We start from the raw sequence: 230,686 nt of genomic DNA, 5'->3' as shown, positions 1-230,686 counted from the left end.
CGCTGCGTTATGGTTGGCAGGCTGTGCCACCACGCAGCCTCTGGAACCGCGCGAGCTGCGCTATAGCGCGCCAATGGAGCAAACCTTCCGCGAGGCGGTGGCACTGATGATGGAGCAGGGCGATGTGATACGCCACGCTGACTTGACCTTAGGGCGCGCCGAGGCAAGCCTGGCACGCTGGCCGGAGTATCGCATCCAACGACAAGTAAGCGATGCACAAGGAGGCAGCTTAGTGAGCGTGTCGGCGCTGCGCGGTAGACAGCCGATACCGCATTATGTGCTAGATCCCTGGCTCGTGGAGTTACAGCGCAAATTAGGAGAATTACCGTGATAAGAGCATGGCCACGGGTATCGGTTCGGCGCACCTGTCAGGCGTTGGTGGTGGGTAGCCTGTTGGCTAGCCATTTAGCTATGGCGCACCCCCATGGCTGGATCGATATGAGCGTGCGGGTCATCACCGATGATAACGGTGTGGCAACCGGGCTTCACCAAACAGGGCGGATGGACCCTTTTTATAGTTTGGTCGTGTTTGAGGAGTTGCAGCAGGTACCGGGCGGCAGCATGGAAGAGGGGCTTGACCAGCTCGGAGGAGAAATTCGCGATAATCTGGCGGCCCAACACTACTTTACCGAAGTGCGCATCGGCAGCGAAAAACAGTCCTTTGGTGATGTGACCGAGTACACCGCACTGGAGCGGGACGGCCGTTTAACCTTTATGTTTATTTTACCGCTGACCTCACCCCAGCCTTTGAGCGGTCAGGTGCTGGAGTATCAAGTCTTCGACCCCACGTACTACATCGAGATGGTACACGAGGAGGAGGGCGACGAGCCCTCTCCTCAGGCGCTGATTCTCAACGGCGAACCTGAGTGCGCGCTCAGCGTACTGTCCGCCGACCCAGACCCAGAGCTGGTTATGCAGGCGGCCCTGCTGGATGCGGACGAAGCGGGTGAGCCAGGGCTAGGTCGCCGCTTTGCGGAAACGGGGCGGGTCGATTGCCGCTAGCGTCCAGCTAGGGCGTTCATGTATAAAGTGTTACTTTATATCTTTTGTGCGGAGGGGGAATGCTGTTAACGGGACGCAGTTGGCCACCGGTGCCCTGGTGCTATTAGGCGTGGCGCTGCTGGTGTGGGCGGTACAGGCGAACTTACAGGGTGCCAGCCTGCAGCTACTTACGTGGCAGCGCGAGTTACACCGGAGCCTGACCCTGGCGATTACCGAGTTGTCACGCACGCCCTCCACCGGCACGTGGCTAACGCTGCTTGGCGTGAGCTTCTCCTACGGCGTGTTTCATGCCGCTGGGCCGGGGCACGGTAAAGCAGTATTGGCCACCTATTTGGCGTCTCATGGCGGTGCGACTCGCCGGGCGCTGGGGCTCTCGTTTGCCGCATCGCTGCTGCAGGGCGTAACGGCCATTGCGATGGTGGCGGTATTGGTACTCGGGCTAGGCTGGGTGACGCGTCAAGCCATGGGCAGCGTGGTATGGGTGGAGCAGGCCAGCTTTCTGCTGGTAGCGCTATTAGGGGCTTGGCTCTGCTGGCGGGCGGTGAAGCAGCTGCGCCACGCCTACGCGGCTCGCAATAAGCCCGTGGTAGAGCACACGCATGCTCATGACCACAGCCACGACCATACCCACTGCTGTGGCGGTGCCCATCACCTTGAACCCGAGCAGGCGTTGGATTGGCGTACGGCCTTGATGACCGTCGGGGCGATTGGTATGCGCCCCTGCAGCGGAGCGATCTTGATGCTAGGTGCCGCGAGCCTTTTGGGCCAATTTTACGTGGGGGTCGCGTCGGTGGTGGCGATGTCGCTGGGCACGGGCATTACCGTGTCGATACTGGCCCTGGCGAGTATTGTAGCCCGAGGGTGGGCCACCAAGCGGCTTCAGAAGCAGAGCCAGCAGCGGGTCGAGAAAGCCGCGGGCTGGGCGGCGCTCACCGGTGGGGCAGTGATTGTTGCGCTGGGTATTTCCTTGGCGCTGGCCGGTGCGGCACAGCCTGCCAGCGGCCCGTTACTCAACGAGCCGCCCGCGCGTGGTTCGCTGCTGGCGGTTAAGTCTAAAGTGCCAGCCCCTCAATTTGCGCTAGCAGCTGTTCCCGTCGCTCCCCCTGCTGGGCGAGCTCATAAGGCTTGGGAGTGCCGTTGCCCCACACCGGCGCGGGCCAGCTAGCGTCATCGGTATAGCGCACCACTAAATGGATATGTAGCTGGCTGACCACGTTGCCCAGCGTGGCGATATTGAGCTTGTCGCCCTGGAAGGCCTCTTTCATGGCAGCGCCCAGTTGAGTGGCCTCCTGCCAGAGCTGCGCTTGCTCCTCTTGACTGAGTTCAAACACTTCGCTGACCGATGCCACCTTGGGCACGAGCACGACCCAGGGATAACGGGCGTCATTCATCAACAGCGCTCGGCAGAGCGGAAGATCCGCTAAGGGTAGGGTATCTGCTTCTAAGCGTGGGTCGAGTTCAAAGGTTGCCAAGCGGAGTGCTCCTAAGCCAAACGGTTTGGCAAGCATCATAGCAGGCAGCGGATAACTCAGGGAAAACAGGCGAAATTATTAAAATCTGTTACGCTGAAAACACTCCCAGGCGGTAAGGCTGCCGCCGGAGCTTCCCGATGTTGAATGACTTGTTAAGGAGAACACGATGAAAAAACTACTGGCGACTAGCTTTATTCTGCTCATCACTGCGGGTGCTCTAGCGGGCTGCAACACCATTGCAGGGGCAGGACAAGACGTTGAAGAGGGCGGCCAAGCAGTACAGGACGCCGCGAGTTAAGGTTCGGTCTAACGGCTTGTTGTGCAATGTGCGGGCTAGGCAGCAATGCCTGGCCCGCACTGCTATCGAGACAGGGATTTGTGGAGGGAGGTAAACAATGACGCCAGGAAAGCTTTGGATGACCATCACTCAGCGCCATATAAAAGGTCTGGGCAGTGCGCTGGCCGTGATGCTGCTAGCCGGGTGTAGCAGCGCGCCCAATGAGCCTGCCGCGCCTAACCCGCCGACGGTTGATCAAACCGCGCCAACTAGCCAAGCATGCGATGCCAGCGCCGTGCAGTATGCCATTGGTGCGCCCTTTGATGAGGCCAACATGGCGACGCTCGAAGAGCAGAGCGGCGCCCGTCAGGTGCGTGTGCTGCGCCCCGGCAGCGCCGCGACCATGGACTACCGCGATGATCGGCTTAATATTCACTTGGAAAGCAACGACATGATCGAGGCGCTGCGCTGCGGCTAACGCAAAATCAGCCACACGCAGGCGGCGGTGAGTACGCCCATGGTGATGTTAAACCCGCGCCATGCTCGATCGCTTTTGATCCACTGCCCGATGGCGCTGCCAAACGCTGCCCACAGCGCAATGCAGGGCAGCGCCACTAGCTCCGCAAACCCGGCCAGTACTAAGGCATTGATGACCGGCTGGCCGGTTTCCGGTAGAAAACCCGCCATCAGCGCCAGCCCCATCACCCACGCTTTGGGGTTAGCGAACTGGAACATGGCCGCCTGCCAAAAGGTCAGCGGCACCCCGTGCTGGCTACCGTGTAAGTTGGGCGGCGGTGCGGTGGCGATTTTCCAGGCGAGGTAGAGCAAATAAGCACTCCCTACCCAGCGCAGCGTGGTTTGCACCACCGGGAAGCGTTCAAACAGTACGCCTAACCCCAGCGCAATGCCGGCAAACAGTAAAAAGCAGCCTCCTAAAATCCCCCACATATGTGGCATCGTACGTCGAAAGCCAAAGTTAGCCCCCGAGGCGGTAAGCATGATGTTATTGGGCCCAGGGGTGAGCGTCATCGACATCATATAGAGCGCGGCAGGGCCAAGGATTAGCCATTCACTATTCATTTTTGTACCCATACAATTGTGATGATTGAGTTGTTGGTGGGCGTTTTTGTTAGCATAATGTGGCTAATTTTCACGTCAAAGGTTTTATTGTCACCATGACAATTTGGGTGCCTACGCTTGAACACATAACCGGACCGCGCTATCGGGCGATTGCCCAGGCGATTGGTGATGCCATTACCAGCGGTGAATTAGCGCCAGATGACAAGCTGCCGCCTCAGCGACGATTGGCGGATGCGTTAGGCGTCACCGTGGGCACGGTCACCCGTGGCTATGCCGAAGCAGAGCATCGCGGCTGGGTGAGTGCCCGGGTAGGCAGCGGCACCTACGTGAAACAGCGCGGGCCAGCCCGTGTATTTGGCGGTCAGCCTGCCACGCAAGCCGGTGACGACACGATTGATTTAAGCCTCAGTCTACCGCCGCCCCACCCCCTGCGAGAGCAGGCGATGAGCACGGCACTGAGTGCGTTAAGCACCTCGGCGGATGCGCTCAGGCGCAGCGTGGCTTACTCAAGCTCCCAGGGCAGCGACTACCACCGCGCTTATCTCTCCCAGTGGCTCACGCAGTTAGGCATGACCCTGAGTGCTGACGAACTGCTGATTACTCAAGGCGGGCAGCACGGCATTAGCCTGGCGCTCGGCACACTTTTGCGCCCGGGGGAGCTGATCGCCGCGGATGCGCTGACGTACCCAGGGGCGATTAGCGCAGCCCAGCAGGCGCATCTCAAGGTGGTCGGCATTCCCTTTGATCAAGATGGGATGTGTATGGAGGCGTTGGAAGCACAGTGCGCTCGCCAGCCGCCCCGCTTGATTTACCTCACCCCCGATCAAAACAACCCCACCGGCCTCTGCCTGAGCGAAGCGCGCCGGGAGCAGCTCGTGGCGTTAGCAAGGCGCTACGATATATGGCTGCTGGAGGATGGCGTGCAGTACCTACCCGTTGAACAGCGCGGCACGCCGCTGTATCAGCTCGCGCCAGAGCGCACGCTGTTTGTGTTTAGCACGGCGAAAGTACTGGCAGGCGGGCTGCGTATGGGCGTGCTGCGCGCGCCGCCTGCGTTGTTGGAGCGGCTGGCGGCGGCATTGAGGGCTCAAAGTTGGATGGTGCCACCGCTCATGGTGGATTTGGTCTGCCACTGGGTGAGCCAGCCCACCGCACACGAGCTGCTGGCGTGGCAAACCCAGGAGCTGGCAGCGCGCCAGCAGATCGTGACGGACTATCTGGCGGGCTATTCGCTGAGCCGCCAGCCAAACGGCAGCAATGTATGGCTAACGCTACCCGATGGCGTGCGGGCGCTAGAGCTGTGCGAACGGCTCAGTCAGCAGGGCGTCAAAGTGACCAACGCGGAACCCTTCTGCGTGGGCAGCGCCCCCGCACCCCAGGCGGTGCGGATTTGCATCGGGGCCGCCGCCGACCAAACGGCGCTCAAGCGTGCGCTGGTGATCCTTCGAGCGAGCCTTGAGCAGCCGCCCCTGGCAACCGCAACGGTCTAGTTAGTCGTAGCGGTCTTTCCAGCCTTGGTGGCGTACCTGCTCTTTAAGCATTTCGAGTACGTCGTAAAGCACTTGCTCGGTCACTTTTGCGCTGGTGTCGTCGACGGTTAGCCAGCTGTCAAAGCCATTTTCAGCCGTGCGCTCCACGAGCTGGCGGAAGGCGGGGGAGTGCATGCCCTGGGCCATTTCATCTACCAACCGCTGGGCGACGCTGCTGATCGAGGCTTGCATCGCACTGGACGCGGTCTGCCCCATGGGTAAGCGGTGCAGCCGTCGAATTTCCGGGCTCTCCCGCAGCGTGCGGCTCACCAGATCATCGATGGCCGCCATAATGGCGGGGCGATTTTGCTGATAGGCTCGGCCTGCCGTGGCTTCCAAGCGCTCGGCAATTTCATGGATCAGCTGGGTTTTACGCGGCATGATCACCCGCTCAATGACGCGCTCGGTGAGCGAGTCGCTGGCCACGATCTGCTCCTGAACATTGCCCAGCAGGCGTAGCGCAATACGGTCAGAGAGTTCTTCCAGCAGAATATCGTAGTACTTAGCGAAGAACTGATAGATCGTCCAGTGGGTGACGTTAATCAAGCGCAGCCGATGCAAACGGTGCAGGAGCGCTATAACGCGAAACACGCGCAGCCAACGGAACCCGCTGAGCGGAATGCAGCCTAGTACGTCGTACCAGTGCACAAAGGGGTAAAAGAACCAGCGGTGATAGCGCCGCTCGGCAATTGCCACGGCCCAGCCCAGCAGCACATCGGCAATAAAGAAACTGACAAAGACCAAATCAATGGCAATAAATCGGCTGTGAATCGCCGTATCGTAAAAACGGTGAAAACCGGGCGCGATAGCGGCAATCGCTTGGTTGATCGGGCCAATCAGAAACAGCGAGTCAAACAGCAGCAGGCTAAGGTTAATAATAACGGCGGCGAGGATCAGCAGATCCCAGCCGATGTGCGCATACTCAACGGCCTTGGGCAGGTGGGGATAGCGCTGCCTGATGGGCATGATGACTCCTTGTCGTTGAAAGTAGAGCAGCGCTTAGCGCTGCTGGTGATGCTGCTGGGTCAGCTCCTCTTCACGCTCTGCCTGTTTGCGTAGCTTCTTGCGCAGCGCGGCTTTTTCGAAGCGCAGCTTCTGCAGCGGGGTCTCCAGCGCCAGGGGCGGCACCCGGGCAGGTTTGCCGTCGGCGTCCACGGCCACCATGGTGAGGTAACAGCTATTGGTATGGCGAATCAGCTTCTGGCGAATATCCTCGGCCACTACCTTAATGCCAATTTCCATGGAGGAGCGCCCCACGTGATTCACGCTGGCGAGAAACGTCACCAGCTCGCCTACATGGATCGGCTGTTTGAACAGTACCTGATCCACCGAGAGCGTTACCACGTAGTGGCCGGAGTAGCGGCTGGCGCAGGCGTAGGCGACTTCATCGAGCTTTTTAAGAATAGCACCGCCGTGCACTTTACCGCTGAAGTTCGCCATGTCCGGCGTCATCAAGACCGTCATGGAGAGCTCGTGCTGGCCCGGTAAGGCGCTGTGTTCAAGGCCCTGGTCTGGGGCATTGGGTACAGCAGAGGCGTCGGACATAAAGGTCACCTTACGATTAAAAATGCCCGCCCCCAGGCGATACCACAGGGACGGGCGTTGACGTCGTGCTTAGCTGCTTAGAACCACACTAAGCCCACGGAAATGATAATACCGGTAATGAACAGCTGGATCAGGCAGAAGCCCATGATGTCCTTAGCTTTCAAGCCGGCAATCGCCAGCACTGGCAGTGCCCAGAACGGCTGCAGCAGGTTAGTCCAGGCATCGCCCCAAGCCACCGCCATCGCCACGCGGGCAATATCGGCACCCAGCGCTTCTGCGGCAGGCAGCATGACCGGCGCCTGTACCGCCCACTGGCCACCACCGGAAGGCACAAACAGGTTCACGATACCGGCACTAATAAACGACCAGAACGGCAGCGAGTTAGCGGTTGCAAACGAGACCAGCCACTCCGACATGCTCTGGGCCAGGCCCGACTGCACCATGATCGCCATAATGCCCGCATAAAAGGGGAACTGAATCACGATACCCGCGCCGCCTTTAATGGCCTCGTTCAGGCTGATGAGCAGGTTACGGGGCGTGCGGTGCAACACAATGGCCAGGAACAGGAACATGAAGTTCACCACGTTCAAGTTCAAACCACCGTCGCGCAGCAGGAAGTGATCCAGCAGGAACAGTAGGCCCGGCACGCCCACCAGCAGCGCCAGCGGCATGCTGTTTTCAAGCTTTTCAGCAGGGCGAGTAATACGGCCCACGGGTTCTGGCTCGTCGTCGAGCAGTTTGGGATCGACGTACACGCTGTCTTTTTCATCGGGCAGCATCATACGGTTGACCAGCGGCACGGCGATAAAGAGACACACCACAAGGGCCAGGTTGAAGAAGGCGAAAATAGTCGAGCCAGTGCCAATCACGCCGATCTGGTCCGCAGAGAAGTGGCCTTCGGTGGCAATCGTCAGCGGCACCGAGCCTGCCAAGCCTCCGTGCCACACCACGAAGCCCGAGTAGGCACTGGCCACCAGCAGGCGGTAATCAACCTTAATCACACGCGCCAGCTCTTTGGCGAACAGGGCACCGACCACCAAGCCAAAGCCCCAGTTGATCCAGCTAGCGGCTAAAGAGACCAGCGTGACGAGAATAATTGCGCCGCCGGGTGACTTCGCCGTACCGGCAATTTTTTGCAGAATGCGTTTTACCGGTGGTGAGCTTGCCAGCATAAAACCGGTGACCAGCACGAGCAGCATCTGCATCGAGAAGGTGAGTAGCCCCCAGAAACCGTCGCCCCACATACGCAGCACGGCCAAGGGCGTTTGACGCTCCACTGCAATGGCGGCCACAGCGGCAATCAGGGTCAACAATAGAACGAAGATATACGGGTCTGGTAAATAACGCTCGACCAGCTTAACTGCTGGTTTTGATATGAGTTTTAGCATGGAGTGCTCACTTTATTCGTTATTAGGAAGTGCGCGGCTAATATACGGCGGTGCGGCACAATTTTCACCCCTCAACGGCCAATGCGCAGAGTGCTTAGCTTCTACACATAACGTTACGTTAGCGCAGTTTGCTAGCCCTGCCCGTTGTGGCGTTCAACGCTGCTGATCAAAGGTGAGAAACGCTGGAAGACGCACGCCAGCGGGTAAGCCGGTAGCGGCGGTAGTAGCCAATCAGCACGGCCGAGCGGGTAAGGGTGAAGAGCGTAAACGCCAGCCAGAGGCCGTGATTGCCCAGCCCCTGGCAGAAACACCAAGTAGGCAGGTAGACCGCGAGGCCCGCAAAAATGCTGTTGCGCATCTCGCGTACCGCCGTGGTGCCGATAAACACGCCGTCAAGCAGGTAGCTCCAGACGGCAATCAGCGGCATGACCACCATCCACGGCAAATAGCTGGCGGCGGTGGCGCGCACGTCGCTCAATCCGGTCAGCATTGCGATCAGTTGATTACCACCCAGGGCAAAAAGCAGCGCCGCCGCAGCGGATGTCCAGAAAGAAAACTGTGCCGTGGCCCGCACCGTGGCGGCAAACTCTCGCCAATCGCGACGCCCGTAAGCGCGCCCTACTAGCGACTCAGCCGCGTGGGCAAAGCCATCCAGCGCGTAGCTGGTCAGCATAATAAATTGCAGCAGCACGGCATTGGCGGCGAGCACGGTATCGCCCTGACGGGCGCCTTGCGCTGTAAAAAACGCCATGGCAAACAGTAGTCCAAGCGTTCGCACAAACAGGTTCGCATTAACACTAAATAGCGCCGAATAGGCCTGCAGTGCCAATAGGCGCTGGCGTTGAAAGTGGCCTTCAAGATGCCCCAGCTGGCGCAGCACCAAGTAGCCACCGAACAGCAGCGCGCTGTAGTCAGCGAGCACGCTAGCCAGCGCTACGCCGTTACTGGTCATCCCCAGGCCCACCACAAACCATAGGTCAAGCACGATATTGACGCTGTTGGTCAGTACTAGAATCATCAGCGTGACGCGGGAGTTCTGCTGCCCTAAAATCCACCCCAAAATGGCGTAGTTGGCCAGTACGGCAGGGGCAGACCAGAGGCGAATCTCGGCATACTCGCGGGCCAGCGGCGTGGCCTGTACGCTGCCATCTAGTAGCCACAGGCCAAGCGAGATGAGCGGTGTGCCAAACACGATTAATAGTGTGCCGATGACACCTGCCATGATCAGCGACTGGCCTAGCAAGTTGCGCACGTCACTAGGCGACTCGCGCCCTATCGCCTGGGCCACCAGCCCTGTGGTGCCCATGCGCAAAAAGCCAAAGCCCCAATAAAGGAAGCTAAATAGGGTGGCACCGAGGGTAACGCCGGCTAAATAGCGGGAGTCGGGTAGATGCCCGACCACAGCGGTATCTACCAGGCCCAGCAAGGGCACGGTGATATTTGACAAAATGATGGGCCAAGCGAGGGTCCAAATACGCATTCAGAGTGACCTTCGCTCGCAGACGTTCAGGCACATCTTAAGTGGGAAAGTTAAGCGGCAGTAATGATGCGGTACTTCTCCATCAACTGCTCTTGGGTCTCGGGGCGCTCTGGGTCGAGGGGAATACAGTCCACCGGGCACACCTGCTGGCACTGAGGTTCGTCGAAGTGGCCGACGCACTCGGTGCACAGGTTGGGGTTGATCACGTAAATCTCCTCACCGGGAGAGATCGCGTCGTTGGGGCATTCCGGTTCGCAGACGTCGCAGTTAATGCATTCGTCGGTGATCATCAGGGCCATGGGTATACCTCACGAATGGCGTGTCACTCGGGTTTTAGATACCCGAGTGTTTTACTCAACAATATCGATAGCTAGGTAGTGTAGTGCTTACGCAGCGCCTCTGCGACCTGCGGGTGCACCAGCGGGGAAATATCGCCACCCAGCTTGGCAATTTCCCGCACGATGGTCGAGGAGATATAAGAGTTTTCCACTGCCGGGGTAAGAAACACGCTTTCAAGCTCAGGATTTTGAGCGCGGTTCATATTGGCCAGCTGCAGCTCGTACTCAAAATCTGAGACCGCGCGCAGGCCGCGCAGAATAATCGTCGCGCCCTGTTCGTGCATCATGGTAGTGAGCAGCGTCGAGAAGCCAATCACGCTGACATTCGGCAGCGATGCGCACACCGATTGGGCCAGCGCAATTCGAGTATCCAAATCCAGGCTCGGGTGTTTGCCGGGGCTGGCCGCCACGGCAATCACCACTTTGTCGAACATCCGCGCGCCGCGCTCAATCAGGTCGAAGTGGCCGTTGGTGATCGGGTCGAACGTGCCAGGATAGACAGCGATATTCTCGCGATGCGCGCTCATGACGGCGTCTCCTCATCCAGTGAACCAAACGGATTATCGGCGACCAGCGAAACCGCGTGGTCATAGCCGGGAATGTGGATACGGTCTGCGTGAACCTCAAGCTCCGGGCCTTCCAGCACCGCTTCGCCAAACTGGTACCGGGGGGCGTAGCGCCCGCGATCGGCCTCGGCGAGATAGGCAGCGGCGTTAACGCGTACCGCTTCGCGGCGACCTTTCCACGCTTCTATCGCGGCGCTGCCGTGGCGCTTGGTGAGTAGACGCTCGGTCACCTCTGGCGAGAGCACCACGCCGGTGGCGTTATTACCGCCAAAGCCTTTGGCGTTGATAAAGGCAGCATCGGCGGTAAATGCTTGAGGCGTCGTGAAAAAGCGCAGCCGCTCGGCGTAGACGTCATCGGCCACCGCATCCAGCGTGGGGATACCCGGCAGCAAACCATGGGCGAAGCTGCCCAGGGCGCTGGCCAGCTGATCACCTGCCGCTGACCCTTGGGAGTGGCCGATGAACGCTTTAATAGCCACCACCGGCCACTGCTTGATGCCGTTAGCGCGGGCGATTTCATCGAATACGTGGGATTCGGTGGTGCGGTTTTTCGGCGTGCTGGTGCCGTGGGCATGAAGGAAGGTGCGCTCTTTCAGCGCGGTCTCTCCCAGCATGTCTTTGACCAGCGCGGCGGCTTTACCCAGGGTGATGTAGTTGCCGATGCCCGGCGCGGAGATAGAGCGCTTGTAGCCATCGGCGTTAACGAACACCTCTGGCACCGACCCTAAGATGTCAGCTCCTAGCTCCAGCGCCAAGCTGTCATCCATCAACAGCACAAATTGACTGGCTTCAGCCATGGTAAAGCCGCAGTTGCGAGCGAAGGGGCGGCAGGCGCGTTGGTAGTCAGCGTCGGTGAGCAGCTCCAGCGCATCAAGGGTTTTCAGGCTGGCATCGTCTGCCAGCGCGCCCATGGCGCGAAAGCCTTCAATAATCTCTGGCGTGATCGGCGCATCGGCGGTGCCCACCATCACCACCCGGCGACGGCCAGCGCGGATATCGTCAATGCCCAGGCGCAGGTTGTAGAGGAAGCTGGCGCAGGCGCCTAGCGCTGCGCCGGTGCCGCCTACGCTGCCGAGTACGTAGGCATTGAGGAAGTCAGCGGGCATCTGTCCATAGCCCAGCGGCATCTGCTTGGAGGTGGCGCGCTGGCCGGTCACCAAGCTTTTCAATAAGCCACCCCAGCCCTGGTCATCGAGCTGGCCAATCGAGTTGCCCGCGTACACAGCGATATGGTCGGGGTTGAGCTGCTGGCGCAGGGTTTCCCAAGAGAGGCCGCTGGCGCCCAAGCAGTCGCTGGCGCCAAACACCGCCATGGAGAGCCCGCGAGGATGGTGCACGCTGCGGTAAAGGCTGGCTGGGTCAAAGCCGCTCGGCAGTTGCGCGGCAGCCCGCACTTTAGGCTCTTGGGCGTCCGGTAGCAGCACGTCGAAGATGCCCGCAGGAATAGTCACCTCGACTTCACGGGCATCGATTTCGCGCACCTGCCACCCATCGGGCAACTGGTCGGGTAGCTGGCGGCGGCGCAGTGTCACGCGCAGCGGCTCTGCCAGGCCAGATCGGCTCGTCGGTTTGCCGGCAGGCCAGGGGCGAGAAAGCGCGGGTCTTCATTGCGGCGAATCAGCGTGTGGTTAAGCACCTGATCGCGCAGCATTTGGGCAGGGGCGTCAATGGGCTGCCCTGCGCTGTCGTGCCATCCGTTGTCGGAGTGCTCGGCAAGGCGCATAAGCGCTGCCAAGCTTTCCACGGTTTGGCGCTGCTGGTCAGCAGGAAGAGCATCAAGCACGGTGCGGCGGAAGGCCTGATGGCCCGAGGTTCTGCCGGCGGGATTGATGCCGCCATGCCGACAATCACCGGTAAGTGTGACAAGCCGGGTTCCTCGTGGTGCGGTGGTTTTTAATAACGGTTATTGTCAGACCGTGTCGAAAACCTTAACCGATCTGAGCTTAATAGTGAGCTTACAAAAAGGCTCGGGCGTGATCATAGCACCGGGCGTGCAACGGCGTCATGCCGAGTGCGCGGGAGACTGATAGAATCACGCTTTTTTTAACCCAGGGGATGGCATGCAGCACACCTCACGGCCAGTGATTTCCAATCAGCCAGGTCCGCATCACGATGTGGCGCGCCGAGTAGCGCGCGCGTTAGCGCATCCGCTGCGCAAACCCATTGCTGACCACACGCGCCGAGCGTTTGAGCAGGCCGATGCGTGGCGCCAGCAGCACTCTGCACCGTTGATTCTCGACGCAGGTTGCGGGGTAGGGCTATCGACCCGGCGGATAGCCATACAGTTCCCCCACCACAGCGTGATTGGCGTTGACCGAAGTGAGGATCGTCTGGGCCGGGAGCACGGTGAGCTGCCGGAAAACGCCCTGCTGGTGCGTGCCGATCTGGTCGATTTCTGGCGACTGGCCCTGGAAGCAGGCTGGAAGCCCGAGCGCCACTACCTGCTGTATCCCAACCCTTATCCTAAATCAGCACACTTGAAAATGCGCTGGCATGGCCATCCGGTTTTCCCCACACTGTTAGCCCTGGGCGGACAGCTGGAGCTGCGTTCGAACTGGCAGCTCTATGTGGAAGAGTTTGCCCAGGCCGTGGCGGTCGTCACCGGCCAAGTGGCAAGCGTTGCCCCGCTGCACCCTAACGGTGACTATCTCACCCCGTTTGAAGCCAAATATGACCAAAGTGGCCAAACACTTTGGCGTTTGTGCATCGACCTGGAGCGCCCATGACGTTTGTTTATTTGATTCTCGCGATTGTGGCAGAGGTGATTGCCACCAGTGCGTTAAAAGCCTCTGTGGGTTTTACTCGGCCACTGCCGAGCCTGCTGGTCGTTGGAGGCTACGGGGTGGCGTTCTATTTATTGAGCCTGGTACTACGTACGCTGCCGGTAGGGATTACCTACGCCATTTGGGCGGGCTTAGGTATTGTCTTGGTCACCCTGGTCGGGATTGTCGTCTTTGGTGAAAAGCCCGACCTGCCTGCGGTGTTTGGCATCAGCCTGATTGTGGCCGGGGTGGTCACTCTGCAGGTCTTCTCTAAAATGAATGTGCATTGAGGTAGTGGCACGTGACGTGTTTTCTTAACTTACCTGGGCGATGGCTGCGCGGCAGCGTGGTAGCGGGCGTGGCGACCGCTGCGCTATGTGTCAGTTCAATGCTCTGGGCAGATTTTACCCGGTTGAGCCAGCTAGAGGCCAAAGGGTTTTCGGTGAGCGCCGAGGCGCGCTTGCTGGATGCGGATAGCGGCAGCAACCCGCTGCTGGGCAGACTTAATCCAGAGCGTCAGCTCTCACCCGCCTCGGTGACAAAAGCCTATATGTCGGCCGCGCTGCTTAATCGTTTCGGCCCCCAGCATCGCTTCACTAGCCAGTTAGTGAGTACCGGCCAAGTGGATAACGGCGTGCTACGCGGTGATTTGGTCTTTGAAGGTGGTGGTGACCCTGGCCTGACGACGGAAGATCTTTGGCGGCTCGTCCAGCGGCTGCAGCTCGCTGGGGTCAAGCGGGTAGAGGGAGCGCTGGTGGTCAGCCAGTGGCGCTTTGGCCCGGTGGAGTGCATTACCACTGACCGCTGCAATGCACGTACGCGCGTTGCCAATGCCTATAGTGCGCCGTTAACCTCCGCTGGGGTTAACTTCGGCACTTGGTGTGTCAACGTCGCACCTGCGGCAACCCCCGGCGAGCCTGCGCGGGTAGGGCTATGTGATAGCCAGGCGCCGCTGGTGACTATTGATAATCAGGTGGTCACACGCCCGGCGAATAGCGGTACGGAAATCAGTGCCGAGCGAATTACTGACGAGCGGGGCGATGTCATACGCCTGACGGGGCAAATTTCCACCAACGCTATCGCTCGGGATGTTTACCGTGGCGCAGGTGACGCCGCTGAAAAAACCGCTCAGGTAATGCTCAGCATGCTCAATCAGGCGGGCGTTAGCGTGCGTGACCCGTGGCGGGTAAGCTCAACCCAGCCGCCAAGCAGCGCCCAGCGCCTTGCCGCAGTGGATAGCCAGCCGCTCCAGGAGCTGATACTGCGCACCATGAACTACTCCAATAACTATATGGCCGACGTGCTGGCGCTGAACTTGGTGGAAACACCCCAAGCGCAGCTGCGTCAGGCAGGGCAGGCCATTGAAACCTATGTGCAGAGCTTGCCTGGGCACGGCCCGGTCACACTGCACAGCGGCAGCGGTTTAACCACCGATAACCGCACCTCGGCGCACGGTGTCAACGTAATGCTGGAGGACATGTTCCGCCAAAGCGCGCTGTTCCCAAGCTTCGTGGCCTCTTTCCAGTCGCCCGCCAACGGCGTGATGCGCTTTATCCGTCGTGGCTCACCTACCTTTCAAAATAACGTCATGCTGAAAACCGGCACGCTCAACCAGCCGTTTGCCGTACGTGCCGCGGCGGGCTATTTCCGCACGGCCCAAGGGCGCTGGGGGGTGTTTAGCGTGTTAGTGAACGGTAGCGGCAGTACGCCCTATCTCAGCTGGCCCGAGGTGCTTGACCCACTGTCGTTAGATCTAGATGCAATGATTTTAGCTAATTAATTAAACGCTTAGGTGAGGCAACGGGCATGAAGCCACGTCACACGGGGTTAACCCATTTACTGCACTCCACGCGCTACTCTTGGAAAGGCCTGAAGGCGGCGTTTCGTAATGAGTCTGCCTTTCGTCAGGAGTTGGCGATTACCGCCGTGCTGCTGCCGTTTGCCTGGTGGATCGGCGAAGGCCCATTAAGGCTGGCTGCTGCTGGTCGGCAGCTTGTTTTTAGTGTTGATCGTCGAGCTATTGAACAGCGCGATTGAGCACGTGGTCGACCGTATTGGCACCGAACACCACGAGCTATCTGGGCGTGCAAAGGACATTGGCTCAGCGGCAGTGATGCTGTCGCTGATGATGGCGGGCCTGACCTGGGGGCTGTTAGGCTGGGAAAAATGGATGGGCTAGTTCGCCCGCTGCTCCTTCAATAACCATAACAGGCGCTTGGCAGAGAGGTGTTTATGCAGACCAATGATGCGTTATTCCCCACGACAACGCTTCCCAAAGCGCTTGCACCTGCTGCCGAACAGGCACAGCAGCGCCTCAGCGAGGCCCTAAGCCAGGCGGATAATATCGCCTCAATGACCAAGCAGCCGCGGCCCTCCAGCAGTTGGGAGGCGCTCGCTCCTGCCCGCCGGGAAGCGCTGGCTCGAGTGGTCACTATCTCCACCTTCGCCCTTGATACGCTGGCGCGCTTTCCCCACTGGCTGGCCGAGCTGGATGCGGCAGGGGAGTTGGATAGCGCGCCCAGCAGAGAAGCGCTGACTCAGTGGTTGGATGATGCCCTGGAGAGCGCCGAGGACGAAGATGCCCTGCACCGGGCGCTGCGCCGTTTTCGTCGAGCGCGCATGCTGGGCATTGTTTGGCGCGATCTAAATCGCCTCGACGGTGCCACCATGTGGGATACCGCCCGATCGGTCTCTTGGCTGGCGGAAGTGTGCACCGAAGCGGCGCTTGGCTGGCTGGAGCGTTTTTATGCATCCCGCTGGGGGCCGCCTGCCGCTCGCAGTGATGGTGAGCCTCAGCGGCTGGTGGTACTGGGTATGGGTAAGTTGGGCGCGGGTGAACTCAACCTCTCGTCGGATATCGATCTGATTTTTGCCTTCCCTGAAAAGGGCGAGACTGAAGGCGGTCGCAAACCGCTAGAGCATCAAGAGTACTTCACCAAGCTTGGCCAGTGCCTGATCGCCGCCCTGGATGCCATGACGGCGGATGGTTTTGTGTTCCGCGTAGATATGCGCTTGCGCCCGCTGGGCGATGGCGGCCCGCTGGTAGGCAGCTTTTCGATGCTCTCCAGCTACTATCAAGACCAAGGCCGTGAGTGGGAGCGCTACGCTATGCTGAAGGCGCGCCCGATAGCAGGGGATATCGACGCGGGCCAAGAGCTGCTGGCTAGCCTGCGGCCGTTTGTGTATCGCCGCTATCTGGATTTTGGGGCCATTGAGTCGCTGCGCGAGCTGAAGGCGATGATCAATCGCGAAGTGAAACGCAAAGGCATGCAGAGCAACATCAAGCTGGGGCCGGGGGGCATTCGCGAGGTGGAGTTCGTGGTGCAGGCGTTTCAGCTGATTCGCGGCGGGCGTGATACTGAGCTGCAGGTCACCTCGCTGCAAACAGCGCTCAAGCGCTTGCCCGAGCTTGGGCTGCTGCCTCAAACCGTGGTGGACGAGCTACTGCCGGATTACGCCTTCCTGCGCGATGTGGAGCACGCCATTCAAGCGCTGGAAGATCGCCAAACCCAAATGCTGCCCACCGATGATGAGGACCGCGAGCGCGTCGCTTTCGCCATGGGGCACGAGGATTGGCCCGGGCTTATTGCACAGCTAGATGAGGTCCGCGAACGGGTGCGCCAGCACTTTGATGCAGTGATCGCCGACCCTGAAGAAGAGGCCGATGAAGAGCAAAGCGACGCCAGCCTCTCCCAGTGGCGGCTCTTGTGGCGCGGTGAGCTTGAAGAGGATGAGGCTCAGGCCCTTCTCAGCGAAGCGGGCTTTAACGAATCGGAAAAAGCACTCAAACGATTAAAAAGCCTTTATCACTCGCGCGCCGTGCAGAGCATGCAGCGTATTGGTTTTGAGCGCTTGGATGCACTGATGCCGCTGCTACTGGCTGCCGTGGCGCAGAGCGATACGCCGGACACGGCCCTGGCTCGGGTGCAGCCGTTGATCGAGGCAGTGCTACGACGCACGGCCTATCTGGCGCTGCTGCGCGAAAATCCGCATCCCCTTAAGCATTTGATGCGGCTATGTTCGGCGAGCCCTTGGATTGCTGAACAGCTGGCACGCTCCCCCATCCTGCTGGATGATTTGTTAACCCCTGATACGCTCTACACGCCCGCCGATAAATCGCGGCTTGCCGACGAATTGCGTCAAACGCTCAACCGTTTACCCGAGGACGATGAAGAAGCGCAGCTAGAAGCACTGCGGGTGTTCAAGCATGCGCAGATGCTGCACGTGGCCGCCTCGGATGTGGCCGGTACGCGTCATCTTATGAAAGTAAGCGATTACTTAACCTATATCGCGGAAGTTATTTTAGACGCGGTGCTGGCGATGGCATGGAAGCATGTCACTCGCAAGCACGGTGCGCCTGCGGGGTGTAACAACCGCGAACCTGCTTTTTTGATTATTGGTTACGGCAAGCTGGGCGGCATTGAGCTGGGCTACGGCTCTGACCTGGATCTGGTGTTCCTGCACGATAACGACGGTAAAGGCAGTACCGACGGCCCTCGGCCTTTGGATACGCCGGTGTTTTTCACTCGCCTGAGCCAGCGCATCATTCATCTGCTGACTGCGGTAACCCCGGCGGGCAGTCTTTATGAAGTGGACATGCGCCTTCGTCCATCAGGGAATGCGGGGCTGCTCGTCACGTCGCTGGACGCGTTGGCCGAGTATCAGCATCAAAATGCCTGGACCTGGGAGCATCAGGCGCTGGTGCGGGCCAGAGTGGTGGCGGGCAGTGAGGCGCTGGCCGACAAGTTTGACGAGCTGCGTGGCTCGATTTTACGCCGCGAGCGCGACCCGCAGGCGCTGCGTGATGATGTGGTGAGCATGCGCCATAAAATGCGTGATCACTTGGGCACGAAAGGCGAGGGCGCCAAATCTGAGCGGGGCGATGGCGAAAATGCCAGCACAGACGCCACGTTTAGCTTGAAGCACGATGCAGGCGGCATGGTGGATATCGAGTTTCTCTGCCAGTACGCCGTGCTCGCGCTCTCCCATCAAACGCCCGCGCAGATCGCCTATAGCGATAATATTCGCATTTTGGAAACCCTGGCCGAGAGCGGGCACATCACCCACGTGGAGGCTGAGCAGCTACGCGAGGCTTACCTGGCCTACCGCAGTCGTACTCACCGCGTGGCGTTGACCGGTGAAAAGGCGTTAGGGCAGGTTAAAGAGTTTGCGGAGCACCGTCAGATAGTGACCGCACTGTGGCAGCGTTTTCTGGAACCTTGATTGGCGGGCAGGGCGTTTTTCAGTAGCATCAGTAAAAAGCTAGCCTGATAACGACTGGCCTAAAACGGCTGCTCCCATATCAATCGTTTTAATAACAGCAGTTCCCATAACAGCAGTTCCAATAAAAACAAGGACGACACAATGCGCACTCCTTTTCCTGTGCGGCCTCGCAGCGAGGTGGCTGGTCAATGATCGGTCAAATTTTAGCCACGCTGCTGCCGGTGTTTTTGATTGCCGGTAGCGGTGCCGCCTACGGACGATTCCGCACTCCCGATATTCGCAGTTTAAACACCCTAAATATGGAGCTGTTTGTTCCACTGCTGGTGTTTGCCGTGCTAGCCGACCGCCAAGCGCCCCTGGCGGAGTACGCCTGGCTCGCCAGCGCTGCTGCGCTGGTGGTGTTGGGGTCAGGGTTAGTGCTGTGGCCGGTGGTGAAGTGGCTTGGGTTGGACAGTAAGGTCTTCCTGCCGCCAATGATGTTCAATAATTCCGGCAATATGGGGGTGCCGCTGCTGGTGCTGGCTTTTGGGCCGGAAGCGCTGCCAGCGGCGGTGGTGGGGGTTATCTTTGGGATGCTGCTGCACTTTTTGGTGGGGCTTTTCATTCTAGACCCGCGTACTTCGCTGTGGCGGATGCTGCGTATGCCGATTGTGGCTGCAAGCGTTGCGGGGCTATTGGTTAATGTTGGGGGCCGTAGCGTTACCCGGCTGGCTGCTGGAAGCCATGCATATGCTGGGTGGTGTGTGCATTCCGCTAATGCTATTTGCGCTGGGCGTGCGCCTGCTGGAAATCGACTTTAGCGACTGGCGAACAGGGCTGCTGGGGGCGGTGCTTTGCCCGCTCTCTGGGCTGGTGATTGCGCTGCCGCTCATGTGGCTGCTGCCGCTGAATCCGTTGCAAACAGCCACCTTGTTAGTATTTGCCGCGTTGCCGCCAGCCGTATTGAATTACTTGGTCGCAGAGCAGTACAAGCTCGCCCCTCATAAGGTGGCGTCGTTGGTGTTGATCGGTAACTTGGGAAGTTTGATCGTCATGCCGCTAACGCTGGCGGCGGCCTTCGCCTGGATCCAGCCGCCGCCCTAACGGCGTGTCTCGTCTTTTACTTCGTAGCTACCTTCCAGAGCATCGTGCTGCCTAGATGGCTGATCGCCAGCGTAGCCGCCGCCAATGTCTTGAGCGTGATCGGCACGCATCTGCTCCATACGCTTTTTCATCTTATGGCGCACAAACGGCATCATCGCCCAGCCAATCAGCAGGAAAAATAGCCCCAGCACAACGCCAACAATCATCAGTGCGCCAAACGCTAGCCACGTCAACAACAGTTTCAAGCTGCCCATTAGCCCATTTGGCTGCGTTTGTGCAGCACGGGCGCGCCACTGGTTAGCAGCTTGCCAAGCGGCATTGCGTTGGTCGCGATTCATCTGTGGCATGAAAGCCTCCATCGTTCGTTTGCCACCATTGGAACATAGCAGAGCGAGCAAGTTCACTGCTTCTTTTCGAGAGTTGAAGCTAATATATCAGTTGGTGCTAATTTTGCTGTATTAAGCCCTTAACATGCGATTGCTAGCCTCGGATGTTAGGATTTAATTGAGCGCACTAAAATAAAGTGCCGTGTTTTTATAAATCCACGCATTTATTAACCAGTATTTTCATTAACCAGGGTGGTGCTATGACAAATCATGGAGGGAAGTCGGTGTTTATCGCATCGGCAGTGATTATTTTCGTCTTAGTGATTGTGGGGCCGCGTTTCCTGTCGCGTTTGGTAATGCTGCTGAGGCCGCCCTCACATCGATTACCGAGCTATTTGGCTGGTTCTATCTCTTCTCTGTATTTGGCTTTGTGGTGTTCCTGATCGGCCTTGCGCTCAGTAAATACGGCAAAGTACGTCTGGGACCCCAGGACAGTACGCCCAGCTACAGCTTTTTCTCATGGATCAGCATGCTATTAGCGGCAGGTTTTGGTGTTGGCCTGGTGTTTTACGGCATGGCAGAGCCTATGACGCCTTACATTAGTCCGCCTTACGGAGATGTCCCTGCAGAAAGCGAAGCGGCTGCACGCTATGCCATCCAGTACAGCTATTTTAACTGGGGTATTCACCAATGGGCGGCATTCTCTGTGGTGGGGCTGGTTGTTGCTTACTTCCAGTTCCGGAAGGGACAGGCAGGCTTGGTGTCTTCCGTACTCTCGTCGGTGACGGCTAAGCATCCTCTCGTACGTCCTTATGCTTCTTGGTTGGATGTATTTCCGTGGTTGCAACCGTAATGGGGGTGGCGACGTCGCTAGGACTTGGCGTATTACAAATGAATGGCGGTCTTAACGCGGTATTTGGCTTGCCAGAGAATGGGCTTTGGCAGTTTGTCATTCTATTTGTGATGTTCTGCGCCTACATGGCATCTACTTGGTCAGGGTTAGATAAAGGTATTAAGCGCCTATCCAACTTAAATATGGTGCTATGTATCGGCCTAATGCTCTATGTGCTGGTCACAGGGCCTACTATCGCCATCCTGGAGACCATTACTCTCGGTATAGGCGATTATCTGCAAAACTTTATTGGAATGAGTCTGCGGATTTCGCCCTATAGCGACAATCAGTGGGCCAGTAGCTGGACCATCTTCTACTGGGCTTGGGTGATTGCCTGGTCGCCCTTTGTGGGCACCATTGTGGCACGTGTGTCTCGCGGGCGTACTATTAAAGAGTACGTATTTGGGGTGTTATTTGTGCCGCCGCTTTTGGCGTGCTTGTGGATCGGCGTATTTGGTGGTGCGGCGCTTAACCTGGAGCTGAACGGCACCGATGTAGGCCTGGCTGCGGCCACCGAAGCCAACCATCACCGTCGCCCTGTTTGAGATGTTTGATTTGATGCCGTTCTCGGGCGTGCTCTCCGTGGTGGCCATGCTGCTGATTTTTATTTTCCTAGTGACTTCAGCAGACTCCGCTTCGTATATTGTGGCGCAGATGACGGATAATGGTTCCATCAATCCACCACTCTATAAGCGCGTGGTATGGGGCGTGCTGATCGCGGCGATTTGCCTTACGCTTATCGTGGCGGGCGGTCTTTCCGGCTTGCAGTCTGCGGCTGTGCTGTCAGCGCTGCCGTTTACCTTTATTCTGTATATGATGGTGATTGTGCTGGTACGCGAGCTGCGTGCGGATCGTAAAGCGATGCTGACCCAGCTCTACCGTCGCCACGGTGAGACCCCCGTGGGGGCTGATGCCTTTGAGGCGGAGCAGTTAGGGGAAGAGGAGCGTCTGCGCCGTGCGCCCAGCGTGGTCAATCGGCGTATGAATAGCTAAACAACGGCTTCGATAGAGGAAGCACCTATGGAAACAGCGTGCTGATGGCTCGACAGGGACGTCACGGGGCAACGCGAAGGCAGCCAAAAGGAGCTGCCTTCGACCGTTGGTTAGATCGGGTGGTCACCGTTGCGGTAGTCACTGCGATGGTGGTCGGCTTGTCAGCGGTCATTGCCCACTGGTTGCTGTGACGTAGAGCCGATTGATGCCTACACGAACGCCCGGCTACGCCGGGCGTTCGTGTATCTCGATGCGGTTCCTGCCGCGTCGTTTGGCATGGTAGAGCTGTTGATCGGCTTTGTTGAGCAGGTCATCAGGGCTAAGCGGCTGCTCAGGTGTCGTGGTGGCAATGCCCATGCTAGCCGTTAGGTGCGAATGAGGGCTGGAGTAGGCATGTGGAATAGCCAGTGACAGAATGGCTTGGCGCAGGAAGTTGGCAATATTCATCGCCTCATTGGCATCTTTGCCAGGCAGTACACAGATAAACTCTTCACCGCCGTAGCGGGCCAGCAGGTCGCAGCTTGAGTCGATACACTGATTGAGTACCGTGGCTACTGCACGCAGGGTGTCATCGCCCATGCTATGACCATAGTGGTCGTTAAACTCTTTAAAATTGTCGATATCGATAAAAATAGCCGATAACGGTTGCTTAGCACGCGTTGCCCACTGCCACTGTTGCGCTAAAAACATATCGAAGTGGCGACCGTTGGCCACGCCGGTTAAACCATCGTATGTGGAAAGCTGGTGCAAATGATCACGCTGCGCTAACCCTGCCTGAAACTCATTCAGCAGGTGATCCAAGCTTTCCACCAAGTGGCCAAGCTCGTCATCGTGATGGCCCTTCAGAGTGGGTTTGGGCCACTGGCCTGGCCGCGTTGGGTCAGTTTGCGTGATCGCCGCGTGCACTTTTAACAAGGGCCGCGTAATAAAAATATGAAATAACGCAATCACTAGACCACTGAGTAAAAAAGCCTCCAAAATGCTTCTTCCTACCACCGCATAACCACGGGCTAAGAACTCTCGGGTCAAGTACACCGTATCCAGGGAGAGCGATATCTCACCGACTGTCGCTTCTGGGGTATCGCTACCCATGTAATACCGCAGCGGCATCTCATGATAAACAATATCCCCAAATAGCTGCTTGCTGAGCCAGTTGGATGCATTGGGCTGTGTAGGGTAGAACTCCGCCAGGGCGCGCCCAAAGTCGTCGCGAATGGCCACCTGGGAAATCTCGCTATTGCTAAATAAACCAAAAGCGATTTGGTGCGCTAAGTCAGGGTTAAGCTGGAAGGGGGCTTCCGCCGCCGCGCCATTAACAATAGCGAGCTGCTGTGAGGTGCGCTGTTGCACATTTTCACGCATGCTGCTGGCGTGGCCGAGTAGCTCAATGCTGCCCGCAATAAGGCTAATGACAATCGCAATCAGCAGGGTAAGTAGTGCCTGCTTGAGCGTTAAACGGCCGCTGGCTAATGGGGGCTTGGCGACACTCACGGCATCGACTCCATTGGGGTAACAAACGAGGTGTCAAGATGCCGCTGAAGGCGGTTAATCGTGTCCATCTCGACGCTTGGGTGGCAGGCGAGGTAAAGGGGCGCATAAAAGAAGGTGAGCAGGTGTTCAAGCTTGAGCCCTTGCTCTTCGGCAAGGTACTCGCCAGTAGCGCGCCCGGTAACGATAACATCCAGTAGCCCGGCGGCCAGTCGTGCCATGTTTTCACGCTCGGTAGGCGCGCGGAGTACGTTAATACCCCGTTCTTCCACATAATCGCCTATGGCATCTTCTCGAAAGCTACCTACTTGCCAATGGTGTAGGTCAGTAAGCTGTGCCAATGACAGTTGCCGTTCTGCTAGGCCAAAGACTGACCACTCGTTAATCACCAGCGGCCCCACCCAGCGAAATTGTGGCTCTCTAGCGGCAGTGCGCGTGGTGGAGTAAACACAGTGATGCTCGCGCAGTCGTGCCTCGGTATAGGCGCGTGCCCAGGGCAGTATCCGAAAGCGAGCCTCAATGCCTGCATGGCGCAGCGCATTACGCAACTGCTGGGTGGCAATACCCACCACAATGCCTTGATCGTTTTGATAGTTAAAAGGCGGGTACTCTTCCGTATTGATGGTGAGCGACGGTGCCTGGGCGAATGCTATGCTACTGGTATGTCCGCTAAACAATACACCTCGGACAACCAGTACCCAGTAAGGCTTTGCGGGGGAGAACAGCTGTCTAACCATCACTACCTACCTGTGTGGCCGCTGAGAAGGAAGTGACACTATCAAAAGCGTGCTGCAATTCGGCGACTAGCTGCGGGTCTGTGCCAAGATTGATGGCAAAGTATAAATAAGATTCGCTGAGTGTGTAGAGAGGCGTCACAATGTCCTTGGAATACCCTTCCTGCTCGGCAATCCACTTCGCGACATCGGCACTGTAGGCCCATAGGTCGACTCGCTCATGTAGCAGCATATGCAGTGCGCTGCGGTTGTCCATAGCAGGCCTAATCAGCGCCTCTGGATAACCGGCTTCTACCAGTGCCTGAGCGCCGATATCTTCACGAATGACGGCAACGCTCAGCCCTTGCTCAATCGCAGCGTCAAGAGAGCGGATGTGAAGAGGCGTATTGCGACGGGGAAGCAGCACTACTTGGTCCTGGGCAATCGGGCCAACCCAGTGAAACTGTGCTTCTCTGGCGGGCGTGCGAGTCGTCGAAAAGAGCACGGTGTTGGGTTGGCTGAGCGCGAGGTCATAGCCACGCACCCCGGGATAATAGCGAATATTGCTGCGATCTAGCTGGGTCTCCGCATGTGCTAGCATGTCTTCTAAGAGGTTCACCGACGTGCCAACCATTTGGCCGCCATCGCGATAATTGTAAGGTGGGTACTCTTCGGTACTAAATGTCAGGGAGGCAAGAGAGGAGGGAAGGGTGTCAGCAGACAACGGCAGAATAGCAAAAGCGCACCCTAGCAAGAGTGAAAGAGTGGCTAGTAAACGCTTTTTTATAACGGTGCCATACGCCATTTAATTGCGCCCTCCTGTGGTTAGGGAATCCAGTAAAGTTAGATTAACTTTGTGGCGATGTCATCTTTATTCTGTTAACGCTACCCATAACGATGCATCACAGCTAGCTGGTAGTCTTATTCCTCTTTTTAAGAGAGCACACTATGCCGCCCACAACCCCCACAATGGCCGCGTCTCCCTATGCTTCACGCCGTGAGATTTTCGGCTGGGCGATGTTCGATTTTGCCAATCAAGCGTATACGCTGCTGATTATTACCGTGGTATTTGGTGAGCTGTTTACTACCGTAATTGTCGGTGAGCGTAACGATGGCTACCGCTTAGCTAACTTTTTATGGAGCTTAGCCTTAGCCATCAGTTATTTACTGGTGGTGATCAGCGCTCCCCTGTGTGGCGCCATCATGGATTACCGCGCTGAAAAAAAGCGCTTTCTTCTGTTTAGCTACATGGCGACGGTGGCAACCACGGCCATGCTCTACTTCGTTGAGCCCGGCTACGTGGTGTTAGGCCTTCTGTTAATCGTACTCTCAAACTACGCCTACTCCATGGGCGAGTCGTTTATTGCCGCTTTTCTGCCAGAGTTAGGGCCGCCGATGCGCTGGGTAAAATTTCCGGCTTTGGTTGGGCATTGGGCTATATTGGCGGCCTATTGGCCGCAGGGTTTACGCTGATTGTGCTAGGAGAGGCAACGGCTGACAATTTTGAGCGTATTCGCTGGGTAGGACCTTTTGCAGCAGGGTTCTTTTTAGTGGCGGCGATCCCCACTTTTTTATGGCTGAAAGAGCGCGGCGTACCTAAACCCCATGGCGTTTCTTATCGGCAAATTGCCCAGCAGCGGATTTTGGGTACTTTTCATGAGCTGCGCTACTTCAAAGACTTAAGCGTTTTCTTAGTGTCACTTCTATTTTCGATGGCAGGCGTTTACATCATTATCGCCTTTGCTTTTATCTACGGGGCCCAGGTGATTGGCTGGGATGAGAGCGTGCGCAATATCATGTTTATTATTGTGCAGGTCACCGCTGCTGCGGGAGCCATCGGATTTGGGTTTTTACAAGATAAACTGGGCGCTAAACACACTTATCAAATGACACTTGCTCTCTGGGTTGCGGCGATTGTCGCGATTTGGGCAACGCCGGCGTTAACCGAGTGGCTCAATCAGCAGTTTGGGTGGCAGTGGCAGGCACAGCACTTGTTTTTAGTGGTCGGCTGCTTAGCCGGGTTGAGTTTAGGCTCTAGCCAGTCGGCCAGCCGCGCGCTGGTGGGTGTCTTTTCACCGCTGGAAAAATCAGCGGAGTTTTTTGGCTTCTGGGGCTTGGCAAACAAACTGGCGGGGGTGCTGGGCATCGTCATGTTAGGGGTGTTGCAAACGCTGATTGGCCTTCAAGCGTCTATTCTTTTATGTGTTGGGCTATTTATTGCGGCGATGCTAATTTGCGTAGGCGGAAATGAGCGCCGTGGCCGTGAGGCGGCAGTGGCCTGGAAAAGTTCTTGATGCCGTGAGGTGAATAATGGCAAGACACAGGCCACAGCAGGGCGGCATTGTGATGATGCTGCTATTTTGGGTGCTGTTAATGGCGGTAGGAACGTGGTGGATTCCGGGCGGTCTTGACGACATGCTGAACCCTAACGTGCACATCATGAATACCTCCCCAGACAACGGCCCGGTAACACTAAAGCGTAACCGGGCAGGGCATTTTGAAGCACCGGGTCAGATCAACGGTGAGCCTGTGACGTTTTTGTTGAGTACCGGCGCCACTTATGTAGCGGTGCCTAGTGAGCTAGCTAAAAGGCTAAGCTTAGCGCCAGGGGGTCGTGCTTGGTTTAACACCGCCAATGGCCGTGTCGAGGGTAATCTGACTCAGCTAGATGAAGTAGTGCTGGGCGGTATTTAGATGAACAACGTGCAGGGCTCTATCAGCCCCGGCATGGAGCGCGATACGGTGCTGCTTGGGATGAGCTTTTTAAACCAGCTAGCGATTGAGATTCGCGGCGGGGAGATGGTGCTGCGCTTGCCAGAGCCTTAGGGCGACTTGTGCGCGCTTCAGTCATGTGCTTAGCTGAAGACTCATCGATGCCAACACGCTAAGGAGTTGCTATGGGTATTGAAGTCGGTGGTTTGCTCGGTCTTATTTGGCTCATCATTGTGGTATGGGCCATCGTTAAAGTGGCAAAAAGCTCGGCTAGCGGGCTTGCCAAATTGCTATGGATTATCGCGCTACTGGTGTTTCCCCTGGTGGGGTTGATTGCTTGGCTCCTGTTCGGCCCCAAGGGATAGCCATCTTAACCATGAAGGCGTATTAAAAAGGCAGGCCTCGACAGCCCTGCCTTTTTCTTTATCTGCGCATCGTTAATCGAGCGAATCGTTGCTTTCGCTGGGCGGCGCTTTATAGTGCCCGGGAATTTTTAACTTCTCTCCGTTGGGCAGGTCGCGCACTTGCGTTGGTACATAGACACGCTTAATGACACTTTTGGGCTTTGCCATCTCCCATGGCGATCTCCTGCTGTCAGATTGTCGACAGTTCGCCACCTCACATTAGCGCTTGGTGGTGGAAGAATCAAGTTGCTCAAGACGCCCTCTAACTAGGATGCATACGCAACGTTAATCAAGGGGCAGGCGTTTGCAAGGTTTTAAGGTATCCTGGAAGCTATCCACAACCTGCTTTTGCACAGGGTGAGCGGGTGATAATACAAACTGCCTAAGCGGAGTGAAGAAAAAGGATGGTAGATCATTTGGAACAGCAATTTCAAGCACTTGGGGCGCAGGAATCGGTAACTCCCGACTACCCTGACCAGGATCATGTGCTGATTATTGAAGATGATCAGCGCTTGGCCGAGCTCACCCGCGATTATCTGGAAGCAAACGGCTTTCAAGTGACGCTAGAAGCGGATGGTGCCAAAGGCGTAGATCGTATTTTAACGCTGCAGCCGGACCTGGTTATTTTGGATCTGATGCTACCCGGTGAAGATGGTTGGCCATTTGCCGCCGCGTGCGGCCCAACTTTGCTGGCCCCATCATGATGCTGACTGCCCGCCCCGATGACCTTGATCAAGTGCTCGGGCTAGAAATGGGCGCGGATGACTATGTGCCCAAACCGGTGCAGCCCCGCGTGCTGCTAGCCCGTATGCGTGCGCTTCTGCGTCGCGCGGACGCGCCAGCCCCCGATGGTGAAATGCGCCTTAAGTTTGAGAACCTGGAGATTGATAACGCCACGCGGGAAGCCTGGCTCTCCGGTGAGCGTATCGACCTGACCAGCGCAGAATTCGACCTGCTGTGGCTGCTAGCGCGTAATGCTGGCCGTGTGCTGACCCGCGAAGAGATTTTCAGCGACTTGCGAGGCATTAATTACGACGGCCAAGCCCGCTCTATTGATGTGCGCGTATCGCGTATTCGCCCAAAAATTGGCGACGACCCTAACCAGCCGCACCGTATTAAAACCGTGCGCAGTAAAGGCTATCTGTTTGTTAAAGACAGTTAAACAAGAGAGGTCGCCTAATGCGGCGAGTGCTTAGCCACGGCTCGTTTTTACGCTTCTACCTACTGCTGGGCCTAGCGCTGTGCGTGGTGTTTTTTATTGCGCTAGGGGGGCGTTCTTTTATAGAGCAGGTGCGCCGGGAAGATTATCGCGAACAGCTCGCCGCGCTGCCTATGTCATTAATGACACAGCAGCTTGCCAGCGTGCCCATAGATGAGCGTGAAACGCTGTTAGGCGATTTTTCCGAGCAGCTAGGCATGCAGCTGGTGCTGCGCGACATGAACGACGCCCAGTTAGGCTATTTCGAGCGGTCGCGAATTGAGCGGGGCACGGTGTTAGTGGCAGAGGAGCCTTGGCAACTGCGCCAGCGGTTGCCCACGGCTAACACCAGCGGAGAGCTATGGATGCTGGAAGCCACGTTTGACGCTTGGAGCGAGCGCCAGTGGCAGGGCAGCATGGTGTTGTTGGGTGAGTGGCTGGCCGACATGCCAGAGGAAGAGCGGCTGGCGGCGCTGGCCGAGTTACGCCCCGGCAGTTTGGCGTTAAGCCTGCTCAACGCACTTCCCGACGACTTGACCACCGAACAGCAGTTTCAGCTAACGCTCGGGGGTGTGATAACCCGGCTAGTGACAGACAAGCTATCGATTACGCTACTTTATCAATTGCCTAATGCCTCGGGAGAGGCCGACCAGTGGCTTCAGTCTGGGCCTATCTCCCGAGGCGATACGCTGCCGCTCAATTTGCACTTGCCGCTGCTCGTGGCGCTGATGGTCGTGCTAAGCCTGATCATTTATCTGATTATGCGCAGCATCGAGTCGCGCATGGCGCGGCTAGAGCTGGCGGCAACCCGTATTGCCAGTGGCCGGTTGGAAACCCGCGTCAACGTCGAAAGCGGCGACTTTCTGGGGCGCTTGGGGATGGCCTTTAATGGCATGGCGAACCAAGTGCAGAGCCTGCTGCGTGGTCAGCAAGAGATGATTCGCGCTGTCTCCCACGAGCTACGCACCCCGGTGGCACGCATCCGCTTTGCGGTACAGATGGTCGAGGACATGACCGACCAGCCTGCCATTCAGCGTCAGCTCCAGGGTATTGATGCAGATATTGCTGAACTGGATGAGTTAGTGGACGAAATTTTGACCTATGCGCGCCTAGGTGGCGAAACGGTCAATGGCGCAGAGCTGGAAATGGCGTTGGTGGAGTGCCGGTCTATGGCGGAGCGGGTGATTGATACGCTAGCACCGCTGCACAGCGGGCAGACCTTAACCCTGGTGCCGGGGCCTGATATTGAGCTGTTGGCAGAGCCGCGCTACCTGCAGCGGGCACTACAAAACCTAGTGGGCAATGCTTGCCGCTACGGCAAATCTCAAGTGGTGATTCGCCTTTGGGATGAGCCGCGCCTAGTGCGTATTGATGTAGAAGATGACGGCCCGGGACTTCCCTTCGATGCCCGAGCCGATATCTTCAAACCCTTTGCGCGCCTGGACGATAGCCGCGCCCGCAGTTCTGGTGGCTACGGCCTTGGCCTGGCGATTGTGCAGAAAATCATGGCTGGCCACGGTGGTAGTGTCACCGTGGACAGCAGCCCTGCGCCAGGCGGCGCACGCTTTACGCTGTTGATTCCTCGTCGCGGTTCGCCGGGTTAATCCCTGATAGCACCGCAAAGGAGGTCTCCTTGGCGGTGCGCAAAAAGTCTTGCATCCACGGCGCTTCCGCCGACTCCTCACGAATAGCGGCGTAGAGCGTGCTCCAGATGCCGTGCTCGCCTAGCTTCACCGCGCTGACGTAGTCGCGCTCTAAATACTCCGTGAGCGCCCAGTTGGGCAGCGCACACACGCCGCGGCCACTGGCCACCAGCTGCATCATCATAAGCGTCAGCTCTGCGGTGCGAATCTCTTTAGGGCGCACGTTGGCTGGGGCCAAAAATTGGGTGAAGACATCCAGGCGCGACTGCTCCACTGGGTAGGTGATCAGTGTCTCCTCGGCCAGCGCGCTAGGCTCAATATAGGGTTGGCCCGCAAAGCTGTGTTGCCGGGCAACCGCTAGCAGCCCCTCATAGCGAAACAGCGGCACATAGTGAACACCATCCAAGGGTTGTGGGTCGGCGGTGATCACCAAGTCCAACTGCTCGCGGGCAAGCGCAGGCAGCGGGTCAAAGTGGTGCCCACTGGGAATATCGATCTCCACTTCCGGCCAGTGGTCGCGGAAGTAATCCACCGTGGGCATGAGCCACTGAAAACAGCTATGGCACTCGATGGCCATGTGGCCGCCCCTGCCCGGTGCCCGCCAATCGGGCCAGGTCCCGCTCAGCTTTGCGGACCTCCGGCAGAATCTCATCAGCCAGCGCCAACAGCCGCAGCCCTGCCCGGGTAAACTCTACCGGCCGTGTTTTACGCACAAACAGCGCGCTATCCACGCGGCTTTCCAGATCTTTCAATTGGTGTGAGAGGGCCGACTGCGTTAAGTGCACCCGCTCGGCGGCTTCTACAAGAGAACCGGTTTCGCGTAGGGCCAGCAGCGTGCGCAAATGGCGCAATTCAATCATTGTGAGTATTTTTCATGTTTGATATTAGAATCTTTAGTTTGATTCACGTTTGGGTGGCGCTCAAACTGTGTGAAATCATTCACGTTGGAAGGATTCATCATGACAGTTTCTCATATTCTCGGCTATCCCCGCATCGGCGCACAGCGCGAGCTGAAAAAAGTCACGGAAGCTTACTGGAAGGGCGACGTTAGCCGTGACGAACTGGAAGCCGCAGGCCAAGCGCTGCGTCTTACCCACTGGCAAACTCAGCAAGCCGCGGGGCTGAACATGGTCAGCGTGGGTGATTTCGCATTTTATGACCAAGTGCTGAACGTTTCTGTGATGCTGGGGGCGGTACCTGACCGCTTTCACGCCCAAGACGAGGTCAGCGCAGGCCGCGTCGACCTGGATACCGCCTTTCGTATGGCCCGTGGCCGCGCGCCGAGCGGTACCCCGGCGGCGGCCTGCGAGATGACTAAATATTTCGATACCAACTACCACTACCTAGTGCCGGAGCTTCATAAAGGGCAGACGTTTACCTTAGCCTCCACGCGGCTATTTGACGAGGTAGACGAAGCCCTGCAGGCGGGCTTTACGCCTAAAGTAACGCTGACCGGGCCGCTGACATGGCTATGGCTAGGCAAAACCAAGGGCAGTGAGTTTGACCGTCTTGAGCTTCTTGAATAGCGTACTGGATGTTTACAGCGAGACGTTTTCCCGCCTAGCGACTCAGGGTATTGAGTGGGTGCAGCTAGACGAGCCTGCGCTGGTACAGGATTTACCGCTGGCTTGGCAGCAGGCCTACGAGCGCGCTTACCATCGCCTGCGGTCGGCCCCGCTGAAGCTGCTGGTGGCCCTTACTTCTGCGCGCTGGGCGATAATCTTTCGCTCACCACGCGGCTACCGGTAGAGGGCCTGCATATTGATGCCGTGCGTGCTCCTGAGCAGGTGGAGAGCGTGATTGACCGGTTAATCCCGCATCAGGTGCTCTCGGTAGGTTTAGTGGATGGTCGGAATATCTGGCGGGCCGATTTGGCAGCACTGCGTGAGCGCCGGCTGCCGCTGAAAGTGCGGTTGGGCCAGCGGCTGTGGCTCGCGCCTAGCTGCTCGCTGCTTCACGTGCCGGTCGACCTGCGTCAAGAGACCGAGCTAGACGCTGAGCTGGTGAACGGGCTGGCGTTTGCTCGTCAGAAGCTGGATGAAGTGGTCACGCTGGCGCGACTGATTGATAACCGTGCTACGCCGGAAGATGAGCAGCGCCTGAGCGAGGCAACCCGCGCCTTGGATGCGCGCCGGGAGTCGACGCGTATTCTCCCCAGCCCGCGGTGAGCGAGCGGCTAGCCGCTATCACGTCTCAGGATAGCCAGCGTCAATCGCCCTATGCACAGCGTACGCAAGCCCAGCGTCGTCTGCTTGCGCTGCCGCTTTTCCCGACGACGACGATTGGGTCGTTCCCGCAGACGGATGCCATTCGCTCTGCACGCCGGGCATTTAAAGCCGGTGAACTAAGCCAAGCGGACTATGAAGCGCGGATGCGCGAAGAGATTGCTTACGCCGTGGAGCGTCAGGAAGCGCTGGGCTTAGACGTGCCGGTGCACGGCGAAGCCGAACGTAACGATATGGTGGAGTACTTTGGTGAGCAGCTCGACGGTTTTGCGTTTACCCGCTTTGGCTGGGTGCAGAGCTACGGCTCCCGCTGTGTGAAGCCGCCTATTATCTTTGGTGACGTGACACGCCCTGCTCCGAGGACCGTACGCTGGAGCGAGTATGCCCAGACGCTAACGCAAAAGCCGATGAAAGGCATGTTGACCGGGCCGGTGACGATTCTGCAGTGGTCGTTTGTGCGTGATGACCAGCCCCGCGCCACTACCTGCCGTCAGATCGCCTTGGCACTGCGCGACGAAGTGTGTGACCTGGAAAAAGCTGGCATTCATGTGATTCAAATTGACGAGCCAGCGCTGCGTGAAGGACTTCCGCTGCGCCAAAGCGAGTGGCAAGCGTACTTGGACTGGGCTGTTGAGAGCTTCCAACTGAGTGCCGCAGGCGTGGCCGACCGCACGCAGATTCATACCCATATGTGCTATTCGGAGTTCAATGACATTATTGGTGCCATTGCAGCGCTGGATGCCGATGTGATCACCATCGAGACGTCGCGTTCAGATATGCAACTGCTGGATGCGTTTCAGGACTTTGCCTACCCCAATGAAATTGGGCCGGGCGTCTATGATATCCACACGCCGAATATTCCCGAGGTGGAGTGGATGGTGGCACTGATGGAGAAAGCGCTGGAGAAAATCCCAGCCGAACGCCTATGGGTGAACCCGGATTGCGGATTGAAAACCCGTGGATGGACTGAAGTAGAGCCAGCCCTCGCTAATATGGTGGAGGCCGCTGAGCAGCTGCGTCAGCGCTACGCTTAAGCCAAGCTGGCTGCTCGGCTGCAATTTACCCCGCTGCTAAGTGCAGCGGGGTTTTTGCATTAGCTCTTAGAGGCGTAGGCGTAAAGCAGCGTTTCCTGGGCGCTAATCGCGTCGCCGCTGCCGGGGTCCTGTAGCTGGTAGCTGCCGTCGCTCTGTAACAGCCAACTTTGGCAGTTATCTACGAGGTAGGTTTCCAGGTCTTTACGTACCCGGGTGGCGAGCTTCTTATCCAGCAGCGGGAAGCAGGTTTCGACCCGATGGAACATATTGCGCGACATGAAATCGGCGCTGGAACACCAAATTTCCGGCTTGCCGTCGTTATGGAAGTGGAACACCCGCGTGTGTTCAAGAAAGCGACCGATAATCGATCGAACGCGAATATTCTCTGATACCCCTGGCACGCCTGGCTTCAAGCAGCACATGCCGCGAATGATGAGGTCGCACTCCACGCCTGCCTGGGAGGCACGATACAGCGCCTTGATCAGTTTGGGCTCGGTCAACGAGTTACATTTAATGATGATATGCCCGCGTTTTTCTTTACGTGCCACCTGGGCCTCGCGATCGATCATTTCAACGAGACGCTCGTGCAGCGTAAAGGGCGCATGCAGCAGCGTATCAATTTTGCGCGCCCGGCCCATGCCCGAAAGCTGCTGGAAAACTTTATGCACGTCGGCACAAAGCGCCTCGTTGGCGGTAAGCAGGCTGTAGTCGGTATAGAGCTTGGCGGTTTTTGAGTGGTAGTTGCCGGTGCCCAGGTGCACATAGTGGCGCAGCTCACCTTTTTCACGGCGCACGATGTGCAGCATCTTGGCGTGGGTCTTGTACGCCATAATGCCGTAAATCACGATAGCCCCTGCCTCCTGCAAGCGCGAGGCCAGTTGCAGGTTATCCGCCTCGTCAAAGCGTGCCCGCAGCTCAATCACCACCGTCACTTCTTTACCCTGGCTAGCAGCGTCTACCAGCGCGCTGACGATGGGGGAGTCTGAGCCGGTGCGGTAAAGCGTTTGCTTGATGGCCAGCACATCCGGGTCCCGGGCGGCTTCCCGCAGCAAATCCTCAATGGGAGAGAAGGACTGGAAGGGGTGGTGCAGCAATATATCGCTTTTGGCGATGGCGCTAAATAAGCTGCCGCCTTTCAGCGCTTTGGGCACGCTGGGGGCAAACGGGCGGTAGAGCAGCTCGGGACGGTCCACATCGCCCAGCACTGCCATCATGCGGGTCAGGTTTACGGGCCCCTGAACGCGATAAAGGTCACCGCTCTCCAAGTCAAACTGGCGCAGTAGGAAGTTGGTCAAATCGTCCGGGCAGTTGTCGGCGACTTCCAAACGCACGCCGCTGCCGTAGCGCCGGGCCAGCAGCTCCCCACGCAGGGCCGAGGCAAGATCGGATACCTCTTCAGGATCAACGGTCATGTCCGCGTTGCGGGTCAGGCGGAACTGGTAGCAGCCCCGCACGCGCATGCCAGGAAAGAGCTCTTCGGCATGGGCGTGAATCATTGACGATAAGAATACGTACTCAGAGAAGCCATCGGCGCAAAGCTCCTTGGGCAGCGCCATTAGGCGCGGCAGCGAGCGTGGGGCGGGCAGAATCGCCATGCCGCCCGCTCGGCCAAAGGCATCTTTGCCTTCAAGTTCGACAATAAAGTTGAGACTCTTATTCACCAGCCGTGGGAACGGGTGTGATGGGTCCAGGCCAATGGGGCTAATCACCGGCATGATTTCGTTATCGAAAAAGTCCCGCACCCAAGCTTTTTGAGCGTCGGTCCACTGGTCGCGGCGGCGGAAACGCAGCCCCTGGGCTTCTAGCGCAGGCAGTAGCGTGTCGTTGAAGAATCTCGTACTGGCGGGCAATCTGTTGGTGAGCAATCTCGGAAATCTCAGCCAGCACGGCTTTTGGCAGGCGGCCATCAGCAGCGGTAGTGTCATCGCCCAAGGCCATTTGATGTTTTAATCCCGCCACACGAATCTCGAAAAACTCATCCATGTTGGAGGAAAAAATCAGCAGGAACATCAGCCGGTTGAGAAGTGGGTGCGCATCGTCTAACGCCTGCTCTAACACACGAATATTAAACTGTAGGTGAGAAAGCTCGCGGTTAAAGTAGAGCTGCGGATCGTCAAGGTCAGCTTCAGTATGCGACTCTTTTGCTTGAACCCCGGTGGGTGTGCGGTTAATACGCAGCGGTGCAATATCGGCTTCGCCGCTCAGTTGCTCATTGGGCGGTACTGGTAATGCTGGCGTGGAATCTATAGCGTTGTCGTCCATGGTTGCCCCCCGCGGTAGTGGTTCGTACTCATCATAGCGTTTTAACGTTTATTAGGGTGAGTATGCAGGGGGAAGATGACAAATAGGTGTCACCGATTTGTCATCTTAATGGCATAAATGACGGTTAACGCTGCAGCAGGCGAGCGGCCTCTAGGGCAAAGTAGGTCAAGATGCCGTCGGCCCCAGCGCGCTTAAAGCACATCAGTGACTCCAGAATCACTGGCTCCGCTTCTAGCCAGCCGTTATCGAACGCTGCACGGTGCATTGGCGTACTCACCGCTGACCTGGTAGGCAAAGGTAGGCACTTGGTGCTCGCTTTTCACTCGGCGTACCACGTCCAGGTAGGGCATGCCTGGCTTGACCATCACCATATCAGCGCCTTCTGCAATATCCATCGCGACTTCGTGCAGCGCTTCATCGCTGTTGGCGGGGTCCATCTGGTAGGTACGCTTGTCCGCTTTGCCCAGATTGGCGGCTGAGCCGACCGCATCGCGGAAGGGGCCGTAATAGTGGGAAGCATCCTTGGCGCTGTAGGCCATAATGCGCACGTTATGCAGATGCGCCTGCTCCAGCACTTGGCGAATGGCACCAATGCGGCCATCCATCATATCGGAAGGGGCCACTACAACGGCGCCTGCTTCCGCGTGGGAGAGCGCTTGTTTGAGTAACGTGTCGACGGTGCGGTCGTTTTGAACGTAGCCGTGCTCATCCAGAATACCGTCCTGGCCGTGACTGGTGTAAGGGTCCAGCGCCACATCGGTAATGATTCCCAGCTCCGGCAGTGCTTCTTTGAGTGCACGAACGGTGCGCTGCACTAGTCCGCTGGCGTTATAGGCCTCTTCGGCCAGTTCGCTTTTCTGCTCAGGGCCAATCACCGGGAACAGCGCCAGTGCGGGAATACCCAGCGCATAGGCTTCGCGGGCCTGCTCAATCAGCAGATCAATCGAGAGACGCTCGACGCCGGGCATGGAGGCCACCGCTTCGCGCTGTTTTTCACCTTCTAAGACAAACACCGGCAGAATCAAGTCGCTGGGCGTCAGCGTAGACTCCTGCATCAAGCGGCGCGAGAAGTCATCCCGACGCATACGGCGCATTCGGGTAGCGGGGAAGTGGCGTGGGCTTGAGGTATTCAACGGCTCTCTCCAGGCAATCGCATCGTGGGCGCCCCGTGTATCAGGGCTTGGTGTGAGTATATCAGGCATGCCATACAGCGAAAGCCGCCTTGTGGCGGCAATAGAGACTGACTAAAGTGAGCCATTCAGCCACAGAGATGGCTTGGACAAGGAGATAGGTATGACGAAGCAGGTAGCAATCGTATTGGCGGGTTGTGGCGTGTTTGATGGCTCGGAAATTTACGAGACCACCCTGACGCTGTTACGCCTTGACCAGTTGGGGATCGGTTATCGCTGCTTTGCCCCGGATGTGGCTCAGCACCATGTGATTAATCACCTAGACCAAGCGCCGGTAGAGGGCGAAACCCGCAATGTGCTGCAGGAGTCTGCCCGTTTGGCCCGTGGTGATATTAGCCCGATTACCGAGCTTGATTCTGATGAGTTCGATGCAGTGATCGTGCCGGGTGGTTTTGGGGTGGCTAACAACCTCTCTGATTTCGCCATGCAGAGCGACAGCATGCAGGTGCTGGAGAGCGTCAAAGAGGCGTTAGCCGGGTTTAAAGAGGACGCCAAGCCCATCGGCTTGATGTGTATTGCCCCGGTGATGGTGCCGCGCCTACTAGGCGATGGCATTGCGGTCACTATTGGCCATGACCCGAGCGTATCTGGCGCGATTAGCGCCATGGGCGGTTTGCACCGCAGCTGCGGCGTGGAAGATATTGGGGTAGACCATGAACACCGCGTAGTGACAACGCCAGCATATATGCTCGCCACGCGTATCAGCGAAGCCGCTACTGGTATTTTTAAGCTGGTAGATCGCATCGATGAAATGATGTGCTAAGTGCCCGCACGGTAGCGATTAGTAGGAAAAAAGCCTCTGTCATCGTGGGATGACAGAGGCTTTTTAGCATAGAGCGCTTGAGAGCTTACGACTCCTGATCTTCGGCGTCTGCTTCTGCGCGGCGCTTGCGGACCAAGCGGCCAAAGAGCAAACCAACCTCATATAAAAGATACATATGGATCGCTAGCAGGCTTTGGGAGATGACATCCGGCGGTGTCAGTAGCATACCCACCACAAAGCAGCCTAAAACAATGTAAGGACGCTTTTTGGAGAGACTCTCAACGGTTGTGGCACCAGACAAAATCAGTAGGAACGTGGCAATGGGAATCTCAAAGGCCACCCCAAACGCAAAGAACAGCTTCAGTACGAAGTTGAGGTACTGGTTAATGTCGGTCATTACCGCAACGTTTTCCGGGCCGGTTTGGGTGAAAAACTCAAACAGCAGCGGAAATACCACGTAATAGGCAAAGGCCGCACCGGCATAAAACAGCGCCACGCTGGAAACCAAAATAGGAATAGCCAGCATTTTCTCGTTGTCGTAAAGCCCTGGCGCGACGAAGGCCCAGGCTTGATGCAGCACAAAGGGGTAGCCATAAAGACCGCCACCACCAGGGTGAGTTTGAACGGAGCTAAAAACACGGCGAGGCGACCTCGGTGGCAATCATCTGCGAGCCTTCCGGCAGTAGCGCCATCAGCGGCTCTGCCACAAAGCTGTAGATGTCGTTAGCAAACGAGTAGAGCCCAAGAAAAACCACCAATATCACTACAATCGCCTTCATTAAGCGCGAACGCAGTTCGATGAGGTGCTCAATGAGAGGCGCTTGGCTTTGGTCGTTTTGCGGCTCCTGGGAATCGCCAGACATACTCATTGGTGGTTGCTATCCTTTTGATGATCGGCCTTGTCGGAGGGAGCAGGGGCGGCTTCACGTACCGTTTGCAGCGCGTCGTCTAGCCGGGCGCTGGCGTTAGCCACCCGCTGCTCGGTGGCATCCTGGCCGGGAGCCCCTTCGCGGCTGCTAGCGGGCGCATCAGCAATGCTCTCTACATCCTGTTTGGCTTTCTCCAGGCTGTCGTCGAGCTTCTTCTGCTGTTCGTTTAGCTTTTGCCGCAGCTCTTCCGCTTCCAGTTGAGCGCTAATTTCACGCTGCATGCCGGATACCGTACGCTTGATCTTGCCGATCCATAGCCCTGCCGTGCGTCCCGCTTTGGGCAGCCGCTCAGGGCCGAGCACCAGTAGCGCCACGATGCCAATGAGCATGAGTTCAAGAAAGCCGATATCCAGCATGGCTTATTTGCGCTCTTCGTTACGGTCAGCAGCAGCGCGTTTCTCTTCCGCCTGTACGTCGTAGGTATTGCCGGCTTCTTCGTGGCTCACTTTCGCTTGAGGCTGGTCGGCGTCTTTCTTATCGCCCTCTTTTTCCTCTTCGTGCATGGCTTTCTTAAAGCCCTTCACTGCAGCGCCTAAGTCGGTGCCCACGTTACGCAGTTTTTTAGTGCCGAAAATCAGGATGATAATGCCCAGAACAATCAGCAACTGCCAAATACTGATACCACCTAACATATGCATTTCCTCATCGAAGCAGGGTTAACGTTATGATCGGGACGCTTTATCGTCGTGGCCAGAAATACCGACCCGCCGGGCGAGTTCATCAAGTACTCGCTGATGGTCAAGATCCAGATGCGACAGCATGACAAGGCTATGAAACCACAGGTCGGCCGTTTCGGCGATCAACGCTTCACGGTCCTGTTCGCTGCCGTGCTCGGCGTCTTTGGCTGCCAGCAGCGTTTCGGTGGCTTCTTCGCCGACTTTTTCGAGTATCTTGTTCAAACCCTTATGATGCAAGGAGGCAACATAAGAATCTTCTGGATTAGCGTGGCGGCGCTGCTTTAAAACCTCAGCAAGGGCGTCAAGCACAGGAACATGGTTAGCGTCGGTCATGGTGTTCTCTTTATCAATCGGCGGCGTCGTTTCGTCAAGTGATTGCATCGTATCAGTGCCAGATCAGCAGTATTAAGCCGGCACCCGCAGCCGCGAGTATCGGCCAATCCTGAGTGGCAGCCCAACTACTGAGTGGCTGCCAAGCCAGCGCAATAGCGACTAGGGCCAAGCCAATGCGCAGCCGATGCTGGCGCTTACCTTGCTGACTCATTTGGCGGCGCATCTGGCTGATCGCCGTCACTTGCTGATGGCGCTGACGGTGCTCATGCTCCATGCGGCTAAGCGCCTGATGAGCAAGCACCGGTAGTTCGGGCAGTTGATGAGAAAGCTCCGGCGCGTGGCGCTTGAGGGACTCCCACAGCCCGCCAATGCCTGCCCGCTCTTTCATCCACTTCTCTAAATAGGGCTTGGCGGTGCTCCAAAGGTCCAGGTCGGGGTAGTGCTTCCGGCCCAGGCCTTCAATATTGAGTAGCGTCTTTTGCAGCAGCACCAGTTGGGGCTGCACTTCCATATTAAAACGCCGGGCGGTCTGGAAAAGCCCGAGCAGCACCTGTCCAAAAGAGATGTCCTTGAGCGGCTTCTCTAAAATGGGCTCGCAAACTGTGCGGATAGCGGCGGCAAATTCGTTGGCGCGGGTGTTTTCACCTACCCAGCCCGATTCAATGTGCCGCGCGGCGACCTCGTAGTAATCCTGATGGAAAAACACCAGCAGGTTACGGGCCAAGTAGTCCTGATCTTCCCGCGTTAAGCTGCCCACAATGCCGCAGTCAATCGCAATATATTGCGGGTCTTCCGGGGCATCGCAGTTCACAAAGATGTTGCCGGGGTGCATATCCGCATGGAAGAAGTTATCGCGGAACACCTGGGTGAAGAAAATTTCCACCCCGCGCTCGGCGAGCTTCTTCAGATTTGTGCCCCGTGCGATCAGGGTGTCCAGATCGGCGACCGGCACGCCGCGAATGCGCTCCTGCACCATGACGTGGCGTCGAGTGTAGGGCCAGTAAATAGTCGGCACAAACAGCAGCGGTGAGTCTTTGAAATTACGCTTGAGCTGCGAGGTATTAGCGGCCTCCTTGTAGAGGTCCAACTCGTCGAACAGTGTCGCCTCGTAATCGCGGATTACTTCGACAGGGCGTAAGCGCCTAGCTTCCGGCACTTTGGAAAGCAGTTTGGCGACCTGATACATCAAGCCCATGTCTTGACGCATGATGCGGTCAATGCCGGGGCGGATGATCTTGACCACCACGTCTTCGCCGCTGTGCAGTGTAGCGGCGTGGACTTGGGCAATCGATGCCGATGCCAATGGCACGCGATCAAAGGCGGCAAAGGCTTCTGCCAGTGTCATCTCTAGCTCGCTTTCCACCCGCGCCGCAGCCAGCTCACCAGGGAAGGGCGGCACTTGGTCTTGCAGGCGCTTCAGCTCATCGGCGATATCTTCGGGCAGCAGATCGCGTCGGGTAGAGAGCATTTGCCCAAATTTAATAAAAATCGGCCCCAGCGCCTCCAGAGCCACCCGTAGGCGCTCGCCCCGGCTGCGCTGCCCCACGGGCACTAGCTGCAGTGGCGACAGCTTCAGCAGCAGGCGCATCCAAAGCGGTAGGCGTTCAGCGGGAATCAAGGTGTCTAAACGGTGCCGCGTGACGACCCAGACAATTTTAAACAGCCGCAGGCTCATCCGCGCTGCTCCTTAGGCGTTGATGGTTCCGCTGGCTGCGTGAGTCGCTTATGGAGACGGTTAAGTCGCGCTTCCAGGCGGTCGGTGGCGATCTCAAGCTCAGTCAGGTGGTCGCGGAGCACGTCGCGCTGTTGGCGGCCGGGCAGCAGGCGCGCTTCCTCAAACCACGTACTCCATTACGTCCCGCAGCAGCTCGTCCTTGGCACGCAGCCCCCACCGGGCCGCACGTCGAATACCTACCGCCAGCGAGTGAGCAGGCATGTCGCCTAGCCAGCGCGCCAGTTCGCTCTCCCAATCAATATCTAGATCGAACAGCAGATCGCGGGTCGCTTCCAATAGGTGGATGCGCCCGCGTACGGCCAGTTTGCCGTCGAACATCAGCCGCTCAATGGAAGCGCCGCTCAGCCATTCGGAAAGTGTTTCAGGCGTCAGTTCCACCACGGCATCGACGTCGGTCTCTTCCACCTCATCGCCATGTTGCAGATCAACGCCTGTCGCGTGGTAGCACAGAAGCAGCGCTAAATGAGGTTTCTCAAGCCGAACCAACAGTCGACTGCCCGCTAGCGCCGCCAGCCGCGTAGGTGCGGCTGGATCGCGGGAAAGTAGAGCCTTTAACGTGCGTTCACATCCGGCCAGCAGCAGGGTCGGGGTGACTAGCATGCTGACCTCTGGTGCCAGAGGATGATCGCTTGATGCTGCTGTGTCATAACTTGATGCCGCGGTGGAGGGCGACAATCCCGCCGGTCAGGTTGGTGTACTCGACCCGTTCAAGCCCGGCCGCTTCCATCATGCCTTTCAGGGTGTCTTGATCCGGATGCATGCGAATCGATTCGGCCAAGTAGCGATAGCTTTCGCCGTCACCCGCCACCAGCTCGCCCATCTTGGGCAGCAGGCGGAAAGAGTACTCATCGTAGGCCTTGGAGAGCAGCGGGTTGTTGGGCTTGGAGAACTCCAGCACCAGCAGGCGGCCGCCTGGCTTGAGTACCCGTGCCATAGAACGCAGCGCGGCATCTTTATCGGTGACGTTACGCAAGCCGAAGGCAATGGTAATGCAGTCGAAGCTGTTATCCGGGAAGGGTAGGCACTCGACGTGGGCCTGCACGTACTCTACGTTGCCGCCCACGCCGTTATCCATCAGCTTGTCGCGGCCAACGCGTAACATGGAGGCATTGATATCGGCCAAAACGACTTTGCCACGCGGGCCAACCAAGCGGGAGAACTTTAGGGTGAGATCGCCCGTGCCGCCAGCGATATCCAGCACATGGTGCCCTGGGCGAACGCCTGCGCGCTCAATGGTGAGTCGCTTCCAGACCCGGTGAATACCCATGGACATCAGGTCGTTCATCACGTCATAGCGGGCGGCTACTGAGTGGAATACATCGGCCACGCGAGAGGCTTTCTCGTCGACCGGCACTTCTTGGTAGCCGAAATAGGTAGTGCGCTTTTCGGTGGGGCTCATGGGGCTTTAGCTCCCGAGTTCGAGGCGGTAGTTGTTGACCGTTAGGTCATCGCAATAAGTGGTTGGCAACATTGTAGCCTTCCCGACCCCGGCTTGTCTGCGCTTCACCTGGGGCACCGCGTCACAGCTGCTTGAATTGATTCCCCGCAGCCTCGCGGGAGGCCCCTGCCTCTTCCAAGCGTTTGAGATAATTCTGCCATTAGGCATCTTGATGTGTGGCAAGGTCAAACGGGTAGTTCCAGCTGAACAAGCCGCTGTCGTGACCGTCATCAAAGTGCAGTTTGAGCGCGTAGTTACCGGCCTGAGTAATATTTTGCAGGCCGACTTCCTTTTTACCGACTTGTAGCACGGCCGTGTCGCCGCCGTGGCCGCGCACTTCGGCAGAAGGGGAGTAAACCCTCAGAAACTCAACGGGCAGCCGATAGGTGTCACCGCTGGCATAGCCAAGCTCCAGTTCGCGAGCCTGCTTATGGTAGTGAACCCGTGTGGGTGTCGGGGCGTTCATGAATACGGGACCCTCGTGACGATAAGTAGCAAAAGCAGCCTGCCCGCAAAGCGGACAAGCTGCCGGTGGCTATACCGATAGTAGCGCTTACAGAATATAGCGCGACAGGTCTTCGTCGACCGCCAGTTCGCCTAGCTGAGCGTTGACGTAGTCAGCGTCGATGACCAAGGGGCTATCCATATCACCACCCTTGAACGATGCCTCTTCCAATAGGCGCTCTAGCACAGTGTGCAGGCGGCGAGCACCGATATTCTCGGTGCCTTCGTTCACTTGCCAGGAGATTTCGGCAATGCGCTCAATACCGTCCGGGGTGAACTCAAGGTCTAGCCCTTCGGTCGCCAGCAGCGCTTGGTACTGCTTGGTCAGTGAGGCAGACGGCTCGGTGAGAATCCGCTTGAAGTCGCCCGGCGTTAGCGCATCCAGCTCAACGCGAATCGGCAGGCGGCCCTGCAGTTCCGGAATCAGGTCAGAAGGCCGTGACAGATGGAAAGCACCGGAAGCGATGAACAGAATGTGGTCGGTTTTGACCATGCCGTACTTGGTCGACACCGTCGAGCCCTCGATTAGCGGTAGCAGGTCGCGCTGCACGCCTTCCCGAGACACTTCGCCACCGCTGGACTGGCCGCTGCCCTTGGCGACTTTGTCGATCTCGTCCAGGAACACGATGCCGTGCTGCTCGACGGCTTCCACCGCACGGGCTTTGATCTCTTCTTCGTTGACCAGCTTGCCGGCTTCTTCATCACGTAGCAGCACCAGCGCTTCTTTCACGGTCACGCGGCGCTGCTCACGCTTCTGCTGGCCCATGTTGGAGAACAGGCTCTGCAGTTGGCTGGTCATCTCTTCCATACCCGGAGGGGTCATGATGTCGATGCCTTGGCCGTGGGAGGAGATCTCAATATCGATCTCTTTATCGTCAAGCTGGCCTTCACGCAGCTTTTTGCGGAAGGTTTGACGAGTGCCGCTATCTTCGCGGGGCTTATCTTCCTGGCCTCGGGGCGGCGGCAGCAGGGCGTCGAGTACACGGTCTTCAGCGGCGTCTTCGGCGCGGTGGCCGACTTCTTCTTTGGCGTGCTCGCGGACCATCTTGATCGCCGCTTCCATTAGGTCGCGGATAATCGACTCGACGTCGCGGCCCACGTAGCCCACTTCGGTGAACTTGGTGGCTTCTACCTTGATAAACGGCGCACGGGCCAGCTTCGCCAACCGGCGGGCAATTTCGGTTTTACCCACGCCGGTGGGGCCAATCATCAGGATATTTTTCGGCGTAGCTTCCGGGCGCAGCTCGTCGTCGAGCTGCATGCGACGCCAGCGGTTACGCAGGGCAATAGCCACGGCGCGGTTGGCATCTTGCTGGCCGATAATGTACTGATCCAGCGCATGGACGATTTCGCGGGGTGTCATCTGGGTCATTAAAGTGGCCTCAACGTTCGTTGATGTTCAGCTCTTCGAGCGTCACGTGGTGATTGGTGAATACGCAGATGTCACCAGCGATGGCGAGGGATTTTTCAGTAATCTCGCGGGCGGATAGCTCAGTATTTTCGAGCAGCGCGCGGGCGCTGGCCTGGGCAAAGTTGCCGCCTGAGCCAATCGCAATAATGCCGCGCTCCGGCTCAACCACATCGCCGTTACCGGTAATAATCAGCGAGGCGCTGTGGTCGGCCACGGCCAACAGGGCTTCTAAGCGGCGCAGCGCGCGGTCGGTGCGCCAATCTTTGGCCAGCTCAACCGCTGCCTTGGTTAAATGGCCCTGATACTTTTCAAGCTGCGCTTCAAAACGCTCAAATAGGGTAAACGCATCAGCGGTGCCACCGGCGAAACCGGCCAACACTTTGCCACGGTAAAGGCGGCGTACTTTGCTGGCATTGCCTTTCATCACGGTGTTGCCAAGCGAGACTTGGCCGTCGCCTGCGAGGGCTACTTGGTTACCGCGGCGAACGGAAACAATTGTGGTCATGGAGATAACGCCTTGGGGGAGACGCGCTCCCGATGACTGATCGGCCGCCTGGGCGGCCGTATAAAAAGCGATTCCCAACAAAATGCGGGCGGCTGATAAAAAATCAACCGCCCGCAAGCGAAAGCCATCAGATAAAGCGTGTCTGGCGCAGCCCAGCACGCTGTTAGTTAGTTCTGTAGCTGTATCAGCAGCGGCTCAATGCCTTGTGTGCTCATTAAGTCCTGAGCGCGGTTGAGCTCGCGGGTGTCGTCGTAGGGGCCAACCTGAACCCGGTGCCAGGTATCACCGTTGGCCTGCACTTCACTGATCTGCGCTAGCAGGCTTAGGTTACGCAGCCGGCTGCGCAGCTGTTCGGCATCGCCAATCTCACGAAACGAAGCGGCTTGCAGCATATAGCGGCTGGGCGTGCCGTTGGGGGCCGCGGGTGCATGCTGAGCGGCAGCGGCCTGCTCGTTGGGGCGCGTGTTAGCGGCAATCACCTGAGCAATGGGGTCGTCAGCAGGCGTGCTGGTGGCGGTTTCTGTGCTATCGGTTGACGTATCGGTTGCCGTATCGCTTGCGTCTGCATCACTGGCCGCTACGGTCGGGGGCGTGATGGTCGAGGGAATCGCCCCGCCGGGGGCGATGACTTCGGTTTCAGGCAGCAGCGTGTAGAACTCGAACGTAGGCATAGAGGGCTCGGCGGGCGTTTCGGTTTGCCGCGCCGCGCTGCGCTCATCGCTACCCGCGGGTTTTGGCAATACCGTCGCCTGAGGAACCTCCTGCTGATCTTGCCAGGGAGCGGTGCCATGCTGGTGCTGGGCGAGGAAAAAACCAGCGGCCACCCCGACAATCCCCCACAGCCAGCCGGGTATGCGTAGCCCGCCCCCAGTGCGGCGGGCGGACTTACGCTGCGACGTGGCTCCACGGCGGGTGGGCTTAGTGCGCGGGCTGGCCATGGATTACATCTCCTCGGGTGCGCTAACACCCATAAGGTCCAGACCATTGCGCAGCACTTGGCGGGTTGCCAGGCCCAGGGCCAGGCGAGTGTTGCGCAGCGTGTCGTCGTCGACCATCACTTTGACCGCGTTATAGCAGGTGTGGAAGTCACCGGCTAAATCCAGCAAATACTGGGCAACCTGCTGAGGCTCGCGGTTTTTCGCGGCGTGCTCAACCACTTCTGGGTAGCGAGCCAAGCGGTTAAGAACGGCTTTTTCCTGGTCGCTATCCAGTAGCGCTAAATTGGCCATGGCGACGCTGTGGTCAAACGGTTGGCCGGCATCTTCGGTTTTGCGCAGCATGCTGCATACCCGCGCATGGGCGTACTGAACGTAATACACCGGGTTGTCGTTTGACTGCGAGCGCGCTAGATCGATATCAAAGGTCAGTTGGGAATCGGCGCGGCGAGCGGCCAGGAAGAAGCGCGTTGCATCGCGGCCTACTTCATCAATCAAATCGCGGATGGTGACGTAGCTGCCTGCGCGTTTGGACAGTTTTACCTCAACGCCTGAGCGGGTCACCATGACCATTTGGTGCAGCACGTAATCGGGCCAGCCTTTTGGGATACCCACTTCCAGCGCCTGCAGGCCTGCGCGTACGCGCGTGACGGTGGAGTGGTGGTCAGCCCCCTGTTCATTGATCACGGTTTTAAAACCGCGCTGCCATTTGTTCAGGTGGTAGGCGACGTCGGGCAGGAAGTAGGTGTAACCCCCTTCGCGCTTGCGCATTACGCGGTCTTTGTCAGCGCCAAAGTCGGTGGTGCGCAGCCACATCGCGCCATCTTCTTCATAGGTGTGGCCGTTGGCGACCAGCTTCTCGACAGTGGCGTCGACATTGCCTTTTTCGTAAAGCGAGGACTCCAGGAAGTAGACGTCAAACTCAACGCCAAAGGCTTTAAGGTCTAAATCCTGCTCGCGGCGCAGCCAAGCAACGGCAAAGGCTTGAATGGCGTCTAAATCATCCGCATCCGCTTTAGCCGTCACTTCGCGGTCATCGGCGGTGACCGTTTTGCCCGCCATATAGTCGTTGGCGACATCCACGATGTACTCGCCGCGGTAGCCATCTTCCGGCCAGCTAGCATCGTCGGGGCCGAGGCCTTTGGCACGAGCCTGAACGGAAAGCGCTAGGTTCTTAATCTGAGCACCCGCGTCGTTGTAGTAGAACTCGCGGGTCACGTCGTAGCCCGTGGCTTCCAGCAGTCGGCAAAGGCTGTCGCCAATCGCCGCACCTCGGCCGTGGCCTACGTGGAGCGGGCCAGTGGGGTTGGCAGAGACAAACTCCACCTGCACTTTCTCGCCTTTACCGATTAGGCTGCGGCCAAAAGCATCGCCGCTATCCAGCACCTGAGCAACGATTTGTGCAGCGGCGTCCGCGGCGGCAAAGAAGTTGATAAACCCAGGGCCCGCAATCTCAGTTTTTTGAATGGCATCGCTGGCGGGCAGGGCGGCGACGAGGGTGTCGGCCAGCTCGCGTGGCTTCATGCCGGAAGGCCTGGCCAACATCAGCGCGAGGTTGGTGGCGTAGTCGCCGTGGGCTTTGTCTTTCGTGGGGTCCACCTTAATGGCGGGTTTTAAATCGTCGGGCAGCACGCCTTGGTGCTTAAGCGCGTCAAAACCGCGCCTTCGAGCAGAGAAATAATCGTATCTTTCATTTAAATATCCGGATGTCGTCGGTGGCGGCGTGTGCATGCGCTCAGGTAACACAGCGGCAAAGCGGCCATTATCGGCAATTGGCGCGCAGTTTCAAAGCCGTATTCCCTTAGGATAGGACCTGCGTTGGATACAAGCCCTTACGGCTAGGCCAGGGTTTGCGGGTCGATATCAATCGACCAGCGCACTTTGCGCGCCTCTCGGTTGGCTTCTAACCACTGCACCAGCCAGTTAGCGGCGGCGTGGCGGTGGCTACGTTTGTCAGCGGTGATCATGACGTGGATGTGGTAGCGGTTTTGGCGGCGCTCCATGGGGGCGGGTACAGGCCCCATACAGCGCACGGGCAGCTGGGCGTCCTTCAGCCACTGGCGCAGCGCCTGAGCGGCTTGCTGAGCCAGCGCAAGCGCCTCCTGCTCCTGTGGGCTTTCTACGCGTAGCAGCGCCATAAAGCAAAACGGCGGCAGCTTGGCGATGCGGCGCTCTTCCAGCAGGTTGCGGGCCAGTGCGCCGTAGCCATGTTCGGCCAGCTGGCCTAGGTGTGGGTCATCCGGATGGAGGGTTTGCACCAGCACGCGGCCAGGGTGAGCGGCGCGGCCTGCGCGCCCCGCTACTTGCTCCAATAGCTGTGCGCTGTGCTCTAGGGCGCGAAAATCCGCCGCGTAGAGGCCGCCATCGGCGTTGACCACCACCACCAAGGTGACATGCGGTAAATGGTGGCCCTTGGCGAGCATTTGAGTGCCCACCAGCAGGCAGGGCTCGCCACGCTGAATCTCTTTGAGCACCTGCTCGAAGCTCTCTTTTTTGCGCGTGCTGTCGCGGTCAATGCGGTGAACGGTGGTCTCAGGAAACAGCCCTTGTAGCGTCTCCTCGGTGCGCTCCGTGCCGCTACCCAGCGCACGCAAGTCGCCGCTGCCGCACTCTGGGCAGGCATCCGGCAGGGCGCGGCGGCTGTCGCAGTGGTGGCGGCCAGCAGCGGCGGCTGGCGGTGTAACGTCATGCGCGCATCGCACTGGCCGCATTCAGCCATCCAACCGCAGCTGTGGCAGGCTAGGCTCGGCGCAAAGCCACGCCGGTTGATAAAAATGAGCGCCTGCTTGCCCGCCGCGAGCGTGCTCTTAATCGCTTTGATCGCGTTGGGCAGCAGCCCCCCTTGGCGGCGCTGATGACGCAGGTCGATTAGCTCTAACTTAGCGGGCGGGTGACGGCTGGGCCGCTGAGTTAGCCGTAGGTGACGATAAGCGCCCGTAAGCGCCTGCTGCAGGCTTTCAAACGAGGGCGTCGCGCTGCCCAGTAATAGGGGAATGCCGTGATAGTGCGCCCTGGCAACAGCAAGGTCCCGTGCGTGGTAGCGCAGCCCGTCGTGCTGTTTGTACGAGCCGTCGTGCTCCTCGTCGACGATGATTGCGCCGGGGTTCGCCAGCGGGGTAAAAATGGCCGAGCGGGTGCCGATGATCACCAGCGCACGGCCGTTGGCGGCGGCTTCCCATACATCCAAGCGCTCTGGGTCGGTAAGCCCGGAGTGCAGGGCCACCACCGGCACGCGAAAACGGCTTTTGAACCGCGCGAGCGTTTGCGGTGTAAGGCCAATTTCGGGCACGAGCACTAGGGACTGCTTTCCTTTGGCAGCGAGCGCTTCGATGAGCTGTAGGTAAATCTCGGTTTTGCCGCTACCGGTCACGCCTTCCAATAAACAGGGGTGGTAGCCGTCGAGTTTTTCATGCAGCACGGATAGCGCAGTGGCCTGTTCACGGTTGAGCGGCAGCGACGGGGAGGCGAGTAAGCTTCCGCCGGTGGGTTGAGCGGCGGTGAGAGTGATCTCTTGGGGCTGTATAAAGCCCTTCTTTTGCAGCCTAATAGCTGCTCCCGGGTGAAGCCGTGGGCGCTAACGGCGCGGCCCGGCAGCCCATGGGGGTGCTGGCGCAGCAGAGCGTAAAGCTCCGCCTGTTTAGGCGCGCGTGCCAGCGCTGTTTCATCGTTGGGTAGCGGAAGCCACAGGGTTTGGGTGCGCCCTGCCATAGGGTGGCCCTGGCGTAGCCTGGCGGGCATAGCGTGCTGCATGGTATCGCCCAGGCTGTGCTGGTAGTAACGCGCTGCAAACTGGCACAGCCACTGCCAGTCGCTGGGTAATGGGGCCTCATCCAGCGCTTCACCGATGGCCCGCAGCTGCGAGCGCGGTAATTCGCTGCCGGAAGCCAAAGACACCACCACTCCGACGACATCGCGGCGGCCAAACGGGTACCCTTACCCGCAGCCCAGGCTGCCAGCCACAGGCGGGAGCCCTCGGTGCGGGTAAGTAGTCAAACAGGCGTCTTAGCGGCGACGGTAACGCGACCTTGAGCACCTGAAAAGCGCCCTTAGGCAGCCCAGGTGACGATGGCTGGGCAGAAACAGAATCGGACAATTGGCCTCCGGCGATTAGTTTGCTAGAATGCGCGGCCGCTCTGAATCTATCGGGATGGAGCGGTTAACCGGTTAGCAGTTTTTTCAAACCCGTATGCGGTGCCTGGCAACGGATCAGGTGGCGGCATATAGCTTATGAGGCTCAAGATGAAACAAGGTATCCACCCGAATTACAACACGGTCACCGCCAACTGTTCTTGCGGTGCAAGCTTCCAGGTCGGTTCTACCTCTGGTCAGGACTTCTCTCTGGACGTATGCTCCAACTGCCACCCGTTCTACACCGGTAAGCAGAAGCAAGCGACCACTGGTGGCCGCGTAGAGCGCTTCAACAAGCGTTTCGGCGCTGCTATCAAGCGCGGCTAATCCTAACGGATTAAGCCTATCGCAGGCACGCATTGTGCTCTGTGCAAAAGCCCACGCCACGGCGTGGGCTTTTTGTCCCTAAGGGGCTACCCTTTTTATTAGCGCTCTTTTATTAGCGTTCCTGCTGCCTGAATGTGTTGCCACTTGCTTTACGGCACGTTGATTGACGTGTTGCCCTCCGAATGCGGTCCCTTCTCTTCTCCTCTTATTATCTTTTCCACAGGGCGTTTGTGCCAGATGGGTGTGGATAACTGTCTGTTATTTTTGTTGGAATTTATTTCCAAAAATACTGCGCTGCATCAATAAGGAAACCTTTATAGCTGATGGCGTGAAGTATAAGTTGCAGCAAATAACGTGGAAAAGTTCCGAAATGGAAGGGAATGTGGCTAAAACGGTCGTTTCGTAGGTAAGTTTACTACGTGCTTGAGACGCCTAGGTTTTTTCTATATTCTGATACAACTTTTCTACTTTAGGCTGATGAGACCTTCACTATGACGGATGCAAATAAGCAGGCAGCTTTGGATTATCACGCTAAGCCGATCCCCGGTAAGCTTTCCGTGGAGTTGACCAAGCCCACCGCGACAGCTCGGGATTTGGCGCTAGCGTATAGCCCAGGCGTTGCTGAGCCGGTTCGCGAAATCGCTCGCGAAGCGGAAAATGCGTACCGTTATACCGGCAAAGGTAATCTGGTCGCGGTTATTTCGGACGGCAGTGCGATTCTTGGCCTAGGCAACCTTGGCCCGCTGGCTAGTAAGCCGGTGATGGAAGGTAAAGGTGTGCTGTTCAAGTGCTTTGCGGGCATTAACTCCGTTGATATCGAAGTAGACGCCGAAAGCCCGCAAGCGTTTATCGACACCGTTGCCCGCATTGCCGACACCTGGGGTGGTATTAACCTGGAAGATATCAAAGCGCCTGAGTGCTTTGAGATCGAAAAGGCGTTAGTTGAACGCTGCAACATCCCAGTATTCCACGATGACCAGCACGGCACAGCAATTGTGACCGCTGCGGGCATGCTCAACGCGCTGGATATCGCGGGCAAGCGGATTGAAGACGTGAAAATCGTCTGCATGGGCGCAGGGGCGGCTGCTATTGCTTGTATGCGCCTGCTGATCTCATGCGGTGCCAAGAAAGAGAACTTGGTGATGCTGGATCGTCGTGGCGTCATTCACACTGACCGTGACGGCATCAACGAGTACAAAGCGGAGTTCGCACGTGATACCGACATGCGCACGCTGGACGATGCCATCGACGGCGCGGATGTGTTTATCGGCCTTTCTGGCCCGGGCCTGCTCTCTGCGGATCAGGTGAAGAAAATGGCCGCTGACCCGGTGATTTTCGCCTGCACCAACCCCGACCCGGAAATTCACCCGGACGTAGCCCGCGAAGCGCGCCCGGATGTGATCATGGCCACCGGCCGTTCGGACTTCCCGAACCAGGTGAACAACGTGCTGGGCTTCCCGTTCATCTTCCGCGGTGCGTTGGATGTGCGCGCAACGCGCATTAACGAAGCCATGAAGCTGGCGGCGGTGCATGCACTGAAAGATCTGGCCCGCGAGCCGGTGCCGCAGGAAGTGCTGAACGCCTACGAGCGTACCGAGATGAGCTTCGGGCGTGATTACATCATCCCCACGCCGGTGGATATCCGCCTGCTGGAACGCGTCTCCTCAGCAGTGGCCCAGGCGGCGGTCGACTCTGGCGTGGCCCGCAAGCCGTACCCGGCTCACTACCCGCTGAAAACTATTAATGATGTGTATGGTGGGTAAGTTCTGACCGCTGTATCGCTTGTTTACAACGCCCGCACACTGCGGGCGTTGCTGTTTTTAGAGGTGTTTAGAGCAGAGGTTCAAGACTGCGGATAGCGCACCAATCCCTCCTGCGCCGTCGAGGCCACTAAACGTCCATCGCGGCGATAAATATGGCCCCTCGCCAAGCCCCGTGCGCCACCACTCCAGGGGGAGTCGATGGCGTAGAGCAGCCACTCATCTAGCCGCGTATCTTCGTGCAACCAAATCGCATGGTCGAGACTGGCGATGCGCAGTTTCGGTCGGTGTACTTAATGCCGTGGGGAATCAGGCCGGTGGTCAGCAGATTGAAATCTGACGCATAAGAGAGCAGGTGGCGATGCAGCGCCGGGTCATCCGGTAGCTGCCCACCGGCAAAGCGAAACCACAGGCACTGGCCTGCGGGTGAAGCGCTATCGGGGTTGTCCCTTCAAGTGCAAAAACTCGATAGGGTGGCCAGGGAAGCGCGCGTGCTTGGCATCGCCGCTCTCGATGAGTGCTTCTGGCGTGGGCACTTGTGGCATGGCTCGCTGATGATTGATGCTCTCTTCAGCGCTCTGGAATGAGGCGCTGCAGAAGAAAATCGGTCGCCCTTTCTGAATAGCCGTCACCCGCCGGGTGGTAAAGCTGCCGCCATCGCGGATGGTATCGACCTGATACACCACCGGGCGGTGCGGGTCGCCTGGGCGCAAAAAATAGCCGTGCTGGGAGTGCGGGCGGCGCTCATCCGGCACCGTGCGCGCCGCTGCGGCCAGTGCCTGGCCCAACACTTGGCCGCCATACAGTTGGGGAAAGCCCAAATCTTGGCTCTGGCCGCGAAATAGCGTCTCTTCAAGGGTTTCAAGCTCTAACAAGCTACCCAGTGACTTCAGCGCATCGTTCATTCTCTGTATCCTTGGTGCTGTCTGTTTTCCCGCCGATGATTGCAAGTATACCCAGTGCGGCCATCACGCGATTAAAACGATCGTTTTGCTACCTTAGCGGAGTTTGCCTTGATACGCAGCGATGAAGTTTACATGCACCGCGCCATGGACCAAGCGCACCTGGCGTTTGCCGCCGGGGAAGTGCCGGTGGGCGCGGTGGTGGTGGATGCCCAGGGGGAGATTGTTGGTGCTGGCCACAATGCACCGCTGGCAAGCTGCGACCCCAGCGGCCACGCCGAAGTGCGCGCCTTGCGCGAGGCGAGGCAGCGGCTGGGCAACTACCGTTTAGAGGGCTGTACGCTGTTCGTTACGCTAGAGCCCTGCATGATGTGCGCAGGCGCCATGGTGCATGCGCGCATTGCCCGTTTGGTATACGGCGCGCCCGAACCACGCACGGGCATGGTGGAGTCAAAGGCCAACCTGCTTGCCCAGCCCTGGTTTAAACATCAGATAGAGATTACGGGCGGCGTGCTAGCAGTACCGGCCAAAAGGCTGCTCAAGCAGTTTTTCGCTGAAAAACGTTAGCGCGCGATTACTGCTCAACCGGCGGAATAATATCGAACAGCAATAATGGTTCTTCACTGGCTGGCGTTTGCTCTAGCTGGAAAAACTGTTGTCGGCTGCGCTCCACGTACTCGATCATCTCGTAGTAGCGCCGGATGTTGCGCACGTAGATGACCGGCTCGCCGCCACGGGCATAGCCATGGCGGGTTTGGCTATGCCACCCACGCTCCTGTAAGAGCGGGAGCGCTGCACGAACGTCCTGCCAGCGATCCGGATCGCCGCCGCGCAGCTCGGCAATCTTACGCGCATCGTAAAGGTGGCCAAGGCCTACGTTGTAGGCTGCCATGGCCATGTAGAGCCGGTCATCCCCGGTAATGCTGTCTGGAAGTCGGTCTTTAATACTGCGCAGGTAGCGCGCGCCGCCATCAATACTCTGTGCAGCATCGGTGCGGTCGGCTACGCCCATTTCGCTGGCCGTGGGGTTGGTCAGCATCATTAAGCCGCGAACCCCTGTGGGGGATACAGCGGTGGGGGTCCCAGTTCGACTCCTGGTACCCAACGGCGGCCAGCAGCTTCCAGTCAAAACTGGTGTCGCGAGCGGCCTGCTTAAATAGCTCAGTGTAGTTGGGCAGACGTTCGTCAAGGTGGGCGAGAAACGTTCGAGTGCCCACGTACTCAAGATAGTCATCGTGGCCAAAGTAGCGGCTTACCAACTGCTCCAGAGTGCCGTTCTCTTGCAGCTCTTGAAGAAATTGATTGGCGGCTTCTAAGAATCCAAGTCCGCGGCCGCTGGGCACCGCCCAGGCCAGAGAGAGCGGCTCGCCTAAAAAGAAACCGCGCTCGACGTTAGGCAAAACCAGCCGGTTCAAACGAAACTGATGATCAAAAATAATCGCCGCATCCAGGGTGCCGCTCTCTACCCGTGCCAGCAGTTCGGCCACTTCAAGCTCGTGAGACTCTTTCCAAGTAAGGCTGGGGTAGTCACGTTGTAGAGCGAGCAGCGCTTGGCTGGTGCCCGCTTCGCTTAGCGTGCCAAGTTCCAGGTCGACGAGATCTGCCGGTTCATCGATACCGTTGAGCCCGCGGCGATACACCACCAGCGGCTGCATCTGAATGATGGAGCGGGTGTAGTGAATGCCCGGTGAATCCGCCAGCAGGGGGAGGGCAGCGGCACCTAAGTCGCCCTGCTCGCGCACGGCGGGTAGCACGCTCTCCGGGTGGTGGCTTGCGTTGAGGTTTAGGCTGACCCCCAGGTAGTCCGCAAAGCGGTGCATCAACTCATACTCAAAGCCAGTCGGCCCCTGGCGGCCTTCGTAATAGGTGGTGGGTGTGTTGCGAGTGTGAATAGTGATGAACTCTTTTGCATTAATTTGCGCTAAATGTTCACCGCTTGGTACCGACGAGCTGCGCGGCACCAAAATAAGCAAAAGTGTCGCGATCATCGCGAAATAAGCCCGGTAATAGGCGATAAAATGTTGGTAAATCAATGTCGGCATGATGTCTTGTCAACATGGAACAGTCTGCCACGATACCCAGCCTGATGAACGCTGTCACCTTGTTGATTTCGTGTGGCCGTCGCTTTCCAGTATCATAGCGGGATTGCCGCTTTGCGGCCCGGTGATTTCCTGCTCGAACTCTCCCTGCTTTAGAGGCTCCCAGATATGCTCGAACTGCGAGGCGCACCCGCCCTTTCTGCCTTCCGCCATGAACGGCTGTTAACGGTGTTGCGTGACCGTGTTCCGGAGGTGGAGGCGCTGTCTGCCCATTACGTCCACTTCATTGACCACCACGAAGAGCTCGATCATGCCGCCCAGGAGCGGTTGGCGAAACTGCTGGAGTACGGCCGCCAAGACAGCCAAGAGATTCCCGACAACGCCCAGCGCTTTTTGGTCGTCCCGCGTTTAGGCACCCAGTCACCATGGTCCTCTAAAGCAACCGACATTGCCCACAACTGCGGGCTTAGCCAGATCAGCCGCATTGAGCGCGGCATCGATTATCGCGTAGAGATGCGCGGCGCACCCAGTACTGAGCAGTTGGAAGCGATTAGCGCGCTGCTGCATGACCGCATGACCGAAAACGTACTGGCCGACGTAGCCGAGTCGGGCAAACTGTTCGCCCACCACTCGCCTGCTCCCCTTGGCAGCGTGGATATTCTAGAAGGCGGTCGCGACGCTCTTGCCACGGCTAACCGCGAACTTGGACTTGCGCTGGCAGACGATGAGATCGACTACCTGGTAGCGGCTTTTATCGAGCTAGGCCGCAACCCCAGCGATGTGGAGCTGATGATGTTCGCCCAGGCGAACTCTGAGCACTGTCGCCACAAAATCTTCAATGCAGATTGGGTCATCGACGGCGAAGCCCAGAGCCACTCGCTGTTTAAGATGATCAAGAACACCTTCGCCACGTCACCGGATAACGTGCTCTCTGCGTACAGCGATAACGCGGCGGTGATCAAAGGCAGCCACGGCGGACGCTTCTTCCCCACGCCGCTCACCGGTGCCGAAGGCGAGCGCGCCAGCTACGATGCCCACCAAGAGCCGATCCACATTCTGATGAAGGTGGAGACCCACAACCACCCCACGGCGATTGCACCGTTCCCCGGTGCGGCCACCGGCTCTGGCGGTGAGATTCGGGATGAAGGCGCGACCGGCATCGGCGGCAAGCCGAAAGCAGGTTTGTCCGGCTTTACCGTCTCTAACCTGCGCATTCCTGAATTTGTTCAGCCCTGGGAAGCCTTCGACTACGGCAAGCCCGAGCGCATGCAGTCCGCGCTCAATATCATGCTGGATGGCCCGATTGGCGGTGCCGCGTTCAACAACGAGTTTGGCCGCCCCAACCTGACCGGCTACTTCCGCACCTACGAGCAGGATGCGCTCAGCGAAGGCGGCATCGAGCGTCGCGGCTACCACAAGCCGATCATGATTGCCGGCGGTTACGGCAACATTCGCGCTCAGCACGTGCAAAAAGGCGAGATCCCGGTTGGCGGTAAGCTGATCGGTCATGGGCGGCCCGGCGATGCTGATCGGCCTGGGCGGCGGTGCTGCGTCCAGCATGGCGTGCGGTGAGTCCAGTGAGGATTTGGATTTCGCCTCCGTTCAGCGGGAAAACCCGGAAATCGAGCGTCGTGCCCAAGAAGTCATCGACCGCTGCTGGGCGTTGGGCGACAACAACCCGATTCGCTTTATCCACGATGTCGGTGCGGGCGGGCTGTCTAACGCCTTGCCGGAGCTGGTTAAAGACGGCAACCGTGGCGGTCTGTTTGACCTGCGCGCGGTGCCCAACGCCGAGCCGGGCATGAGCCCGCTGGAAATCTGGTGTAACGAAGCCCAGGAGCGCTACGTACTGGCAGTAGCCCCTGAAGACTTGGATACCTTCGACGCGCTGTGTAAGCGCGAGCGCTGCCCCTACGCGGTAGTGGGCGAAGCCCAGGCGGAGCACCACCTGGAAGTGCGCGACGGCCATTTCGAAACCAAACCGGTCGATCTGCCCATGAGCGTGCTGTTTGGCAAGCCGCCGAAGATGACCCGTTCGTTTGAGCGTCAAACGCCCGAACTCTCTGGCGTCATGCTGGATAACCTGGACCTGCGCGAAGCGATGGACCGGGTGCTGCGCCTGCCCACGGTGGCCTCGAAAAGCTTCCTGATCACTATCGGCGACCGTTCCATCACTGGCCAAGTTGCCCGTGATCAGATGGTAGGCCCCTGGCAGGTGCCGGTAGCCGACGTCGCGGTGACCACTGCGAGCTTCGACACCCACGCCGGTGAAGCCATGGCCATGGGTGAGCGCCCGCCGGTGGCGCTGATCAACCCTGCGGCCAGCGCGCGCTTGGCGGTGGCAGAAGCCATTACCAACCTCGCGGCTGCGCCGATTGCCAAGCTGTCGGATATCAAACTCTCCGCCAACTGGATGAGCGCTGCTGATCACCCCGGTGAAAACCAGGCGCTGTACGACGCCGTTCATGCCGTGGGCATGGAGCTGTGCCCGGCGCTCGGTATCGCCGTGCCGGTGGGCAAGGACTCCATGTCCATGCGCACTGCGTGGCAAGAGGGCGATGACGCCGAAGAGAAGAGCATTACCTCGCCGCTGTCGCTGGTGGTGACCGGCTTTGCACCGGTGACCGACGCGCTGGCGACGCTGACGCCGCAGATCAACCTGGAACAGGATGAGTCTGATCTGATCTTGATCGACCTGGGGAACGGCCAGAACCGTCTTGGCGGCTCGGCGCTGGCGCAGGTCTATGGCCAAGTGGGCGATGAGTGCCCCGATGTGGACGACCCGGAAGATCTGAAAGCGTTTTTCGAAGTGATCCAAGGTCTGAACCGCGACGGTAAGCTGCTGGCTTATCACGACCGCAGCGACGGTGGCCTGTTGGTGACGCTGCTGGAGATGGCTTTTGCCGCGCACGCCGGTCTCGAAATCAAGCTCGACTGGCTGATTGATGAGCCGGTGGAAGCTTTTAATGCGCTCTTCTCCGAAGAGCTGGGCGCGGTGATCCAGGTAAGCCGTGAGCACACTGAAGAGGTGCTGACGCAGTTCGCCATGGCGGGTATCGAAACCTGCGGCGTGATTGCTCGCCCGCGTTACGACGACCAAGTGCGTGTAACGCTGTTTGAAGAGCCGCTGCTGGAAACCACCCGTCAGCTAACCCAGCGTACCTGGTCCGAGACCAGCTACCGCATGCAGGCGCTACGGGATAACCCGGAATGCGCGAAGAACGAGTTCGACAACTTGCTCGACGTTCGCGATCCGGGCCTTAGCGCCGCACCGACTTTCGATATCAACGACGATATCAGCGCGCCCTTTATCAACACCACCAAGCCAGCGGTGGCCGTGCTGCGTGAACAGGGTGTTAACGGTCAGGTAGAGATGGCCTGGGCCTTCCACAAAGCAGGCTTCGACGCGGTGGATGTGCATATGAGCGACATCCTCGAAGGCCGTGTCTCCCTGGAGGAGTTCAAAGGCTTAGTGGCCTGTGGCGGCTTCTCCTATGGCGACGTGCTGGGTGCAGGCGGCGGCTGGGCCAAGTCAGTGCTATTCAATGAGCGCGCCCGCGAGCAGTTTGAAGCCTTCTTCAACCGCGACGACAGCTTCTCGCTGGGCGTGTGTAACGGCTGCCAGATGCTCTCGCAGCTCAAAACGCTGATCCCCGGTGCGGAAAATTGGCCTGCCTTTGTGCGCAACGAGTCCGAGCAGTTTGAGGCCCGCGTTGCGATGGCACGGGTAGAGAAGAGCCCCTCTATTCTACTGGCGGGCATGGAAGGCTCCAAGCTGCCTATCGCCGTTGCTCACGGGGAGGGCCGCGCCGAGTTCCGCGACACGGCGCACCTGCGTAGCATGCAGTCGAGTAGCCAAATTGCCCTGCGCTACATCGACAACTACGGTCAGGTCACTACGCGCTACCCGGCCAACCCCAATGGCTCGCCGTCGGGCATTACCGGCCTGACTACGCCGGATGGCCGCGTGACGATCATGATGCCACACCCCGAGCGGGTGACCCGTGCGGTCACCAACTCCTGGCGTCCGGCGGAGTGGACCGAAGATGGTGCGTGGCTGCGCCTGTTCCGCAATGCGCGGGTCTGGCTGGGCTAACATCATGTGACCAACCCGAAAGGTGATGGATGACACATCCTGAAAAGGCGGCCTCCGGGCCGCCTTTCTTGGCTAACACGGCAGCGCCTTCGCTGCGCCCCTACCAAACCGAGGCGGTAAAGCGGGTAGTCAGCCACTTTCGCGCCACCAGCGCCCCCGCCGTGGTGGTGCTGCCGACGGGCAGCGGCAAGTCGCTGGTGATCGCTGAACTGGCGAGGCTAGCCCGTGGGCGGGTGCTGGTGCTGGCCCACGTGCGCGAGCTGGTGGAGCAGAACCACGCCAAGTACCAAGCGTACGGCTTAGAGGCGGATATCTTTAGCGCCGGGTTAAAGCGCAAAGAGGCTAGCCGCCAAGTGGTGTTTGGCTCGGTGCAGTCGGTGGTGCGCAACCTGGAGCAGTTCAACGACGCCAGCTTTACTCTGCTAGTGATCGACGAGTGCCATCGGGTATCGCTGGAGGAGGACTCCAGCTATCGGCAGGTGATCGAGCACCTGCGGAGCCAGAACCCGCAGCTAAAAATCCTCGGCCTAACCGCCACACCGTTTCGTTTGGGGCAGGGCTTTATCTACCATCGCCACCACCACGGTATGGTGCGCGGTTCAGAAGAGAGCTTTTTTGCCGACTGCGTGTTCGAGCAGCCGCTGCGCCTGATGGTCAAACAGGGCTTTTTGGCCGCGCCCAAGCGGCTGGTTATGGCCATTGAAGGGTACGACTTCTCGGCGCTGGCGCCCTCGTCCAGCGGGCTTTTTCGGGAGGAGGAGCTCAACCGGGTGGTGGCGGGTAACCGGGCGACACCGGGCATCATTGCCCAAGTGGTGGAGTACGCTGCCGACCGCCAGGGGGTGATGATTTTCGCCGCGACGGTGGCCCACGCCGAAGAGATCATGGGCTATCTGCCCGCCGAGCAGGCCGCGCTGATTACCGGTGCGACCGCCTCGGCCGAGCGCACCGCGCTGATCGATGCGTTTAAAGCGCGCCAACTGAAGTATTTGGTCAACGTGGCGGTGCTGACCACCGGCTTCGATGCCCCCCACGTCGATCTGATCGCGATTCTGCGGCCCACCGAGTCGGTTAGCCTGTATCAGCAGATTGTGGGTCGCGGGCTGCGCCTCTCGCCGGGCAAAGAGGAGTGCTTGATTCTCGACTATGCGGGCAACCCGTGGGATCTCTACGCCCCGGAAGTAGGCGAACCCAAGCCGGATAGCGATAGCGAACCGGTGCAGGTGCCCTGCCCGGACTGCGGTCACGCGAACCTGTTTTGGGGCAAGCGCGACGGCGAGCTGGTGATCGAACACTTCGGCCGCCGCTGCCAGGGGCTGATTGAGGATGACGCAGGGCGCCGCCGCCAGTGCGAGTTTCGCTTTCGCTTCAAAGTATGCGACGAGTGCGGCGCTGAGAACGATATTGCCGCCCGTCGCTGTCATGGCTGCGAGAAGCTGCTCGTGGACGCTGACGACAAGCTCAAGGATGCGCTGAAGCTAAAAGATGCCAAGGTGCTGCGCGTCAGCGGCATGCAGTTAGAGGCGACCACCAATGGTCGTGGGCTGCCGCGCCTAAAAGCCACCTACCACGATGAAGATGGCGAAAGCCTGAGCGAATGGTTTGCCTTAGAAACCCCGGCCCAGCGCCGCGCGTTTTATGCCGTATTTTTGCGTGCCCACCTACGCGCGCCAGGCGGTCAATGGCAACCGACGACGCCTGATGAGGTCGTCAACGAGCAGCGCCGATTGCGCCACCCGGATTTTGTGGTGGGGCGAAAGGTAGGCCGACACTTTCAAATCCGCGATAAGCTGTTTGATTATCAAGGGCGCTATCGTAAAGCCGCCGATGCTGGCTAGATGCCGCGCTGAAAGCGCGCTGTTACACTGCTGTTTTCCCACTCATCAACGAAGGATTCGACCCGCGTGAGCGAGACGCCAAGCGCAGCGCCAGACCAGGACCAAGACGTGGCGGAGTCTACTGCCGAGCCGGTGGTGGAGGCGCTTGGGCGTCTGTTTGATGAGCCCATCATGCAACTGCCGGAAGACCTCTATATTCCCCCCGAGGCACTGCGGGTCTTTCTGGAAGCCTTCGAAGGGCCGCTGGATCTGCTGCTGTATTTAATTCGGCGGCAGAACCTGGATATTCTGACCATCAACGTGGCCACCATCACCCACCAGTACATTGAGTACGTGGAGCTGATGAAAGCCATGGAGATCGAGCTGGCGGGTGAGTCCCTGCTAATGGCTGCCATGCTGGCGGAGATTAAATCCCGGACGCTGCTGCCGCGCCCGCCGAAAGCGGAGGGCGAGGAGGAGGAGGACCCCCGCGCCGAGCTGATTCGTCGCTTACAGGAGTACGAGCGCCTGAAAGAGGCCGCCGAGGCGCTGGATACGCTGCCCCGCGTAGGCCGGGACTGGTTCAGCGTACAGGCGGGCTTGCCGCCGTTGGAAACGCGGGTGATCCATCCCGATGTGGAGCTTGATGAGCTGCTGGGAGCGCTGTCCGATATTCTCAAGCGCGCTGAGCTGGCCCAGGCCCACCAGATCAGCCGTGAAGTGCTCTCCACCCGCGAGCGGATGCTGAAAATCATGGAGAAGCTCAGTCAGGATGGCGAGGGCGGCCGTTATACGCCGTTTGAAGCGCTGTTTACCCTGGAAGAGGGTAAGGCCGGTGTAGTCGTGACCTTTATGGCTATTTTAGAGCTGGCCAAAGAAGCCATGATTGAGATTGTCCAAAATGCACCGCTGTCGCCCATTCATGTGCGTGCCCGCCAAGCGGCGCTGGCCGATGGGGAAGAGGACGCATTCGAGCGTTTGGAAGAGAAACAAGGCGATGCCGCCTCGGCATTCGAAGAGTCCGCGTTTGAACCTGACGAGGAGTCGCGGTGAAAGACACCACGTTAGACGACATTATTGAAGCGGCGCTGCTAGCAGCGGGTGAACCGTTGCCGGTTGAGCGCCTGGAAACGCTATTTTTGGGCCGATGAGTGCCCTTCCCGCAAAGCGTTGAGGGAGGCGCTGTCACGGCTGGCGCTGCGCCACGAACATGGCCCGCTCGAGCTGGTCGAGACCGCCTCTGGCTTTCAGCTACGCATTCGCCCACGCTTGGCCCACTGGGTCTCGCGGCTGTGGCACGAGCGCCCCCAGCGCTACTCTCGAGCACTCTTGGAAACGCTGGCGCTAATTGCCTACCGTCAACCGGTGACTCGGGGTGATATCGAAGATGTGCGCGGTGTGAGCGGCAGCAGTTCGATCATTCGCACGCTTATGGAGCGCGGCTGGATACGCGTGGTGGGTCACCGGGACGTGCCGGGTCGCCCGGCGGTGTATGCCACCACGCGCAGCTTTTTGGATGACTTCGGGCTGAAAACCCTGGATGCGCTGCCGCCTATGCATACCCTGGTCAACGGCGACGACCCCGAAGCGTTTTCTCTGGAGGAGGCATCATCCGAACAAAACCCGCCGCCAGCACTGGACGAAACGCCGGAAAGCGTGCAGAATGCGCCACCCCAGAAAGATGAGAATACGTCGGCAGAGAGTGCCGACCACCACGCCGAGACGGCGTTAACCCAGCCGCTCAGCTTTGCCGATTTAGAGGCACGGCTGGCGGCACGTGCGCAGCGTCAACATGAGGACGCTGACACGCAGACCAACGATGTGAGGTCAGACGACCATGAGTGAAAGTAACAACACCACGCCGCCTACCAGCGAAAAACTGCAAAAAGTGCTGGCCCGCGCGGGCCTTGCCTCCCGCCGTGAAATGGAAACCGCCATTTCCGATGGACGGGTGAAGGTGAATAGCCAAGTGGCCAAACTGGGCGACCGAGTGGAAGCGCGGGATAAGGTCAGCTTTGATGACCGCCCGGTGACGCTGCGTCCGGAAGAGGAAGTGCCGCGCCGGGTCATTATGTACAACAAGCCGGAAAGCGAGCTGTGCACCCGTAAAGACCCGGAAGGCCGTCGCACGGTCTTTGAGCGGCTGCCGCGCTTGAAAGGCGAGCGCTGGATTGCCATTGGCCGTTTGGACATCAACACCAGCGGTTTGCTGCTGTTGACCACCGACGGTGAACTTGCCAACCGCTTGATGCACCCCTCTACCCAAGTAGAGCGTGAGTACGCGGTGCGGGTCATGGGCGACGTCAAGCGTGAGCATATCGTCGCTATGGTCGACGGTGTGATGCTGGAAGATGGCCCGGCGCGCTTTACCGACGTGCAGGAGTTTGGTGGCGTAGGCATCAACACTTGGTTCCACGTGGTGATTCTGGAGGGCCGCAACCGTGAAGTGCGCCGCCTGTGGGAGTCCCAGGGGCTTACCGCTAGCCGCCTGAAGCGTGTGCGCTATGGCAATATCTTCCTCGACAAGCGGGCGAAAGCCGGTGAGTGGGTCGAACTCTCTCCGGATGAGGTGGATGACTTAGCGACGCTGGCCAACCTGGAAACCCGCAAAGTGCCTGAGCTGACGCCAGACGAGAAGAATCGCTGGAGCCGCGACAAGCATAAGCGTCGGCCGGTGCAGGCGATGCGCAAGCCGAAACCCAAGCGCGGTTAAGCTAGGCGCGGTTCAAGCAGTGCGCTCTGCACGGGGTAAGGCTTTTTTGGCACCGTGCAGAGCAGTAGATGTAGACGAAAGATAAAAAAGGGCTTGTTATTCACAAGCCGTATCCGTACTATATGCATCCGTTCGGACTCGTAGGTTCGAATCCTACACGACCCACCATCCGAAATAAGCAAACGCATCAGGTAGTAGTCCCACCAATGCTTTGTTTTCAATATGTGTTTTGATGTGAGTTAGTGTAGTATTTGCTAGTCGTTTTTGATTAGCGCAGCAAAATTTGGGTCGTTAGCTCAGTTGGTAGAGCAGTTGACTTTTAATCAATTGGTCGTAGGCTCGAATCCTACACGACCCACCAAATTTAACGCCCTTGGCAGCTTGCTGCCAGGGGCGTTTTGCTATGCACGTTTTGCCGCGCTGCAACGTGACTTTCTGCTTGCAGCGGGCAACGATTGTCCACCACAATATGATGACAATAACGTGATTGCCACGGTGGTGCAGTGGTGAGAAGCGTGTTGAGAAGCATAGATAGTTAGAAGCATAGTGAAAAACGTATTGGTTAACGCATAAATCGATAGATCGTTTGGCTGCCGAAGATGTCACGGCAGCCCTGGCTCCACAGGGGCCAGGTTGGTGACGTGCCACCGCGAGAGACGCAGCGGCCGTTGCCCCCGAGTGCGGCGCATGCGGAGCGCATACGCCGTGACTGGTGTTTAACAGGGGGATTCCCTGTTCGTCACAGTGGTAAACACGATGACTATTATGACCTCTCAAGCTGAGCTAGACGCTCCGCTACCAAGCCCGTACTGCCCTACCCGTATCCCTGCGGAAGACGAAGCGCGAGTGGCTGAAATCAAGCAGTTGCTCAAGGCGAATAACGCCGTTTTGGTAGCGCATTACTACACCGACGATGCCATTCAGCAGCTTGCTGAAGAGACTGGCGGCTGTGTGGCTGACTCCCTGGAAATGGCCCGCTTCGGTGCCCGTCACGATGCCACAACGCTGGTGGTTGCTGGCGGCGTTTCATGGGCGAAACGGCCAAGATCCTCTCCCCCGAAAAGCGCGTGTTGATGCCAACGCTCGAAGCGACCTGCTCCTTGGATATCGGTTGCCCTATCGATGAGTTCAGCGCGTTCTGCGACGCCCACCCGGATCGTACCGTGGTGGTGTATGCAAACACCTCGGCGGCGGTGAAGGCGCGTGCCGATTGGGTCGTGACCTCTTCGATTGCCGTTGAGGTCATTGAGCATCTGCAGGCGAAGGGTGAAAAGATTTTGTGGGCACCGGATAAGCATCTGGGTGGCTATATTCAGAAAAAAACCGGTGCCGACATGCTGATGTGGGACGGTGCCTGCATCGTGCACGAGGAGTTCAAGGCGAAAGGCATTCAAGACTTGAAGCGTCTGTATCCGGATGCCGCCGTGCTTGTCCACCCGGAGTCGCCGGAGGCTGTTGTGCAACTGGCCGATGTGGCTGGCTCTACCTCCCAGCTCATCAAAGCAGCCCAAACGCTGCCCAATGAAAAGCTGATTTGGCCACTGACCGGGGCATTTTCTTCAAGATGCAGCAGGCGGTGCCTGAGAAAACGCTCTTTGAAGCGCCCACGGCAGGCAACGGTGCGACGTGCCGCAGCTGTGCTCACTGCCCCTGGATGGCGATGAACGCGCTGGATAATCTGGCTGGCGCGCTGCGTGAAGGCAGCGGCGAGGTCTTTTTTAATGATGCCTTGCGTCAGCAGGCGTTAAAGCCCCTGGAGCGTATGCTGAACTTTAACGCTTAAACATCAGTACTTAAATATCAGCGGTTTAACATCAGTACAACGTTTCTGCCGTAAGCCAAAAGCCCGAACGCGATGCGTCGGGCTTTTTTGTATGTTTTGTATGTGCTTCAGGGCGCTAAAACTTCTCTAGCGCCTCTCGGTACTCAAGAAACGCTTCTCTGCGCTGTTCAATGCGCGCTAGCGCCTGAGTGTCGTTTTCCTGCTGGGCGGCGTCTTTGGCAATACCCAAACTGTCGAATGCCGCGGTCCACTCGGCCGGTGAGCTGCAGGTGCTCGGCGCGGGCCAGGTGACCCCAGCCGTTAAACCCGCTGCGCCCGGCGGCCTCTGCCAGCAGGTTGAAGCCCTGTGGGCTTTCCGGGTGCTGCGTGGTGATATCACGAAGCAGGTCGTAAGCCGCTGCTGGATCGCGCTGTAGCTGCGCCTCCGCCAGGGTCAGCTGAGCCGGCAGATAGTTAGGCATCAGCCGCAGTAAACGCTGGCTGCGGGCAATAGCCTCATCATAGCGTTGGGCTTCCAGGGCTACGTTCGCCGCGGAGGCGGGCAGCATGCCGTAATCAGGAAGCTCGTTGGCAAGCTGGTCGAGAGTGTTTGCAGTGCGCGGTCGGTTTGGCCATTGTGCGCATCAATGAGTGCATTGATATAACGCAGCGCAGGCTCCTCGGCATCTTCCTGCGCCAGCCGCGAAGCCGCTTGTTGGGGCGTGTTGCGGTAAATGCTCAGCAGGGCGCGAGCGCGCATCATGTCGTAGAGCGTATCGCTGGTGTAGCGGCTGGCCACGCTAAGCTGAGAAACCCGCGCTTGGGCGTCGCTCAGGCGGCTATCTGACACAGGGTGGGTCAATAGAAATTCAGGCGGCGTGCCACCTTGAAGCCGCGACAGGCGCTGCATGGTATCGAACATGCGCACCATGGCTTCTGGGTCGTAGCCTGCTTCTGCCATGGCCTGTAGGCCAATACGGTCGGCCTCTTGCTCAAAACGTCTGGAGTAGGCGAGCTGGTCCTGAATAAGCGCTGCCTGAGAGCCCATGGCGGTGGCAATGCCCGCATCGCCACCGCCGCTGGCAGCAATCAGCATACCGGCCAGCATGGCCGCCATGGCGGGCAGCTGGGTCTGTTCGGCGCGGGCGCTGCCTCGGGCGTAATGTCGCTGGGAAAGGTGCCCAAGCTCGTGGGCAATCACTGATACAAAAGCGCCTTCATCTTCGGCAAAGGCAAACAGCCCTGAATTAATGCCCACCACGCCGCCGGGCACCGCAAACGCATTGAGCGAACGGTTATCCACCATCACCGTGGTGGTTTGCAGGCTGCCGAGCTGGCTGTAGGGTGCCAAACGTGCCACTAAACTCTCTAAATAATCGCTGACTATGGGGTCCTGCCACTGGGGGGCCTGAGCGCGGAACTGGCGCAGCCATGCGCGGCCAAGACGAAACTCCTCATTGCTTACCGATGCCGATGCGCCCCCTAGACTGGGCAGTTGATAGTCGTCATAGCTGTGGCTGGGCAAGCTAACGCACAAAGCGCTGAGCGAGAGCGCGAGCGTGCAGGCCCAGCGAGAGTAGGCGGGTCTAAAATGCAGCATGACATCCCCATTCGTTCGAATAATAGGCGCGGCTAACAACGGTGTGACATTGATTCAGGCAGGGAAGTGCCGTTAAATCAATTTCACGGCGGGCATCGCGAAAAAACAGTTTATGCAACAATGCTGCTGTTATGTAGTCATTGAACGATTTAGCAACATATGAAGCAGCATTTTGAGGGAGAGGGTATGTCTGAGCAAACAGCGTCTGGGTTAGCCGAAGGGGTTCAGCCCGATAGGGTATTGGACGCCACCGGATTGCACTGCCCGCTACCGCTGCTAAAGGCGAAGCAGGCACTGGCAGGCCTTGCGCCAGGCCAACTGCTGGAAGTAAGTGCGACCGATGCGGGCTCTTGGCGGGATATGGCGGCATTTACCGAACTAAGCGACCACGTGATGGAGGCGCGGGTACAGCGCGGCGACGTGTATTTTTTTTGGATACGTAAAGCAGGGAACACCCACTCATGACCATGCGCAGTATTCTGAAAAGTTGGGTAGAGCGCTACTTTTCAGACGAAGAGGCGTTAATTCTTCTGGTGGTGCTGGTGGCAGGGTTTGCCGCCATTATTTGGTTTGGCCGCATGTTGGCACCGTTCTTTACCGCGTTGGTGCTGGCGTTTTTACTGCAAGGCGTGGTTAGCGCGCTCACGCGACGTCGAGTGCCGCATTTGCTGGCTGTCATTATGGTGTTTTTGGCATTTGTCAGCGTGCTGCTCACGCTAGCGTTTATCTTGATGCGGCTGATCTGGAATCAGCTGGTCGGGCTCGTTCAAGAGACGCCGCGCATGTTTGCCAGCGGCCAGGGGTGGCTAGATCAGTTGCAGGAGCGCTTCCCTAATATCGTGACGCCTGATCAGATGCAGAGCTGGATTGGCGTCGCCGGGCGGGAAATTAGCCAGCTAGGTCAGCGCGCCTTGACGCTCTCGTTGACCTCGCTTGGCAATGTCATGTCGTTGATCATCTATTTGGTGTTAGTGCCGATTTTGGTCTTTTTTATGCTGAAAGATCGTGAGGCGCTGGTGGGCTTTACGCTCTCGCTGCTGCCGCAGAAGCGTACGCTGCTGACGCGCATCTGGCATGAAATGGATCGCCAAATCGCCAACTATATCCGCGGTAAGTCCATTGAGATCGTCATCCGGCACGGTGGCGTATATCACCTTTGCCTTTTTTGGCTTGCCCTATACGGCGCTACTGGCCGTGCTGGTCGGTTTTTCCGTATTGGTGCCCTACATTGGCGCGGCGGTGGCAACCATCCCCGTGGCGGCGGTAGCGGGCTTCCATTTCGGTATTAGCGAGCAGTTTGTCTACGTTTTAGTGGCCTACGGCGTGCTGCAGGCACTGGATGGCAACGTACTTGCCCCTGTGCTGTTCTCAGAAACCAACAATATCCACCCGGTCTCGATTATCGTTGCGGTGCTGTTCTTTGGCGGTATTTGGGGATTCTGGGGGGTGTTTTTGCCATCCCGCTTGCCACGCTGCTGAAAGCGCTGGTGTATGCATGGCCAAGAGGGCTTGAAGGCCGACAAACATCGCAGGTGCCACCGCTGAAGCAGGATTAGCCGTGAGCATGGCTGTGCCCCGATATGGGCACAGCCAGCGGTGCATTATTACTGGCTATTAAGTGCCTGCGCCGCGCTTAGTACCTCATCTACGTGGCCAGGAACTTTAACGCCGCGCCACTCTTGGGCAAGCTTGCCATCCTGGTCGATCAAGAAGGTGCTACGCTCGATGCCCAGGTGCTCTTTGCCGTACATTTTCTTGAGTTTGATCACATCAAACAGCTGACAAACGGTTTCGTCTTTGTCGGAAATCAGTTCAAAATTGAAATCCTGCTTGGCTTTGAAGTTTTCCTGGGCGCGCAGACCGTCCCGGGAGACACCGATGACCACGGTGTTGGCGGCATCGAAGGCAGTTTTGCGATCACGGAAGTCGCCGCCCTCGGTGGTGCAGCCTGGCGTGCTGGCTTTCGGATAGAAGTAGATGACTACCTGCTTGCCACGCAGTTCCGACAGCGTGATGGTGGTGTCGCCGGTGGCTGGGGCGGAAAAATCAGGGACGGGCTGGCCGAGTTCAATCGCCATAAAGGCTCCTTATGGGGGGTGACTTTCATAGAAAATTACACGCAAGCGCTGCGCTGCTGTCAAAGCGTTAAGTAAACTCGCAGCGCTTTACGCTGTACAGGCTCGAATCGCCTGAGTACCATTTGCTGTTTGTGGGCAGGGGTGATCGCGCTCCTTCAAAGTATCAACGCCGCGTCTTAACCCAATGTACGTCATTGCACCCTACGTGGCAGCTTGATTTCAACTTTTTGCAGGTGAGGAAAATACGGATGATCACAGGCAGCATTGTCGCCCTGGCGACGCCGATGAAAGTCAATGGCGACATCGACTGGGAGGCGCTTCGTCGTCTGGTGAACTTCCACCTCGATAATGGCACTGATGCCATCGTCGCTGCGGGCACCACGGGTGAACCCACGACCATGTCCTTTGCTGAGCACTTTGATGTGATCCGCAGCGTGGTTGAAGAAGTCAATGGTCGCATTCCTGTCATTGCCGGTACCGGGGCGAACGCTACCTCGGAAGCCGTTGAGCTGGCGCGCTACGCCAGTGAAGTGGGCGCGGACTACTGCCTATCCGTCTGCCCCTACTACAATAAGCCTACCCAGGAAGGCCTGTACCAGCACTTTAAAGCGGTCGCTGAAGGCAGCAAACTTCCGGTCATTATGTACAACGTTCCTGGCCGCACTTGCTCCGATCTCTACAACGAGACGGTGGTGCGCTTAGCGGAAGTGAACAACATTATCGGCCTGAAAGATGCCACCGGGAACCTTGAGCGCGCTGAGGATCTAATCTCACGCCTGAAAGGCAGCGATTTCATGCTCTACTCGGGTGATGACGCAACGGCCTGCGATTTCATGCTAATGGGTGGGCATGGCGATATCTCCGTGACCGCGAACGTTGCCCCCAAAGCCATGCATGACTTGTGCGCGGCTGCTGTGGCTGGCGATGCCGACAAGGCTCACCAAATTAATACGCGCTTGATGCCGCTGCACACTAACCTAGGCATTGAATCTAATCCCATTCCCGTAAAGTGGGCGCTGCACCGCATGGGTTACATGGAAGCAGGTATTCGTCTGCCGCTGACGTGGCTGTCGGAGAAGTACCACGGCACGGTAAGCGAAGCACTGCAGCTGGCGGGCGTCGTAGAGGAGTAACCCGGCGCTCGAAACCCTTTTGCTACCCGGTGATGGCATGGCCTTCCGGGTAACTGACCTGTTGACTGTTAAGGTGGCTTGATGAGCTCTGTGCTTGAACAACGTGCGCTTAAATGGATACCGCTGGCACTCGCAGCTGCTGTCACACTGGCAGGTTGCGCGCGCGATGGTTATTACCACGACCGCAACTTGGACTACACCGAAGCGGCTCCTGCGCCGCCCCTCGTGCTGCCTGAAACCCGTAATACGCAGCGTTACAAGATGCCATGCCCGTTCCCCAGGTGGCGTTGCAGGCCTCACAGCTTGACGAACCGGAGGAGATTGAACCGCCGCAGTCGTTGGCCATTGGTGGTGGATTAGAGCCTGAGTACGTTGAGCGCCGTCAGGTGGGCGATCAAAGTTGGTTAGTAGTTGCCGCCGATCCCGGTACCGTTTGGCCACAACTGGAAGCGTTTGTACGCAGCCGCCAGCTTCCTGTTCAAGAGAGCAGCGCCACCCAAGGCGTGATCGTGACCCCGCAAGCGACGTTGCGCCTGCAGAGTGCCCTGCGCGCCGGTAGCAGCGAAGTGCGCTGTGACCAGAGTGGGCAAAGTGCTGAGAGCTGCTTAACGGCACTAGAGCAGTACCTGGGCGCGCGTAGCGCAACGGCTAGCTCCTCTTCCTGGACCGCTCAGCGCTTGGCTAGCGAGCAAACGCTGCAACTGCGTCAACAGGGCGATGAGTGGGAAGTGCTGATTCCGCAACCCATCGACCGCGTTTGGGCGGAGCTGAACCACTACCTCTCTCTTGATTTCACCCAAGAGGGGCAGCGTAATCTGCTCGCGACCTCCGCCGATGACTATGAGTTTTTGGTGGAGTACATGACGGAAACAGAGCGTGGGCGTAACCCGTTGCAAATTGTGTGCAGTCCCGATGTCCGCCGTATGTCACAGCAGATTCGCCTAGCGCTTGAGCCCAACGGTGATCAAACCGTGCTGCGTGCCATCAACGCCAGCGAGCGTAGTTTTATCGCTGATGATCAGCGCGAGTTGCTTGAGCGCGTCTCCGGCTACTTACGTTAACCCTTTGACTCTCACTTTCTCACGGAGCCTCCATGGAAAAGCGCCAAGAACTCTATGCCGGCAAGGCAAAATCCGTCTATACCACTGACGATCCTGACCTGCTGGTACTGCACTTTCGTGATGACACCAGCGCTTTTGATGGTAAAAAGAAAGAGGCGCTGGCCCGTAAGGGGATGGTGAACAACATTTTTAACGCTTTCATCATGGAGCGTTTAGAAGAGGGCGGTATCCCGACGCATTTTGAGAAGCAGCTTTCCGACAACGAAAGTCTGGTCAAAAAAATGCAGATGATTCCGGTCGAGTGCGTGGTGCGCAACATTGCCGCGGGTGGTTTGTTGAAGCGTCTGGGAGTGGACGAGGGGATCGCCCTGAACCCGCCGACCTTTGAGCTGTTCTTAAAGAACGACGAGAAGGGCGACCCGATGATCAATGAGTCGCTGGCGGAAACGTTTGGTTGGGCAACTCCTGAGCAGCTCGCCAAAATGAAGACGTTGACGTTTAAGGTGAATCATATCCTCAAGCAGCTGTTTGCCGAAGGCGATATGCTGTTAGTGGATTACAAGCTGGAGTTCGGCGTGTTCAAAGGCGAGGTGGTACTGGGTGATGAGTTCTCCCCGGATGGCTGCCGTTTATGGGATGCCAACACCCGCGAGAAGCTGGATAAGGACCGCTTCCGTCAGGGGTTGGGTGGCCTCATTGAAGCCTACGAAGAAGTCGGCCGTCGTCTAGGGATTACCTTTCCCGCCTAACGTGTTTCGTTAGTCAGCGTATCGATCGCCACCACCTTCAGGGTGGTGGCGTCGTTTTCAAGGGGTGTTTCTTTTACAGCTTGGAATTTCACGTCTACATCCCGCAGTCGCACCCCGTAAATGCGCTCGCTCTGCCCTTCACGCTGGTAGGCCGGGCGAGGATCTTGGCCTAACACCTGCTCAATCAGCGCGTAGAGCGACGCTCCGTCGGCGCGGGCGGCAAGGCTGGCCTGGGCGGCCTGGCTAAAGCTCACGGGCAGCAGTGACGGGGCGCTGGGGGCAAATCCCGCCCGCGCCTCGGGCTTCGCTTCGGCCCAGGGCAGGTATGGTTTAATATCGACCACTGGCGTGCCGCTGACCAAGTCACAGCCTGCCAAGTGCAAACTCACCCCTTGCTGAGTATCAATGTGCGATAGCTCAATCAGCGAAAGCCCCAACCGGTTAGGGCGATGGGTGCTGCGGCTGGCAAAGACGCCGACTTTACGGTTGCCACCCAGGCGCGGCCGGGCGCACTAAGGGCGTCCACCGGGTTGGGCTTTGATGAAAGATAAATGATATCCATAGGTGGCTAAAGTCTTCCAAGCCCCGTACGGTGAGAGGATCATCAAACGGTGCTGTGAGCACTAAACGTGCATTGGCCGCTGGCGCTAACCCAGGCTGGCGGGGGACGCCGAATTTATCAGGGTAGTCGCTGATGATATGGCCAATGGGCGTCAGCGCGAATGACGCGCTGTCTGAACTATCGTGCATAGCACTGCCTTGTGGACGTTGGTCGTGGCCAACGTGATCAATGAAATCGTGGTCTTTAGTAACGTAGCGCTGAGTATAAAATAGCCTGCTGGTGACAGACAGTCAGACGTTCTTTGCCAGCCGCTAAATCCCATTGAGGCGAAGCATGTTGAAAACGAACGAACACGCACCTGCTCCTACGCCAACGTCGCGAGTAACTTACCGCGCGGCGTTAGCGCGAGATGCCGGTGATCAGGCAGAAGTGTTTTATCACGCTGTCATGCAGGGGGCGGCCACCCATTACGGACTGGATGAGCGCCGTGCCTGGGCCAATGCCCTCCCCCGCGAGGCGAGCGCCTGGGCGGCGCGCCAAGCGCTATACACTACGCTGGTAGCCGCTTGTGATGGCCGCTGCGTCGGTTTTTTAGAGTTGAATATCAGCGCTGGACGTATTGAGACCCTCTACGTGTGGCCATCATTAGCGGGACGCGGCATAGGCACCACGCTACTGATCCATGCCGAGCGTATTCTGCTGGAACATGGCGTGTCTCAGGTGGAAATTGAAGCAAGCTTGGTGCTTTATGAGCGCCTGCTGCGCCGAGGGTTCGATAACCTCGGCGAGCAGTGGGTCGAACGCAGTGGTGAAATGCTGCGCCGTACCGGCTAGTGAAGCAGCTCAGCGCGGTGGAGACTTAACGAATTAAACGTTAAAGGTTTGGGTGATCCGCATCGACAGATCGATGGATTTAACATCTTTCGTCAGCGCGCCGCTGGAAATGCAGTCGACGCCAGTGTCCGCAATCGCTCTCAGCGTAGAGTCATCCACGTTGCCGGAGGCTTCCAGCGTGGCGCGCCCACCGTTGATTTCCACCGCCACGTGGAGGTCTTCAATGGCGAAGTTGTCCAGCATAACTATGTCGGCACCGGCGGCTAGGGCTTGATCTAGCTCCTCGAAGGTTTCGACTTCCACTTCCACCGGCAGGTTGCTGGCCAGTTTGCGGGCTTGGGCAATCGCCGCCTGGATACCGCCGCAGGCGGCAATGTGGTTCTCTTTGATCAAAAACGCATCCCACAAGCCAATGCGATGGTTGTGCCCGCCGCCGCAGGTAACGGCGTACTTTTGGGCTAGCCGCATGCCGGGAAGCGTTTTGCGGGTGTCGAGCAGGCGCACTCCGGTGCCCTCAATGAGGTCCACGTAGCAGCGCGTGGCGGTGGCCGTAGCCGACAGTGTTTGCAGCATGTTGAGGGCGGCACGCTCGCCGGTTAGTAAACTGCGGGCCGGGCCTTCCAGTTCAAGGAAGCACTGGTCTGCGTCCAATCGGTCGCCATCCGCTGCTTGCCAACGTAGCGTTACGCGGCCATCCAGGCGGCGAAAAATCTCGTCGACCCAGGCAACACCACAGAGCACGGCGGGTTCACGGGTAATCACCTTGGCGGTCGCCCATTGGTTCTCGGGGATCAGCTGAGCCGTGATATCGCCCGCGCCAACGTCTTCAGTCAGCAGGCGAGCGGCACAGGCGCGAATCTCTTCAGAAAGAGAAGTTTGATAGTTCATAGCGGTGAGTCTCTGGGCGTCGTCTTCGATGACAGGCATTATAGTGAAACAGAACGCTAACGTAGAGGAAGCGTGTGCGGTCATGAACAAAGAAGGCATGACAGGGCAGTGGTCCAAGGCACACCAGGCGCCATCGCCTAACCAAGATGCGCGCCCTCACAGCGACATATCGCTGCTGCTCTTGCACGCCATTAGCCTGCCGCCTGGGCAGTTCTCGGGCGATGCTATAGAAGCGCTGTTTACCAATCGCTTGGACCCAAACGAGCACCCTTTTTTTGCTGAGATTGACCATTTGCGGGTGTCGGCGCATCTGCTGATCCGCCGGGAAGGACAGTGCGTTCAGTTTGTCGATACCGACCATCGAGCCTGGCATGCTGGCCGTTCCTACTGGTGGGACCCCGCGCTGAACTCATGGCGATCAAGGCTCAATGATTTTTCCGTGGGCATCGAGCTTGAGGGGGAGATGATCACACCCCGTTTACCAAAGCGCAGTATGCTGCCCTGGTCGAGGCCACCTGCTGGCTGATGACGCGCTACCCAGCATTAACGTCCCAACGAATCACCAGTCACGCTAAGGTGGCCCCGCTGCGTAAAACCGTTCCAGGGCCCGCCTTTGATTGGGCTTACTTTCGCCAGCAGTTGGCACGGCGTTTAATGGATAAAAGTGTTGGTTAAAAACGCCCTTTAAGTGGTTCTGATGGCAGACAATAAAACGGTAGTTTAACTACATTCAGAAGGCGTTAGTCGCAGCGACAAAGGTCTTATAAAGCGCTTATGTTGCAGTGCAATAGTTTGTTTTGGATAGTCTTTTACGGCTCACTGGAATTGGCAGCGTGGCGACTTTGCGGTATCTTCGCATATACAAAAGGCTAACTTTCACCCTATGTGTGTAGCTTTACTACATCAAGACGAGCGTAGCTTGTTGAATGTAGAACGAAAACCCCCGCACGGTGCAAACGCGTCGTGCCACTGTATGGCCTGTGGTGGCTAAACACCGCAGCCGCCCCAGGCCCGAAGGGTTGGCGGGGCTCATTGTCATTTATCGTCATTCGGAGAGACCTCTATGAGTCTGGAGACAAGAGAAGATCTCGATCCGGTCGAAACCACGGAGTGGCTGGAATCCCTGGAATCGGTACTGGATCGTGAGGGCGAAGATCGTGCCCGCTACCTGATGACCCGCCTGGCGGATCGCCTGCGCCGGGACCGGATGCAGGTGCCCTTCTCGGTGACAACCCCCCACCGTAATACGATCCCGGTTCATCGCGAAGCGCCCATGCCGGGCGACCTGTTCATGGAGCGTCGCATTCGCTCCCTGATTCGCTACAACGCGATTGACCAGGTGATTCGTAACAACCGGGCCAACCCCGGCCTGGGGGGCCACATTGCAAGCTTCATGTCGTCCGCCACGCTGTACGACGTGGGTTTCAACCACTTCTTCCGCGCCCCCAAAGACGACTTTGAAGGCGACCTGATTTACATCCAGGGCCACGTCGCGCCGGGCATCTACGCGCGCTCTTACCTGGATGGTCGTCTGTCTGAAGAGCAGATGGACAAGTTCCGTCGTGAAGTCGATGGCGATGGCCTCTCTTCCTACCCGCACCCGTGGCTGATGCCGGATTACTGGCAGTTCCCCACGGTGTCCATGGGTCTTGGCCCGATTCAGGCCATCTACCAAGCCCACGTGATGAAGTACCTGCATCACCGTGAGCTGAAAGACATGCACGACCGCAAGATCTGGTGCTTCATGGGCGACGGCGAGTGTGACGAGCCGGAATCCCTGGGCGCGATCTCCCTGGCGGGCCGTGAGAACCTCGATAACCTGATCTTCGTCATCAACTGTAACCCTGCAGCGCCTGGACGGCCCGGTACGCGGCAACTCCCGCGTCATGGACGAGTTCGAAGGCGTCTTCCGCGGTGCCGGTTGGAACGTGATCAAGGTCGTTTGGGGGCGTCACTGGGATCCGCTGTTCGAGAAGGACAAGAAAGGCATCCTTCAGAAGCGCATGGACGAGGCGGTCGACGGCGAGTATCAGAACTACAAGGCGAACGGCGGTGCTTACACCCGTGAGCACTTCTTCGGTAAGTACCCAGAAACCGAGGCGATGGTCAAAGACCTCTCCGACGAAGATATCTGGAAGCTCAACCGTGGCGGCCATGACCCGTTCAAGGTCTACGCGGCGTACCACGAAGCGGTCAACACCACCAACGGCAAGCCCACGGTTATCCTGGCGCACACCGTCAAAGGGTACGGCATGGGCAGCGGCGATGGCGAAGCCGCTAACGAAGCCCACCAGGTCAAGAGCATGGAGTACGAAGCGCTGAAGAAATTCCGCGACCGCTTCGGCATTCCGCTCACCGACGAGCAGCTTAAAGACGTGCCGTACTACAAGCCGGAAGAGGACTCTCCCGAGCTCAAGTACATGCACCTGCAGCGCGAGCGCCTCAACGGCTACCTGCCGAGCCGCCGCAGCACGTTTGAGCCGCTGAACATCCCAAGCCTGGAAGACAAAACCTTGCCTCGCAAATGGGCGGTTCCAAAGGGCGCGAAGTCTCGCCCACCATGGCGTTCGTGCGCATTCTCAATGGCCTGGTAAAAGACAAGCAGCTGGGCAAGCAGGTCGTGCCGATTGTGCCCGATGAGGCCCGTACCTTCGGTATGGAAGGCTTGTTCCGCCAGCTGGGTATCTACACCGCCGAAGGTCAGAAGTACGAGCCGGTCGATAAAGGCCAGATCATGTACTACCGCGAGGACCAGAAAGGTCAGGTACTCGAGGAAGGCATTACAGAGGCAGGCGCGATGTCGGCGTGGATCGCCGCCGCGACCTCCTACAGCAACAACAACGCCACCCTGCTGCCGTTCTACATCTACTACTCGATGTTCGGCTTCCAGCCTATCGGTGACTTGGCCTGGGCCGCAGGCGACCTGCAGGCACGTGGCTTTATGGTTGGCGGTACCGCCGGGCGTACCACGCTCAACGGCGAAGGCCTGCAGCACCAGGATGGCCATAGCCTGATTCTGGCCTCCACCAGCCCCAACTGCCGCAGCTACGACCCGACGTACGCTCACGAAGTCGCGGTCATCGTGCAAGACGGTCTGAAGCGCATGTTCACGGATCAAGAGAACTGCTTCTACTACCTGACCGTGATGAACGAGAACTACGAGCACCCCGAGCTTGAGAACGTACCGGCCGACGACATCGTTAAAGGTATGTACCTGCTCAAAGAGACCCAGGGTGACAAAGGTCGCGTTCAACTGATGGGCTCCGGCACCATTCTGCGTGAAGTGGAAGCCGCTGCCGAGCTGCTGGCCAACGACTGGGGCATCGGGGCGGACATCTGGAGCGTCACCAGCTTCAACGAGCTGCGTCGTGAAGCGCTGCTGCTGGAGCGTGAAGCGTTCCTGAACCCGGATGCCGAGGCCCACAAGCCCCACGTGACCCAGTGCCTGGAAGGCCGTGACGGCCCGGTGATTGCCTCGACCGACTACATGAAGCTGTACGCGGACCAAGTGCGTGCCTGGGTGCCGAGCGACTACACCGTGCTGGGGACCGACGGCTTTGGCCGTTCCGACACCCGCGAGCAGCTGCGCTACTTCTTCGAAGTAGACCGCTACTTCGTCACCGTCGCCGCGCTGCGTGCCCTGGCTGACCGTGGTGAGATTGATCGCAAGCATGTCGGCGTCGCGCTGAAAAAGTATGGCATCGATGTCAACAAGCCGAACCCGCTGACCAGCTAAACCGCTGCCGGGCGAGCCACTGCCCGCCGGCTCGATCCGATTTGGAAGGAGCGCGACCTTGAGTAGCGAAATCATCAAAGTTCCCGATATCGGTGGCGATACCGATGTCGAAATCATCGAGATTGCGGTGTCAGAAGGCGACGTCATTGAAGCGGAAGACACCCTGATCACTCTGGAATCCGACAAAGCCAGCATGGATGTACCGCCCCCAGAAAGGCCGCAAGGTGATCAAAGTGTTGGTGAAAGAGGGCGATAAAGTCTCCGAAGGCGACGATATCGTCGAGCTGGAAGTGGAAGGTGGCGGTGACAGCGATGCCGAGCCGGAAGCCGCCGCAGAAGACAGCCAGCCCGAAGCCGACGCGCCCGCCAAGCAGCCAGAAGCGGCCCCCGCGCCGAAGAAAGCCAGCGGCGGCAAGCAAACCGTTGATATCAAGGTGCCTGACCTCGGTGGCTCTGATAACGTCGAGATCATCGAAGTCGCCGTGAGCGAAGGCGATGACGTCAACGCTGAAGACCCGTTGATCACCCTGGAGTCTGACAAAGCCTCCATGGACGTGCCCAGCCCGCACAGCGGCAAGATCGTGGCGCTGACCGTTAAAGAAGGCGATACCGTCTCTGAAGGCGACGTCATCGGCCAGATGGAAATCGCGGGCGAAGGTGACGATACCGGCGAAGCGGACGCCCCTGCCCAGGCCGACGAGCCTGCTGCTGACAGCGAGCCCGCTGAAGAAGACGCGGCCGAAGAAGAGAGCGGCAGCGGTGAGCCAGAGCGTAAAGAAATTCGCGTGCCGGATCTGTCAGGCTCTTCTGACGTGCCGATTATCGAAATTGGCGTTGCTGCCGGTGATGAAGTTGACGTCGAAGACCCGCTGATCACCCTGGAGTCTGACAAAGCCTCCATGGACGTGCCGAGCCCCTTCAAGGGTAAGATTCTGGAGCTCACCGTCAAAGAGGGTGACACCGTTTCTGAAGGCGACGTGATCGGTTATATGGAAGTCGCGGGTGCCAAGAAAGCGGCACCGAAAAAAGCGGCGCCTGAAAAAGCGGACAGCGGCAAGCAGCAAAGCGCTAGCGCTCCCAGCGCCAAGCAGGCTTCTCCGGCGGGTTCTCCCAGCCCCGAAGCGCAAATGGCCGCGCATAAGCCGCGTGACGGCAAGCTGGTTCACGCAGGACCCGCAGTACGCATGCTGGCCCGTGAGCTAGGCGTCGACCTTGGCCTCGTGAAGCCCAGCGGCCCGAAAGACCGCGTGCTGAAAGAGGACGTACAAGCGTACGTTAAGCAAGCCATTGCGAACCAGGGCAAAGCCCAGGCAGCCGCTCCTGCTGCCAGCGGTGGTGCAGGTATCCCCGCCGTGCCGGAAGTCGACTTCAGCCAGTTTGGTGAAGTGGAAGAGAAGCCGATGGGTCGCCTGCTCAAGATGGGCGCAACGAACCTGCATCGCAGCTGGCTCAACGTGCCCCACGTCACCCAGTTCGACGAAGCGGACATCACCGAGCTTGAGAACTTCCGTAAAGCCATGAAGGCGGAAGCCGAAGCCCAGGGAGCCAAGCTCACGCCGCTGCCCTTCCTGGTCAAAGCCTGTGCCTTTGCGCTGCGTAAGTTTCCGCAGTTCAACGTCAGCTTGAAAGGCGATGGCGATACGCTGGTATGGAAAAACTACGTCCATATCGGTATTGCGGTGGATACGCCGGATGGTCTGATGGTGCCTGTGCTGCGCGACGCTGATAAGAAATCCTTGATGAGATTGCCAAGGAGATGGCGGAGCTAGGCAAGAAAGCACAAACCAAGAAGCTCAAACGGGAAGAGATGACCGGTGGCTGCTTCACCATTTCGAGCCTGGGCTCGATTGGTGGCACGGCCTTCACGCCGATCGTCAACGCCCCTGAAGTCGCGATCTTGGGCGTGTCGAAAGCGCAGATGAAGCCGGTATGGGATGGCAGTGCCTTCCAGCCGCGTTTGATGATGCCGCTGTCGCTCTCCTACGATCACCGCGCGATCAACGGTGCGGATGCAGCGCGTTTCACCGCCTTCCTGGCGGACGTGCTCACCGATATCCGTCGCTTACTGTTGTAAGCGGACATAAGAGCAAGCCACAAGCGGCGCCCTTTCGGGCGCCGCTTGTGTTTATAACGGCTTAGTCGCGTTAACGGTGGTTTGGCGCAAACAGGGTGACCAAAGTACTAACGCTGGCCACTTTGCTGTTTTTGCTCAAAAAAACACAAAATAATCGTGCTCTCAGGCTTTTGGGGAGTTGTGTCGCCTGAACGGCACGGTTATTGTCGGTTCATTGATTTCATCTATCACTACCATTCAAGACGATCATTCAAGGAGCAGTGCCATGCGTTTAATCCTGTTGGGTGCCCCCCGGCGCGGGGAAGGGGACTCAGGCTCAGTTTATTTGTGAGCAGTTTAAGATTCCCCAAATTTCCACCGGGGATATGCTGCGCGCCGCTATCAAGGACGGCACTGAGCTGGGCCTGAAGGTCAAAGAGATCATGAACAGCGGTGGTCTGGTGTCGGATGACATCATCATCGACTTGGTCAAAGAGCGCATTAGCCAGCCCGACTGTGAGAATGGCTTCCTGTTTGACGGCTTCCCGCGCACCATTCCTCAGGCAGATGCCATGAAAGAGGGCGGTGTGAAACTCGACCACGTGCTGGAAATTGCCGTGCCGGATGAAGAGATCGTCAGCCGTTTAGCAGGTCGTCGTGTTCACCCGGCCTCAGGTCGCGTGTACCACGTTGAGCACAATCCGCCCAAAGAGCCGGGTATCGACGATGTGACCGGCGAAACGCTGATCCAGCGTGAAGACGCCCAAGAGTCCACGGTGCGCAACCGCCTGTCGGTGTATCACGATCAAACCGCGCCGCTGGTGGACTACTACCAGCAGTTGGCGAAAGAAGACCCGGTCGCCGCGCCGCAGTATCATCGTGTCGAAGGCGTGGGCAGCGTGGCGGATATCACTCGCCAGGTGAAAGAAGCGCTGAGCTAAGCACGCCATAGTGTCACGCATCACGATGGCCCGCAGGCTTCCTGCGGGCCATCGTCGTTACAGGCGTGTGGCGGTATACTAAGGGCCTATTTTTTCGGAGTCAACACCGCTATGTCGTCGTTATACCTTCTGGCACTGGATGCCTCCTCCAGCGCCTGTTCAGCGGCCCTGCTCCGCCAAGCGGGCGGCCAGCGTGAATGTCTAGCGCGTTATGAGATGACCCCGCGAGCGCATACCAAGCGCTTAATGCCGATGGTGGATGAGCCGCTCGCTGATGCGGGCATTGCGCCTCAAGCGCTGAACGCCATTGCCTTTGGGCGCGGGCCAGGCTCGTTTACCGGCCTGCGCATTGCGGCCGGTGCCGCCCAAAGGGTTGGCATTCGGCTTAGACTGCCCGTTGCTGGGTGTCTCTACCCTTGAGGCGTTAGCGCTACAGGCACACCGCCGCTACCACTTCCGCCATGTGGTCACCGCTCTGGATGCCCGCATGGGCGAAGTGTATGCGGCTACCTTGCACTGCCTAAACGTTGCCGTAAGCTTACAAAGTGACGAAGTCGTCATTGCGCCCGGTGCATTTCGGCTGCCAGCCGATGAAACTGATTGGGTGGGCGTTGGTTCAGGCTTCAGCCTCTGGGATGAGTTCACTGTTGGCGTTCAGGCTAACATGTCGCAACACCTTACGGATTTAGAGCCACGCGCAGAGGAGATGGCTTGGCTGGCCACTCGCGATCTGGACGCAGGCTTAGGCCAAGCGGCCCACGATGCGCAGCCGGTGTACTTGCGCAATAACGTCGCCTGGAAAAAACCGGCATGAGCCAGCCGGTGCCACAGGTGACGCTGCCGCCGGGCTTAACGCTGGGCTATGTGAATGGTCAGCTCGCCCTAGCGGGGGATGAGCGCCAGTACGGCAAGCCGCTCAGCGTTGATTTTGGCTCGCGGGCAAGGCCGCGCACCGCCGTCAGTTCGGCGGCGGCCGTGGGCAATTGGTGGCCAAAGCCTGCGGGCTTACCAAGGGCATCACGCCGAGCGTGGTTGATGCCACAGCAGGCCTTGGCCGCGACGCCTTTGTGTTGGCAAGCCTAGGCGCGCCGGTGCTGATGATTGAGCGCGTCGCCGCCATTGCCGCGCTGCTTCAGGATGGCCTTACGCGTGCGGCGGTCGCTGAGGAAACGGCCGCGATTGCCGCGCGAATGTGCCTGCGTCATGGCGACGCCGCCGAGCAGTTAGTAGCTCTGGTGGCGGAAGCCGAGTTTGCACCTCAGGTCATTCATCTGGACCCCATGTTCCCCCATCGCGAAAAGTCCGCGCTGGTGAAAAAAGAGATGCGCGTGTTTCGTGAGCTGGCCGGGGATGATGACGATGCCCCAGGCTTGTTGGAGGCTGCGCTCGAGGTGGCAACCCACCGGGTGGTGGTGAAACGCCCGCGTAGGGCGCCGCCCATTGCTGGGCCTGCGCCGCAGCACACGCTGGAAGGCAAAACGAGCCGCTACGATCTGTACGTTCATCGTTCACTCAGCCGCTGAGCGTGGATGAAGCAGCGTAGCAAGAGAAGGAGTCTCTATGCAGCACGAGTGGCGAGAAGGAAATCGTGTGATTCTGCTGCCGGAAGCATCGCGCTTTTTACCGGCGATGTTTGAGGCGGTGAGTCAGGCGCAGCACTACTTGCTGGTGGAGCTCTATTTGATGGAGTCCGGCGAGCTCGCAAACCAAGTCATTGACGCGTTAGAAGCCGCAACGCGGCGAGGGGTGAAAACCTATCTATTGCTAGACGGCTATGGCGCCATGGGATTGGAGCGAAGCGACCGTGAACGTTTGCAGGCAGCGGGTGTGGCGTTGCAGCTGTTCAACCCGATTGGCTTTCACTCTCTAGCACGCAATCTTAGCCGTGACCACCGTAAGATCGTGGTGGTGGATGGCGAGATCGCCTTTACTGGCGGTTTCGGCGCGGTGGATGAGTTTTTGCAAGCGTGGGACGAGATTGTGCTACGCATCGAAGGCCCGGCCGTCGCGGACTGGGAGGTGCTGTTTCGTCGTCTGTGGCGGTCCCGGCTTACCCGGCAGGCTTCCGGTAGCCAAACGCCTATTCCGCTACCGGCGCAGCGCAGCGCCACCGCTCATGAGGATGGCGTTCGCGGGCGAGTGATGTCGGCCAGGGGCTATCGCTATCAAGCGATTCGCCACTCGCTTTATGCTCGGGCTAGTAGCGCTCACCAGCGGCTGTGGCTGTGCACGCCCTATTTTGTGCCGACATTTGCGCTGCGTCGTCGCCTGATTCGAGCCGCCCGGCGAGGCGTCGACGTTCGTCTGCTACTGCCCGGTGCCAAGCACGACCACCCCGGCGTGCGCTATGCGGGTCAGCGTTTTTATCAAGGGCTGCTGAGAGCGGGCGTGCGTATTTTCGAGTTCCAGCCGACCTTTATACACGCCAAGTTCGTCCTGGCCGATGAGTGGGTTAGCCTCGGTTCCTGTAACTTTGACCCCTGGAACCTGCACTGGAACCTAGAGGCCAATCAGGAGATCGAAGACTCGGCGTTTGCCTGCGAAGTGCAGGCGCTTTTCGAGCGTAACTTTGCCGCCAGCCAAGAGGTGGATGCTGCTGCCTGGGCCGCGCGCCCCTGGGGGCAACGGGCCAAGGAGTGGGTGTATGGCGTCGTGGATGGCCTTGTGATGCGCCTTAAATAGCGCGGTTATTTGCGCTTTTTGCCTTTAGCCTTGGCGGGCGTTTTTTTACGCGGTTTCGGCTTGGGGGTTTCCGGCGGTACGCGGTAGTGTAGGTAAAGATCAAGCACCAGCTCGGGCAGTTGAGCAACGAAGGACTCTTGGCTGGCCTGATCTTTGGCCATCTCGGCCATATCGGGTTCGTCGTCAAACAGCCCCGACAGTGACATGAACGGCAGCAGCAGCGTTGCGGCGGCCTCTTCGTCATCCTGGAACCAGGCGCTTTCGTCGCTGAACACCGCTTCCATAAAGCCTGCACACCAGTCGCCAATCGGCGTCTCTTCGGCGGGGAGGCCATCCAGGGTTAGCTCGAAGGGCAGCTCCGGTAGGCCTCCTTGCTCCAGTACCGCCATGGCGTTGTCGCGCCGTAGCGTCAGCCGCTGGATGATCTCTTCGCTCTCGGCGGCGTCGCGGTAGTTGGGTTCGCCTTGGAATAGCTCCTCTAGCCACTGCACGGTGGGCTGCTCGCTAGGGGCAACCGCCAAGGCGACGAGAAAGCCGTGGGCTGAAATCAGATCGAGGGCATCTTCGCCCACTTGCTCTGAATCGAGAAAATCATCCAGCCTGTCGAGCTGTCATCATCAAGCAGCGGCTGAGGCGGGGCATTGTCGGGCGAGTTTGCTTCGGTCACGGTATTGCGCTCTGCCATGGGGAGCCTCGTGGTCAACGTCATCTTTGAAAACCGCTGTCGATCCGTCACAATCGAGCAACGTCACTAATGGCTAGTTTATCACTAATGAAGACGTCACCACTGCCCCCTTGGCCGCGCGATGAGCTCATGTCGCGTTCTCATGACGCGTTGCTTCAGGCAGCTCAAGAGCGCGTGGCGCAGGCCCTGGCACGCTGCCGAGAAGTCTACCCAGCGCTGCCTGCCCCAAAGGTATGGTTTGATTTGAAAGGTGCTTCAGCAGGGCAAGCGCATCTTGGGCGGGGTGGACTACGCTTTAACCCAGTGCTGTTGAAGACAATCGACAAGCCTTCTTCGATGAAGTGATTCCCCACGAGATGGCCCACTGGCTGGTCTTTCTCATCTGGCCAACGGCACGCGCTTAAAGCCCCACGGCCGCGAGTGGCAGTCGGTGATGCGAAATCTGTTTGGCTTGGTGCCACGGGTGACTCACCGCTTTGATATTCAGCGTTCCCAACCGCGTCCTTATCGGTATGAGTGTGGCTCCATCATTTTACCGCCAGACGTCATGCCGTGGTAAAGGGGCGTCGTTATCGTTGCCGCCATTGTGATCAGACCTTGGTCTACAGCGCATTTAAAAACCTGTGATGCTATTTTAAATCATTGTTTTTAAAATAAAAAACGCTAATACCAATGTCTAAAGGGAAGCCGTTCAGGACAGGTTTATGCTAGGCAAATATTACGCGCGTCGGTGTAGTCAATAATAAGGCCGACACCATTTTCTAGAGAGTGCAACTTCACGGACAGAGGCAATTTCATGAGCGAGCATAAAAACGTCTATCCAGTGCGCGATAGCATCGCTGCCAAGGCATGGGCCGATAAAGATAAATATGCGGCAATGTATCAGCAGTCCATGGACGACCCAGAAGGTTTCTGGGGCGAGCAAGCAAAACGCCTCGACTGGATTAAAACCCCCAGCAAAATCAAAAACACCTCGTTCGCCCGAGATAACGTCGATATTCGCTGGTTTGAAGACGGCGAACTTAACGTCGCGGCGAACTGCTTAGATCGCCACCTAGAGAAGCGCGGCGACCAAACGGCGATTATTTGGGAAGGCGATAACCCCAATGAATCCAAACATATTAGTTATCGCGAACTTTACGAGCGCACCAATCAGCTAGCAAACGGCTTGAAATCGCTGGGTGTTCAGAAAGGCGATACCGTCACGCTTTACATGCCGATGATTCCCGAAGCGGCCATGGCTATGCTGGCCTGCGCCCGTATCGGTGCGGTGCACTCGGTGGTATTTGGCGGCTTCTCGCCAGACGCTGTGGCCCAGCGGGTCATCGGTGCAGATTCCAAGCTGGTGATCACTGCCGATGAGTCGGTTCGCGGTGGTAAACATGTGCCGCTGAAAGAGAACGTCGACTCCGCGCTCAAGCGCGATGGCACCGACGTGTGCAAGAACGTGCTAGTTGTGAAACGTACTGGTGGAGAGATCGATTGGCAGGAAGGCCGCGATATCTGGTTTGACGAGCTGGTCGACAAACAGTCCAGCGAGTGCCCAGCTGAGGCGATGAATGCGGAAGATCCGCTGTTCATTCTCTACACCTCAGGCTCCACCGGTGCGCCGAAAGGCTTGAAGCACACCACCGGCGGTTACCTGACCACGCTGCCATGACGCATCAGTACGTCTTTGACTACCAAGAGGGCGAAATCTACTGGTGTACGGCAGATGTGGGCTGGGTGACTGGTCACAGCTATATCGTCTACGGCCCGCCTGGCGAACGGTGCCACTACGCTGATGTTTGAAGGCGTGCCGAGCTATCCGACCCACGGCCGAATGGGCGAAATCGTCGATAAGCATCAGGTCAATATCCTCTACACTGCTCCTACTGCCGTACGCGCACTGATGGCACACGGTGACAGCGTGATGGATTCCAGCAAGCGAGACTCGCTGCGCTTACTGGGCTCGGTGGGTGAGCCGATTAACCCCGAAGCGTGGGAGTGGTTCTACCGCGTGATCGGCAACGAGAAGTGTCCGATTGTGGATACTTGGTGGCAGACAGAAACCGGCGGCATCATGATTGCACCGCTGCCGGGGGCCACCGACCTGAAACCGGGCTCAGCAACGACGCCTTTCTTCGGCGTTAAACCTGCCCTGGTCGATAACGAGGGCAACACGCTGGAAGGTGCTACCGAAGGCAACCTGGTGATTCTAGACTCCTGGCCGCGGGGCAAGCACGCTCTATCTGGGGCGACCACGAGCGCTTTGTTCAGACGTACTTCTCCACCTATGACGGCATGTACTTCACGGGTGACGGCTGCCGTCGTGATGAGGATGGGTACTACTGGATTACCGGCCGTGTGGATGACGTGCTGAACGTCTCTGGCCACCGTATGGGTACTGCTGAGATCGAGTCGTCGCTAGTAGCGCACTCTGCTGTGGCCGAAGCGGCGGTGGTGGGCTTCCCCCACAATATCAAAGGTCAGGGTATCTACATCCTACGTTACCCTGAACGACGGTATCGACCCCACAGACGAGCTAAAGAAAGAGCTGACTCAGTGGGTGCGTAAAGATATCGGGCCGATTGCCTCGCCGGATGTTATCCAGTGGGCACCGGGGCTGCCGAAAACGCGTTCAGGTAAAATTATGCGCCGCATTCTTCGCAAAATTGCCGCCAACGAGTGCGATGGTCTGGGTGATACCAGCACGCTGGCAGATCCATCGGTCGTCGATGACTTGATTGAGCATCGGGCAAATCAGTAATCTAATCGCCCCCGCTGACATTCAGCAGTGGGGGCGATTTTCAATGACGGACGTCAAGCGTTTGATCATTACGATCAGGCAAACTGCGCTTATCCGATGCAGTGCCGGCCATAGGGCCGGCACTGCTGTTTCTGTTCGGATGACGTCTCAATAACAAATTGTGCATGTGATGCTTGGGCATGATGAAGCCCATGGGGTACCATGCTTCAACCGTATGAGCCTAGCGTCGCGGCGGCAGGCAACCCCGCTGCTCGAGGAACCGGAGGAATATCCATGGCAGTAGCCCATAAGTTTATCGTCGCTGACGACCATCCGCTGTTTCGTGCAGCGCTCACCCAGGCGTTGCGCCAGTTGGCCCCCCAGGCTGAGATTGTCGAAGCCGACACCATGGAAGCCACCACTGAGGTCGTTAATCGACACCCCGATGCGGATTTAATTCTGCTGGATCTTCATATGCCTGGTGCCCACGGCTTTTCGGGTCTCATCCAACTGCGCGGGCAGATGCCGGATATTCCGGTAGCCGTCGTGTCCGGCAGCGATGAGCCCTACGTGGTGCGTCGTGCTATCGACTACGGTGCCTCTGGTTTTATTCCTAAATCATCATCGCTGCAACTGATCGCGGAAGCGGTCGGCGAGATTTTGCAGGGTGAGGTGTGGTTACCGGAAGCACTCGCCAACGTACTGGAAGAGACCAGTGAAGAGGAGTCGCGCTTTGCTGAGGCGATTGCCTCGCTAACACCCCAGCAGTTTCGCGTGCTGAACATGCTGACCGAAGGCCTGCTGAATAAGCAAATTGCCTACGAGCTGAATGTGTCAGAAGCGACTATTAAAGCCCATGTGACGGCCATTCTGCGTAAGCTGGGCGTGCACTCGCGCACTCAGGCGGTTATTGCCGCGCAGAAACTGGAAGTAGAGCCGCCGAAAGTCGAGTCGTAACGGCTAACGGCAGGTGAACAGGCCGCGCTTAGATTTTTCTAAGCGCGGCGCTGCTGTTTTTGGGTTCACTATTAGGGTTTGGCGCGGCTGGCCTGGAGAGTACGAGTGAGCAGTGCGCGTAGGGCGGCTGGTTTCACCGGCTTGAGCAGTAGCTGGTAGCCTGCCCGCTTGATCTCTTCTGCGACGGCTTCGGTACGATCGGCGGTGATGACAATGCCGGGAACGGCCCCTGCAAAGCGCTCACTAAGTGCTTCTTGCGCCATCAGGCCGGTGACCTCGTTATCCAGGTGATAATCCGCCAGGATGGCGTCAGGATCACCGTCCATATTGCGTAGAATCGACTTTGCCCCACCGATACTAGTGGCGGTAAACACTTCCCAGCCCCCACCGCTGAGCATCGCCGTCATGCCTTCTAGAATCATCGTTTCGTTGTCGATACACACAATCCGTGTGCCCGCCAGCTTATTACCGCTACGACGGCCGCTGGGCTCCTGATCGGCGACGGTTATTTCTCGGGCCGCACCGATGGGGACGCTGACCGAGAACACCGTGCCTACCCCTTCCCACGAGCGCACTTTGATGGGGTGATCCAGAACGCGGCTCATACGATCGGCAATGGAGAGCCCCAGCCCAAGGCCTTTTTCGCTCTCTTTATGGCGGGAGACTTGATCCAGACGGCGGAACTCCTGGAAGATTTCCGTTAACTTGGATTCAGGAATCCCCGGGCCGCTGTCCCACACCTCAATCAGTAGCCGCCCACTCTGGCGGCGACAGCCCAATAGCACGCGGCCTTCTTGGGTGTAGCGAATGGCATTAGAGAGGAAGTTTTGCACGATGCGACGCAGCATCTGCGGGTCGGAATCCACCCATTGCTGAGTGGGCACAACGTCAAGATCCAAGCCGCGATCATCGGCCATCACCTCAAACTCAGCGCGTAGCGGGCGGAAAATATCGGCTAAGGCGAAATGGCTGCGCCTTGGCGTGAGCGCACCCGCATCCAGTTTTGAGATATCCAGCAGCGTGCCCAGCAGTTCCTCAGCGGCTTGCAGCGAGTTGTCGATATGGCCAATGGTGCGCTGGGTGTCGCTGGCGGTGATGTTCTGCATCAGCGCAGAGGTAAACAAGCGCGCGGCATTCCGAGGTTGCAGTAGGTCGTGGCTGGCGGCAGCCAGGAAGCGGGTTTTCGAGGCGTGGCGTCTTCCGCGAGCTGTTTCGCTTGGCGCAGTGCCTGCTCCGCTTCGGCGCGCACACGGTTCTCCTGGCGCAGAGCGGCGTTGGCCTCCGAGAGTGCTTGGGTACGTTCGCGCACCCGCTCTTCCAGGGTTTCGTTAGTCTCTTTCAGGGCGATTTCCGCTTGGCGACGCTCGGTAATGTCTTGATACAGAGCGAAGAAACCCAAAATCGATTGGCTGTCGCCAAAGTGCGGCGTATAGGTCACCAGCATATAGCGCATGGCGTCGTTGACCCGCCTGGAGACTTCAAAACTGACCCGCTCACCGGCCAGGGTGCGCTGTACCCAGGGCACCCGCTCTTCAGCCTGTTTCACCGGCAGCACGTCTTCGTAGCGCCGCCCAATCACCGCGTTGCGGTCGATGTTGAACGCCTGTTCGTAGGCGCGGTTGGTAAACAGGTAGCGGCTCTCTTTATCGAAGTAGGCAATGAGTGCCGGGACGTTATCGGTATAGATGCGGATATTGTTTTCTGAGCGGATCAGCGCCTCTTCGATACGCTTTTGCTGGGTAATATCCTGATATGTGTAGACAAAGCCGCCGCCGGGCATCGGGTTGCCCTGTACTTCCAGCACGCTCCCGTCCTGGCGGTAGCGTACGTAGCGGTGGGGCTGGCCATCGCGAATGTTATCCAGCAGCAGTTGCACGTGCTCTTCCGGGTCGCCAGGCCCGTACTCGCCGTTATGGGCGTTATAGCGGAAGATACGATCCATCTGTGCGCCGACGCGAATGATGTGGTCGGGGAAGCGGAACAGCTCTAAATAGCGCTGGTTCCACACCACTAGGCGCAGGTTCTGGTCGACCACGCTGATGCCTTGGTTGATGTTTTCGATGGTGGCCTGCAGCAGGGCACGGTTGAACTCCAGCACCTGGGAGGCCTCATCCACGATGGAGATAACATCGGAAATACCGATGCCTCGCCCTTGAAGTGCAGAGTTCACCACGATCCGTGCCGACGATGCCCCCAGGACAGAAGCGAGAAAGCGCTCGGTAAATTGGATCACGTCGATGGAGGCGCGGGTGCCGTCATCCAGCGGCTTGCCTGCTCTGCGTGCGTAATCATCGAAGGCACGGTCGACTTGGCCCGCGCCTAAAAAGCGCTCACACAGCACTTTCAAATCGCCCACCGTTGTGGCCCCTGTCCAGGGGCGATTAACGGAGGTTTGGCGGGTTTCGACGCTATCCACAAACAGCGACGCCTAAATGCGTTCGACCACCCGCTGGGAGGTGATCTGTGAGACAAAGATATAGCAGAACAGATTGACCCCTAGCGAAAGCATCACGCCATGGGTAAAGGCATCGCCCATGTTCAGGCCAAACAGCGCCGTGGGCGACAGCCAGTTAAGCCCCAGCGGGCCACCGGCAAGCCACGCTTGAGGCAGCACTCCAGCGTTAATCATGGCGGGCATGAGTAGGCTATACGCCCAAATAGCAAAGCCCACGGTCCTGCCCACAATGACGCCTAAGCGGTTGCCGCGCTTCCAGTACAGCCCGCCAATCAGCGCCGGAGCAAACTGGGCCGCCGCTGCAAACGAGAGCATGCCGATGGAGGCCAGCGAGGTGAATTCGCCAATCAGCTGATAAAAGCCGTACGCCATGGCCAGCACGGCCACGATGGTGAGGCGGCGAGCGCGCAGCACCAAACGGCCATAGTCTCGGGCTTTGGTGTCGAACCAGCGCAGCCTGAAGAGCGCCGGGATCACAATTTCGTTCGAGATCATGATTGAGACAGCCACCGCCGCTACAATCACCATGCCCGTTGCGGCAGAGAATCCGCCGATAAACGTGAGCAGCGTGAGCCACTGCTGGCCCGGGGCCATGGACAGGGCGAGTACGTACGTATCGGGCTCCACGCCGCTTTCTGAAAACAGCAGCAGGCCAGCGGCGGCCAGTGGTACTACGAAAAAGGCAATCGCCAGCAAGTAAAGCGGAAACAGCCAGCGAGCCTGAGTGGCATCATCGGGATGGATGTTTTCCACCACGGCCACGTGAACCTGGCGCGGCAGGCATAGAATGGCCAGCATAGCGAGCAGGGTCTGCGCCCAGAAGCTCTGGCCAAAATCCTGATTGGCGAGCTGGCGCTGAAGTTCAAGCTGACTCTCTGCGTGCCCCATCAGCTCACCCAGGCCATCGAACATGCCCCTGGTAACCAAAGCGCCGAGGACGACAAAGGCCAGCAGCTTGACCAATGACTCAAACGCGACGGCGTGGATTAAACCTTCATGGTGTTCAGTGGCATCGGTATGCCGGGTGCCGAATAGAATCGCGAAGATGGCCATTACCACCGCACATAAAAGGCCGTATCGCCAAACAGTGGCGTATGAGTAACATCAGAAGCCTCGGTGAGCACGCTGAACGTGGTGGAGACCGCTTTTAGCTGTAGCGCGATGTAGGGCAGGGTGCCGACAAGGGCAACCAGACTAGCAAAGGCGGCCAGCGATTGGGTTTTACCGTAACGGGAGGCGATGAAGTCGGCAATGGAGGTGACGTTTTGGTGCTTGGCAACGCGGATCATCTTCGCCAGCACAGGCCAGAAGAGCAAAAACGTCAGAATAGGCCCCACGAAGATGCTGGCAAACGACCAGCCCGCGGTGGCAGCTTGACCCACCGCGCCGTAGAAGGTCCATGACGTACAGTAGATCGCCAGCGCTAGGCTATAAATGATTGGGCGCCGCCGAGTGGCACCATGGGTACGCGCGCGGCGGTCACCGTACCAGGCTATCCCGAATAAAACGGCAATATAGAGTAGCGATACCGCGACCAGTAGCCCGCCGTGAAACATGCCTTTCTCCCCGCCAGAGTGTGGTGCGCTAATCAAAAGGCTTTATTCTAGGCGAAACAGCGGGCTGTGTACGACCATTCCCTAAGCTTGTTTACACCACAAATTTTATTTGCCTATGAGCACACGTTGCTGAGGAGCGGAGAGGTCTCACGCAGCGTCCGTATCTCTTTGAGAATAGGCTCGCGAGACTCTTTATCCAGCGGTACCAACTCGCGGGTCTCACAGTTGAGTAAGTAGGGCTGGGTGATCAAAATATCGGTGTGATGGCGCTCAATCTGATAAAGAATAAATTCTGCTAAACGGGCGCCATCTTGTTCGGTCGTGCGAATATTTTCACTGTCGACCACGCTAAATTTGGTGGTCATCGGGATGGCAAAGGTCCATGGGCGCCATACTGCTGTGCTGCTCTCCGTTGAAATTACCGTAGCGCTATCGGGAAGCTGCGCCTGTTTATGTTCAAACCACGTGTATTCCACTTGAATTTGATAGCCCAGCATACCTAACCCGCCACACACCGGAACGATCCACTTGGGTAGGCGTTTGCCGCTCAGCGTGCGCAGTATCAAGCCAATCCCTGCGGCCGCAAGGCCAGCAAAAACGGCGGCGATCAAATGCCATATCATAAAATATCCTTTAAAAAAGCCGTCAATAAGAGCTGTCTATAAAAGCCATCGGGCCTCCCTAAGGAAGCCCGATGGTGAGGTCGTTTCCAACACGTAACTCATAATAGCGAGAATACGTTAGGAGGGATTATGACTTAGTGACTGATAGCACCGCCAGCACCTTTAGGATAACGAACGCTTTCCACAAGATCCTGAATTTCCTGCGGTGGTGGTGCTGTCACTCTGGAGACCGCAAAGGCAACGGCAAAGTTGATCATCGCGCCCACTGCCCCGAAGGAGAGCGGAGAGATGCCAAGGAACCAGTTGTCAGGCGTGTTAGGCAGCATATTGGTGCCTGGAATAAAGAACCAGCCCAGAAAGGTGAAGGTGTAGAGCAGGGTGCAGATCAAGCCTGCTAGCATACCGGCTACCGCGCCTGAGCTGTTCATCCGCTTGGAGAAGATACCCATCATCAGCACGGGGAATAGTGAAGAACCGGCGATACCGAAGGCCAATGCCACCGTCTGTGCTGCAAACCCTGGCGGATTAAGCCCCATATAGGTCGCCAGAAGTATCGCGCCCGCCATTGAAATTCGTGCGGCTAACATTTCCCCTTTCTCGGAAATTTTCGGATTGACCATGGTTTTGATCAAGTCGTGACTGATAGCTGACGAGATTGCCAGTAGTAAGCCTGCAGCAGTAGAGAGTGCCGCGGCGATACCACCCGCTGCGATCAAACCAATGACCCAGCCAGGCAAGTTGGCAATTTCAGGGTTTGCCAGTACCAGGATGTCGTTATTAACCGTTAGCTCGTTGCCTTCCCAGCCACGGTCAGCGTAGTCAGTTGCGTCATTGTAGAACTGAATACGACCATCGTCGTTGGCATCGGTGTAGGTGATCAGGCCGGTTTCTTCCCAGGTACGGAACCACTCAGGACGCTCTTCGTAAAGGATTGGGTTTTGGGCTGCTTCTTCGTAGTTTTCAGTTTGGCCAGCCATTTCTGGATAGACCGTGGTCATCAAGTTCAAGCGAGCCATAGAACCTACCGCTGGCGCGGTGAGGTATAGCAGTGCAATGAACACCAGCGCCCAACCGGCAGACCAACGCGCATCAGATACTTTCGGTACGGTGAAAAAGCGAATGATAACGTGGGGCAGACCGGCAGTACCGACCATCAACGATAGCGTAAACAGTACCATGTTGAGCTTGTTGTCCACGTCGGCAGTGTAGTCTTGGAAGCCAAGTGCACTTACCACATCATCAAGTTTTTCCAACAACGGTACACCCGACTCGGTGTGCGTGCTGAACATGCCGAACATAGGGACTGGATTGCCCGTCAGTTGGAAAGCAATGAACACGGCCGGGATGGTGTAGGCCACGATTAGGACGATGTATTGCGCTACCTGGGTATAAGTAATGCCTTTCATACCGCCAAACACCGCGTAGAGGAAGACGATCAGCGCGGCTAGCCAGATACCTGCAGTGCTGCTGACCTCCAAAAAGCGTGAGAAGGCAACGCCGGCACCGGTCATCTGACCAATAACGTAGGTTACAGAGGCAATAATCAAGCACAAAATCGCTACGAAACGAGCGGTTTTACTGTAGATGCGGTCACCAATGAAGTCGGGCACAGTGAACTTGCCAAACTTACGTAGGTAAGGCGCTAGCAGCATGGCTAGGATAACGAACCCACCTGTCCACCCCATTAGGAAGGTGGAGTTAGCGTAACCGCCAGAGGCCAGAAGTCCCGCCATAGAGATGAACGACGCCGCCGACATCCAGTCGGCCGCTGTAGCCATACCATTGGTAATCGGGTGTACGCCGCCACCGGCGACATAGAAGTCTTTGGTGGAGCCCGCTCGCGCCCATATCGCAATCCCGATATAGAGCGCAAACGAGGCGCCAACAAACAGTAAGTTGATTGCAAACTGGCTCATGCTGGCTTACTCCCCCAGGCCGTATTTTTTGTCGAGCGCGTTCATTCTCCAGGCGTAGAAGAAGATCAGCACGATGACGGTAAGAATGGAGCCTTGCTGAGCAAACCAGAAGCCCAGGTCCGTACCGCCAACGGGAATACCCGCAAGTAGCGGACGGAACAGGATGGCGCATCCATAGGAGACAAATGCCCAAGCGGCGATGCATCCGAAGATTAGCCGGACGTTGGCCTTCCAGTATTCAGCAGCATTGGATTTATCGTCTGCCATTGTGTTGCTCTCCAGTTGTGATTTTTAGGGTTGGAAAGTGAACTCAAGATAGCGTGTGGTTCATCAGGGCAACTCCGCATTGAAAACCGTTTGATACTGAGCGGTAAGTCAGCGTTGCCAAGCACGTCACCTCTTATTTTTAAGCCGTCTTGTGTCGTTAAGGGGTGATCGGCAAGTTATCGTCAACGGCTTGAAGTGCGTTAGACAGGTGGTGTGCGATTACCCTGTATGACTCGTTGATAATACTGGGCAATAATTGCAAAAAATAAATCCCAGACTTTGGTATCAGGTGCTCTTTGCAAGGCAGTAAAATTGGTTATCTTGAATATAAAGCATTATTTTCATTGATTTTTCATCGATATTTAAACGCCACCTGAGAAGTGATAGGACAATTGTCTATGGCTCGGTTAAAAGTAATGTTTGCTACCTTAATAAGAGGCGTTTAGTTGGTTTGATTGTGTTTAAAAAGTCGCTACTTTAGTCGCTAAACCGAACGTCGTTAAGGACGTTAGCGCTATAGCAAAAAGTATAATGAATGTATTGGTTGAAAAGTAATCAAACAGTTCGTTGTCCTTCCTAATCATTGCGCTTGAGCGAGGTCACCCATGGTGGAAGTGGATCTGTCTCAGCTACCGTTTACGCTGATGGATGAGGCGGGGCGCGATCATGTTCGTCGCGGAAAGGATATTGCCTACTTTGAACGCGATGAAATTATTCTGGAGATGGGTCAGGCGGGCGAATCCGTTTTCTTGATTCATAAAGCCGGGTCGCCGAGCTTGATCCCACCCTGCCTGCTGCTAGTGCGCGCATTGGCCACTACACCGCAGGCGATTTGTTTGGCGCCATCAGTATCCTCAACGGCAAAAGCCGCTACCGCTTCCAAGCTGAACAAGAGTGCCTGTGCTATGTGATGCCTAAAGCGCTGTTTACTCAACTGTGCCGTCACTATGCACCGTTTGAGCAGTTCTTTAAGCAGTCGCTCTCACACAAAGCGCGCCTGCTCACCGAAAAACGCGCCGAAGGCGGCGTCACCATGGCGGGCTTTATGCTGGCCAAAGTGAATGAGTGTATGCGTGAGCCGCTGCTCATTGATGCCTCAAAGAGTATTCATGACGCTGTTCGACAGCTAAATGATAGCCATGCCGACAGTCTACTGGTCGCTACTGCAGGCGCCCTGGGCATGGTGACCAAAACCGATCTGCTCAATGGGTTGGTATTGGGTAACTGCACCCAGGCAACACCGGTTGAAGCGCTGGCCAACGTCTCCTTGGTCACGGTAGCTCCCGAGCAGTACCTGTTTGAAGCGCTGATTTTAATGACCCGCCATAAAGTGGCGCGGGTGGTGGTAATGGAAGGGGAGAGTGTTAAAGGCGTCGTTGAGCTAATGGACGTGTTGAGCTTCTTCTCTAGCCGTAGCTACGTGGTCAGCCTGCAGGTGGAGCAGGCCAACAGTCTGGAAGCGCTGGCGGCGGCCAGCCAGCGTACGCCGGAATTAGTGAATGCGCTGATGGCGCAGGGCGTAAAGCTGCGTTTTGCCATGGATCTGTTGGCGGCGCTGAACGGGCCGCATTATGAGCAAAGCGTGGAGCTTCACAGTGCCTGAGCAGTACCACACCCAAAGCTGCTTAATGGTGATGGGCAGCGAAGGGCGCGGCGAGCAGATTCTCAAAACCGATCAGGATAACGGTTTGATTCTGGCAGATGACTGCCAATGGCTCACGGTGAGTGAGGATATGTCAGCACTCACCGAGACGTTGATAAAGCTCGGCTATCCACCTTGCCCCGGCAACATCATGGTCTCAAACCCCGAGTGGGTAGGCACGGTGTCACAGTGGAAAAGTAACATTGTCAAGTGGGTCAATGCCCGTGATGGCGATAGTCTGATGAAACTGGCCATTCTGCTCGATTCCCACGGCGTGGCGGGCAACCCCGCGCTATTGGATCAAGTGCGCGACGCACTGTTCGAGCGTTGCCTCACGATGAGCTTTTGCTCTCTTATTTTGCCCAGGCGGCACTGCGCTTCTCGACGCCGCTGACGCTATTTGGCTCGCTGAAAAAGCCCCAGCACGGTATTGATATCAAAAAAGGCGGTATTTTCCCGATAGTCCACGGTGTGCGTACGATGGCCCTTGAGCGGCGCATTAATGCGACCTCTACCTTGGACCGCTTAGATGCCTTGGCCGCCGATGGGCGGCTTGACCGCCGCTTTGCTGATGATCTAGGCGAGGCGCTGGCGCTGTTTACCGAGCTACGCCTTCGTCAGCAGCTTCAGGAGTTGGATAACGCCAACCCTAAACGCACCAATCGAGTGGTCGTTCAGGAGCTCTCTTCGCTAGAACGGGACTTGTTGCGTGAAGCCCTACACATCGTGAAAGACTTTAAGCAGCGTCTTTCCCATCGTTACCATTTGGAGTATTCGTGAGCGGAATGCGCTTGTTAGATCGACATATGACCCTGTTCAGCGGTTCACTGCGCACTCTGCTTCAGCGTGAGAGCGACCGCCGTCGCTGGGCGGACTCGCCCTATGCCTGGCTGTTTCAGCCTTATATGGGGGAAGAGGCCGTGGCAATGGCATGCCAGGTAAGCGCCGTTCAGCCCGCTATAATGAGTGTGGCGGCGGTGGTGCTAAGCCCGCGCCAAGTGCACACCAGCCGTACGTGGGTGGCCACCTTAGCCGCGTCACCGGCGCTGGCGCCTGCTACTCTGCGACGCCATCATCAGTTGCATACCACGCACTCGCCCCGTTCTCCCGATGCTGAGTGTCTGAGTGAGCTGGCGGAGTTTATTGGCAATCGGCCGCTGGTCGGGTGGCAATTAGAGAACACCATTGAGCCGCTTAATGGGCTGTTTCGAAACGTGCTGGGATTCGGGCTGCCTAACGCGCAGGGGGATATTGCTAAACTGCACGGGCGTCAGCTACGGCGGCTGCATCCTCATATCGAAGCCCGCAGCCGCCTTGGTGATGCGCTTACCCGATGGAAACTACCCCCGTTAACCTGGCCCGGCGTGGTCAGCGAAGCCACCGCCAGCGCGTTGCTGTATCTGCGTCTTCAGCGCGAGATAGCGTTAACCGCCTAGGGTTTGTATTGGGTAGAGCTTCGTAGTGTTGTTAGAATATGCGCTGCTCCTTCACCCATCGGCAGTGCGACGATCATGTTACAACCTGACTACTTTGACCCCACTTCGTCAGACAGCGCGTCTGACGAGCCCCTTGTCCAGCAGCATGAGCTGCAGGATGCCAAGCAGAAGCGTGAATTCAACAAGTTGCAGAAACGCCTGCGGCGCGAAGTGGGGAACGCCATCATCGATTACAACATGATCGAAGAAGGTGACCGAGTCATGGTGTGTCTCTCTGGTGGTAAAGATAGCTATACGATGCTGGAGATTCTGCGCAACCTACAGCGCAACGCACCGGCTAATTTTTCCCTGGTAGCGGTCAATATGGATCAAAAGCAGCCGGGTTTTCCAGAGCATGTGCTGCCCCAGTATTTAGATAAGCAGGGTGTGGAGTACCACATTCTTGAGCGTGATACTACTCGGTGGTGAAGGAGCAAACCCCAGAAGGTAAAACTACCTGCGCGCTTTGCTCAAGGCTGCGGCGTGGTTCGTTGTATGGCTTTGCCGAGGAGATTGGGGCCAACAAAATTGCTTTGGGCCACCACCGGGAAGATATCCTGGAGACGCTGTTTCTCAATATGTTCTTTGGCGGCACCTTAAAAGCCATGCCACCGAAGCTGCTCTCGGATGATGGTAAAAACCATCGTGATTCGCCCGCTGGCCTACTGCAAAGAGGCGGATATTGCGGAGTTTTCAAGGCTGATGGAGTTTCCGATCATTCCCTGCAACCTGTGCGGCTCTCAGCCCAATATGCAGCGCCAGGTTGTCAAAGAGATGCTGGCGGAGTGGGATAAAAAACACCCCGGCCGGTTGGAAAGTATGTTCAAAGCGGTGACCAACGTTGCCCCTTCGCAGCTTGCCGACCGTGAGCTGTTTGATTTTGCCGGCCTGGAAGCGAAGCAGGCCGCATTGATGGAAGGGCGCATTCAGGCGTTTAACGTGAGTTAACCGCCTGGGCTTCCTCTTCAGCCAGGGTGATGAGGCGCTGCATATCCAAAATATTGACCTCGCGCCCGGAGACGGCCACCACGTTTTGCTGCTGAAAGCGGCTAAGAATACGGCTAACCGTCTCCACCGCGAGGCCTAGATAGTTGCCCATATCTGCCCGTGACATGGAAAGCCGGAAGCTATAGGGGGAGTAGCCCCGGCGCCGAAAACGGTCAGAAAGTGTAATCAAAAAGCTGGCCAGCCGCTGATCGGCAGTTTTGCGTGACAGTAAACGCATCATCCGCCGGTCGTCTCGTAGCTCCTTGCTCATGCTGCGGTAAAGCTGGCCGCGCAGTTCGGGCAGCTCCTCGGAGAGCGAGTCCAAACGGTCAAACGGAATTTCGCATACCGTGGTGGTTTCCAGGGCAATCACGGTGCCGGGGTAGTGCTCTTCGTCAATCCCATCCAGACCCACCAGCTCGCTGGGTAGAAAGAAATTGGTGAGCTGGTCGTTACCATTCCCTTCGCTAGTCACCTGCTTCAAGCTGCCAGAGCGCACCGCGTAAACGCTGGTGAAAGGATCTCCTTGGCGAAACAGCGGCTCGCCTTTTTTCAACGGCGAGCGGCGGCGGATAATCGCATCGAACTGGCTCATATCCTCAAGCTCTAGGGCAAGCGGTAGGCACAGCGAGCTTAGGCTACAGGTTTCGCAGCGCGCCTCTTGCAGCAGTGAACGTCGTTGGCTGGCAGGATATGACATGTGGTGCTCCCTTTTTATTAGCCATCATAGGCGCAGGGGGTAGGTGTCTCAATACGCTTATAAAATCTTCGAGTAGCGTTGGTTGCCCTGATGTTGCAGGTGATTATCGAAGGCCATGGCTAAGTGCCGAATCAACAGCCGTCCGGTGGGCGTAGCTTGTAAATAGAGGCCTTGGCGCAATAGCAGGCCATCCTGCTCGGCGGTTTTCAACCGTTCAAGAGCGGTTGAAAAGTAGTCAGCGGCATTTATCTGCCAACGCTTGCCTATTGCTTCAAGGTGAATGGCCATATCGCACATTAAGCGCTCAATCACCTCTCTGCGCATTAGGTCATCCTTATTTAAGCGTAACCCTTTTACGGTCGCTCGCCTACCTTCATCTAAGGCAGCTTCATAGTGGGACAGCTGAGTGGGGTTTTGTGCGTAAACGTCGTCTACCCGAGAAATAGCCGACACCCCCAAACCAATCAAGTCGCACTGGGAATGGCTTGAGTAGCCCTGGAAGTTGCGCTGCAGCGTACCGTGGCGCTGTGCCTGAGCCAAGCTGTCCTCTGGGCGAGCAAAGTGATCCATACCAATATGTACATAGCCTGCTTGGGGCAGCATCTCAATAGTGGTACGCAAAATAGCCAGTTTTTCATCCGCGCTGGGCAGGTCGGCTTCATTAATACGCCGTTGGGGCGCAAAGCGGGTTGGCATATGGGCATAGTTAAAGACCGACAGCCGTGCCGGGCTCAGTTCAATCACTTGGCTTAGGGTATCAGCGAATCTTTGCTCGGTTTGAAAAGGCAGGCCATAAATTAAATCGAGGTTGAGCGAGCGAAAACCAAGCCGGTGCGCTTCATCCATCAAGGTTTCAGTGAGCACCCGTGGCTGCACGCGATTAATCGCTGCCTGCACCTGTGGGTTGAGATCCTGAACGCCCAGGCTTAAGCGATTAAAGCCCAGCGACTGCAGGTGGCGCAGGGTAAAGACATCCGCTTCGCGTGGGTCAATTTCAATAGCGTAGTCGCGGTCCGGCGAGCTCGATAAGCCAAACCGTGCATCCAGGCGGTCTATTAAATCGCTCATCTGCGCCAGGGTTAAGAAAGTCGGCGTGCCGCCGCCCCAATGCAGCTGCTGCACTGGCCGCTTTGTATCAAGATGCCGGGAGGTCAGCACCATTTCTCGATCCAGCCGAGACAAGTAGGGCTCGGCGAGGGCTGTATTTTTCGTGGCGATTTTATTGCACGCGCAGTAAAAACAGATTTTGCGACAAAAGGGCACATGAACATAAAGCGAGAGCGGCTTTTGGCTGGCATTGCTGCGCTCAAGCGCCTGGGTCATATCGTCAGCGGTGAACTGGTCGTGAAACGAGAGTGCTGTAGGGTAGGAGGTGTAGCGAGGGCCGCTGGTGTCGTAGCGGCGTATCAGGGCGTCATCCCAGGCGGTGGCCTCAACCGCTGCAGAAATCGGGTGAGCGAGTGCAGCAGTGGCATGAACGGGCATAAGGAGCGCTCCTAAGTAGCAGGGCAAAGCAAGAACCGACCAACATAAGCGACGAGCTTCGCAGCTCGAATGCGTGTTGGAATGCTACGTCAGCGTAGAAGGGAAAGCGTTGAGCTATATCAAGCGATAGGATGTTTGTATTGAGTATTGTCTAGAGGAGTTTAATAAGTAAGCTCTTAATGCCCGGCATGGGGCATCAGCGCCCAAAGCTGCCACAGGGCAAAACCGATAATCGTCAGCGCGGCAAGGCTACGGGTCGCCGGGTGACGAATTAACTGGCTGAGCTGGCGGGCGGCCAGACCCGTGGCTAACAGGGCAGGCAGCGTTCCCAGGCCGAAGGCCCCCATCAATAGCGCCCCTTGTAGCGGGTCGGCAATGGCCAAGCTCCAGGCGAGCATCGAGTACACCAGCCCGCAAGGCAGCCAGCCCCACAGGGCACCTAGCGCAAAGGCTTGTGGCAGGTGAACCACGGGCATCAAGCGCCGCCCAACAGGTTCGATGCCGCGCCATAGTCGACGCCCCACGGCCTCGACTTTTAACAACCCTTTCCACCAGTTGGGGATGTATAGCGCCATCAAGATTAGCATCACCGCCGCGACGACCTGCAGCGCGATACGCGCCTGAGGTGACAGCGATACCAAGGTGCCGAGCGCGGCCACCAAGGCTCCTGCCGTCATATAGCTCAGGATACGGCCCGTGTTATAGCTGAGCAGTAATCCCCCCATGCGAGCTGGGTGGCGCATGCTGGGCGGCACGGCGAAGGTCAGGGCGCTCATGATGCCGCCGCACATGCCAATGCAGTGAGCACCGCCCATCAGGCCAAACACAAACGCCGCCATCAACGGCGGCAGGTCAAGTCCGGTAGGGTTCATGGCGGTGGCTCGCGGATCGCGGGGTGGCTTCGCGGCTTTTTTGCGTTCGGCGCGCTGCTCGGGGGTGAAGTCGTTCTCATCATCATCGAACAGGATGCGGTGAGCGGGGCCTTCTAAGGCGTCGAACTGGTCATTCTTCACGGCCCAGAAGAACGCCCACACTGCCAGCCCCAACAGAATCAGCGACAGCGGAATCAGTAGATAGAGAATCGTCATACGGTCACCGGTGTGGCTGGGGCTACCTGGGGTGCAGGTGAGGTGCGCCAGCGCGTGAGGCGTAGCGCATTACCCACGACGACCAATGAGCTTAACGACATACCAATGGCGGCCAGCCAGGGCGGTACCAGCCCCATAGCGGCCAGGGGAAGCGCAGAGAAGTTATAGCAAACCGACCAAATCATATTTTGGCGCATGATGCGCCGAGTGGCGCTGGCAATCTCGATGGCCTCGAAAATACGCATTAAGCGTGGGCTGAGCAAGACCGCATCGGCCCGAGTGCGTGCCAAGTCGGTGGCGCCATTCATGGCAATGGCCACATCGGCACCGGCGAGCACCGGTACATCGTTAATGCCGTCGCCAATCATGACCACACGTTCGCCCTGCGCCTGCAGCTCACGCAGCCGCTCCAGCTTGCCCTCTGGTGATTTGCCCGCGTGCCAGGTGGTGATGTTGAGCTGCTCGGCTAAGCTCTCTACGGCTTCCTGCGTATCGCCTGACAGTAACTCAACGTTAAGCCCTCTGGCCTGCAGGGCGGCTACGGTTTGCGCAGCATCTTCACGGATACCGTCGTGGAGCTTAAACCAGCCCGCGGGGCGCTATCTTCACTCAGCAGCAGCCACTGCCCGGCGCTGGGCGGCGTGAGTGGCTCGGTCGTTGCAAAATTGGGCTTGCCCAAGCGCCACGTTGCGCCGTTAAGCACGCCCCTCTAGCCCGCTGCCGGTGACGCTTTTCACCTGACGCGCCTGCAGTGTGGCGTCGCGGAACGGGCGAAACGCGCGGGCAATGGGATGCTCGGAGTGGGCTTCCAGCGCGGCGGCAATGGCCCGTAGCTGTTCGCTACTTTGCTCGTTTAACGGGCAGGTTTGGGTGAGCTGCATCTCGCCACGGGTGAGCGTGCCGGTTTTGTCAAAAATCACCCGCGTGACATTAGAAAGCGATTCGATGGCATCGGCGCGGGTGATTAGCACGCCACGCTGGCGCAGTTGCCCACGCCCTGCTGTCAGTGCCGTTGGGGTGGCGAGTGCCAGCGCACAGGGGCAGGTCACCACTAGAACGGAGAGCAGCACCCAAAGCATGCGGGAAGGGTCGATAAACCACCACGCCACGGTCACGCAAGCGGTGACCACCAGCAGGCGCAGTACAAACAGGTGGGCCATGCGCGCCGCCATTTGCTCCAAGCGCGGGCGGCTAGCAAAGGCGCGGTCGGTTAAATCCACAATGCCCGCCACGCGTGCATTGTTGCCTGCATGAGTAACCCGGACCGTGAGTGAGTTTTCCATGTTTTGGCCTGCCACCTACCACCTGTTCGCCCACTCGGCGGGTGACGGGCAGGTACTCGCCGGTCAGCATCGACTCGTCCAGGCTAGACTCGCCATCTTCGATAATACCGTCTGCGGGGACGCCATGGCCGGGCTTGATAAGTACGCGGTCGCCTGGGGCAAGCTCGCTAGCGGGCAGAATGCGTTCGCTGCCGTCAGCTTCCAGCCGTGTAGCAGACACCGGTAGCACGCCACTAAGCGCATTGCCGCTATGGCCGCTGCGTCGCCTAGCGCGCCCTTCCACGTAGCGGCCAAACAGTAGGAAGAAGGTGAACATGGCGACGGAGTCAAAATAGACCTCTCCCACGTTAAACAGCACCGCGTAGCTACTGGCGAGATAAGCCCCACCAATCGCCAGTGAGACGGGAACATCCATGCCTAGCACGCCCGTTTTTAGGTCGCGCAGGGCGTTACGGAAGAATGGCTGCGCTGAAAAGAACACCACCGGCGTTGCCAGAGCGAACGAGAGCCAATGAAACAGCGCAAAGAAGTCTTCACTGAGTTCCCCAGGCCCCGACACATAAATGGGGATGGAGAACATCACCACCTGCATCACCCCGACCGCCGCCACTATTAAGCGGCGCACATTCATGCGCTCTTCATGCTGCAGCCGCGTCTGGGCTTGGTCGGGTTCATAGGGCTGAGCATCGTAACCAATCGCGGCAAGTTCAGCGAATAGCTGCGATAGCTTTACTACGTTTGGGTCCCAGGAAACCCGCAGGCGGTGATGGGTCAGATTCACCGCGCTGGAGACAACGCCTTCAAGCGCGTTCAATCGGTGCTCGCTAAGCCAGGCGCAGGCGGCACAGGTAATCCCTTCTACGGCAAGCATTGCCCTAACGTGGCCCTCATCGCCATCCGGATGAACAAACTGCGACTGTAGGCCAGGGTCGTCAAATACCGACCAAGTATCCGCTTTTGCAGCTTGACGCTCATCGGGGCGCTCGGGCAGTTCGGTACGGTAGCGGTAGTAGCTCTCTAATCCGCCGTCGACAATGGCGTGGGCCCCGGCTTCGCAGCCGGGGCAGCATAAAGAGTGGGACGTGTCATCAATGGCGATACGCCACGGTGCCCCGTCGGGCACCGGGCTTCCGCAGTGGTAGCAGCTTAGCGCTTTAGTGCTCATTCGCTCTCTGACCGCCCTCCGGGCAGAAGGGCAACGCTCGCTGCATTGGGAAAGCGGGCTTCGCCGATCAGGCGCCACTCGGCGTCATCGCCTTGCACGGGCTGAATCTGTAGGTACCAGCGGTAGCGCAAATTATCCGGCCCCTGAGTGATATAGCGGCCTTCGCGCACGTGTTCTAGTACGAAGGATTGATCACGGTCATCTTCGGTGGGGAAGATGAGGTCCAAATAGAGTTTATCCGGACGAGCATCGCCAGCAAGGTCGATCACAATATCGCTAGTCAGTGGGTCGATGCGCAGGTCGGCGCTCAAATTGAGTTCGCGCGCGCGCTCCTGCTTCGCCAGCACCATGTTAATAGCTTTACCGTGCTCGTAGTAATCCTCCTGGACCACCATGCCGTCGTAGCTCTTGATCGACATGATGGCGAAGCCAGTACTAAATAGGATGGACGAAAACAGCAGCCCTAGTAAAAACCACGGCCAAAACTGTTTGTACCAGGGCGGAATCGAGGTGTCTGACATGACGCATTTATCTCCTAATGTCGCTCAAGAACCGCGCTTCGCGGGTCTGGCGAATTTGCTCATCTTGCTGCGCCTGCAGCGTAAACGTAATAGCGTGGCTGGGCTCGCTTAACGACGCTGGGTCGGCCAGTACGGTAATCACCTGAATGCGTGATTCACCCGCAGGTACACGCAGCGAGGTGTTATCCAACTGCAGATTAGGTAAGCCTGCAGCGCTAATATCATAGGTGTGATCTTGGGAGTCCAGGTTGCGCACAGTCAGGCTGTAGACGTTGCTGATCTGCCCGTCACGGGTCATTTGGTAGAGCTGAGTACGCTCGCGCTCAGCGTCAAAGCTCATCGGTGTACGGTCATTAACTGCCCAGGCAAAAGTCGCCATCATCACCATCAAAGCAACGAAATAGCCAATCAAGCGCGGGCGAAGAATATGACTTTTCTTGCCTTCCAGCGCGTTTTCAGTGGTGTAGCGAATAAGTCCTCTGGGGTAGCCCATTTTATCCATCACGCTGTCGCAGGCATCGATGCAAGCGGCGCATGTGATGCACTCGTATTGCAGGCCGTCGCGTATATCAATGCCGGTGGGGCAGACCTGCACACAGAGTTCGCAGTCGATACAGTCTCCCAAACCCGCTTCTCGCGCTTGCGTATGGCTAAGTGATTTCTTACGTCTACCACGTGGCTCGCCTCGCGCTTCGTCGTAAGAGACGATCAGCGTATCGCGATCAAACATGACCGACTGGAAGCGGGCGTAGGGGCACATATAAATACATACCTGCTCCCGCAGCCAGCCTGCGTTGAGGTAGGTAAAGACTAAAAAGAACCCAACCCAAAAATAGGACCAGCCGTGGGCTTCTAGAGTGGGAAGCTCCATGACAAGTTCACGAATCGGCGTAAAGTAGCCTACAAACGTCACACCGGTTGCCAGAGCGATCAGCAGCCAAGCGGTATGCTTCGCGCCCTTACGCCAGGCTTTATTGGCATTCATCGGTTGGTTGTCTAGCTTTATGCGCTGGTTGCGCGAGCCTTCGATCCGGTGTTCAAGCCAGATAAAGAGAAATGTCCAAACACTTTGCGGACAGGTGTAGCCGCACCATACCCGCCCCGCAAAAACGGTAATAAAAAATAGCCCAAAGGCGCAAATAATCAGCAGCCACGACAGAAGAACAAACTCTTGAGGGTAAAACGTGGCGGCAAAGATATGAAATTCTCGGCCCGGTAAGTCAAACCACACCGCAGGGCGGTCGCCCCAGTTTAACCAGGGCAGCAGAAAGAACCCCATCATCAGCGCCCAGTTAGCGCTGCGCCGTACCTTTTGAAACAGCCCTTTGATTTCTCGTACATAGATGTGTCGCCGTTTGGCATACATCTCTTGAGTAGTTGTTTCACCAGGCGTGTGATGCCCACGGTTGGCGGCGTAATATCGTGGCTAGGTATTTTTTCCATGGCGGTGATCGCAGCTCAATAGGCAGGAGTGGGCGGCAGCATGGCTAGCGTAACGTTAACCCTGCGACCTAGATCTCGTCGCTATATGCCGAGTCGCTAAACACAAATTGCTAAACAATAGTGTAACGGATAGGCGGATGGCTGAGCGGCCACTAGATGTAGAAAGGGTGCGGTATGTAACCGCACCCCTTCATACACCTTGGTGTTACACGCCTACCAACGGGATTAGTCGTTGAAACGTAGGCTGTAAACGTAGGCCGCTACGAGGTGAACACGCTCTTCACCAATGTAGGCTGCCTGGGCAGGCATGTGGCCATTACGACCGTTACGCAGCGTTTGGCGGATGGAGTCGTCAACGCCCTGGCCGGGTGCTAGGTAGAGCCATACGTCGTCGGTCAGGTTAGGCGCACCAAGTGCGATATTGCCTGTTCCGCTGGGGGTGTGACACGCCGCACACGCTGCCAGGAAGGTGCTTTCACCGCTGGCGGCACGCTCTGCATCATGCTCTTCACCGGACAGCGACAGGACATACTGGGTCAGATCCTCGATGTTGTTATCACAGAGCTGCTGCCAAGACGGCATCAAACCGTTACGACCGTTGTTCAGAGTGGTCAGAATATTTTCCGGTTCACCGCCGTAGAGCCAGTCGTCGTCGGTCAGGTTCGGGAAGCCGTAACCACCCTGGGCATTAGAGCCATGACACACGGCACAGTTGTTCAGGAAGATACGTTCAGCCACTTGCATGGCTTCCGGGTCCTGCGCCAAGTCAGGAATCGGTACTTCCTGATACTGAGCAAAAATCGGCGTAAAGCGATCTTCGGCGTCGGCCACTTCCTCTTCCCACTGGCTCTCCTGGGACCAGCCCAGTATGCCTGCGTAGTTACCCAGGCCTGGGTAGAGCACCAGATAGCCAAGGGCAAATACGACGGTCAGGATAAAGAGCTTAAACCACCACTGCGGAAGTGGGTTGTCATACTCTTCAATGCCGTCAGCCGCGTGGCCAGTGGTTTCGATATTGCCATCAGCATCTGGGGTTTTGTCGGTCCGGCGGTTGGCTAACAAAATCCAAACGCTCAGAGCGATCGTGCCCAGCGTGACGACAATAATCCAGGCGCTCCAGAAGCTGGATAGGGAGTCACCCCATAAATTATTCATCTATTCTTATCTCCCCTGTCGTGGCGGGAATCCGCTTCGTGTTCTGTCGAAACATGCTTGTCACGGGGCGGTTGCTTATCTTCTTCATCGGCGAAGGGCAGGTTAGCCGCTTCGTCAAAGTCTGGTTTGCGACGCTTGGAGTAGGCCCAAAAAAAGATGCCTATAAAAGCGAAGATCAAAATCAGCGTGATAAGGCCGCGGAAAGTTCCCGTATCCATAACTTAACGTGTGCCCTCGAGCACGGTTCCTAGCTGCTGCAAGTAGGCCACTAGGGCGGTGATTTCCTGGGTGCCGCGTACATCAGCGGTAGCAGTGTCGATATCTTCATCGGTATAGGGCACGCCTAGCTGACGCAGGGTACGCATTTTATCCGGTGTGGCTTCGCCGTCGAGGGTGTTCTCAAACAGCCAGGGGTAGGCTGGCATGATCGACTCTGGCACTACGTCGCGCGGATTGTACAGGGGTGCACGGGGCCAGTCGTCGCTGTAACGACCACCAACACGCGCCAAGTCAGGCCCGGTACGCTTGGAGCCCACAAGAAGTTGTGCTCATACACCTGCTCGCCCGCTACGTTGTAGTGGCCGTAGCGCTCGGTTTCTGCGCGGAAGGGGCGCACCATCTGGGAGTGGCAGCCTACACAGCCTTCACGACGGTAAATATCACGCCCTTCAAGCTCCAGGGCGGTTAAGGGGCGTAGCCCCTCAACTGGTTCGGTAGTCTGCTTTTGAAAGAACAGCGGTACCACTTCGGCCAAGCCACCGAAGCTGATCACAACCAGGATCAACACGGCGAGTAGGCCAACGTTCTTTTAATCAATCTCGTGTTTCATTGGTCTTAGCTTCCCCGGTTTAAGCGGCTTGCGGCGCAGTGAGGCCGATGGCTTCGCGACGCTTCACGGTCATGTACACGTTGAACGCCATAATCAGCATGCCGGTTACCCAGAAAAGGCCGCCAATCATACGGACAATGTAGCCGGGGCCGCTGGCTTCAACAGACTCCCCGAAGGTGTACCTCAGCGTGCCGTCAGCGTTGATTGCACGCCACATCAGGCCTTGCATGATGCCGTTGACCCACATCGCAGCGATGTACAGTACGGTGCCGATTGTTGCCAGCCAGAAGTGAACAGCAATCAGGTTAACGGAGTACATTTCGGTACGGCCAAAAACACGCGGGATCAGGTGGTACATAGAGCCGATGGTGATATGGCTACCCGGCCAAGTGCGCCAGCGTGTACGTGCCCAATGGTCCAGTCGGTGTAGTGCGACAGCGCGTTGACGGTCTTGATCGCCATCAACGGGCCTTCAAAGGTCGGCATGCCGTAGAACGACAGAGCTACTACCAGGAAGCGCAGCGTTGGGTCGGTGCGCAGCTTATGCCAAGCGCCTGACAGGGTCATCATGCCGTTGATCATGCCACCCCAGGAAGGTGCCAGCAGAATGATCGACATAATCATACCCAATGACTGAGCCCAGTTCGGCAACGCGGTGTAGTGCAGGTGGTGAGGACCTGCCCACATGTAGATCATGATCAACGCCCAGAAGTGGACGATAGACAGACGGGAGGAGTAGATCGGACGCTCTGCCTGCTTCGGTACGAAGTAGTACATCATGCCCAAGAAACCTGCGGTCAAGAAGAAGCCGACCGCGTTATGGCCATACCACCACTGCACCATGGCGTCGACAGCACCTGCGTAAATCGAGGTGGAGTACATAGGCGTGACGGGAATTGCGGCGTTATTAACAATGGGCAGAACGCCAACGGTCAGAATACACGCAGCAAAGAACCAGTTCGCCACATAAATGTGCGACGTGGTGCGTTTCTTAATCGTCATTAAGAAAACGATCGCATAGCTGATCCATACTACCGCCAGCAGTATATTGATCGGCCACTCAAGTTCTGCGTACTCTTTAGTAGTGGTGTAGCCCAGCGGCAACGTTACTACTGCAGACAGGATGACCGCTTGCCACCCCCAAAAGGTGAACCTGCGAGCTTGTCAGAGAACAGCCGTGTCTGACAGGTCCGCTGTACGACGTAGTAGGACGTCGCAAAAAGCGCTGAGCCACCGAAGGCGAAGATAACGGCGTTAGTATGTAACGGACGCAGGCGCCCGAAGCTAGTCCAAGGTAGGCCGAGGTTCAGCTGCGGCCAGACCAGTTGGGAGGCAAGGATAACGCCAAGCGTCATACCTACGATGCCCCACACAACGGTCATAATCGCGAACTGCCGAACCACCTTGTAATTGTAGGTCGGGTGTTCCAATGCTGTGCTCATTTCATGGTCCCATCGAACGCGGTTAGGGGGTTAACCCGTGGCATTTTGCACGCGTGCGGCAACCCGCTTGATGATGCAGGTCAAGATCCGGCCTAGATTCTATCGCAGCCGCGCCCTAAGCTGAACACGCCAATGGATGTAACGCTGAATTATTAGGAGGGTTGAGTGTCCTATTACGCTAATCTTGGGTTTGGGGTCACCCCCCCAGGGGCGTTGGGTGAACGCCCCGCCAGCCCCGCTGTTCAGCGGTTTCTCGTGGAGGGGGGTGGCCCGGTGAGCGTCTCCGGCATCCCCGAACTGGGGCGAATTCTGCTAGCCCATGGCGCCGGGGCAGGCCACCTATCCGAGTTTATGCGGCAATTTGCCGCGATGCTGGCCAGCGAGAGGCTACAAGTGTGGGCGATCGCTTTCCCCTATATGCAGCAGATGAGCGAGGAAGCAAAGCGCCGGCCTCCGCCTCCCGTCAAGAAAACGCTGGAACACTTTGCCGCTTGGTATGACCTGCTGGCGTCATGCAGTGGTTCGCCTTTGTGGGTTGGGGGTAAATCCATGGGCGGGCGTGTGGCATCGCTCTTTGCCAGCCAGCATCGCTGTGCAGGTGTCATTGCGGCAGGCTATCCGTTTCACCCACCCAAAAAGCCCGACTCCCTTCGCACCGATCATTTTCCTGACATTTCTATGCCTATGCTGATTCGGCAAGGTGAGCGTGATCCGTTTGGCTCTCGTGATGAGGTGGCCCACTACGCTTTACCTGACTCTCTACACATTCATTGGCCTAACCGATGGCGACCATGATTTTAAGCCACGACGAAGTTCTGGAGTAAATCAGCAAGTTTTGATTGACGAAGCAGCCATAGTTGCGGCATCCTTCGTCCGCGCTCAGTTAGCGGTTGCCGCGAGAACGTGCAGCACGCTGGTTTAAATCAAAAATTTAAACACAACGTGTTGACATTCCAAGAGGCTTCTGTAGAATGCAGCGCCACGTGACCCCCGGGTGGTTAGCTCAGTTGGGAGAGCACCAGCCTTGCAAGCTGGGGGTCACTGGTTCGACCCCAGTACCACCCACCATTTAAGTGAATGTTTTAGCGCCTCTGAACCGCTTTAATAAATAGTTTAAATGGTAAGTGTGTCTTTCTTTGGACCGGTAGTTCAGTCGGTTAGAATGCCGGCCTGTCATGCCGGAGGGTCGCGAGTTCGAGTCTCGTCCGGTCCGCCACGATAACTTAATAAGTAGTTCTATTGATAAGCGATAAGCTTTCAATACCCCGGGTGGTTAGCTCAGTTGGGAGAGCACCAGCCTTGCAAGCTGGGGGTCACTGGTTCGAACCCAGTACCACCCACCATTAATTTGGTGCCCTGGAAACGTAACGCAGTCCGTGATGCATCTTTGGACCGGTAGTTCAGTCGGTTAGAATGCCGGCCTGTCATGCCGGAGGGTCGCGAGTTCGAGTCTCGTCCGGTCCGCCATTAAGCACCTGTCGGTAGTCATTAAGATAAAGCCGAAAAAATTCCAAAAAAGCCCGAATCTATGATTCGGGCTTTTTTATTGCGTGTACATAACATGCTAAAAAGCAGCGTGCAGTCAATGAGCTACACGCTGCTGTTACTTACTTCTGTTACTTGCTTTTGTTACTGACTAGGTAAGCGTTAGGCGATTGCGCTGACGCCTGCTTTGGCAATTTCCACGTCTTGATCTGGCTTAACGCCAGAGATGCCAACAGCGCCGACGACTTGACCATCCACGATGATCGGCACGCCGCCAGACAGCAGACCCTGTAGCGGTGCAGAGACAAACGCCGTACGGCCACCGTTAATCATCTCTTCAAACACTTGGGTCTCTTTACGACCCAGGGCCGCGCTACGCGCTTTTTGGGTAGCAACATCGGCGCTGAACGGGGCAGCACCGTCTAAACGGCGCAGTGCCAGCAGGTGGCCGCCATCGTCGGTGACGGCAATGGTGACCGGCCAGCTGTTGTTGTCAGCTTCTTTCTGTGCAGCGTCGAGGACTTGGATAACGTCGGCTTGGCCTAAAACAGCTTTGGTTTGCATCAAAGGTTCCTTTTTATCATAGGGATTAAAGCGCTGCGCCCGACAGTTAATGCGTTGTGAAAAGCGCAGCGAGTGTTCAGGGTTATACCAGGGCAGCGTCCACGACTTCTACCCAGTGGCGTACCGGCGTGCGGTTGGCACTGGCCAGGTGCGTTTGACAGCCGATGTTGGCGGTCACAATCACCTCAGGGTTGCCTGCTTCCAGCGCATTCAGCTTGTTATCGCGCAGCTGAGTGGCGAGCTCTGGCTGTGTGACCGAGTAGGTGCCCGCTGAGCCGCAGCACAGGTGGCCATCTTTCACGGGCGTTAGTGCAAAGCCGAGTTTGCTAAGCACGCCTTCCACGGCGCCGTTGAGTTTCTGAGCGTGCTGCAGTGTGCAGGGGCAGTGGAACGCTAAGCGCTGGTGCTCTTTAAGCTGAAGTGCTTCCAGCGGCTCGTCGCGCAGTATTTCGACGATATCCTTCGCCAGCTCGCTAACTTTTTTGGCCTTGTCAGCGTAGGCAGGGTCGTCCTTGAGCATATCACCATACTCTTTGACGAACGCGCCGCAGCCGCTGGCCGTTTGGACCATGGCTTCCACACCCTGCTCAATTTGCGGCCACCAGGCATCAATATTGGCACGCATCCGCTCGCGGCCAGCTTCTTGGGCGTTGAGGTGGAAGTCGATAGCACCACAGCAGCCGGCTTCACTGATTGGCGTAACACTGATGCCCAAGCGGTCGAGCAGGCGAGCCGTGGCTGCGTTGGTGTTGGGCGACAGGCCCGGCTGCACGCAGCCTTCCAGGATTAATACCTTACGGGCATGGCGCTGGCTGTCGGGTCGCTGGCCTGCATCGACCGGTGCGGGCGGCATTTTGCTACGCAGTTTGCCGGGCACTAGAGGCTTGAAGGTTTGCCCCCCAGTCAGCAGCGCTTTGACGCGTTTCGGGTTGACCAGCATTTTGCGCAGCGCATAGCGCTGAGCGCGTTCTGCCGCTGGGCGCGGCACGCGGCGGTCGATTTCCGCGCGGCCAATATCTAACAGCTTGTGATACTCCACGCCGGAGGGGCAGGTGGTTTCACAGTTACGGCAGCTCAGGCAGCGGTCTAAGGGCAGGCGAGTCTCTTCGGTGACTTGGTCATCGTCATCGCGGCTCTCCAGCAGCTCTTTCATCAAGTAGATGCGCCCGCGTGGCCCGTCTCGCTCATCGCCCAGCAACTGGTAAGTGGGGCAGGTGGCGTTACAAAAGCCGCAGTGCACACAGGTACGCAGAATGCGCTCGGCTTCCTGAATATGCGGTTTTTGGCGGTCGGCATCGGTAAAGTGCGTCTGCATGTCAGCTCTCCTGATTAAAATGCCGCATAAAGACGACCAGGGTTGAAAATGCCGTGGGCATCCAGCTCGGCCTTCAGGTTGCGATGGTACTTCTCGACCACAGCATTCAGCGGAGTAAACGGTGACTCCGCGCCCCCTTGGGCATGCGGGGTGTAGCAGGTAGCGTGGCCACCGGCCTTCTGGCATTCATCGCGCAGCGTGTCTGCGGGTAGTGCGGTTTTCACCCAGCGCTGGCTGCCGCCCCAATCATAGAAGATATCGCTTTCATCAACGGCGAGCTCTAGCGCTGGGGTATGGGGCGGTAGCGAGAGGCGCCACAGTGCTTGCCCTTCGTTGAGGCTGAAAAAGCCATGCTGCTGGTCACGAAGCTGTTGCCAGAAATCCGCAGAGAGCGCTTCACCGCCCAGGCGCTCTTTCGTGGCCTTGACGGAGCTTTCACCGCCTTCCAGCCGAATAAACAGCTCACCTGCGTGCCATGCCGCAGCGGTAATAGGCAGCGGCTGGCGGCCAACCTCAGAGAGCTTCGCTAAGGCATCTTGCAAGCCCATTTCAAGGCGCAGGCTGTGGCTGGCGGTGGGAATGGGCAGCACCTTAAACGAGATATCGGCCAGCACGCCCAGCGTGCCCTGGGCACCTGCCATCATGCGAGAAAGGTCATAGCCGGCCACGTTTTTCATCACTTCGCCGCCAAAGCGCAGCAGTTTGCCTTCTTGGGTAATCACTCGCGTGCCCAGGACGAAATCCCGTGCAGCACCTGCCCAAGGGCGGCGAGGGCCGGACATACCGGTGGCCACCGCACCGCCAATGGTGCTGGCGTCGCCAAAAATGGGCGGCTCGAAAGGCAGCATCTGATGTTTTTCTGCCAGCGCCGCGTTCAGCGCGCTCAAGCGGGTGCCTGCCCGCACCGTGACGACGAGTTCGATAGGGTCGTAAGAGACGATGCCGCTATGCGCTGCGACATTGAGTTCCGTGCCTTCCACCGGGCGGCCATAAAAGGCCCGGGTGTTGCCCGCTACAATGCGTAGCGGGGTGCGGTCGTGGTAGGCGCTACGAACCTGTTCGCACAGCTCATTGGCGATATCCAGGTCGGCAGCGTGTATCGCTAGTTCGGTCATGGTCGATCCTTATAGCATCAGAAGCGTGGCAGTTCTGGATGCGGTAACTCGTTGTTATGCACATGCATCGCGCCAAATTCGGCACAGCGCGCCAGGGTGGGAATGTTTTTCCCTGGGTTGAGCAGCCGTTTGGGGTCGAACGCCGCTTTTAGCGCGTGGAAGACCGTCAGCTCATCAGGCTGGAACTGGCTGCACATCTGGTTGATTTTTTCGCGCCCCACGCCATGCTCGCCGGTAATCGAGCCACCGGCGGCTACGCATAGCTCCAGGATCTTGCCGCCTACGTCTTCAGCCAGGGCAAGCTGGCCCTCTTTGTTGGCATCGAACAGGATCAGCGGATGCATATTGCCGTCACCCGCGTGGAATACGTTGGCCACGGGCAGGCCGCTCTCTTCTGAAAGTGCGGCAATGCCTTTCAACACGCGCGGCAGCTCGCGGCGGGGAATGGTGCCATCCATGCAGTAGTAGTCGGGTGACATACGGCCTACGGCAGGGAAGGCATTCTTGCGTCCGGCCCAGAACTTGGCGCGCTCGGCCTCGTCCCGCGCCCGTTGAATGTTAGTGGCTCCGGCCTTTTCCAGTACGCGGCGCACGGGGTCGCAGTCGTCGTCCACATCGGCTTCCACACCGTCCAGCTCACAGAGCAGAATGGCTTCGGCCTCCACGGGGTAGCCTGCCTTGATGAAATCTTCGGCGGCTTTGATGGCGAGCTTATCCATCATTTCCAGGCCACCGGGGATAATGCCTGCGGCAATGATGTCGCCCACCGCGCTGCCCGCTTTTTCGATATCATCGAAGCTGGCCATCAGCACTTTGGCGGTTTCCGGCTTGGGCAGCAGCTTCACGGTGATTTCCGTGACCACCCCGAGCATGCCTTCTGAACCGTTCATCAGGGCCACGAGATCAAAGCCGGGCGCATCCAGGGCTTCAGAGCCCAGCGTCATGTGCTCGCCTTCAATGGTCAGCACATCCACCCGCATCACGTTATGCACGGTGAGGCCGTACTTCAGGCAGTGCACGCCGCCGGCATTTTCGGCGACGTTGCCGCCAATTGAGCAGGCGATTTGCGAAGAGGGGTCCGGGGCGTAGTAAAGCCCGTAAGGGGCGGCCGCCTCGGAAATGGCAAGGTTGCGCACCCCAGGCTGAACGCGGGCAATGCGCGCGTCGGGGTCAACGGCAATAATTTGGTTGAACCTCGACATGACCAGCAGCACGCCCTGCTCAAGCGGCAGCGCGCCACCGGAAAGGCCGGTGCCTGCGACTCGGGTCACCACTGGTACGCCCAGTGCATGGCAGCGCTTTAACAGGCCTTCGACCTGTGCCAGCGTTTCCGGCAGGGCCACCAACATCGGCAGCACGCGGTAAGCGGCTAAGCCATCGCACTCGAAAGGGCGTAAATCTTCTTCCCGATGCAGCAGCGTTAATGAGGGCACGGCGCCTTGCAGGTCGCTAAGCACCTCAGCTTTATCACGGCGGACAAGCTCACCATCAAGGCGCTCGTCGAATAGGATATTCATGGTAACTCCTCTGGGTGAGGAGGATAGACAGCTATCTAATCACTTGATGGAAAATATTTCCATAATATGTGGGTGCTTTTGGAAGTATTTTTCATAAAGTGTCGAGAGTGGTCGGTGAGGGAGAGATTCGTCTTTTTAAATATAGTGCTGGGTAGCCCTAAGGCTACCCAGGCGTTCCTATCGTGGGGTAAAGCTACTCCTTACATCAGCGGGTCAGTCACACCTAAGACATAAAACGCGATCAGCGCGATAATGCCGGTGAAGACCAGGTAGTAGATGGTCGGGATGATCGTTTTACGAATGGTGGTGCCCTCGCGGCCGAGTAGGCCGACGGTAGCAGACGCCGCCACGACGTTGTGAGTTGCGATCATGTTACCTGCGGCAGCACCCACGGCTTGCAGTGCGACCATCATCGCCGTGGAGAGCCCAAGCGTTTCGGCCACGCTAAACTGGAACTCCGCCAGCATCAGGTTAGACACCGTATTGGAGCCTGCAAAAAAGGCGCCCATGGCCCCCACCGCCGGGGCAAAGAACGGGTAGATACCGCCCACACCGTTAGCCACCGCTTGCGCCATCATGACGGGCATTGAGACTAATCGGCACCGTTAACGCCAGAGTTAATCAAGATCCGTACCATTGGCACGGTGAAGATCAGGACGAAGCCCGCACCAAAAATGGTTTTGGTCGATTCTGATACCGCAGCACTCAGCTGGCGTGGGTTCATGCGGTGCAGGAAGTAAGTCACCAGCACGACCGCTAAGATGATACCGCCGGGCAGGTAGAGCGGCTGGATGCCACCGCTAACGCCTGCTTCGCCGAAGATATCAGCCCAGTTCAGGTTGATGGAGGTTAACGCAGCTTTGAGCGGCTCGATGGTGCGTGAGGCCACCAGGAACAGAGCGAGCAGTACGTAAGGCACCCAACCTTTAAAGGTCGACATCGGTGCTTTACCGGCCACATCGTCAAGCTTGATTTGCAAGTTGCCGATCCACTCATCCGGCCAAGCGGTCGATTCTGGGAAGTCCCAGGTATCTTTGGGCAGCAGGAAGCCTTTACGTGCAGCAGGCACCACAATCGCTAAGCCCACCATCGCGCCAATCATGGAGGGGAATTCCGGCCCAAGCAGCACGCCCACCAGCATGTAAGGCACCACGAAGGAAATACCGGTAAAGATCGCGAAAGGCGTAATAGACAGCCCTTCTTTCCAAGAGCGGTTGGCACCGAAGAAGCGCACCATCACCAGTACCAGAATCAGTGGCATTAAAATACCAACGATACCGTGTGTGATCGCGACAGAGCTGGTCACCTGCTGGAAAAACACGTCCCAGGTAGAGCCGTTCGCTTCTAGCTGCGCGGTAATGTCGGCACGGTTCAAGCCGCTGCCCACACCCACCACAATAGGCGTACCCACGGCGCCAAACGACACTGGCGTGGATTGGATCATCATACCCACGACCACCGCCGCCAGTGCTGGGAAGCCTAATGCCACCATCAGCGGGGCTGCCACGGCCGCCGGCGTACCGAAACCGGACGCGCCTTCAATAAAGCAGCCAAACAACCAAGCAACAATCAGCGCCTGTACGCGACGGTCTGGGCTAATGCCCGAAAAGCCGTTACGAATGGCAGTAATACCGCCCGAGTGCTTTAGCGTGTTGAGCAGCAAGATAGCGCCGAAGATAATCCACAGCAGGCCAGCGGTTTGGATGAGGCCCTGTATAGTGGATGCCGCCACGCGGCTAAACGACATATCCCATGCGGTCAGACCAATAATGGCTGCCGTAAGGAAGACAATCGGCATCGCTATTTTGGCAGGAATTTTAAAGCCTATGAGCAAAATCCCAGCCAGCAATAGCGGCAGAAATGCCAGTAGAGCGAGTATAGTTTCATTCATGGGAGGAACGGCCCCTTGTTATTGATTTGGTATGCTCCGCAGTAGCCAACTTGTCATTTCAATGATAGTTGGGTCAGCGTGAAAGATACGGTTAGGCGGGCAGAATGACTACATTGGAAAATTGGTCTTACCAGTTAATGTGGGCCGTTTTGAGCATGATTTAAGCGGTCGTTTTAATTTAACATGTTGTTTTTAAGATGTTTTAAACATTACATCAGAGTGTTAATACAGCAACAGTCATTAGACTAATAGACAGTGCAGCAGGCCTTCGCGCGGTGGGTTACGAACGTCGCTTGCGTCGCTAATCACTTAGACTCACTGTAGGTAGCGGATTGACCCCTGTAAAAAAGGAGAACTAACAATATGGCAATAACACTTTATGACCTCTGCGGCCGTGATGAGCGCCTACGCTTTTCGCCTTATTGCTGGCGGGTACGTATGGCGCTTGCCCATAAAGGGGTTGGACTACGCAACAGTAGCCTGGCGTTTCCAAGAAAAAGAGGCGCTGGCGTTTGCCAACTACGACAAAGTGCCCGTGTTGACCGATGGCGACACGGTAGTGACCGATAGCTTCGAGATCATGCGCTATCTGGACCGCGCCTACCCCGAAGCCCCGGTGCTGGGCGAGGGTGTAAGCCTTCAGCGCGTGATGTTTTTTAAACAGCTGGTAGAGCGAAGCATTACGCCTGCGCTGTTCAAGATTGTGGTGTTAGATCTCTTAGAGGCAATTCACCCTGATGACCGCGCTTACTTCCGTAAAACCCGGGAGGCGCGTTTTGGCGCTACCTTAGAAGCCGTCAGCAATCCGGAGCAGGGGCGCCAGCAGCTTAAACAGGCACTGGTACCGGTAAGCGCTCAACTGAAAGAGAGCCTATTTTTGGATGGTGAAACGCCCAGCGGTGCGGATTACTTGCTGTTTGGCAGCATGATGTGGGCCTATACCGTTTCTACCGAGCCGCTCGTAGAAGAAAGTGACCCTGTGGCAGCGTGGTTTGCGCGTATGCTAGAGGTGCATGATGCAGTCGCTGGCAAAGCCATGACGATTCGTGATCTATAATAGGTAAGGCGGCCACTGGCCGCCTAACACCCACAGGCAACACTAACGGCGTAGTCCGTTAGTGTGAAAGGAGATGGCAATGATTGACCTGTATTACTGGACAACCCCGAATGGCCATAAAATCTCCATCATGCTTGAAGAGGCAAAGCTGGCTTACCGTGTTAAGCCCGTTAACATTGGCCGCGGCGAGCAGTTTGCCCCTGAGTTTCTAACCATTGCTCCTAATAACCGCATTCCCGCCATTGTTGACCACTCCCCCCAAGACGGCGGCCAGCCGATGGCGCTGTTTGAGTCAGGTGCGATTCTTGAATATCTCGCCGATAAGACAGGGCAATTTCTGCCAGCAGAAGGGCGAGAACGCTATGTAGTACTGCAGTGGCTGCACTGGCAGGTGGGTGGGCTTGGCCCTATGGCGGGCCAGAACCATCACTTTTGCCACTACGCACCGCAGAAAATTTAGTACGCCCTAGAGCGCTATGTACGCGAGACCAACCGGCTCTACAGCGTGCTGGATCAACGGCTCTCTCAGCAGCATTATGTTGGCGGCGACCGCTACTCCATTGCGGATATGGCGATCTACCCCTGGATTGTGCCCTGGGAGAAGCAGCGTCAAACCTTGGAAGAGTTCCCCGATCTTGAACGCTGGTTTGAAGAGGTATCGCAACGTCCTGCTGTACGAAAAGCGTACGCATTAGTCGAGGATATTAACCCGCAAGCAGGCGTTGTTATGGATGATGAAGCCCGTAAGCACCTGTTCGGTAACCGTTAAAAAAGCCGTTGCGTTATGTTCGGTGAGCGTTAGATAAGCTGAGCATGTAGCATGATGAAAAATCATGTTGCGCTGCACAAAAAGCGCTGCTAGCTTGGGTGTAATACAGTCATTGCCAACCATCGGCCACCTGCTGGGTATGCCGATTCGCTAGCTCACCCAAGGAGAGTGCGTAATGAACAAGACTACAGAGAAAACCAATCAGCAGTTTGAATCCATCTTAGCATCACCGATGCGTTCGTATACGCTCGCAGCGCTGGATTATTATGAGCAACTGGTCAGCGCCCAAATTGATGCCGCCCGCGCTTACTCTGATATGACCATTTCACAAGCGCGTACTTGGCTAGATGTAAAAGATGCAGATAGCTTCAAAAAGGCGATGGAGAGCCAACAGAAAGTGGCGGCTGATTTGATAGAGCGTATGAAAGGGGACTCTGAAAAAGTGACCTCTCTCAGCCAAAGCTTTATGCAAGAGAGTCAAAAGAAAGCCGAAGAAGTTACCAAGAAAGCAGCAGACACAGCCAAACACTAAACCGCTAGGCTTGAACGAAAATGCCGCGCCATTGATGAGCGCGGCATTTTTGTTGCTAGCAAACACGCTTCGTTAAAGGTTATGGCTGTGTTTGACTGGCTGCTTGGCCCTTCGCTAGCTTCTCTTTGCGGTCAGGTTTGCCCGGCAAGATAGCGTCTAACAGCAGCGCCGCTAGTGCGGCAGGTACCAAGCCCGACTTCAACAACAGCCCTAACTGCCCTGGCATCGTTTCCGAAATGGCTTCCACCGCCGGTAAGCCAATGCCCAAGCTGAGTGACACCGCGATAATCAACATATTGCGCTGATCCAGTTCGCACTCCTTGATAATTTTTAAACCTGCCGATGCAATCATGCCGAACATCACCACACCCGCACCGCCTAGTACGGCGTGGGGCATAGCAGCGACTAAGCCACCGAGCTTAGGGAAAAGACCCATCGCAATCAGCAGTAAACCGCCGATGGTGACTACATGGCGACTCACTACCCCCGTCAGGGTGATTAATCCCACATTTTGCGCGTAAGCAGTATTGGGCAGCGTATTAAAGATAGCCGCAAACGAGGTTGCCACGCCATCCGCCATGACACCGCCGGAAAGCTCGCTATCTTTCGCTGGGCGGCCCGCACCGCCGGTGGTAATGGCAGAGATATTGCCGATTGTTTCTAAGCCCACAACGAACATAATCAGGGTCATGCCTAGAATCGCGGTGCCTGAGAAGGTCATGCCATACTCAAGAGGTTTGGGCAGGGCAAACCAAGCAGCGCTAGTGAGCGAGGTAAAGTCTACCTTACCCAGCGCAATAGCCACCAAATAGCCTGCTACTAGCCCAAAGAGAATAGAGGACGCTTTAATAAATCCTTTGCCGCATTGACGCCCTGCGATGGTGACGCTCAGCACAAACAATGCCAGCAGCAAGTTAGATGGAGAAGCAAAGTCATCAGCACCGACCCCGCCAGCGGCGTAGTTCGCCCCACCGGCATCAGCGTAATACCGATCAGCAGTACGAACAATACCGGTCACAACGGTGGAGAACCAGTGGCGAATATTTTTCAAAAAAGCGCCAAGTAGAATTTGTAGCAGCCCCGCGACAAACGAAGCACCTAGCACAGCAGGAAGGCCAAACGCTTTAGCAAGGGGTAAAGCAACAGGGAGAAAACCAAAGCTCGTGCCTTGCACAATCGGCAAGCGTGCGCCAATAGGGCCAATACCAATGGTTTGTACCAGGGTAGAAACGCCTGCTACAAACAACGCTACTTGGATGAGAAAAATTTGCTCAGCAGGAGAAGCGCCAATCACACCGGCAATAATGATAGGTGGCGTTACGTTACCGGCGAACATGGCCATGATGTGCTGCAACCCAAGCGGTATTGCCTTGGGTAAGTGGGGCATGGCGTCAGGGTTTTGGTTAATGGTGCGCGTTGGATTTGTTTTTGGATCGGGCGGAGGAGACATAGTGAGCCTTTATTGCGTTATTAAACATGAGTGGCATTATGCTGTTGCATCCATAAACGAATAGAATCGTATACAAGATATAAATGCAATTACCCTTAGGGTCAACCAGCCATATTTAATGCTGCAGTATGCCGCCCGATCAAAGCGCCGCCTGGTCAAAGCGCTACGCCTCGCCAGCGCGTGCTCTCAGACGGAAGCGAGCAATGCGAATAATTTGCTTAATAGCAGTTTCGCGCTCCTGGGCTAAGCCGTTCTCTAGGCGTTCTTCAAACGCCGCGAGTATGTCGTAGCGGTCCAGCCCTTTCACCGCGATCACAAAAGGGAAGCCAAATTTTTCTTTATATGCCGCATTTAGTTGTTCAAAGCGAGCAAACTCTTTAGGTGAGCACTGATCCAGCCCAGCGCCTGCCTGCTCATTGGTTGAGTCTTGGGTAAGCTCACCGGCCAAGGCGGCTTTGCCCGCGAGATCTGGGTGGGCCTGAATCACGTCAATTTGCTGCTCAGAGGTGGCCTGCTGAAGCATTAATCCCATCAGCTCTGCCAGCGCATCTGGTGCGTCATGAGATTCGCTTAAGCCGTGTTGCCAAGTAGCCTCGGCCACCCAGGGCGAGTGCTCATAAACATCGCCATAATGTTGCACAAAGGCTTCAAGGCTGCATTGGCTCGGGGCGGGTGATAGTTGTAATGAGGTTGGATGAGGCACTGATACTCTCCTGTGGTGCATAAACGGAATTACTGTATACAATAAATAGCATCAACGGTACTCTTTGACCAATAGGTTAAATAACGTCAACAAATCCAATGATTGAGGAGTGGCTATGGGACGCTTAACTACCCACGTGCTGGATACCGCCAAAGGGCAGCCCGGCCAAGGCATTACTATTGAGGTTTTTCGGCTAGCGGACGGCAGCCGCGAGCATTTAGGCACCACCGTTACTAATAGCGATGGCCGCTGCGATGCCCCCATTTTAGAAGGCGATGCGCTAACGCCAGGCGAGTATGAGCTTGTGTTCCACGCTGGAGACTATCTGCGCGCTCAAGGGGTAGAAGCCGCTGAACCGCGCTTTTTAGACGTTATTCCGCTGCGCTTCGGCGTAGCCGATGCTAGCCAGCACTATCATGTACCGTTGCTGCTTTCGCCCTACGGCTACTCCACTTACCGTGGTAGCTAAGAGGACTAGGCATGCAAGCGTATATCATCGAGTTTATGAATCTACTGCTGCGCTGGTTACACGTGATCGCAGCGATTGCTTGGATCGGCGAGTCGATCTACTTCGTGATGCTGGATAACGGCCTGCGCACTCCCAAAGCCGCTGAAGATCGTGAAAAGGGTGTTTTTGGGGAGATGTGGGCTGTGCATGGTGGCGGTTTCTATCATAACCAGAAATATGCCACGGCCCCGGCCAAGCTGCCCAACGACCTGCACTGGTCGTTCTGGAAAGCCTATACCACATGGCTATCGGGTTTCGCGCTGTTCGTCATTCTCTACATGGTGAACCCCGGTTTCTACTTAGTGAACCCGGACAGCAACTGGGCTTGGGCGGCTAACCTGACCGGTTGGCAGGCCAACCTGCTGGCGCTTGGGTTCCTGCTAGGCGGTTGGGTGGTTTACAACGAGCTGTGCAAGCGCATCAGCCCCAACATGGAGCGCGATGGCCTGCTGAGTATTGCCGTAGCGGTGATGATGGTGGTGGTTGCCTACCTAAGCACCCAGATGTTTACCGGGCGGGCGGCATTTCTGCTCACCGGCGCGGTGATGGCCACGGCGATGTCGGCCAACGTCTTCTTCTGGATTATTCCCGGCCAGCGCCGCATGGTAAAAGCCATGAAAGCGGGGGAGACCCCCAACCCGCTAGACGGCAAGCGCGGCAAGCAGCGTTCGGTGCACAACACCTACTTCACGCTGCCCGTGGTGTTGCTGATGGTGAGTAATCACTACTCCTTTATCTACTCCCATGAGCTCTCCTGGGTAGTGATGGTGCTGTTTATCTTTGCCGGAGCGCTGATTCGTCAGTTCTTTGTGCTGATGCATGCTGGCAAAATTCAGCCTGCCTACCCTGCAGTAGGCGTTGGGCTGATTTTGCTCGCGTTCTGGGTGGCAGCGCCCAGCCCACGTGCCGCCGTAGAAGGCGCTGGCGGAGCGCCCACGCAAGCGCAGATATCTGGGCTCATTGAACAACACTGCACCCAGTGCCATGCCCGCAACCCTGAACATGCCGGTTTCTCCGCGCCGCCTGCAGGCTATGCCTTTGATAGCTGGGACGATATTCTTGGTCACAAGGCGCAAATCCAACAGGTTGTTGGCAGTCGCTACATGCCGCTTGGTAATATCACCAACATGAGGGACGAAGAGCGCGATATCATTGCGGCCTGGGAGGAGTAATCAGAGTCGCAGACAGGAGACACTATGAGTGATGCGCAGGCGGCGTTAAAACGGAGGCCTTCTGACAAAGAGGGCGATGAGCGCCACGAAGCGATTTACCGGTCAGTGAGCGATGCCATTGTGGAGCAGCGCCTTAAGCCCGGTGCTCGGCTGCGCGAAGATGCGCTAGCGGAAGTATTCGGTATTAGCCGCACGGGGATTCGTAAAATCCTCCAGCGGCTGGCGCTGGAGCAGCTCGTTACCTTGACCCCGCGTCGTGGGGCCAGCGTAACGCGTCCCACTGCCGATGAAGCGAAAGACGTGTTCGATGCCCGCCAGTTGATCGAGTGCGGGCTAATGCCCGATGTGGCCAGGCGAATGAACGCAGCGGCGGCAGCGGAGCTTCGCGACATGGCACGTGAGGAACGCCAAGCTCTACGCAGCGGTCAGCAGAGTGTGGCGATTCGTCTTTCGGCGGATTTTCACGTGCGTCTCGCGCAGCTTTCCGGCAACGCCACCCTGGCGGAATTCGTTGAACGCCTCTGCTCGCGCTCATCGCTGATCCTCGCCGTTTACGGCCATCGCGGCCACCTAGGCTGCGAATCCCACGATCACGACGACCTGATTGGCTATCTTGAAACCGGCAACGGCGAACGCGCCAAAGCCTTTATGAGCCGCCACCTCAAAGCCATCGAAGCCTCGCTCTCCATGGTTGAAGAGGAAGAGAACGTACCGGATCTGCAGCAGATTTTTGGCGCGTAGCGACCCAGTTCTGCTCAGCTTTAATGACGGCTAAGCCGCTTCTCAAGACTCCCCACTAACATAAAAACGCCACCGGAGCTTATCCGGTGGCGTTTTTGGTGGTTATCTATGTTGTAACATCCGATACCAAAAGGGCAACACAGTTTTTTTCGCAAGAATAAACGATTTTTAATTTAAAAACAGAGAGTTATATTCTGGTAAGGTTTCACTGTGCCTTGATAATGATGAGTAACTATTTTATTCTCGACTCAACTCATAAAATTCAATAATAGGTGATTAAAATGGTTGATTTTGGCATGTCTGTTTTAAGTGGTGTGGTCGCCAATGTTATTTATAAAGGGCTTGATAAAGGGGTAGCCCTCACCAAGGACTATCTTGTCGATGAACTCTCTAAGCGGATTAGTGAAGACGAAGCAAAGCTTAAATTATTGGCAGAGAAAATATTAGAGCTTAATGAAAAATAAAAATTAGAGAGATTGAGTGAGAGATACATTAAACAAGAAGTAGAATCCTCTAAAGAGATAGTTGAAGTTATGGAAAGAATCGATGCTAATAAAACTGACCAGAGGATCATACAAACTCATAATGGCATAGGTGATAATGTGGTTGGCGTTAAAAATGGTTAGAGATAACTTGGATTTTAAGCAAGGGGGTTACTAATGCTGAAAGTTATATCTCAACTCAAAAAAGCTCTGTGGAGTGAGGGTGGTCATGCCACTAGTCACGTTGCTAGCAATCAAGTAAATATCAATGAACAGGTTTCACAAGAGCATAATGGTAACGGCCACAATATTGTTGGAGTTTATAACGAATATAAAAATTTAACACCTGAAAAAATGAAGCAGGTAACAATTAAATTTTATGAGCTCATAGGTAGAGGAGACAGCTTTGGTGCTAGAGAATTAATCGAAACAATAGAAAGCACTGGAAGCACAGGTAAGGAACTTTGGACTTACTTTAGTGTAATGAAAGTTATCTCTGGGCTAATTGATGTTTCAGAGTCAAGTGAAATTCATGCTGAACTAACTAGATGTTATTATGGTAGTAGAAGTCCAGATGAAAGAGATATATTTTTATCATTGATAATTAGGTTAAGATTTATCTTGAAAAAGCGAGATGAGGCCGATGAGATATTTAAGGCAGAAGAGTTGCCGGGCCAGTTAGCGAAATGTCAATTTTACGAATTCTTAGCGAGTCAAGAAGAATTATTGCGTGAGGCAAGCAATAATAGTTTATCTGATATTGAAATGCTTGCCATCACAAAAGGTTGTTTTAGAGTAGAAAATGCTGAAACAGCTCTGAAATTAGCACAGAAAGTGAAATCAACATATGAAACCTATGAAGCTAAAGTTGTATACTATATAGCTCTAGCTCAATGTCTCAGTCAAGACCTAAAAGAAAGGCATTATTGGGTAATTGAGAAAAAAATAAAAGACTCTATAGAAGAGCTTTTTGAACCAGTTGCTAACCTAATAAAAGAATGTGAAGGTAGGGATCGAAGGGTTTTCAATATAGCGATTCCTTTACTCTCTTATACTGGCTCTGATTGTAAAGAGCTACATGACTTGACATGGTATTATGTAGCAAAGTGGGAAAATGATCATTCTGACTATGCTGCCTTTTTGTATGCACATAAAAATGGTGATTTTAGCCGTCTAGAGGGAACAATCAAGGAGGCTTACCTTCTTAGTGAAAGCAAAGAAGAGCTGATGAATTTTAGAGCCAGCTTCCTTGGATCAAGAGAAGTTGAAACAGAAAAAGCATTGCTTGCTATTGAATACCTTGATCGTAGTGATATCGTTAGCTGGATTGAAGTTGGTGGCGGCCTATCAAATGATATTGATGAAGCTACAAGAAATTTTGTAATTTTGTTGCTGGAAACAACCATAGCTAGCAATCAGTTTGAAATTAAGAGTGATGTATCAGGCTATATTAAATTACTGAAGACAGGAGATGATTTTTTTGTAAGTGCAAATCCATTGATTACGATTAAGATAATAAATAATTTAAACCGTCTAGGTCTTCATAGCGAAGCTTGTGAAATGCTTGATGGAGTCCTACCCCAGCAAGATCCATGGCTTTCACCATTAATGCAAGAGCATTTAATAGCCCTTTATAATAGCCACCAATTTGTGAGTTTTAAAGCAAGGATGACAGAGCTGCATAATGATGCTGAGGACTCTAGCTTCTATTGGGCGCTTAAAGCACACCTTCAAGTCTACGAAAATGATTATGTTTCTGCTCTTAACTCTATTGAAAGAGCATTGGCGATTAGACGAGATTTTACTCGATATTTATTACAAAAATGTCACATACTGGTTAGGCTTGATAAAGATATAAAAGGTTTCTTAAATTCACTCGATGATAAAATTTTAGATATTGATGATGAAGACTCTGTGCAGTTGCTTGCATTTATGTTTAATTTTTGTGATTTTCAGAAAGTTGAGGAGATTTTAGTCAGCTTTTTCTTAAATAATCCTATTAAAACTTCGAAGGTATATAGTGGTCTTCACTTTGGTCATACTCTTACAAAAAAAGGGAAGGATAATTTAAATCCGAAGCCAAAAAATGTTGGACATGCCGTACAGGCGTTCTCGTATACACATGGGAGAAGACGAAAAAAGGTCATCGTAGTGAATGGGGGGGATTATCCCGATAGCGAATATATAATACGTTCAGATAGCCCAATTGGGAAGGCTCTTTTAAATCTTGAAGTTGGTCATATAGATAAGACGTTCCCTCAAGACATTATTTTGCATGAAAAGCTTGAACCATATGTTGCAGCATTACAGATTTCATGTGAGATAAGACATGATTTGAACGATGGCAATGATGCATTTCATATGCTTGAACTGCCTAGCGATAAATCTAAGCTATTCAGTTCTATGCAAGAGTACCTTCAAAGGCTTTCATCTAATAAAAATGACGATCTTTTTTCTTCTCCAGGTATACCATTGTTGATGAAAGGCAATGCTATTTCCACTCACGAACCTGTACGGGCAGCAGTTCAGCTTTTTACTGATCCTGATATAGTAAAATCGATAGTTGTAGAAAAGAGTGGTTCCAATAGTCCAGAAGAGTTTGTTGTAGATATTTATACGGCAGTATATGTAGCTCTGACTGGTTTTCTGATGCAATGTCAAGGAGGATTTTTTACATAACGGAGCAAACTAGGGACCATCTTCAAGAGTTTCTAGAAGTAATCACTTCTGATGACTATATGTCTATGGGGGTGGATAGGCAGGGCAACTTGTTTAGGACGTTAAAGAAAGATGTTGAAAATAATTACGGATTCCTTGTATCTGGTCTTGAGCTAATCCTAAATTCAGCTAAAGTTTTTGATGTCTCAAGTATTTTGCATGTAGATATACCTCAAGAGCTTAATGCTCTTAAAGGCGGTATAGATGAGACAGTTTTTTATACGATATTGCTCAGTAATGCTAACACCTACATTGGTTGACCATTGATAATTTGATTGGAGGTTTTGTATCTGGTTATGGTGTCAAAATATATTCTATGCATGTTTATTCTTCAGAGTTTGCTCGTGAAGTGTGTTTTGATGATCGAGTGTATGGATTAGGTTTACATGCAGATGGTTGTTTGCCATTAATACCTCTTCATGATGATTTTAGGGATCTTCTCCTTAGGTTTGATATCTTAAGCCTTACTGTATTAAAAGGTCTTCTTGATAAATACTCTGATTATATTGTTGAAAGCAGAGAGCTTGATTTTGTGTTGGATACTATTCCTGTTTTCGTTTCCTACAAGTTGGAAAGAATAGGCTGCCCTGAGTCGGATGTCTTGTTTAGGGTAGCTGTGAGTTTGTTAAATACAGCATTAAGGATACAGATTTCACGTAAGACAGGCCAAACTTCGGAATATAAAATGTCACTATCAATTCGTCAGTCTTTTCAGAAGGCAAATAAATCTAATTATCAACCACGTATTCTAAGTTCTCTTTATTTAAAATTTATTTTTGGGCATTTTTTGGATATAAAATTTGTGCAGCAGCATCTTAAGGCTAAAGAGCATGAGGTGTTGGATGTTGACGATGTTTAAATGTAATAGTTTGGTTGTGAGTTTTAAACTTGATATGAGTTGGTTTTAAATCAGTAGTTCTAATTGTATGCTGTCATATCAAAGTTCCCTGCAAGTCTAGAGTGAAGATTCCATAGGAAAATATATGGAGTATTGTGAGAAAGTTTTAATGGCATCATTTATCTGAAAAATGTTGCTAGCAAAGCTCCTGCATGCCGTCCTGTATGGCTCAATGAAGATGTTCCTGTTGAGTGGCAAGCTGATTAGTTCTTACATGTCTACTATTACAACGAAGTGAAAGATAGTACAAGGCAACCTTATGAAGACTTCTATAGCCAAAATAGAGGTAGTCCTGCCTAAGCTCTGGAGGCTGGCCTTCAATGGTGGGCGAGGCCAGAGCTTTGTCCACCTAGGAATTGCTGAATGAGTAAAGGACTGAGAGTACTTGGGTATAACGTAAAGATTCACTAATAAATTACTGCCAATCAACGATAAACAAGTTGCCCCAGTGGACGTTTCTGATGTGGGTTGTGTCTTAGGTATTGGACGTTTGCCCTTGATTTTATGTGATTAAAATCAAGGGCTTAGGTTTTTTTGCTTTTTTAACTGTTCCGAATGACTGTGGTGCGGTGAGTCATCACTACATGGCTTAGCCCGCTTTCTGCTCAGGCATCACAGGCGCTGCCTTAAACCGCTTCATCAGCCCGTAATAGAACACCCCACCCAAGCCCGCGCCGATCAGCCAGCCATAGCCGCCTAAGCTGGCTAAGGCCGGTACCAATACGGTAGAGAGCGAGAACATCGCCGCCACGCCAAAGGCGATAAGAGCGCGGGTGTTCCAGCCGTTGACGTAGTAGTAGGCGCTGCCGGGGGCTGAGGAAAACAGCTCCTGCATATTAAGGTGCTGGCGTTTGATCAGGTAGTAGTCCACCACGATGATGCCGTAGAACGGCGCGACGATAGCGCCCAGCGCATTTACAAAGCCCGGCACGCCAATTTGGCTGATCACCGAGATCCATAGCGCACCGACGAAAAAGGCAATCACGGCGGTAATCAAACCGCCCATCTTGAAGCTGATTTTGCTCGGGAACAGGTTGGCTAAGTCGTAGGCGGGGGGGATGAAGTTAGCAACGAGGTTGATACCCACCGTAGCGGCAAAGAAGGTGAGGGCAGCCACAATGGTCAGCGGCAGCGAATCGACGCGCTCCACAATATCCGCCGGGTTGGTCAGCGCTTCGCCAAACAGTACTAGCGTGCCTGCGGTAATAATCAGTGCAATAAACAGAAGAACGCCACGTTCAAGGGCAGGCCCAGCAGGTTGCCTAGCTTCATCTGGCGCTCGGTTTTTACAAACCGGGTAAAGTCCCCGAAGTTGATCACCACTGCAGCGAAGTAGGCGACCATCGTACCCACAATGGCGAGAAACGCCCCTAGGCCACCCTGCTCACCGTTGCCGCTGAAGATGGTGTCAATGGCGGGCAGTAGCTCGCTACCGGCTTGTACCCATACCACGATCATCAACACCACCATTACCACATAGACCAGTGGGCCTGCCCAGTTCAGGAAGTGTTTGATGCGCTCAATGCCCTGCCAAAAAATCGCGATCTGAAACAGCCACACGATGACGAAGGAAAGCCACGCCACCCCGGAAAGGCCGAGGAACGTACCCCCGTTGCCCACGCCAAACAGCGCGGTGATTAGCAGAGCCACGGCGGTGGAGGCGAAGTAGGTTTGCACGCCGTACCAGAAAATACCCACGATAGCGCGCAGCATGGCGGGCAGGTTGGCACCACGCACGCCCATGCTGGCGCGCACCATGACCGGGAAGGGAATGCCGTATTTCACGCTGGGTTTGCCGGTCAGGTTGACCAGAAACATGACGATAATCCCGGCTAGAATAATCGCGGCCATCACAGCCCAGCCGTTAAGGCCATAAGAGAGAAACAGCGAAGCTGCCAGGGTGTAGCCAAACAGGCTTTGAATATCGTTGGACCAGACGTTAAAAATCTCAAAAGCGCCCCAGGTGCGGTGCTCTGGCTTTAGCGGGGCGAGGTCTTCGTTATAGAGCGTTGGATCAATCTGCTGGATGTTTAGGTCGCTTTGGCTGGGTTGTTCATTCATTGCAAGGCTCTTTATCCGGAAATGGTCGCCTGCCACGCGAGGGTGGCAGGCGTTGGCAAGGCGAGTTACTGAGTGAATCGCTGGCAGGCGGGCCAGTGTTTCATCAGCAGGTAGTAGGTCAGTCCGGCAGGAATGAGGCTGGCATACCAAGAGACCGCCGAGAAAGAGAGCGCTGCGACAATACCTACCGCTGTCGCTATCAGCGCCGCTTGGTTAATGCCTTGATAGGGGCCGTTTTCATCGTAGAGCTTGCCGATATCCAGCGTGCGGCGGCGAATCACGTAGTAGTCCACCACCAGAATGGCGAAGATGGGGCCAAGGAACGCGGAGTAGGTTTGTACAAAGAGCTGCAACCCTGCGGCCGATTCAGGCTGCACCAGCTTCCAGGGGAAGGTAGCGAAAGCCAGCAGGCCCACAATGACGGTGGCGACGGGGAAGCTTGAGCTTGAACACGTCCATCAGCACGTAAGTGGGCGGCACCACGTTATTGAGTACGTTGGTGGTCACTTGGGCGAAGGCGATAAACAGCAGTGTGATCATCAGTAGCGGCGTGTTATCCACCGCGTTGGCAAATACCTGGATGGGGTCGGCGGTGCCGGTGGCTTGCGACACCATGTAGCCAATTAGGCCCATAAACAGCGTGCAGGGCAGAATCGACATCGCGTAAATGGTGGTTAATAGCCCTTGGCCAGTGCCTTTTTTATGCTCACGGGAGTAATCGCTCACATTCAGCATCATGGTGCTGTAGATGCCCAAAAACAGCATGGTGGCGCTCCAGAAGGGCATCCCCCAAGAGCCTTCCATGGTCAACAGGCTGGTGGAAAGCTCATCACCGTAGCGCTGCACCGTGGCGTAGAACATGTACATCAGCGAGCAGAGAATAAAGGCGCTGCCGATATTTTCCAGCCACTTAATACCCTGAAAGCCGAGTACCGAAAGGCCAATTTGCAAGCACTGGAAAGCAATGAAGTAGAAGATTAGGTTGTCGAAGCCAAACAGCGTCGCCGACACCATGTTGAGGGCACCTGCGCCAATCCAGCTTTGAAAACCATACCAGACGATGGCAGGCAGGGCGCGCACCAAACCGGGAATACGCGTGCCGGTAAAACCAAACGCGCTGCGTGCTTGCACCATAAACGGAATGCCATATTTGTAACCGGCGGCGCCGTTAATGGCGAGCGCCACGCCAATCACAAAGCAGCCAATGGCGATGGCCAGGGTGGCTTGAAGCAGGTTGAGCGTGCCCACCACGCTTGAGCCCATGGCGAAGGTGCCGATAGAGACACACCCTCCGAACCAGGCTAAAAAGTAGGAGGTGCGCCCCATAATGCGGGTGCTTTGTGGAGCTAAGCTTTCGGCCCCAACGGCTTTGGCGGTGGCGGGGCTAGCCGCTCCCGGTACTGCATCTGAGGTAAGAGCAGAGGTTGAAGTGCTCATGTTACCGTCCTCGCAAGATTATCGATGTTATTGGTAACCTGGGCAGTTATCTGCCCAGGAGACGCTTGTGCTAATGGCGGTATTCGTTATGTTGTTATCGTTTTTATGCTGCTTTTACGTGTTTCAGCTGCGTGTGGGGGGCAGCGTCAGATTTGAAAAATCAGCAAACTTGCCAGTAAAGGCTTTTGGGCGCGGGTAATCTAAATCGCCGTATTTACTGGTATGTAAGCCCAGTCCCACGAGGGATTCGGCAAGCTTCAGCGCCGCACTTACCCCTTCCACCACGGGCAGGCCAACTTCGCGGCTAATGGCGTGGGTTAGGTTCGCCATACCGCCACAGCCCAGCACAATCGCGCCGATGCCATCCTCATCGCGGGCGCGGCAGCACTCTTGCACGATCCGGCTAAAGGCGGCGTCAGGGTGATCTTCTAAATCCAGCACCGGAATTTCCGCAGCGCGAATGCGGCGGCAGTGGTGGCTAAAGCCGTACTGCTCAAGAAGGTGCTCGGCAATAATGCCGGTACGGCCTAGCGTGGTCACAATCGAGAAGCGCGTGCTAATCAGGGTCGCCATGTGAAAGGCGGCTTCGGCAATGCCAATCACTGGGGCGCGGGTCAGCTCGCGGGCAGCCAGTAAGCCGGGGTCACCAAAGCAGGCCACTACGTAGGCATCAATATTGCCCTCGCGCTCGCCTTTCAGCACCTCTTCGGCCACGCCCACCGCGCTGACCGCTTCATCAAAGTGACTCTCGATAGAGACAGGGCCTGCGTCAGGCTGGGTGGCGCTGATGGTGGTCGATGGGGCGGCCAGTTGCTCGGCAGCGAGACGAATGGTGGCCGTCATGGCTGCCGTGGTGTTGGGGTTAATCAGTCGTATATGCACGTTGAGGCGCTCGCATGTAAACAATATTTTCTATCTTGTATACGAAAATAGGGCGCTTTTCTGCGATGCGCAAGCCCTTTCATGCAACGGTTTAGCGCTCGTAGAGTTGACCAAGTGTTCAGGTTTCAAAGGGTTAGCGTGCTTTTGAGCCGAAAAGCGTCGTCATCTCAATTAATTAGCCCTGAGTTGAATTGCGATGGCCGTTCAAAATGGCTATTTTGTATACAAACTAAAACGCTCTGCCTTGTTGAAGGAGCCTGACCATGACTTCTCATTACCCTCGCGATTTAATCGGCTATGGCCGCACGCCGCCCCACGCTAACTGGCCAGGCAAGGCCAAGATCGCCGTTCAATTTGTGCTTAATTATGAGGAGGGCGGCGAGAACTGCGTGCTGCATGGGGATTCAGGCTCGGAGCAGTTTTTGTCCGAGATTATTGGTGCGGCCAGCTACCCAGACCGCCACCTGAGCATGGAGTCCATCTACGAATACGGCTCCCGCGCTGGCGTGTGGCGTATTCTGCGCGAGTTCGAGCGCCGTGGGTTGCCACTGACCGTATTTGGGGTGGCGATGGCGCTAGAGCGCCATCCGGATGTGGCCCAGGCGTTTAAAGAGCTTGGCCATGAAGTGGCGTGCCACGGCTACCGTTGGATTCACTACCAAGAAACCCCGGAGCATGTCGAACGTGAGCATCTGCAAAAAGCCATGGAGATCTTCCAGCGCTTGTACGGTGAAAAGCCTGAAGGCTGGTACACCGGGCGCGACAGCCCCAATACGCGCCGTTTAATTTTGGACGAAGGTGGTTTCCTTTACGACAGCGACTACTATGGCGACGACCTACCGTTTTGGACGAAGGTGAGCGATAGCCAGGGCGCTGAGCATAACCATCTGATCGTGCCTTACACCTTAGATACCAACGACATGCGCTTTGCTGCTCCGCAAGGTTTCAATACGGGGGATCACTTCTTTACCTACCTGCGCGACGCCTTTGATGTGCTGTATGCCGAAGGGGAAGAGGCGCCGAAAATGCTCTCAATCGGCATGCACTGCCGTTTGTTGGGCCGTCCGGGTCGCTTCCGCGCGCTGCAGCGCTTCTTAGACCATATTGAAGCCCACGACCGAGTGTGGGTGACACGCCGGGTGGACATCGCCCGCCACTGGGCGGAGCATCATCCGGCACCGACTCGTTAAAAGGCAGCATCATAATGAATAAAACGACTTACTACGCCCCCACCGGCGGGCACCCGCCGCAAACCCAGCTCACCGCTGACCGTGCGGTCTTTACCGAAGCCTACGCACTGATTCCCAAAGGGGTGATGCGCGATATCGTGACCAGCAACCTGCCGTTTTGGGAGGGCACTCGGTTATGGGTGCTGGCGCGTCCGCTATCAGGGTTTGCGGAAACCTTCTCCCAGTACATCATGGAAGTGCAGCCCGAGGGCGGTAGCGATAAGCCTGAGCTAGACCCCCAGGCGGAAGGCGTGCTGTTTATTGTAGAGGGTGAGTTAACGCTAACTTTAGCGGGCGAGCGCCATACGATGGGCCCAGGTGGCTACGCGTTTATTCCACCTGGCAGCCACTGGCAGGTGCGCAATGAAACCCACGAGCCGGTGCGTTTCCACTGGGTGCGCAAAGCCTACGAGTATGTAGAAGGTCTGGAAGTGCCCAAAGCCTTCGTGACCAATGAGCAGGAGATCGCACCGATCGAAATGCCGGGCACCGAAGGCCGCTGGGCCACGACGCGTTTTGTCGACCCCAACGACGTGCGCCACGATATGCACGTCAATATCGTTACTTTTCAGCCGGGCGGCGTGATTCCGTTTGATGAAACCCACGTGATGGAACACGGCCTCTACGTACTTGAAGGCAAAGCGGTGTATCACTTGAACCAGCAGTGGGTCGAAGTGGAAGCGGGCGACTTTATGTGGCTACGCGCCTTCTGCCCTCAGGCGTGCTACGCCGGTGGCCCTGGCCCGTTCCGCTACCTGCTGTACAAAGACGTTAACCGCCATGCGGCGCTCAAAATCTGAGTTGGGAAGCCCGCCACAACTATCACTCGTTAGGATGATGCTATGTTAAATCTGACGGCAAAACCGCTAACGGCGGAGGCGTTTGCGCCCTTTGGAGACGTCATCGATGCCCTCACCTCCGCATCGTTTCCGATTAACGCCGGGCGCACCCAGCGCCATCACGACCTCGCCAGGGTAGAAACCCTCGGCGACAACGCTCGAACGCTGATCAATATTTTTGTCAGCCAGCCAGTGACGCTGCCGCTCAATCTCACGTTTTTAGAGCGCCACCCCCAGGGCAGTCAGGCGTTTATGCCGCTGCATCAGGAGCGCTTTATTGTGGTGGTGGCACCGCCTGGCGACACCATTGCGCCAAATGAGGTGCAGGCGTTCGTCACCGACGGCCGCCAAGGGGTGAACTACCGCGCCGGTACTTGGCACGCGATTCAGTCGGTGCTGGAGCGCGAAGGGGAATTCCTGGTGGTGGATCGCGGTGGGGATGGCAATAACTGTGACGAATATCCCCTGGATGTTACCGTCACTTTAGCGGAATAGCCCACCGCAAGTGCATGCGAGTGCATCTTGGTTGGGTTATCCTGATAAGCTGACACTCTACTCTATGAACGGTTAGGACATTTATGAGCGCAAACACCCATATCCCCCTTCGTCGTACCAAAATTGTCGCGACCCTCGGCCCCGCCAGTGACCGTGAAGGCGTGCTGGAAGCCATGTTGAAGGCGGGGGTGGATGTGGTCCGCTTGAACTTTTCCCACGGCACGGCGGACGACCATCGTCGCCGCCTTGCCCGTGTGCGTGAAATCGCCGCTCAGCTAGGCCGCAGCGTGGCCGCGCTAGGTGATTTGCAAGGCCCCAAAATTCGCGTTGCCCGCTTTAAAGAGGGGGCGGTTTATTTAGAAGAGGGCCAGCCGTTTGTACTGGATATGGCCATGGATAGCGACGCTGGTGATATCCACGGCGTCGGCTGCGATTACAAAACCCTGGCGGATGATGTAACCGCGGGCGACCGCCTGCTGCTGGATGATGGCCGCGTGGTGCTGGATGTTCCCCGTGTAGAGGGGCAAGCAGGTACACACCGAGGTGGTGGTGGGCGGCAAGCTCTCTAATCATAAAGGCATTAACAAGCAGGGCGGCGGGCTATCGGCTCCCGCGCTAACGGAAAAAGATAAAACCGACCTGAAAACCGCCGTTGAGATTGGTGTCGATTACTTGGCGATCTCCTTCCCTCGTACTGCGGAGGATATGCTGGAAGCTCGCCGCTTGCTGGGTGAAGAGGGCAAGGAAATTGGCCTCGTTGCCAAAGTGGAGCGCGCCGAAGCCGTGGCCGATGACGCCACGCTGGATGGCATTATCGAAGCCTCCGAAGCGGTAATGGTGGCCCGTGGCGACCTCGGCGTGGAAATTGGCGATGCCAAACTGGTCGGCGTGCAAAAGCGCATGATTAAACGCGCCCGTTCGCTTAACCGCGCGGTGATTACCGCCACCCAAATGATGGAGAGCATGATCTCCGCGCCGCTACCCACCCGTGCTGAAGTCTTCGACGTGGCTAACGCGGTGCTGGATGGCAGCGATGCGGTCATGCTCTCTGCGGAAACCGCCGCAGGCGACTACCCGCTGGAAACCGTAGAAGCGATGGCGCGTGTGTGCCTGGGTGCCGAGCGTGAGCGGGTCGCCCAAGAGTCGGGCCACCGTATCCACGAAGGCTTTACCCGCCCGGATGAAACCATTGCACTTTCCGCCATGTATGCCGCAAACCACATGAAAGGCGTGGTAGCGATTGCCTGCATGACTGCCTCTGGTTACAACGCCGCTGATTGCCTCGCGCATCCGCTCGGGCTTGCCCATCGTCGGCTTGGCCCACAATCCGATTGCCCAGCGCCGTATGGCCATGTACCGCGGCGTGGTCTCACTTCCATTCGATACCTCGGAAATGACCGCCACCGAGCTTAACGACCAAGCCCTTACGCTGTTGGTGAAGCAGGGCGTCGCCAAGCCGGGTGATCACGTCATCCTGACCCGTGGGGACCACATGAACGCCCACGGCGGCACCAACACCATGAAAGTGATGGCCATTACCGAGCAGCACGCCGAAAACGCGAAGGCGTAAACGAATGCGCGCACTGCTGCTCCTGTGCGGTTGGCTGCTAAGCGCGCCTGTGATGGCGGGCGCGCCCATTGTAGCGGCGGCGTCTAGCCTGCAGTTCGCCCTGGAGGAAGCCGCCGCCCAGTTTACCCAGCAGACCGGGCACGCGCTGCGGCTTAACTTCGGCTCCTCCGGCAACTTTCGTCGTCAAATCGCCCAGGGCGCGCCCTTCGAGCTGTTTTTGTCAGCAGATGAAGGGTTCGTTCAGGCGCTTTACGATGAGGGGTACGTGGATAACGCGGGCGTGATTTACGCCCGAGGACGGCTAGCCTGGGTACAACCGGCTGGCCGTTACTCCGTACCCAGTGAGCAAGCGCCGCTTGCCGGCGTGCAGGAGGCCATTGCCGCCTTGGCAGAGGGGCAGCGGCTGCGTATCGCCATTGCCAGCCCAGAACACGCCCCTTACGGCATGGCCGCCCGAGACGTGTTGCAAAAGGCGGGCCTTTGGGAAGCCAGCGAACCGCTGAGGGTACAGGGGGAGAATGTCTCCCAGGCGATGCAGTTTGCGCTTTCCGACGAGGCGCGAGGTGGCTTAGTGGCTTACTCGCTAGCAGTCGCGCCCGCGCTGGCGGAGCGCAGCGAGGCGGTGTTGATGCCTGAAACGTGGCATACGCCGCTGCGCCAGCGCATGGTGTTAACGCCGCAGGCTGGAGAAGTGGCTCACGCGTTTTACGAGTGGCTGCAACAGGAGGACGCGAAAGCGATTTTTGAAACCCACGGATTTAGTACCGATTAATGGACTGGTCGGCGTTCTCTGTTTCGCTGCGGCTCGCGGCGTTTACCTGTCTCTTCTTACTACCCCTAGGCATTTGGTGGGGACGCGTGCTGGCGACCGCACAGTTCCGTGGCAAGGGGCTGTGTGAGGCGCTGATTGCGCTGCCACTGGTGCTGCCGCCCACGGTGCTAGGGTTTTATCTGCTCCAGCAGTTTGGCCGCGATGCACCGTTAGGCGGTGCCTGGGCCGCGCTGACAGGGGGCGGGCTCAACTTTACCTTTAGCGGTATTTTGTTGGCTTCTCTGATTGCCAATCTCCCCTTTGCTATTCAGCCGATTCAGCGTGCCTTTGAGCATGTGCCTGCGAACCTGCGTGAGGCTGCGTGGTGCAGTGGGCTCAGCCCATGGCAAACCCTGTGGCGTATTGAATTGCCGCTGGTGTGGCCGGGCATCCTATCGGCGGCAGCGCTAACCTTTGCGCACACACTGGGCGAATTTGGCGTGATTTTGCTGGTAGGCGGTGCGATTGATGGCGAGACCCGCACGCTCTCTATTGCCATTTATGATCGCGTCCAGGCCTTTGACGAGCAGGGTGCGGCGAGCATGTCTGCCCTCTTGCTGGTCATTTCCCTGGCAACCTTAGGCCTTGTCTATGGGCTCGCTGGCAAGCGCAGGTGGTCACGTGGATGATCTGATAGTGACCGCCCAACAGGCTGGCCCGATTCCGCTCAATGCCTCGTTTCGCTGCGCCCCTGGCGAGCTGCTGGCGCTGGTCGGGCCGTCTGGAAGTGGTAAAACCACCTTGCTGCGCACCATTGCCGGACTCTATCAACCCCAGCGGGGGCAGGTGAGCTGTGCGGGGGCGACATGGTTTTTGGCGCAGGGCGGCCAGCGCCTCTCGCTAACGCCCCAGCAGCGCCAAATTGGCATGGTATTTCAAGACTATGCGCTGTTCCCCCACCTGACGGCGCTGCAGAACGTTCAGCTTGCCATGGGGCATCTACCCCGCGCCAAGCGGCTTGAACAGGCTGTTCAGTGGCTCACTAAAGTGCGCTTGGAAGGCTTAGAGGCGCGCTACCCTAGCGAGCTTTCCGGCGGCCAGCGCCAGCGAGTGGCCTTGGCTCGCGCCTTGGCCAGAGAGCCCCAAGCGCTGCTGCTGGATGAGCCGTTCTCTGCGGTGGATCAAGTGACTCGACGCCGCTTACAGCGTGAGCTGGCGATGCTGCGCCAACAGATCTCCATTCCCATTATTCTCGTCACCCACGACTTGGAAGAAGCCACCGCGCTCGCCGATCAAATCTGCGTGTTGCATAACGGCGTCAGCCTGCAGCAGGGCACGCCTGAAGCGCTGTTTCGACAGCCCGCTTCGCCGCTTGTCGCTAGGTTGCTGGATCGCCACAACGTCTTTAGCGGGGAAGTGGTCGAGACGGACGCTGGGCGACGCTTGCAGTGGGGGGAATGGCTGCTAGAAGTCAGCGAAGGTATCGCCCAGTGTGAAGTAGGAGAGTCATTGGCCTGGTACCTGCCGCCGTCGGATATTGTACTGCATCGTCGGGGACGGCCTTCCCAAGGCGAACGCGAAAACCCGGTGGCGGCGACGGTCAGCGAAATGGTGGTGTTGGGCGGCATGACATCAATCTCGCTGCGTGTTTCCCACGGAGATATGCTACGTTTCGACATCGCCACCCACGCGGCTAAACGTAATCAGCTTAGCTTGGGAGAAAGGGTACACGTCTCGCTGCTGGCTGAGGGGATTCATCTTATGCCCGCGCAGCGTACCCAAACGGCATCACACAACAAAAGGAACCTGTTATGACCCTGACACGCCGCCAACTGCTGAAAACCGCTGCCGGTGTTTCGCTTGCCGCCTGTTTACCCCTGCCGCTGTTAGCGGCTTGGGCGGCTGAACCCGCGCCAGCCAACACGCTGCCGCTGGCGATCCATAGCGAAGGTGGCCCGCATCGCCTGGATGTCGAAGTCGCCGAAACCGCTTCCCAGCGTCAGCGGGGCCTGATGGGCCGCAAAAATCTGCCAGAAGCCCGCGGTATGCTGTTTCGGTTTGAGAGCGAGCAGCCTGCCGGTAACGCTTTTTGGATGTACCGTACGCTAATTCCGCTGGATATCGCGTATATCGACGGCGAAGGGCGCATCGTCGCCATCAACACCATGCCGCCCTGCGAATCTGATGCTCCTCAGGAGTGTCCCTCTTATCCTGCCGGGGCGGCCTATCATGCGGCGTTGGAAGTTAACGCGGGCTACTTTGCTGAACGTGGCATACAGGTAGGCGACTGTGTCTCGGTGCCTGCGCTGGCCGGATTTTGCCGCTCCGAGTAACGTTCTCGCTTACGCCCTGGTTGGCCGCTGTTTGCCAAACTTCAGCACAATCAGGGCGATTCCCGCGACCACTAAGCCTCCGCCTACCAGTTTATGCACCCCAAGCGGGTCGTCCATCAATAGCGCGCCTAAGCCCACCGCGAAAACGGGCGTGAGGAGTGTCATCGGCACTACGCGATTTACCGGGTGGCGGCGCAGCAGCGCGTACCAAATGCCGTAAGCGGCGATGGACGACATAATGGCGGTATACGCCACCGCGCCCCAGCCCAGCCAGCTTGCCTGAGCGATGGCTTGCCACTGATTTTGCTCAAAGAGCCACGAGCCGAGCGCAACCTGAGGCACCGCAAACAACGCTACCCAACCTGCCAGCGCCAGTGGCGCAATGGGCGGCCCGCGTTTGATCAATAGCTGCGATACCGCCCAGCCAAATGCGCTCAATAGCAGAATGGTTAACGGTAGCGGCGAGGGCAGCGTTGGCCCGCCCGCCAGCACCACGACACCTGCAAACGAGAGCAACAGGCCTGCCAAGCGTTTAGGCCCTAGTTTCTCTTTTAGGAATACCACCGCCAATAGCGTGGCAAACGGTGTGCCCATCTGCACAAGCAGCGCGCCTGTTCCAGCTTCCGCTTGCCCCAAACCAATAAACAGCAGCGAAAAGTGAAGGCTGCCAAACGTGATGGATAGCAGCAATAAAAAGGGCAACTGCGCCCGGGCTAACGGGTAAAACGGCACCAGCAGCGCGGCCACCAATATGAAGCGCAGGGTGGTCATTAACAGCGGCGGCAGCTCCGCCACGCCCACTTTGATCACAATAATATTGAGTGACCAAATAACAATGACCAACAGGCCCAGGAGCAAATCACGAAGCGGCACGGCGTTATCTCGGTTAGGGAGCGGGGAGAGGCTATCAAGGGTGCTTATATAACGGCTAGGGAGCTTTTAAGCTAATAATCTAAACATAGTGTTATAGTAAAGCGGCAACAGTCGTTGTATCGAGATCAATAGTAATAACAGAGGAACGATTATGAAGAAAATCTCATCAACGTTGTTAGGCCTGAGCATGGCGCTAGCGGCTTCCGCCCATGCAAACGACAAGCAGTTGGTCATTGGTACCAATAACTGGGCTGAAAATATTGCCGTCGCCAATATGTGGAAAATCGTGCTGGAGGAGGAGCACGGCTACGAGATTGAGCTGACCGATGTGGGCAAAAGCGTGCTGTACAGCGGTTTGGCCAATAACGATTTCGATATCTCTTTGGAAATCTGGCTACCCACGACGGACAAAGATTTTCTTGCGCCCTATAAAGATGAGATTGATGTGCACGACGTGTGGTACGAAGGCACTGGCCTAGGCATTGTGGTACCTAGTTACGTTGAGATCGACACCATCGACGCGCTGCGCGATAGCGCTGAACAATTCTCCTATCAAGGGCGCCCCACCATTATTGGTATCGATTCTGGCTCCGCGATTGCCGGGTTAACGGATGATGCCATCGATGCTTATGACCTGCCGATGCGTCAGCTCTATAGCTCCGACCCGGCGATGATGGCGGCCCTGGACGATGCCTATCAGCGTGAAGAGCCCATTGCCGTGACGCTGTGGAGCCCGCACTGGGCCTTTGCTGAATATGATCTCAAGTACCTGGAAGATACCCAGGGCGTTTACGGTGAAAGCGACGATATTTTCTGGTTCTCACGCAAAGGCTTCGCCGAAGACGACCCGTGGCTCACCCAAGTGCTGAACGAGTGGCATATGGATGACGATACCTTAGGCGGGTTGATGGCTACGATTGAACAGCAGGGCGACCCAGTAGAGGGAGCGCGCACCTGGATCGGCGAGAACCGCGAGTTAATCGATACGTGGCTGGCCGCTGGCGAATAGCATTTTAACGTAAGTCTCTATAACGCCCTGACGCGCAGGGCGTTCTGCTATGTATACACCTGAGGATACAACACTGAGTTGCCAAGACCGACCTTAGACGTCTTCCTTTCGCTTGCTAACTGCCTACAATGGGCGGTGTGCCGATGGCCTTTAAAAGCTAGGCACCTTATAAGAACCGATAAAAAAGGATCGATAATAATGACGCTGACACGCTCTATGGCTCGTTTAACCGCTGGCTTAGGCTGGCGCTGCGCTGCTCTCGGCGGCTTTTTCCGCGCAAGCCCGCGAACTCTCGGTCTCTACCGTGCTTTCAGCCGCCTTTCCTTGGGGGCAGGCCGCTGAAAAGTGGGCAGAGCTGGTGGAGGAGCGCAGCGGTGGTGAACTCACTCTGCGGGTCTACCCCAACTCTCAGCTGGTGTCGGGTGACCAAACCCGCGAATTTTCTGCCATGCGCTCTGGGCTGATTGATGCCGCCGTGGGTTCAACCATCAACTGGTCGCCCCAAGTGCCGGAATTGAACCTGTTCTCTTTACCGTTCTTTATTCCTGATGAAGCCGCTGTCGATGCCGTGACCGGCGGGGATGCGGGCACTATGGTGTTCGAGGCGATTGAGTCCCGTGGCGTTATTCCGCTGGCCTGGGGGGAAATGGCTTCCGTCAGGTATCCAACTCCCGTGGCCCTATCAGCCAGCCGGAGGATCTGGATGGCCTGAAGATCCGTGTAGTGGGCTCGCCGCTGTTCCAGGATACGTTCTCCGCTTTAGGCGCTGACCCTACGCAGATGAGCTGGACCGACGCCCAACCGGCCCTCACCACGGGTGCGGTCGATGGCCAGGAGAACCCGCTTTCCGTATTTGATGTGGCGCGTATTGACCAGGTGGGCCAAGAGCATCTAATGCTCTGGAACTACATGAACGACCCGCTTGTTTTTGCCGTTAATCAGCAGGTATGGCAGTCGCTGAGTGAAGAGCAGCAGGCCATGCTGCGTGAAACAGCCGAAGAAGCGGGCGCGTGGGAAATTGCCATGACCCGTGAGCAGGAGAGCGAGCGTTTAGCCGCGATTCAAGAGCGTGGTGTCACGGTAACCGAGCTGACCGATGAGCAGTACCAGGCGTTTGTGGATGCCACTCAGTCGGTGTACGAAAAATGGACTCCGCGCATTGGTGAAGAGGTGGTAAATGCCGCCCAAGCCGCTATCGACGCACGTTAATTCTTCGAGGGTTTTGACTGCCGCTTAACCAGGGCGGCGGTTCTTTGCTGTGAGGCTGCCATGAAAGGCTTTCCTGATGCACGCCCAGAGCGCTGGCTAGGTGCGCTGGCGCTGATTGTGATTTCATTGATTAGCCTGGGTAATGTGATCACTCGTTACCTTACAGGTGGCTCATTTTCGTTCACGGAAGAGTTTTCCGTCTTTCTATTGGTCGTGCTGACCTTTGCCGGTGCGTCGGTAGCATTACGCCGCGACCGGCATATCCGCATTGGTTTTTTAGAGCGTGCCCTGCCTGAGCGGTGGCGGGGCGCGCTGATTCTTTTTCAAGCCCTGTGTGGCCTGATCGTATTGGGTTTAATTACTTGGTATGGCGGCAAGTTGGCGTGGCAGGAATATCAGTGGGAGTCACTGTCGCCTGGGTTAGGCCTGCCCCAGTGGTGGTACTTGGTGTGGCTGCCTATTTTGTCTGCTGCCATGCTATGGCGCTTGGTGCAGCAAACCCGTGACCGTTTGAAAGGGGAGCTAACCAGTGACGCCTGATATTTGGATGATTTTGGCATTTGCCGGGCTGTTAATTGCTGGCGTACCGGTAGCGTTTTCCTTGGCGCTTTCTGGGGCGGTGGGCATCGTGCTTGGGCTCTCGCCGGATATGCTGGCCACCCTGGGCACCAATACCTACAACAGCATCGCCAAGTATCCTCTGATTGCGATTCCACTGTTCATTCTTACCGGGCTGATTTTCGAGCGGGCAGGGGTCGCGCTGCGTTTGGTGCGTTTTGCCCAGGCACTCATTGGGCCCCGTCACGGTGGGCTGGCGCTGGTTGCGGTATTGGTGTGCATGATTATGGGGGGCATGAGCGGCTCTGGCCCCGCTGACGCCGCTGCCGTGGCCATGGTGATGCTGCCTAGCATGACGAAGGCAGGCTACCCCAAGCCGTTTTCGGCCACGCTCATTGCGGCTTCGGCATCCACGGCTATCTTAATTCCGCCTTCAGTGGCGCTGATTCTCTACTCGATTGTGGTGCCGGGCGTTGATCTGCGTGCGCTGTTCGCCGCGGGGCTTTTCCCTGGTGTGCTAGCGGGTTTGGCGCTGCTGGTACCGGCGATGCTGGTCGCCAAGCGTTACGGTTGGGAAGGCACGCCGGTAGAGGGAGCCGAAAAACTGACGGTACGCGGAACCTTCCGCGAGGCGCTGCCTGCTTTGTTTGCTCCAGTGCTGATTTTAGGTGGGCTGCGCTCAGGACTGTTTACGCCCACAGAGGCCGCCGTGGTGGCCGTTGCCTATGGGGCGGTGGTAGGCCTGTTTCTTACCCGAGAGCTGACACTTCGGGATGTGTGGGAGCTACTGGGGGAGGCCGCGATTATCTCTGGCGTAGTGATGCTGATTATCGCACTGGCGGGCATTTTTGCCTGGTCAGGCACGATGCTCGGCACCTTCCGCCATTTAGCGGAATGGATCATCAGCCTGACCGATAACGGCGTCTTGCTGTTGATACTGGTGATGTTGGCGGTACTGGTGGCGGGCATGCTGCTGGATGCGATTTCGATTTATCTGATCATGATGCCAATTCTGATTCCGGTGATGCAGCATTTTGAGTGGAATCCGGTATGGTTTGGCATTTTGCTGGCGATGAATATCGCCATTGGTCAATTTACGCCACCGGTGGCGGTGAACCTGATGGTGACCACGGAAGTTGCCAAGATACGCCTAGAGCATACGATTGGCTGGGCGCTGCTGTTTGTGGTTGCCATGGGGGGCGCTTTGGCACTGGTGGCGATATTTCCCAGCATTGCTCTTTGGCTGCCCACGGTGTTGGGCTATAGCGTCTAATGATCAATCGAGATAACCAATAAGCGATGGCCTATGCCAATATGACATGATGTTTAACGTTTACTAAACGTTACCGGCTATTAGACTGGCGACAGACGTGCAAACAAGCGAGAAAGTATGGCAATGCCTAAGTGAAAGCATTTAGGAAAAGCGCTTAGGACAAACTCCTGAGCAGAGTAGCTAGCGTCATCACGCTGGCTAGGCAATGCGCTGCGCTGCGCTGCCTGCGGTGCAGGCATAAAATTGTCTCGTACTTCGCCAATTAGCAGTTTTTTCGCTAAAGTAGGAACAGTCGGCACTAAATGCCGAGATCGATAACAGACTGTCTTGACAACGTTTTGGAGCCGAAACACCTGAAGGGAACCGTTCTGCAGATGGCTTCAAAGCGCATAACGCTCACAACATCAAGATAAAGAGGTGTGTTCATGAAACGCCATGTATTTTCTACCGCGGCTTTCTCAGGCGCGTTCATTGCGGCGGCAACCTTTGCCTCTCCGGCCGTTGCCCAGGAGCGCTACATCACCATCGGTACCGGCGGCCAAACCGGTGTTTACTATGTGGTTGCCAGTCGGTATGCCGTATGGTTAAACCGTGGCAGCGATGAGCACAACATCCGTTGTAACGCCCCGTCTACCGGTGGTTCCGTTGCTAACGTCAACGGCATGAAGAGCGGTGGCTGGATATGGGCGTTGTGCAGTCTGACGTTCAGTACCGCGCTTACCACGGTGAAGCCAACTTTGAAGAAGAGGGCGCTGGGGAAGATATGCGTGCCGTCTTCACCATGCACGGTGAGCCGCTGACCGTGGTGGCCCGCGCGGATTCCGGTATCGAGGACATCAGCGATTTCCCAGGCAAGCGCGTCAACATCGGTAACCCTGGTTCTGGCCAGCGCAATACCATGGACGTGGTCATGGATGCGTTCGGTTGGGATGAAGACACCTTCGCACTGGCGTCTCAGCTCGACGCGGCTGAGCAGGCAGCTGCCCTGTCTGACAACAACATCGATGCCATGGTGTACGTGGTAGGCCACCCGAACGGCTCTATCCAAGAAGCGACCACCACCATTGATGCGCGTCTGGTCTCTGTGACCGGTGACGAAATCGACGGTTTGATCGAAGAGTACCCCTACTACACCCGTTCTGTGATTCCGGGTGGCCTTTACCGTGGTAACGACGAAGATGTCGAAACTTTCGGTGTGGCGGCAACCTTCGTTTCTTCCACCGCTGTTGATGAAGACATTGTTTACGAAACGGTGAAAGCAGTATTCGAAAACTTCGATCGCTTCAAGCGTCTGCACCCGGCGTTCGAGAACCTCAACGAAGAAGACATGATCTCTGACGGCTTGCCCGCGCCGCTGCACGATGGCGCAGCGCGTTACTACCGTGAGCGTGGCTGGATCGAATAAGTCGTAAAAAGAGTGATGCTACTGACGGAAGGTGAGTAGCGTCGCTTTGAGTTGCAAAGCGCGGGCACCTTGGGTGTCCGCGCTTCTTGTTGAGAGCGCTGATTGTCAGCGCTGACCATTAGGCAGGGCAAGCGTATGCGTGATGACAAACAACCTTCGGCAGCCGCTGAGAACGACCTGGAGGATATGGTCGCTTCCAGCGATACAGGGGCACGGAAACCCTTAGGCGTACCCGGTAAGCTGCTGGTGAGTATTGCAGCAGTGTGGTCGCTGTTTCAGCTATGGATTGCATCGCCACTTCCCTATATTGTTGGCTTCGGCGTATTTAGCGCCACGGAAGCGCGCTCGATTCATTTAGCGTTTGCGCTCTTTTTAGCCTTTATGGCGTACCCCGCCTTTAAGCGCTCTCCTCGTGATCGTGTGCCCTTAGCTGATTGGGCATTGGCAGCGCTAGCGGCGTTTTGCGGCGCCTATCTGTTTATTTTCTATGCTGATTTGGCCCAGCGGCCTGGGTTGCCGATTACCCAGGATATTATCGTGGGCGTTGTTGGCATTCTGATGCTGTTAGAGGCGACTCGTCGCGCATTAGGGCCGCCCCTGATGATCGTGGCGGCGGTGTTTATTGCTTACTCGTTGTTTGGCCCTTACATGCCGGGCATTTTGGCCCACCGCGGCGTTAGTCTGGGTGGTTTGATTAACCACCAGTGGCTAGGTACCCAAGGGGTGTTTGGTATTGCGCTGGGGGTCTCGACCAGCTTTGTTTTCTTGTTTGTACTGTTTGGTGCGTTGCTGGATAAAGCGGGCGCCGGTAACTACTTCATCAAAGTGGCGTTCTCGCTGCTTGGCCACTTCAAAGGCGGCCCAGCCAAAGCGGCAGTGGTAGCCTCTGGTATGACTGGTTTGATCTCGGGGTCGTCGATTGCCAATACCGTTACCACTGGCACCTTTACGATTCCGATGATGAAGCGAGTCGGCTTTAGCGCGGAAAAAGCGGGTGCGGTGGAAGTATCGTCTTCGGTGAATGGCCAGATCATGCCGCCCGTCATGGGGGCTGCTGCTTTCTTGATGGTGGAATACGTGGGTATTCCCTATGTCGACGTCATCAAGCACGCTTTCTTACCGGCGCTGATCTCCTATATCGCGCTGATCTACATTGTTCACCTGGAAGCGCTCAAGGCCAATATGAAAGGCCTGCCGTCCAGCAATCCGGCACGCCCGTTGCTGAACAAAGTGATCGGCTTTATGACCGGTTTGCTGCTGCTGATGGGGCTCTCCATCGCTGTCTACTACGGCTTGGGCTGGTTAAAGCCGGTACTGGGTGAAGCGACCCCCTGGGTGGTCTCTGTAGGGCTGGCGATTGTATATGTCGGCTTGCTGAAAGTAGGCGCTAACTACCCTGAGCTGGAGATGGATGACCCCAACTCAGAGGTCGTGAAGCTGCCGCAAACTCGCCCGACAGTCATGGTCGGCCTACACTATATTCTGCCGGTTGTCGTGTTGGTGTGGTGCTTGATGGTAGAGCGCCTTTCGCCTGGGTTGTCAGCGTTCTGGGGCCACCATGTTTATGATTTTCATCATGGTTACCCAGCGCCCGATCATCGCGATTTTCCGTGGCCGCAGCCAAATGGCGGCCGATATCAAAGAAGGCTTTAAGGATCTGTGGGATGGCCTGGTGACCGGTGCCCGCAACATGATTGGTATCGGTATTGCGACTGCCACGGCGGGTATCGTCGTGGGGGCGGTCTCCCAAACGGGGGTAGGCCTAGTGCTCGCGGACGTAGTGGAAATTCTCTCAGGCGGTAACCTGATGATGATTCTACTGCTGACGGCTCTGCTGAGCTTGATTCTGGGTATGGGCTTGCCAACAACGGCGAACTACATCGTGGTATCGGCGCTGATGGCTCCGGTGATTGTGCTGCTGGGCCAGCAAAATGGCCTGATCGTACCGCTGATTGCTGTGCACCTGTTCGTGTTCTACTTCGGCATCATGGCGGATGTCACGCCACCAGTAGGTTTGGCCTCCTTTGCGGCGGCGGCCGTGTCGGGTGGGGATCCGCTGCGCACTGGCTTCCAGGCGTTTTACTACAGCCTACGTACCGCTGCGCTGCCATTCCTGGTCATCTTCAATACGGACCTGCTGCTGATAGATGTCACGGTGATGCAGGGTATTTTGGTGTTTATTGTGGCTACCATCGCCATGCTGATCTTTGCAGCAGGTACACAAGGCTACATGCTGACCCGCAACCGCTGGTACGAATCGCTGCTGCTGGCTGCTGGTAGCCTTTACGCTGTTCCGCCCCGGCTTCTGGATGGACAAAATCCACGACCCCTATGAATCGGTGCCACCTGCGCAATTTGCCGAGGCACTGGGCCAGGTCGATAACGGTAGCAACTTGCGCGTGCAAATTGCCGGTGAAGACGATTTCGGGGCGCCGATGACCACCTATATGCTCGTCCCCGTGCCGCGCGGTGAAACAGGTGAAGAGCGCATGGCCAACCTGGGCATAGAGCTTTACGAAGATGGCGACCAAACCCTGGTCGATTTCGTCGAGTTCGGCAGCCAGGCGGCTGAGCTAGGCTTCGATTTCGATCAAGAGATCCTCGAAGTGCTGGCCCCGGTAGATCGTTGGACAAAAGAGTGGATGTGGTTACCCGCACTCGGCATCTTTGGGTTGGTCGTCGTGATGCAGCGTCGCCGTCGGCGTCGTGAAGAAGCCAACGAAGTGGCCGCTGTTTAAGGAGGTTGCTATGTACCATAAAGTGCTACTCCCCGTAGACTTGAACGAAGAGGCCTCATGGAAGAAAGCGTTGCCCACGGCGATAACGCTGTGCCAAACCTTTGGCGCATCGCTGCACGTGGTGACGGTACTACCGGAATTTAAAATGCCCATGGTTGGCGCTTACTTTCCGAAAAACTTCTCTGAAAAAGCGCATGCGGCGGTGAAAGAAGCGCAGCATAAATTCATTCAGGAACATGTGCCTGAAGGGATCAAAACCCAAAGTGTGATTGTTGATGGCTCACCATGGGAGGCCATCATCAAGGTCGGCAAGAAGATTGATGCCGATTTAATTGTGATGGCATCCCATACTAAGCGTAAATTCGTCGATTACGTACTGGGCCCCAACGCCGAGCATGTCGTTCATCACGCTAAAGTGTCGGTGATGATCGTGCGGTAAGCGCAACGTGCGTCATAAAGCTCCAAGCCCCGGCTTGGAGCTTTTTTTTGGCTAGAATATAACGAAACGCTAACGCATCGAATTAATTGTCGTTAAAAGCGCCGATGAAGGATTTTTTGTACTGAGTGCCTTCAAAAGCATTCGCGAAGCAGCGGCTCAGCTACATTAATAGAACATTAAGCCATTAACGTTGGATTAATGGTCATCAATACACATGGTAGCTATTTCCCTTGGTGCTTGGGTCAGTGACAGCCATCTGGGGTAAATCACAGGAGTTACGCCATGAATGCAGTAACAACAAAAACACACGACCACTCATCCGGTGCGCCGAACGTCAAAATCATTATCAATAAGGTAGGGATGGAAAGACCACGTGCTTGGCTAGCCGCAGGTATGGAAGATTTTCGTCGTGCGTCTGCTATTAGCCTCGCTTACGGCATGTTTTGGGTGGGGTTGAGTATTGCCATCACGTTAGGGGCCTACACATTGGGTTATTGGCACTGGCTGCTGCCCATGATTGCGGGGTTCATGTTCATTGGGCCGCTCGTGGCGGTGGGTTTTACGGCATCCTCTTGGGCCTCGAGCGTGGGCGGGAGCCTAACTTGGGCGATGCCTTTGGCAGTTGGCGACCGCATGCTGGGCAGTTGGCCATGATGGGCGTGATGATGATGATTTTCTTTCTAGCCTGGATACGTCTGGCTACGCTGCTGTTTGCGCTTTTCTTCGGTTTTGAAGTACCCAGTCCGGCAACGCTTTATACGGCCTTGGTCACCACACCGGAAGGGCTCAGCATGCTGGCGGTCGGCACAGTGGCAGGTGGCATTCTTGCCTTTGGCGCTTTCGCCATTAGCGTGGTCGCTATTCCAACTCTGATGGATCAAGATCTGACGTTCATGGAAGGCATCGAGGCTAGCGTGCGCTGCGTGGCGCGTAACTTCCGGACCATGCTGTTATGGGCTGCTATTTTAACCGGCTGCGTCGTCGTTGGGGTGATGACCTTCTACATCGGTCTGGCCCTCATACTGCCCGTGCTTGGTCACGCTAGCTGGCATGCCTACGAAGAACTCGTTCGGTTCGAGCCGGTCGAGAAGCTGAGTACTTAACGACATCTCCGCTACATTTCTCATCGCTAAGTAAAAAAGTCGACATTCGACTGACCAATGAAAAGAGATGGCGTACCCTAACGCCATCTCTTTTTTTATTGCCTGGAGTGGCCGCTGCTGCGTCGTTTAGGCACTGCGATACGAGGAGTCGATGGTGAAAGCGTTGTTATTGGGGTGGACTATGCTGGCGTTCAGCATTCCCCATACGGGGCTAGCGGACGCGGCTGAGGCAGGCGTGGATAAATTGGCCGCTCCTGATGGGCCCGTCATCCTCAAAATAGATGGTGAAGTAACGGCAGCCAACGTCGAGGAAGAGGCCCATTTTGACCGTGAGATGTTGGGCGCGCTGCCGCAGCACGCTTTTACGACCGGTACACCGTGGACCGAGGGAGCGAGCCACTACCGCGGCCCGCTGATGCGCACACTGCTCGAGCATGCAGGGGCCGAAGGCAACACCATTAACGTAGCGGCCTTGAACGGTTATGAGGCCGAAATTCCTATTGAGGATTTTTACGACTACGACGTTATTTTGGCACTAGAGCGGGACGGGCAGGCCATTCCTATCCGCGAATATGGCCCACTATGGGTGCTATATCCATTCGACCATGATGAGGCGCTGTTGAGCGAGCGTATGCGTTTCAGGGCCGTATGGCAGGTCATGCACATCAATGTCCGTTAGTGAGTCCGCTCGGGCACCCCGCCTGCTACGCTACCCGCGCCGCCTCAAGCTGGTAGCGATTATCACCGTACTGCTGTTTGCGGCTGCGTTGGTGGTGGCTGGCCTTTCGGCATGGCGGCAGGATAATTTGACGCAGAGTTTGCGAGAGGACACCGCCTGGGTGGTCTATAAACTCGACCGCGATGCCGTGCAATTGCTCAATCATTTGTTGGCCGGCTCGCGAGGCCCACTATCGCCTGCCGCCCAGGATGCCCTCAATCTTCGCTTCGAATTGCTCTATAGCCGGATCACCCTGCTGCGAGAGGGAGAGATTAGTTCGCTATTGCAAAGTATCAGTGCAGCGAGCGAGCTGTTGGAGCAGATTCAGCAGCAGCTCGACACCCTCGATCCCATGTTCGAACCCCACGAGGATATGGATCGGCTGCCCGTCACGGCCTTGGAGAGCGAGCTTCAATCGCTTACCCGCTTGACCGAGCGCTTGGTGATTGCGATCAACGGTTATCTAGCGGAATCCGCCACCGAAGAGAGGGCGCTGCTAAGTACGCTCTATAAGCTGCTCATTTCGCTGCTGATTGGAATCAGCTTTGCCGTGTTGACGGTCATCGTCTTTTTGGTGCGTGAAATGCGCGAAAGCGCCGCGGCGCGTCGAGAACAAGAGCAGCTCAGTAAACAGCTCCAAGGTCACAGCGAAGCAAGCCCAAGCGGCCAATCATGCTAAGTCAGACTTTCTCGCCATGGTCAGTCACGAAATTCGTACGCCGCTCAATGGTGTGATTGGCATGAGCGAGCTGCTGCGCGAGCCCGCCAGCCCCGCCCAGGTCGAAGACTATGCTCGCACTATTCACGATAGTGCCAATCAGTTACTGGCGATGATCAATGAGATCCTCGATTTTTCTAAAATCGAGGCCGGCCATTTGACCCTGGAGACGTCGCCTACGGCGCTGACGCCGCTAGTCGAAGGTGTCATGGCGCTATTCGAGCCAAGAGCGCAAGCAAAAGGGCTGCAACTATCGCTTCATGTGGACCCACTCGTGCCAGCATGGGTCATGATCGATGCGGGGCGTCTGCGACAGATACTGCTCAATCTCATTGCCAATGCGATCAAATTCACTGACTACGGCAGCGTCTCGGTACGCGTCTCCTCGACCGTCGGGCATTTGCTTTTTGATATCAGCGATACCGGTTGTGGTTTGAACAGTGAACAGCAAGAGACGCTCTTCGAACCCTTTCAGCAGGCGGATGAGAGCGTCGCGCGCCGCTACGGCGGCACCGGTTTGGGATTGGCAATCTGTAAACGGCTGAGCGAAGCCATGCAGGGACGTCTGGGTGTCGACAGCACGCCGGGTCTAGGCAGTACGTTTTGGTGCGAACTGCCGTTAGTCGAGGCTTCTCCTGTCAGCTCCCCGCTGCCCGTTGAGCCAGCGCGAGATTTTGACGGTACCTCGTTGCTGCTGGTCGAGGACAATGCGGTCAATCGCAAAGTCGCGGTCGGACTTTTGTCGCGACTTGGTTGCGAGGTGGTGTGCGCAGAAAACGGCCGCGAAGCCCTTGCCATGGTACGCCGCCAACAGGTACATCTTATTTTTATGGACATACAGCTTCCTGATATCGACGGCGTGACGGTGACCCAGCGATTGCGTGAAATGGGCGGCTGGTGCAGCGAGGTGCCCATCGTGGCCATGACCGCAGGGGGGGCAGAGGATGATCGTCGCCGCTGTCTCGCTGCGGGTATGAATGACTACATCACCAAGCCGCTCTCGCTGTTGGCGCTGGGCAACGTGTTGGCGCTGCAGCTGTCAACGACACCAACACCGATGACGCCGATCCCTTCTGCGTTGCGTCAGGAAGAAGGTGACGCGGCCCTACTCAATGAAACGACGTTGGCCACCCTCGTCGGCTCGCTCGGGGCTGATAGTGTCGATCAACTGGCGGTGCTCTATCATCAGCAGGCGAGCGACTACATTGCCCAGCTTTCTGGCTACTTTGCTGCTGGGAGCACATCGAGTCGTGACCACTGGCGTCAGGTCGAGCGGCTAGCGCATCAACTGCGGGGCGAGTCAGTGAGCATGGGCGCAGAGCAGTTGGCTGCGCAAGCCAAGCGGTTGGAGAGCATGGCTGCGCTTGACGAGGCATCGCTCGAGGCGCTAACAGCGTGTTTTGGCACGCTGCGTCACTGCGCTGCACGAACTTATGCCGCGCTGGAGAGATGGCGTCGTGACCACCCACTCCACTAATCATGGTTTGAGTGCGGCCGCGAGCCGTGAGCCCAACCCTCAGGATGCTGCCCATGCGCTGGCTCTCGCGCTGTGTCACGAGCACGCCGGTTTCGTGCTGTTCTTTTGTAGCGCTGAGTATCCGTTGTCGCAGCTAGCGGACGCGCTTTGTCAGGCGTTTGGCGAGCTTCCAGTCAGTGGCTGTACGACGGCAGGTGAGCTGACGCCCGATGGCTACGATCGCGGCTCTATTGTCGCCATCTGTTTCGATAGACGCTTGTTTGCCGTCGAGACCGCGCTGATCGATGACCTCGAACACTTTGATTTGCCCAGTGCTCAACCGCTGGTCGATGGGCTACTGGAGCGCTGTCGTCGGCAAGCCGTGGCGCCGGTCAACGAACACAGCTTTGCCCTGACGCTGCTGGATGGGCTATCCAGCCGTGAAGAGCAAGTGCTGGCAACGCTGGATGCGGCCTTGGGGCGCATCCCGAGCTTTGGTGGTTCCGCAGGGGACGATAACCACTTAACCCATACCCATGTATACGCCAACGGGCGCTTTCATACCCGTGCGGCGGTGGTGGTCATGATGAATACTCGGCTACCGTTTGAAGTATTCTCCACCCACCACCTTGAGCCACTCGAGCACAAGCTAGTGGTCACCGCTGCGGATCGTGAGTGCCGCCCCGTGCTGGAGCTTAACGGTGTCCCCGCGGCCGAACTGTATGCCGCGCTGGTGGGCTGTTCGGTTGAGGCGCTTGCGCCTCCCATTTTTGCCCAGCACCCGCTGGCGGTACACCTGGGCGGCCAGCACTATATGCGCTCGATTCAACGGGTTAATGATGACGGCAGCCTGAGCTTCTACTGCGCGGTGGAAAACGGCATTGTGCTGACTGCCATGCAGCCCACGCCGCTGCTCACCGATTTAGCCCACATGCTGCAGCGAGTGGAAGCCCGCTTAGGCGAGCCCGCTGCGATTATTGGCTGCGACTGCTTTTTGCGACGGATGGCGCTGGAGTCGTTGGGGCAACTTGACCAGGCATCGACGCTGCTGCGCCAAGCCCGTGTCGTGGGATTTAATACCTACGGCGAGCAGCACCACGGCATGCATGTGAACCAGACGTTTACGGGGGTGGCCTTTGGCGCTCTTCCAACTCCCTGATTCGCAACAAGGCGATGATATTGCGGCCCTGCGTGAAGAGAACCACCGACTACGCAAAGTGTGTACGGCGTTAATGGAGCGAGTGGAATCCGGCGGTAGCCCTAATGGCGCGCCCTATGCAACCTTTGAGCGCTCGGTGCTGCTTGCCGAACAGGTGCGTGAGCGCACCGATGCGCTGCACCGCACGTTGGACGAGCTAAGCCAGGTCAACGCTCGTTTGCTGGCAGCCAACGCTGAAGCCCACGCGGCTAACGTCTCTAAAACCAAGTTTTTGGCCGCCGTTAGCCATGACCTTTTTCCAACCGCTCAATGCGTCACGGCTGTTTGCCAGCGCCCTGGAAACCCATGCACTACCTGAGTCCTCCAAGGCGCTTGTCGGCCATATCGGGCGCTCGCTGAAAGATGTCGAGGGCTTGCTTGGGACGCTGGTGGATATCTCCCGCTTAGATGCCGGAGTGCTTCATGCCGATAAAGCGCCCTTTGCCGTAAGTACGCTGCTGGATGCGCTGGCGGAGGAGTATCGCCAAGTGGCAGGGGTACGCGGGCTCACCCTTCACGATGTACCTTCGCGGGTGTGGGTGGAGTCCGATTTGGCGCTGCTGGCGCGGGTGGTGCGTAATTTCCTTAGCAATGCGGTGCGCTACACAGAGCACGGCCACCTGCTGTTAGGCTGCCGCCGCCGGGCCGATGGCCTGGAGATTATGGTGGGTGATACTGGCCCCGGTATTCCAGAGCCCCAGCGCAAAGCCATTTTTTTGGAGTTTCGTCGCGCCAGCCAGCCACAGGCCAACCACAGTCGCGGCCTGGGGCTAGGCCTAGCCATTGTCGATCGTATTAGTACCATGTTGGATCACCCCGTCACACTGGCATCACGGCTAGGTCATGGCTCGCTGTTCTCTATTTTGGTGCCCTACGCAGCCTCTTGCGGCGCGTTAGAAGGCGCATCCAGCCCGGTGCCATCCGCGCAGTGGGGCGATGACCCGCTGCAGGGCTGCGTGGTATGGGTAGTGGACGATGACCCCGCGATTATTGAAGGGGATGCAGGCGCTGCTGGGCAGTTGGGGGTGCCGAGTATGGGCAGCGGCAACGGTAAGCGCACTGGAAGCCGCCAGCGACGGGGAACGCCCGGCCGTGCTGCTAGTGGATTACCATTTAGGGGAGCATCGAGAAAACGGTATTGATTTAGCCGCCCGGTTGCGTCGCCGCTACCCCGGTTTAGCCACAGTGGTGATTACCGCTAACCATGAAGCGGAGGTGAAACGTGCCACGCGGCAGGCGGGCATGCACTGCCTGTTAAAGCCACTCAAACCGCTGCGCTTAAAAATGTTGCTAGGCACGCTGCTAGATAGCCGCTAGCCCTACGCTATCCCTTTGCCGGGGCCGTACGTTTGGCGAGAAAACCGCTTAAATCCTCTTCCCCTGCAATCACAATAGCGTGTACTCGGCTGCTAGCTCCTAGCTTGCGCAAAATGGCCGATACGTGTGTTTTTACCGTGGTTTCAGCAATCGCTAACTCGCGGGCTATCTGTTTGTTCGACATTCCCTGGCTCATACAGCTCAATACATCCAACTGCTTGTCGGTGAGCCGCGGCAGTCGGGTTGGTTTGCTGTCGGTGCTCTCTGCCGTGGTAGACGGCATGCCGCGAGGAGGCGGGCGGCGCATAATATCGGCGGGCAAGTAGAGCTGGCCCTGAAGAATTTGATGCAGCGCGCTAAGAAGCTGCTCCCTTGGCGTTGATTTTGGAATATAGCCCACGGCCCCCAGAGTAATCGCATCCAGCACCAGCTGGCGCTCTTGATGGGCTGACACGATGGCAACGGGCAGCCCGGGGAAGGTTTCCCGTAGGGTTTTCAGCCCCTCTAACCCATCGGCATCCGGCAGGCTTAAATCTAAGAGCAGCAGGTCTAACCCTTCCAAGGCTTCAATGTGTGCCATGGCCCCCGCTAGGCTGTCGGTTTCCAGCAGTTGGGCATCGGTGAATCCGCTGCTGATCACCGCGTGCAGCGCATCGCGGAACAGCGGATGATCATCTGCGACTAACAGCGAGTACATGGCGTCTCCTTCCAAGGGATGAGGGTGCGTCCTGCCATCGGGCTATATCGAGAATGGCGGGAATGACCAACACTGGGTAGGCACCTTTTAATAATCATAATACTCAGGAGCAGTACCATGATCTACGCCAACCCAGGTGAAGCGGGCTCTGTTGTTTCGTTTGAGAAACGCTATGGTAACTACATTGGCGGTGAGTTTGTTCCCCCAGTGAAGGGCCAATACTTCGACAACATTAGCCCAGTTAATGGCAAAGTGTTCTGTGAAATTCCCCGCTCTAGCGCTGAAGATATCGAAAAAGCGCTGGATGCCGCCCATAAAGCCGCTCCGGCGTGGGGCAAGACCTCGGTACAAGAGCGCAGTAACATCCTGCTCAAAATCGCCGACCGTCTCGAGCAAAACCTCGAAATGCTGGCCGTGGCCGAAACGTGGGACAACGGCAAAGCGGTGCGTGAACCCCTCAATGCGGACATTCCGCTGGCTGTTGACCACTTCCGCTACTTTGCAGGCTGCCTGCGCTCCCAAGAGGGCACCGCCGCTGATATTGATGCCAACACGGTGGCGTACCACTTCCACGAGCCGTTGGGCGTGGTAGGGCAAATTATTCCGTGGAACTTCCCGATTCTGATGGCGGCTTGGAAACTAGGCCCAGCACTAGCGGCGGGTAACTGCGGGGTGCTGAAGCCTGCCGAACAAACCCCAGCGTCCATTCTAAAAATAGCAGAGCTGATTGGTGACCTGCTGCCCCCCGGCGTACTCAATATCGTTAATGGCTTTGGCGCAGAGGCAGGCCAAGCGCTGGCCAGCAGCAAGCGCATCGCCAAGATTGCCTTTACCGGCTCGACGCCGGTGGGCTCGCATATTCTGAAGTGCGCGGCCGAGAACATTATTCCCTCCACGGTGGAGCTGGGCGGTAAGTCCCCCAATATCTACTTTGCCGACATTATGAACGCCGAGCCGACGTTCATCGACAAAGCGGTAGAGGGGCTGGTGCTGGCCTTCTTTAACCAGGGCGAAGTGTGCACTTGCCCGTCGCGGGCGCTGATTCAAGAGAGCATGTACGACGAGTTCATGGCGAAAGTCATCGAGCGCACCAAGACCATCAAACGCGGTAACCCGCTGGATACCGACGTCCAGGTGGGCGCTCAGGCATCCCAAGAGCAGTTCGATAAGATCATGTCGTACATGGACATTGCTCGGGACGAGGGCGCGGAATTCCTGACCGGCGGTAATAAAGAGACGCTGGATGACAGCATCAACAGCGGTTACTACATTCAGCCTACGCTGCTGAAAGGTAATAACCAGATGCGCGTGTTCCAGGAGGAGATCTTTGGCCCAGTGGTGGCGGTAACTACCTTTAAAGACGAAGCAGAAGCGCTGGCGATTGCCAACGACACCGAGTTTGGCTTGGGCGCGGGCGTGTGGAGCCGCGATATTAACGTGGCCTTCCGCATGGGGCGTGGCATTCAAGCAGGTCGCGTCTGGACCAATTGCTATCACCAGTACCCCGCCCACGCAGCCTTCGGTGGCTACAAGAAATCCGGTGTGGGCCGCGAAACCCATAAGATGGCGCTTGAGCACTATCAGCAAACCAAAAACCTGCTGGTCAGCTACGACATTAACCCGCTAGGTTTCTTCTAAGCATTAACGAGTAGTCATCGCTCCCACAGCGTCCCGGCGATAAGCACATCGCCGGGATGTTTTTTTATGGGGAGCGCCCTTAGCGTGCGTGACCCAACCAGCGGCGCGCCAAGCGCTCGGCGTGGGCGAGGTTGCTAACCACGGCCAATTTACCAACTTCACGATGAATGCCTGCGCGCTTTATTTTCAGCGCCAACCGGGGCGGCAGCCCGACAAATATGATGCCTACACCTTGCTCACCCAGTTCACGGCGCAGCGTCCCCAGCGCCACCATGGCGGTGGTATCCAGGCTCGGTACATCGCGCATATCCAAAACCACAATGCTCACGTTGTGATCAATCACCCGCAAGGTGGCAATGGCTTTCTCTGCGGCCCCGAAAAATAGTGGGCCGGTCATTTTGTAAAGCGCGACTTCCGGCGGGAAATGCTCGCCGGAAGAAGGCGTGGTTAAGCGTTGGGTGTTGGTCAGCTGGGCCATACGACGAATAAACAGCGCCGCCGCTAGGCCAATACCTACAGCCACCGCGATGACCATGTCAAAAATGACTGTCAGCGCGAAGCAGATCACCAGTACCCACACATCGCTGGCGGGGGCACTCCTTAACGTATGCATAAAGTGGCGGGCTTCGCTCATGTTCCAGGCAATAACAAACAGTAGTGCAGCCAGGGCCGCCATCGGCACAAACCCTAACACGCCTGCCAGCGCAATCACGGCGAGCAACACCACCAGCGAATGCACCACGGCGGCAATGGGCGAAAAAGCGCCGCTTTTAATATTGGTGGCTGTACGGGCCATGGCGGCTGTCGCGGTGATGCCACCAAAAAAGGGCACCACTAAGTTGCCAAGACCTTGGCCGATTAGCTCTGCGTTAGGGTCATGGCGGGTGCGGGTTAAACCATCCGCCACCACGGCACACAGCAGTGACTCAATGGCGGCGAGTAGTGCAATCGCTAAGGCGGGGCCTAATAGTGATTGAATCAGGGCAAAGTTGATCTCAAGTGGCGTGCCATCCGCCCCCGGGAAATGCCAGGGCGCGGTAAAACTGGGCGCGAAAGGGGGAATGCCGGTGCCGCTGTCACCCTCGAATTTCCAGCGAAAGCGCGAGGCGATGGTATCTACCTCGATGCCGCCCCACAGCAATAGTGTGGCGGCCAGCGTTCCCACGGCTAAGCCGACCAGAGGGGCGGGAACCGGCGTTTTTAAGCGTGGCCACGTTAACGCGCTGCCAATGTGACAAGCCCAACGCTGATTTCTGCTACTGATAGGGTCGGCAGCGCTTGGCCAATCAACGCGAGATTATGGAGGGTGCTGTCGCCGAGCGCGACGCCGCTTAAACCGAGAAAATCAGGCAGTTGCAGCAGCGCAATCACCACGCCAATGCCTGCGGTGAAGCCAAGAATCACCGGGTAGGGAACGTACTGCATCAGGCTGGCCCAGCCGGGAAAGCCCCAGCGCCACCAAAATAGCGCCTGCCATTAACGTGGCAATGAGCAGCCCGCCCAAGCCATGCTGGGCGACAATAGGAAAGAGGATAACCACGAAAGCTGCGGTAGGGCCTGAGATGTTAAACCGAGACCCGCCGGTTAGCGCAATCACCGCACCCGCGACCATCGCGGTGTACAGCCCGTGTTGTGGCGGCACGCCTGTGGCAATCGCTAACGCCATGGAGAGCGGCACGGCGACCACGCCGATCGTTAATCCCGCCATTACATCGCGTTTAAACTTGCCCAACGTATAGCCTTCACGCCACGCCTTTAAAAGCGCACTGCCGGGCATCGGGAAAACATATCCCGAAGGACGATGGTCGCGAGACATGGCGCAGCCCTCCCTAGCCATAAAGAAATGGCCATAAAGAAATAGCCATAAAGAAAACGAGCTATAACGCTACGCCTGAGTCTTGTTTCTCACAACAAGGCGTTAGTCTTGACGTGGTGGCATAAAAAATCCCGGCACGCAGGCCGGGATTGTGTTTGCAGTTTAAATGCTAATGCCGCTACATCTGGGCATCTTCGGGCGGTTCGCCGATGGTGCCAGGCATTGCCTGCGCATGGCCACCCGCCAGGGCAAGGAAGTGTAGGTGGCGCTCGTACTCTGCCACGAGATCACCGATCACCTGACCACGGGTGTAGCCGTTGAGGTCTTTATCCTGGCCACCTTCGGCAAGGTACGCATCTAAACGCACGTAGAAATCATCGTCCGCGGGAATGAAGTTCGGTGTACGCATACGATGCGGGCATACCTGATAGACAAAGCTGGTGGCGTCGCCAAAGTCGACCTGCAGCATTAGGTTGGGCAGGGATTCCCCCTCAACCTGCTCTTCGGTGACGTTAGCGGTTTGGCCACGGCTCTCAAGCTCTTGGGCCAAACTGGGTCATCGCGGGGCGAATCGAGTGCTCAATGGTCGCGGCGGCACCTGCGCGGTTAGAGGTATCCAGCGCGCGGTCCAAACGCTCACGCCAGTCGCCGCCGGGGGCACCGCCTGCAATCATACGGCGAGCGTCGGCTTTGCTGCCTTCCAGCTTCAGCGCTTTATAGGTGCCCACCATAATAGCGAAGATCACCACCGAGAAGGGCAGCGCCGCAATCACGACAGCGCTTTGCAGGGCGTTCAAACCGCCTGCCATGAGCAGAGCCACGGTAATCAGGCCAATCACCGCCGACCAGAAGATGCGCAGCTTCACCGGCGCATCGTGGTTCACGTCGCTCAAGATCGAGGTAAAGTTGGCCAGTACCAGCGCCCCAGAGTCAGCTGAGGTAATGAAGAAGACGATACCCAGAACGGTTACGACGGCGGCGGTAATGCCCACATAGGGGTAGTACTCAAGCAGCGTATACAGCGTGGTTTGCGGCGAGTTAAGTGCCTGCTCACCCAGTTCGACAACGCCTTGGTTAGCGACCAGCTCGATGCCGCTATTACCGAAAATCGACATCCATACCATCATGAACGACAGCGGAATAAACAGCGCACCGGCCACAAACTGACGAATAGTACGGCCACGGGAAATGCGCGCCAGGAACAGACCCACAAAGGGCGTCCAAGCAATCCACCAGCCCCAGAAGAAGATCGTCCACCACATCTTCCACTCTTGAGCGCCCTCATCAGCAAAGGCATAAGTATCAAAGCTTGCGGCCACAAAGCCCGAAAGGTAGTCACCTGCGTTATTGACGACTTTATCCAGCAGTACAAGAGTATCGCCAGAGAACAGCACGAACAGCATCAATGCCAGTGCCAACAGCATGTTGAACTCAGACAGACGACGGATGCCTTTCTCACCGCCCGTCACCACTGAAATGGTGGCCAATATCACAACCAAGCCGATCAAGATGATTTGCACGGTCAGCGTTTCAGGCACGTCGAACATGTAGTTCAAGCCATAGTTAAGCTGAATCACCCCAATGCCGAGACTGGTGGCGATACCGAACCGGTAGAAATCACCGCCGTAATATCGACCGCGTTACCAATTGGGCCGTGAATACGCTTGCCTAACAGCGGGTAGAGCGCACTGCGGATGGCCAGCGGCAAGCGGTGGCGGTAGCTGAAATAAGCCAGCGCCATGCCCATCAGCACGTACAGGCCCCAACCGGAAAGGCCCCAGTGCAGATAGGTTTGCACGACGGCGTTGCGCATGGCCTCTTGGCTTTCAGGCGTTAAGTCGGGCGGTGCCAAGTAGTGGGCAACCGGCTCGGCTACGCTGAAAAACAACAGGTCAATACCAATGCCTGCAGCAAACAGCATGGCTGAGCACGACAGCAACGAAAACTCAGGGCGGGAGTGGTCGGGCCCAAGTCGAATACTGCCAAAGCGCGACATACCGATGAACACCACAAACACGAGATAGGCCACGATCGCTAGCATGTAGTACCAGCCAAACGTTTTGCTTACCCAGGCAAGGCCCGCATCAAAAAAGGCACCTGCTTGTTCGGTGAACAGCATCGTCACGATAAGAAACACGAGAATCCCCGCGACGCTGCCGTGGAAAACCACGGGGTTCAGGCGGTCTCGTGAGGGGAGAACGGGGTTGTCTTTCGCCATGGAGGCGGACTCCTGTTGTTAAGACAAAGATGAGTGATACGTTATTTTTGAATGAACGTTCAAATAAAATACGCGGTTTAGGCATTCACTTCAAGCCAATGGCTAACGCATCAGGGCGGTAAAAAAGATGCTAACAGGCGTATAGAAACAAACACGCCCAGCTAGGCTGGGCGTGTAGAGTGGGTTTGACGCTAAATAAACGCTTACTCGGCAGCGGCTTCTTCTGCGTCCATTTCATTAGCTGAATCGTCATGGTGGCCGCGCTTGCCTCGCTCTCCATGGCCATGCTCTTGACGGTACTCAGCGTGCATTTCGTGCATTGCATCACGCAGTGCCTGCTGCTCCTGTTCAGAGAGAATTTCAGCAACACGGGCTTGATGTTCTTCACGCAGGGCGAGAACCGCTTCGCGGTGCTCAGCGTGGGCTTCATTAAGAGCCGTTTGCTGATCTTCACTTAGCTCTGCACGTTCATACACTTCCTGGCGACGCTCTTCCATGCGCTCCATCATTGCTTCACGGTCCATTCCTTGGCCTTCGTGATGGCCCGCCTGGGCGGTAAACGCTAACGGGGTAAGAGCAACCGCAAGTAGAGCTGGGGCAAACAGTTGGCGGAGTGACATCTTCATGGCATACCTCGTTCTTAGTGAATACATGGTAATTTGACGATGTCAGTATTAACGGGCTTGGTGTAAATCGTTTGCATAAAGTGTGCAACAACCGTGACCTTCTCAAAGAGAGAAAAAGGCTGCGGAGGCAGGTAACGGTGAGGGGAACCAATACCAATCGCCCAAAAGGAGATAAGCATGCCAGATCTAAGTGGCCTACGCCGAATAGTGAGCTTTGGCACCCTGGCCTTGCTGCTTAGCGGTTGCGGCGCCACCCCCCAGGTAAGTCAGGGTGCGTCCGCCATTGAACAGAATGCTCTGCGCACCCCTCAGCCGTTCACCCATCTTACGCCCCAGCGCTATACCCCCGAGGCCTGGCCTGAAGCTTTGAATGCCTACGTACTGCTGCCCGAGTCGCAAAGCGAAGCGCTACGCCCCGCGGCGCTTGTGGTACATGGCGGCGGCTGGCGCAATCGTGGCCCAGAAGATATGGAAGGTATTGCCGAACAGCTGGCGGCGCAGGGGTATGTAACGGTGAATATTGAACACCGCTTTGCGCCGGAATACCGCTTCCCCGCGCAGCTGCATGATTTGCAGCAGGCCATGGCCTGGATTCACGCTAACGCTGCCACATGGCAGGTAGATCCCGACCGCATCGTCGGCGTGGGCTTTTCATCCGGTGCCCACCTAGTCAGCCTGCTGGCGCTTGTAGGCAGTGAAGGCCCGCTGGCAGAGCCCTATGGGGGCGAGCACGCCCGCTTGGCAGCGGTGTTGGCAGGAGGTTTACCCAGCGACCTGCTGAAATTTAACGATGGCCGCCTAGTCGTCGATTTTATTGGCGGCACCCGAGCCGAGCGGCCTGAAGTCTATGCGTTGGCATCCCCTGCACGGCAAATCACCGCGAACGCGCCGCCGTTTTTTCTGTTTCACGGCAGTTGGGATCAGCTCGTGCCGGTCGACCACGCCACCGACTTCTACGCTGCACTAAAGGCCCAAGACATACCCAGTGAGCTCTACCTCCAACGGGGCCGAGGCCATTTCACTAGCTTCTTATTACGCGGCAGTGCCATTGAAGCGGGTATTGCGTTTTTGAACCGTCACGTACAGCCTGAGTAAGCGGCCCTTAACCCTCGGGCTGGTATTTATAGCCCACCCCGTAAACCGAGCGAATGATCTCTTGGTCGGGTAGGGCTTCGGTGATCTTTTTGCGCAGCTTCTTAATATGGCTATCCACCGTGCGCTCGGAAACGATACGGTTGTCGCGGTACATATGATCCATCAACTGCTCGCGGCTGAAGATTCGTCCTGGAGACTGCATCATCACGCGCAGCAACTGAAACTCGACCGCTGTTAAGCCTAAATCCTGGCCGTTGGCCAGCGCTTGCCAGCCCTCTTCATCTAGCATGACGGGCGCTTTGGGGGCGGTGGTGGAGGGTGCTGTCTGTGCAGCGGCATGACTGCGGCGTAGCACGGCCTTAACACGTGCCACTACTTCACGGGGGCTGAAAGGTTTGCAGATGTAATCATCTGCGCCTAACTCTAGCCCCAGCAGCCGGTCTACCTCTTCTCCTTGGCGGTGACCATGATAATGGGGAGCTTGGGCCACTGTTGACGGATTTCCCGGCACAGCGTCAGGCCATCTTTGCCCGGTAGCATGACATCCAGCAGCACCAGTTCAGGCGAATGCTGAGTGAGCCAGGGGATCACCTCATTGCCGTGGCTGATAATGCTGGGCGCAAAATGATTGCTTTGTAAGTAATCGGCCATGAGGCGGGCGATTTTGGGCTCATTCTCAACGAACAGCAGGGAAGCGTCCTGGGGTAAACCATCTTGAGGTAATGCGTAGGGATGTGAATCACTCTGAGACATAGTCAGCTCGCTTATGGTCGTTTAAGAGGCGGTTAACAGTGGCAATCGTAGGGTCCCAGTTAAGCCACCCAGCGCCGAGGCGCTGGGTGTGAGCGTGCCGCCATGTGCCGTTACCAGCGCGCTGGCAATAGAAAGCCCCAAGCCGCTGCCACCGCTGGCGCGGTTGCGCGAACCCTCCACCCGGTAGAGCCGCTCGGTTAAACGTGACAGCTCCTCTGCAGGAACGCCGGGGGCACTATCTTGCCAGGTAATCACCGCGTCGCCCCGTTCGCAGATAAGGGAAACACTCAGCTTTCCAGGCGGCTGGGTGTAGGCACAGCTATTATCCAGCAGGTTGCTCCACAGCTGGCGCAGCCGTTGGGCATCGCCACGAATCATCACATCATCGGCCAGGGCCGTGGTGAGGGTCAGGCCGCTCTCTTCCAGCCAGCGGTCGGCGTCGTTCAGGCGGCTTTCCAGGCTTTCGCTGAGATTCATGGGGGCAAGCTGGATATCCAGCGCGCCCGCATCGCTTTGGGAGAGCAGGCGTAAATCGGCTACTAAGCGCTCTAGCTGAGCCACTTCCTGAGCCAGTGAACTTAGTTTTCCTGGTTTAGCGGGCGGATGCCATCCTGCATGGCTTCAATTTCACCGCGCAACACGGCCAGCGGGGAGCGCAGCTCATGGGCGGTGTCCGAGACCCAGCGGGCGCGGGCTTCACGGCTGGCTTCAAGCGTGGCGGCTAGCACGTTGAAATCTCGGGCAAGGCGGGAAAGCTCGTCTTTGCCACGCTCTGGCAGGCGGGTGTGGTAGTCGCCTTCGGGTAAGCGCAACGTAGCACCGGCCAAGGCGCGGGTGCGTCGACCCAGCCACCATGAGAGCCCGCCTGCCAGCAGCAGCGAGGCCAGCCCTAGCGAGATCACGATAAGCACGAGGTTACGCTGCTGGCGCTCCAGAAAGCGGCTCTCCATGCGCTCCATCATCTCCTGCGGTGGGCGAAAACCCAGTGCACCAATCGCTTCCCGCTGGCCGCTTTGGGTCATTTCGCTGTATAGCGTCAGCCAGCGCCAGCCCATTGAGCCACGCGGTGCATCCGCAGGTGGTACAACATAATCCCCTTCGCTATCGCGCAGAGCAAAATCCTCAGCTTCGCCGAGAGGCAATGGACGGTCGCGATGCTCCTGGCCCAGTTCAAAGCGCACAATATAGGGCCAGCGATCAGGCGACGCTTCTAACCAAGCCCAGTCGCCCTGGGTTTCCCAGCGGGTAATCAGTCCATCGGCCAGTAGGGTGGCGCGCCGCTCTTGGGATTGGTTGAGATACTCTAAAAACCCCCGGTCGATGCTGTACGAGACCGCCAGGAACACGCTCGCCGCGATGGCCACGTTAACGCTTAAAATTGCCACAAACAGCTTTAGTCCCAGCCGCGAGGGCCGCCACTGACGCAGTCGGGTCCATCTACTCATTAGTTTATGCCCTGCTGGCTAGGCTGGCGTGGGGCGCTTAACCGTTCACGAAGGTTTTCCAGCCCTAAATAGAGGCAGGGCACCACCAGCAGCAGAATCATGGTGGCGAAGAGCATGCCAAAGCCTAGCGAAATCGCCATGGGGATCATAAAGCGTGCCTGGCGTGAGGTTTCCAGAATCATCGGCGCAAGCCCCAGGAACGTGATCAGCGTGGTCATCATAATTGGCCGCAAGCGACGGGTGGCGGCGGCCACAATCGCTTCGCGAGGCGCCATGCCTTCCCGTCGCTTACGGTTAGCGTAGTCGATCAACACCAGCGCATCGTTAATCACCACGCCGGAGAGCGCTAGCATACCTAATAGGCTGATGAGCGACAGCCCAAAGCCCATCAGCATATGCCCGCCCACCGCGCCGACAATGCCAAACGGTATTGCGGCCATCACCAACAGCGGCTGCAGGTAGCTTCTGAACGGAATAGCGAGCAGCGCATAGAGGGCGGCTAACATCAGCCACATGGCGTTACGCAGGGTGGCGAGGTTGTCGGCGGTATCCTGTTGACGGCCGCCCATACTGACTTCAAGCCCTGGCCAGGTGTTGCTGAGCGTGGGAAAGACCTCTTCTTGAAGGGTGGCGAGCACTTGGTTAATCGCTTGGTCGCCCTCTGAATCGGCGGTGACGGTGATAATCCGTCGCCCATCGATACGCTGCAGGCTGCTGGAGGCTTGGCTCAGAGTAATATCCGCGACTCTAGAGAGCGGCACGCTCATCCCTTCGGGGGTTCTTATCGGCAGGCGGGATAGCTCGCTAAAGCTGTTGCGCGACTGCTCTGGCAAGCGCACTTCCACGCTCACCTCCTGGCGGCCGATAAACTGCTCCACCGCCGTGGCTCCTTGCAGCGGGCCGCGCAGCGCCTGGGCGAGGTCGCTGCCTGTTAGCCCGAGTGAACGACCTTCGGCGGAGAGACGCATCTCTAGCTGTGGCTTGCCATCGCCCAGGCCGCTGTCGATATCGGTTAAGCCATACTCTGCCACCCGTTCTGCCAAACCTGCGGCGGCGTCTTCTAGTACTTGGGTATTGGGGTGGGAGAGCCGCAGGCTCAGCGCCGCCCCGCTACCGGGGCCGCCAAAGTCAGACTCAAAGCGCACTGACTGCGCGCCTAACAGACCCCAAGTGAGATCCCGCCACTCCTGGGCGATGCGAGAAGGGGGCCAGGCGTCCAGACTTTCCGGCGCGATATCCAAACGCACTTCCAGGCTTTCGCCATCTAGGCTGCTGCGAGTGCTGCTGAAGGTGAGCGTATCTTCCTGCTCGCTGAGCTGCGCGGCGGCATCGAGGAGCTGTTGGCTTAGCTCGCGGCTCACGCTGATATGGCTGCCAATCGGCAGGGTGACGGTGGCTTGCACCTGATCAGACTCGACCCGAGGCATCAGCGAAAAACCCAACCGCCCGCTCATTGCCCAGGCCATTGCCACGCAGAGAATGGCGACGCCAATAGAGACGGTCAGCAGGCGCTGATTGAGCGCGCGCTGTAACAGAGGCTCAAACTGTTGATAGGTGAAGTGATGCAAACCGCGCTGCATACTGAGTCGCACCGCTTCGATAGGCCGCTGCCACGCGGGCGTTTGGCGGGGCTTGCTGGCGTGGGCCAAGTGGGCGGGCAAAATAAACAGCGCTTCCACTAGCGAAATCACAAACACGGTAATCACCACCACCGGCACGGTGGCAAAAATCAGCCCCAAAAAGCCCGGCAGGAACAGCAGCGGGAGAAACGCGACGATATTGGAGAGGATGGCAAAGGTCAGCGGAGTGGCAATTTCTTGAGCGCCTTTTACCGCCGCATCTCGCAGCGAGTAGCCCTGCTCTCGGTAGCTGTAGATGTTTTCGCCCACCATGATGGCGTCATCCACCACGATGCCGAGGGCGATGATAAAGGCGAACATCGACATCATATTGAGCGATACGCCGACCCAGGGCAGAAACAGCATGGCCCCTAAAAACGCCGTGGGAATGCCTAGCGTGACCCAAAAGGCCAGCCGCGCCTCTAGAAACAGCGCCATCAAAATCAGTACCAGAGCCAAGCCCATCCAGGCGTTTTTCAGCAGCAGGCTGAGGCGGTCTTCGTAGACTTCCGAGCTATCCCGTGAAACGTCCAGGCTGACGCCTTCAGGCAGGTTGGCCTGCAGCCGCTCTAACTCCCCGTAAACCGCATTAGAAATACTCGTGGGCGTTTGGTCGCCGATTTGATACACATCCACCGATAGCCCCGGCTGGCCGTTGTAAAACTCCTCCCGGTCGGTTTCGGCAAAGCCTTCGCTCACTCTGGCGATATCGCCGAGCATAACGGGCGCACCCTGGGCTGTGTTCAAGATGGGCAGTTCGGCAAACTCTTCGGCGCTGTTGCGCCGCCCCTGGTAGCGAATCAGCCACTCACCCTCGTCGGTTGTGAGCTGGCCGCTGGCAAGATCCAGCGCTTCCTCGGCGATGCGGCTCGCCAACTGCTGATGATCCAACCCGAAGCGCTCGATGGCCTCGTCATCCAAATGAACCTGGATTTCCCGTTCGCGGTTGCCGGAAAGCTCTGCGCGGGAAATACCGCTGGTGGCCTGCAGCTCGGCGCGTACGTTCTCGGCGGCGTCGTGAAGCTCGGCCAAGCCAACGTTGCCATACACCTGAAGGCTGACCACGCTGCGCGAGCGGCCTGCCAGGGTGAAGCGGGGCGGGTCGGCGGCGGCGGGCAGGGTGGTGATGGCGTTCACGGATTGCTGAATATCCTGATACGCCCGCATCACGTCCACGCCATCAATCAGCGTGGCGCTCACCACCCCGCTGCCTTCGCTGGCGCTGGCGGTCAGTTCATCGATGCCTTCCACATCGGCAATCGCGGCCTCGACCGGCAGCAGCAGGCTCTGCTCCACATCCTCGGGCGTGGCACCTGGATAGCTGATGGTGACCTGAACGATTTCGGTCTCGAACTCAGGAAACACTTCTTTTTTGATCGCCAGCGATGCCATTAACCCGCCGATGATAAACAGTGCCATCATCAGGTTAGTAGCGACGCCGTGATCGACCATCCACGCCAGCGGGCCTTTACGCATCATTGAGCCGCTCCCTCATCCTGAGCGGGGGTATCGCCACGCTGGCGAATACGCACTTCCTGGCCCTCTCGGGGTTGGGCCAGCCCGGCAGTCACTACCCGCTGGCCGGGCTCTAGGCCGCTGCGTATCAGCACTTCTTCCTGGCCGCGATAGGCGAGCGTGCCCTGGGTGCTTTGCAGGCGATTATCTTCATCCACCCACCACACCTGCTCGCCGGGGCGAAGTGCGGCTGAGGGCAGCGCGATCAAGGGCTCTTCGGCGGAGGTATGAAACGCCACGCGCAGCACATCGCCCAAGCGCAGGGCGGGGCCGTCCTGGTTGAGCGCCAGCGGATCATCCACGGCGATCAACAGCTGGGCCTGAAGGCCGTTCTCTTCGAGGTTGGGCAGAATAGAGAGCAACGTGCCTTCCCGAGAGGCGCCTTCTGGCCAGCCTTGGCTGGTCAGCGTGACGCTCCCCCCCGGCGATAGCCAATCCAGCGTTTCGCCAGGAAGCGAAGCACGCACCCAAAACCTGCTCAACGCCGACTAGGCTTGCGACAGCAGTGCCTTGGCTTAACAGGCTGCCAGCGCCCACCAAACGCTCTTGCACCATGGCCCGCCAAGGGGCGGTTAAGGTCGCACGCTCTAGGTTGAGCGCCGCTTGGTCGCGCACCACGCGGGCTTGGGTCAGTTGAGCCTCTGCCTGACCGAGCTGCGGTTCACGCAGTACCAGCGCGCGGCGTTCGGCACTGAGCTGACGGCCAAAGGATTCGTACTCGCTGCGCGCGCGCTGCTGCTCGGCCTGCTCTAAGGCGAGCTGCGCCTGGGCATTCGCCAACTGGGCTTCGGCGTCTTCTAGCGTTAAGCGCAGGTCGGCTTGGTCGATGTGGGCCACAGGCTCTCCTTGCTCCACGACTCGCCCAGGCAGCACGCCATCGCCAAAGCGCTCTAGCTGGCCCGCTACGCGGCTGGCAAGCTCGGTGGATTTTTCTGCCTCAACGCGGCCAAAGCCGTTCAGCGTGGGTGACTGCACCTGCTGTTCCGTGGTGATGATATCGACCACAGGCGGCGTTGGCGGTGGCGGCGGGCGGCGCTCGACCCGTGGCGGCTGGCTAACGATCCACCAAGCGAGAGCTAAACCACCGACAAACACCAATAGCGCTGCCAGAGCACCGCAGCCGATGCGACCTTGCTGAGAAAAAGCGTAAGAGCGAGAGGGGGTCATGGACGGGCGTTATCCGTTGGCTGAGAGCGAAAATTCCAGAAAAGAGCGCGTATCATGCTAGCATCACCGATTGCCACGCAGCGATTAGGTAAGCTTTGTGCAAAGAGTGTGCAACCCAAGGGGGTTGGCATTTTTCGCGCCAAACGCTGACGGAATGCGCAATAGCTGCCATCATTCATGTGAAAAGCCATAGACTCCCTGGTCTGTATGACGTTATGAAAAACACCGCCACCCGCGACAAACTCATTGATTCTGGTGCCGAGCTGATTGCCCAGCAGGGCTATAACGCGACGGGTATCAATGCTGTATTAAAAACCTGCGGTGTCCCCAAAGGCTCGTTCTACCACTACTTTTCTAGCAAAGAAGATTTCGGCTTGGCGGTCATTGAGCGCTTTGCCGACGATTACGACGTGTCGTTAGCGGCGCTGCTGGAAGACCCCTCCCTGCCGCCCCTGGAGCGTTTGCGCCGCTACTTTGCCACCGGGCGCGCCCATATGCTCGACTGCGATCACACCACCGGCTGCCTAATCGGTAATCTGGGCCAGGAGTTATCCGGGCAGAGTGATACCTTCCGTGATGCCCTGAATTTGGTGTTCCAGCGTTGGGAAAAGCGCTTTGTGCACTGCTTGAGCCAAGCCCAAGCCGACGGCACAATCAATACCGCCGTTGCTCCTGAGGCGCTGGCCAGCTTTATTCTCTCCGGTGGGAGGGGGCCGATTCTGCGCGCCAAAACGCTTAAATCTCTGGCTCCTATGGAACACTTCGAGGCCATTTTGTTCGATCTCGTACTGGCCCCCCGCTAGCCTGCCAAGCATCAATGGCGGGCTCGGAAGTGGTAATCCCCGCTGGCCACGTCGTTGTTCACGGCGGCGAGCAGCGAGGCATCCAGCGACGCGTCATCCAGCGCGACCAAGCCGCACTGTGACAGCGCGTCTCGCAGGCTAATTTGCTCATCCAAGCGTTGATAAACCACGCGCACGCAGCAAGGCATGCGCTCGCTATTATCCGCCACGCCCATTTTCAGGCCCGTTAGCCGCGTGACCTGGCTTTGAAAGCTGGGGAATAGAATGGTCTGGGTGATCACGTGACCGTTGAGGGTTTCGTAGTCGACCAAAAACAGCCGGTCGGCCAGCTTGACCGCCGCCCCGACATAGCGGTTATGGCAGGGGCGCTTCCCCGGCACCACCTGCATTCGCTCGGTGCGCTGATACACCACGCCACCTTCTCGCTCTTCCAAACACACCAGCGTGCGCATTAAATAGCCGGGGCGCGACATAGAGTGATAAAGCTCGAAATAGCGCCCTAGATACCGCTCCATGCCTTCGCTGCCGCGCTGAATTAGCGCGTTGGGCCAGGGCAGCGAGGTGCTCGCGTTGTCGGCATTGAGCTGGCCGGTTTGTACCAGCGCCCGAAAATCGTGGTGGGGCATGGCAATGTCGTCCGGCGTGACGCCAAAAAAGTGGCAAATACGCTGGAGCGCGGCATGGCTGGGGTAGTAGCGTCCGCTGAGGTAGCGGTTGAACTGCGCCCGGTTGATGGGCATGCGACGACACACGTCGGCAATCGAGGGGTAGTAGCTGCAAAGCAGGCGCAAATTGGCCACAAATTCATCATGCATGGGCGAGACTCGAGGCTCTTGGGCGGTGGCGGTGCGGCTAATGTGCCGCCTTGCGCCCAAGAGTGCAACGGCTCGCTCCTTACCTCCGCTTAAAATAAGCGGTGCGCGTGGTTAGAAGCCCTCTAACACCAGCTTACCTACAGTACGATTGCTCTCGATCAGCGCGTGAGCACGCGTTAGGTTGTCGGCAGTGATGGGGCCAAGCACCTCGCCCAGCGTCGTGGTTAAACGGCCGCTATCCACCATGGCGGCGACTTCACTCAATAGATCGTGCTGCTTGCCAATGGCCTCGGTGGTAAACAGCGGCCGCGTGAACATCAGCTCCCAGTGCAGCGACAGGCTCTTGAGCTTGAGTTTGCGCACGTCGATCAGCTCCGGGTCATCGATCAGCGCCAGTTTACCCTGGGGCTTCAAGGCATTGATGATCGCCTCAAAGTGGTGGTCGGTTTGGTTCAGGCTGATCACCATATCCACCTGCTCGTAGCCTGCGGCGTTGAGCGCTTCATCCAGCGGCTGGTGGTGGTCGACCACCGCATCCGCGCCTAACGACGTGACCCAGGCTTGGCTTTCCGGGCGAGAGGCCGTCGCAATCACGGTGATATCGGTGAGCTGCTTGGCGAGCTGAATCAGAATCGGGCCAACACCCCCCGCAGCGCCTCCCACAACAGGGTTTTGCCTTTGGTGTCGCGCATGCCCAGCTCTAGGCGGTCGAACAGCAGTTCCCAGGCGGTAATGGCGGTTAACGGCAGGGCGGCGGCCTGGGCGTCGGAGAGGCTCTTCGGCGCTAGGCTGGCGATGCGCTCATCGACCAGCTGGTACTCAGCGTTGGAGCCTTGGCGCGCAATGCTGCCCGCGTACCACACCCGGTCACCCGGCTGAAAGCGAGTGACCGCACTGCCGACGGCATCGACTACGCCCACCGCGTCGTAACCCAGCACGCGCGGCTCGCCGCCGTCGGGCAGCGCGCTCTTGCGCACCTTGGCATCCCCCGGGTTAACGGAAACCGCACTCACCGCGACGCGAATATCGTGGGGCTCGGGGGTGGGCAGCGGAAGCTCAACGGCATGCAGGGCGTCTGGGTGGTCGATCGGTAGGCTTTTGGTAAACGCAAATGCTTTCATGGTCGCTCTCTAAAGGATGATGAATGTCGTCATCATGCCTGGGTGTCGTTTTATGAAAAAGAGGGCTAATGTAGCTAACAGTTTCTCATTTTCTTTGAAAATAAGGGCGCCATCGACCCATGCGTACCGATGACCTAAACGTGCTTGTCTACGCCGCCGAGCACGGCAGCCTTTCCGCTGCCGCGCGGGAGCTGGCGATTACCCCGGCGGTGGCTAGCGTGGCGATCAAACGGCTTGAAGATGCGTTAGGCACGCGGCTGCTGGTGCGCTCTACCCGCAGCTTGCGGCTAACGCCCGCCGGGGCGCACTATTTAGTCCATGCGAAAACGGCGCTGCGTGCCCTTGCTGAAGGGGAGAAAGAGCTGCACCGCGAGCGCCAAGAGATTGCGGGAGAACTCAGCCTTTCCATGCCGTCTGATCTAGGCCGCAACGTGCTGCTGGGCTGGCTTGATCGCTTTATGGCGCTGCATCCGCAGCTGCGCCTGCGGCTTCGGGTCAGTGACCGGGTGAGCGATCTGTTTCGCCAGCCAGTGGAGATTGCCCTGCGCTACGGCGTGCCGGAGGATTCAGCGTGGTAGCCCTGCCGCTAAAAAGCGATAACCACCGGGTAGTGTGTGCAGCGCCAAGCTATATCGCGCGCCACGGCGAGCCTTCCACTCCAGATGAATTACGCCAGCACAACTGCCTCTGCTTCAACCTGGGCGAGCGGGTGCACAACCAGTGGCAGTTCGGCAGTGAGCGTATCAGCGTGCAGGGCAATCGAGTGAGCGACGATGCCGAGTGTGTGCGCCGCTGGGCGCTGGCGGGAGAGGGCATTGCCTACAAATCTCGCCTTGATGTTCAGGCAGACCTCGATGCAGGCCGCTTGGTGGCGCTGTTGGCCGCGTTTCCTCCCGAGCCCGCGCCGCTGTATCTCGTCTGCCCGCACCGGCTGTCGCTCACGCCTGCCGTGGTCGCGCTGCAAGACTTTCTGATCGAACGGTTAAAGAGGACGCCAAGTGAAGAGCATCATCTATCCGCGAGGAGCTAGCCATGTTTGAGGGGTTTGAAAAACAGACACGCCGCGTTAACGGCGTCGATATTGCCTATCGGATGGGCGGCAACGGCCCGGCACTACTGCTGCTTCACGGCCACCCGCAGACCCATATGATTTGGCACAAAGTTGCGGGCACGCTTGCCCAGCACTTTACGGTGATTGCCGCCGACCTGCGCGGCTACGGCGATAGCGGTAAGCCGGATGACGACGCAGAGCACTTCAATTACGCCAAGCGCACCATGGCCGCCGATATGGCCGAACTAATGAGCGCGCTGGGGTTCGAGCGTTTCAAGGTGCTGGCCCACGACCGTGGCGCGCGGGTGGCACACCGCTTAGGGGTAGACCACGCAGCACGCGTCGAGCGCATGGTGCTTTTAGATATCGCCCCCACGCTGGCCATGTACCGTGGCACCAATGAGGCGTTCGCCCGCAGCTACTGGCACTGGTTCTTTCTGATTCGCCCCCAGCCGCTGCCAGAAATGCTGATTCAAGCCGACCCCGCTCAGTACTTAAAAAGCGTGATGGGCGCCCGCAGCGCGGGCATGGCACCGTTCGCCCCAGAAGCGCTGGCGGAGTACGAGCGCTGCCTGGCGCTTCCCGGCACGGCGACCGGCATCTGCGGCGACTACCGCGCCAGCGCGACTATCGATTTAGAGCACGATCAGGCGGATATCGATGCGGGTGTGAAACTGACCTGCCCCATCAACGTGATGTGGGGTGCCCAAGGCGCGATTGAAGCCTGCTTCGACGCTCTTAGTGAGTGGCGCAAGGTAGCGACGCAGGTAGAGGGCAAGGCGCTGCCTTGCGGACACTATATCGCCGAAGAGATTCCTGACGTGCTGTTAGAGGAAGCGCTGCCGTTCTTGCTGGATCCGCAATAAGCGATTCACGCGACTGCCCAAGACGAAGCGGGCAAAAAACTGGATAATGGCCGCCATTCGCCTGATGCGTTGGCGCTCAGGCACACTCATTACTCCGGACGCCCGCTTATGGAAATCAAAGTTAACTATCTCGACAACCTCCGCCTGGAGTCCAAGTTCGACGATTTTACGGTCATCTCCGACCAGCCGATTCGCTACAAGGGCGACGGCTCGGCCCCTGGCCCGTTTGACTACTTCCTGGCGTCGTCGGCCATGTGTGCCGCCTACTTCGTCAAGGTGTACTGCAACGCGCGCAATATTCCCACCGAGAACATTCGCCTTCGCAAAACAACATCGTCGACCCGGAAAACCGCTACAAGCAGATCTTCAAAATCCAGGTTGAGATGCCGGAAGATATCTCGGAAAAGGATCGCGAAGGCATTCTGCGCTCCATCGACCGCTGCACGGTGAAGAAGGTTATCCAGACCGGCCCCGAGTTTCAGATCGAAGTGGTCGAGAACATCGACGAGGACGCCCAAGCGCTGCTGATGGGCGCGCCGGAAGGAGGCAGCACCTTTATCCCCGGTAAAGACCTGCCGCTGGAGCAGACCATTGCCAATATGAGCGCGATCCTTGCTGATCTCGGCATGAAGATCGAAATTGCTTCATGGCGCAATATCGTGCCCCACGTGTGGTCGCTGCATATCCGCGATGCGGCTTCGCCCATGTGCTTTACCAACGGCAAAGGCGCGACCAAAGAGAGCGCGCTCTGTTCAGCGCTGGGCGAGTTTATCGAGCGCCTGAGCTGCAACTTTTTCTACAACGATCAGTTCTTTGGTGAAGAGATCGCGGGCAGCGAATTCGTTCACTACCCTAACGAGAAGTGGTTCAAGCCGGGGCCGAATGACGAGCTGCCGAAAGGGATTCTCGACGAGCACTGCCTGGCGATTTACAACCCCGAAGGCGAGCTGGGTGGCTCGAACCTGATTGATACCAACTCGGGCCGCGAAGATCGCGGCATCGTTACGCTGCCCTTTGTGCGCCAAAGCGATGGCGAAACGGTCTACTTCCCCTCCAATCTGATTGAAAACCTGTTCCTCAGCAACGGCATGAGCGCGGGCAACACCCTGGTGGAAGCCCAGGTGCAGTGCCTTTCAGAAATTTTCGAGCGGGCGGTGAAGCGGGAGATCCTCGAACAGGAGTTGACGCTGCCCGATGTACCCCAAGAAGTGCTGGCCAAGTACCCGAGCATTGTCGAGGGCATTAACGCCCTGGAAGCTCAGGGCTTCCCCGTGCTGGTGAAGGATGCCTCCATGGGTGGGCAATTCCCGGTCATGTGCGTGACGCTAATGAACCCGCGTACCGGCGGCGTGTTTGCCTCCTTCGGTGCCCACCCAAGCTTTGAAGTGGCGCTGGAGCGCAGCCTGACCGAGCTGCTCCAAGGCCGCAGCTTTGAAGGCCTGAACGACCTGCCGCTGCCAACCTTCAACTCGCAGACCGTCTCTGAGCCCAACAACTTCGTCGAGCACTTCATCGACTCGGTGGGCGTGGTCTCCTGGCGCTTCTTCAGTGCCAAGCCCGACTTCGAGTTCAGCGAATGGGATTTCTCCGGCAGCAACGACGAGGAAGCCGAGACCTTGTTCGGCATTTTCGAAGAGCTGGGCGCGGAAGTGTACATGGCGGTGCATGAAGACTTAGGCGCGCCGGTCTGCCGCATTCTGGTACCTGGCTACTCCGAGGTGTACCCGATTGAAGACCTGATTTGGGACAACACCAATAAGGCGCTGGACTACCGCGAAGATATTCTCAATCTGCACCGTCTGGATGACGAGCAGCTCACCGATCTAGTCGAGCGCTTGGAAGAGAGCCAAATGGACGACCACGCCGATATCATCACGCTGATTGGTATCGAGTTCGACGAGAACACCGTGTGGGGCCAGCTGACCATTCTGGAGCTGAAACTGCTGGTCTACCTAGCACTTGGCCGCCATGAAGAGGCGCTGGACTGCGTGCAGATGTTCCTCCAGTACAACGACAACACCGTTGAGCGCGGCCTGTTCTACCAGGCGGTGAACGCGGTGCTGGAGATTGAGCTGGACGACGAATTGGAGCTGGATGACTACCTGCCCAACTTCAAGCGCATGTTCGGCGAAGCGACTATGGAGGCGGTCGTGGGTTCAGTAAACGGCAGCGTACGCTTCCACGGCCTCACGCCCACCAATTTGCAGTTAGAGGGCTTAGATCGCCACCATCGCCTCATCGAAAGCTACAAGAAGCTGCACGCAGCGCGAGCGGCCAAAGCGCGTATTGCGCGCATGTAACCTGTAGAGGAGATTGGGGTTGACGAGGCATTAAGTACTCCGTAACCTAGAAATTATCCACGCCTTAGGCAGTAAGCTTTCCCACATATCTCGGGATAAGCCGACCCCTAGGGCGTTTTTCGTTTGAAGAAGGAAAAGAAGCCATGCCTACAGCAATATTGATTGATGGTGGCTATTTTATTAAGCGTTTCAGGCGCAAAGAGCCCTCCATTGCGTATGATTGAAAAAGAGCAGCTGATTGTTTGTTTCGGTGGGCGGTAAGTCACTTGCATGAGAAGAGCCGCCAGGGAAAGAGTCAAACGAATCAACGGCGTGATTTGTACAGAATTTTTTTCTCCGACTGCCCGCCCCTATCGAAAAAGATTCCTAACCCTATTTCAGGGAAAGCCATCGACTTTTCCAAAACGCCAGAGGCGCTTTTTCGTAAAGAGCTGCACCAAGCCTTGTTGGGGAAACGCAAATTGGCAGTCCGTCTGGGCCATCTTTCGGATGATGCTCAGTGGACGCTTAAACCTGAAAAAATCAAAGCATTGCTAAAGCATAAAATATCGCTTGATGATTTGACTGAGAATGATGTGCGCGTTGATGTCCGGCAAAAGGGGGTCGATATGCGTATAGGAGTTGATGTCACTTCTTTGACGTTAAAAGGGCAAGTTGATCAAATTGTGCTTATGGCTGGTGACGCTGATTTTGTACCTGCTGCAAAAATTGCGAGACGCGAAGGTATCGATTTTATCCTCGATCCAATGTGGCAGACGATTCCCGCAGGATTGCACGAGCATATTGATGGGCTAAGAACGACTTGCCCGAAGCCAGAACTTTCTCTTAGGCGCCAATACTGATGAGAAGTTTTGTTTAGTCTTAAAAGAACAGTTAGTGAATTTTGTAAGTCCCTTAACGGTGCGTTGCCTTAAAAGGCCCGCACCGTTTTTTATGTGGTGCACTCTGGTGCAGTGATTGGCGCAGTGAGTGCAACCAACTGCACCGCTGCGCCAAATTTCATTGCAGGCTTGGCTTGGTACAACACTCTTCGCGCATCTCAATAGCAAAAAGACGCGGTCGTTAACGACGCAACTTCCATAACGCTCAATAATAACGCGGAGAGTATCCCATGCTCGATATGCTCAATGACCTCCTCTGGGGGAAGGTTCTACTCGTTTTACTGGTGGGAGTGGGGATCGGTTTTACCGTTGCCTCCCGCTTTGTGCAGTTTCGCTATTTCGGTGAAATGTTTCGCATCCTGGGCTCAGGACAAGCTTTCAAGCGTAATCAGCACGGCCACTTAAGCTCCTTCCAGGCGCTGGTGCTGTCGGTGGCTGGCCGTGTAGGCGGCGGTAATATCGCCGGGGTGACCGTGGCAATTACGCTGGGCGGCCCAGGGGCGATTTTCTGGATGTGGCTGGTAGGCTTGATGGGCATGGCCACCAGCTTTTTGGAGTGTACGCTGGCGCAAACCTATAAAGAGGCCGAGGGCGACGGCACCTACCGTGGCGGCCCGGCGTACTACATCGTCAAAGGCTTGGGCAAGCAGTGGCGCTGGCTGGCGGCGTTCTACTCGGTACTGCTGCTGATTACCTTCGGCTTTGCCTTTACGGCCCTGCAGTCCTATGCCGTTGCCACGTCGTTTGGCGACGCCTTTGGCGCGCCGGTGCTGTACAGCGGTATCGCGCTGGCTATGCTGGTGGGGCTGATTATCTTTGGCGGTATCAAGCGTATTGCCCGTATTTCCGAGTATCTGGTGCCGTTTATGGCCGTGGGCTATATCGCCGTGGCGCTGCTGGTTATTGAGTTGAACATCACTGAGATTCCTGGCGTGATCGCGCTGATCGTGAAGAGCGCGTTTGGCCTGGAGCCGCTAGTGGGTGGCGGTATTGGCGCTGCCATCATGATGGGCTTGAAGCGCGGCCTGTTCTCCAACGAAGCGGGCCTGGGCAGTGCGCCCAACGTGGCCGCCGTTGCCTACGTGCCGCACCCGGCTAACCAGGGCATCGTGCAGGCATTCTCGGTGTTTATCGATACGGTGATTATCTGCTCGGCCACGGCGTTTTTGATTCTGCTTAGCGGCGTATACGACCCGGCCGCCGGAGCGGGCGTAGAAGGCATTGCGCTGACCCAGGCTGCCCTGGCAGACCACGTGGGCGAGTGGGGCCGTCCCTTTGTGAGCCTGGCGCTGCTGCTGTTCGCCTTCAGCACCATTCTGTACAACTACTACCTGGGCGAGAATAGCCTGAACTTCTTCAGCCGCGATAACCAGAACCTGTTCAACGCCTTCCGCGTGGCGATTGTGCTGTTGGTGTGCTGGGGCGCGACCACGGATCTAGGCACCGTGTTCGGCTTTGCCGACGTAACCATGCGCCTCTTGGCGGTGGTGAACCTCGTAGCGCTGATCCTGCTGTTCAAGTGCGGCCTGCGGATCATGAACGATTTCGATAGCCAGCGCCGTCAGGGCATCAAGCAGCCGATTTTCGACGCCAATCAACACCCAGATCTCGACCTGGACCCTAAAGCGTGGGAACTGGAGCCCGAAGAAGCCGAAGCGCTGAAGCAGCGCTTGGAAAGCGCGCCGGCGAAGTAAGTTCGTTTCTGTTCACTCGACTGTAATCAGGTAAGGAGCGCTCATGCCCCGCGTCCTCATGCTCTACACTGGCGGCACCATTGGTATGCAGCCATCGCCCCATGGGTACGTGCCCAGCGCGGGGCTGGCCGAGCGCTTAGCGGCGCATCTGGCCTTGGGCGACCCTTATCGGCTGCCTGCTTTCGATGTGGTGGAAATGCAGCCACTGATCGATAGCGCCGAGCTGATGCCCGAGGCGTGGAATCGCCTCGTGGCCGTGCTGGAACGTCACTGGCAGCACTACGATGCGTTCATCATTCTGCACGGCACCGATACCATGGCCTATAGCGCTGCGGCGCTGTCGTTTATGCTCGGTGCGTTAAACAAGCCAGTGATCTTCACCGGCTCTCAAATTCCGCTGGGTGAGCCAAGAAGCGACGCGCTGAACAACGTGGTCAGCGCGCTACAGCTGGCCGCTCATCCGGCCACGCCCTGCGAAGTGAGCCTGCTCTTTCATGACCGGCTGCTGCGCGGCAACCGCGCCCGCAAGGTGCGCACGCAAGGTCTGGATGCCTTCGATTCTCCCAACTTCCCTTGGCTGGCCGAGATAGGCATTGGCATGATCTTCCCCCAACCGTCGGCGCTGCTCAGCGGGGAGCCCAGTTTTTCACCCCTTCAGCTAGACGACGAAGCGGTGGCGGGACTGACGCTGCATCCTGGTATGTCGTTAAGGCGTGCTAAAGCGCTGCTGGAAGATGCCACTCTCAAAGGATTGGTGATCTCAAGCTACGGCGTGGGCAATCCGCCAAACTTTGAAGGTGAACTGCTAAACGCCATGCAAGCCGCTAACGAGCGGGGTGTGGCGCTGCTCAACATCACCCAGTGCGCCCAAGGCGAAGTCGTGCAAGGCGCCTACGCCACGGGGGCGGCTCTCAATCCAGCGGGCGTGATCGCCGGGGGTGATATCACGCTGGAAGCTGCCGTCGCGAAGCTTACCGTGCTGCTTGGCCAAGGGCTTTCTGGGCCAGCGCTGCGCAAAGCGTTGAGTGCGCCCATGCGCGGCGAGGCGACGGCCCGTTAGCGGGACGTTACGCTCAGTGCGGTCACGGTCAGTAAGATAATCCCCATGCCGACCATCTGAATCATCTCCAAATTTTCACCCAGCACCGCCACCCCAAACAGCGTGGCGGTGACCGGCTCGACCATGGCCACCATGGACGCTAACGCCGGAGCGGCGTGTTTGATGCCTACCACGTAGAGCAGAAACGACAGGCCCGCGCCCAAAATACCCAACGCCACAAACAGCGGAAGCTCTGGTGCGCTGACCACGCTAATGGTTTGAGACAGATCGGCTGGCACAATCAGAACGACGGCCAGCACCGTGAAGGCAATCGAAAGCACGGCGGAGGGGCTGCCATGGGGCGCGGCGTATTTGAAACCAAAAATGAACAGCGCGTAGGAAAGCCCCGCCAGTAGACCCGTGGCGACGCCCATCAGCGACAGGTCACCTGCGCCAATGGCGTACAGCTTGGTCAGTAGCACCACGCCGACCATGACCAGCGCGATCGCAAGCCACTTAACGGCCGTCGGGCGCTCGAGCTTGAGCGCAAACGAGGCGAGATAGACAAACACCGGGCGAAGTACATCAAGGTAGCCGCCACCGCCACGCTGCCGTGGTCGATACTGAGAAAGTAGAAGGTAAAGTTGCCCGCCACCCCCAGGCCTGCCACCACTGACCAGAACCACAGTGGCCGACTGGCCAAACCGCGCCCGCCGCGCTGCAATAAAAGCCAACCCAGCGCAAAGAGCAACCCCACAAAACCACGGTAAAAAGAGACGACCGCGGCATCCCAACCGCTGTCTAATAAAATACCCGCGATGCCTCCGGAAATCCCCCAGAAGAACGCCGCGAGCGCAATCAACATCGTGCTAGCGCCTGGCATGATTCACCTTTCGTCCATGAATGGTTTGGCGTGGCCTTGAAAGGTAGACGCTGTCACCAGTGAACGAAAGCGTAGGAGTCACTTCTTAACCAAAGAACCAGTAACACACAACAATTGCGGTAGTAATGCCCGCCGCGTCGGCTACTAACGCGCAGCCCAAGCCGTGGCGAATGCGGGTGATGCCTACGGCACCGAAGTAAACCGCCAGCACATAAAACGTGGTTTCGGTGCTCCCTGGGAAGGGGGCCGCCAGTAGCCCAGGGAAGCTATCGACACCAAAGGTGTTCATGGTTTCGATCATCATGGCACGGGAGCCACTGCCGGAAAGGGGCTTCACAAAGGCGTTGGGCAGCGCATCCACAAAGCGGGTGTCCCAGCCGATGCCTTCTACAAGCCAGCGGATACCGCCAAGCCCGGCATCCAACACCCCGCTGGCGCGCAGCACACCCACCGCGACCAGCATGGCAATCAGGTAGGGCAGCAGGGTGATGGTAAAGCTCAGGCCCTCTTTAGCCCCTTCGATAAAGGCGTCGTACACCTTCACTCCGCGAAGCGCGCCAACCACCAGAAACATCATCACAATGCTAAACAGGGTCAGATTGCCCACCAGCGTTGAGGCCGCCGCCAGCGCCTGAGCGGACATCCCCGCTAAAGTGGTGATCAATAGCCCTACCGCTAACGCAGCCGCCACTAAATAGGCCAAACACGACAGGGTGCCAGAGCTTTAAACGCTGCATCACCGCTACCGCCAACAGCCCAGCCAGGCTAGAGGCGCTTGTCGCTAACAAGATCGGTAAAAATACCAGCGTGGGGCCGGCGGCACCTTGCTGGGCGCGATACATGAAAATGGTGACGGGCAGTAGCGTGAGCGACGAAGTATTAAGCACCAAAAACAGGATTTGCGCGTTGCTGGCGGTCTCACTGCTGGAATTAAGGCTTTGCAGCGAATGCATCGCTTTGATGCCAATCGGCGTGGCGGCGTTATCCAGGCCCAGAATATTGGCTGCGAAGTTCATGCTGATCAGCCCCATGGCCGGATGACCACGAGGCACCTCTGGCATCAAGCGACAGAACAGCGGATCGAGCACCCGCCCCAGCAGTCGTATCAACCCCGCCTTTTCGGCAATCGAGAGAAACCCGAGCCACAGCGTCATGGTGCCCAGTAGCACCAGGATAATATCGACGCTCACTTCCGCCATATCGAACAGCGACTGCACCAAGCGGGCAAACACTTCGCTATCGCCACCCACCAGCCACTGCCAGAGCGATGCCGCAAAGGCGGCAATAAAGAAGCTTAACCAGATTCCGTTGAGCATGGCGGGTGGGCGTCCTTGGTCATAAAAGAGGGTATGCGTTTGCTGCGTATCCTAACCAAGGAGCGCCCGTGCGTGCTAACCTGAAAGCGAAAGAAAGAACAGAATCAGCGGCGGGGAGAGCAGCGAGAGGATAAAGCCGCTCACCACGGCAATGGGCACGCAGGCCACGCCGCCCGTGCTGCTGAATCACGGGTAGGGTGAAATCCATGGAGGTCGCTCCGCCGTAGCCAATCGCCAGCGCGGTGTGGCGGTGAATGACCAGCGGGATCAGGATAAACGCCAGCAGCTCGCGGGTGAGGTCGTTGAAGAACGCCACACCACCCATCAGCGGGCCGAGCTGGTCGCCAATCAGGATGGCGGACAGCGAGTACCAGCCGAAGCCTGAGGCCATGGCAAGGCCTTCGTTCCAGCTCAGCGCAAGTAGCGGGGCGGCCAATAAGCCCGCTAGCAGCGAGCTAACGGCCAGTGTGACCGCAATGGCGAGCCCCAAGCGATTGAGCAAAATCTGCTTCAGCGGCATACCGGAGTTGCGTAACTGGCAGCCAATCAACACCAGCAGCAGGTACAGCACCCACTCGGCTAGCCAGTCGGCGGTGGTGAACAGCGCCTCGCCAATGTTGGGCCCAAGCAACACACCCACGGTAACGCCCGCCGCCACCACGCCCACCAGCAGCAGCGAGCCCTGCATGGCGGCGAGTTTGCTGGTGGGGGCATCTTTCACCACCGGCGAGCCTCCTGCGCTTAAGCGCACTCGCCGAGAAAGCCACCATAGTGCAGCTAAGTTAAACAGCGTGGTGATGCTGAACAACAGTAGCGCATTGCCACCCAAGCGGGAGAGCTGGCTGCCCAAATTCTCAAGCCCGGCGAGGCTCACGCCCATAAACAGCAGAATCAGGTACACCGAGCCGCTAACGGCTCGGTTAATCAGATTCAGCAAGCGGGTCGAACGGACACGTACCAAGTAGCCCAAAAACAGCGGCAGCAAAACGATCAATAGGCCAGAGAGCATTTAGGGCGCGTTACCCCCGGCGGGGTTGAATTGGGTCATGGTGATGGTGGTTTGCTTTTGCCCCTCTTTTTGATACTCCGCAGAGAGGATCAGCCCCGGCCACTCAGGGTGAAAATTGATCAGCAGGTGGCGGTCAGGCTTTTCGGCATCGATCAGCGTAACCTGTTTGGCCTCGAACTCACCGGCAGGCACGCGGGCCGTGGTGGGGGCATTCACGTAGTACTGAAAGTTTTCGTCCCGCCCGCGATGGTCCACGAAGCTGATATCGCAGGGGCTGCTTTCGATGCAGCCCTCGGTGCCTGCCCGGCGGGAGAGGTCAAAAAGGGCAGCTTGGCGGTCAATGGAGCGAATATCGCCCTCATTAAGCTGATAGCTATCGCCCATACCAAAGAGCGAATAACTGCTGTTGTAAAGCAGCGAATGGGTACCGCTTTCATCAACCGTGAAGCGACTGCTCTCCTGGCCGCGAGCCACCGTAATGGAAAAGCTCATATCGCTTAACCAGTGTAAGCCTTCGTTGGTGAGCGTATGGGTGATGGTTGCCCCCGGCCAACCACGAATTTCAAGCCGATATTGGGCTTCAAAGGGCTGAGGAGTGGGTAGCGCTGAGCTACTGTTTGCGAGGGCTGTGTTCCCTGCCAGCAGGGCAGTCGTCCCAAAAACAGCGCTCACTAACCCGCGTTGAGCGGCAGTTGCGAAAAGGTGACGCAAAGGCCCTTCCTCCATTAAATGTGTTTTCCTAAGAGCCTTTAGCGAGCGCTTGGTTCCGTGGGCGAGTATAACGAGCGTGGCGTTAAACGTCAGTAGCCCATGTCGGGGTTAACGGTAGCCAGGGTTTCACCCGCCTCAAAGGCGTGCAGGTACGAAATCACTTGATCAATGGCATCGTTAAGCGGTGTGGGGGCCGCCATATGTGGAGTGACGATGACCTTAGGGTGCTGCCAGAGCGGGTTGTTTGCTGGTAGCGGCTCTTCATGGAAAACATCCAGCAGTGCTCCGCGCAGGTGCCCTGGCTGGCCGTCATGGCCAAGTGCGTCCAGCAGTGCTTGCTCATCAATCAAGCTACCACGGCCTGGGTTAATGATGCTGGCACCTTTCGGCAGTTGTGCCATCCGTTCGGCGTTAAGAATGTGCTGGGTAGCCGCTGTATCGGGGAGAATGGTCACTACGCTTTGCGCTTGGTTCAGTAGCTCGTTTAAACCGTCCTCGCCATGCAGGCAGCGCACGCCGCTGATCTGTTTGGGGGTTCGGCTCCAGCCAAGCACCGGGAATCCAGCCTGTTGAAGCGCACTAGCCACATAGCTGCCGATAGCGCCTAGCCCTAATACACCCACCGGCCAGTTCGCTTTATCCGGCACCGCATGGGGCTGCCACTGGGCATTTGGCTGCTGAGCGGCGTAGCGGTCCATGCTGCGGTAGAAGTGCAGCACGCCGTAAAGCACATAGTCGGCCATCAATTCGCTCATGCCTGCATCGCGTAGCTTCACGATAGGGACATCCTTGGGGAGCCCAGGCGTCTTCAGCAAATAATCGACCCCAGCCCCTAGGTTAATAATGCCTTTTAGCTGCGTTTGTTCTTGCAGGAGGTGAGCGGGCGCTTTCCACACGGCTAGGTAGTCGGCGTTGGCCCGTTCGCTGGCGGGGGCATCACTGGTAAGCACGGTGGCCTCTGGAAGCGCCTCTGCAATAGCGGCCTGCCACTGGGCCGCGTCATCAATATGCACTACGACTTTCATGTTATCTCCTTGTACTCAGTTAATAATGCATGATGACTATCATGGGCGAGAGGAGCTTAATACCGCAACCTGAGGGCATTATGGAGAACGCTGTCAACGTATAGATAAAGCTAACGTTAACAGCATATGAAATTTTTGTAATAAAGGTTTTGACCGGCAACCAAGGGTGGGTGCTAGTATCGCCTTAAGACGACATTGGCGGGCCAACAGCGGCGGTGGCCAGGTCGATCCTGTGGCCCAGCGCAGTGAGCCTTAGGGCATGCGCTGGTTCTTAGTGATCTTTGATGGCGAGTTGCCCGATGACTGAGGTTTCCCTGCCTTTCACTCGTGAAGAGTATGCAAACCGCCTGTGGAAGGTGCGTGCTGAAATGGCCGGTCGTGGTATTGACGTATTGATCGTCAGCGACCCCTCCAACATGGCGTGGCTAACCGGCTACGACGGTTGGTCATTTTATGTCCACCAGTGCGTGCTGGTGGGGCTGGAAGGCGAGCCGGTATGGTTCGGCCGCCGGATGGATGCCAATGGTGCACTGCGCACCTGCTGGATTCATCCCGATAATATTACCTACTACCCGGATTACTACGTCCAGAACCCTGATATGCACCCGATGGAATATCTGGCGCAGTCGATTATGCCGGACCGTGGCTGGCATACCGGTGTGGTGGGCATGGAGATGGATAACTACTACTTCTCCGCTAAAGCGTATCAAAGCCTGCTGAAAGAGTTGCCCCATGCGCGCTTTATGGATGCCAACTCGCTGGTGAACTGGTGCCGGGCGATCAAGTCGCCTCAAGAAATTGCTTATATGCGGGTAGCGGCCAGAATCGTCGAGGGGATGCACTCGCGCATTCTTGAGGTGATTGAGCCTGGTCTGCCCAAGAGCAAGCTGGTATCGGAGATTTATCGCGTGGGTATTGAGGGCTTTGTCGATGAAAACGGCAAAGTATTTGGCGGTGATTACCCCGCCATCGTGCCCATGTTGCCCACCGGTAAAGATGCAGCCGCACCCCACTTAACCTGGGACGATACGCCATTTCGCACCGGCGAAGGCACCTTCTTCGAGATTGCGGGCGTGTTTAAGCGTTACCATGCGCCTATGTCACGCACGGTGTTTCTCGGCACGCCACCGGTTGATTTTATCCGTGCGGAGTCGGCGCTGCTTGAAGGCATTGAGAATGGCTTGGCCGTTGCCAAACCCGGCAACCGCACGGCAGATATCGCCATGGCGCTGGGTGCCGCGATGGATAAATATGGCTTTGACCGCGGTGGTGCCCGCTGTGGTTACCCCATCGGTATCTCTTACCCACCCGACTGGGGCGAGCGCACCATGAGTTTGCGCCCCTCGGATGAAACCATCCTGCAGCCCGGCATGACCTTCCACTTCATGCCCGGCCTATGGGTTGATGACTGGGGCCTGGAGATTACCGAAAGTATCCTAATAACCGAAGACGGCTGTGAAACCCTGGCGAATTTCCCCCGCCAGCTGTTCGTCAAATAGCCGCGTGATAACACAAGGGAAACACAATGACGCTTCAACCGAACCAACTGCGGCCAAGCCCCATTTCCGCCACCGTTGATTTCGACGCCGATGGCGTGCAGCACGGCTTTTTAAAACTGCCGATTTCCACCGATGAGTCGGCTTGGGGCGCGGTGATGATCCCCGTCACGGTAGTAAAAAATGGCGAAGGCCCCACGGCACTGCTCACCGGCGGCAACCATGGCGATGAGTACGAGGGCATCACTTCGCTGTTGAAGCTCTCCTCAACGCTGAAAGCGGAAGACGTGACCGGACGCGTGATCATCGTGCCCTGCATGAATACCCCAGCGGTGATGGCGGGCAAACGCACCTCACCCATGGATAAAGGCAACCTGAACCGCAGCTTTCCTGGCGACCCTAACGGCACGGTGACCTCGCAAATTGCCGACTACTTCACCCGCGTGCTGGTGCCCATGAGCGATGTGGTGCTCGACCTGCACTCTGGCGGCCGCACGCTGGATATCCTGCCGTTTGGCGCTTCCCACGTGCTGGATGACAAAGCTCAACAGCAGGCCGCCCTGGAAGGGGCTAAAGCGTTTGGTGCGCCTTACGCCATGGTGATGTTTGAGCTGGATGCCGAAAAACTCTTCGACACCGCCTGCGAGCGCCAAGGCAAGGTGTTTGTGGCGACCGAACTGGGCGGCGGCGGCACCTCTACGCCGCAAAGCATTGCCATTGCCGAACGTGGCGTGCGCAACTTCTTGATTCATTATGGTTTGGTAGAGGGCAGTGTAGAAATGCCCGAAGGCGGGCAAATGTACCTCGATATGCCAGATGCTAGCTGCTACGTGCAGAGCCAGCATTCGGGCGTATTAGAGCTGCTGGTGGCACTGGGCGACGAAGTGAAGAAGGGCCAAACCATCGCTTATGCTACGATATGACCCGCAGCGGCACCGCACCAGTGGCGTACAAGGCCGAGCGCGATGGTATTCTCATGGCCCGCCGTGCGCCCTCGCTGATCAATATGGGGGACACCCTGGCGGTGATCGCCGATGTTGTCGAACGCCTGGAGGCGTAGCCCCCGGCATGATGAAACTGGACCGTTTTGATCTCAAAATCCTCGATATCCTCTCCCGGGATGGACGGATCACCAAGTCTAAGCTGGCCGAGGCGATTAACCTCTCGGTCAGCCCCTGCTGGGAGCGGGTAAAGCGGCTGGAAACAGCCGGTGTGATCGAAGGCTATACCGCGCGCATCAATGCCGAGGTATTGGTGCCGCGTAACCCTGTGTGGGTGCAGATCGAGCTCAAACAGCACAACGCCGAAAGCTTTGCCCGCTTTGAAGCCTTGGTGATGAACACCCCAGAGGTGACCGAGTGTGTTGCGGTGGGCGGCGGCGTCGACTACCTGGTGAAGTTTGAAGCCCGTACCATTGATAGCTACCAGCGGCTGATGGATAAATGGCTGGTATCGGAGGCGGGCATTGAGCGCTACTTTACGTATATCGTGACGAAGACCGTCAAGCATCAGCCGATTGGCATCGACCCCAGCGCTGCGCTTTAGCCGCTTTGCCTTGCGGCCAAAAAAAACCATCATAAAACGTCTTGCCACAAAAAAAGTGCCGGAAAACACCGGCGCTTTCAAAAACACTTCGTGGCGATTCTCCCTTACGCTAGGCACATCGATTCAGCGCGGCCCTTGGGCCGCGATGGATAACCCTTTTGATGTGCACGATGTGTCGCCTTTAGCTGGCCTCATCGTACTGGCTGCAACCTGGGGAGGTGCCCATGACCACACTATCGACCACGCTTGCTAAACGCCTGGAAGACCCGCGCCTGTTCCGGCAGTACGCCTACGTGAACGGCAAGTGGACCCACGGTGAAGGCGGCCGCGAAGAGGCCGTGTACGACCCCGCGACCAATGAAGCCATTGGCCATATTCCGCTGCTGGAAGCAGAGCAAATTACCGCTGCTGTGGATGCCGCCGAAGCGGCGTTTGTCCACTGGCGGGCACTGCGCGCCGACGAGCGCTGCGAACGCCTGCTGGCTTGGTACGACCTGATTCAAGCCAACCGTGAAGACCTCGCCACGATTATGACCCTGGAGCAGGGCAAACCGCTGCCCGATGCCCGTGGTGAAGTAGAGTATGGCGCAAGCTTTGTGCGTTTGTTCGCGGAAGAGGGCAAGCGCACCTACGGCGAGACCATCCCTAGCCACATTCCCAATGCATCGCTCGGCACCATTAAAGAGCCGGTGGGCATTGCCGCGATGATTACGCCGTGGAACTTCCCGCTGGCGATGATCACCCGCAAAGCTGCTGCCGCGTTGGCCGCAGGCTGCCCAGTGATTGTGAAGCCCGCCAAACGAAACGCCGTTCTCGGCGCTGGCGCTGGCAGAACTTGCTGAGCGAGCAGGCATTCCCGAAGGTATCTTCAACGTGGTATTGGGCGAGCCTGCGGAAGTTTCCAAGATTCTGTGCAGCGAGCCGCGTATTCGTGCGCTCTCATTCACCGGCTCTACCCGCGTTGGCCCTCGGCTCATCGAGCAGAGCGCTAACACCGTGAAGCGTCTTTCGCTGGAGCTGGGTGGCAACGCGCCGTTTATCGTCGGGCCAGATATGGACCCGAAAGAAGCCGCCTTCGCGGCGGTAGCGGCCAAGTTCCAAACCGCTGGGCAAGACTGCCTTGCCGCTAACCGGATTCTGGTACACGAATCGATTCACGATGAGTTCGTGGCCCAGTTCACCGAGCGTATGGCGGCCCTCACCGTGGGCAATGGCCTGCACGGCGAAGGTGATCTTGGCCCGCTCATTCACCGCCAAGCGGTCGAAGAAGCAGCCGCGATTGTGGACGACGCGATCTCCCAAGGCGCCACCATGATTGCGGGCGACCAAAGCCAAGCACCGGGCGACAACTTCTTTATGCCAGTGCTGCTGACCGGTGTGACACCGCAAATGAAAGTATGGCGGGAAGAGAACTTTGCCCCCGTGGGCGGCATTACCGCTTATAGTAGCGACGACGAAGTGATCGAGATGGCCAACGACACCGAATATGGCCTGGCCGCGTACATCTACACCCACGATATTCGTCGTATTTGGAAGCTGATGCGCGCACTGGAGTACGGCATGGTGAGCGGTAACTCCGTGAAGATGACCGGCCCGCCCGTGCCCTTCGGCGGTGTCAAACAGTCCGGCCTTGGCCGTGAAGGTGGCGCTACAGGTATCGATGAGTACCTGGAAACGAAATACTACTGCCTGGGCGCACTGGGTTCCGTATCGGGTAGCTAATTGTAAAGAACAGAATCGCGCGCTGAAGCGTCTTCCCACAATAACTGTTCAAAAATTTGATTTGTTCAGTAGGAGGTCGGCTTTGCCGGGCGAAGACACCGCTAGGTGACCAACAGCTAGTCAGTCACAAAGATAAAACACCCTTCCCAACAGTGGGGAGGTTTATCGTACAGAGAGAACGTTATGAGCTTGCACCAGGATCTGATCGAACGCGACCGTAAAGTCACCTTCCACGCCTCTACGCACCTGCGTGATTTCGCCCATGGCGATGCGCCGGGCCGTGTTATTACCGGTGGTAAAGGTATTAATATCGTTGATAAAGATGGCCGTGAGTTCATCGATGGTTTTGCGGGTCTTTACTGTGTGAACATCGGCTATGGTCGTACTGAAGTGGCTGAAGCTATCTACAAGCAGGCGCTGGAGCTCTCCTACTACCACACCTACGTAGGCCACTCCAACGAGCCGCAAATCGAGCTGTCCGAGCGCGTGCTGAAAATTGCTGGTATGAACATGTCCAAGGTTTATTACGGCATGTCCGGCTCTGACGCCAACGAAACCCAGCTCAAAATCGTGCGTTACTACAACAACGTACTGGGCCGCCCGCAGAAGAAAAAGGGCATCTAGCGTATGCGCGGTTACCACGGCTCTGGCATCGCGTCTGGCTCGCTGACCGGCCTGAAAGCGTTCCATGATCACTTCGATCTGCCCATCGAAACCATTCGTCATACCGAAGCGCCGCACTACTACCTGCGCGCCGCCGAGCAGCACGGCATGACCGAGCGGGAATTCTCTGCCTATTGCGCGGATAAGCTCGAAGCGATGATTCTGGAAGAGGGCCCGGACACCGTTGCCGCCTTTATCGGCGAGCCGGTACTTGGCACTGGCGGTATCGTGCCGCCGCCGGAAGGCTACTGGGAAGCGATTCAGCCGGTACTGGATAAGTATGACGTGCTGCTAATTGCCGACGAAGTGGTGTGTGGCTTTGGCCGTACCGGCTCCGACTTCGGTAGCCACCACTACAATATGAAGCCTGACCTGATCACTATCGCCAAAGGCCTGACCAGCGCCTACCAGCCGCTGTCTGGCGTGATTGTCGGCGATAAAGTGTGGAAAGTGCTAGAGCAGGGCACCGGTGAATTCGGCCCCATCGGCCACGGCTGGACCTACTCAGGCCACGCCCTGGGCTGTGCCGCAGGCCTTGCCAACCTGGATATCATCGAGCGCGAAAACCTAGTGGGCAACGCAGCTGAAACCGGCGGTTACTTCCAGCAGCAGCTGAAAGCGACGTTTGAAGGCCACCCGCTGCTGGGTGATGTGCGCGGTGTTGGCCTGATGGCTGCGCTGGAATTCTCTCCGGATGCCAAACAGCGCCTGCACTTCGACCCCGCGCTGAAAGTGGGCCCGCGTGTCGCCGCTGCCGCGCTGGAAGAGAACCTGATTGCCCGCGCCATGCCTCAAGGCGACATTCTAGGTTTTGCGCCGCCGCTGACCATCAATCGTGGTGAAGTGGACGAGATGATTGGCCGTGCCAAACGTGCCATCGACCGCGTGACCGATGAGCTCGTGCGCTCCGGCGACCTGAAAACGGGACAGCAAGAAGCCGCTTTTACCGTTTAACCGCCTGCGTTAGCCGTTTAAGCGCCGCTGCCGATGCAGCGGCGTTTTTGTTTTTGATAGCGGCGTCTATGCTGAATACAGTGAATAGACAATGGATCGTTAAGGAGACGCACACAATGCAACCGGTACTGGCCTTTGACGTATACGGCACGCTTATTGATACCCAGGGGGTAACCGTTGAGTTGGAACGCCGCCTAAGCGATGCCACCAAGGCAGCGAGTTTGCCAAACGCTGGCGGGAAAAACAGCTGGAGTACAGCTTCCGCCACGGCCTGATGGGAGCTTACGTGCCCTTTGCTGAGTGCACTCGCGAAGCGCTGGTATTCACTGACCGTGCGCTACAAACAGGCCTTTCCGATAACGACCACGACCACTTAATGGCCGTTTATGCCGAGCTGCCAGCATTCTCGGATGTGGTGCCTGCGCTGGATCAACTGCGCGATGCGGGCATCCGCTGCGTGGCCTTTTCCAACGGCACGGAAGAAGCTGTTAGCCAACTGCTGACTCGCGCAGGTGTGAGGAGTCATATGGATGTCGTGATCAGTGTCGATGAGGTAAAACGCTTCAAGCCTGACCCTGCCGTTTACGCCTATCTACGCACGCAGCTAGAAACGCGGCCAGAACACACTTGGCTGATCTCCAGCAACCCCTTTGATGTGATTGGTGCGGCCCACGCGGGCTTGCGTAGCGCCTGGGTACGCCGTCATTCGGATGCCCCCTTCGACCCTTGGGGCATTGAGCCGGATATGACCGTGCCAGACCTTGAAGCGCTTGCCGAGCGAATGATGCGATAGGTTGGTATCTACCGCTATCGGCCCCATAATTGTGGGCAGAACCCTCCTTACATGGAACAAAATATGTCGAAAAAAATCTACTGCATCGCTAGCTTCAAACCCAAGGCCGGTAAAGAGGAAACCGTATTTAAAGCGCTGCAGACGTTAGAACCCAATACGCACCGCGAAGATGCCTGCTTGCACTACACGGTGACTCGCCAGATCGATAACCCGTTTGCCCAAGCCACTAGCTACCCGATTGTGTTCCATGAAATTTGGGCCAGTCGCGAAGACTTTGAAGCCCACTGCCAGCGTAAAGAGATTCAAGACTTCTTCGCCAAGCACGTTGAGTCGCCCGAGGGCGATATCGAAGACGCCAACGTATGCGTTTATACCGATGAGCCGTGGAATTTCGACGCTCCCAAGGTGTAACCAGCCTTCAGCGTGTAGAATAGGCGAACGAAAGAGAGCGACGACGGAGCCACCATGACCGAAAAGAAGATGAACGTTGAAAGCTTTAACCTGGATCACACCAAGGTAAAAGCGCCCTACGTACGTTTGGCCGATATTAAAGAGGGCCAGAACGGCGACCGTATCCACAAGTATGACCTGCGGATCTGCCAGCCCAACAAAGAGCACATGGAGATGCCCGCGCTGCACTCCCTGGAGCACTTGATGGCGGAAATGTCGCGCAATCATACCGATAAAGTCGTCGATATCAGCCCGATGGGCTGCCAGACCGGCTTCTATATCGCGCTGATTAACCACGATGATTACGACGATGTACTATCGATCATCGAGAAGCCCCCCAACGAGGTACTGACCGCCACCGAAGTACCCGCCTGCAACGAAATGCAGTGCGGCTGGGTCGCCAGCCACAGCCTGGAAGGCGCCCAGAAGCTTGCCAAAGGCCTACTGGCCAAGCGCAGTGAGTGGACTGAAGTGTTTGCGTAAGCGTCTGTGATGAAACATAGTGAGCAAATGCAGTACGACAAACGCCCCCGTCTTGGGGGCGTTTTGGTATGGGGCTTTTAAAACTACGCCAATCGTATGGCAGTACGGTGTATGCTTCCCATGCTATCTAGTGCGTGAATTTATAATTTTCTGAATTTTCTAATAATTAAAATGGTTATTAATACGGTAGATTCCAAAGTATAGCTATCTTTAAGAGAGCGATTTGCAAATTGAACTTAATTAAAAATGCACAAGTCGAAAGGGATTCAAGCAGCCATTTGGCGATATATCTGGCAAATTTTTAGCAGGTTTGGATTGGCGGTGTGTTTGTTTTGTATAAAAATTTTCGGATAAGGCAAGTAGTAGGATAAACAGCTAGGCGCGATTGAATAAGATACAGGATGACACGATGATGAGTATTTCTAAGGCGATTCAAGACATTGGTAAATGCTAATGAACGATAAGCAGAACGCTCTAGATCACGAAGCATCACGTCTAGCCGCACTGATGGATTACCACATCCTGGATACGCCCCAAGAGCCCGCGTTTGACGATATCGTTGAAGTAGCATCTATTATTTGCCAAGCGCCTGTCGCCGTTATTAATTTTATAGACAAGGATCGGCAATGGTTTAAGTCTGTTAAAGGGCTTTCTGTGCGTGAAACACCACTGGACATTTCTATTTGCTCCCACGCCATTTTACAACCAGGGCTGTTCGTAGTGCCTGATACCACACAGGATGAGCGCTTTGCGAGTAACCCGCTGGTAACGGGGGACCCCTTTTTACGCTTCTATGCAGGTGCATTGCTCAAAAGCCCTGATGGTTACCCACTAGGCACGCTATGTGTGCTTGACTACCATCCCCGAGATATCGACCAGCAACAACGCTTTGCGCTACAAGCGTTGGCCAACCAAGTGATGGCGCATATGGAATTGATGCGCTCGCACCGAGAGCAAAAACGCCTAATCGCTGAGCTTGAAAGCGCTCGGCACGAAATGGCCAACTTAGCTGCGACGGATGTCCTCACTGGGCTACTGAATCGCAGAGCGTTTGAACGAAGGCTTCGCAGTACGCTGGCATCCATAAAGCGTGGCGCATCTCCAGCAGCGCTCGTGATGCTCGACATCGATAATTTTAATCAAATTAACGATATGTATGGCCACCCAGTGGGAGACAGTGCCATCAAATGCTTTGCCGAGCGCTGCCGTTCCATTGTGCGTCAAGCGGATGTATTGGCCCGCTGGGGCGGTGAAGAGTTTATGTTATTAATGCCTCACACAACTGTGGATGAAGCGTATCAAGCGGCTAGCCGATTGCGTCAGTTATTGGCGAGCCAGGCAATGATAGCCGATACAACCGAACCGCTCTACGTGACGGCAAGCATGGGAATTTGCAGCCTAGATGAGGCGAGTAACCTGCAATATCGGCTACGCGACGTCGATCAATTACTTTATCAAGCCAAAGAGCGGGGCCGAGATTGCATTGCTCTAGAAGGCCCATCGCCTGATCTTGGGAGCAGCGCCTAACACAGCGTGGTCAGTCAGGCTTTAGCTGCTTGGTTGAGGGTTGCCAAAGCCATCTATTAATGGTGTGAATATAAAAATATTTAGCTTTTTTTGGAATACTTTTCTGTAAGTAGGTCGTTGAACCTGCCCTTTTCTTCAGCCCATGGCTTGCTGATGTTAAGTAGCTGTTCGCAGACTTTTTTCAACGCCTCTGGTGTAAAAAAGGTGCCTTGATCCTCTATATGAGTGAAGAATTCTTTACCGTTTCCGTGGCAGAGGTTGTTTCTTAACCTAACGATTTCAACGGGTTCTCGGCGCTGTTGTCCGGGTGCCATTTTACGTTCAAATTCTTCTTCGTCCTCCATTGCAAGAATTTCAATTTTTAAACCGACACACCTTGCCTTGTGAGAAGCAGGGCGTTACTTAATTGTCTGACCAGGGTTGAGGTTAAGGTCATCCACTCCTCGGTGGTGGTAAGCATGAAGAGCCCGGACGCTTGCTTCAATACCTAGCAGCAAGCAGGTTGCGGAGGCAATATAGAGACCATGGCGATAAGCTTCTTTACCTTCTACGAAAAAATAATGCATTTCAGCGCCGCCAATGCGACGCCGGTAATTGTGTAGCGCGAAGAAGTACTTTAGCTGATCCTCAGCTGATCTTTTCATATTACCTCACCAGCCGCCAGTGTTCGTCGTCCTGCTGGGCTTGGCCGAGGGCGGCGAGGGCGGAGAGTACCTCATTGACGCCTTTTAGCGGTTTGCGTTTGAACTGAGCGGCCAGGCTTTCCGCGCTGTGGGGGCTGGCGGCGAGCATGTCGCGTAGCAGTGTGACCTGGGTGGCGAGGTCTTTGGGCCAGGGGGTTTTGGTTTTGTCGGCGGCTGGGGCGTTGGCCTCAGCCGTGGTGCTTTGCAGCTCTTTTTGCGTGGGGGCGGCTTCTTCCGGCGCTTGGTAATCTGGGCGTAGCCAGCGCACCTTGCCTTGCGCTTCTTCTGCGGTGCGCTGTTTGTTGAGCGCCACTAGGCGCATCAGCAGCTCTTCTTCGGCTTCTGCTTGGGCGGCGGGTTTATCCGGCAAGGGCGTAGTGGCTCCGGGTAAGCCCACGAGTGCTTTTGCCAAGTCATCCCAGCCGTAGGCGTTAAATACTGCGCGGTCTAAGGCATCGTGGTCGGCAAGCAGGGTGCTGACCAAGCCTTGCTGGTTGATGCTTTGCTCTCTGGCGTTGAGCTCTTCGCCTGCGCGAAGTTTCTCCATCACGTTGTATATACCGGTGAGCGTGAGCGTTGGGTGCTCTGCCTGCTGACGCTTGCGATTGGCGTCGATCTGCTCGGCCAGTTGGCCGATCTTCGCCGCCTGCTCGTCGGTAAGCTCTGGGAAGGGGAAGGTCTCGAAGCAGAGTGTATTATTATAAGTTGGTCGATCTTCCAGAGTGCCGCCAGATTTAAGCGACCATATGTTATGGACTCGAGAGCTTAATATTCCTAACGAGTGATGCTTGTCCAAGGCAATGCAGGCAAGGTTGTAATCGGCTGCAGTCGATATCTTTATGGTGGTAAAAACACGATGCTTAGCCACTCGAGTGGTCACTATTAAATGCGTTAGCTTTCCTGACATTTCACGCAAGTCGCTACGTGAACGCCTATGAAGCCACCAGTTTTTTCTTAGTTTGGGATCTCTGTTTTGCTCTCTTTCAGGCTTTACTCGGTTTAAGACCCACTGATAAAGATCTGGGTAGGCATTACGTGCCTCGCTTTCGCTTAAGCCATGAAAATCAATTAAATACACATTTCTTGGGGACTGAATTATATCTTTTCCATTGACGTAGTAACGTAGAACAGGTGCTTCTTTATATTTTTCAATTAACTTAAGTTGTGCATGGTCGTTAATCGAAAGAACGAAACCTGTACTACCTGGTTAAAAACCCCGCGGACGGATTCCAGAGTTACTTTTAAGTGACTTACCCCCCGCCACATCTGCCCCAATACTCAAATCGGCAAATACCTTACCCTCACGGCGGCTTCGTCCCACATTGCGGGCTTCGCGGCCTTCATCGCTGTTTTCATTAGTCACTTGCTGTAGCAGCCCAGGCGCTTCGCCTGCGCGGGCTACAGTCATGGCGATGCGTACGGCGGCACCGTCGTTGCCATCTACCCAGGGGTGGTCGGGAATCGCGAAGGTGAGCGAGAGCGGCTTTTTAGCATCGTTTAGATGCGGTTCCAGCACGCGGCGGTTGAAGGTTTTGCGAAGGCTGTTGGTGGTAATAAAGCCAAACTGCTGGGCGTGGCCGTTGCGTACAGCGTCAGCGGCGATATGCCACCAATACATCACAAAATCGGCAGATTCCGGCACCGTGCCTTTAAATACCTGGCGCACGGCGTCTACATAGCCATCGCCGAGTGCGCGGCGCATGGTAGAGGCCCCAATAAACGGCGGGTTGCCGACAATGTAATCCGCTTCCAGCCACTCGGCGCGCTTAGGGTTGTGGTAGCGGTACACGGTGGTGCGGGCAGTTTCATCAGGGATCAGCTCGCCGGTGGCGGGGCTTTTCTTCATGCTGATGCCGTCCCAAATGGTGACTTCCTGGCCGTTGTCGTCCAGCAGCGGCTCGCGGCGTTCAAATTCTATCAGCGCATCGCGGTTTTCGATGTTGTGGAAGTCTTTGAGTATCGGCTCGGGCAGGTCGAGCTTGCCGTTAATGCGGTAGTGCCACTGCAGGTAACCAATCCACAGCACAATTTCGGCAATGGCGGCGGCGCGGGGGTTAATTTCCATGCCGAGGAACTGCTGGGGCGAGACGGTAAAGCCTTCGGCTTCTAAGGAGTCTTGCCCGCCGCTGAGGTCGGCAATCAGGTTTAACACCTCGCCTTCCAGGCGCTTCATGTGCTCAAGCGCGACATACAGGAAGTTGGCGCTGCCGCAGGCGGGGTCCAGCAAGCGTACTTGGCAGAGCTTGTGGTGAAAGGCTCGCAGGCTCTCTAGCGCTTTATCGGTTTTGCCTTTCTGGTTGTGGGTTTCCGCGACCACCTGGGCGGTGGCCCACTCTCGGCGTAGAGGTTCAATCAGCGTGGGCATGACCAGCCGCTCGACGTAAGCGCGGGGCGTGTAGTGGGCACCTAGTTTGTGGCGTTCGCGGGGGTCTAGGGCGCGCTCCAGCAGCGTGCCGAAAATGGCCGGTTCCACAAAGCGCCAGTCGGCTTTGGCGGCATCAATCAGCAGTTGGATTTGCGCGGGGGTGAGCGGGATGGGGTCGATGCCTTTGAACAGGCCGCCGTTAAAGCGCATTACCTTGGCCGTGAGTACGCCGCTAAAACCGCCGCTGTTCATGCTTTACCATAACGAGCCAATGGCGTCGGCAAAGTGCTCGGGGGGCTCTTTCATGCGGGTGAGGAAGTCGGTAAAGCTGTTTTTAGGCAGCAGCTCTACGTCTTCACTGAACATGGTGAACAGGCAGCGCTTCAAAAAGTGCGCCACGCGGTCCACTTCGTAACCATCGGCTTCTAGTGTTTTGGCAAGCTGGGCCAGCGTTGCGCTTACTTCGCGAGTCACGCGGGCGGCGTATTGGCTCGGGTCTAGGGTATCGGGAGCTTCCCACAGGGCTTTTAGGCGCTGCTGTACCTCGGGCTGGCGTAAGTCATCCAGTTTGATTTGGTAGTTACGCGGGTCGGGGAAGGGCACATAGGTGCCACCGGAGCGCGAAAATTCAGAATAAAGTGCTAGGGTGCGGCCGACATCCGTCACTACGATAAATGGCGGGCGACCTTCGTCGGCGGGCAGGGCGCGCACGTACTGGTCGGCTTGGTTATAGGCCGCCTGCATGGCCTTGTCCCAGCCTTTGGTGGCCAGCCCCTTGCCAGTTTGTTTGGCTTCCAAGACAAACGCGCCGCGTTTATAGAGGTCGATAAAGCCGCGATTTTCGCTGCCGTCGGGGTTTTGAATATCTACCCGGCGCTCGAAGGTGTAGGCGTTTTCAATGTTGTCTTTGCTGGCTGGGTCGGGCGTAGGTAGCGTCAGTAGTGCGCATAGCTCTTAAAGGAATAGCTGGTAGTTGGCCTTTTCGGTGCCGGTAGTGCCCTTCCAGCGGGCAATAAAGGTCTCAACGGCTTCAGGCGTAGCAACAGCAGCGGGCGCGTCAAACATCAGCAAGCATCCTTTCAGGCAGGGGTCTAACCACGTTAAGCGGGGTTAGATAGCAGCATGCTTGCGTTGAGTAAAAGATAGTAAGAAGTGATTAATAAAAGCGGTTAACGATTAGCAAGCTAATAATAAAAGCAAATCATTATCATTTACATAGTTATTAACATTTGATACTCTGTTTCATATAAAACAACGCTGCATTCCTGTTTATGGAACAGCAGCCGGATGTGGGGCTTGGCACGTACGCACCTATTATCTTTCTCAAGGGAACGCAACAAATGTTAATGACGAAGAAAAAACCCCTCCCCATCGCGATTGAGTCGCGTAGCCCTAATGCAGTGAATGCACGCCGCACTTTAATGACAGCAAGTGCCTGTATGTTGGCAGCCATGAGTATTCATACCCATGCACAAACGAACACGGCCAACGCCGAGCCGCTGGATACGGTAACGGTTACTGGCTACCGCGGCACTTTTATGGAAAGCGTCAAATATCAGCGCGATGTGCTTGAAACGCCGCGTATTGTCACGGTGCTTACCAGTGACTTGCTAGAAGACCAAAATGTGACCGAACTGCGTGATGCGTTGCGTAACGTGTCAGGCATTAGCCTTCAGGCAGGTGAGGGCAACCCGCCAGGGGGCGACCAATTGAAGATTCGTGGCTTCAATGCTCGCGATGATATCAATGTAAACGGCAGCCGTGATTTAGGTAACTATTTCCGGGACCCCTTTATGTGGATCAAATTGAAGTGGTGAGGGGGCCAAACTCTGCCTTTTCAGGCCGCGGTTCGGCGGGCGGCACGATTAACTTTGTGACGAAACAGCCGCTCATGGAAGATCGCAACCGTTTAGAAACATCGCTAGGAACCGATGAGCTGTTTCGTGTCCCGGGGGATTTTAACCGCCGCATTGACGATAACAGTGCGCTGCGTATTAACGTAATGAGTCATACGCAGGATAACCCAGGACGCGATATTGTTGATCAAGAGCGCCAAGGTGTTTACGCCGCTTACGTGTGGGGGCTAGAGGGCGACACCCAGGTGGAGGTCGACTTTTTACATACTCGCCAAAACAACACGCCCGACCAAGGGATTCCATTTGACCGTGAAGGTTTTAGTGGTGATGCCAGTCAGCTAGGTGCTAATGGCCGCACAGCCAGTGTGCAGCGTGCTAGCGACGGTTACTACACCGGTGCTTTACCACCGGGAATAGATTACAGCGACTATTTTGGCCATGTAGATGACTATCAAGACATTGATGTGAATCAGCTCGGCCTAGCAGTAGAGCATCGCTTTAATCAACAGGTGAGCTTGCCTAACCAGCTGCGAGTCAGTCGTGTTGAGAACGATTCCTTAACGTCATCGCCACGCTTAATCGTGCCTGAAACAGCCTTCGGGAGCGGTGATTTTTCTCAAGTACAGGTACGCGGTGACTTAAAGCCTCGTGATCAAACAGACACATCCTTCTTCAACCAAACAGATTTAGTGGTAAATTTCGATACGGGGTCGCTTCAGCATGATTTGGTGCTGGGTGCAGAGGTCGGCTACGTCGATATTAAAAATGATCGTCGCCCGGATGTAAGAGGTCCAGCTACTGATCTTTATAACCCTGCGCCGCGTACCCGCCCAGAGGTGCCTTATGATGGCACGCGCCATCGCTTAGAGTCTGAGCAGATTGGTCTGTATGCCCTCGATACTGTGGCATTGGATCCTAAATGGGACGTTCACGCTGGCGTGCGCTGGGATCACGTCGAATCTACCGCGACGGATTACGGGTGGGTTGACCCCATTGGCCCTATTTCTCGCACCGACAGTGAGTGGAGCGGTAACTTGGGGTTAGTCTTCACGCCTACTGATAATGGCAGTGTTTATGCATCGGTAGGAACCGCCTTTGATGTAACGGGTACCTTTGACCGAGGCCTTGTACAGCTAGCGGGCGGCGGCAATGCGTTAAGTGGCGGTCGAGAAGATATAGTTGATTTAAACGCATTTAATACAGACCCCGAACAAACCGTTGCTTATGAGTTAGGCACTAAATGGAACCTAGCAGACAACTTGCTGGTGAGTGCTGCGCTGTTCCGCACCGATAAAACCAATGCTCGAACACCTGCCGCTGGTGGCGGTGACTTGTTGAATGTGCTGGATGGCGAGCAGCGTGTAGAAGGGTTCGAAATAGGTGCGATGGGTAGCCTGACTCCTGGCTGGAAGCTCTACACTAGCTACACCTTTATGGATTCCGAAGTGCTGAGTTCAAATAATGCCTGGGAAGTTGGTTCACGCTTAGGAGGAACGCCAGAGCATACGTTTAACTTCTGGACAGACTACGAAGTGACGTCTCAATGGACCATTGGGGGCGGTATGGAGTATGTGGCCGATCAAGTCAATAACGTAGCATCAGAACCGGGTGCGCGTCGTCGTCAGGTGAGTGTGGATAGTTACTCACTTTTTCATGCGTCTACTGCCTATCGATTTAATGAAGAGCTACAACTGCGCGTGAATGGCTTTAACTTGATGGATGAAGAGTACATTTCTCAAGTAGCAGAGGGCGGAGCTCAGGGCATACCTGGGCCTGGCCGTCATGTCATTGCCACGCTGCGTTATGACTTTTAAGCCACCTATGTAGAGGCTTGTGATGATTGTCAGTTTTGAAAATATTCTGACACCTGAAGAGCTGGCGGCGGTTCGCCGCCAGCTGCACGCAGCCGAGTGGGCACGTGGAATAAGTGCCGGCCCACAGGCACGGCAGGTGAAGAAAAATCTCCAAATACCGGAAAGTTCTGAGGTGCTCAGAGAGCTTCGTGTACTCGTCATGCGAGCACTCAACCGAACCCCAGAACTGATGAGTGCGGTGATGCCCTTTAAAATCATACCGCCTAATTTTAACCGCTACACGGTAGAAGATAGCCACTATGGCCAGCATATTGACAGCACGTTACGCTCGCTGCCGGATGGCAGCTATTTGCGTACCGATGTATCGGCCACGCTCTTCTTATCGGACCCCAGCGAATACGAGGGGGGAGAGCTAAAAATAACCGATACCTTCGGCGAGCAGACGATTAAGCTCCCTGCAGGCAGTTTGGTGACGTACCCTTCGGGCACGCTTCATGAAGTGACGCCGGTTACTCAAGGTGAGCGGTTGGGCTGTTATATGTTTATGCAAAGCCTTATTCGGGACACCGAACAACGGCGTTTGCTGTATGAGATGGATAACGCGTTACGCGCACTGCGAGCCGCACAGGGCGAGTCCAATAAAGAGCTAGTAGCTTTAACGGGAACGTATAACAACCTTGTCAGAATGTGGTCAGAGTGCTAATGGAGTGAATGTTGGAGCTAGGAGGACTCGCTTTCTTTCGATTGATTGCCAGCGCCATACGCGCTGGCTTTTTTTGATTAGGGTGCACATCCCTGTGCATGAAAATCGGTGCGGCTAGATATGCGTATCGGCCGCTAGCTGTTCGATGGAGCGCGCCACGCTGCGGGCGTCTTGCAGAATTTTATTCACGATGGCGTCAATTTCACTAACACTGGTTTGGCTGGCTTTACCCTGTTGAATGACCTGTTGCATGGCTTGGGTGGTGCGCTCCACTAGGCTGCTATTATCTTTTAGCACCTGCGTTATTTGAGCAACCGCCTCGGTGGAGCCCTTGGCGAGTTGGCGTACCTCGTTGGCGACTACTGCAAACCTCGGCCCTGTTCGCCTGCGCGGGCGGCTTCTACTGCGGCGTTAAGAGAAAGTAGATTGGTTTGGCTGGCAATCTTGGCGATAGATTCGGTAATCGCATTTATGCTTTGCGAACTGCTTGTGCAGCGCGTCGATCAGTTCTTGTGCTTTTGCTAGGGTTTGCGCTGCCTGCTCTGAGCCTTTCACCATTTCATCTAAGTGGTCCAGGCTATCTTTGGCGGTGCGTTCAATTTGTGAAGTGCTGCTTTGTGCTGAACTGATGGTGCCTGAGGTGGCGTTGGCTTTTTCTACTAAAGGGGTAATGTCGCTGGCGAACTTTACCACTTCTATCACAGTGCCACTGGCATCTTTCACAGGGTTGTAGGTGGCTTCCAGCCATACGGATTTGCCCTGTGCGTCTATCCTCTCAAAGCGGCCTTTATTGAATTCACCGATAGCAAGGTTTTGCCAGAAGTTAGGCTGTTGCCGGTAAAAGTTCGGGCGGCAGAACATTTGATGATGCTTGCCAATCAATTCGGCTTTTTGATACCCCATGACGCTTTCAAAATTCTGATTTACATCGAGAATATAGCCTTCCGGCGAGAACTCGATCACGGCCATGGAGCGGTGCAGCGCTTCTAGTAGCGCATCTTGGTGCTGGGCTTCCTGGTGGCTTTGGGTTACCTCGTTCGCTACTTTGAAAATTTCCGTCACTTTGCCGGTACGCGAGTAAATAGGCAGGTAGGTGGCTTCTAGCCAAACTTCTTCACCGTTCTCTTTAAAGCGTCGAAATCGTCCGTGGTGGCTTTCGCCAGAGGCCAACGACTGCCAAAACTGTTGGTACTCGGGGCGTTGTGCTTCAGCGGCATCGCAGAAGATACGGTGATGCTGCCCTTGGATATCCTCCAGGCGGCACCCCATCACTTTTAAAAATGCTTGGCTGGCATGTTTGATAACCCCTTGAGGTGTAAAGAAAATACAAGCTGTGTGGTTAAGTAGCGCACTATAAAGAGGCGAGTTAAGAAGATTGATATACATTTTTGCCTTCTCTGTCTTTAGTCAGGTCAGAAGAGGATCAGGCACAAGGGGTAGGTACCTAAGGGTTAATATGGCATGGTTTTTTTATATTGGTAATTTTTATTACCTCTAATAGTAATTTTTTATTATTTTTTATTGTGTTTCAGTGTGGATGCGTTTCATAACATTGTTATAGCGAATAAAGTGTGAGCAGAATTTAAATTTAATTTTGTAAGTAATTGATAATAATGAGGCCTTTCGGGCGGCGTTTCATCAATCTTGACAGGTAGGTGTTAAATGTCCGATAAAGAATAGCTAATTTTTTAGGGGGATTCTTGTTCAGCGTTGTAAAGGCACAATGTCATGTTAAACAAGCAATGGCACTCTGTTAGTGAACGTAAAGCTGCGACTTCGGTTGACACGGAAACGTTGGATAGCTTGATTGCATCCGTGGCTATTTATTTTGATTTCCCCATAGCGTTAATTTCGATTGCTGCTCAAAAACAATGGTTTATTGCCAAATCTGGACTTAATGTAGATTTTGCTGCGTTAGAGGGTGCCTTCTGCCGCCATGTGCTAGCGCTTCGTGCGCCCCTCGTGATTGAAGATGCAAGCCCTTCATCCAGATTTTTGCGACCACCCATTGGTACTTGCAGAGCCATGCATTCGCTTTTATGCAGGCGTGCCGCTGATGGTGGATGAAAGAGAGGTGGGTGCTATTTGTTTAATTGACGATAAGCCCAACACGCTTTCTTCCAAAGACCTACGTTTCTTGGAGTCGCTTAGCTATTTTATAAGTCACTATGTGCATCTTGCTGATAAACAAAAATGTTTTATAAGCGAAAGTGATTTATCTATGATCATCGAGCCTGCTGATGATGTAGGAATTTGGGGCTGGAAAATTTCCCACTGACCGCAATGTGTTCAATCAGCGTTGGTGTGATCTGTTGGGCTTGGCGTTGAATGAGGTAGAAAATTTCTCCAATTTCTGGAAAAGTTTGGTTCATTCCGACGACTTTACACGGCTTAATAACGCGATTCGGAGCCATTTAGCCAACGATGGTTCAGCACTCAACGTGGATTATCGGATGCGCCATGGGGATGGCCGCTGGATATGGGTAAACACTTATGGTCGCGTAGTCGCCTATAATATTGCCGGTCGCCCTTTGCGTTTGTCATGTATCACCCGTGATATCCTGAAAAGAAAAACGCTGAGCTACGTGAGCGTAAGCAGGTGCAGTTGCTTAACTTTATGAATCGAGCGCAGAGTGTCTTCCTTCATGAGAAGAATATCCGTCATTCCTGCGAGCTGATTTTTGATGAAATTTTGTCGCTTGCTGAAAGCCAGTTTGGGCTGATTGGCCAAATAATGGTACAGGGAGAAGACTCTAAGGCACTGTTTATACATGCACTTTCCAACATTAGTTGGAGTGAAGAAGCCAACGAACTGTATCGTGCCTACCAGCGGGGTGAGCTGTTTTTTAATGATCTAAATAATTTGTTTGGCCATGTGGTGACCAGCGGTAACGTGTTGATTGCTAATCGCCCTCACTATGCCTCACGTGGCACGCCATCAGGGCACCCGCCCTTACTGCGCTTTTTAGGGCTGCCTATTAAGATTGGTAATGAAACCGTTGGTATGATTGGTTTGGCCAACAAAGCAGAAGATTATACTGAGGAAGATGCCCTATTTCTGCAGCCGTTATTAGATACGTTGGGGGCACTTTTTTATGCATTTGAAGTTGAGAAATCTCGCTATTCAGCTGAGCAAAAATTGCGTTACTTAGCTGAAACTGATGTGCTAACCGGGCTGCCTAACCGTAGAGCTTTTATAGAGCGTGTATCTGGGTTTTATTCTCAAAAAGCATCATATTTTACTATTGCTATCATTGATATTGACTATTTTAAGTTGGTTAATGATCAGTATGGTCATCAGGCGGGCGATGAAGTGCTTAAGGAGGTTGCCTTTCGTTTAAGTGCTTTTTTAAACTCAGGAGATTTAGTAGCAAGAATGGGAGGAGAGGAGTTTGGTGTCTGTTTATATGATACAGAGGGTGCCTCCATACTTGAGGTGTTGCGTGAGTCGATTGCCGCAGAGCCGATTGCGACTAGTGAAGGAGAGGTCAATGTCACGGTAAGTATTGGTGCGTGCCAAGTTAGCTCGCAGAGGAGCGCTGATCGCTGGGAAGATGATCTGCGATATGCTGATCTGGCGCTTTACCGCGCAAAGAAAGAGGGGCGTAACCGAGTCAGGTGGCACATGCCGAGTATGGCTACAAATTTCACATAGGTTAGCTAGCGAAAGGGCAGGTGGTTCGCCTAGGCTAATGATTGACACCTCTTTGTTGAATCTCTATAACGCTATTTCACCCACTACCTAGATCTTCCATGTTCCTCCTCATCACGATTTCCCACCTTTTCAATCGCGTTCTCCTTTCTGTGTTCTATTCTTGAGGCAGCGCTGCTGTCGATTACGCCGAGCTATATTGCCAAGCAAAAAGAAGACAATCCCAAACTTCACACCGCGCTGACCAAACTGAAAACCAATATCGATCGGCCGCTTGCCGCGATTCTGACGCTCAATACGATTGCCCATACGGTCGGGGCAACGGCGGTGGGCGCTCAGGCAGCGGTCGTGTTTGGTGAGTCATCTATTGCGATTGTCTCTGCCGTGATGACCATGCTGATTCTGATTCTGTCAGAGATCATCCCCAAGACGATCGGTGCTACCTACTGGCGTGGCCTAGCGCCGCTGTTGCCGAAGCTGCTCAACCCGATGATTATGGGTCTGCTGCCGTTTATTTGGATGTCGGAGCAGATTACCCGCCGCTTAGGTAAGTCAGAGCATGACGTGGATCTGCGCGATGATATCAAAGTGCTGGCGCGGGTTGGCCTGGAAGAGCAAGTGTTGGACGCCGATGAGTCGCGCACCATCATCAACATGCTCAACCTGCACGACATTGCGGTGAATAAGGCCATGACGCCTCGCACCGTGTGTGAGACCGTGCCACCGAACATGACCGTTAGCGAATTTGACGAGCAGTACGGTAAAGCGCCGTTTTCTCGCTTCCCGGTGATGGATAACGGCGAACAGGCATTTGGCTACGTACACAAGGCGGATATGTACCACGCCGACGACACCAAAACGATGCGTGAGCTGATGCACCCCATTGGTAGCGTCGAGGTGTCCAATAATGTGGAGCAGGTATTTACCTCCATGTTGAAAGATCACCTGCACATGCGGGTGGTTTACGATGAGCATGGCACTTTTGTAGGGCTAATCACGCTGGAAGATATTATTGAGACCATTCTCGGCCAAGATATCGTCGATGAAACCGACAGCGTGGCGAACCTGCGCCACTACGCGAAACAGCGTTGGGTCAAACGCATTAAACGCGAAGATAAGAATGTGAAACCGGCAGAGTGAACGCTGCCATAACCTCATTGTCTTAGCGTGAAACGTTCTATAGTGAAGGCGTTGAAAGTCATATAAGGTATGAGAGCCACTTCACTTTAACGAGGAGCAACGATGTCATTACGTATCAATGCAGTCGTGCCTGACTTTGAAGCAGAAACCAGCCAAGGGCCGATTCGTTTTCACGATTGGATCGGCGATAGCTGGGCGATTCTCTTCTCGCACCCCAAAGACTTCACACCGGTGTGCACCACTGAGTTTGGCGCAGTAGCGAAACTGAGTGCCGAATGGGAAAAGCGCGGCACTAAGGTAATTGGTGTTTCTGTTGACGGCGTGGAAGACCACAAGCGCTGGGCAGGCGATATCGAAACCGCGAGCGGCAGCAGCGTGGGTTTCCCCATCATTGCTGATGAAGGCCTCAAAGTCTCCAAGCTGTTCGATATGCTGCCGGAAGATGCCTACCTGGCCGATGGCCGCCGCCAGCGGACAGCGCCACCGTGCGTTCGGTCTTCATCATCGGCCCGGATAAGCAGCTAAAGCTCTCCATGACCTACCCGATGACCGTAGGCCGTAACTTTGCCGAAATTTTGCGTGCGCTGGATGCGCTGCAAACCACGGCAAAGCATGGCATTGCCACCCCGGCGGATTGGACGGTCGGCCAGGATGTCATCATTCCGCCCAGCGTCTCAGACGAGGACGCCAAGCAGAAATTTGGTGAATTTGACGCTGTGCTGCCTTCCCTGCGCAAGACCAAGCTGCGTTAATCGCGGGAAAAGCAGTCGATTGGAAGCCCCGCCAGTGCCACTGTCGGGGCTTTTTTATGTTAGGCGGGTTCTAGCGTTAGGCGTTCGATAGAGTGGGAGACACTTTGAGCCCCCTGAAGTATCTCATTCACAATCGACTCGATTTCTTGCACGCTAGTTTGGCTGGTATGGCCTTGTTCAACTACCCGCTGCATCGCCTCGGTGGTGCGTAGCACTAGCGCGCTATTCTCTTTGAGTACCCGGGTAATTTCATTGACGGCTTCGCTAGAGCCTCGTGCTAGCTGGCGTACTTCGTTGGCCACTACGGCAAAGCCGCGCCCCGTGCTCGCCCGCTCTAGCCGCTTCAACAGCTGCGTTTAGAGAGAGCAGATTGGTTTGGCTGGCAATTTGGGCGATGGTATTCGCCGTTTTATTGATCTGCTCTGCTTGATTGTTCAATGCGCTGATCAGTTCCTGGGCATTTCCTAACGTATCGCTGGCATGTTGAAAGTGCGAAATCACTTTGTGTAAGTGTTCTAAGCCTTCTTGGGCGATGCGCTCCGTTTGATTAGAGGATGTGCGAGCACTGCTTACCGTTGCCTTGGCGGCTTCGCTAGCGGCAATCGCGCGGGTGATATCGGTAGCGAATTTCACCACTTTTACTACCTTGCCCTCGTTATCCACGATAGGGTTATAAGTAGCTTCTAGCCATACAACGCGGCCTTGAGCATTCAGGCGCATAAACTTGCCCTGTTTAAACTCACCATTAGCCAGTTGCTTCCAAAAGTTAGGTTGTTGCTGATATAACTCTGTAGCGCAAAACATGCGGTGGTGCTCGCCGCGTATCTTATGAAGCGGGTAGCCCCTGGCCTGCTCAAAATTCTTATTAGCGTTTAAAATGTGGCCATCGGGAGTGAATTCGATTACTGTCATGGAGTTTTTCAGCGCCTGCAAAATCGCTCGTTCACGGGACGCTTTTTGGTGTTTTTCAGTGACATCACTGGCCACTTTGAATACCTGTATGACTTTGCCGCGCCGGTTTTTAATCGGCACATAGGTTGCTTCTAGCCACACTTCTTCACCATGCGCATTGAGGCGTCTAAAGTGTCCTTTTTGACTCTCGCCAGCGGCCAAAGCTTGCCAAAAATTGCTGTATTCGCTGCTGCGAGTCTCTTCAATAAAACAGAATAGCCGATGATGCTGCCCTTTCACTTGCTCAAGCGTATAGCCAACCGTTTCGAGAAACAGCGGGCTGGCATCCCGAATGATGCCTTCAGGTGAAAAGTAGATACAGGCAGTGTGCTCGTGAAGCGCACTACGTAAGTCTCCAGAGGCAAAGGGGCTTAACATGATGGCAAGGTCTCAAGTGCAGCGCTGTAAATGCGCTTAGAATAGACCAGTTTTTTATAAAAAACACTGTTCTGTATCGCTATGGCACAAAATGTAACAACGGTAACTCTATGTACTTGTTTTTATTAAAGTTAAATTTTATAGGCTTGTAAAAAGAGTTTTTGTAGATAAGAACCCTGATTACATAGTCCAGATATACAGGCTTCCCCGGGCATGGCGGTATGCCAAAAAGCGTTATGTATCATGCTGCTTGTCTTCACGGTGAGTGGGAGTGGCAGGATGGTGGTCACCCACATGATGCGGAGGGTAAACTGACGCGCGCATGCGCGGCAGGCACTGCAGATAGACAGATGAAAGCGCAGTGCGGTGCGCTCTTTGAAGGTAAGTGCTCTATCAAGCTTGAGCGACATCAAGCGTGTCGCTTCCCGGCACATTAGCATGTGCATCTCCTCCTGCTAACGAACCCAACCGTTGTCTAAGCACTCTCTTAGGCGCAGCCGTGCTCTGTGTAAAATAACCCAGCAGTTAGTTTCAGAGACGCCGGTTTCCTTACAAATCTCCTCGGTTGATAGCCCAATAAGTTCGCGCAGGCTAAAGATACGAGCAATATTATCGGGTAGTGCGAGCATGCAGGCGTCAAACACCTGCCAAAAGTGCTGATTTTCCAATACATGTTCTGGCTTCCCCCAGTCGTTGGGGCGAGCGTTGGGTTGCCAATGCCCATTGGCTTCAAACAGGCGGTCTAGGGTATCGTCGTCTAGGTCGTCATCTAGCGGCTGCCAGCGCCCCTGTTTTTTCTGGTGGCGTAACTGATCTAGAATCTTGAATTTCAAGATGCCAAATACCCAGGTTTCAAACTCTGAGCGGCCTTCAAACGTCGTGCTTTTTTCAAAGGCGGTCAGTCCAGTTTCTTGAACGGCATCTTCGGCGGCGGCTGAGTCCCTTAGCTGTAAGCGCGCAAAGGCAAGTAGGCGAGGGCGCATGTAGCTGAAATGCGTGGCGGCCAGTGAAGCGGTGATGGTCACAGTGTCCCCTTTTCGTTGCTGGTTCCTGCTCATCGCACATCGAGTTTACGATATTCATGGAAAATACGCTGTTATTAGGATTTTTAGGCAGCTTGGTGGCTGGGCTATTGACCGCCGTGGGGGCGTTGCCCGTGCTGCTGGGCAAAACGCCAAGTCGGGGGTTTCGTGATTTAGCGCTGGGCTTTGCGGCCGGGGTGATGCTGGCGGCTTCGTTTTTTTCCCTGATCATTCCTGCCCTGGAGGCCGCAGAAATCTATTACGCCGGCGGGCCGGTGCCCGCAGCGCTGGTATGCACTGCGATTTTGCTCGGCATGGGGGCCATTGCGCTGCTCAACGAAGGTTTGCCGCACGAACACTTCCAGCAGGGGAGAGAGGGGCCGGAAGCCGCTTCGCTGCGTCGGGTATGGCTGTTTGTGTTTGCCATTGCAATTCACAACCTGCCGGAAGGCTTGGCGGTCGGCGTTGGCTTTGGTGCCAATGGCTTAGAGGGCGGAATGCCGCTGGCAATTGGGATTGGCTTGCAGAATATGCCGGAAGGGTTAGCGGTAGCCGGGGCGCTGATGGGGGAAAGCTACTCCAAGTGGCGCTCCTGGTCGCTTGCGGCGCTGACCGGGCTCATTGAGCCGATTGGCGGGCTGTTTGGCGCCAGCGTCGTCACCGTTTCTCAAGTGCTGTTGCCCTGGGGCCCGGCAGTTGCCGCAGGTGCCATGCTCTACGTGATTAGCCACGAAATCATTCCCGAAACCCATCGCTGCGGCCACCAGAAGAAAGCGACGTTTGGCCTGGCGATGGGCTTGGTGATCATGCTGTTTCTCGATGTATGGCTGGGCTAGGCTCAGCCTTTTAGGTGCTCCACCAGCGCCTGGGCGAAGGTATCGGTGGTGCCGGTGCCACCCATGTCGGGTGTGACCATATCGCGGCGTTTTTCCAGCACGGCGCGAATCCCTTGGCGAATTGCGTCACCCTTGGCGGTCATGCCGAGGTGGTCGAGCATCTGGGCGGCGGCAAGCAGCAGGGCGCAGGGATTGGCGATTTTCTTGCCTGCAATGTCGGGTGCCGAGCCGTGTACCGCTTCGAAAATCGCCGCTTTTTCACCGATGTTCGCCACTGGGGCTAAGCCCAAACCGCCCACGAGGCCCGCGCACAGGTCGGAGAGGATATCGCCGAACAGGTTAGTGGTGACGACCACATCGAATTGGTGAGGGTTCATAACCAGCTGCATACCGGCGTTATCCACGATCATCTCTTGGAATTCGATCTCGGGATACTCGCTGGCCACTTCACGGGCAACGTCTAAAAACAGGCCGGAGCTGGTCTTGATGATGTTGGCTTTGTGAACGGCGGTGACCTTCTTGCGACCCTTCTGTTTGGCTAGCTCAAAGGCGTAACGCACGATGCGCTCGGAGCCTTTGCGGGTCACTTTGATCACCGAGATGCCGGTATTGCCGTCGTCGAGCATCTCTTGGCCATCGGAGAGGTAAGCCCCTTCGGTGTTTTCCCGCACGGTGATCATGTCGATATCATCGTAGCGGGAGCTGGTGCCCGGAAAGCTGATGGCGGGGCGCACGTTGGCATAGAGGTCAAAATGGCGGCGTAACTGCACGTTGATGGATGAAAAGCCCTTACCAATCGGCGTGGTGAGCGGGCCTTTCAGGGCAATGCCGTGCTTTTCAATGGCATCCAACGAGGCTTGTGGAATCAGCGTGCCGTGCTTTTCAAGCGCTACCAGACCTGCGTCGATAAACTCGTAGTTCAGCCCGCACTGAAGGGCTTCTAATACTTGCAGGGTGGCGTCCATTATCTCAGGGCCGATGCCATCGCCTTTAATCACTGCGACTGTCTGGCTCATGTGCGGTTCCTCTCGTTGGTAGGGTAGAAAGTGGCGAGGAAAGGGCGGTGGGGCCGCCGTTTGAGTGCCATGGTAAGCCAAGCTTAGAGGGAAGGTCATCGTCTAAACGTCTAGGGTGGCGGGTGCGAATTGGCCTGTTTGCTGGTAGAATGCCGCGCTCAGACGACCAAGGCACTTGGGATCAAGATACTTAGGATCAAGTCACTTAGCGGCCACCCCTTCGTCTGAAAAACGATAATAGAACAGCGAGGTTTATTTGTAATGAACAATGCAATGGCAGCGCTTGCTCTGCCCACCCCAGGGCTGATGACTCCGCCCTAGGTTTCCCCTCCTTTATTTAGCGCCATAACGCTCTTCGCGTTATATCGGTGCTATGGCACCCCGTTGCCGCTATTTGGCTATCGGCGCGTTTGCGTCTTCGATTGGTAGCATTCAGCCGACAATCTATTACTAACGTGCGCTCTTGTGCTGCCTTTGTGTGCGGCTGCGGCGCGCAATGTCTTTAACCCCCTAACCATTGGACTCCCTGAATGGCACTTTTCATTAAGCATGAGTGGTTCTCTAACATTAAGGGCGACACGCTCTCAGGTATTGTCGTCGCGCTGGCGCTAATTCCTGACGCGATCGCCTTTTCAATTATCGCGGGCGTGGACCCGAAAGTGGGGCTTTACGCCTCGTTCTGTATCGCGGTGATTATCGCCTTTACCGGTGGCCGCGCAGGTATGATCTCTGCGGCCACAGGGGCGATGGCGCTGCTGATGGTGACACTGGTGAAAGAGCATGGCCTGGAGTACTTGCTGGCCGCCACGTTGCTGACCGGCGTGCTGCAAATTATCGCGGGCTACCTGCGGCTGGCGGAGCTGATGCGCTTTGTCTCCCGCTCGGTAGTCACCGGGTTTGTGAATGCGCTGGCGATCCTGATTTTTATGGCGCAACTGCCGGAGCTCACTAACGTGACGTGGCATGTGTATGCCATGACACTGGCCGGCCTGGGAATTATCTACCTGTTCCCTTATTTGCCGAAGATTGGCAAGTCGGTTCCTTCTCCGCTGGTGTGCATCGTGGTGCTGACCGTGGTGTATATGGTGAGCGGTATGGATATTCGCACCGTGGGAGATATGGGCGAGCTGCCGGATACGCTGCCGGTTTTCCTATGGCCGAACGTGCCGTTAAATCTTGAAACCCTGACGATTATTTTTCCCTACGCCGTGATGCTGGCAGTGGTGGGCCTGCTTGAGTCGATGATGACCGCCACGATTGTGGATGATCTTACTGATACACCCAGCGATAAAAACCGCGAGTGTAAAGGCCAAGGGGTGGCTAATATTGGCGCTGGTTTAATGGGCGGTATGGCTGGTTGCGCGATGATTGGCCAGTCGGTGATCAACATTAAATCGGGTGGCCGGACGCGTTTATCGACGCTGATTGCGGGCGTGGTGCTGCTGCTGATGGTGGTGTTCTTGTCAGACTGGGTATCGCAAATTCCCATGGCGGAGCTGGTCGCGGTGATGATTATGGTCTCGATTGGTACCTTTAGCTGGGAGTCCATTCGCGATCTGAAAAAGCATCCGATGAGCACCAATATCGTCATGCTGGCGACTGTCGCGGTGACCGTCGGTACCAATAACTTAGCGATGGGGGTTTTTGTCGGCGTGCTGCTGGCGGCGTTGTTCTTCGCCAATAAAGTTAGCTACATCATGTACGTCGGCTCAAAAGAAATAAAGGCCGGTAAAGAGCGCGAATACCAAGTGGTTGGACAGGTGTTTTTTGCCTCGTCTGAGCGCTTTATGGCCGCGTTTGATTTCAAAGAGAGCATCGATAAGGTGATCATTAACCTATCGAAGGCGCACTTCTGGGATGTGACCGCCGTTCAGGCGCTTGACCGCGCGGTGATTAAATTGCGCCGCGAAGGCACCGAGGGTGAACTGGTAGGCCTAAATGAAGCAAGCGCCACCGTGGTGGACCGCTACGCCGTTCATAACGACCCGGAAGCCGTTGAAAAACTGATGGGCGGCCACTAAGCCAGGCAAGGAGAGCACCATGACAGAACACGTACTCGCCGCCATTGACGGCTCCCAATTTGCCGAAGGCGTTTGTGATTACGCCGCCTGGGCAAGCCTGGCTCTTGATGCACCTTTGAGCTTTGTGCACGTAGTGGATAACCACTCCGGGGCACCCGAAGAGCAAAATTTATCCGGCAGCCTGCGCTTTGGCGCTCGCGAAAAGCTGATGGAAGAACTCTCAGCGCTTGATGAGCAGCGTGCCAGGGTAAATCGTGAGCAAGGCAAGCTGATGCTCAAAGCGGCCAAGGCCAGGGCGGTGGAAGATGGGGTAAGTAGCCCCACGACCCGCCAGTTAAACGGCACGCTAGTGGAAACACTGGTAGAGCTGGAAAAAGACGTGCGCCTGCTAGTGGTAGGCAAGCGCGGCGAAACCGCCCACCAGGCAAGTGGGCACCTGGGCGCTAACCTAGAGCAGGTGGTGCGCGAAATGCACCGCCCGATTTTGATGGTGCCGAAAGCCTTTCAGCGGCCGGAAAAGGTGCTGATTGCCTTTGATGGCAGCCAAACCGCCCGCAAAGGGGTGGAGATGCTGGCCCGCTCGCCGCTATTTGCGGGAGCAACCTGCCATGTGCTGATTGTAGGAGCAGAGACAGCCGAGCACCGCAGTGAGCTGGCGTGGGCGCTAAACACTTTGCGTGAAGCAGGGCATCACGCAGAAGGCGCGATTCGTGCGGGTGAAGTGGATGACGCTTTGCAAGCCTACGAGCAGGAAAACGGTATTGATCTACTGGTGATGGGGGCCTACGGGCACTCGCGCATTCGTCATTTGCTAGTAGGCAGTACCACCACGGCCATGCTGCGAAGCAGCCGGATACCTGTGTTAATACTGCGTTAACCGCTTATTAAAAGCGCTTAAGCCGGGCTGCTCGTAAGAGCAGCCCGGCTTTTTTGTGGGAAGGTGTTAATGCTGCAGTGCAATAATGTGCTATTCGATACTATGCTGTTAGGCAGGTTGTTACCTATCCACTCTCTGGAATAGCGAGGAGCCTGCCGTGAACATGCCAACGTTGGAAAAATCGCCTATTGGCTTTGATGCAACCTCACCCTCTCACCGTTTTATTGCCGAGCTATTGCGCGAGGCTGACATTCAACTGGATGGGAGCCGCCCTTGGGATATACAGCTGTACGCACCCGGCGTTATCGATGGCGCTCTTTCGCGAGGTAATCTGGGACTTGGCGAAAGCTACATGCGAGGGGAGTGGGATGCCATACGGCTAGATGAGCTGTTTTACCGCATCATGCGTGCCCAGCTTGGCCAACGCATTAAGCCCACCCAGCTGATCTACCACTCGCTACGTTCACGCCTGCTCAACCGCCAAACAGCGAAGCGTGCGTGGGAAGTGGGTGAAAAGCACTACAATCTCGGCAACGACTTTTATGCCGCGATGCTCGACCAGCGGATGACCTACACCTGTGGCTACTGGAAACATGTCCAAACGCTGGATGAAGCCCAGGAAGCCAAGCTTGACCTTATTTGTCGTAAGCTCCAGCTAAAACCAGGGATGCGTGTTCTGGATATCGGCTGCGGCTGGGGCAGTTTTATGGGCTACGCTGCCGAGCATTATGGGGTGGAGTGTGTGGGCTTGACCATTTCTAAGGAGCAGGCCGAATTCGGGCAGCGGCTGCTAAGAAAGGGCTTACCGATAGAGTTTCGCCTGCAGGATTATCGTGATGAAAGCGAGACGTTTGACCGCGTGGTGAGTATCGGTATGTTTGAGCACGTAGGTCATAAAAATTATCGCGAGTATATGAGTGCTGTCCACCGCTGCTTAAAAGATGATGGGCTATTTTTGCTGCATACCATTGGTAAAAACTTAAGCAATACCGTGACCGACCCTTGGATTGATAAGTATATTTTTCCCAATGGTGAGTTGCCTACCTTAGGGCAAATCACAGACGCCGCCGAAGCACTGTTTGTTATTGAAGATCTACATAACTTCGGGGCTGACTATGATCGCACCTTAATGGCTTGGCACCATAATTTAGATACCCACTGGCCGCGATTTAAAGAGCAGTTTGGCGAGCATTTTTACCGCATGTGGCGCTACTATCTGCTGCTTTGTGCAGGAGCTTTCCGCGCCAGGGAAATTCATCTCTGGCAACTGGTGATGAGCAAACAGGGGGTGCTTGGCGGATATTCCCGTGTTAGCTAACCACTCGCTCCGGCAGCAGTTTGCCTGGCACCCAGCGGATAAAGGCCACCATGCCAAATAGCTCGACTAGTGATTGGCAAACAATCACGACTACGGCAGCCTGCCACCCGCTGGGCAGCGTTAGGGCAATGGGCAGCATGACAAAGGAGTTACGCGTACCAAAGCTAAATGCCAGCGTCCGGGCACTAGCGGGCGGTAATTTAAACAGCCCGCCGAGCACCCTGCCCAACAGCCCTGCGACGATGAGAAAGCCCACAAAAATGAGCACTGCCTGCCATAGCAGCTGGCGTAGCGCTAGCACCTGCGTGACCTGAGTCGCCGCAATAATCAACACGACGACAGCCAGTAGCGGTACCGGCATCAGGCTAAGTGCGTGGGTGGTAAGTTCCACCGCCACATACCTGTGTGCCGCATGTTCTGTGAGCCAAGCGAGTAGCAGAGGCAGGGCGATAATCCCCAAAAAGGCGCTCAATAGCGCGGGCGATAGCGTTAAGTGAAGCCACTCGCTGCCTAAAAACAGCCACAGGTAGACCGGTAATGCGATCATCTGCACCAACAGCAGAAGTGGCGTGGCGGCAATGGCCAAGGGCCGCATCGCCTTTGCCTAAGTGGGTAAAGGTAATAAACCAGTCGGTGCAGGGCATTAACAGCACCAATAAGATACCCGCTAGTACTGGCGGCGGCAGGGGCAGCCACACCACCAACAATCCCAGCAGTGCAGGAAGAACGATAAAGTTGCCCATTAATAGCGCCGCCATAAAGCGCGTATCTTGGAGACTTTGCTTTATCTGCAGTAGCGGGATTTGGGTGAAAGTGGCGTAGAGCAGTAAACCGAGCAGCGGCCATAGCGCCTGCTCAAGCGCTGCCACTTGTTCCGGGGCCAGTAGGCCCAGGCAAAGCCCGAGCACGATAAAAGCCAGATAAATCCAGGACTGCTGCTGTTCAAGCTGTTCGCGTATCAAGAGATTAGGCCGCTGGTTGGTTGAAAAAGGCCAAATGCTCGCCCATCCAGGCGGCGAATACACAGAGGGGCAGGCTGCCTATACCGTACAGCAGCGCCAGCCCCATACTGCCCGGCTGTGCCAAGTGCAGCGTTTCCAGGCTGAAGAGCGAAAAGGTAGTGAAGCCGCCGCAAAACCCTGCCACTAACAGCGGCTGCTGGCGCGCCAGTTTGCCATGTGGCGCGCGTGAAGCTGTCGCGGCTAACCAGCCGATGAGGCAGGAGCCCAGCACGTTTACCAATAGCGTTCCCCAGGGGAAGTGGCTACCCAGCATGGCCATTGAAGCCAGCGAAACGCTATAGCGAAGAGCGCTTCCCATAGCGCTGCCAAGGCCGACGGCTAGATAGGCGTTGATACTCATCAAGGACTCCTTGCTAACCCTGGGCCAACCACCAGCCTAGCGCTGCCATGGCGATGCCTAATAGTAACTGAGCTACCATATGGAGCGCGGCGCGATTTGTCTGGCCGCTCTGCCACAGCTCAAGGGTCTGCAAGCTAAACGACGACACCGTGGTATAGCCGCCTAACAGGCCTGCTACCGCAAATAGCCAAAGGGACTGCGTATTAGCCACGCCGTAAACGCCTAGTAGCCAACCTGCTAATAGCGCTCCGCTAGCATTGACGCAGAGTGTTCCCCAGGGGAAGGCTTTACCCAGCGCATGAGCCATCGCGTTGGAAATGGCAAAGCGCCCGATACCCCCCAGTGCGCCACCCAGTGCTACGAGTAATACGCTGGTGATGCCATGTCCCATGCTGCTCCTCGCCCTATGATGAATCTATTGATAGGCGGCTAATTGTAGCATCTGTATTCATCAAGGTCGGAGCGCCTAAAAACGTGCCGCTGACGGTGTTGCTGTCCAACGTCTTCGTGTACAACAGAGTCAGAATAACGACAACGTTTGGTGCACCCTCTCAAGGAGAAGCCAGTATGTCTGATTACGTGTTAGCAGCCATTGATGGGTCCCACTATGCAGAAAGTGTGTGTGACTATGCGGTTTGGGCAGCCACGGCGCTTTCGGCACCGCTGCGTTTTCTTCACACCGTGGATAACCACACGCAGGTGGCGGAGCCTGACTTAACCGGCCATCTAGGCCTGGGCACGCGAGAACATCTTCTGGAACAGCTCTCGGATATTGAAGAGCAGCGCGGCAAGCTTGCTCGCCAGCAGGGGCGCTTGATGTTGGATGCCGCAAAAGCGCGGGTAGAAGCGGCTGGGTTTCAGAGCCGCCCTGTATGCAGCGCAATGGCACCCTGGTGGATACCTTGGCCGAGCATGAAAAAGAGATCCGCTTGCTAGTGCTAGGAAAGCGAGGGGAAACGGCCCACCAAGCCAGCGGCCACTTGGGCTCTAACCTTGAGCGCGTGGTACGTGAGCTTCACCGTCCCATCTTGATGGTGCCGAAGGCGTTTACGCTGCCCAAACGCGTGCTGATTGGCCTTCGATGGCAGCAAAACAGCGCGAAAAGGCGTTGAAATGCTGGCGAAAAGCCCCTTGTTTGATGACGCATCGTGCCATGTGGTGATTGTGGGCGCAGAGACTGCAGAGAATCACTCGCAGCTGCAGTGGGCTATGGATACCCTCCAGGCCGCAGGCCACCAAACCGAAGGCGCTATTCGCGCCGGTGAGGTGGAAGAGACGCTGCGCGCTTATAAGCAAGAAAAGGACATTGACCTGCTCGTGATGGGGGCTTACGGCCACTCGCGCATTCGCCATCTGCTGGTGGGCAGCACCACCACGGCAATGCTGCGTAACGCGCATTTACCGGTGTTGATACTGCGCTGAATTGCGGTTGACGCTAAACCCTGGCCGCCGCTACCCCTTAGCGGCGGCCAGGCGGCTTACGCGAGGCTGGTGGCGGCCTCTGGCTGAGTGGTGCGGGTTGGTTGCGCTGCGTTAATCCCCGATAGCACCGCTTTAAGCGAGGCGCTGACCGTGTCGCTATCTTCCGCCACGGCACAGATGCGCTGCCCATCAATATTAAGCTGCACGAAGGCAATGGCGTTGGCCTCGCTGTCGCCGCCTAGCGAGTGCTCGCTGTAATCGAGGATGGCCACATGGGTGCCGGTATGTTTCTTCCAGGCGTCGGTGAATGATGACATCGCGCCATTTCCCGTGCCGGATAAGCGCAGCGTTTCGGCACCCTGCCACAGCGTCATATCGATACCTTCCTGCTGCCCCTTCGAGAGCCGGTAGTCGGCCAGCGCTAGGGGGGCGTCATGGGAGAAGTTATCGAACATCACTTGGCGAATCATCTCGCTAGAGAGCTCGCTGTTACGTCGCTCGCTCTCTTTCTGTACGTAGGGGGCCAGCGCTAGCATCATCCAGCGGGGCAGGTTAATGCCGTAGTCGCGCTCTAGCAGGAAGGCCATGCCGCCCTTGCCCGACTGGCTGTTGACCCGAATAACGGCTTGGTAGTCCCGCCCAATATCATGAGGGTCGATCGGCAGGTAGGCCACTTGCCATGGCTCGTCGGGCTTCTGGTGTTTGAGCGATTTGCGAATCGCATCCTGGTGGCTGCCTGAGAAGGCGGTGTAGACCATTTCGCCTACCCAGGGGTGGCGGGGGTGCATCGTAATGCCGGTACATTCGTGAACCACTTGAATGATCTCGTCTGGATTGGAAAGATCCAGCTCGGGGTCAATCCCCTGGCTGTAGAGGTTCATCGCCAGCGTGACAATATCCATATTGCCGGTGCGTTCGCCGTTACCCAGCAAGGTGCCCTCTACCCGGTCGGCACCCGCTAACAGTGCAAGCTCAGCCGAGGCCACGGCACCGCCGCGGTCGTTATGGGTATGCACTGAAATAATCACGCTGTCGCGGCGGCTAATGTGCTGGCAGAAATACTCGATTTGGTCGGCGTGATGATGCGGGCCAGCCACTTCTACTGTGGTGGGCAGGTTAAGAATGCACTTGTTGTCTGGGGTGGGCTGCCAGACATCCATCACCGCTTCGCAAATAGCCAGTGAGAAGTCGATTTCCGTGCTGGAGAAGCTCTCCGGCGAGTACTGGAAGCGCCAATCAACGTCTGGATATTGCGCGGCATAGGTTTTCACCCAGGTCGCCCCTTGCACGGCGATATCGGTAATACCATCGCGGTCCATCTCGAACACCCGCTCTCGCTGAATGGTCGAGGTGGAGTTGTACCAGATGGATAATGGCGCGTTTAGCGCCCACCAGCGAAGCAAACGTTTTTTCGATCAGGTGTTCGCGGCACTGTACCAGCACGGCAATGGTGACGTCCTCAGGGATTTGGTCCTCTTCGATCAACCAGCGCACGAAGTCGTAATCCGGCTGGCTGGCGGAGGGGAAGCCCACCATGACTTCCTTAATGCCCACTTTAATAATCTGGTGCCAAAAGCGCTGCTTCTGCTCAACTGTCATGGGCTCCAGTAGGGCTTGGTTACCATCGCGTAGGTCTTCGCTTACCCAGATAGGAGCGTGGGTAAGCTCCCGGTCGGGCACTGGCGGTTAAAGGCGGGCACCCGCGGAGCAGGGCGATATTTGCGATGATCAAAAGCAGCCATGGTAAGTTTCCTGAAAACGTTGAGTTGTTTGGGGCGGCCGCTTGTGGCGTCAGCCGCTTTTAAGACGATCCTGCTTGTGACAGTCACACCAGTTTACTCAACTTGCCTTGAAAGGTTATTGCGAAAAAATGGCATTATTGAGAGTAAGTGGCAGAATGTATCAATATATGCTTTTTTATTGGTAGGAGCTGTCGGCTATATGTCGGTATCACCCTTGACGCTGGATCGTTTTGATCGGCGTATTCTGGATGTGCTGCAGGTGGAAGGGCGCATTAGTAACCAGGAGTTGGCCGAGCGTATTGGCCTTTCGCCATCGCCCTGCTTACGCCGGGTGCGGGCGCTGGAGGAGCATGGGCTGATTACCCAGTACCGTGCGGTGGTGGATGCGCGCCCGCTGGGGTTTCAGCTGATGGCATTGCTGCACATCTCGATGGACCAGCACACCCCTGAGCGGTTTGATAACTTCGAGCGACATATTCGCACTATCCCCAACGTGGTGGAGTGTTTGATCATTACCGGGCAAGCAGCGGATTTTCAGCTCAAAATTCTGGTGAAGGATATGGATGATTACCAGCACCTGCTGCTGCACGTCATCAACCGAATTGAAGGGGTTACCGGGGCCCATACGAGCTTCGTTTTGCGCCGCGTGTTTGAACATCGTCCCGTGCCCACCTAATGCGCGTTGGCTAACGAAGCATAGGCAGTGGCTTGGTGGCGGTTTACACTAGTTTTTTTCATCTTCTTAGGAGATTAATCTATGAGCATTCAGCGTCATGATACAAAAGCTCGTATGAGCCGCGCCGTGATTCACCAGGGCGTTGCCTATTTATGCGGTCAGGTGGCGGGTCCTGAGGCGCGCCATGGCGACATCAAAGCGCAAACTGAGAGCATGCTGGCGCGGGTAGATGCGCTGCTAAAAGAGATTGGCTCCAGCCGCGAGCAGCTGCTAAGTGCCACTATCTACCTGAAAGATGGTGGCGATTTCGCAGCGATGAACGAAGTATGGGATGCCTGGGTGCCAGATGGCTATGCACCGGCACGCACCTGCGTATGCGCGCCAATGCCTGCCGACGAGTTAAAAGTGGAAATTACCGTCACCACCGCTGTGGACGCGTAACCACTAGCGACGCTTATTTAGTGGGCTTTTCCGCTGGAAAGCGGGTATCGCGCAGGCTGTCTTTGATCTTTTTCAGGTGCGGCAGAAAATCTTCGCCGCGCCTAAGCGTTACCCCGGTGGCGAGCGCATCAATTAAGGTGAGCTGAATAACTCGTGAGGTCATCGGCATATAGTGGTCGGTGTCCTCTGGAGTGGCGACTTCAAGTGTGGCGGTGCACTCCTGTGAGAGCGGAGAGTTCGGTGCGGTAATGCCGAGTACGACGGCGCCTGCTTCCCTGGCCACTTTGGCGATATCCACCAGCTCCCTGGTACGTCCGGTATAAGAGATGATCACCACGACATCGCCGGTGTGGCAGGCGGCGGCTACCATGCGCTGCATCAGCACGTCTACATAGGCCATGACCGGCAGGTTAAAGCGGAAAAACTTATGCTGCGCGTCTTGCGCCACGGCACCTGACGCACCCAGCCCAAAAAAGTGAATCTGCTTGGCCTGCGTCAGATAATCCACCATCCGCTCGACGGCGGCCATATCCACTTCCCGCTGGGCTTCGTCCAGCGCGGCAATGGTGGCCCCAAAGATTTTATGGGTGTACTGCGTGGCAGTATCGCCGGGCTCAACGGCGCGGGTGACGTAGGGCGTGCCCCCCGCCAAGCTTTGGGCCAGTTTGATTTTAAAATCCGGGTAGCCTTTGGCGCCAAAGTTACGGCAGAAACGGTTAACGGTCGGCTCGCTGACACTAGCTGCCTGGGCAAGGCTTGCGATGCTCAGGCTGGTGGCCGCGGTGGGGTCTTCCAAAATTACGTTCGCGACTTTGCGCTCTGAGCGGTTCAACTCTTCTAAGCGTTCCCGTAAGCGGTCTAGCAGGTCATGCGCCATTAACAGACTCCGTGGCAGTGGTGAGGTGGGACGGGGGGGTCCAGTTAGAGCACCAGCGATAAAACTCATCGGCGGGCAACGGACGAGCATAGTAATACCCCTGTGCAGCTTCGCAACCAATAGAACGTAAGTAGTCTGCTTGAGCTGCGGTTTCGATGCCTTCAGCCACCACATTACAGCCTACTGCATGGGCTAACTGGGTGATGGTCAGAGCCAGTTGGCGATCCACCGTGTCTTTTTCCAAGTCCAGCACAAAGGCGCGGTCAATCTTTAGGGTTGAAAAAGGTAGTGTCTTTACATAAGCCAGCGAGGAGTGCCCGGTACCAAAATCATCGATGGCAACAGCAATCTTTGCTTCGGTCAATTGAGCTAACTGGATGCGCGCGTTGTGCATATCGCTGAGCAGGCCGGATTCGGTGACCTCTAAAGCAAAAAAGCGCTCAGGAATGTTGTGCTTAGCTAAGCGTGTTAGTAGGTTTTGAGCAAAATCCTTACGTGCCAGCTGGCGGGCCGCCACGTTAACCGCAATATGGAAGCGGTCATTAAGAAGCCCTTGCTGGCGCCACTGCACAATATAGCGCATGGCCTCTTCTAGCACCCACTCACCAATGGAGAGAATATCACCGCTTGCCTCGGCAAGGGGGATGAAATCTGCAGGTGACACATGACCAAGTTCTGGATGGTACCAGCGGAGCAGGGCTTCCGCGCCGATGACTTGCTGGGTGGCGAGCGATAGCTTGGGCTGAAACGCCAGTGACATTTCCCCCCGTTGGGTTGCCCCGCGAACCGCCTGTTGCAGGTGTAGGCGATGACGCTGCTGGGTTTCCAGAGTTTCGTTGTAGTTTTGGATACGTAAAGAGCCGTTTTGGGGCAGGGCTAGGGCGGCCATGTGCACAAGTCGCTCGGTTTCAAAATGGCCATGGGACCAGCTAATACCCATGCGGGCGTTGAGCGGTAGCAGTAAATCGCCCAGCGTCTGGTCATGGTCGAAACAGCTTAGTAGACGAGAGGCTAACTGCCGTAGCTCGGTAAGCTCAGCACTTTGGGTGATCACCAGTAGCTCGCTGCCGCCCCAGAGCCCTAATGTACATTTAGGGGATAATTGGGCGTTTAAGCGGTGGCTGATATGCATCATTAACTGGTCTGCAATACCGTAGCCAGGGAGTCGAACCGCATCGTCCAAGTGATCCAAAGCAATAAACAGCAGCCCAGTGCCGTGCCCTCGTTGAGCGGCTTCTTGCAATAGCTGTGACAGTGCCCGCCGGTTGGGTAGCTGTGTGATGGGGTCGGTGCGTGACTGGTGATCAAGCTCTTCTGTCCGCTTGGCAACCATTTGCTCCAGGGTTTCTGCTTGTTTATCGCGAACCTGGTAGCGATGCTCGACATCAAGCGTATTACGAATGCGTTGTAGCACTTCATCGTGCTTAAACGGTTTGGTAAGGAAGTCACGAATGCCCATTTTAAGCGCCCGGTGGCGGGTGTCGTCGTCAATTTGGGCGGTCAGTACAATGACAGGGGGCGTCTGGTCTGCAAAATGTTCCTGCAGCTGCTCCATCACCGCGTAGCCATCTATATGAGGCATACGGATATCGAGCAAAATCAAATCGGGCAACTGCTGCTGACAGTAGGCAAGTACGTGACGTGGGTCGCTTAGCCCATGCACATTGTCAAAACCATGGTCGTCTAATAGGTCGAGAAGCAGCTCAATATTCACGCTGTTGTCGTCAACAACAAGCAGGTGTTTATTCATAAATATCATGGAGCCTTCCTTGGTGCGTCTGTTGCCGGTGCAGCGGAAAAATAGGTGCTGAGCGTTGCCGATAGCTTGTCGATATCGATAGGTTTGGTCAGGTAATCAGCAAAACCAGCGGCTAAGCCGTGGGTTAAATCACGTTCCATCGCATTGGCAGAGAGCGCAACTACATTAATATGCTTCAGTTGCGTATCGTTTTGTATGGCAGCGAGGGCTTGGTAGCCGTTCATCCCCGGCAGGTGGATATCCATAAGTACAAGATCAGGCGGTGAGTGACGCATAATCTCAAGCCCGAGTTCAGCACTATTAACGGTTTGAAGGTCCACGTGGGGGAAGTCATCAATAATGTCTTCCATCAGGCGTTGGTTGGTGGGGTTATCCTCAATATAAAGCAGCCGATAATCGCGCTGAGCTTTTTCCGCATCGGGCAAGGTGCGTGTTGCGGTCTGTTCTGTTAGTGGGGCAACGTTGGCAACAGGGAGCGTAAACCAGAAAGTAGATCCTTTGCCCGGCTGGCTGTCCACGCCAATACACCCCGACATGCGCTCAACCAGTTCTCGAGTGATTGCTAGCCCAATACCCGTGCCTTCGATGGTACCGTACTCAGCGTCTAGGCGATTAAACGGCTCAAAGAGTTCCTCTTGCCGCTCGGGGGCAATACCCGGTCCTGTGTCACTAATGCTGCAGCGTAGTTCAGAATCTTGCTGCGTTACCCCAATGGTAATGGTGCCGTGCTCGCGGTTGTACTTGATGGCATTAGATAACAGGTTGAGCAGTATCTGTTTCGTGCGGGTGTAGTCAGCAGAAACAGACCAGGTACTGTTTATTGGGTAGCGAATTAACTGAATGCCAGTGGCATTCATATTAGCTTCTAACGTGTTGCAAGCATCTTCAATGACGCCTTCGATAGAGATCGGCTCTATGGAGAGGGTCATATGCCCAGCTTCAATTTTCGCTAGATCAAGCACTTCGTTAATTAAGCTCAACAAGTGTTGGCCGCTCTTCTCAATTTGGCCGACCTGGCGCTGTTGCTTCTCGCTAAGAGGGTCGCGTCGCCCTTTACTGAGTAACTGGGCAAAACCAATGATGGCATTTAGCGGGGTACGTAGCTCGTGGCTCATGGAAGAGAGGAATTCACTCTTCGCCTTATTCGCTTTCTCTGCCTGATCCCGTGCGGCCGCTAAGTCTTTGGTGACTTGTTCGCGCTCGGCCATTTGGCGATAGAGATTAATCAGTAGGGCGCAGGTGTCGGTAAACGGCTGTAGCCAGTCCAGCAGCGCTTGGCTAAGAGGCTGCTGGCTGTTGGCAATAGCGAACATGCCAAATCAGCTGGTCGCCGTTGAAAATAGGCGCGCCCAAATAGTTATTGATCCGTGGGTGGCCCGGTGGGAAACCGCCACGCTTGGCATGGCTATACACATCATCGGTAATCACCACGTTGCCATAGGCATAAACCTGCCCTAGTAAGGAGTTAGGGTTGGTAAGCATCATATCGCCACTGCGCAGCTTCTCCATCAGCTCGCGGGACTCTTTGTTCCACGAGAGATCGGTAATGGCGTGTATTTTCAGGGCGTTGGTGGTCTCAGTTGGTAGTACTTCACCAATCAGCGCGTAGTCGCTGTCGGTTAGCTCACGCAGTGCTTCCATCAGAAAGGTCCAAAGCCGCTCGCCGGACATTAGTGCCTGGTAGTCGGTAATGCCCTGATGAAGCACTTGTAATAAGCGGCGTTCCCGGTTTACGCGATGTTTTGCTTTATTAATATCTGAAAGGTCAGTGAGTATCGCCAGAAACTCAACAAATTCCTGACGGTCATTGTGGATGGCATTTACTACCAAGTGTACGGGAATCTGATGCCCTTGCTTGTGGCGCACCACGGTTTCGCGTCCGTTTCCAACGCTCTGTTCATTAGCATCAGAAGAGAAGTAGCGGCTAATTAAATAATTGTATTTCTCCGCGGTCTCTGGGAAGGCGAGCATTCCCACATTGTTGCCGACAACTTCTTCAGCTTGGTAGCCCAATAAGTTGAGTGCAAATGGATTAATGGCGATGACATTTCCCGCCCGATCGACGCGTAGTTTACCTGTCGCACTTTTGGTAAAGAGTGCTTCAAGCTGTTTTGCCGTACGTGAAAGCCGCTCCTTAAGCCCATGTTGGCGGAGCAATTCATCTACCTGCTTGGCTAAATTGTGCAGGATGCGATGATCACGCTCAGTAAAGGTGCGTGGTTGTTCACCAATTAAGCACAGCGTACCAACGGGTAACTGGTCATCGCTGGGGCAAAGCGGGTGGCCTGCATAAAAACGGATATGAGGCTGCTCTAATACCAATGGGTTATCAGCGAAGCGCGGGTCGTTTTTGGTATCTTCAATGACTAAGGGGCGATTAGCTGCTACGGCATGAGCACAAAATGAGATATCACGGTTGGTTTCATAGGCCTCAAGCCCGCTGTGAGCTTTAAACCATTGGCGCTCTTTATCAACCAACGATACTAAAGCAATCGGCACATCAAACAGTTCGCAGGCCAGCTCAGTGATGCGATCAAAGGCTGTGTCGGCAGGTGTATCGAGAACATTGAGTGCATGCAAGGCCGTCAGGCGCTGTGTTTCATGATTAGGTAGGTCGGCGGCTTGCATAATGTTTACTAAACGTAGTGGCCTGTAACTATAAGGCGTATTCAGTGAATATCGGACATTAGCTTAATAGCTTTAGTCAAGCCCGAGTAATTTCAGCAACCAACGTCGATAAGGGGGGCTTAACCACCGGCTGGTGGGGCGCTGGGATTGATAAAAGACGCCGCGCAAATGGCTAAAACGTTCAAAACCGTGACGGCCGGGTAAGCCCCCATGCCGCTTTCACCAACGCCTCCAAAGGGCAAAGAGGAAAAGGCGTGGTGCAGCAGCGTCTCATTAAACACCAGCGCACCAGAGCGGGTGGTATGACGAAGGGATTCCTGGAGCGCCTTGTTACGGGTGAACGCGTAGAGAACGAGTGGGTGAGGGCGAGCATTAATAAAACGAATGGCGTCGTCCATTTGCTTAACGCTAATAAGCGGCAGGATGCGGCCAAAAATCTCCTCCTGCATTAGCGCTAAACCCTGGTGCGGGTCGATGACGAGCGCGGGGGAATGGGTGCCTTGGTCAATTACACGGCAGCCGTGGTCGCGTGCTTCATCCAATAGCTGCTTGATGCGCGCTTGGTGGACATCGCCCACATAGCCGGTGGCCTCTGTTGCGTTTGGCGGGGATGTTGGATGGCTCGCTCTAAAGCGTGAGTAAGGGCGTCAAGGTGGCGGCTCTCAACCAGTACATAGTCCGGCGCTCTGCAGGATTGTCCCCCATTCATGACTTTGCCAAAGATAATCGCGGCGGCCGCCTGTTCTAAATCAGCGTCACCCGCGACAAGCGCAGGTGATTTGCCACCCAGCTCCAGCGTGACGGGGGTGAGGTGGGTTGCCGCGGCAGCGGCTACTTGGCGGCCCGTTGCGCGTGAGCCGGTAAAGAGCAAGTGATCAAACGGCAGCGCGCTAAATGCTGTGGCGATATCAGCGCCACCTTCCACCACGCCAAACTCTTCGTCGGTGAAGTATTGAGGCACCAGTTTGGCCAATAGAGCGCTGGTATGTGGCGCCTGCTCACTGGGCTTTACCAGTACCGTATTACCTGCGGCGAACGCATCTACCACCGGCATCAAAGCAAGATGCCAAGGGTAGTTCCAGGAGGACATCACTCCCACAATGCCAAGGGGCTGAGGGGCAACGTGAGCACGAGCGGGCCACATTTTCCAAGGTACGCCTGCTCGGCGAGGGCGCATCCAGTGCCATAAGTGGCGGCGTGCATGGCGAATTGCTTGCAGCACAGCGCTAATTTCAACAAGGTGTATTTCTACGTCGCTACGCTGGCCAAAGTCGGTTTGGATTGCTCGCACGATCTCTTGCTGATGGCGCTTCGTCATTTTGGCTAAGCGGGCCAAACGTTCTCGGCGCACCCCTAACGTTGGAAATGGCGCTTGGCCAGCCGTATGACGCTGAGAATTAAACATACTCGTCAGGTCGCGCTTCATAGCCTCTCCTTGGAATCATCCGTTATTGACAGTGCTGGTTTCATTGCGCGTGGGTGCAGTGTTTATCGGTCCAAAAGACGTAAGCAAAACAAGGTGGTTGGTACGCTGTCATGGCCTTGATGGTACAGTAAACGATTCACAACCTATGCCAGTGTGCCATGGGAGATGTTATGCGTTCACACTCGCTGTCCCTTACCATTCTACCTGCGATTGATACCGTTGCGGCAAGCCAGTGGGATGCGCTGGTGAGTGAAGAGCAGCCCTTTTTACGCCATGCCTTTTTGGCTGCACTTGAAGCGAGCGGTTCGGTGAGTGCAGCTACTGGCTGGGTGCCTTGCCATTTATGCGTTTGGCAAGATTCCCGATTGGTCGGGGCGCTGCCCATGT

General features: G+C 56.5%; 155 protein-coding genes, 5 tRNA genes and 73 pseudogenes (2 of these 233 only partly in view). 127 read left to right on the top strand and 106 right to left on the bottom strand.

What is annotated here, in order from left to right; all coding sequences use genetic code 11:
* The 3 genes from B4967_RS07020 to B4967_RS07010 all read left to right on the top strand — a co-directional run.
* Positions 1-331, top strand: the 3' portion of a protein-coding gene (locus tag B4967_RS07020; protein ID WP_083024362.1) for a hypothetical protein. The gene continues 44 nt to the left of window position 1, outside the view; only the last 331 of its 375 coding nucleotides appear in the window; the start codon falls outside the window, past its left edge; the stop codon is at positions 329-331.
* A 44-nt stretch (positions 332-375) separates the two neighbouring features.
* On the top strand, positions 376-1,002 hold the full coding sequence (locus B4967_RS07015) for a DUF1007 family protein (protein WP_279384669.1): 627 nt from the start codon (positions 376-378) through the stop codon (positions 1,000-1,002).
* Between the two features lie 79 nt (positions 1,003-1,081).
* Entirely contained in the window at positions 1,082-2,167 is a 1,086-nt protein-coding gene (locus B4967_RS07010; protein WP_139794426.1) for a nickel/cobalt transporter, read from the top strand.
* On the opposite strand, the gene B4967_RS07005 is transcribed toward B4967_RS07010, so the two are convergent.
* A complete protein-coding gene (locus B4967_RS07005; protein ID WP_083024357.1) occupies positions 2,055-2,474 on the bottom strand; it encodes an HIT domain-containing protein in 420 nt (139 codons plus the stop codon). The genes B4967_RS07010 and B4967_RS07005 overlap by 113 nt on opposite strands.
* A 166-nt stretch (positions 2,475-2,640) precedes the next feature.
* Between B4967_RS07005 and B4967_RS07000 the strand changes: the two genes are divergently transcribed.
* Together B4967_RS07000 and B4967_RS06995 are read left to right on the top strand one after the other, a co-directional pair.
* Positions 2,641-2,772: an entericidin A/B family lipoprotein gene (locus B4967_RS07000; protein WP_044630151.1), complete on the top strand. Its 132-nt coding sequence runs from the start codon at positions 2,641-2,643 to the stop codon at positions 2,770-2,772.
* Positions 2,773-2,890: 118 nt separating this feature from the next.
* Complete coding sequence (locus B4967_RS06995) at positions 2,891-3,229, top strand: I78 family peptidase inhibitor (RefSeq protein WP_139794425.1); 339 nt, start codon at positions 2,891-2,893, stop codon at positions 3,227-3,229.
* Here B4967_RS06995 and B4967_RS06990 read toward each other — a convergent pair.
* Positions 3,226-3,831, bottom strand: coding sequence for a LysE family translocator (locus tag B4967_RS06990; RefSeq protein ID WP_083024355.1), 606 nt, complete (start codon positions 3,829-3,831; stop codon positions 3,226-3,228). The genes B4967_RS06995 and B4967_RS06990 overlap by 4 nt on opposite strands.
* 95 nt (positions 3,832-3,926) lie before the next feature.
* Here B4967_RS06990 and B4967_RS06985 point away from each other — a divergent pair, with 95 nt between their 5' ends.
* Positions 3,927-5,321 (top strand): aminotransferase-like domain-containing protein, encoded by a 1,395-nt coding sequence (locus B4967_RS06985; RefSeq protein WP_083024393.1) that lies wholly within the window; start codon positions 3,927-3,929, stop codon positions 5,319-5,321.
* Here the strand turns inward: B4967_RS06985 and B4967_RS06980 are convergent, their stop codons facing one another.
* The 7 genes and pseudogenes from B4967_RS06980 to B4967_RS06950 form a co-directional block, all read right to left on the bottom strand.
* Positions 5,322-6,326: a hypothetical protein gene (locus B4967_RS06980; RefSeq protein ID WP_083024354.1), complete on the bottom strand. Its 1,005-nt coding sequence runs from the start codon at positions 6,324-6,326 to the stop codon at positions 5,322-5,324.
* A gap of 33 nt (positions 6,327-6,359) precedes the next feature.
* Positions 6,360-6,905 (bottom strand): acyl-CoA thioesterase, encoded by a 546-nt coding sequence (locus B4967_RS06975; RefSeq protein WP_083024352.1) that lies wholly within the window; start codon positions 6,903-6,905, stop codon positions 6,360-6,362.
* 77 nt (positions 6,906-6,982) lie between these two features.
* Positions 6,983-8,293 carry a short-chain fatty acid transporter gene (locus B4967_RS06970; protein ID WP_083024351.1) on the bottom strand — a complete coding sequence of 437 codons (1,311 nt, stop codon included), beginning with the start codon at positions 8,291-8,293 and terminating at the stop codon, positions 6,983-6,985.
* 166 nt (positions 8,294-8,459) lie between these two features.
* On the bottom strand, positions 8,460-9,773 hold the full coding sequence (locus B4967_RS06965) for an MATE family efflux transporter (RefSeq protein ID WP_083024349.1): 1,314 nt from the start codon (positions 9,771-9,773) through the stop codon (positions 8,460-8,462).
* Between the two features lie 50 nt (positions 9,774-9,823).
* On the bottom strand, positions 9,824-10,072 hold the full coding sequence (locus B4967_RS06960; protein ID WP_039182874.1) for a YfhL family 4Fe-4S dicluster ferredoxin: 249 nt from the start codon (positions 10,070-10,072) through the stop codon (positions 9,824-9,826).
* Positions 10,073-10,143: 71 nt separating this feature from the next.
* Positions 10,144-10,638: a pantetheine-phosphate adenylyltransferase gene (gene coaD / locus B4967_RS06955; protein WP_083024348.1), complete on the bottom strand. Its 495-nt coding sequence runs from the start codon at positions 10,636-10,638 to the stop codon at positions 10,144-10,146.
* A pseudogene (locus B4967_RS06950) lies at positions 10,635-12,543 on the bottom strand (beta-ketoacyl synthase). Before B4967_RS06950 ends, coaD begins: the two are co-directional and overlap by 4 nt.
* A 194-nt stretch (positions 12,544-12,737) precedes the next feature.
* Between B4967_RS06950 and trmB the strand changes: the two are divergent.
* From trmB to B4967_RS06920, 6 genes and pseudogenes are all read left to right on the top strand, one after another.
* Positions 12,738-13,403, top strand: a complete 666-nt coding sequence (gene trmB, locus B4967_RS06945) for a tRNA (guanine(46)-N(7))-methyltransferase TrmB (protein WP_083024346.1) — start codon at positions 12,738-12,740, stop codon at positions 13,401-13,403.
* Positions 13,400-13,729: a DMT family transporter gene (locus B4967_RS06940; protein WP_062375183.1), complete on the top strand. Its 330-nt coding sequence runs from the start codon at positions 13,400-13,402 to the stop codon at positions 13,727-13,729. The genes trmB and B4967_RS06940 overlap by 4 nt, the downstream gene beginning before the upstream one ends.
* 98 nt (positions 13,730-13,827) lie before the next feature.
* Positions 13,828-15,219 carry a D-alanyl-D-alanine carboxypeptidase/D-alanyl-D-alanine endopeptidase gene (dacB, locus tag B4967_RS06935; protein ID WP_243470381.1) on the top strand — a complete coding sequence of 464 codons (1,392 nt, stop codon included), beginning with the start codon at positions 13,828-13,830 and terminating at the stop codon, positions 15,217-15,219.
* Positions 15,220-15,245: 26 nt separating this feature from the next.
* Positions 15,246-15,618: pseudogene (locus tag B4967_RS06930) on the top strand (diacylglycerol kinase).
* Positions 15,619-15,671: 53 nt separating this feature from the next.
* Positions 15,672-18,662, top strand: a complete 2,991-nt coding sequence (glnE, locus tag B4967_RS06925) for a bifunctional [glutamate--ammonia ligase]-adenylyl-L-tyrosine phosphorylase/[glutamate--ammonia-ligase] adenylyltransferase (RefSeq protein ID WP_083024343.1) — start codon at positions 15,672-15,674, stop codon at positions 18,660-18,662.
* 188 nt (positions 18,663-18,850) lie between these two features.
* Positions 18,851-19,745 (top strand): annotated as a pseudogene (locus B4967_RS06920) (AEC family transporter).
* Here B4967_RS06920 and B4967_RS06915 read toward each other — a convergent pair.
* Positions 19,742-20,092, bottom strand: coding sequence for a hypothetical protein (locus B4967_RS06915; RefSeq protein ID WP_083024341.1), 351 nt, complete (start codon positions 20,090-20,092; stop codon positions 19,742-19,744). The pseudogene B4967_RS06920 and the gene B4967_RS06915 sit on opposite strands and share 4 nt — an antisense overlap.
* A 239-nt stretch (positions 20,093-20,331) precedes the next feature.
* On the opposite strand from B4967_RS06915, the pseudogene B4967_RS06910 reads away from it, so the two are divergent.
* Both B4967_RS06910 and B4967_RS18025 read left to right on the top strand, forming a co-directional pair.
* Positions 20,332-21,956 (top strand): annotated as a pseudogene (locus tag B4967_RS06910) (BCCT family transporter).
* A 38-nt stretch (positions 21,957-21,994) separates the two neighbouring features.
* Positions 21,995-22,147 (top strand): hypothetical protein, encoded by a 153-nt coding sequence (locus tag B4967_RS18025; RefSeq protein ID WP_161491479.1) that lies wholly within the window; start codon positions 21,995-21,997, stop codon positions 22,145-22,147.
* Positions 22,148-22,181: 34 nt separating this feature from the next.
* On the opposite strand, the gene B4967_RS06905 is transcribed toward B4967_RS18025, so the two are convergent.
* Genes B4967_RS06905 through B4967_RS06895 form a run of 3 tightly spaced genes read right to left on the bottom strand, consistent with a single transcriptional unit; the run spans position 22,182 to position 24,791 of the window.
* Entirely contained in the window at positions 22,182-23,447 is a 1,266-nt protein-coding gene (locus tag B4967_RS06905) for a GGDEF domain-containing protein (protein WP_083024340.1), read from the bottom strand.
* Positions 23,444-24,181, bottom strand: coding sequence for a substrate-binding periplasmic protein (locus B4967_RS06900; protein WP_083024338.1), 738 nt, complete (start codon positions 24,179-24,181; stop codon positions 23,444-23,446). The genes B4967_RS06905 and B4967_RS06900 overlap by 4 nt, the downstream gene beginning before the upstream one ends.
* The gene (locus B4967_RS06895) at positions 24,174-24,791 is read right to left on the bottom strand and encodes a substrate-binding periplasmic protein (RefSeq protein ID WP_243470373.1); all 618 of its coding nucleotides are present in this window, start codon (positions 24,789-24,791) and stop codon (positions 24,174-24,176) included. Before B4967_RS06895 ends, B4967_RS06900 begins: the two co-directional genes overlap by 8 nt.
* A 335-nt stretch (positions 24,792-25,126) precedes the next feature.
* Here B4967_RS06895 and B4967_RS06890 point away from each other — a divergent pair.
* The 5 genes and pseudogenes from B4967_RS06890 to B4967_RS06870 all read left to right on the top strand — a co-directional run bounded on the left by B4967_RS06890 (position 25,127) and on the right by B4967_RS06870 (position 30,075).
* Positions 25,127-26,451 (top strand): annotated as a pseudogene (locus tag B4967_RS06890) (MFS transporter).
* A 16-nt stretch (positions 26,452-26,467) separates the two neighbouring features.
* Positions 26,468-26,983, top strand: a pseudogene (locus tag B4967_RS06885) (retropepsin-like aspartic protease family protein).
* Between the two features lie 71 nt (positions 26,984-27,054).
* Positions 27,055-27,234: a PLDc N-terminal domain-containing protein gene (locus tag B4967_RS06880; protein ID WP_083024335.1), complete on the top strand. Its 180-nt coding sequence runs from the start codon at positions 27,055-27,057 to the stop codon at positions 27,232-27,234.
* A 443-nt stretch (positions 27,235-27,677) separates the two neighbouring features.
* A pseudogene (locus B4967_RS06875) lies at positions 27,678-28,435 on the top strand (winged helix-turn-helix domain-containing protein).
* Between the two features lie 17 nt (positions 28,436-28,452).
* Positions 28,453-30,075 (top strand): ATP-binding protein, encoded by a 1,623-nt coding sequence (locus B4967_RS06870; protein ID WP_083024333.1) that lies wholly within the window; start codon positions 28,453-28,455, stop codon positions 30,073-30,075.
* On the opposite strand, the pseudogene B4967_RS06865 reads toward B4967_RS06870, so the two are convergent.
* Positions 30,038-30,974 (bottom strand): annotated as a pseudogene (locus tag B4967_RS06865) (LysR family transcriptional regulator). The gene B4967_RS06870 and the pseudogene B4967_RS06865 overlap by 38 nt on opposite strands.
* A 99-nt stretch (positions 30,975-31,073) precedes the next feature.
* Between B4967_RS06865 and metE the strand changes: the two are divergent.
* Positions 31,074-33,373: pseudogene (gene metE, locus B4967_RS06860) on the top strand (5-methyltetrahydropteroyltriglutamate--homocysteine S-methyltransferase).
* A gap of 59 nt (positions 33,374-33,432) precedes the next feature.
* Here metE and ppk1 read toward each other — a convergent pair.
* Together ppk1 and hemB are read right to left on the bottom strand one after the other, a co-directional pair.
* A pseudogene (gene ppk1, locus B4967_RS06855) lies at positions 33,433-35,635 on the bottom strand (polyphosphate kinase 1).
* 124 nt (positions 35,636-35,759) lie between these two features.
* Positions 35,760-36,729: pseudogene (hemB, locus tag B4967_RS06850) on the bottom strand (porphobilinogen synthase).
* A gap of 199 nt (positions 36,730-36,928) precedes the next feature.
* Here hemB and elbB point away from each other — a divergent pair.
* Positions 36,929-37,588, top strand: coding sequence for an isoprenoid biosynthesis glyoxalase ElbB (gene elbB, locus B4967_RS06845; RefSeq protein WP_083024332.1), 660 nt, complete (start codon positions 36,929-36,931; stop codon positions 37,586-37,588).
* 85 nt (positions 37,589-37,673) lie between these two features.
* Here the strand turns inward: elbB and tatC are convergent.
* From tatC to B4967_RS06780, 13 genes and pseudogenes are all read right to left on the bottom strand, one after another.
* Positions 37,674-38,457: pseudogene (tatC, locus tag B4967_RS06840) on the bottom strand (twin-arginine translocase subunit TatC).
* Positions 38,454-38,873, bottom strand: coding sequence for a Sec-independent protein translocase protein TatB (gene tatB, locus B4967_RS06835; protein ID WP_083024329.1), 420 nt, complete (start codon positions 38,871-38,873; stop codon positions 38,454-38,456). Before tatB ends, tatC begins: the two are co-directional and overlap by 4 nt.
* 3 nt (positions 38,874-38,876) lie before the next feature.
* The gene (gene tatA, locus B4967_RS06830) at positions 38,877-39,149 is read right to left on the bottom strand and encodes a Sec-independent protein translocase subunit TatA (RefSeq protein WP_083024327.1); all 273 of its coding nucleotides are present in this window, start codon (positions 39,147-39,149) and stop codon (positions 38,877-38,879) included.
* A gap of 30 nt (positions 39,150-39,179) precedes the next feature.
* Positions 39,180-39,527, bottom strand: a complete 348-nt coding sequence (locus B4967_RS06825; protein WP_083024391.1) for a phosphoribosyl-ATP diphosphatase — start codon at positions 39,525-39,527, stop codon at positions 39,180-39,182.
* A 52-nt stretch (positions 39,528-39,579) separates the two neighbouring features.
* Complete coding sequence (gene ubiB, locus B4967_RS06820) at positions 39,580-41,202, bottom strand: ubiquinone biosynthesis regulatory protein kinase UbiB (RefSeq protein ID WP_083024325.1); 1,623 nt, start codon at positions 41,200-41,202, stop codon at positions 39,580-39,582.
* Positions 41,199-41,862, bottom strand: a pseudogene (locus B4967_RS06815) (ubiquinone biosynthesis accessory factor UbiJ). The gene ubiB and the pseudogene B4967_RS06815 overlap by 4 nt, the downstream one beginning before the upstream one ends.
* A 43-nt stretch (positions 41,863-41,905) precedes the next feature.
* Entirely contained in the window at positions 41,906-42,661 is a 756-nt protein-coding gene (gene ubiE, locus B4967_RS06810) for a bifunctional demethylmenaquinone methyltransferase/2-methoxy-6-polyprenyl-1,4-benzoquinol methylase UbiE (RefSeq protein WP_083024324.1), read from the bottom strand.
* 121 nt (positions 42,662-42,782) lie between these two features.
* A pseudogene (locus tag B4967_RS06805) lies at positions 42,783-43,166 on the bottom strand (gamma-butyrobetaine hydroxylase family protein).
* An 87-nt stretch (positions 43,167-43,253) separates the two neighbouring features.
* Entirely contained in the window at positions 43,254-44,576 is a 1,323-nt protein-coding gene (hslU, locus tag B4967_RS06800) for an ATP-dependent protease ATPase subunit HslU (RefSeq protein ID WP_083024322.1), read from the bottom strand.
* 10 nt (positions 44,577-44,586) lie between these two features.
* Positions 44,587-45,120, bottom strand: a complete 534-nt coding sequence (gene hslV / locus B4967_RS06795) for an ATP-dependent protease subunit HslV (protein WP_044630495.1) — start codon at positions 45,118-45,120, stop codon at positions 44,587-44,589.
* Positions 45,121-45,287: 167 nt separating this feature from the next.
* A complete protein-coding gene (locus B4967_RS06790; RefSeq protein WP_083024320.1) occupies positions 45,288-46,058 on the bottom strand; it encodes an SPOR domain-containing protein in 771 nt (256 codons plus the stop codon).
* A gap of 3 nt (positions 46,059-46,061) precedes the next feature.
* Positions 46,062-47,749 (bottom strand): annotated as a pseudogene (gene argS / locus B4967_RS06785) (arginine--tRNA ligase).
* A gap of 144 nt (positions 47,750-47,893) precedes the next feature.
* A pseudogene (locus B4967_RS06780) lies at positions 47,894-50,148 on the bottom strand (primosomal protein N').
* Positions 50,149-50,294: 146 nt separating this feature from the next.
* Between B4967_RS06780 and rpmE the strand changes: the two are divergent.
* Positions 50,295-50,510, top strand: coding sequence for a 50S ribosomal protein L31 (gene rpmE, locus B4967_RS06775; RefSeq protein ID WP_044630499.1), 216 nt, complete (start codon positions 50,295-50,297; stop codon positions 50,508-50,510).
* Between the two features lie 491 nt (positions 50,511-51,001).
* The gene (locus tag B4967_RS06770; protein ID WP_083024318.1) at positions 51,002-52,273 is read left to right on the top strand and encodes a malic enzyme-like NAD(P)-binding protein; all 1,272 of its coding nucleotides are present in this window, start codon (positions 51,002-51,004) and stop codon (positions 52,271-52,273) included.
* 80 nt (positions 52,274-52,353) lie between these two features.
* Here the strand turns inward: B4967_RS06770 and B4967_RS06765 are convergent.
* A pseudogene (locus B4967_RS06765) lies at positions 52,354-53,175 on the bottom strand (acyl-CoA thioesterase).
* A 111-nt stretch (positions 53,176-53,286) separates the two neighbouring features.
* On the opposite strand from B4967_RS06765, the gene tadA reads away from it, so the two are divergent.
* The gene (tadA, locus tag B4967_RS06760) at positions 53,287-53,739 is read left to right on the top strand and encodes a tRNA adenosine(34) deaminase TadA (RefSeq protein ID WP_207953594.1); all 453 of its coding nucleotides are present in this window, start codon (positions 53,287-53,289) and stop codon (positions 53,737-53,739) included.
* A gap of 7 nt (positions 53,740-53,746) precedes the next feature.
* Here tadA and mltF read toward each other — a convergent pair.
* A pseudogene (gene mltF / locus B4967_RS06755) lies at positions 53,747-55,214 on the bottom strand (membrane-bound lytic murein transglycosylase MltF).
* A 165-nt stretch (positions 55,215-55,379) separates the two neighbouring features.
* Between mltF and purL the strand changes: the two are divergent.
* The 7 genes and pseudogenes from purL to nadA all read left to right on the top strand — a co-directional run bounded on the left by purL (position 55,380) and on the right by nadA (position 65,620).
* A pseudogene (gene purL / locus B4967_RS06750) lies at positions 55,380-59,307 on the top strand (phosphoribosylformylglycinamidine synthase).
* A gap of 29 nt (positions 59,308-59,336) precedes the next feature.
* On the top strand, positions 59,337-61,145 hold the full coding sequence (radD, locus tag B4967_RS06745; RefSeq protein ID WP_083024315.1) for a DNA repair helicase RadD: 1,809 nt from the start codon (positions 59,337-59,339) through the stop codon (positions 61,143-61,145).
* Between the two features lie 66 nt (positions 61,146-61,211).
* On the top strand, positions 61,212-62,177 hold the full coding sequence (locus B4967_RS06740; protein ID WP_083024313.1) for a segregation and condensation protein A: 966 nt from the start codon (positions 61,212-61,214) through the stop codon (positions 62,175-62,177).
* A 63-nt stretch (positions 62,178-62,240) separates the two neighbouring features.
* Positions 62,241-62,969: an SMC-Scp complex subunit ScpB gene (scpB, locus tag B4967_RS06735; RefSeq protein ID WP_422821845.1), complete on the top strand. Its 729-nt coding sequence runs from the start codon at positions 62,241-62,243 to the stop codon at positions 62,967-62,969.
* Positions 62,962-63,837, top strand: a complete 876-nt coding sequence (rluB, locus tag B4967_RS06730; protein WP_083024312.1) for a 23S rRNA pseudouridine(2605) synthase RluB — start codon at positions 62,962-62,964, stop codon at positions 63,835-63,837. Before scpB ends, rluB begins: the two co-directional genes overlap by 8 nt.
* A gap of 285 nt (positions 63,838-64,122) precedes the next feature.
* Positions 64,123-64,198, top strand: a tRNA-Lys gene (locus B4967_RS06725).
* Positions 64,199-64,593: 395 nt separating this feature from the next.
* Positions 64,594-65,620: pseudogene (nadA, locus tag B4967_RS06715) on the top strand (quinolinate synthase NadA).
* 115 nt (positions 65,621-65,735) lie between these two features.
* Here nadA and B4967_RS06710 read toward each other — a convergent pair.
* Positions 65,736-67,199, bottom strand: a pseudogene (locus tag B4967_RS06710) (M48 family metalloprotease).
* A 186-nt stretch (positions 67,200-67,385) separates the two neighbouring features.
* On the opposite strand from B4967_RS06710, the gene B4967_RS06705 reads away from it, so the two are divergent.
* Positions 67,386-67,664 carry a sulfurtransferase TusA family protein gene (locus B4967_RS06705; RefSeq protein ID WP_083024308.1) on the top strand — a complete coding sequence of 93 codons (279 nt, stop codon included), beginning with the start codon at positions 67,386-67,388 and terminating at the stop codon, positions 67,662-67,664.
* Positions 67,661-68,755: pseudogene (locus B4967_RS06700) on the top strand (AI-2E family transporter). The gene B4967_RS06705 and the pseudogene B4967_RS06700 overlap by 4 nt, the downstream one beginning before the upstream one ends.
* A gap of 48 nt (positions 68,756-68,803) precedes the next feature.
* On the opposite strand, the gene B4967_RS06695 reads toward B4967_RS06700, so the two are convergent.
* Positions 68,804-69,277 carry a peroxiredoxin gene (locus B4967_RS06695; RefSeq protein WP_083024306.1) on the bottom strand — a complete coding sequence of 158 codons (474 nt, stop codon included), beginning with the start codon at positions 69,275-69,277 and terminating at the stop codon, positions 68,804-68,806.
* A gap of 248 nt (positions 69,278-69,525) precedes the next feature.
* Here B4967_RS06695 and dapA point away from each other — a divergent pair, with 248 nt between their 5' ends.
* The 3 genes and pseudogenes from dapA to purC all read left to right on the top strand — a co-directional run bounded on the left by dapA (position 69,526) and on the right by purC (position 72,220).
* Positions 69,526-70,410 carry a 4-hydroxy-tetrahydrodipicolinate synthase gene (gene dapA, locus B4967_RS06690; protein WP_044628736.1) on the top strand — a complete coding sequence of 295 codons (885 nt, stop codon included), beginning with the start codon at positions 69,526-69,528 and terminating at the stop codon, positions 70,408-70,410.
* 81 nt (positions 70,411-70,491) lie between these two features.
* Positions 70,492-71,471, top strand: a pseudogene (locus B4967_RS06685) (lipoprotein, NlpB).
* A 32-nt stretch (positions 71,472-71,503) separates the two neighbouring features.
* Positions 71,504-72,220, top strand: a complete 717-nt coding sequence (gene purC / locus B4967_RS06680; RefSeq protein ID WP_083024304.1) for a phosphoribosylaminoimidazolesuccinocarboxamide synthase — start codon at positions 71,504-71,506, stop codon at positions 72,218-72,220.
* Here the strand turns inward: purC and tsaA are convergent.
* Positions 72,217-72,970, bottom strand: a pseudogene (gene tsaA / locus B4967_RS06675) (tRNA (N6-threonylcarbamoyladenosine(37)-N6)-methyltransferase TrmO). The gene purC and the pseudogene tsaA overlap by 4 nt on opposite strands.
* 145 nt (positions 72,971-73,115) lie before the next feature.
* On the opposite strand from tsaA, the pseudogene B4967_RS06670 reads away from it, so the two are divergent.
* Positions 73,116-73,645, top strand: a pseudogene (locus B4967_RS06670) (N-acetyltransferase family protein).
* Positions 73,646-73,649: 4 nt separating this feature from the next.
* On the opposite strand, the gene nadC reads toward B4967_RS06670, so the two are convergent.
* Entirely contained in the window at positions 73,650-74,504 is an 855-nt protein-coding gene (gene nadC, locus B4967_RS06665; protein WP_083024302.1) for a carboxylating nicotinate-nucleotide diphosphorylase, read from the bottom strand.
* Between the two features lie 82 nt (positions 74,505-74,586).
* Here nadC and ampD point away from each other — a divergent pair.
* From ampD to B4967_RS06630, 8 genes and pseudogenes are all read left to right on the top strand, one after another.
* A pseudogene (gene ampD, locus B4967_RS06660) lies at positions 74,587-75,179 on the top strand (1,6-anhydro-N-acetylmuramyl-L-alanine amidase AmpD).
* Positions 75,180-75,567: 388 nt separating this feature from the next.
* A pseudogene (gene aceE, locus B4967_RS06655) lies at positions 75,568-78,240 on the top strand (pyruvate dehydrogenase (acetyl-transferring), homodimeric type).
* A 58-nt stretch (positions 78,241-78,298) separates the two neighbouring features.
* Entirely contained in the window at positions 78,299-78,496 is a 198-nt protein-coding gene (locus B4967_RS21245) for a biotin/lipoyl-containing protein (RefSeq protein ID WP_422821844.1), read from the top strand.
* Positions 78,438-80,314 (top strand): annotated as a pseudogene (gene aceF, locus B4967_RS06650) (dihydrolipoyllysine-residue acetyltransferase). Before B4967_RS21245 ends, aceF begins: the two are co-directional and overlap by 59 nt.
* A gap of 265 nt (positions 80,315-80,579) precedes the next feature.
* A pseudogene (adk, locus tag B4967_RS06645) lies at positions 80,580-81,234 on the top strand (adenylate kinase).
* 111 nt (positions 81,235-81,345) lie between these two features.
* Positions 81,346-82,048, top strand: a pseudogene (gene tsaB, locus B4967_RS06640) (tRNA (adenosine(37)-N6)-threonylcarbamoyltransferase complex dimerization subunit type 1 TsaB).
* A pseudogene (locus tag B4967_RS06635) lies at positions 82,045-82,757 on the top strand (class I SAM-dependent methyltransferase). Before tsaB ends, B4967_RS06635 begins: the two co-directional pseudogenes overlap by 4 nt.
* A 37-nt stretch (positions 82,758-82,794) precedes the next feature.
* On the top strand, positions 82,795-83,916 hold the full coding sequence (locus tag B4967_RS06630) for a phospholipase D-like domain-containing protein (RefSeq protein WP_083024300.1): 1,122 nt from the start codon (positions 82,795-82,797) through the stop codon (positions 83,914-83,916).
* Between the two features lie 5 nt (positions 83,917-83,921).
* Here B4967_RS06630 and B4967_RS06625 read toward each other — a convergent pair.
* A pseudogene (locus B4967_RS06625) lies at positions 83,922-84,601 on the bottom strand (YecA/YgfB family protein).
* Positions 84,602-84,688: 87 nt separating this feature from the next.
* Here B4967_RS06625 and B4967_RS06620 point away from each other — a divergent pair.
* From B4967_RS06620 to B4967_RS06610, 5 genes and pseudogenes are all read left to right on the top strand, one after another.
* Positions 84,689-85,228, top strand: a pseudogene (locus tag B4967_RS06620) (SprT family zinc-dependent metalloprotease).
* A 169-nt stretch (positions 85,229-85,397) separates the two neighbouring features.
* Positions 85,398-86,963: pseudogene (locus B4967_RS06615) on the top strand (acetate--CoA ligase).
* Positions 86,948-87,157, top strand: coding sequence for an AMP-binding enzyme (locus tag B4967_RS18955; RefSeq protein ID WP_243470383.1), 210 nt, complete (start codon positions 86,948-86,950; stop codon positions 87,155-87,157). Before B4967_RS06615 ends, B4967_RS18955 begins: the two are co-directional and overlap by 16 nt.
* Entirely contained in the window at positions 87,150-87,350 is a 201-nt protein-coding gene (locus B4967_RS18950; RefSeq protein WP_422821843.1) for a hypothetical protein, read from the top strand. Before B4967_RS18955 ends, B4967_RS18950 begins: the two co-directional genes overlap by 8 nt.
* Positions 87,351-87,623: 273 nt before the next feature.
* Positions 87,624-88,286, top strand: a complete 663-nt coding sequence (locus B4967_RS06610) for a LuxR C-terminal-related transcriptional regulator (RefSeq protein ID WP_016916171.1) — start codon at positions 87,624-87,626, stop codon at positions 88,284-88,286.
* Between the two features lie 71 nt (positions 88,287-88,357).
* Here B4967_RS06610 and B4967_RS06605 read toward each other — a convergent pair.
* The 4 genes and pseudogenes from B4967_RS06605 to B4967_RS06590 all read right to left on the bottom strand — a co-directional run bounded on the left by B4967_RS06605 (position 88,358) and on the right by B4967_RS06590 (position 95,103).
* A pseudogene (locus tag B4967_RS06605) lies at positions 88,358-92,297 on the bottom strand (hybrid sensor histidine kinase/response regulator).
* Positions 92,298-92,410: 113 nt separating this feature from the next.
* A complete protein-coding gene (locus tag B4967_RS06600) occupies positions 92,411-92,920 on the bottom strand; it encodes a hypothetical protein (protein WP_083024298.1) in 510 nt (169 codons plus the stop codon).
* Positions 92,921-93,054: 134 nt separating this feature from the next.
* Positions 93,055-94,836, bottom strand: a complete 1,782-nt coding sequence (locus tag B4967_RS06595; RefSeq protein WP_083024297.1) for a sodium:solute symporter family protein — start codon at positions 94,834-94,836, stop codon at positions 93,055-93,057.
* A 6-nt stretch (positions 94,837-94,842) separates the two neighbouring features.
* Entirely contained in the window at positions 94,843-95,103 is a 261-nt protein-coding gene (locus B4967_RS06590; RefSeq protein ID WP_083024295.1) for a DUF4212 domain-containing protein, read from the bottom strand.
* A gap of 605 nt (positions 95,104-95,708) precedes the next feature.
* Between B4967_RS06590 and B4967_RS06585 the strand changes: the two are divergent.
* From B4967_RS06585 to ttcA, 3 genes and pseudogenes are all read left to right on the top strand, one after another.
* Positions 95,709-97,525: pseudogene (locus tag B4967_RS06585) on the top strand (putative nucleotidyltransferase substrate binding domain-containing protein).
* 5 nt (positions 97,526-97,530) lie between these two features.
* Positions 97,531-98,181, top strand: a complete 651-nt coding sequence (locus tag B4967_RS06580) for a 3'-5' exonuclease family protein (RefSeq protein WP_083024390.1) — start codon at positions 97,531-97,533, stop codon at positions 98,179-98,181.
* Positions 98,182-98,256: 75 nt separating this feature from the next.
* Positions 98,257-99,168: pseudogene (gene ttcA, locus B4967_RS06575) on the top strand (tRNA 2-thiocytidine(32) synthetase TtcA).
* Here the strand turns inward: ttcA and fnr are convergent.
* The 11 genes and pseudogenes from fnr to ccoN all read right to left on the bottom strand — a co-directional run bounded on the left by fnr (position 99,155) and on the right by ccoN (position 110,318).
* Positions 99,155-99,907, bottom strand: coding sequence for a fumarate/nitrate reduction transcriptional regulator Fnr (gene fnr / locus B4967_RS06570; RefSeq protein ID WP_083024293.1), 753 nt, complete (start codon positions 99,905-99,907; stop codon positions 99,155-99,157). The pseudogene ttcA and the gene fnr sit on opposite strands and share 14 nt — an antisense overlap.
* A 57-nt stretch (positions 99,908-99,964) precedes the next feature.
* A complete protein-coding gene (gene hemN / locus B4967_RS06565) occupies positions 99,965-101,392 on the bottom strand; it encodes an oxygen-independent coproporphyrinogen III oxidase (RefSeq protein WP_083024291.1) in 1,428 nt (475 codons plus the stop codon).
* Between the two features lie 176 nt (positions 101,393-101,568).
* Entirely contained in the window at positions 101,569-102,264 is a 696-nt protein-coding gene (locus B4967_RS06560) for a sulfite exporter TauE/SafE family protein (protein WP_207953593.1), read from the bottom strand.
* 135 nt (positions 102,265-102,399) lie between these two features.
* A pseudogene (ccoS, locus tag B4967_RS21240) lies at positions 102,400-102,480 on the bottom strand (cbb3-type cytochrome oxidase assembly protein CcoS); the annotation flags it as partial.
* A pseudogene (locus tag B4967_RS06555) lies at positions 102,477-104,928 on the bottom strand (heavy metal translocating P-type ATPase). The pseudogenes ccoS and B4967_RS06555, both read right to left, overlap by 4 nt.
* Complete coding sequence (locus tag B4967_RS06550) at positions 104,925-105,449, bottom strand: FixH family protein (RefSeq protein WP_083024287.1); 525 nt, start codon at positions 105,447-105,449, stop codon at positions 104,925-104,927. The pseudogene B4967_RS06555 and the gene B4967_RS06550 overlap by 4 nt, the downstream one beginning before the upstream one ends.
* Before the next feature lie 7 nt (positions 105,450-105,456).
* Positions 105,457-106,731, bottom strand: a complete 1,275-nt coding sequence (gene ccoG / locus B4967_RS06545) for a cytochrome c oxidase accessory protein CcoG (protein ID WP_243470372.1) — start codon at positions 106,729-106,731, stop codon at positions 105,457-105,459.
* Positions 106,732-107,117: 386 nt separating this feature from the next.
* A complete protein-coding gene (gene ccoP, locus B4967_RS06540; protein WP_083024283.1) occupies positions 107,118-108,047 on the bottom strand; it encodes a cytochrome-c oxidase, cbb3-type subunit III in 930 nt (309 codons plus the stop codon).
* Complete coding sequence (locus tag B4967_RS06535; protein ID WP_083024281.1) at positions 108,044-108,265, bottom strand: cbb3-type cytochrome oxidase subunit 3; 222 nt, start codon at positions 108,263-108,265, stop codon at positions 108,044-108,046. The genes ccoP and B4967_RS06535 overlap by 4 nt, the downstream gene beginning before the upstream one ends.
* Positions 108,266-108,268: 3 nt before the next feature.
* Positions 108,269-108,834 (bottom strand): annotated as a pseudogene (gene ccoO, locus B4967_RS06530) (cytochrome-c oxidase, cbb3-type subunit II).
* A gap of 61 nt (positions 108,835-108,895) precedes the next feature.
* Positions 108,896-110,318, bottom strand: a pseudogene (gene ccoN / locus B4967_RS06525) (cytochrome-c oxidase, cbb3-type subunit I).
* A gap of 165 nt (positions 110,319-110,483) precedes the next feature.
* Here ccoN and B4967_RS06520 point away from each other — a divergent pair.
* The 5 genes from B4967_RS06520 (at position 110,484) to B4967_RS06500 (ending at position 111,785) form a co-directional block, all read left to right on the top strand.
* Positions 110,484-111,113, top strand: coding sequence for an alpha/beta family hydrolase (locus B4967_RS06520; RefSeq protein WP_340638707.1), 630 nt, complete (start codon positions 110,484-110,486; stop codon positions 111,111-111,113).
* A 197-nt stretch (positions 111,114-111,310) separates the two neighbouring features.
* Positions 111,311-111,386 (top strand) — tRNA-Ala (locus B4967_RS06515).
* A gap of 70 nt (positions 111,387-111,456) precedes the next feature.
* A tRNA-Asp gene (locus tag B4967_RS06510) sits at positions 111,457-111,534 on the top strand.
* 51 nt (positions 111,535-111,585) lie between these two features.
* Positions 111,586-111,661: transfer RNA gene (locus B4967_RS06505), tRNA-Ala, on the top strand.
* A gap of 46 nt (positions 111,662-111,707) precedes the next feature.
* Positions 111,708-111,785 (top strand) — tRNA-Asp (locus B4967_RS06500).
* Positions 111,786-111,965: 180 nt separating this feature from the next.
* Here the strand turns inward: B4967_RS06500 and B4967_RS06495 are convergent.
* The 5 genes and pseudogenes from B4967_RS06495 to B4967_RS06475 all read right to left on the bottom strand — a co-directional run bounded on the left by B4967_RS06495 (position 111,966) and on the right by B4967_RS06475 (position 118,205).
* Positions 111,966-112,367, bottom strand: coding sequence for a GlcG/HbpS family heme-binding protein (locus B4967_RS06495; protein WP_083024279.1), 402 nt, complete (start codon positions 112,365-112,367; stop codon positions 111,966-111,968).
* An 82-nt stretch (positions 112,368-112,449) separates the two neighbouring features.
* On the bottom strand, positions 112,450-113,682 hold the full coding sequence (gene glcF / locus B4967_RS06490) for a glycolate oxidase subunit GlcF (protein WP_083024278.1): 1,233 nt from the start codon (positions 113,680-113,682) through the stop codon (positions 112,450-112,452).
* A gap of 14 nt (positions 113,683-113,696) precedes the next feature.
* The gene (glcE, locus tag B4967_RS06485) at positions 113,697-114,797 is read right to left on the bottom strand and encodes a glycolate oxidase subunit GlcE (protein WP_083024276.1); all 1,101 of its coding nucleotides are present in this window, start codon (positions 114,795-114,797) and stop codon (positions 113,697-113,699) included.
* Positions 114,798-114,814: 17 nt separating this feature from the next.
* Entirely contained in the window at positions 114,815-116,314 is a 1,500-nt protein-coding gene (glcD, locus tag B4967_RS06480; protein WP_083024274.1) for a glycolate oxidase subunit GlcD, read from the bottom strand.
* 200 nt (positions 116,315-116,514) lie between these two features.
* Positions 116,515-118,205 (bottom strand): annotated as a pseudogene (locus B4967_RS06475) (L-lactate permease).
* 363 nt (positions 118,206-118,568) lie between these two features.
* Between B4967_RS06475 and B4967_RS06470 the strand changes: the two are divergent.
* The 3 genes and pseudogenes from B4967_RS06470 to B4967_RS06460 all read left to right on the top strand — a co-directional run bounded on the left by B4967_RS06470 (position 118,569) and on the right by B4967_RS06460 (position 120,563).
* A pseudogene (locus tag B4967_RS06470) lies at positions 118,569-119,262 on the top strand (glutathione S-transferase family protein).
* Positions 119,263-119,341: 79 nt separating this feature from the next.
* Positions 119,342-120,031: pseudogene (locus tag B4967_RS06465) on the top strand (glutathione binding-like protein).
* Between the two features lie 175 nt (positions 120,032-120,206).
* Positions 120,207-120,563: a phasin family protein gene (locus tag B4967_RS06460; RefSeq protein ID WP_083024272.1), complete on the top strand. Its 357-nt coding sequence runs from the start codon at positions 120,207-120,209 to the stop codon at positions 120,561-120,563.
* Between the two features lie 79 nt (positions 120,564-120,642).
* Here the strand turns inward: B4967_RS06460 and B4967_RS06455 are convergent, their stop codons facing one another.
* Positions 120,643-122,013: a uracil-xanthine permease family protein gene (locus tag B4967_RS06455; protein WP_083024270.1), complete on the bottom strand. Its 1,371-nt coding sequence runs from the start codon at positions 122,011-122,013 to the stop codon at positions 120,643-120,645.
* 163 nt (positions 122,014-122,176) lie between these two features.
* Entirely contained in the window at positions 122,177-122,716 is a 540-nt protein-coding gene (gene uraD, locus B4967_RS06450) for a 2-oxo-4-hydroxy-4-carboxy-5-ureidoimidazoline decarboxylase (protein ID WP_083024269.1), read from the bottom strand.
* 115 nt (positions 122,717-122,831) lie between these two features.
* Here uraD and uraH point away from each other — a divergent pair, with 115 nt between their 5' ends.
* The 8 genes from uraH to B4967_RS06415 all read left to right on the top strand — a co-directional run bounded on the left by uraH (position 122,832) and on the right by B4967_RS06415 (position 129,196).
* Entirely contained in the window at positions 122,832-123,185 is a 354-nt protein-coding gene (gene uraH / locus B4967_RS06445; protein WP_083024267.1) for a hydroxyisourate hydrolase, read from the top strand.
* A gap of 11 nt (positions 123,186-123,196) precedes the next feature.
* Positions 123,197-124,396 carry a urate hydroxylase PuuD gene (locus tag B4967_RS06440; protein WP_083024266.1) on the top strand — a complete coding sequence of 400 codons (1,200 nt, stop codon included), beginning with the start codon at positions 123,197-123,199 and terminating at the stop codon, positions 124,394-124,396.
* 24 nt (positions 124,397-124,420) lie between these two features.
* The gene (locus B4967_RS06435) at positions 124,421-125,137 is read left to right on the top strand and encodes a GntR family transcriptional regulator (RefSeq protein ID WP_083024264.1); all 717 of its coding nucleotides are present in this window, start codon (positions 124,421-124,423) and stop codon (positions 125,135-125,137) included.
* Between the two features lie 281 nt (positions 125,138-125,418).
* Positions 125,419-125,601 carry a hypothetical protein gene (locus B4967_RS21235; protein WP_083024262.1) on the top strand — a complete coding sequence of 61 codons (183 nt, stop codon included), beginning with the start codon at positions 125,419-125,421 and terminating at the stop codon, positions 125,599-125,601.
* A 12-nt stretch (positions 125,602-125,613) separates the two neighbouring features.
* Positions 125,614-125,763 carry a hypothetical protein gene (locus B4967_RS21230; RefSeq protein ID WP_422821842.1) on the top strand — a complete coding sequence of 50 codons (150 nt, stop codon included), beginning with the start codon at positions 125,614-125,616 and terminating at the stop codon, positions 125,761-125,763.
* Positions 125,764-125,796: 33 nt separating this feature from the next.
* Positions 125,797-128,298, top strand: a complete 2,502-nt coding sequence (locus tag B4967_RS06425) for a hypothetical protein (protein ID WP_083024260.1) — start codon at positions 125,797-125,799, stop codon at positions 128,296-128,298.
* 59 nt (positions 128,299-128,357) lie between these two features.
* On the top strand, positions 128,358-128,597 hold the full coding sequence (locus B4967_RS06420) for a hypothetical protein (protein WP_083024258.1): 240 nt from the start codon (positions 128,358-128,360) through the stop codon (positions 128,595-128,597).
* Positions 128,594-129,196 (top strand): hypothetical protein, encoded by a 603-nt coding sequence (locus tag B4967_RS06415; RefSeq protein ID WP_139794424.1) that lies wholly within the window; start codon positions 128,594-128,596, stop codon positions 129,194-129,196. Before B4967_RS06420 ends, B4967_RS06415 begins: the two co-directional genes overlap by 4 nt.
* Positions 129,197-129,824: 628 nt before the next feature.
* Here B4967_RS06415 and B4967_RS06410 read toward each other — a convergent pair.
* The 3 genes and pseudogenes from B4967_RS06410 to B4967_RS06400 all read right to left on the bottom strand — a co-directional run bounded on the left by B4967_RS06410 (position 129,825) and on the right by B4967_RS06400 (position 133,615).
* Positions 129,825-131,296, bottom strand: a pseudogene (locus tag B4967_RS06410) (NCS1 family nucleobase:cation symporter-1).
* Positions 131,297-131,361: 65 nt separating this feature from the next.
* Positions 131,362-132,733, bottom strand: a pseudogene (locus B4967_RS06405) (NCS1 family transporter).
* 123 nt (positions 132,734-132,856) lie between these two features.
* On the bottom strand, positions 132,857-133,615 hold the full coding sequence (locus B4967_RS06400) for an aspartate/glutamate racemase family protein (protein ID WP_083024388.1): 759 nt from the start codon (positions 133,613-133,615) through the stop codon (positions 132,857-132,859).
* A 263-nt stretch (positions 133,616-133,878) separates the two neighbouring features.
* On the opposite strand from B4967_RS06400, the gene puuE reads away from it, so the two are divergent.
* From puuE to B4967_RS06360, 8 genes and pseudogenes are all read left to right on the top strand, one after another.
* On the top strand, positions 133,879-134,805 hold the full coding sequence (gene puuE / locus B4967_RS06395) for an allantoinase PuuE (protein ID WP_083024255.1): 927 nt from the start codon (positions 133,879-133,881) through the stop codon (positions 134,803-134,805).
* Positions 134,806-134,819: 14 nt separating this feature from the next.
* A complete protein-coding gene (locus B4967_RS06390; RefSeq protein ID WP_083024254.1) occupies positions 134,820-135,644 on the top strand; it encodes a bifunctional allantoicase/(S)-ureidoglycine aminohydrolase in 825 nt (274 codons plus the stop codon).
* Positions 135,645-135,686: 42 nt separating this feature from the next.
* Entirely contained in the window at positions 135,687-136,178 is a 492-nt protein-coding gene (locus B4967_RS06385) for an ureidoglycolate lyase (RefSeq protein WP_083024252.1), read from the top strand.
* A gap of 83 nt (positions 136,179-136,261) precedes the next feature.
* Positions 136,262-137,748: pseudogene (gene pyk, locus B4967_RS06380) on the top strand (pyruvate kinase).
* 4 nt (positions 137,749-137,752) lie between these two features.
* Positions 137,753-138,520: a molybdate ABC transporter substrate-binding protein gene (gene modA, locus B4967_RS06375; RefSeq protein ID WP_083024250.1), complete on the top strand. Its 768-nt coding sequence runs from the start codon at positions 137,753-137,755 to the stop codon at positions 138,518-138,520.
* Positions 138,520-139,188, top strand: coding sequence for a molybdate ABC transporter permease subunit (gene modB / locus B4967_RS06370; protein WP_062360632.1), 669 nt, complete (start codon positions 138,520-138,522; stop codon positions 139,186-139,188). The genes modA and modB overlap by 1 nt, the downstream gene beginning before the upstream one ends.
* Positions 139,181-140,314 carry an ABC transporter ATP-binding protein gene (locus B4967_RS06365; protein ID WP_243470371.1) on the top strand — a complete coding sequence of 378 codons (1,134 nt, stop codon included), beginning with the start codon at positions 139,181-139,183 and terminating at the stop codon, positions 140,312-140,314. Before modB ends, B4967_RS06365 begins: the two co-directional genes overlap by 8 nt.
* Positions 140,311-140,832, top strand: coding sequence for a DUF192 domain-containing protein (locus B4967_RS06360; RefSeq protein WP_058577183.1), 522 nt, complete (start codon positions 140,311-140,313; stop codon positions 140,830-140,832). Before B4967_RS06365 ends, B4967_RS06360 begins: the two co-directional genes overlap by 4 nt.
* A 9-nt stretch (positions 140,833-140,841) precedes the next feature.
* Here B4967_RS06360 and B4967_RS06355 read toward each other — a convergent pair whose 3' ends face one another.
* Positions 140,842-141,705, bottom strand: a complete 864-nt coding sequence (locus B4967_RS06355; protein WP_083024246.1) for a DMT family transporter — start codon at positions 141,703-141,705, stop codon at positions 140,842-140,844.
* Between the two features lie 151 nt (positions 141,706-141,856).
* On the opposite strand from B4967_RS06355, the gene B4967_RS06350 reads away from it, so the two are divergent.
* The 14 genes and pseudogenes from B4967_RS06350 to B4967_RS20740 all read left to right on the top strand — a co-directional run bounded on the left by B4967_RS06350 (position 141,857) and on the right by B4967_RS20740 (position 156,846).
* The gene (locus tag B4967_RS06350; RefSeq protein WP_058577185.1) at positions 141,857-142,714 is read left to right on the top strand and encodes a glycine betaine ABC transporter substrate-binding protein; all 858 of its coding nucleotides are present in this window, start codon (positions 141,857-141,859) and stop codon (positions 142,712-142,714) included.
* A 198-nt stretch (positions 142,715-142,912) separates the two neighbouring features.
* Positions 142,913-143,923, top strand: a pseudogene (locus tag B4967_RS06345) (DctP family TRAP transporter solute-binding subunit).
* 60 nt (positions 143,924-143,983) lie between these two features.
* Positions 143,984-144,463, top strand: a complete 480-nt coding sequence (locus tag B4967_RS06340) for a TRAP transporter small permease (protein ID WP_044628679.1) — start codon at positions 143,984-143,986, stop codon at positions 144,461-144,463.
* Entirely contained in the window at positions 144,453-145,754 is a 1,302-nt protein-coding gene (locus B4967_RS06335; protein ID WP_054644999.1) for a TRAP transporter large permease, read from the top strand. The genes B4967_RS06340 and B4967_RS06335 overlap by 11 nt, the downstream gene beginning before the upstream one ends.
* A 557-nt stretch (positions 145,755-146,311) precedes the next feature.
* A pseudogene (locus B4967_RS06330) lies at positions 146,312-147,159 on the top strand (TAXI family TRAP transporter solute-binding subunit).
* 135 nt (positions 147,160-147,294) lie between these two features.
* Positions 147,295-149,897 (top strand): annotated as a pseudogene (locus tag B4967_RS06325) (TRAP transporter permease).
* Between the two features lie 10 nt (positions 149,898-149,907).
* Positions 149,908-150,336 carry a universal stress protein gene (locus B4967_RS06320; protein ID WP_044628675.1) on the top strand — a complete coding sequence of 143 codons (429 nt, stop codon included), beginning with the start codon at positions 149,908-149,910 and terminating at the stop codon, positions 150,334-150,336.
* 282 nt (positions 150,337-150,618) lie between these two features.
* A pseudogene (locus B4967_RS06315) lies at positions 150,619-151,439 on the top strand (DUF2189 domain-containing protein).
* A 151-nt stretch (positions 151,440-151,590) separates the two neighbouring features.
* Positions 151,591-152,118 (top strand): putative pterin-binding protein, encoded by a 528-nt coding sequence (locus B4967_RS06310; RefSeq protein ID WP_058577191.1) that lies wholly within the window; start codon positions 151,591-151,593, stop codon positions 152,116-152,118.
* Positions 152,108-154,352 (top strand): annotated as a pseudogene (locus tag B4967_RS06305) (ATP-binding protein). The gene B4967_RS06310 and the pseudogene B4967_RS06305 overlap by 11 nt, the downstream one beginning before the upstream one ends.
* Positions 154,333-155,490 (top strand): nitric oxide-sensing protein NosP, encoded by a 1,158-nt coding sequence (gene nosP / locus B4967_RS06300; RefSeq protein ID WP_243470370.1) that lies wholly within the window; start codon positions 154,333-154,335, stop codon positions 155,488-155,490. The pseudogene B4967_RS06305 and the gene nosP overlap by 20 nt, the downstream one beginning before the upstream one ends.
* A complete protein-coding gene (locus B4967_RS20750) occupies positions 155,468-155,848 on the top strand; it encodes a hypothetical protein (protein WP_340638704.1) in 381 nt (126 codons plus the stop codon). Before nosP ends, B4967_RS20750 begins: the two co-directional genes overlap by 23 nt.
* Positions 155,778-156,344, top strand: a pseudogene (locus B4967_RS20745) (sensor histidine kinase); the annotation flags it as partial. The gene B4967_RS20750 and the pseudogene B4967_RS20745, both read left to right, overlap by 71 nt.
* A gap of 160 nt (positions 156,345-156,504) precedes the next feature.
* On the top strand, positions 156,505-156,846 hold the full coding sequence (locus B4967_RS20740) for a response regulator (RefSeq protein WP_340638703.1): 342 nt from the start codon (positions 156,505-156,507) through the stop codon (positions 156,844-156,846).
* A gap of 7 nt (positions 156,847-156,853) precedes the next feature.
* Here B4967_RS20740 and B4967_RS06290 read toward each other — a convergent pair whose 3' ends face one another.
* Positions 156,854-157,543, bottom strand: coding sequence for a response regulator (locus tag B4967_RS06290; RefSeq protein WP_062360646.1), 690 nt, complete (start codon positions 157,541-157,543; stop codon positions 156,854-156,856).
* Positions 157,544-157,660: 117 nt separating this feature from the next.
* On the opposite strand from B4967_RS06290, the gene exaC reads away from it, so the two are divergent.
* A complete protein-coding gene (exaC, locus tag B4967_RS06285) occupies positions 157,661-159,181 on the top strand; it encodes an acetaldehyde dehydrogenase ExaC (RefSeq protein WP_083024243.1) in 1,521 nt (506 codons plus the stop codon).
* Between the two features lie 79 nt (positions 159,182-159,260).
* Here exaC and B4967_RS20170 read toward each other — a convergent pair whose 3' ends face one another.
* The 5 genes and pseudogenes from B4967_RS20170 to B4967_RS06270 all read right to left on the bottom strand — a co-directional run bounded on the left by B4967_RS20170 (position 159,261) and on the right by B4967_RS06270 (position 163,841).
* Positions 159,261-160,412: a SulP family inorganic anion transporter gene (locus tag B4967_RS20170; protein WP_279384667.1), complete on the bottom strand. Its 1,152-nt coding sequence runs from the start codon at positions 160,410-160,412 to the stop codon at positions 159,261-159,263.
* Positions 160,397-160,555 (bottom strand): hypothetical protein, encoded by a 159-nt coding sequence (locus tag B4967_RS20165; RefSeq protein WP_279384665.1) that lies wholly within the window; start codon positions 160,553-160,555, stop codon positions 160,397-160,399. The genes B4967_RS20170 and B4967_RS20165 overlap by 16 nt, the downstream gene beginning before the upstream one ends.
* Entirely contained in the window at positions 160,527-160,997 is a 471-nt protein-coding gene (locus B4967_RS20160; protein WP_279384664.1) for a SulP family inorganic anion transporter, read from the bottom strand. The genes B4967_RS20165 and B4967_RS20160 overlap by 29 nt, the downstream gene beginning before the upstream one ends.
* A gap of 178 nt (positions 160,998-161,175) precedes the next feature.
* Positions 161,176-163,215: pseudogene (gene betT, locus B4967_RS06275) on the bottom strand (choline BCCT transporter BetT).
* 203 nt (positions 163,216-163,418) lie between these two features.
* Positions 163,419-163,841, bottom strand: a complete 423-nt coding sequence (locus B4967_RS06270; protein ID WP_139794423.1) for a hypothetical protein — start codon at positions 163,839-163,841, stop codon at positions 163,419-163,421.
* A gap of 177 nt (positions 163,842-164,018) precedes the next feature.
* Between B4967_RS06270 and B4967_RS06265 the strand changes: the two genes are divergently transcribed.
* A complete protein-coding gene (locus B4967_RS06265; RefSeq protein ID WP_083024241.1) occupies positions 164,019-164,936 on the top strand; it encodes an alpha/beta hydrolase in 918 nt (305 codons plus the stop codon).
* Between the two features lie 7 nt (positions 164,937-164,943).
* Here B4967_RS06265 and B4967_RS06260 read toward each other — a convergent pair.
* The 5 genes and pseudogenes from B4967_RS06260 to B4967_RS21480 all read right to left on the bottom strand — a co-directional run bounded on the left by B4967_RS06260 (position 164,944) and on the right by B4967_RS21480 (position 171,435).
* Positions 164,944-165,689, bottom strand: a pseudogene (locus B4967_RS06260) (response regulator).
* A 21-nt stretch (positions 165,690-165,710) separates the two neighbouring features.
* A pseudogene (locus B4967_RS06255) lies at positions 165,711-167,134 on the bottom strand (ATP-binding protein).
* A complete protein-coding gene (locus B4967_RS06250) occupies positions 167,134-170,232 on the bottom strand; it encodes an efflux RND transporter permease subunit (protein WP_083024240.1) in 3,099 nt (1,032 codons plus the stop codon). Before B4967_RS06250 ends, B4967_RS06255 begins: the two are co-directional and overlap by 1 nt.
* Positions 170,229-170,630 carry a permuted SH3 domain-containing protein gene (locus B4967_RS18935; RefSeq protein ID WP_479694220.1) on the bottom strand — a complete coding sequence of 134 codons (402 nt, stop codon included), beginning with the start codon at positions 170,628-170,630 and terminating at the stop codon, positions 170,229-170,231. Before B4967_RS18935 ends, B4967_RS06250 begins: the two co-directional genes overlap by 4 nt.
* A complete protein-coding gene (locus B4967_RS21480; RefSeq protein ID WP_479694219.1) occupies positions 170,563-171,435 on the bottom strand; it encodes an efflux RND transporter periplasmic adaptor subunit in 873 nt (290 codons plus the stop codon). The genes B4967_RS18935 and B4967_RS21480 overlap by 68 nt, the downstream gene beginning before the upstream one ends.
* Before the next feature lie 215 nt (positions 171,436-171,650).
* Here B4967_RS21480 and B4967_RS06240 point away from each other — a divergent pair, with 215 nt between their 5' ends.
* Positions 171,651-172,238: a TetR/AcrR family transcriptional regulator gene (locus B4967_RS06240; protein ID WP_083024238.1), complete on the top strand. Its 588-nt coding sequence runs from the start codon at positions 171,651-171,653 to the stop codon at positions 172,236-172,238.
* Between the two features lie 11 nt (positions 172,239-172,249).
* Here the strand turns inward: B4967_RS06240 and B4967_RS06235 are convergent, their stop codons facing one another.
* The 3 genes from B4967_RS06235 to B4967_RS20730 all read right to left on the bottom strand — a co-directional run bounded on the left by B4967_RS06235 (position 172,250) and on the right by B4967_RS20730 (position 174,174).
* Positions 172,250-173,053 (bottom strand): helix-turn-helix domain-containing protein, encoded by an 804-nt coding sequence (locus B4967_RS06235; protein ID WP_083024382.1) that lies wholly within the window; start codon positions 173,051-173,053, stop codon positions 172,250-172,252.
* Positions 173,054-173,164: 111 nt separating this feature from the next.
* Positions 173,165-173,716: a zinc-binding dehydrogenase gene (locus tag B4967_RS20735; RefSeq protein WP_340638702.1), complete on the bottom strand. Its 552-nt coding sequence runs from the start codon at positions 173,714-173,716 to the stop codon at positions 173,165-173,167.
* Positions 173,680-174,174, bottom strand: a complete 495-nt coding sequence (locus B4967_RS20730) for an alcohol dehydrogenase catalytic domain-containing protein (RefSeq protein WP_340638701.1) — start codon at positions 174,172-174,174, stop codon at positions 173,680-173,682. The genes B4967_RS20735 and B4967_RS20730 overlap by 37 nt, the downstream gene beginning before the upstream one ends.
* A gap of 119 nt (positions 174,175-174,293) precedes the next feature.
* Between B4967_RS20730 and B4967_RS21225 the strand changes: the two genes are divergently transcribed.
* From B4967_RS21225 to B4967_RS06200, 7 genes and pseudogenes are all read left to right on the top strand, one after another.
* Positions 174,294-174,752, top strand: a complete 459-nt coding sequence (locus tag B4967_RS21225) for a LysR family transcriptional regulator (RefSeq protein WP_279384663.1) — start codon at positions 174,294-174,296, stop codon at positions 174,750-174,752.
* The gene (locus tag B4967_RS21220) at positions 174,746-175,204 is read left to right on the top strand and encodes a substrate binding domain-containing protein (RefSeq protein WP_279384662.1); all 459 of its coding nucleotides are present in this window, start codon (positions 174,746-174,748) and stop codon (positions 175,202-175,204) included. The genes B4967_RS21225 and B4967_RS21220 overlap by 7 nt, the downstream gene beginning before the upstream one ends.
* 2 nt (positions 175,205-175,206) lie before the next feature.
* The gene (locus B4967_RS06220; protein ID WP_083024236.1) at positions 175,207-176,091 is read left to right on the top strand and encodes an alpha/beta fold hydrolase; all 885 of its coding nucleotides are present in this window, start codon (positions 175,207-175,209) and stop codon (positions 176,089-176,091) included.
* A 108-nt stretch (positions 176,092-176,199) separates the two neighbouring features.
* Positions 176,200-178,391 (top strand): annotated as a pseudogene (locus B4967_RS06215) (OsmC domain/YcaO domain-containing protein).
* Positions 178,392-178,657: 266 nt separating this feature from the next.
* Positions 178,658-179,233, top strand: a complete 576-nt coding sequence (locus B4967_RS06210; protein ID WP_207953592.1) for an NYN domain-containing protein — start codon at positions 178,658-178,660, stop codon at positions 179,231-179,233.
* Between the two features lie 269 nt (positions 179,234-179,502).
* The gene (locus B4967_RS06205) at positions 179,503-180,966 is read left to right on the top strand and encodes an alanine/glycine:cation symporter family protein (protein WP_083024234.1); all 1,464 of its coding nucleotides are present in this window, start codon (positions 179,503-179,505) and stop codon (positions 180,964-180,966) included.
* Between the two features lie 43 nt (positions 180,967-181,009).
* On the top strand, positions 181,010-182,026 hold the full coding sequence (locus B4967_RS06200) for an asparaginase (protein ID WP_083024233.1): 1,017 nt from the start codon (positions 181,010-181,012) through the stop codon (positions 182,024-182,026).
* Here B4967_RS06200 and B4967_RS20720 read toward each other — a convergent pair.
* From B4967_RS20720 to B4967_RS06175, 7 genes and pseudogenes are all read right to left on the bottom strand, one after another.
* Positions 182,023-182,499, bottom strand: coding sequence for an EamA family transporter (locus B4967_RS20720; protein ID WP_340638700.1), 477 nt, complete (start codon positions 182,497-182,499; stop codon positions 182,023-182,025). The genes B4967_RS06200 and B4967_RS20720 overlap by 4 nt on opposite strands.
* Entirely contained in the window at positions 182,478-182,870 is a 393-nt protein-coding gene (locus B4967_RS20715) for an EamA family transporter (RefSeq protein WP_340638699.1), read from the bottom strand. Before B4967_RS20715 ends, B4967_RS20720 begins: the two co-directional genes overlap by 22 nt.
* 103 nt (positions 182,871-182,973) lie before the next feature.
* On the bottom strand, positions 182,974-183,552 hold the full coding sequence (locus B4967_RS18930; protein WP_243470368.1) for a spore maturation protein: 579 nt from the start codon (positions 183,550-183,552) through the stop codon (positions 182,974-182,976).
* On the bottom strand, positions 183,473-184,204 hold the full coding sequence (locus B4967_RS18925) for a nucleoside recognition domain-containing protein (protein WP_243470367.1): 732 nt from the start codon (positions 184,202-184,204) through the stop codon (positions 183,473-183,475). The genes B4967_RS18930 and B4967_RS18925 overlap by 80 nt, the downstream gene beginning before the upstream one ends.
* Positions 184,205-184,279: 75 nt before the next feature.
* Positions 184,280-185,213: pseudogene (locus tag B4967_RS06185) on the bottom strand (LysO family transporter).
* Positions 185,214-185,924 carry a hypothetical protein gene (locus B4967_RS06180; RefSeq protein ID WP_243470366.1) on the bottom strand — a complete coding sequence of 237 codons (711 nt, stop codon included), beginning with the start codon at positions 185,922-185,924 and terminating at the stop codon, positions 185,214-185,216.
* Between the two features lie 89 nt (positions 185,925-186,013).
* Positions 186,014-186,949: a 2-hydroxyacid dehydrogenase gene (locus tag B4967_RS06175; protein WP_083024229.1), complete on the bottom strand. Its 936-nt coding sequence runs from the start codon at positions 186,947-186,949 to the stop codon at positions 186,014-186,016.
* A gap of 299 nt (positions 186,950-187,248) precedes the next feature.
* Here B4967_RS06175 and doeA point away from each other — a divergent pair, with 299 nt between their 5' ends.
* The 9 genes and pseudogenes from doeA to B4967_RS06125 all read left to right on the top strand — a co-directional run bounded on the left by doeA (position 187,249) and on the right by B4967_RS06125 (position 196,582).
* Entirely contained in the window at positions 187,249-188,448 is a 1,200-nt protein-coding gene (doeA, locus tag B4967_RS06170; RefSeq protein WP_083024227.1) for an ectoine hydrolase DoeA, read from the top strand.
* Positions 188,449-188,474: 26 nt separating this feature from the next.
* Positions 188,475-189,505, top strand: a pseudogene (gene doeB / locus B4967_RS06165) (N(2)-acetyl-L-2,4-diaminobutanoate deacetylase DoeB).
* Positions 189,506-189,513: 8 nt separating this feature from the next.
* Complete coding sequence (locus tag B4967_RS06160; protein WP_083024225.1) at positions 189,514-189,990, top strand: Lrp/AsnC family transcriptional regulator; 477 nt, start codon at positions 189,514-189,516, stop codon at positions 189,988-189,990.
* Positions 189,991-190,214: 224 nt separating this feature from the next.
* Positions 190,215-191,712 (top strand): annotated as a pseudogene (locus tag B4967_RS06150) (NAD-dependent succinate-semialdehyde dehydrogenase).
* 183 nt (positions 191,713-191,895) lie between these two features.
* Positions 191,896-193,329: pseudogene (locus tag B4967_RS06145) on the top strand (aminotransferase).
* 116 nt (positions 193,330-193,445) lie between these two features.
* Positions 193,446-194,122 (top strand): annotated as a pseudogene (locus tag B4967_RS06140) (haloacid dehalogenase type II).
* A gap of 63 nt (positions 194,123-194,185) precedes the next feature.
* Positions 194,186-194,533: a putative quinol monooxygenase gene (locus B4967_RS06135; protein WP_083024222.1), complete on the top strand. Its 348-nt coding sequence runs from the start codon at positions 194,186-194,188 to the stop codon at positions 194,531-194,533.
* 54 nt (positions 194,534-194,587) lie between these two features.
* Positions 194,588-195,055, top strand: coding sequence for an S-ribosylhomocysteine lyase (locus tag B4967_RS06130; protein ID WP_083024219.1), 468 nt, complete (start codon positions 194,588-194,590; stop codon positions 195,053-195,055).
* 453 nt (positions 195,056-195,508) lie between these two features.
* Positions 195,509-196,582, top strand: coding sequence for a sensor domain-containing diguanylate cyclase (locus B4967_RS06125; protein WP_139794422.1), 1,074 nt, complete (start codon positions 195,509-195,511; stop codon positions 196,580-196,582).
* 80 nt (positions 196,583-196,662) lie between these two features.
* On the opposite strand, the gene B4967_RS06120 is transcribed toward B4967_RS06125, so the two are convergent.
* The 6 genes and pseudogenes from B4967_RS06120 to B4967_RS18255 all read right to left on the bottom strand — a co-directional run.
* A complete protein-coding gene (locus B4967_RS06120) occupies positions 196,663-196,926 on the bottom strand; it encodes a hypothetical protein (protein ID WP_083024216.1) in 264 nt (87 codons plus the stop codon).
* Between the two features lie 54 nt (positions 196,927-196,980).
* On the bottom strand, positions 196,981-197,226 hold the full coding sequence (locus B4967_RS06115; protein ID WP_083024214.1) for a hypothetical protein: 246 nt from the start codon (positions 197,224-197,226) through the stop codon (positions 196,981-196,983).
* Position 197,227: 1 nt separating this feature from the next.
* Entirely contained in the window at positions 197,228-198,445 is a 1,218-nt protein-coding gene (locus B4967_RS18265) for a type IIL restriction-modification enzyme MmeI (protein WP_340638711.1), read from the bottom strand.
* 27 nt (positions 198,446-198,472) lie between these two features.
* The gene (locus B4967_RS18260; protein ID WP_207953590.1) at positions 198,473-199,882 is read right to left on the bottom strand and encodes a DNA methyltransferase; all 1,410 of its coding nucleotides are present in this window, start codon (positions 199,880-199,882) and stop codon (positions 198,473-198,475) included.
* A gap of 3 nt (positions 199,883-199,885) precedes the next feature.
* Positions 199,886-200,029 (bottom strand): type IIL restriction-modification enzyme MmeI, encoded by a 144-nt coding sequence (locus B4967_RS21475; RefSeq protein WP_479694221.1) that lies wholly within the window; start codon positions 200,027-200,029, stop codon positions 199,886-199,888.
* A gap of 33 nt (positions 200,030-200,062) precedes the next feature.
* Positions 200,063-200,572 (bottom strand): annotated as a pseudogene (locus B4967_RS18255) (type IIL restriction-modification enzyme MmeI); the annotation flags it as partial.
* Between the two features lie 398 nt (positions 200,573-200,970).
* Here B4967_RS18255 and B4967_RS18250 point away from each other — a divergent pair.
* Genes B4967_RS18250 through B4967_RS06100 form a run of 3 tightly spaced genes read left to right on the top strand, consistent with a single transcriptional unit; the run spans position 200,971 to position 204,003 of the window.
* The gene (locus tag B4967_RS18250) at positions 200,971-201,447 is read left to right on the top strand and encodes a TonB-dependent receptor plug domain-containing protein (protein ID WP_207953588.1); all 477 of its coding nucleotides are present in this window, start codon (positions 200,971-200,973) and stop codon (positions 201,445-201,447) included.
* The gene (locus tag B4967_RS06105; RefSeq protein WP_207953587.1) at positions 201,426-203,300 is read left to right on the top strand and encodes a TonB-dependent receptor; all 1,875 of its coding nucleotides are present in this window, start codon (positions 201,426-201,428) and stop codon (positions 203,298-203,300) included. Before B4967_RS18250 ends, B4967_RS06105 begins: the two co-directional genes overlap by 22 nt.
* Before the next feature lie 22 nt (positions 203,301-203,322).
* Positions 203,323-204,003: a Fe2+-dependent dioxygenase gene (locus B4967_RS06100; RefSeq protein ID WP_083024213.1), complete on the top strand. Its 681-nt coding sequence runs from the start codon at positions 203,323-203,325 to the stop codon at positions 204,001-204,003.
* A 114-nt stretch (positions 204,004-204,117) separates the two neighbouring features.
* On the opposite strand, the pseudogene B4967_RS20710 reads toward B4967_RS06100, so the two are convergent.
* Positions 204,118-204,446, bottom strand: a pseudogene (locus B4967_RS20710) (methyl-accepting chemotaxis protein).
* Positions 204,415-205,389, bottom strand: coding sequence for a PAS domain-containing protein (locus tag B4967_RS06095; protein ID WP_243470365.1), 975 nt, complete (start codon positions 205,387-205,389; stop codon positions 204,415-204,417). Before B4967_RS06095 ends, B4967_RS20710 begins: the two are co-directional and overlap by 32 nt.
* 342 nt (positions 205,390-205,731) lie before the next feature.
* Here B4967_RS06095 and B4967_RS18130 point away from each other — a divergent pair, with 342 nt between their 5' ends.
* The 6 genes and pseudogenes from B4967_RS18130 to B4967_RS06070 all read left to right on the top strand — a co-directional run bounded on the left by B4967_RS18130 (position 205,732) and on the right by B4967_RS06070 (position 209,547).
* Positions 205,732-206,070, top strand: coding sequence for a hypothetical protein (locus tag B4967_RS18130; protein WP_192859203.1), 339 nt, complete (start codon positions 205,732-205,734; stop codon positions 206,068-206,070).
* Positions 205,976-206,281 (top strand): GAF domain-containing protein, encoded by a 306-nt coding sequence (locus tag B4967_RS06090; RefSeq protein ID WP_083024211.1) that lies wholly within the window; start codon positions 205,976-205,978, stop codon positions 206,279-206,281. The genes B4967_RS18130 and B4967_RS06090 overlap by 95 nt, the downstream gene beginning before the upstream one ends.
* 7 nt (positions 206,282-206,288) lie before the next feature.
* On the top strand, positions 206,289-206,624 hold the full coding sequence (locus tag B4967_RS21215; RefSeq protein WP_083024209.1) for a PAS domain-containing protein: 336 nt from the start codon (positions 206,289-206,291) through the stop codon (positions 206,622-206,624).
* Positions 206,603-207,658 (top strand): sensor domain-containing diguanylate cyclase, encoded by a 1,056-nt coding sequence (locus B4967_RS06080; RefSeq protein ID WP_161491477.1) that lies wholly within the window; start codon positions 206,603-206,605, stop codon positions 207,656-207,658. Before B4967_RS21215 ends, B4967_RS06080 begins: the two co-directional genes overlap by 22 nt.
* Before the next feature lie 132 nt (positions 207,659-207,790).
* Positions 207,791-208,795 carry a CNNM domain-containing protein gene (locus B4967_RS06075; protein WP_422821847.1) on the top strand — a complete coding sequence of 335 codons (1,005 nt, stop codon included), beginning with the start codon at positions 207,791-207,793 and terminating at the stop codon, positions 208,793-208,795.
* Between the two features lie 102 nt (positions 208,796-208,897).
* Positions 208,898-209,547 (top strand): annotated as a pseudogene (locus tag B4967_RS06070) (peroxiredoxin).
* Positions 209,548-209,606: 59 nt separating this feature from the next.
* Here the strand turns inward: B4967_RS06070 and B4967_RS20705 are convergent.
* The 5 genes and pseudogenes from B4967_RS20705 to B4967_RS06055 all read right to left on the bottom strand — a co-directional run.
* Positions 209,607-209,810, bottom strand: a pseudogene (locus tag B4967_RS20705) (methyl-accepting chemotaxis protein); the annotation flags it as partial.
* Positions 209,811-209,812: 2 nt separating this feature from the next.
* Positions 209,813-210,048, bottom strand: a pseudogene (locus B4967_RS21210) (methyl-accepting chemotaxis protein); the annotation flags it as partial.
* 147 nt (positions 210,049-210,195) lie between these two features.
* Positions 210,196-210,876 (bottom strand): annotated as a pseudogene (locus tag B4967_RS21205) (PAS domain-containing protein); the annotation flags it as partial.
* 131 nt (positions 210,877-211,007) lie between these two features.
* Positions 211,008-211,286 carry a zf-HC2 domain-containing protein gene (locus B4967_RS18905; RefSeq protein WP_243470364.1) on the bottom strand — a complete coding sequence of 93 codons (279 nt, stop codon included), beginning with the start codon at positions 211,284-211,286 and terminating at the stop codon, positions 211,008-211,010.
* Between the two features lie 45 nt (positions 211,287-211,331).
* Positions 211,332-211,901, bottom strand: coding sequence for a sigma-70 family RNA polymerase sigma factor (locus tag B4967_RS06055; protein ID WP_192859201.1), 570 nt, complete (start codon positions 211,899-211,901; stop codon positions 211,332-211,334).
* Positions 211,902-211,957: 56 nt separating this feature from the next.
* Between B4967_RS06055 and B4967_RS06050 the strand changes: the two genes are divergently transcribed.
* Positions 211,958-212,734: a ZIP family metal transporter gene (locus tag B4967_RS06050; RefSeq protein WP_083024203.1), complete on the top strand. Its 777-nt coding sequence runs from the start codon at positions 211,958-211,960 to the stop codon at positions 212,732-212,734.
* A 2-nt stretch (positions 212,735-212,736) separates the two neighbouring features.
* Here B4967_RS06050 and B4967_RS06045 read toward each other — a convergent pair whose 3' ends face one another.
* On the bottom strand, positions 212,737-213,750 hold the full coding sequence (locus B4967_RS06045; RefSeq protein WP_083024202.1) for an isocitrate dehydrogenase: 1,014 nt from the start codon (positions 213,748-213,750) through the stop codon (positions 212,737-212,739).
* Between the two features lie 530 nt (positions 213,751-214,280).
* Here B4967_RS06045 and B4967_RS06040 point away from each other — a divergent pair.
* The 3 genes from B4967_RS06040 to cfa all read left to right on the top strand — a co-directional run bounded on the left by B4967_RS06040 (position 214,281) and on the right by cfa (position 217,966).
* On the top strand, positions 214,281-215,771 hold the full coding sequence (locus tag B4967_RS06040; RefSeq protein ID WP_083024200.1) for a SulP family inorganic anion transporter: 1,491 nt from the start codon (positions 214,281-214,283) through the stop codon (positions 215,769-215,771).
* A 19-nt stretch (positions 215,772-215,790) separates the two neighbouring features.
* On the top strand, positions 215,791-216,648 hold the full coding sequence (locus tag B4967_RS06035; RefSeq protein ID WP_083024199.1) for a universal stress protein: 858 nt from the start codon (positions 215,791-215,793) through the stop codon (positions 216,646-216,648).
* A 157-nt stretch (positions 216,649-216,805) separates the two neighbouring features.
* On the top strand, positions 216,806-217,966 hold the full coding sequence (cfa, locus tag B4967_RS06030) for a cyclopropane fatty acyl phospholipid synthase (protein WP_083024197.1): 1,161 nt from the start codon (positions 216,806-216,808) through the stop codon (positions 217,964-217,966).
* On the opposite strand, the gene B4967_RS20700 is transcribed toward cfa, so the two are convergent.
* Genes B4967_RS20700 through crcB (B4967_RS06015) form a run of 4 tightly spaced genes read right to left on the bottom strand, consistent with a single transcriptional unit; the run spans position 217,959 to position 219,719 of the window.
* Positions 217,959-218,357, bottom strand: coding sequence for a hypothetical protein (locus B4967_RS20700; protein ID WP_340638696.1), 399 nt, complete (start codon positions 218,355-218,357; stop codon positions 217,959-217,961). The two genes, cfa and B4967_RS20700, sit on opposite strands and share 8 nt — an antisense overlap.
* A complete protein-coding gene (locus B4967_RS20695) occupies positions 218,332-218,928 on the bottom strand; it encodes a hypothetical protein (protein WP_340638695.1) in 597 nt (198 codons plus the stop codon). Before B4967_RS20695 ends, B4967_RS20700 begins: the two co-directional genes overlap by 26 nt.
* A gap of 4 nt (positions 218,929-218,932) precedes the next feature.
* Positions 218,933-219,328 carry a fluoride efflux transporter CrcB gene (gene crcB / locus B4967_RS06020; RefSeq protein ID WP_083024195.1) on the bottom strand — a complete coding sequence of 132 codons (396 nt, stop codon included), beginning with the start codon at positions 219,326-219,328 and terminating at the stop codon, positions 218,933-218,935.
* Between the two features lie 13 nt (positions 219,329-219,341).
* Positions 219,342-219,719 carry a fluoride efflux transporter CrcB gene (crcB, locus tag B4967_RS06015; protein WP_083024193.1) on the bottom strand — a complete coding sequence of 126 codons (378 nt, stop codon included), beginning with the start codon at positions 219,717-219,719 and terminating at the stop codon, positions 219,342-219,344.
* A 176-nt stretch (positions 219,720-219,895) separates the two neighbouring features.
* Here crcB (B4967_RS06015) and B4967_RS06010 point away from each other — a divergent pair.
* Positions 219,896-220,750 (top strand): annotated as a pseudogene (locus B4967_RS06010) (universal stress protein).
* A 56-nt stretch (positions 220,751-220,806) separates the two neighbouring features.
* Here B4967_RS06010 and B4967_RS06005 read toward each other — a convergent pair.
* Positions 220,807-222,492 (bottom strand): annotated as a pseudogene (locus B4967_RS06005) (2-isopropylmalate synthase).
* Between the two features lie 199 nt (positions 222,493-222,691).
* On the opposite strand from B4967_RS06005, the gene B4967_RS06000 reads away from it, so the two are divergent.
* Together B4967_RS06000 and B4967_RS05995 are read left to right on the top strand one after the other, a co-directional pair.
* The gene (locus B4967_RS06000) at positions 222,692-223,168 is read left to right on the top strand and encodes an Lrp/AsnC family transcriptional regulator (RefSeq protein WP_083024191.1); all 477 of its coding nucleotides are present in this window, start codon (positions 222,692-222,694) and stop codon (positions 223,166-223,168) included.
* Positions 223,169-223,249: 81 nt separating this feature from the next.
* Positions 223,250-223,609: a RidA family protein gene (locus B4967_RS05995; protein ID WP_044630258.1), complete on the top strand. Its 360-nt coding sequence runs from the start codon at positions 223,250-223,252 to the stop codon at positions 223,607-223,609.
* A 13-nt stretch (positions 223,610-223,622) separates the two neighbouring features.
* Here B4967_RS05995 and B4967_RS05990 read toward each other — a convergent pair whose 3' ends face one another.
* The 4 genes and pseudogenes from B4967_RS05990 to B4967_RS05975 all read right to left on the bottom strand — a co-directional run bounded on the left by B4967_RS05990 (position 223,623) and on the right by B4967_RS05975 (position 230,299).
* Entirely contained in the window at positions 223,623-224,486 is an 864-nt protein-coding gene (locus B4967_RS05990) for a MurR/RpiR family transcriptional regulator (protein WP_062360972.1), read from the bottom strand.
* Entirely contained in the window at positions 224,476-226,245 is a 1,770-nt protein-coding gene (locus B4967_RS05985) for a GGDEF/EAL domain-containing response regulator (protein WP_083024190.1), read from the bottom strand. The genes B4967_RS05990 and B4967_RS05985 overlap by 11 nt, the downstream gene beginning before the upstream one ends.
* Positions 226,242-228,873 (bottom strand): annotated as a pseudogene (locus B4967_RS21200) (GAF domain-containing protein). Before B4967_RS21200 ends, B4967_RS05985 begins: the two are co-directional and overlap by 4 nt.
* 72 nt (positions 228,874-228,945) lie before the next feature.
* Positions 228,946-230,299 (bottom strand): annotated as a pseudogene (locus B4967_RS05975) (aldehyde dehydrogenase family protein).
* Positions 230,300-230,469: 170 nt separating this feature from the next.
* On the opposite strand from B4967_RS05975, the pseudogene B4967_RS05970 reads away from it, so the two are divergent.
* Positions 230,470-230,686 (top strand): annotated as a pseudogene (locus tag B4967_RS05970) (GNAT family N-acetyltransferase); it runs 933 nt beyond the window's last position.

Origin of the sequence: Vreelandella lionensis (assembly GCF_002087295.1) — a bacterium.
GTDB classification, from domain to species: Bacteria; Pseudomonadota; Gammaproteobacteria; order Pseudomonadales; family Halomonadaceae; genus Vreelandella; species Vreelandella lionensis.
The sequence above is the reverse complement of the archived record's forward strand: the minus strand, read 5'-3'. Positions and strand labels throughout refer to the sequence as shown.

Bases quoted from the DNA above. Each gene is read 5' to 3' on its own strand.
- B4967_RS06580 (WP_083024390.1), top strand. From the start codon at position 97,531: ATGCGCTTGTTAGATCGACATATGACCCTGTTCAGCGGTTCACTGCGC.
- radD (WP_083024315.1), top strand. From the start codon at position 59,337: ATGACACATCCTGAAAAGGCGGCCTCCGGGCCGCCTTTCTTGGCTAAC.
- B4967_RS21225 (WP_279384663.1), top strand. From the start codon at position 174,294: ATGCGTACCGATGACCTAAACGTGCTTGTCTACGCCGCCGAGCACGGC.
- B4967_RS06610 (WP_016916171.1), top strand. From the start codon at position 87,624: ATGGCAGTAGCCCATAAGTTTATCGTCGCTGACGACCATCCGCTGTTT.
- modB (WP_062360632.1), top strand. From the start codon at position 138,520: ATGGACTGGTCGGCGTTCTCTGTTTCGCTGCGGCTCGCGGCGTTTACC.
- B4967_RS20740 (WP_340638703.1), top strand. From the start codon at position 156,505: ATGACCCCGCGATTATTGAAGGGGATGCAGGCGCTGCTGGGCAGTTGG.
- B4967_RS06695 (WP_083024306.1), bottom strand. From the start codon at position 69,277: ATGGCGATTGAACTCGGCCAGCCCGTCCCTGATTTTTCCGCCCCAGCC.
- B4967_RS06980 (WP_083024354.1), bottom strand. From the start codon at position 6,326: ATGCCCATCAGGCAGCGCTATCCCCACCTGCCCAAGGCCGTTGAGTAT.
- B4967_RS06590 (WP_083024295.1), bottom strand. From the start codon at position 95,103: ATGGCAGACGATAAATCCAATGCTGCTGAATACTGGAAGGCCAACGTC.
- B4967_RS06270 (WP_139794423.1), bottom strand. From the start codon at position 163,841: ATGAAGATGTCACTCCGCCAACTGTTTGCCCCAGCTCTACTTGCGGTT.
- B4967_RS06235 (WP_083024382.1), bottom strand. From the start codon at position 173,053: ATGCATGATGAATTTGTGGCCAATTTGCGCCTGCTTTGCAGCTACTAC.
- dacB (WP_243470381.1), top strand. From the start codon at position 13,828: ATGCTCTGGGCAGATTTTACCCGGTTGAGCCAGCTAGAGGCCAAAGGG.
- B4967_RS06630 (WP_083024300.1), top strand. From the start codon at position 82,795: ATGCAGCACGAGTGGCGAGAAGGAAATCGTGTGATTCTGCTGCCGGAA.
- B4967_RS06120 (WP_083024216.1), bottom strand. From the start codon at position 196,926: ATGGAGGACGAAGAAGAATTTGAACGTAAAATGGCACCCGGACAACAG.
- glcD (WP_083024274.1), bottom strand. From the start codon at position 116,314: ATGAATATCCTATTCGACGAGCGCCTTGATGGTGAGCTTGTCCGCCGT.
- B4967_RS06050 (WP_083024203.1), top strand. From the start codon at position 211,958: ATGGAAAATACGCTGTTATTAGGATTTTTAGGCAGCTTGGTGGCTGGG.
- ccoG (WP_243470372.1), bottom strand. From the start codon at position 106,731: ATGATGGGGTTCTTTCTGCTGCCCTGGTTAAACTGGGGCGACCGCCCT.
- B4967_RS06340 (WP_044628679.1), top strand. From the start codon at position 143,984: ATGAAAGGCTTTCCTGATGCACGCCCAGAGCGCTGGCTAGGTGCGCTG.
- B4967_RS21235 (WP_083024262.1), top strand. From the start codon at position 125,419: ATGGTTGATTTTGGCATGTCTGTTTTAAGTGGTGTGGTCGCCAATGTT.
- B4967_RS20730 (WP_340638701.1), bottom strand. From the start codon at position 174,174: ATGAAAGCATTTGCGTTTACCAAAAGCCTACCGATCGACCACCCAGAC.
- B4967_RS06940 (WP_062375183.1), top strand. From the start codon at position 13,400: ATGACGTTTGTTTATTTGATTCTCGCGATTGTGGCAGAGGTGATTGCC.
- B4967_RS06035 (WP_083024199.1), top strand. From the start codon at position 215,791: ATGACAGAACACGTACTCGCCGCCATTGACGGCTCCCAATTTGCCGAA.
- coaD (WP_083024348.1), bottom strand. From the start codon at position 10,638: ATGAGCGCGCATCGCGAGAATATCGCTGTCTATCCTGGCACGTTCGAC.
- B4967_RS18250 (WP_207953588.1), top strand. From the start codon at position 200,971: ATGTTAATGACGAAGAAAAAACCCCTCCCCATCGCGATTGAGTCGCGT.
- B4967_RS06495 (WP_083024279.1), bottom strand. From the start codon at position 112,367: ATGCAAACCAAAGCTGTTTTAGGCCAAGCCGACGTTATCCAAGTCCTC.
- glnE (WP_083024343.1), top strand. From the start codon at position 15,672: ATGCAGACCAATGATGCGTTATTCCCCACGACAACGCTTCCCAAAGCG.
- B4967_RS06880 (WP_083024335.1), top strand. From the start codon at position 27,055: ATGGGTATTGAAGTCGGTGGTTTGCTCGGTCTTATTTGGCTCATCATT.
- ubiB (WP_083024325.1), bottom strand. From the start codon at position 41,202: ATGAGCCTGCGGCTGTTTAAAATTGTCTGGGTCGTCACGCGGCACCGT.
- B4967_RS06265 (WP_083024241.1), top strand. From the start codon at position 164,019: ATGCCAGATCTAAGTGGCCTACGCCGAATAGTGAGCTTTGGCACCCTG.
- B4967_RS06220 (WP_083024236.1), top strand. From the start codon at position 175,207: ATGTTTGAGGGGTTTGAAAAACAGACACGCCGCGTTAACGGCGTCGAT.
- B4967_RS06705 (WP_083024308.1), top strand. From the start codon at position 67,386: ATGTCTGAGCAAACAGCGTCTGGGTTAGCCGAAGGGGTTCAGCCCGAT.
- B4967_RS06135 (WP_083024222.1), top strand. From the start codon at position 194,186: ATGTCGAAAAAAATCTACTGCATCGCTAGCTTCAAACCCAAGGCCGGT.
- B4967_RS06595 (WP_083024297.1), bottom strand. From the start codon at position 94,836: ATGAGCCAGTTTGCAATCAACTTACTGTTTGTTGGCGCCTCGTTTGCG.
- B4967_RS06825 (WP_083024391.1), bottom strand. From the start codon at position 39,527: ATGACCGACGCTAACCATGTTCCTGTGCTTGACGCCCTTGCTGAGGTT.
- B4967_RS07000 (WP_044630151.1), top strand. From the start codon at position 2,641: ATGAAAAAACTACTGGCGACTAGCTTTATTCTGCTCATCACTGCGGGT.
- B4967_RS20160 (WP_279384664.1), bottom strand. From the start codon at position 160,997: ATGTCTCGCGACCATCGTCCTTCGGGATATGTTTTCCCGATGCCCGGC.
- puuE (WP_083024255.1), top strand. From the start codon at position 133,879: ATGACTTCTCATTACCCTCGCGATTTAATCGGCTATGGCCGCACGCCG.
- B4967_RS06115 (WP_083024214.1), bottom strand. From the start codon at position 197,226: ATGAAAAGATCAGCTGAGGATCAGCTAAAGTACTTCTTCGCGCTACAC.
- B4967_RS06130 (WP_083024219.1), top strand. From the start codon at position 194,588: ATGACCGAAAAGAAGATGAACGTTGAAAGCTTTAACCTGGATCACACC.
- B4967_RS06250 (WP_083024240.1), bottom strand. From the start codon at position 170,232: ATGATGCGTAAAGGCCCGCTGGCGTGGATGGTCGATCACGGCGTCGCT.
- B4967_RS06790 (WP_083024320.1), bottom strand. From the start codon at position 46,058: ATGGCCAGCCCGCGCACTAAGCCCACCCGCCGTGGAGCCACGTCGCAG.
- B4967_RS06175 (WP_083024229.1), bottom strand. From the start codon at position 186,949: ATGAAAGTCGTAGTGCATATTGATGACGCGGCCCAGTGGCAGGCCGCT.
- exaC (WP_083024243.1), top strand. From the start codon at position 157,661: ATGATCTACGCCAACCCAGGTGAAGCGGGCTCTGTTGTTTCGTTTGAG.
- dapA (WP_044628736.1), top strand. From the start codon at position 69,526: ATGATCACAGGCAGCATTGTCGCCCTGGCGACGCCGATGAAAGTCAAT.
- B4967_RS06455 (WP_083024270.1), bottom strand. From the start codon at position 122,013: ATGTCTCCTCCGCCCGATCCAAAAACAAATCCAACGCGCACCATTAAC.
- B4967_RS06965 (WP_083024349.1), bottom strand. From the start codon at position 9,773: ATGCGTATTTGGACCCTCGCTTGGCCCATCATTTTGTCAAATATCACC.
- ubiE (WP_083024324.1), bottom strand. From the start codon at position 42,661: ATGAGCCCCACCGAAAAGCGCACTACCTATTTCGGCTACCAAGAAGTG.
- B4967_RS06350 (WP_058577185.1), top strand. From the start codon at position 141,857: ATGAAGAAAATCTCATCAACGTTGTTAGGCCTGAGCATGGCGCTAGCG.
- B4967_RS06290 (WP_062360646.1), bottom strand. From the start codon at position 157,543: ATGTACTCGCTGTTAGTCGCAGATGATCATCCGCTGTTCCGCGATGCG.
- nadC (WP_083024302.1), bottom strand. From the start codon at position 74,504: ATGAACTATCAAACTTCTCTTTCTGAAGAGATTCGCGCCTGTGCCGCT.
- B4967_RS18130 (WP_192859203.1), top strand. From the start codon at position 205,732: ATGTTAAACAAGCAATGGCACTCTGTTAGTGAACGTAAAGCTGCGACT.
- B4967_RS06200 (WP_083024233.1), top strand. From the start codon at position 181,010: ATGCCCCGCGTCCTCATGCTCTACACTGGCGGCACCATTGGTATGCAG.
- B4967_RS20715 (WP_340638699.1), bottom strand. From the start codon at position 182,870: ATGTTGATTGCGCTCGCGGCGTTCTTCTGGGGGATTTCCGGAGGCATC.
- B4967_RS06535 (WP_083024281.1), bottom strand. From the start codon at position 108,265: ATGGATACGGGAACTTTCCGCGGCCTTATCACGCTGATTTTGATCTTC.
- B4967_RS06360 (WP_058577183.1), top strand. From the start codon at position 140,311: ATGACCCTGACACGCCGCCAACTGCTGAAAACCGCTGCCGGTGTTTCG.
- hslU (WP_083024322.1), bottom strand. From the start codon at position 44,576: ATGACCCAGATGACACCCCGCGAAATCGTCCATGCGCTGGATCAGTAC.
- B4967_RS06550 (WP_083024287.1), bottom strand. From the start codon at position 105,449: ATGTCAGACACCTCGATTCCGCCCTGGTACAAACAGTTTTGGCCGTGG.
- doeA (WP_083024227.1), top strand. From the start codon at position 187,249: ATGACTGAGGTTTCCCTGCCTTTCACTCGTGAAGAGTATGCAAACCGC.
- B4967_RS06095 (WP_243470365.1), bottom strand. From the start codon at position 205,389: ATGTATATCAATCTTCTTAACTCGCCTCTTTATAGTGCGCTACTTAAC.
- B4967_RS06045 (WP_083024202.1), bottom strand. From the start codon at position 213,750: ATGAGCCAGACAGTCGCAGTGATTAAAGGCGATGGCATCGGCCCTGAG.
- B4967_RS18925 (WP_243470367.1), bottom strand. From the start codon at position 184,204: ATGCTCAACGGAATCTGGTTAAGCTTCTTTATTGCCGCCTTTGCGGCA.
- tatA (WP_083024327.1), bottom strand. From the start codon at position 39,149: ATGTTAGGTGGTATCAGTATTTGGCAGTTGCTGATTGTTCTGGGCATT.
- fnr (WP_083024293.1), bottom strand. From the start codon at position 99,907: ATGTCATATCCTGCCAGCCAACGACGTTCACTGCTGCAAGAGGCGCGC.
- B4967_RS06985 (WP_083024393.1), top strand. From the start codon at position 3,927: ATGACAATTTGGGTGCCTACGCTTGAACACATAACCGGACCGCGCTAT.
- B4967_RS06990 (WP_083024355.1), bottom strand. From the start codon at position 3,831: ATGAATAGTGAATGGCTAATCCTTGGCCCTGCCGCGCTCTATATGATG.
- hemN (WP_083024291.1), bottom strand. From the start codon at position 101,392: ATGCCCGTTCATGCCACTGCTGCACTCGCTCACCCGATTTCTGCAGCG.
- B4967_RS06975 (WP_083024352.1), bottom strand. From the start codon at position 6,905: ATGTCCGACGCCTCTGCTGTACCCAATGCCCCAGACCAGGGCCTTGAA.
- B4967_RS18260 (WP_207953590.1), bottom strand. From the start codon at position 199,882: ATGAACAGCGGCGGTTTTAGCGGCGTACTCACGGCCAAGGTAATGCGC.
- modA (WP_083024250.1), top strand. From the start codon at position 137,753: ATGCGCGCACTGCTGCTCCTGTGCGGTTGGCTGCTAAGCGCGCCTGTG.
- B4967_RS18905 (WP_243470364.1), bottom strand. From the start codon at position 211,286: ATGTCGCTCAAGCTTGATAGAGCACTTACCTTCAAAGAGCGCACCGCA.
- tatB (WP_083024329.1), bottom strand. From the start codon at position 38,873: ATGCTGGATATCGGCTTTCTTGAACTCATGCTCATTGGCATCGTGGCG.
- B4967_RS06390 (WP_083024254.1), top strand. From the start codon at position 134,820: ATGAATAAAACGACTTACTACGCCCCCACCGGCGGGCACCCGCCGCAA.
- B4967_RS06420 (WP_083024258.1), top strand. From the start codon at position 128,358: ATGTCTATGGGGGTGGATAGGCAGGGCAACTTGTTTAGGACGTTAAAG.
- hslV (WP_044630495.1), bottom strand. From the start codon at position 45,120: ATGACCACAATTGTTTCCGTTCGCCGCGGTAACCAAGTAGCCCTCGCA.
- purC (WP_083024304.1), top strand. From the start codon at position 71,504: ATGGAAAAGCGCCAAGAACTCTATGCCGGCAAGGCAAAATCCGTCTAT.
- B4967_RS06205 (WP_083024234.1), top strand. From the start codon at position 179,503: ATGCTCGATATGCTCAATGACCTCCTCTGGGGGAAGGTTCTACTCGTT.
- crcB (WP_083024193.1), bottom strand. From the start codon at position 219,719: ATGGGACATGGCATCACCAGCGTATTACTCGTAGCACTGGGTGGCGCA.
- B4967_RS06090 (WP_083024211.1), top strand. From the start codon at position 205,976: ATGCAAGCCCTTCATCCAGATTTTTGCGACCACCCATTGGTACTTGCA.
- B4967_RS06385 (WP_083024252.1), top strand. From the start codon at position 135,687: ATGTTAAATCTGACGGCAAAACCGCTAACGGCGGAGGCGTTTGCGCCC.
- B4967_RS06160 (WP_083024225.1), top strand. From the start codon at position 189,514: ATGATGAAACTGGACCGTTTTGATCTCAAAATCCTCGATATCCTCTCC.
- B4967_RS06995 (WP_139794425.1), top strand. From the start codon at position 2,891: ATGACCATCACTCAGCGCCATATAAAAGGTCTGGGCAGTGCGCTGGCC.
- B4967_RS06900 (WP_083024338.1), bottom strand. From the start codon at position 24,181: ATGGTTAGACAGCTGTTCTCCCCCGCAAAGCCTTACTGGGTACTGGTT.
- glcE (WP_083024276.1), bottom strand. From the start codon at position 114,797: ATGACCGAACTAGCGATACACGCTGCCGACCTGGATATCGCCAATGAG.
- ccoP (WP_083024283.1), bottom strand. From the start codon at position 108,047: ATGAATAATTTATGGGGTGACTCCCTATCCAGCTTCTGGAGCGCCTGG.
- B4967_RS06960 (WP_039182874.1), bottom strand. From the start codon at position 10,072: ATGGCCCTGATGATCACCGACGAATGCATTAACTGCGACGTCTGCGAA.
- B4967_RS06915 (WP_083024341.1), bottom strand. From the start codon at position 20,092: ATGCCACAGATGAATCGCGACCAACGCAATGCCGCTTGGCAAGCTGCT.
- B4967_RS06320 (WP_044628675.1), top strand. From the start codon at position 149,908: ATGTACCATAAAGTGCTACTCCCCGTAGACTTGAACGAAGAGGCCTCA.
- B4967_RS06425 (WP_083024260.1), top strand. From the start codon at position 125,797: ATGCTGAAAGTTATATCTCAACTCAAAAAAGCTCTGTGGAGTGAGGGT.
- B4967_RS06460 (WP_083024272.1), top strand. From the start codon at position 120,207: ATGAACAAGACTACAGAGAAAACCAATCAGCAGTTTGAATCCATCTTA.
- B4967_RS06440 (WP_083024266.1), top strand. From the start codon at position 123,197: ATGCAAGCGTATATCATCGAGTTTATGAATCTACTGCTGCGCTGGTTA.
- B4967_RS06125 (WP_139794422.1), top strand. From the start codon at position 195,509: ATGAACGATAAGCAGAACGCTCTAGATCACGAAGCATCACGTCTAGCC.
- rluB (WP_083024312.1), top strand. From the start codon at position 62,962: ATGAGTGAAAGTAACAACACCACGCCGCCTACCAGCGAAAAACTGCAA.
- B4967_RS05990 (WP_062360972.1), bottom strand. From the start codon at position 224,486: ATGGCGCATGACCTGCTAGACCGCTTACGGGAACGCTTAGAAGAGTTG.
- B4967_RS20720 (WP_340638700.1), bottom strand. From the start codon at position 182,499: ATGGTCGGCGTGGTGCTACTGACCAAGCTGTACGCCATTGGCGCAGGT.
- B4967_RS06970 (WP_083024351.1), bottom strand. From the start codon at position 8,293: ATGCTAAAACTCATATCAAAACCAGCAGTTAAGCTGGTCGAGCGTTAT.
- trmB (WP_083024346.1), top strand. From the start codon at position 12,738: ATGCAGCACACCTCACGGCCAGTGATTTCCAATCAGCCAGGTCCGCAT.
- crcB (WP_083024195.1), bottom strand. From the start codon at position 219,328: ATGAGTATCAACGCCTATCTAGCCGTCGGCCTTGGCAGCGCTATGGGA.
- B4967_RS06895 (WP_243470373.1), bottom strand. From the start codon at position 24,791: ATGGTTGGCACGTCGGTGAACCTCTTAGAAGACATGCTAGCACATGCG.
- B4967_RS06000 (WP_083024191.1), top strand. From the start codon at position 222,692: ATGTCGGTATCACCCTTGACGCTGGATCGTTTTGATCGGCGTATTCTG.
- B4967_RS05985 (WP_083024190.1), bottom strand. From the start codon at position 226,245: ATGATATTTATGAATAAACACCTGCTTGTTGTTGACGACAACAGCGTG.
- B4967_RS06560 (WP_207953593.1), bottom strand. From the start codon at position 102,264: ATGAACCCTACCGGACTTGACCTGCCGCCGTTGATGGCGGCGTTTGTG.
- glcF (WP_083024278.1), bottom strand. From the start codon at position 113,682: ATGCAGACGCACTTTACCGATGCCGACCGCCAAAAACCGCATATTCAG.
- B4967_RS21480 (WP_479694219.1), bottom strand. From the start codon at position 171,435: ATGACCCCCTCTCGCTCTTACGCTTTTTCTCAGCAAGGTCGCATCGGC.
- B4967_RS06310 (WP_058577191.1), top strand. From the start codon at position 151,591: ATGGTGAAAGCGTTGTTATTGGGGTGGACTATGCTGGCGTTCAGCATT.
- B4967_RS06100 (WP_083024213.1), top strand. From the start codon at position 203,323: ATGATTGTCAGTTTTGAAAATATTCTGACACCTGAAGAGCTGGCGGCG.
- B4967_RS06435 (WP_083024264.1), top strand. From the start codon at position 124,421: ATGAGTGATGCGCAGGCGGCGTTAAAACGGAGGCCTTCTGACAAAGAG.
- B4967_RS06040 (WP_083024200.1), top strand. From the start codon at position 214,281: ATGGCACTTTTCATTAAGCATGAGTGGTTCTCTAACATTAAGGGCGAC.
- elbB (WP_083024332.1), top strand. From the start codon at position 36,929: ATGACGAAGCAGGTAGCAATCGTATTGGCGGGTTGTGGCGTGTTTGAT.
- B4967_RS05995 (WP_044630258.1), top strand. From the start codon at position 223,250: ATGAGCATTCAGCGTCATGATACAAAAGCTCGTATGAGCCGCGCCGTG.
- B4967_RS06600 (WP_083024298.1), bottom strand. From the start codon at position 92,920: ATGATATGGCATTTGATCGCCGCCGTTTTTGCTGGCCTTGCGGCCGCA.
- uraH (WP_083024267.1), top strand. From the start codon at position 122,832: ATGGGACGCTTAACTACCCACGTGCTGGATACCGCCAAAGGGCAGCCC.
- B4967_RS06240 (WP_083024238.1), top strand. From the start codon at position 171,651: ATGAAAAACACCGCCACCCGCGACAAACTCATTGATTCTGGTGCCGAG.
- rpmE (WP_044630499.1), top strand. From the start codon at position 50,295: ATGAAACAAGGTATCCACCCGAATTACAACACGGTCACCGCCAACTGT.
- B4967_RS06870 (WP_083024333.1), top strand. From the start codon at position 28,453: ATGCGGCGAGTGCTTAGCCACGGCTCGTTTTTACGCTTCTACCTACTG.
- B4967_RS06770 (WP_083024318.1), top strand. From the start codon at position 51,002: ATGACGGATGCAAATAAGCAGGCAGCTTTGGATTATCACGCTAAGCCG.